General features: G+C 63.3%; 176 protein-coding genes, 2 tRNA genes, 3 pseudogenes and 1 riboswitch. Of the genes and pseudogenes, 104 read left to right on the forward strand and 77 right to left on the reverse strand.

Features of this window, described 5'->3' with window-relative positions:
• Window position 1 precedes the first annotated feature (1 nt).
• The gene (locus HHA01_RS02780) at window positions 2-454 is read right to left on the reverse strand and encodes a YaiI/YqxD family protein (RefSeq protein ID WP_141317591.1); all 453 of its coding nucleotides are present in this window, start codon (window positions 452-454) and stop codon (window positions 2-4) included.
• 394 nt (window positions 455-848) lie between these two features.
• Here HHA01_RS02780 and HHA01_RS02785 point away from each other — a divergent pair, with 394 nt between their 5' ends.
• Window positions 849-2492: a DEAD/DEAH box helicase gene (locus HHA01_RS02785; RefSeq protein WP_141317592.1), complete on the forward strand. Its 1644-nt coding sequence runs from the start codon at window positions 849-851 to the stop codon at window positions 2490-2492.
• Window positions 2493-2624: 132 nt separating this feature from the next.
• A complete protein-coding gene (locus HHA01_RS02790; protein WP_141317593.1) occupies window positions 2625-3608 on the forward strand; it encodes a DMT family transporter in 984 nt (327 codons plus the stop codon).
• On the opposite strand, the gene HHA01_RS02795 is transcribed toward HHA01_RS02790, so the two are convergent.
• Both HHA01_RS02795 and argE read right to left on the reverse strand, forming a co-directional pair.
• On the reverse strand, window positions 3605-4348 hold the full coding sequence (locus tag HHA01_RS02795; protein ID WP_141317594.1) for a glutamine amidotransferase: 744 nt from the start codon (window positions 4346-4348) through the stop codon (window positions 3605-3607). The genes HHA01_RS02790 and HHA01_RS02795 overlap by 4 nt on opposite strands.
• On the reverse strand, window positions 4345-5511 hold the full coding sequence (gene argE, locus HHA01_RS02800) for an acetylornithine deacetylase (RefSeq protein WP_141317595.1): 1167 nt from the start codon (window positions 5509-5511) through the stop codon (window positions 4345-4347). Before argE ends, HHA01_RS02795 begins: the two co-directional genes overlap by 4 nt.
• A 242-nt stretch (window positions 5512-5753) precedes the next feature.
• On the opposite strand from argE, the gene HHA01_RS02805 reads away from it, so the two are divergent.
• Window positions 5754-6872, forward strand: coding sequence for an alkene reductase (locus HHA01_RS02805; RefSeq protein WP_141317596.1), 1119 nt, complete (start codon window positions 5754-5756; stop codon window positions 6870-6872).
• Between the two features lie 65 nt (window positions 6873-6937).
• On the opposite strand, the gene HHA01_RS02810 is transcribed toward HHA01_RS02805, so the two are convergent.
• Window positions 6938-8143: an ROK family transcriptional regulator gene (locus HHA01_RS02810; protein ID WP_141317597.1), complete on the reverse strand. Its 1206-nt coding sequence runs from the start codon at window positions 8141-8143 to the stop codon at window positions 6938-6940.
• 227 nt (window positions 8144-8370) lie between these two features.
• Between HHA01_RS02810 and HHA01_RS02815 the strand changes: the two genes are divergently transcribed.
• The 13 genes from HHA01_RS02815 (at window position 8371) to HHA01_RS02875 (ending at window position 27233) form a co-directional block, all read left to right on the forward strand.
• The gene (locus tag HHA01_RS02815) at window positions 8371-9141 is read left to right on the forward strand and encodes an SDR family NAD(P)-dependent oxidoreductase (protein WP_141317598.1); all 771 of its coding nucleotides are present in this window, start codon (window positions 8371-8373) and stop codon (window positions 9139-9141) included.
• Window positions 9141-10670, forward strand: a complete 1530-nt coding sequence (locus HHA01_RS02820; RefSeq protein ID WP_141317599.1) for a sugar ABC transporter ATP-binding protein — start codon at window positions 9141-9143, stop codon at window positions 10668-10670. Before HHA01_RS02815 ends, HHA01_RS02820 begins: the two co-directional genes overlap by 1 nt.
• A complete protein-coding gene (locus HHA01_RS02825; protein WP_170214822.1) occupies window positions 10663-11664 on the forward strand; it encodes an ABC transporter permease in 1002 nt (333 codons plus the stop codon). Before HHA01_RS02820 ends, HHA01_RS02825 begins: the two co-directional genes overlap by 8 nt.
• 52 nt (window positions 11665-11716) lie before the next feature.
• A complete protein-coding gene (locus tag HHA01_RS02830; protein WP_141317601.1) occupies window positions 11717-12715 on the forward strand; it encodes an ABC transporter substrate-binding protein in 999 nt (332 codons plus the stop codon).
• 79 nt (window positions 12716-12794) lie between these two features.
• Window positions 12795-13850 carry a sugar phosphate isomerase/epimerase family protein gene (locus HHA01_RS02835; RefSeq protein WP_141317602.1) on the forward strand — a complete coding sequence of 352 codons (1056 nt, stop codon included), beginning with the start codon at window positions 12795-12797 and terminating at the stop codon, window positions 13848-13850.
• Window positions 13851-13879: 29 nt separating this feature from the next.
• Window positions 13880-15043: a Gfo/Idh/MocA family protein gene (locus tag HHA01_RS02840; RefSeq protein ID WP_141317603.1), complete on the forward strand. Its 1164-nt coding sequence runs from the start codon at window positions 13880-13882 to the stop codon at window positions 15041-15043.
• A gap of 96 nt (window positions 15044-15139) precedes the next feature.
• Window positions 15140-15646, forward strand: coding sequence for a GFA family protein (locus tag HHA01_RS02845; RefSeq protein ID WP_141317604.1), 507 nt, complete (start codon window positions 15140-15142; stop codon window positions 15644-15646).
• Window positions 15647-15777: 131 nt separating this feature from the next.
• Entirely contained in the window at window positions 15778-19338 is a 3561-nt protein-coding gene (hsdR, locus tag HHA01_RS02850; RefSeq protein WP_141317605.1) for a type I restriction-modification system endonuclease, read from the forward strand.
• A 247-nt stretch (window positions 19339-19585) separates the two neighbouring features.
• Complete coding sequence (locus tag HHA01_RS02855; protein ID WP_141317606.1) at window positions 19586-20746, forward strand: Fic family protein; 1161 nt, start codon at window positions 19586-19588, stop codon at window positions 20744-20746.
• Window positions 20743-22389, forward strand: coding sequence for a class I SAM-dependent DNA methyltransferase (locus HHA01_RS02860; protein WP_141317607.1), 1647 nt, complete (start codon window positions 20743-20745; stop codon window positions 22387-22389). Before HHA01_RS02855 ends, HHA01_RS02860 begins: the two co-directional genes overlap by 4 nt.
• The gene (locus HHA01_RS02865) at window positions 22386-23765 is read left to right on the forward strand and encodes a restriction endonuclease subunit S (RefSeq protein ID WP_141317608.1); all 1380 of its coding nucleotides are present in this window, start codon (window positions 22386-22388) and stop codon (window positions 23763-23765) included. Before HHA01_RS02860 ends, HHA01_RS02865 begins: the two co-directional genes overlap by 4 nt.
• Window positions 23765-25480, forward strand: coding sequence for an SWIM zinc finger family protein (locus tag HHA01_RS02870; protein ID WP_141317609.1), 1716 nt, complete (start codon window positions 23765-23767; stop codon window positions 25478-25480). Before HHA01_RS02865 ends, HHA01_RS02870 begins: the two co-directional genes overlap by 1 nt.
• 346 nt (window positions 25481-25826) lie before the next feature.
• Window positions 25827-27233 (forward strand): bifunctional diguanylate cyclase/phosphodiesterase, encoded by a 1407-nt coding sequence (locus HHA01_RS02875; RefSeq protein ID WP_141317610.1) that lies wholly within the window; start codon window positions 25827-25829, stop codon window positions 27231-27233.
• A 66-nt stretch (window positions 27234-27299) separates the two neighbouring features.
• Here HHA01_RS02875 and HHA01_RS02880 read toward each other — a convergent pair whose 3' ends face one another.
• Window positions 27300-28163 carry an SDR family oxidoreductase gene (locus HHA01_RS02880; RefSeq protein WP_141317611.1) on the reverse strand — a complete coding sequence of 288 codons (864 nt, stop codon included), beginning with the start codon at window positions 28161-28163 and terminating at the stop codon, window positions 27300-27302.
• Between the two features lie 204 nt (window positions 28164-28367).
• Here HHA01_RS02880 and HHA01_RS02885 point away from each other — a divergent pair, with 204 nt between their 5' ends.
• Window positions 28368-28745, forward strand: coding sequence for a hypothetical protein (locus HHA01_RS02885; protein ID WP_141317612.1), 378 nt, complete (start codon window positions 28368-28370; stop codon window positions 28743-28745).
• Window positions 28746-28785: 40 nt separating this feature from the next.
• Here HHA01_RS02885 and HHA01_RS02890 read toward each other — a convergent pair whose 3' ends face one another.
• The 3 genes from HHA01_RS02890 to HHA01_RS02900 are packed head-to-tail and all read right to left on the reverse strand — an operon-like array spanning window position 28786 to window position 34323.
• Window positions 28786-29772: an alpha/beta hydrolase gene (locus tag HHA01_RS02890; RefSeq protein ID WP_218023775.1), complete on the reverse strand. Its 987-nt coding sequence runs from the start codon at window positions 29770-29772 to the stop codon at window positions 28786-28788.
• A 19-nt stretch (window positions 29773-29791) separates the two neighbouring features.
• Window positions 29792-33097 (reverse strand): AAA family ATPase, encoded by a 3306-nt coding sequence (locus HHA01_RS02895; RefSeq protein WP_141317613.1) that lies wholly within the window; start codon window positions 33095-33097, stop codon window positions 29792-29794.
• Window positions 33094-34323 (reverse strand): exonuclease SbcCD subunit D C-terminal domain-containing protein, encoded by a 1230-nt coding sequence (locus HHA01_RS02900; RefSeq protein ID WP_141317614.1) that lies wholly within the window; start codon window positions 34321-34323, stop codon window positions 33094-33096. The genes HHA01_RS02895 and HHA01_RS02900 overlap by 4 nt, the downstream gene beginning before the upstream one ends.
• A 148-nt stretch (window positions 34324-34471) precedes the next feature.
• Between HHA01_RS02900 and nfi the strand changes: the two genes are divergently transcribed.
• Window positions 34472-35158, forward strand: a complete 687-nt coding sequence (nfi, locus tag HHA01_RS02905; protein ID WP_141317615.1) for a deoxyribonuclease V — start codon at window positions 34472-34474, stop codon at window positions 35156-35158.
• Window positions 35159-35197: 39 nt separating this feature from the next.
• On the opposite strand, the gene HHA01_RS02910 is transcribed toward nfi, so the two are convergent.
• Complete coding sequence (locus tag HHA01_RS02910) at window positions 35198-36124, reverse strand: NAD-dependent epimerase/dehydratase family protein (RefSeq protein WP_141317616.1); 927 nt, start codon at window positions 36122-36124, stop codon at window positions 35198-35200.
• Window positions 36125-36288: 164 nt separating this feature from the next.
• Here HHA01_RS02910 and HHA01_RS02915 point away from each other — a divergent pair, with 164 nt between their 5' ends.
• Complete coding sequence (locus HHA01_RS02915) at window positions 36289-36840, forward strand: DUF1415 domain-containing protein (RefSeq protein ID WP_141317617.1); 552 nt, start codon at window positions 36289-36291, stop codon at window positions 36838-36840.
• 29 nt (window positions 36841-36869) lie between these two features.
• On the opposite strand, the gene HHA01_RS14735 is transcribed toward HHA01_RS02915, so the two are convergent.
• Window positions 36870-37034: a hypothetical protein gene (locus HHA01_RS14735; protein WP_170214823.1), complete on the reverse strand. Its 165-nt coding sequence runs from the start codon at window positions 37032-37034 to the stop codon at window positions 36870-36872.
• A gap of 21 nt (window positions 37035-37055) precedes the next feature.
• Window positions 37056-37286: a hypothetical protein gene (locus HHA01_RS02920; RefSeq protein WP_174787707.1), complete on the reverse strand. Its 231-nt coding sequence runs from the start codon at window positions 37284-37286 to the stop codon at window positions 37056-37058.
• On the opposite strand from HHA01_RS02920, the pseudogene HHA01_RS14895 reads away from it, so the two are divergent.
• A pseudogene (locus HHA01_RS14895) lies at window positions 37240-37341 on the forward strand (endonuclease V); the annotation flags it as partial. The gene HHA01_RS02920 and the pseudogene HHA01_RS14895 sit on opposite strands and share 47 nt — an antisense overlap.
• Window positions 37342-37359: 18 nt before the next feature.
• Here HHA01_RS14895 and HHA01_RS02930 read toward each other — a convergent pair.
• Window positions 37360-38100: an SDR family oxidoreductase gene (locus HHA01_RS02930; RefSeq protein WP_141317618.1), complete on the reverse strand. Its 741-nt coding sequence runs from the start codon at window positions 38098-38100 to the stop codon at window positions 37360-37362.
• A gap of 104 nt (window positions 38101-38204) precedes the next feature.
• Between HHA01_RS02930 and HHA01_RS02935 the strand changes: the two genes are divergently transcribed.
• The gene (locus tag HHA01_RS02935; RefSeq protein ID WP_141317619.1) at window positions 38205-39122 is read left to right on the forward strand and encodes a LysR family transcriptional regulator; all 918 of its coding nucleotides are present in this window, start codon (window positions 38205-38207) and stop codon (window positions 39120-39122) included.
• Window positions 39123-39176: 54 nt separating this feature from the next.
• Here HHA01_RS02935 and HHA01_RS02940 read toward each other — a convergent pair whose 3' ends face one another.
• From HHA01_RS02940 to HHA01_RS02950, 3 genes are read right to left on the reverse strand one after another with little or no spacing between them, the layout of a single operon-like run.
• Window positions 39177-39428: a YdeI/OmpD-associated family protein gene (locus HHA01_RS02940; protein ID WP_141317620.1), complete on the reverse strand. Its 252-nt coding sequence runs from the start codon at window positions 39426-39428 to the stop codon at window positions 39177-39179.
• A 27-nt stretch (window positions 39429-39455) separates the two neighbouring features.
• Window positions 39456-40187 carry a DUF2182 domain-containing protein gene (locus HHA01_RS02945; protein WP_141317621.1) on the reverse strand — a complete coding sequence of 244 codons (732 nt, stop codon included), beginning with the start codon at window positions 40185-40187 and terminating at the stop codon, window positions 39456-39458.
• 21 nt (window positions 40188-40208) lie between these two features.
• Window positions 40209-40814, reverse strand: coding sequence for a DUF1326 domain-containing protein (locus HHA01_RS02950; protein WP_141317622.1), 606 nt, complete (start codon window positions 40812-40814; stop codon window positions 40209-40211).
• A gap of 195 nt (window positions 40815-41009) precedes the next feature.
• On the opposite strand from HHA01_RS02950, the gene HHA01_RS02955 reads away from it, so the two are divergent.
• On the forward strand, window positions 41010-42980 hold the full coding sequence (locus tag HHA01_RS02955; RefSeq protein WP_141317623.1) for a winged helix-turn-helix domain-containing protein: 1971 nt from the start codon (window positions 41010-41012) through the stop codon (window positions 42978-42980).
• 32 nt (window positions 42981-43012) lie between these two features.
• On the opposite strand, the gene pdxR is transcribed toward HHA01_RS02955, so the two are convergent.
• Window positions 43013-44506, reverse strand: coding sequence for a MocR-like pyridoxine biosynthesis transcription factor PdxR (gene pdxR / locus HHA01_RS02960; RefSeq protein ID WP_373862924.1), 1494 nt, complete (start codon window positions 44504-44506; stop codon window positions 43013-43015).
• 94 nt (window positions 44507-44600) lie between these two features.
• On the opposite strand from pdxR, the gene HHA01_RS02965 reads away from it, so the two are divergent.
• Genes HHA01_RS02965 through HHA01_RS02975 form a run of 3 tightly spaced genes read left to right on the forward strand, consistent with a single transcriptional unit; the run spans window position 44601 to window position 46464 of the window.
• Window positions 44601-45047, forward strand: coding sequence for a GNAT family N-acetyltransferase (locus HHA01_RS02965; RefSeq protein WP_141317625.1), 447 nt, complete (start codon window positions 44601-44603; stop codon window positions 45045-45047).
• A 20-nt stretch (window positions 45048-45067) separates the two neighbouring features.
• Complete coding sequence (locus HHA01_RS02970; RefSeq protein WP_141317626.1) at window positions 45068-45814, forward strand: GNAT family N-acetyltransferase; 747 nt, start codon at window positions 45068-45070, stop codon at window positions 45812-45814.
• A gap of 2 nt (window positions 45815-45816) precedes the next feature.
• Window positions 45817-46464: an FMN-binding negative transcriptional regulator gene (locus HHA01_RS02975; RefSeq protein ID WP_141317627.1), complete on the forward strand. Its 648-nt coding sequence runs from the start codon at window positions 45817-45819 to the stop codon at window positions 46462-46464.
• Window positions 46465-46673: 209 nt separating this feature from the next.
• On the opposite strand, the gene HHA01_RS02980 is transcribed toward HHA01_RS02975, so the two are convergent.
• Window positions 46674-47558 carry an aldo/keto reductase gene (locus HHA01_RS02980; RefSeq protein ID WP_141317628.1) on the reverse strand — a complete coding sequence of 295 codons (885 nt, stop codon included), beginning with the start codon at window positions 47556-47558 and terminating at the stop codon, window positions 46674-46676.
• Window positions 47559-47711: 153 nt separating this feature from the next.
• Between HHA01_RS02980 and HHA01_RS02985 the strand changes: the two genes are divergently transcribed.
• On the forward strand, window positions 47712-48143 hold the full coding sequence (locus HHA01_RS02985; protein WP_141317629.1) for an OsmC family protein: 432 nt from the start codon (window positions 47712-47714) through the stop codon (window positions 48141-48143).
• Between the two features lie 64 nt (window positions 48144-48207).
• Here the strand turns inward: HHA01_RS02985 and HHA01_RS02990 are convergent, their stop codons facing one another.
• Both HHA01_RS02990 and HHA01_RS02995 read right to left on the reverse strand, forming a co-directional pair.
• Window positions 48208-48876 carry a gamma-glutamyl-gamma-aminobutyrate hydrolase family protein gene (locus HHA01_RS02990; protein WP_141317630.1) on the reverse strand — a complete coding sequence of 223 codons (669 nt, stop codon included), beginning with the start codon at window positions 48874-48876 and terminating at the stop codon, window positions 48208-48210.
• A complete protein-coding gene (locus tag HHA01_RS02995) occupies window positions 48876-49865 on the reverse strand; it encodes an amidoligase family protein (protein WP_141317631.1) in 990 nt (329 codons plus the stop codon). Before HHA01_RS02995 ends, HHA01_RS02990 begins: the two co-directional genes overlap by 1 nt.
• Before the next feature lie 102 nt (window positions 49866-49967).
• Between HHA01_RS02995 and HHA01_RS03000 the strand changes: the two genes are divergently transcribed.
• The 10 genes and pseudogenes from HHA01_RS03000 (at window position 49968) to HHA01_RS03045 (ending at window position 62299) form a co-directional block, all read left to right on the forward strand.
• Complete coding sequence (locus tag HHA01_RS03000; protein ID WP_141317632.1) at window positions 49968-52271, forward strand: mechanosensitive ion channel family protein; 2304 nt, start codon at window positions 49968-49970, stop codon at window positions 52269-52271.
• 167 nt (window positions 52272-52438) lie between these two features.
• A complete protein-coding gene (locus HHA01_RS03005) occupies window positions 52439-53218 on the forward strand; it encodes a ThuA domain-containing protein (protein WP_141317633.1) in 780 nt (259 codons plus the stop codon).
• Complete coding sequence (locus HHA01_RS03010; protein ID WP_174787710.1) at window positions 53218-54273, forward strand: Gfo/Idh/MocA family protein; 1056 nt, start codon at window positions 53218-53220, stop codon at window positions 54271-54273. Before HHA01_RS03005 ends, HHA01_RS03010 begins: the two co-directional genes overlap by 1 nt.
• A 91-nt stretch (window positions 54274-54364) precedes the next feature.
• Complete coding sequence (locus HHA01_RS03015) at window positions 54365-55336, forward strand: LacI family DNA-binding transcriptional regulator (RefSeq protein WP_141317635.1); 972 nt, start codon at window positions 54365-54367, stop codon at window positions 55334-55336.
• 57 nt (window positions 55337-55393) lie between these two features.
• Window positions 55394-55759, forward strand: a complete 366-nt coding sequence (locus HHA01_RS03020; RefSeq protein WP_141317636.1) for a glutaredoxin family protein — start codon at window positions 55394-55396, stop codon at window positions 55757-55759.
• 300 nt (window positions 55760-56059) lie between these two features.
• Window positions 56060-58387, forward strand: a complete 2328-nt coding sequence (locus HHA01_RS03025) for a P-loop ATPase, Sll1717 family (protein ID WP_218023776.1) — start codon at window positions 56060-56062, stop codon at window positions 58385-58387.
• A gap of 206 nt (window positions 58388-58593) precedes the next feature.
• On the forward strand, window positions 58594-58836 hold the full coding sequence (locus tag HHA01_RS03030; RefSeq protein ID WP_141317637.1) for a hypothetical protein: 243 nt from the start codon (window positions 58594-58596) through the stop codon (window positions 58834-58836).
• Between the two features lie 52 nt (window positions 58837-58888).
• Window positions 58889-59374, forward strand: a complete 486-nt coding sequence (locus HHA01_RS03035; protein WP_170214824.1) for a hypothetical protein — start codon at window positions 58889-58891, stop codon at window positions 59372-59374.
• A 482-nt stretch (window positions 59375-59856) separates the two neighbouring features.
• Window positions 59857-61424, forward strand: a pseudogene (locus HHA01_RS03040) (IS3 family transposase).
• 206 nt (window positions 61425-61630) lie between these two features.
• Complete coding sequence (locus HHA01_RS03045; RefSeq protein ID WP_141317639.1) at window positions 61631-62299, forward strand: hypothetical protein; 669 nt, start codon at window positions 61631-61633, stop codon at window positions 62297-62299.
• A gap of 217 nt (window positions 62300-62516) precedes the next feature.
• On the opposite strand, the gene HHA01_RS03050 is transcribed toward HHA01_RS03045, so the two are convergent.
• From HHA01_RS03050 to HHA01_RS03090, 9 genes are all read right to left on the reverse strand, one after another.
• A complete protein-coding gene (locus HHA01_RS03050; RefSeq protein ID WP_141317640.1) occupies window positions 62517-63260 on the reverse strand; it encodes a dienelactone hydrolase family protein in 744 nt (247 codons plus the stop codon).
• A gap of 45 nt (window positions 63261-63305) precedes the next feature.
• Window positions 63306-63698 carry a gamma-glutamylcyclotransferase family protein gene (locus tag HHA01_RS03055; protein ID WP_141317641.1) on the reverse strand — a complete coding sequence of 131 codons (393 nt, stop codon included), beginning with the start codon at window positions 63696-63698 and terminating at the stop codon, window positions 63306-63308.
• A 51-nt stretch (window positions 63699-63749) separates the two neighbouring features.
• Window positions 63750-64163 carry a cytidine deaminase gene (cdd, locus tag HHA01_RS03060; RefSeq protein WP_141317642.1) on the reverse strand — a complete coding sequence of 138 codons (414 nt, stop codon included), beginning with the start codon at window positions 64161-64163 and terminating at the stop codon, window positions 63750-63752.
• Window positions 64160-64888 (reverse strand): purine-nucleoside phosphorylase, encoded by a 729-nt coding sequence (gene deoD / locus HHA01_RS03065; protein ID WP_141317643.1) that lies wholly within the window; start codon window positions 64886-64888, stop codon window positions 64160-64162. The genes cdd and deoD overlap by 4 nt, the downstream gene beginning before the upstream one ends.
• 3 nt (window positions 64889-64891) lie before the next feature.
• Window positions 64892-66103: a phosphopentomutase gene (locus HHA01_RS03070; RefSeq protein WP_141317644.1), complete on the reverse strand. Its 1212-nt coding sequence runs from the start codon at window positions 66101-66103 to the stop codon at window positions 64892-64894.
• A complete protein-coding gene (deoA, locus tag HHA01_RS03075) occupies window positions 66100-67425 on the reverse strand; it encodes a thymidine phosphorylase (protein WP_141317645.1) in 1326 nt (441 codons plus the stop codon). The genes HHA01_RS03070 and deoA overlap by 4 nt, the downstream gene beginning before the upstream one ends.
• Entirely contained in the window at window positions 67425-68219 is a 795-nt protein-coding gene (deoC, locus tag HHA01_RS03080) for a deoxyribose-phosphate aldolase (protein WP_141317646.1), read from the reverse strand. The genes deoA and deoC overlap by 1 nt, the downstream gene beginning before the upstream one ends.
• 120 nt (window positions 68220-68339) lie before the next feature.
• Window positions 68340-69605, reverse strand: a complete 1266-nt coding sequence (locus tag HHA01_RS03085; RefSeq protein ID WP_141317647.1) for a NupC/NupG family nucleoside CNT transporter — start codon at window positions 69603-69605, stop codon at window positions 68340-68342.
• Between the two features lie 77 nt (window positions 69606-69682).
• The gene (locus tag HHA01_RS03090; RefSeq protein ID WP_141317648.1) at window positions 69683-70507 is read right to left on the reverse strand and encodes an outer membrane protein OmpK; all 825 of its coding nucleotides are present in this window, start codon (window positions 70505-70507) and stop codon (window positions 69683-69685) included.
• 253 nt (window positions 70508-70760) lie between these two features.
• On the opposite strand from HHA01_RS03090, the gene HHA01_RS03095 reads away from it, so the two are divergent.
• The 7 genes from HHA01_RS03095 to HHA01_RS03125 all read left to right on the forward strand — a co-directional run bounded on the left by HHA01_RS03095 (window position 70761) and on the right by HHA01_RS03125 (window position 77364).
• Window positions 70761-71483, forward strand: coding sequence for a DeoR family transcriptional regulator (locus HHA01_RS03095; protein ID WP_141317649.1), 723 nt, complete (start codon window positions 70761-70763; stop codon window positions 71481-71483).
• Window positions 71484-71761: 278 nt separating this feature from the next.
• Complete coding sequence (cyoA, locus tag HHA01_RS03100) at window positions 71762-72802, forward strand: ubiquinol oxidase subunit II (protein WP_141317650.1); 1041 nt, start codon at window positions 71762-71764, stop codon at window positions 72800-72802.
• Window positions 72803-72805: 3 nt separating this feature from the next.
• Window positions 72806-74788 carry a cytochrome o ubiquinol oxidase subunit I gene (gene cyoB, locus HHA01_RS03105; protein WP_141317651.1) on the forward strand — a complete coding sequence of 661 codons (1983 nt, stop codon included), beginning with the start codon at window positions 72806-72808 and terminating at the stop codon, window positions 74786-74788.
• A gap of 2 nt (window positions 74789-74790) precedes the next feature.
• Window positions 74791-75405 (forward strand): cytochrome o ubiquinol oxidase subunit III, encoded by a 615-nt coding sequence (locus HHA01_RS03110; protein WP_141317652.1) that lies wholly within the window; start codon window positions 74791-74793, stop codon window positions 75403-75405.
• A 1-nt stretch (window position 75406) separates the two neighbouring features.
• Entirely contained in the window at window positions 75407-75736 is a 330-nt protein-coding gene (gene cyoD, locus HHA01_RS03115; RefSeq protein ID WP_141317653.1) for a cytochrome o ubiquinol oxidase subunit IV, read from the forward strand.
• Window positions 75694-76638, forward strand: coding sequence for a heme o synthase (gene cyoE, locus HHA01_RS03120; RefSeq protein WP_141317654.1), 945 nt, complete (start codon window positions 75694-75696; stop codon window positions 76636-76638). Before cyoD ends, cyoE begins: the two co-directional genes overlap by 43 nt.
• 117 nt (window positions 76639-76755) lie before the next feature.
• A complete protein-coding gene (locus tag HHA01_RS03125) occupies window positions 76756-77364 on the forward strand; it encodes a Yip1 family protein (RefSeq protein ID WP_141317655.1) in 609 nt (202 codons plus the stop codon).
• 106 nt (window positions 77365-77470) lie between these two features.
• On the opposite strand, the gene HHA01_RS03130 is transcribed toward HHA01_RS03125, so the two are convergent.
• The gene (locus HHA01_RS03130) at window positions 77471-78631 is read right to left on the reverse strand and encodes a pyridoxal-phosphate-dependent aminotransferase family protein (RefSeq protein ID WP_141317656.1); all 1161 of its coding nucleotides are present in this window, start codon (window positions 78629-78631) and stop codon (window positions 77471-77473) included.
• A 303-nt stretch (window positions 78632-78934) separates the two neighbouring features.
• Here HHA01_RS03130 and HHA01_RS03135 point away from each other — a divergent pair, with 303 nt between their 5' ends.
• Together HHA01_RS03135 and HHA01_RS03140 are read left to right on the forward strand one after the other, a co-directional pair.
• Entirely contained in the window at window positions 78935-79816 is an 882-nt protein-coding gene (locus HHA01_RS03135) for an HAD-IIB family hydrolase (RefSeq protein WP_141317657.1), read from the forward strand.
• Window positions 79809-81047 carry a glycosyltransferase family protein gene (locus HHA01_RS03140; protein ID WP_141317658.1) on the forward strand — a complete coding sequence of 413 codons (1239 nt, stop codon included), beginning with the start codon at window positions 79809-79811 and terminating at the stop codon, window positions 81045-81047. The genes HHA01_RS03135 and HHA01_RS03140 overlap by 8 nt, the downstream gene beginning before the upstream one ends.
• A 191-nt stretch (window positions 81048-81238) precedes the next feature.
• Here HHA01_RS03140 and HHA01_RS03145 read toward each other — a convergent pair whose 3' ends face one another.
• The 7 genes from HHA01_RS03145 to HHA01_RS03175 form a co-directional block, all read right to left on the reverse strand.
• A complete protein-coding gene (locus tag HHA01_RS03145; protein WP_141317836.1) occupies window positions 81239-83020 on the reverse strand; it encodes a sugar phosphorylase in 1782 nt (593 codons plus the stop codon).
• Window positions 83021-83148: 128 nt separating this feature from the next.
• The gene (tenA, locus tag HHA01_RS03150) at window positions 83149-83817 is read right to left on the reverse strand and encodes a thiaminase II (protein ID WP_141317659.1); all 669 of its coding nucleotides are present in this window, start codon (window positions 83815-83817) and stop codon (window positions 83149-83151) included.
• Window positions 83818-83890: 73 nt separating this feature from the next.
• Window positions 83891-84034, reverse strand: a riboswitch (TPP riboswitch).
• A gap of 40 nt (window positions 84035-84074) precedes the next feature.
• Entirely contained in the window at window positions 84075-85964 is a 1890-nt protein-coding gene (gene mdoH / locus HHA01_RS03155; protein ID WP_246053795.1) for a glucans biosynthesis glucosyltransferase MdoH, read from the reverse strand.
• Window positions 85965-85974: 10 nt separating this feature from the next.
• Window positions 85975-87519 carry an OpgD/OpgG family glucan biosynthesis protein gene (locus tag HHA01_RS03160; RefSeq protein WP_246053796.1) on the reverse strand — a complete coding sequence of 515 codons (1545 nt, stop codon included), beginning with the start codon at window positions 87517-87519 and terminating at the stop codon, window positions 85975-85977.
• A 262-nt stretch (window positions 87520-87781) separates the two neighbouring features.
• Window positions 87782-88729: a lysophospholipid acyltransferase family protein gene (locus HHA01_RS03165; RefSeq protein WP_141317662.1), complete on the reverse strand. Its 948-nt coding sequence runs from the start codon at window positions 88727-88729 to the stop codon at window positions 87782-87784.
• A gap of 3 nt (window positions 88730-88732) precedes the next feature.
• Window positions 88733-89110 carry a DUF4870 family protein gene (locus HHA01_RS03170; protein ID WP_141317663.1) on the reverse strand — a complete coding sequence of 126 codons (378 nt, stop codon included), beginning with the start codon at window positions 89108-89110 and terminating at the stop codon, window positions 88733-88735.
• 86 nt (window positions 89111-89196) lie between these two features.
• On the reverse strand, window positions 89197-89577 hold the full coding sequence (locus HHA01_RS03175) for a VOC family protein (RefSeq protein ID WP_141317664.1): 381 nt from the start codon (window positions 89575-89577) through the stop codon (window positions 89197-89199).
• Between the two features lie 39 nt (window positions 89578-89616).
• Between HHA01_RS03175 and HHA01_RS03180 the strand changes: the two genes are divergently transcribed.
• The 5 genes from HHA01_RS03180 to HHA01_RS03200 all read left to right on the forward strand — a co-directional run bounded on the left by HHA01_RS03180 (window position 89617) and on the right by HHA01_RS03200 (window position 95507).
• The gene (locus HHA01_RS03180) at window positions 89617-90255 is read left to right on the forward strand and encodes a class I SAM-dependent methyltransferase (RefSeq protein ID WP_141317665.1); all 639 of its coding nucleotides are present in this window, start codon (window positions 89617-89619) and stop codon (window positions 90253-90255) included.
• 158 nt (window positions 90256-90413) lie between these two features.
• Window positions 90414-91793, forward strand: coding sequence for an MFS transporter (locus HHA01_RS03185; protein ID WP_141317666.1), 1380 nt, complete (start codon window positions 90414-90416; stop codon window positions 91791-91793).
• A 66-nt stretch (window positions 91794-91859) separates the two neighbouring features.
• Window positions 91860-93644: an acyl-CoA dehydrogenase gene (locus HHA01_RS03190; RefSeq protein ID WP_141317667.1), complete on the forward strand. Its 1785-nt coding sequence runs from the start codon at window positions 91860-91862 to the stop codon at window positions 93642-93644.
• Between the two features lie 117 nt (window positions 93645-93761).
• Window positions 93762-94535 (forward strand): enoyl-CoA hydratase-related protein, encoded by a 774-nt coding sequence (locus tag HHA01_RS03195; RefSeq protein ID WP_141317668.1) that lies wholly within the window; start codon window positions 93762-93764, stop codon window positions 94533-94535.
• Between the two features lie 114 nt (window positions 94536-94649).
• Complete coding sequence (locus HHA01_RS03200; protein ID WP_141317669.1) at window positions 94650-95507, forward strand: MOSC domain-containing protein; 858 nt, start codon at window positions 94650-94652, stop codon at window positions 95505-95507.
• A gap of 7 nt (window positions 95508-95514) precedes the next feature.
• Here HHA01_RS03200 and HHA01_RS03205 read toward each other — a convergent pair whose 3' ends face one another.
• Together HHA01_RS03205 and HHA01_RS03210 are read right to left on the reverse strand one after the other, a co-directional pair.
• Complete coding sequence (locus HHA01_RS03205) at window positions 95515-96180, reverse strand: 2OG-Fe(II) oxygenase (RefSeq protein WP_141317670.1); 666 nt, start codon at window positions 96178-96180, stop codon at window positions 95515-95517.
• A complete protein-coding gene (locus HHA01_RS03210; RefSeq protein ID WP_141317671.1) occupies window positions 96177-96797 on the reverse strand; it encodes a CoA pyrophosphatase in 621 nt (206 codons plus the stop codon). Before HHA01_RS03210 ends, HHA01_RS03205 begins: the two co-directional genes overlap by 4 nt.
• Before the next feature lie 94 nt (window positions 96798-96891).
• Here HHA01_RS03210 and HHA01_RS03215 point away from each other — a divergent pair, with 94 nt between their 5' ends.
• A complete protein-coding gene (locus HHA01_RS03215; protein ID WP_141317672.1) occupies window positions 96892-97452 on the forward strand; it encodes an NUDIX hydrolase in 561 nt (186 codons plus the stop codon).
• An 18-nt stretch (window positions 97453-97470) separates the two neighbouring features.
• Here the strand turns inward: HHA01_RS03215 and HHA01_RS03220 are convergent, their stop codons facing one another.
• Window positions 97471-97782 carry a YqfO family protein gene (locus HHA01_RS03220; RefSeq protein WP_141317673.1) on the reverse strand — a complete coding sequence of 104 codons (312 nt, stop codon included), beginning with the start codon at window positions 97780-97782 and terminating at the stop codon, window positions 97471-97473.
• Window positions 97783-97891: 109 nt separating this feature from the next.
• Between HHA01_RS03220 and HHA01_RS03225 the strand changes: the two genes are divergently transcribed.
• Window positions 97892-98737 (forward strand): fructosamine kinase family protein, encoded by an 846-nt coding sequence (locus tag HHA01_RS03225; RefSeq protein ID WP_141317674.1) that lies wholly within the window; start codon window positions 97892-97894, stop codon window positions 98735-98737.
• Window positions 98738-98778: 41 nt separating this feature from the next.
• Here the strand turns inward: HHA01_RS03225 and HHA01_RS03230 are convergent.
• Window positions 98779-99701, reverse strand: a pseudogene (locus HHA01_RS03230) (alpha/beta fold hydrolase).
• Window positions 99702-99877: 176 nt separating this feature from the next.
• Here HHA01_RS03230 and HHA01_RS03235 point away from each other — a divergent pair.
• The 4 genes from HHA01_RS03235 to HHA01_RS03250 all read left to right on the forward strand — a co-directional run bounded on the left by HHA01_RS03235 (window position 99878) and on the right by HHA01_RS03250 (window position 106877).
• Window positions 99878-101338: a TolC family outer membrane protein gene (locus HHA01_RS03235; protein WP_141317675.1), complete on the forward strand. Its 1461-nt coding sequence runs from the start codon at window positions 99878-99880 to the stop codon at window positions 101336-101338.
• Window positions 101339-101444: 106 nt separating this feature from the next.
• The gene (locus HHA01_RS03240) at window positions 101445-102722 is read left to right on the forward strand and encodes an efflux RND transporter periplasmic adaptor subunit (RefSeq protein WP_141317676.1); all 1278 of its coding nucleotides are present in this window, start codon (window positions 101445-101447) and stop codon (window positions 102720-102722) included.
• Complete coding sequence (locus tag HHA01_RS03245) at window positions 102719-105904, forward strand: efflux RND transporter permease subunit (protein ID WP_141317677.1); 3186 nt, start codon at window positions 102719-102721, stop codon at window positions 105902-105904. The genes HHA01_RS03240 and HHA01_RS03245 overlap by 4 nt, the downstream gene beginning before the upstream one ends.
• Window positions 105905-106175: 271 nt before the next feature.
• On the forward strand, window positions 106176-106877 hold the full coding sequence (locus HHA01_RS03250) for a hypothetical protein (RefSeq protein ID WP_141317678.1): 702 nt from the start codon (window positions 106176-106178) through the stop codon (window positions 106875-106877).
• On the opposite strand, the gene HHA01_RS03255 is transcribed toward HHA01_RS03250, so the two are convergent.
• On the reverse strand, window positions 106869-107489 hold the full coding sequence (locus tag HHA01_RS03255) for a TetR family transcriptional regulator (RefSeq protein ID WP_141317679.1): 621 nt from the start codon (window positions 107487-107489) through the stop codon (window positions 106869-106871). The two genes, HHA01_RS03250 and HHA01_RS03255, sit on opposite strands and share 9 nt — an antisense overlap.
• A gap of 153 nt (window positions 107490-107642) precedes the next feature.
• Between HHA01_RS03255 and HHA01_RS03260 the strand changes: the two genes are divergently transcribed.
• A complete protein-coding gene (locus tag HHA01_RS03260; RefSeq protein ID WP_141317681.1) occupies window positions 107643-108674 on the forward strand; it encodes a succinylglutamate desuccinylase/aspartoacylase family protein in 1032 nt (343 codons plus the stop codon).
• A gap of 9 nt (window positions 108675-108683) precedes the next feature.
• Here HHA01_RS03260 and dusA read toward each other — a convergent pair whose 3' ends face one another.
• On the reverse strand, window positions 108684-109682 hold the full coding sequence (gene dusA / locus HHA01_RS03265; RefSeq protein ID WP_141317683.1) for a tRNA dihydrouridine(20/20a) synthase DusA: 999 nt from the start codon (window positions 109680-109682) through the stop codon (window positions 108684-108686).
• Between the two features lie 185 nt (window positions 109683-109867).
• Between dusA and HHA01_RS03270 the strand changes: the two genes are divergently transcribed.
• From HHA01_RS03270 to HHA01_RS03285, 4 genes are all read left to right on the forward strand, one after another.
• On the forward strand, window positions 109868-110422 hold the full coding sequence (locus HHA01_RS03270; RefSeq protein ID WP_141317685.1) for a hypothetical protein: 555 nt from the start codon (window positions 109868-109870) through the stop codon (window positions 110420-110422).
• Window positions 110423-110549: 127 nt separating this feature from the next.
• On the forward strand, window positions 110550-112028 hold the full coding sequence (gltX, locus tag HHA01_RS03275) for a glutamate--tRNA ligase (protein ID WP_141317687.1): 1479 nt from the start codon (window positions 110550-110552) through the stop codon (window positions 112026-112028).
• Window positions 112029-112180: 152 nt separating this feature from the next.
• Window positions 112181-112256: transfer RNA gene (locus tag HHA01_RS03280), tRNA-Ala, on the forward strand.
• A 24-nt stretch (window positions 112257-112280) separates the two neighbouring features.
• Window positions 112281-112356 (forward strand) — tRNA-Glu (locus HHA01_RS03285).
• 563 nt (window positions 112357-112919) lie between these two features.
• Here the strand turns inward: HHA01_RS03285 and HHA01_RS03290 are convergent.
• Together HHA01_RS03290 and gltA are read right to left on the reverse strand one after the other, a co-directional pair.
• Window positions 112920-113810: an NAD(P)-dependent oxidoreductase gene (locus HHA01_RS03290; protein WP_174787708.1), complete on the reverse strand. Its 891-nt coding sequence runs from the start codon at window positions 113808-113810 to the stop codon at window positions 112920-112922.
• A 99-nt stretch (window positions 113811-113909) separates the two neighbouring features.
• Entirely contained in the window at window positions 113910-115196 is a 1287-nt protein-coding gene (gene gltA, locus HHA01_RS03295) for a citrate synthase (protein WP_141317689.1), read from the reverse strand.
• A gap of 449 nt (window positions 115197-115645) precedes the next feature.
• Here gltA and sdhC point away from each other — a divergent pair, with 449 nt between their 5' ends.
• The 9 genes from sdhC to sucD all read left to right on the forward strand — a co-directional run bounded on the left by sdhC (window position 115646) and on the right by sucD (window position 127208).
• Complete coding sequence (sdhC, locus tag HHA01_RS03300; protein ID WP_218023777.1) at window positions 115646-116023, forward strand: succinate dehydrogenase, cytochrome b556 subunit; 378 nt, start codon at window positions 115646-115648, stop codon at window positions 116021-116023.
• The gene (gene sdhD, locus HHA01_RS03305) at window positions 116017-116364 is read left to right on the forward strand and encodes a succinate dehydrogenase, hydrophobic membrane anchor protein (protein WP_141317691.1); all 348 of its coding nucleotides are present in this window, start codon (window positions 116017-116019) and stop codon (window positions 116362-116364) included. Before sdhC ends, sdhD begins: the two co-directional genes overlap by 7 nt.
• Window positions 116365-116367: 3 nt before the next feature.
• Window positions 116368-118140: a succinate dehydrogenase flavoprotein subunit gene (gene sdhA / locus HHA01_RS03310; RefSeq protein ID WP_141317693.1), complete on the forward strand. Its 1773-nt coding sequence runs from the start codon at window positions 116368-116370 to the stop codon at window positions 118138-118140.
• An 11-nt stretch (window positions 118141-118151) separates the two neighbouring features.
• Window positions 118152-118862 carry a succinate dehydrogenase iron-sulfur subunit gene (locus tag HHA01_RS03315; RefSeq protein WP_141317695.1) on the forward strand — a complete coding sequence of 237 codons (711 nt, stop codon included), beginning with the start codon at window positions 118152-118154 and terminating at the stop codon, window positions 118860-118862.
• Between the two features lie 217 nt (window positions 118863-119079).
• The gene (locus HHA01_RS03320) at window positions 119080-121911 is read left to right on the forward strand and encodes a 2-oxoglutarate dehydrogenase E1 component (RefSeq protein WP_141317697.1); all 2832 of its coding nucleotides are present in this window, start codon (window positions 119080-119082) and stop codon (window positions 121909-121911) included.
• Between the two features lie 40 nt (window positions 121912-121951).
• Window positions 121952-123544, forward strand: a complete 1593-nt coding sequence (gene odhB / locus HHA01_RS03325; RefSeq protein ID WP_141317699.1) for a 2-oxoglutarate dehydrogenase complex dihydrolipoyllysine-residue succinyltransferase — start codon at window positions 121952-121954, stop codon at window positions 123542-123544.
• A 48-nt stretch (window positions 123545-123592) separates the two neighbouring features.
• Window positions 123593-125032, forward strand: a complete 1440-nt coding sequence (gene lpdA / locus HHA01_RS03330) for a dihydrolipoyl dehydrogenase (RefSeq protein WP_141317701.1) — start codon at window positions 123593-123595, stop codon at window positions 125030-125032.
• A 137-nt stretch (window positions 125033-125169) separates the two neighbouring features.
• A complete protein-coding gene (gene sucC / locus HHA01_RS03335) occupies window positions 125170-126336 on the forward strand; it encodes an ADP-forming succinate--CoA ligase subunit beta (protein ID WP_141317703.1) in 1167 nt (388 codons plus the stop codon).
• On the forward strand, window positions 126336-127208 hold the full coding sequence (sucD, locus tag HHA01_RS03340; RefSeq protein WP_141317705.1) for a succinate--CoA ligase subunit alpha: 873 nt from the start codon (window positions 126336-126338) through the stop codon (window positions 127206-127208). Before sucC ends, sucD begins: the two co-directional genes overlap by 1 nt.
• Before the next feature lie 164 nt (window positions 127209-127372).
• Here the strand turns inward: sucD and siaD are convergent, their stop codons facing one another.
• From siaD to siaA, 4 genes are read right to left on the reverse strand one after another with little or no spacing between them, the layout of a single operon-like run.
• The gene (gene siaD, locus HHA01_RS03345) at window positions 127373-128167 is read right to left on the reverse strand and encodes a biofilm regulation diguanylate cyclase SiaD (RefSeq protein ID WP_170214825.1); all 795 of its coding nucleotides are present in this window, start codon (window positions 128165-128167) and stop codon (window positions 127373-127375) included.
• Window positions 128164-128553, reverse strand: a complete 390-nt coding sequence (gene siaC, locus HHA01_RS03350; protein WP_141317709.1) for a biofilm regulation phosphoprotein SiaC — start codon at window positions 128551-128553, stop codon at window positions 128164-128166. The genes siaD and siaC overlap by 4 nt, the downstream gene beginning before the upstream one ends.
• Before the next feature lie 14 nt (window positions 128554-128567).
• Window positions 128568-129098 carry a biofilm regulation protein kinase SiaB gene (gene siaB / locus HHA01_RS03355; RefSeq protein ID WP_141317711.1) on the reverse strand — a complete coding sequence of 177 codons (531 nt, stop codon included), beginning with the start codon at window positions 129096-129098 and terminating at the stop codon, window positions 128568-128570.
• Window positions 129095-131158, reverse strand: coding sequence for a biofilm regulation protein phosphatase SiaA (gene siaA / locus HHA01_RS03360; RefSeq protein ID WP_141317713.1), 2064 nt, complete (start codon window positions 131156-131158; stop codon window positions 129095-129097). Before siaA ends, siaB begins: the two co-directional genes overlap by 4 nt.
• A 218-nt stretch (window positions 131159-131376) precedes the next feature.
• On the opposite strand from siaA, the gene HHA01_RS03365 reads away from it, so the two are divergent.
• On the forward strand, window positions 131377-133125 hold the full coding sequence (locus tag HHA01_RS03365; RefSeq protein WP_141317715.1) for a sodium:solute symporter family protein: 1749 nt from the start codon (window positions 131377-131379) through the stop codon (window positions 133123-133125).
• Here the strand turns inward: HHA01_RS03365 and gpgF are convergent.
• The 3 genes from gpgF to HHA01_RS03380 all read right to left on the reverse strand — a co-directional run bounded on the left by gpgF (window position 133040) and on the right by HHA01_RS03380 (window position 137333).
• Window positions 133040-134143 (reverse strand): glucosaminyl phosphatidylglycerol flippase, encoded by a 1104-nt coding sequence (gene gpgF / locus HHA01_RS03370; RefSeq protein WP_141317717.1) that lies wholly within the window; start codon window positions 134141-134143, stop codon window positions 133040-133042. The genes HHA01_RS03365 and gpgF overlap by 86 nt on opposite strands.
• Window positions 134136-135254 carry an N-acetylglucosaminyl phosphatidylglycerol synthase gene (gene gpgS, locus HHA01_RS03375; RefSeq protein ID WP_141317719.1) on the reverse strand — a complete coding sequence of 373 codons (1119 nt, stop codon included), beginning with the start codon at window positions 135252-135254 and terminating at the stop codon, window positions 134136-134138. The genes gpgF and gpgS overlap by 8 nt, the downstream gene beginning before the upstream one ends.
• Before the next feature lie 138 nt (window positions 135255-135392).
• The gene (locus tag HHA01_RS03380; RefSeq protein ID WP_141317721.1) at window positions 135393-137333 is read right to left on the reverse strand and encodes an exoribonuclease II; all 1941 of its coding nucleotides are present in this window, start codon (window positions 137331-137333) and stop codon (window positions 135393-135395) included.
• 259 nt (window positions 137334-137592) lie between these two features.
• Here HHA01_RS03380 and HHA01_RS03385 point away from each other — a divergent pair, with 259 nt between their 5' ends.
• The 13 genes from HHA01_RS03385 to HHA01_RS03445 all read left to right on the forward strand — a co-directional run bounded on the left by HHA01_RS03385 (window position 137593) and on the right by HHA01_RS03445 (window position 154059).
• Window positions 137593-138327, forward strand: a complete 735-nt coding sequence (locus tag HHA01_RS03385) for a GntR family transcriptional regulator (protein WP_141317723.1) — start codon at window positions 137593-137595, stop codon at window positions 138325-138327.
• Window positions 138328-138353: 26 nt separating this feature from the next.
• Entirely contained in the window at window positions 138354-139475 is a 1122-nt protein-coding gene (locus HHA01_RS03390; protein WP_141317725.1) for an N-acetylglucosamine-6-phosphate deacetylase, read from the forward strand.
• Window positions 139468-140478 (forward strand): SIS domain-containing protein, encoded by a 1011-nt coding sequence (locus HHA01_RS03395; protein WP_141317842.1) that lies wholly within the window; start codon window positions 139468-139470, stop codon window positions 140476-140478. The genes HHA01_RS03390 and HHA01_RS03395 overlap by 8 nt, the downstream gene beginning before the upstream one ends.
• 204 nt (window positions 140479-140682) lie before the next feature.
• Window positions 140683-143250: a phosphoenolpyruvate--protein phosphotransferase gene (gene ptsP, locus HHA01_RS03400; protein WP_141317727.1), complete on the forward strand. Its 2568-nt coding sequence runs from the start codon at window positions 140683-140685 to the stop codon at window positions 143248-143250.
• Window positions 143247-144953 carry an N-acetylglucosamine-specific PTS transporter subunit IIBC gene (gene nagE, locus HHA01_RS03405; RefSeq protein WP_141317729.1) on the forward strand — a complete coding sequence of 569 codons (1707 nt, stop codon included), beginning with the start codon at window positions 143247-143249 and terminating at the stop codon, window positions 144951-144953. Before ptsP ends, nagE begins: the two co-directional genes overlap by 4 nt.
• A gap of 92 nt (window positions 144954-145045) precedes the next feature.
• Window positions 145046-145843: an HAD family hydrolase gene (locus HHA01_RS03410; RefSeq protein WP_141317731.1), complete on the forward strand. Its 798-nt coding sequence runs from the start codon at window positions 145046-145048 to the stop codon at window positions 145841-145843.
• A 118-nt stretch (window positions 145844-145961) separates the two neighbouring features.
• Window positions 145962-146690 carry a response regulator gene (locus tag HHA01_RS03415; protein ID WP_141317733.1) on the forward strand — a complete coding sequence of 243 codons (729 nt, stop codon included), beginning with the start codon at window positions 145962-145964 and terminating at the stop codon, window positions 146688-146690.
• Window positions 146687-148171, forward strand: coding sequence for an ATP-binding protein (locus HHA01_RS03420; protein WP_141317735.1), 1485 nt, complete (start codon window positions 146687-146689; stop codon window positions 148169-148171). The genes HHA01_RS03415 and HHA01_RS03420 overlap by 4 nt, the downstream gene beginning before the upstream one ends.
• Window positions 148172-148273: 102 nt before the next feature.
• Window positions 148274-149512 (forward strand): AGE family epimerase/isomerase, encoded by a 1239-nt coding sequence (locus tag HHA01_RS03425; protein WP_218023779.1) that lies wholly within the window; start codon window positions 148274-148276, stop codon window positions 149510-149512.
• 273 nt (window positions 149513-149785) lie between these two features.
• Window positions 149786-151063, forward strand: coding sequence for an ABC transporter substrate-binding protein (locus tag HHA01_RS03430; RefSeq protein ID WP_141317739.1), 1278 nt, complete (start codon window positions 149786-149788; stop codon window positions 151061-151063).
• 60 nt (window positions 151064-151123) lie between these two features.
• Window positions 151124-152047, forward strand: coding sequence for a carbohydrate ABC transporter permease (locus HHA01_RS03435; protein WP_141317741.1), 924 nt, complete (start codon window positions 151124-151126; stop codon window positions 152045-152047).
• A complete protein-coding gene (locus tag HHA01_RS03440) occupies window positions 152040-152918 on the forward strand; it encodes a carbohydrate ABC transporter permease (RefSeq protein WP_141317743.1) in 879 nt (292 codons plus the stop codon). The genes HHA01_RS03435 and HHA01_RS03440 overlap by 8 nt, the downstream gene beginning before the upstream one ends.
• Before the next feature lie 19 nt (window positions 152919-152937).
• Entirely contained in the window at window positions 152938-154059 is a 1122-nt protein-coding gene (locus tag HHA01_RS03445) for an ABC transporter ATP-binding protein (protein WP_141317745.1), read from the forward strand.
• A gap of 26 nt (window positions 154060-154085) precedes the next feature.
• On the opposite strand, the gene HHA01_RS03450 is transcribed toward HHA01_RS03445, so the two are convergent.
• The 5 genes from HHA01_RS03450 to HHA01_RS03470 all read right to left on the reverse strand — a co-directional run bounded on the left by HHA01_RS03450 (window position 154086) and on the right by HHA01_RS03470 (window position 160494).
• Window positions 154086-155144, reverse strand: coding sequence for a TIGR01620 family protein (locus HHA01_RS03450; RefSeq protein WP_141317747.1), 1059 nt, complete (start codon window positions 155142-155144; stop codon window positions 154086-154088).
• Window positions 155141-156532, reverse strand: coding sequence for a YcjX family GTP-binding protein (locus HHA01_RS03455; RefSeq protein ID WP_141317754.1), 1392 nt, complete (start codon window positions 156530-156532; stop codon window positions 155141-155143). The genes HHA01_RS03450 and HHA01_RS03455 overlap by 4 nt, the downstream gene beginning before the upstream one ends.
• Window positions 156533-156556: 24 nt before the next feature.
• Window positions 156557-157726: an MFS transporter gene (locus HHA01_RS03460; RefSeq protein WP_141317756.1), complete on the reverse strand. Its 1170-nt coding sequence runs from the start codon at window positions 157724-157726 to the stop codon at window positions 156557-156559.
• Complete coding sequence (locus HHA01_RS03465) at window positions 157717-158742, reverse strand: GlxA family transcriptional regulator (RefSeq protein ID WP_141317758.1); 1026 nt, start codon at window positions 158740-158742, stop codon at window positions 157717-157719. Before HHA01_RS03465 ends, HHA01_RS03460 begins: the two co-directional genes overlap by 10 nt.
• 156 nt (window positions 158743-158898) lie before the next feature.
• Window positions 158899-160494: a solute:sodium symporter family transporter gene (locus HHA01_RS03470; RefSeq protein ID WP_141317760.1), complete on the reverse strand. Its 1596-nt coding sequence runs from the start codon at window positions 160492-160494 to the stop codon at window positions 158899-158901.
• 221 nt (window positions 160495-160715) lie between these two features.
• On the opposite strand from HHA01_RS03470, the gene HHA01_RS03475 reads away from it, so the two are divergent.
• Window positions 160716-161258 (forward strand): DUF924 family protein, encoded by a 543-nt coding sequence (locus HHA01_RS03475; protein ID WP_141317762.1) that lies wholly within the window; start codon window positions 160716-160718, stop codon window positions 161256-161258.
• A gap of 50 nt (window positions 161259-161308) precedes the next feature.
• On the forward strand, window positions 161309-161551 hold the full coding sequence (locus HHA01_RS03480) for a GlsB/YeaQ/YmgE family stress response membrane protein (protein ID WP_141317764.1): 243 nt from the start codon (window positions 161309-161311) through the stop codon (window positions 161549-161551).
• Between the two features lie 119 nt (window positions 161552-161670).
• On the opposite strand, the gene HHA01_RS03485 is transcribed toward HHA01_RS03480, so the two are convergent.
• A complete protein-coding gene (locus HHA01_RS03485; protein WP_246053803.1) occupies window positions 161671-162339 on the reverse strand; it encodes a winged helix-turn-helix transcriptional regulator in 669 nt (222 codons plus the stop codon).
• A 273-nt stretch (window positions 162340-162612) separates the two neighbouring features.
• Here HHA01_RS03485 and HHA01_RS03490 point away from each other — a divergent pair, with 273 nt between their 5' ends.
• Window positions 162613-164037: an FAD-binding oxidoreductase gene (locus tag HHA01_RS03490; protein ID WP_170214826.1), complete on the forward strand. Its 1425-nt coding sequence runs from the start codon at window positions 162613-162615 to the stop codon at window positions 164035-164037.
• An 89-nt stretch (window positions 164038-164126) separates the two neighbouring features.
• Here HHA01_RS03490 and gabT read toward each other — a convergent pair whose 3' ends face one another.
• Window positions 164127-165401, reverse strand: coding sequence for a 4-aminobutyrate--2-oxoglutarate transaminase (gabT, locus tag HHA01_RS03495; RefSeq protein WP_141317768.1), 1275 nt, complete (start codon window positions 165399-165401; stop codon window positions 164127-164129).
• 309 nt (window positions 165402-165710) lie between these two features.
• On the opposite strand from gabT, the gene HHA01_RS03500 reads away from it, so the two are divergent.
• Both HHA01_RS03500 and HHA01_RS03505 read left to right on the forward strand, forming a co-directional pair.
• Window positions 165711-168170 (forward strand): DUF1266 domain-containing protein, encoded by a 2460-nt coding sequence (locus HHA01_RS03500; RefSeq protein ID WP_141317770.1) that lies wholly within the window; start codon window positions 165711-165713, stop codon window positions 168168-168170.
• Window positions 168171-168463: 293 nt separating this feature from the next.
• Window positions 168464-169027 (forward strand): C40 family peptidase, encoded by a 564-nt coding sequence (locus HHA01_RS03505; RefSeq protein ID WP_141317772.1) that lies wholly within the window; start codon window positions 168464-168466, stop codon window positions 169025-169027.
• Between the two features lie 81 nt (window positions 169028-169108).
• On the opposite strand, the gene msrA is transcribed toward HHA01_RS03505, so the two are convergent.
• Entirely contained in the window at window positions 169109-169732 is a 624-nt protein-coding gene (gene msrA, locus HHA01_RS03510) for a peptide-methionine (S)-S-oxide reductase MsrA (RefSeq protein ID WP_141317774.1), read from the reverse strand.
• Window positions 169733-169909: 177 nt separating this feature from the next.
• On the opposite strand from msrA, the gene HHA01_RS03515 reads away from it, so the two are divergent.
• Window positions 169910-170557, forward strand: a complete 648-nt coding sequence (locus tag HHA01_RS03515) for a CDP-alcohol phosphatidyltransferase family protein (protein ID WP_141317776.1) — start codon at window positions 169910-169912, stop codon at window positions 170555-170557.
• Window positions 170558-170653: 96 nt separating this feature from the next.
• Here HHA01_RS03515 and HHA01_RS03520 read toward each other — a convergent pair whose 3' ends face one another.
• The gene (locus tag HHA01_RS03520) at window positions 170654-171151 is read right to left on the reverse strand and encodes an FKBP-type peptidyl-prolyl cis-trans isomerase (RefSeq protein WP_141317778.1); all 498 of its coding nucleotides are present in this window, start codon (window positions 171149-171151) and stop codon (window positions 170654-170656) included.
• A 172-nt stretch (window positions 171152-171323) separates the two neighbouring features.
• On the opposite strand from HHA01_RS03520, the gene HHA01_RS03525 reads away from it, so the two are divergent.
• On the forward strand, window positions 171324-171638 hold the full coding sequence (locus HHA01_RS03525) for a hypothetical protein (protein WP_246053800.1): 315 nt from the start codon (window positions 171324-171326) through the stop codon (window positions 171636-171638).
• A gap of 330 nt (window positions 171639-171968) precedes the next feature.
• Here the strand turns inward: HHA01_RS03525 and HHA01_RS03530 are convergent, their stop codons facing one another.
• The 9 genes from HHA01_RS03530 to HHA01_RS03570 all read right to left on the reverse strand — a co-directional run bounded on the left by HHA01_RS03530 (window position 171969) and on the right by HHA01_RS03570 (window position 180839).
• On the reverse strand, window positions 171969-172442 hold the full coding sequence (locus tag HHA01_RS03530; protein WP_174787711.1) for an outer membrane lipoprotein: 474 nt from the start codon (window positions 172440-172442) through the stop codon (window positions 171969-171971).
• A gap of 256 nt (window positions 172443-172698) precedes the next feature.
• Entirely contained in the window at window positions 172699-174297 is a 1599-nt protein-coding gene (locus HHA01_RS03535; RefSeq protein WP_141317781.1) for an isocitrate lyase, read from the reverse strand.
• Between the two features lie 325 nt (window positions 174298-174622).
• A complete protein-coding gene (locus tag HHA01_RS03540) occupies window positions 174623-175057 on the reverse strand; it encodes a GNAT family N-acetyltransferase (protein WP_141317783.1) in 435 nt (144 codons plus the stop codon).
• 4 nt (window positions 175058-175061) lie between these two features.
• On the reverse strand, window positions 175062-176237 hold the full coding sequence (locus HHA01_RS03545; protein WP_170214827.1) for a cupin domain-containing protein: 1176 nt from the start codon (window positions 176235-176237) through the stop codon (window positions 175062-175064).
• Window positions 176238-176429: 192 nt separating this feature from the next.
• On the reverse strand, window positions 176430-177809 hold the full coding sequence (purB, locus tag HHA01_RS03550; RefSeq protein WP_141317785.1) for an adenylosuccinate lyase: 1380 nt from the start codon (window positions 177807-177809) through the stop codon (window positions 176430-176432).
• A gap of 27 nt (window positions 177810-177836) precedes the next feature.
• Entirely contained in the window at window positions 177837-178475 is a 639-nt protein-coding gene (gene hflD / locus HHA01_RS03555; RefSeq protein ID WP_141317787.1) for a high frequency lysogenization protein HflD, read from the reverse strand.
• Window positions 178472-179584 carry a tRNA 2-thiouridine(34) synthase MnmA gene (gene mnmA, locus HHA01_RS03560; RefSeq protein ID WP_141317789.1) on the reverse strand — a complete coding sequence of 371 codons (1113 nt, stop codon included), beginning with the start codon at window positions 179582-179584 and terminating at the stop codon, window positions 178472-178474. Before mnmA ends, hflD begins: the two co-directional genes overlap by 4 nt.
• A gap of 200 nt (window positions 179585-179784) precedes the next feature.
• Window positions 179785-180234 carry an NUDIX domain-containing protein gene (locus HHA01_RS03565; protein WP_141317792.1) on the reverse strand — a complete coding sequence of 150 codons (450 nt, stop codon included), beginning with the start codon at window positions 180232-180234 and terminating at the stop codon, window positions 179785-179787.
• Window positions 180231-180839 (reverse strand): pseudouridine synthase, encoded by a 609-nt coding sequence (locus tag HHA01_RS03570; protein ID WP_141317794.1) that lies wholly within the window; start codon window positions 180837-180839, stop codon window positions 180231-180233. The genes HHA01_RS03565 and HHA01_RS03570 overlap by 4 nt, the downstream gene beginning before the upstream one ends.
• Before the next feature lie 275 nt (window positions 180840-181114).
• Here HHA01_RS03570 and HHA01_RS03575 point away from each other — a divergent pair, with 275 nt between their 5' ends.
• From HHA01_RS03575 to clpA, 3 genes are all read left to right on the forward strand, one after another.
• Entirely contained in the window at window positions 181115-183349 is a 2235-nt protein-coding gene (locus HHA01_RS03575) for an NADP-dependent isocitrate dehydrogenase (protein WP_141317796.1), read from the forward strand.
• Between the two features lie 171 nt (window positions 183350-183520).
• Window positions 183521-183850 carry an ATP-dependent Clp protease adapter ClpS gene (gene clpS, locus HHA01_RS03580; RefSeq protein ID WP_141317798.1) on the forward strand — a complete coding sequence of 110 codons (330 nt, stop codon included), beginning with the start codon at window positions 183521-183523 and terminating at the stop codon, window positions 183848-183850.
• Between the two features lie 138 nt (window positions 183851-183988).
• On the forward strand, window positions 183989-186268 hold the full coding sequence (gene clpA, locus HHA01_RS03585; protein ID WP_141317800.1) for an ATP-dependent Clp protease ATP-binding subunit ClpA: 2280 nt from the start codon (window positions 183989-183991) through the stop codon (window positions 186266-186268).
• A 214-nt stretch (window positions 186269-186482) separates the two neighbouring features.
• Here the strand turns inward: clpA and infA are convergent, their stop codons facing one another.
• The 3 genes from infA to aat all read right to left on the reverse strand — a co-directional run bounded on the left by infA (window position 186483) and on the right by aat (window position 188331).
• A complete protein-coding gene (infA, locus tag HHA01_RS03590; RefSeq protein ID WP_141317802.1) occupies window positions 186483-186701 on the reverse strand; it encodes a translation initiation factor IF-1 in 219 nt (72 codons plus the stop codon).
• 127 nt (window positions 186702-186828) lie between these two features.
• Window positions 186829-187566, reverse strand: coding sequence for an arginyltransferase (locus tag HHA01_RS03595; RefSeq protein WP_141317804.1), 738 nt, complete (start codon window positions 187564-187566; stop codon window positions 186829-186831).
• A 30-nt stretch (window positions 187567-187596) separates the two neighbouring features.
• Window positions 187597-188331, reverse strand: coding sequence for a leucyl/phenylalanyl-tRNA--protein transferase (gene aat / locus HHA01_RS03600; protein ID WP_141317806.1), 735 nt, complete (start codon window positions 188329-188331; stop codon window positions 187597-187599).
• Window positions 188332-188479: 148 nt separating this feature from the next.
• Here aat and HHA01_RS03605 point away from each other — a divergent pair, with 148 nt between their 5' ends.
• Both HHA01_RS03605 and lolA read left to right on the forward strand, forming a co-directional pair.
• A complete protein-coding gene (locus HHA01_RS03605; RefSeq protein WP_246053801.1) occupies window positions 188480-191980 on the forward strand; it encodes a DNA translocase FtsK in 3501 nt (1166 codons plus the stop codon).
• A 114-nt stretch (window positions 191981-192094) separates the two neighbouring features.
• Complete coding sequence (lolA, locus tag HHA01_RS03610) at window positions 192095-192727, forward strand: outer membrane lipoprotein periplasmic chaperone LolA (protein ID WP_141317808.1); 633 nt, start codon at window positions 192095-192097, stop codon at window positions 192725-192727.
• A 71-nt stretch (window positions 192728-192798) separates the two neighbouring features.
• Here lolA and HHA01_RS03615 read toward each other — a convergent pair whose 3' ends face one another.
• Window positions 192799-193935, reverse strand: coding sequence for an MFS transporter (locus HHA01_RS03615; protein ID WP_141317810.1), 1137 nt, complete (start codon window positions 193933-193935; stop codon window positions 192799-192801).
• Window positions 193936-194057: 122 nt separating this feature from the next.
• Here HHA01_RS03615 and HHA01_RS03620 point away from each other — a divergent pair, with 122 nt between their 5' ends.
• Window positions 194058-195440 carry an aminotransferase-like domain-containing protein gene (locus HHA01_RS03620; protein WP_141317812.1) on the forward strand — a complete coding sequence of 461 codons (1383 nt, stop codon included), beginning with the start codon at window positions 194058-194060 and terminating at the stop codon, window positions 195438-195440.
• 7 nt (window positions 195441-195447) lie between these two features.
• On the opposite strand, the gene HHA01_RS03625 is transcribed toward HHA01_RS03620, so the two are convergent.
• Window positions 195448-196782 carry a replication-associated recombination protein A gene (locus HHA01_RS03625; protein ID WP_141317851.1) on the reverse strand — a complete coding sequence of 445 codons (1335 nt, stop codon included), beginning with the start codon at window positions 196780-196782 and terminating at the stop codon, window positions 195448-195450.
• Window positions 196783-196974: 192 nt separating this feature from the next.
• Here HHA01_RS03625 and HHA01_RS03630 point away from each other — a divergent pair, with 192 nt between their 5' ends.
• The 4 genes from HHA01_RS03630 to HHA01_RS03645 all read left to right on the forward strand — a co-directional run bounded on the left by HHA01_RS03630 (window position 196975) and on the right by HHA01_RS03645 (window position 204688).
• A complete protein-coding gene (locus HHA01_RS03630; RefSeq protein WP_141317853.1) occupies window positions 196975-197520 on the forward strand; it encodes a hemerythrin domain-containing protein in 546 nt (181 codons plus the stop codon).
• A 105-nt stretch (window positions 197521-197625) separates the two neighbouring features.
• On the forward strand, window positions 197626-198447 hold the full coding sequence (murI, locus tag HHA01_RS03635) for a glutamate racemase (protein ID WP_246053802.1): 822 nt from the start codon (window positions 197626-197628) through the stop codon (window positions 198445-198447).
• Window positions 198448-198507: 60 nt separating this feature from the next.
• Window positions 198508-199617, forward strand: coding sequence for a tRNA (uridine(54)-C5)-methyltransferase TrmA (gene trmA, locus HHA01_RS03640; protein WP_141317816.1), 1110 nt, complete (start codon window positions 198508-198510; stop codon window positions 199615-199617).
• A 229-nt stretch (window positions 199618-199846) separates the two neighbouring features.
• On the forward strand, window positions 199847-204688 hold the full coding sequence (locus tag HHA01_RS03645; protein ID WP_141317818.1) for an NAD-glutamate dehydrogenase: 4842 nt from the start codon (window positions 199847-199849) through the stop codon (window positions 204686-204688).
• A 101-nt stretch (window positions 204689-204789) separates the two neighbouring features.
• Here the strand turns inward: HHA01_RS03645 and mgtE are convergent, their stop codons facing one another.
• The gene (mgtE, locus tag HHA01_RS03650; protein WP_141317820.1) at window positions 204790-206142 is read right to left on the reverse strand and encodes a magnesium transporter; all 1353 of its coding nucleotides are present in this window, start codon (window positions 206140-206142) and stop codon (window positions 204790-204792) included.
• 182 nt (window positions 206143-206324) lie between these two features.
• Between mgtE and HHA01_RS03655 the strand changes: the two genes are divergently transcribed.
• Window positions 206325-207347, forward strand: a complete 1023-nt coding sequence (locus tag HHA01_RS03655) for a quinone-dependent dihydroorotate dehydrogenase (protein ID WP_141317822.1) — start codon at window positions 206325-206327, stop codon at window positions 207345-207347.
• 51 nt (window positions 207348-207398) lie between these two features.
• Here the strand turns inward: HHA01_RS03655 and rmf are convergent, their stop codons facing one another.
• Window positions 207399-207608, reverse strand: a complete 210-nt coding sequence (gene rmf, locus HHA01_RS03660) for a ribosome modulation factor (RefSeq protein ID WP_141317824.1) — start codon at window positions 207606-207608, stop codon at window positions 207399-207401.
• Window positions 207609-207892: 284 nt separating this feature from the next.
• On the opposite strand from rmf, the gene rlmKL reads away from it, so the two are divergent.
• Window positions 207893-210121, forward strand: coding sequence for a bifunctional 23S rRNA (guanine(2069)-N(7))-methyltransferase RlmK/23S rRNA (guanine(2445)-N(2))-methyltransferase RlmL (gene rlmKL, locus HHA01_RS03665; RefSeq protein WP_141317826.1), 2229 nt, complete (start codon window positions 207893-207895; stop codon window positions 210119-210121).
• A 40-nt stretch (window positions 210122-210161) separates the two neighbouring features.
• Window positions 210162-210506: a glutaredoxin family protein gene (locus tag HHA01_RS03670; RefSeq protein ID WP_141317828.1), complete on the forward strand. Its 345-nt coding sequence runs from the start codon at window positions 210162-210164 to the stop codon at window positions 210504-210506.
• 69 nt (window positions 210507-210575) lie between these two features.
• Here the strand turns inward: HHA01_RS03670 and HHA01_RS03675 are convergent, their stop codons facing one another.
• Complete coding sequence (locus HHA01_RS03675; RefSeq protein ID WP_141317830.1) at window positions 210576-212252, reverse strand: electron transfer flavoprotein-ubiquinone oxidoreductase; 1677 nt, start codon at window positions 212250-212252, stop codon at window positions 210576-210578.
• Window positions 212253-212612: the final 360 nt, after the last annotated feature.

Genomic DNA, 212612 nt, shown 5'->3' on the forward strand with positions numbered 1-212612 from the left:
CTTACCCGGCGTTCTTCGCCAGCCATCTATCGAGCGCGTTGGCGAATTCGCGGCGGTCGACGTCGGAGTAGCCTTTCGGGCCGCCGGTGTGTTCGCCGCTGGCGCGGAGAGTTTCCATGAAATCCCGCATCTGGACACGGGCGCGGATGTTGCTTTCGTCCAGTTTCTCGCCGCGGGTGGTCATCACGCTGGCGCCTCGTTCGATGGCGGCCATCGCCAGCGGCAGGTCGGAGGTGATGACCAGGTCGCCATCCGCCAGGCGGTCGACGATCTCGTCATCGGCGGCGTCGAAGCCATGACTGACCGCCAGCCCCTTGACCCATTTCGAAGGGGGCAGGGGTACCTGATGGTTGGCCACGAAGGTAGTGGAGGTGGTGGTGCGTTCGGCGGCGCGGACGATGATATCGCGGGCAATGCGCGGGCAGGCGTCGGCGTCGACCCAAAGGCTGGGCATGCGGGAGGCTCCATGTGAAAAGGACTGGTCAGCGCGATCATACGATGGTAGCATGCGCGCTCCTCGCATGTGCTGACCCCACCATCATGACGACGCGACCCGTTCATTGCTGTGAACGCGGTGGTCGACAACGCCGGGCCGAGGCCCCAAGCGTTTTCACTGTGTAGATGGAGCGCCATTCCCTGTTCGCCCCCCGGTGAACCCGGCGCAGACGGTCGCCACGACGATGCACTCGCCTGTTTGGCGAATGAGCATCGGATGCTGGGTGCGACCGGCGTCCCTGACTCCGCTTGAGATTTCCGCCATGGGCGGAATCCGACTGTACGCCAGGCGTATGGGACGCCATGACTGTTGTTTTTTTGCCGGTTACCCCCGGCCTACCAAGGTGTGATTCATGACCTCGACTTCTGTCGCCAATTTCAGCGATCTGGCTCTTCTGCCTGCTGTTCTCTCCGCCATCGAGACGCAAGGCTACCAAACGCCGTCGCCGATTCAGGCCCAAACCATCCCGGCCCTGCTGGAAGGCCGCGATATGCTGGGTCAGGCCCAGACCGGCACAGGCAAGACGGCAGCCTTTGCCCTGCCGATTCTTTCGCGTCTCGATCTCGGGCGTCGTGAACCACAGGTGCTGGTGCTGGCACCGACCCGCGAACTGGCCCAGCAGGTGGCGTCGTCGTTCAGCAAGTACGGCCAGAACCTCAAGGGCCTGGAAGTGGCCACCCTGTGTGGCGGCATGGAATACCGGGATCAGCTCCAGGCGCTGCGCCGTGGTGCCCAGGTGGTGGTCGGCACACCGGGGCGTATCATCGATCACCTGGATCGTGGCAGCCTCAAGCTGGGCGGCCTCTCGGCCCTGGTGCTGGACGAAGCCGACGAGATGCTGCGCATGGGCTTCATCGACGACGTCAAGCGTGTCGTCGCCGATACCCCGACCAATGCCCAGCGCGTCTTCTTCTCCGCGACTCTGCCGACGGAAATCGAACGCATCGTCAATCAGTACCTGGTGGATCCGGTCAAGGTGGCCATCGAGTCCAAGGCATCGACCGGTGACAATATCGAGCAGCGGCGTGTGCGCGTGGACGGTGGCGCCAAGCTGGAAGCCCTGTCGCGCATCCTGGAAGTCGAACCGGTCGACGCGGCGATCGTCTTCGTGCGCACCCGTGCCGCCTGCACCACCCTGATGGAGCAGTTGACCGCACGTGGCGTCAACGCCGCCAGCCTCTCCGGCGACCTCGATCAGAGCCTGCGTGAGCGCACCATCACGCGCCTCAAGCGCAGCAAGGTCGATGTCCTGATCGCCACCGATGTGGCCGCCCGTGGTCTGGATGTGCCGCGCATCACCCACGTCATCAACTACGACCTGCCGCAGGATGCCGAAGCCTACACCCACCGCATCGGCCGTACCGGTCGTGCCGGGCGTCCCGGCGTCGCCATCACCTTCGCCGGCAACCGCGAAGGTCGCAAGGTCGGCTGGCTCGAGAAGGCTGTGGGTCGTCAGATGCAGGACATGGAGCTGCCCGACGAGGCGGCAATCCGCGCCCATCGCGACAACGTCTTTCATCAAAGGGTGATCGGCTCGCTGACCAAGGACGCGGATACCCAGCGTGAACTGGTCGAGCGCCTGATCAGTGAAGGCTACGATGCCGCCGAACTGGCCTGCGCCTTCGCCGCCCTGGCGCGTGCCGACGAAGCGCCCATCGGTCGCCTGCAGGCCCCGCGCAAGGACAACAAGGAGCGGGCCCCGCGTGACAGCAAGGCGCCGCGCAAGGAGCGTGCTTCCAGCGAGGGCATGACCCGTTATCGGGTGTCCGTGGGCCACAAGGATGGCATCAAGCCGGGCCAGCTGGTGGGCGCCCTGGCCAACGAGGGCGGTATCGAGGGCAACCGTATCGGTCGCATCGATATCCGTAACGCCTTCTCGGTGGTCGAGTTGCCGAGTGGCCTGCCCACCAGCATACTCAGCAAGATGGCGCGTGCCCGGGTGGGCGGACGCCAGCTGGAAATCAGCGAGGATCGTGCTCCGCGCCGTTCCGCCTGAGCCGGATGCCGGTCAGTGCGACCGGCCTGAACAGCCAGCCGCCTGAACGGGCGGTGACAGAAGTCAGTACTGACGGGCCGGGGGATTTCCCCTCGGCCTGTTGTCGTTTGCGGGCAACAAGGAGGTCCTGCCATGTGGCAACAACTGCCGTTTCGGCTGCGCGGCTACCTGATCGCCATGACCGGTGTCCTGCTGCTGTCGCCGGACGCCCTGCTGATCAAGGATACCCAGGCGGAGGTGGCCACCTTCATGTTCTGGCGGGGCCTGCTGCTGGGCATCGTGCTCTCGGCGGTGGCTGTGCTGCGCTATCGTTCGCGTCTGCCTCAGGCGCTGCGCAACTGTGGTTCGGCTGCCTGGTGGTGCCCGCTGGCCTTTGCCTGCAGTGCCTGGGCCTTCGTCGTCGCCGCGCGGCTGACGGCAGCGGGCAATGTGCTGGTCATGATGAATCTGGCGCCACTGGTGGCCGGGCTGATCGGGATGGTGGTATTCGGTCAGCGCCTGCGGCGACAGACCTGGATCGTCATCGTGATCTGTGTCATCGGGGCTTGCCTGATGGCCGCGGGAGAGGTCGGGCAGGGTAGTCTGCTGGGCCTGGGCGTCGCCTTGTTCGTGCCCATTTCGATTGCCGTCAATACCACGGTGGCCAGCGTACAGCGAGGCGAGCGTCAACGCGGGGTGGATACCACCGTGGTGCTGCCGCTCGGCTGCCTGGTCATGTTGGTTCCGGCTGTGCTGCTGGGCGGGGTGCAATTACCTCCTGCCGATGACGTCCAGCGCCTGGCGTTGATGACGCTGTTCCTGCCGGCGGCCTACTTCCTGATCCAGACCGGACCGCGCTATCTGCCGGGGGCCGAGGCCAGTCTGGTCATGATGCTGGAAACCCTGGTCGGGGCGCTGCTGGTGTGGTGGTGGCTGGACGAGGTGCCACCACCCCTGGCCTTCGTGGGGGGTGGCATGATCGTCTCGGCCATGCTGATCAGCGGGCTGCGTGACCTGCATCGTCAGCGCCGCAAGGCGGCCGCCGGCGCACTCGATGAACGCCTGCTGCAGGAGCAGGCCATGCAGGAATCCGGACCGGACGACCCACACCAAACGGCCGATGGCAGTCGTGGCTAGCTAGCCGTGGCTCCGCCGCTGGCCACCAGCCGGGCAAAGCGCGCCAGCAGGCCGGTGGCTTCGGGCGTCTCGGTTACGCCTGCGATCAGGCGCTCCGGATCCTGACCCTGTTCACTCAGCGCCTGGCGTTGATGGGCCAAATAGCTTCGCATCACCGGGGCAGTGAATTCGGGGTGGAACTGCACGCTCCACTGGCGCGGGCCATAGCGCAGGGTCTGGTAAGGGTCATGGGCGTTGTGGCCGAGTATCGCGGCACAGGCCGGGGGACGCAGCACCGACTGGGCGTGGGTCAACTGGGCGGCAAACTGCAGGGGCAGCTCGCCGAACAGGGCGTCGCCGTTGATGGCTTCCGTCATCTCGACCCGGAAGGTGCCCGACTCGCGGCCGGCCGGATGGTAGCCACTCTCGCCGCCCAGGGCGGCGGCCATCAGCTGGTGGCCGTAGCAGACGCCGAGCATCGGCAGGTCACGCTGCCAGGCGTCGACCAGCCAGGGCTTCAGCGCCTCGCTCCAGGCCTCGGCGTGGCTGACCATGGCATGCGAGCCGGTGATCACCAGACCATCGCCCTCCGCCAGTTCGGGCGGTTCGCCATCATGGCGGGCATCGTGGACGGCCAACTCGAGCTCGGGGTGAGTGTCGGCCACCGGGCCCATGGCACTCATGAAGAAGTGTTCGAAATCGCCATGTTCGGCGATGACATCGGCAAAGGCGTCGCCGGTCTTGATGACCCAGAGTTTCATGAGCTCACCCGTGTCGATAACCGCTCGCCCAGAGCGCGCATGAAGGCTTCGCCCTGGGCCAGCTGTGCCTGGTCGATGTACTCATCCGGCTGGTGGGCCTGACTGATACTGCCGGGGCCGCAGATTAGGGTGGACAGCCCCTGGCGCTGGAACTGGCCGGCCTCGGTGGCGTAGGCCACCGCCGAGGTATCGGCCGTATCGCCGAGCAGGCTGCGGCACAGGGTCAGTACCTCGTCGTTATCGCGGTCGGCCAGGGCCGGCACGGTGACGTTCAGGGCCTGGGTCTCGATGCCGGTCTCCGGGGCGATGCGTTGCATCTCGGCTTCCAGCTCGGCCGCATAGGCATCCACTCGGCCACGCAGGTCCGCGAAGTCGTCGCTGGGCAGGTGGCGCACCTCCCACTCGAAGGTGCATTGCCGGGCCATGATGTTGATCGCCGTGCCTCCCTCGATGCGGCCCACATGCAGGCTCGAGTGCACGACATTGAAGGCTTCGTCGATGCGGCCTTCGGCCTTGAGCTCGCGCATGACGTCCTCGATCCGGGTGACCAGACGTGCCGCCACGTGAATCGCCGAGACACCCTGATAGACCTGGCTGGAGTGCGCCTCACGGCCGGTGACCGTGGTGCGCAGATTGGTCGCCCCCTTCTGGGCGGCCACCGGCTGCATCAGGGTCGGCTCGCCGACGATGACCGTCGACGGGCGCGGGTGGTCGGCCATTAGGCGCTCGATGAGGCGTGGCACGCCGACGCAACCGACCTCCTCGTCATACGAAAAGGCCAGCCAAATGGGCTTGTCCAGTCGCAGCTCGGTCCAGCGCGGTACCTCAGCCAGGGCGCAGGCAATGAAGCCCTTCATGTCGCAGGTGCCTCGGCCGTACAGCCGGTCGTCGTCCCCATCGTGCAGCACGAAGGGATCGCTGGACCAGGGCTGTCCATCCACCGGGACCACGTCGGTGTGGCCGGACAGTACCACGCCGCCTTCCTCGTTCGGCCCGATACGGGCCAGCAGGTTGGCCTTGCTGCCATCGTCGTTCTCGATGCGCCAGTGGTCGACGCCATGGTCATCGAGCCAGGCTTCGGCCCACTCGATCAGGGCCAGATTGGAGTCTCGCGATACGGTGGCAAAGCTCACCAGGCGTTCCAGGATCTCGACAGCGGTCACTTTGGGCTCCAGAGCAGAGTTTCAGGGGGGTAGATTATCACGGGCATCGAGCCGGCCGCAGTGCCGGCTGCCATGGTGTCTGCTGTTCAGCGGCGCCACGCGCGGTACGTCTACACCATTGGCCGCGGCTATCGAGTCAATCGAAACGCGCTGATCGCATAAAATAATTAACATGCTTATTGTGTGCGCAACTTATCGATAACCTATCGATTGCTCGATGCATTGCTCACAGGAGCCTGACCATGTCGCATCCCACGCTCTTCACACCGCTTCAACTGGGCAGCCTGAACCTGCCCAACCGCATCATCATGGCGCCCCTGACCCGTGCCCGAACGCCCGACAGTGTCCCCGGCGAGCTGCAACAGGCGTATTATGCCCAGCGCGCCAGCGCCGGCCTGATCATCAGTGAGGCCACCAATATCTCACCGACGGCGCGGGGATATGTGTATACCCCGGGTATCTGGACCGACGAACAGGAAGCCGGTTGGCAGCAGGTCGTCGAGGCCGTGCATGCCAAGGGTGGACGGATTGCCCTGCAGCTCTGGCACGTGGGGCGTGTCTCGCATGAGATGGTGCAGCCCGATGGACAGCCGCCCGTGGCGCCCAGTGCGCTGAAAGGCGAGGGCGCCCAGTGCTTCGTCGAGTTCGAGGATGGCACTGCCGGTCGGCATTCCACCAGCACGCCACGGGCGCTCGAGACCGACGAGATCCCCGGGATCGTCGATGACTACCGCCAGGCCGCGAAGCGTGCCAAGCGTGCCGGTTTCGATATGCTGGAAGTGCATTCGGCCAATGCTTATCTGCTCAACCAGTTCCTTGCCACCGGCAGCAATCAGCGCACCGACCGTTACGGTGGCTCGATCGAGAATCGCGCACGCTTTCCGCTGGAAGTGGTCGACGCCGTCATCGAGGTCTTCGGCGCCGATCGGGTAGGCATTCGTCTGACACCGTTCATCGAGATCTTCGGCCTGACGGATGACGAGCCCGAGGCCATGGCACTCTACCTGGCCGAGCAACTGGACCAGCGTGACCTGGCCTATATTCACCTCAATGAGCCCAACTGGGCAGGCGGCGAGATTACCTTCCCGGACGGCTTCCGCGAGCAGATGCACGAGCGCTTCGGCGGCAGCCTGATCTATTGCGGCCATTACGATGCCGAGCATGCTCGGCAGCGTTTCGAGGAAGGCACGGCGGATGCCATCGCCTTCGGCCGGCCCTTCATCGCCAATCCCGACCTGCCCGAGCGGTTCCGGCTGGGCGCCACGCTCAACGAGCCGAACCCGGAAACCTTCTACGGCGGCGACGCCCAGGGCTATACCGACTACGCCTTCCTCGATAACGGCCACGACCGCACAGCCTGATCCTCTCAGCCAGCACGAGACTCCTTGTGACTGCTTGCCCGGCCGGTTGGTCGGGCTTTTTTGTATTACCCCGCCAGTATCTGTTGGTCGGTGGCCTGAAGGGTCATGGCGATGCCACCGAGGCAGGTCATGTCGCGATCCCAGGGGCAACTGGCGATGCGGGTAGAGCCGACCAGCTCAGGCACCAGGGCCTCGTCGATGGCGGTTTGCATGGCGTCGTGCATGGCCGGGTAGCCACGCACTCCTGAACCGGTGATCAGCACCAGATCGGGATTGAACAGGGTCAAGAGATTGCCCAGGCCGTAGCCCAGGGCGCGTCCCGCTTCAGCGAAGATGCGCTGTGCCTCGGGTTGACCCTGCAGGGCCAACTGCGTCAGTGCCTGCATCTGCGACTCCGAGGGGTGGGCGCTGTCGCCGGCGGGCAGCTCGATGACCTCGCTTGCCTGGCGATAGAGCGCATAGTCGCTGATGTAGGCTTCGATACAGCCGCGCTTGCCGCAGGCGCACAGGGCGCCACCCGGCTGGTACTTGCTGTGGCCGAATTCGGCGGCGGAGCCGTTGGCGCCCAGAAATGGCTTGCCGTCGATCAATACCGACATGCCGATGCCGTAGCCCAGCATTATGACCACCAGGTTGGGATGGTCGGCATAGGCGGGCTGTGTGGCCAGCACGCTGGCGATGCAGTTGGCATCGTTCTCGAGCAGCACCGGGCAGTCAAAATGCGCCTCCAGCAACGCCGCCAGTGGCGCGTTGCGAAAACTCAACGCCGGCGACCAGATCAGCGTACCGCTATGCGATGACACGACCCCCTGCACCGCCAGACAGATGCCGGCCAAACGGCGGTGTCGGGTCAGTGCCAGGTCGCAAACGGCGGCGGTCTTGTCTTTCAGCAGCGTGACGAGCGCCTCCTGGCTCAAGCCCAGGGTGTCGATGCTGTGGTGCTCGCTGTGGGTGATCTGGCCGGCGTAATCGCCCACCACCAGCTGCAGCTCATTGATCGAGAGCTTGATGCAGATGACGCAGGCCGCCTCGGGCGCGAGCTGGATCAGTGTCTTGGGACGTCCGCGCTCGTTGGGCCTGGGCATGTCGGGGGGGCGTTCACTGATCAGCCCCTGCTGCAACAGGTCGGCGCTGATCGAGGTGACCGTCGCGGAGCTGATGCCGTTGAGGGTGCCGAGGTCGACACGCGCCACCGGCCCCTTGTCACGCAGGCTGCGTATCACCGCCAGGGTGTTGTCGAGGCGGCTGGTGTCATGGGACCTGGAAGCCATGTTTGTCGCCATTGCGGAGTGAAGTCTGATGCAACTCGGGCTTGATGAGACCTAAGTTGCATTGGTGGATATTTATTTTAGCGACTAAATTAAATGTCAGCCAACCGCATGACGCCATCGGCAGAAATATCGTAGAGGAAACTTTCGAGGGATACGTCCCGAACAATACCTAACGATGATCGCCCTGACCTCATCGGCATCAGTCACAACAACAAAGAGAGATTGCCATGCGTGAACCGACGGCCCGCTATCCAAGCCTTGCCGAACGTGTCGTCTTCGTTACCGGGGGTGGTGGCGGGATCGGTGCGGCCCTGGTTCAGGCCTTTCACCTCCAGGGGGCCAATGTCGCCTTCGTCGATATCGACGACGCGGCAAGCCAGTCGCTGTGCCGTGAGCTCGAAGCGCAGACGGGTCACTCGCCCTGGTATCGCCACTGTGATATCCGCGATATCACGGCCCTGCAGACCATCATCGAGGAGGTGAGCAAGACCCTGGGGCCGATCCGCACCCTGGTCAACAACGCCGCCAATGATGACCGCCATGACTGGCGCGAGGTCAGCGTCGACTACTGGGACGAGCGCATGTCGCTCAACCTGCGGCCGATGTTCTTCACCAGTCAGGCGGTGGCGGAGCGAATGGCCGAATCCGGGGGTGGCTCGATCATTAATTTCGGCTCGATCGGCGTGCGCCTGGCGCTGGGCAATCTGCCAACCTACGTGACCGCCAAGGCAGCAGTGCATGGTTTGACCCGCAGCCTGGCGCGTGACCTGGGGGAGCGCAACATTCGCGTCAACACGGTAGTGCCGGGCTGCGTGCTTACCGAACGCCAGCTCGACAAGTGGATCGGCCCCGAGGACGAAGCGCGCATTCAGCAGCACCAGTGTCTCAAGGTGCGCCTGACCCCGGAGCATGTCGCACCGATGGTGCTGTTCCTGGCGGCCGATGACAGCGCCCAGCTTACCGGCCACGAATTTTCCGTCGATGCGGGGTGGGGATGATGAGTGCTCAGGACCAGCCGCGGTTGTCGGCTCGCCGTATTTGCCGCTCGTTCGGCCCCAACCAGGTGCTGTTCGATATCGATCTCGACCTCTATCCCGGTGAAGTTCACGCCCTGCTGGGCGAGAACGGTGCCGGCAAGTCGACCCTGGTGCGTATCCTCGCCGGCTATCTGAGTCCGACCCGGGGCGATGTCTGCCTCGATGGCGAGGTGCGCCATTATCGCGGCAGCGGTGAAGCCGAGGCCGATGGGGTGGTGATGATCCACCAGGAGCTGGCGCTGGCCGAGCAGTTGAGCGTGGAAGAAAACATCTTCCTGGGACGCGAGCTGCGTCGCGGCCCCTTTCTCGATCACCACGCCATGCGTGAACGCGCCAGCGAGACACTGGCCGAACTCGAAACGTGGGTCGACCCGCAGACCCGGGTCAAGGACCTGGGGACGTCCGATCAGCAGATGGTAGAAATCGCCAAGGCGATCACGCGTGACGTGCGCGTGCTGATCATGGATGAGCCCACGGCAGCGCTCACCGAACATGAGGTCTCCGTGCTGTTCGCGTTGATTGAGCGGTTGCGCCAGCGTGGCGTGGCGATTCTGTATATCTCCCACAAGTTGCGCGAGATCGAGCAGATTGCCGACCGGGTCACGGTACTGCGCGACGGCCAGTTGATCGACAACGGGCGGATGGCCGGGCGCAGCAAGGAGGAGCTGGCGCGGCTGATGGTCGGGCGCGAGATCCACGACATGTACCCCGAACGCAGTGTGCTCGCCAGTGATGCGCCGGTGGTGCTGGAGGCGCGCGATATTGTCGTGCCCGGCGCCGTCCATGGGGCAAGCTTTACGCTGCGCCGAGGTGAAGTGCTGGGCTTCGGCGGGGTGGTAGGCGCCGGCCGTACGGCGCTTATAGAAGCGTCGCTGGGGTTGCGTGCCCGCCGCCAGGGGCAAGTGCTGCGCAACGGCCAGCCCGTGGTGCTGCGCAACCTGCGCGATGCGGTGAACCAGCGTATCGCCTATCTCACCGAAGACCGCAAGGGCAAGGGTCTGGTGCTCAACATGGGACTGCGTCCCAATCTGACCCTGCTCAACCTGCGTGCCTATTGCCATCCACTGATCGATCGGCGCCGCGAGGATCAGGCCTTTCAGGAAGCCATCGAGCGTTTCGATATTCGCCTGCGAACCCAAGCGGATACCGCCGCCGAACTCTCCGGTGGCAATCAGCAGAAGCTGATGCTGGCCAAGGTCATGACCATCGATCCCGAGATCGTGATCATCAACGAGCCAACCCGCGGCATCGATGTCGGCACCAAGCACCAGATCTACCATTTCGTGCGTGAACTGACCGACGCTGGCTGCTCGGTCATCCTGATCTCCTCGGAGATGTCCGAGCTCATCGGCCTCTCCCATCGGGTTGCCGTGATGTGCGCCGGTGTGCTGACCGGGGTTCTCGAGGGCGAGCAGATCAACGAACAGGAAATCATCCAGTATGCATCCGGGATCAAGGGGGTAGGAGTCGATGAACAGCGCCATGCCTGACACCAAGCCAAGCGGCCGCAAACGCGCCTCCGTCGATATCATGACCTGGGGACCGTTCATTGCGCTACTGGCGCTGGCGGTGCTGGGGGTATTGATCAACCCGGCGTTCCTGGGGCTGGACAATCTCTCCAATATGCTCACCCGCAGCGCCTTTATCGGCGTGATCGCCATCGGCGCGACCTTCGTCATCACCGCCGGCGGCCTCGATCTGTCGGTGGGCTCGATGGCGGCCTTTATCGCCGGGGTAATGATCATCCTCATGAACAGCCTGGTCGAGCAGTTCGGAGCCGGCCTGACCACCGTGCTGTTTGGCGTGGGTGCCTCGCTGCTGCTCGGCCTGTGTGCGGGGTTCATCAATGGCGTGGTGACCACCAAGGGCAAGATCGAGGCGTTCATCGTCACGCTCGGCACCATGGGCATCTATCGCTCGCTGGTCACCTACCTCGCCGATGGCGGCACCCTGTCGCTGGACTGGGGAGTGCGCGATATCTACCGGCCCGTCTACTACGCGAGCCTGCTGGGAATTCCGGTACCGGTACTGGTGTTCCTGGTGGTCGCCGTGATCGGTTACATCCTGCTCAACCATACCCGTTTTGGCCGCTACTGCTTTGCCATCGGCTCCAACGAGAAGGTGGCCGAATACAGTGCCATCAGCGTCGATCGCATCAAGACCCTGACCTACATGCTGCAGGGCCTGTGCGTGGCGCTGGCGACCATCATCTATGTGCCGCGGCTGGGCTCGGCCTCGGGGGCCACCGGGGTGCTCTGGGAGCTCGAAGCGATCGCCGCGGTGATCATCGGTGGCACCGTGCTCAAGGGCGGCCATGGCCGCATCTGGGGCACGGTGGTGGGGGCGATCATGCTGACCATGATCGGCAATATCCTCAACCTCACCGATGCCATTTCCAATTATCTCAACGGCACGGTGCAAGGGATCATCATCATCGTTGCGGTGTACCTGCAACGTGCCTCGTGGAGGAAGTTGGCGCCATGAGGCGCTCAACAGGCAGCAACACAACAAGCACAAGCAGCAGAGGAGCGTCACCATGCCCAACAAGCGTCTGACAACGACAAGCCAGCCCCGCACCAGTGCGACCTTTACCAAGCGCACGCTTGCGGCCTTCGCCACAGTGGCGGCACTGGGGTTACCCACGCTCGCCATGGCCGAGGAGACCGTCATCGGGGTGTCGATTCCCGCCGCCACCCATGGCTGGACCGGCGGGGTCAACTACCATGCCGAACAGGCCAAGAAGCGTCTCGAGGCGTTGTACCCCGACATCTCGATCACCATCAGCACGGCCGGCGGCCCGAGCGAACAGGCCAATGACCTCGAGGATCTCGTCTCGCTGCGCGGCATCGATGCGCTGGTGGTGTTGCCCTTCGAGTCAGGGCCGCTGACCGGACCGGTGCGCCGAGTCAAGGAATCCGGGGCGTTCGTCACCGTGGTCGACCGAGGCCTCGAGCAGGAGGGCATTGAAGACCTCTACGTGGCCGGCAACAACCAGGAGATGGGCCGGGTCTCCGGCCAATACATTCGCCAGAAACTCGATGGGCAGGGTGACATCGTGGTGCTGCGCGGCATTCCCACGGTGATCGATGACGAGCGCGTGCAGGGCTTTCAGGAGGCTCTAGAGGGTTCTGATATCAACATTCTCGACATGCAGTATGCCAACTGGAATCGCGATGATGGCTTCGAAGTCATGCAGGACTTCCTGACGCGCTTCGACAACATCGACGCGGTGTGGGCCCAGGATGACGATACCGCCCTGGGCGTGATCGCGGCGGTGCGCCAGGCCGAGCGTGAGGATGAAATGTTCATCATCGGCGGTGCCGGCATGAAGGGCATCATCAAACGCGTCATGGAGGGTGATGAACTGGTGCCGGCCGATGTGCTCTACCCACCGGCGATGATCGCTACGGCTATGGATCTCACCGTGCAGAACTTCGTCTCCAACGGTCCAGTCGTCGGCGAATACATCCTCGGCTCGCCGCTGATCACACCGGAGAACGCCGAGCAGTACTACTTCCCCGATTCACCGTATTGATCGACGCACGCGGATGGGCGTCAAGACGCTCGTCCGCGCCCTGATACCTGCTACCCGGTAACCCATCGGAGAGCCCAATATGCAAACCATCAAAGGGCCGGCACTGTTTCTTGCCCAGTTTGCCGGTGACGAAGCCCCTTTCAACAGCCTCGACAGCATTGCCGCCTGGGCGGCGGAGCTGGGCTACAAGGGGGTACAGATTCCTAGCTGGGATGCACGCCTGATCGACCTGAAGCGGGCCGCCGAGAGCCGTACCTACTGTGACGAGATCAAGGGAACGCTGGCGGAACATGGCGTCACATTGACCGAACTCTCCACCCATCTGCAGGGCCAACTGGTCGCTGTGCATCCGGCCTACGACGAGGTCTTCGACGGCTTCGCGGCCCCCGAGGTGCGTGGCAATCCCAAGGCCCGCCAGGCGTGGGCCGTGGAGCAATTGATGCTGGCCGCCAGGGCCTCGCAGAACCTCGGCCTGACGGACCACGGCACCTTCTCGGGCTCGCTGGCCTGGCCGTTCCTCTACCCTTGGCCGCAGCGCCCCGCCGGGCTGATCGACAGCGCCTTCGATGAACTGGCCAAGCGCTGGCGACCGATCCTGGATGCCTTCGACGAGGCCGGGGTGAATCTTTGCTACGAGATCCATCCCGGTGAGGACCTGCACGATGGCATCACCTTCGAGATGTTTCTCGAACGGGTCGGCCATCACCCGCGCTGTCACATCCTCTACGATCCCAGCCACCTGATCCTGCAACAGCTCGATTACCTGGGCTTTCTGGATGTCTACCGCGACCACATCCAGATGTTTCACGTCAAGGATGCCGAGTTCAATCCCAGCCCCAAGCAGGGTGTCTACTCCGGCTATCAGTCCTGGACCGAGCGGGCAGGGCGCTTCCGCTCGCTGGGCGACGGCCAGATCGACTTCAAGTCGATGTTCTCGTGGATGGCGGCCAACGACTATCACGGCTGGGCGGTGCTGGAGTGGGAGTGCTGCCTCAAGCACCCGGAGGTCGGGGCCCGTGAAGGCGCGGCCTTCATTCGCGACCACATCATCCAGGTCACCGAGCGGGCCTTCGACGATTTCGCCGATGCCGGCGTCGACGAGGCGACCAACCGCCGCCTGCTGGGCCTCGGCTGAGGAATCGAACCACTGAGGGATAGAACGACATGAGCCAACATCACGATACGCCGCGCCGGCTGCGCCTGGGCATGGTCGGCGGCGGCCAGGGTGCCTTCATCGGCGGTGTGCACCGCATCGCCGCGCGCATCGACGACCACTTCGAGCTGGTAGCCGGCGCCTTCGCCTCCGATGCGGAGCGTAGCCGGGCGGCCGCCGCGGAACTGCAGGTGGCCGAGGAGCGCGCCTACCCCGACTACCGCGCCATGGCCGAGGCGGAGAGCCAGCGCCCGGATGGCATCGACGTGGTTGCCATCGTCACTCCCAACCACCTGCATTTCGACGTGGCGAAGGCCTTTCTCGAGGCTGGCATCCACGTGATCTGTGACAAGCCGATGACCACCACCCTGGAGGATGCCCGGGAGCTGGAAGAGCTGGTCGAGCGCAGCGGGCTGTTTTTCGGCCTGACCCACAACTACTCGGGCTACCCGCTGGTGCGTCAGGCGCGCGATATGGTCGCCGCCGGCGAACTTGGCGAGCTGCGGGTGGTGCAAGTCGAATATCCCCAGGACTGGCTGTCGACGCGCCTGGAGGACAGCGGCGTCAAGCAGGCCGAGTGGCGAACCGACCCGCAGCGCAGTGGCCCGGCCGGTTGCCTGGGCGATATCGGCACCCATGCCTATCACCTGGCGCGCTTCGTCACCGGGCTCGAGCTCGAGTCACTGGCGGCGGACATGCACACCTTCGTCGAGGGGCGCGTCCTGGATGAAAACGTGCACATGATGCTGCGCTTCAGGGGCGGCGCGCGGGGCATGTTGTGGTCGAGTCAGGTGGTGCCGGGCAACGAGAACGGCTTGAAGCTGCGGGTCTACGGCAGCCAGGGCGGCCTGGAGTGGCACCAGGAAACGCCCAACCGACTGTTTCATTCGCCGCTGGGTGAGCCATCGCGCATCCTGACGCGCAATGGCCCGGGCCTCGGTGAGGCCGCGCTTGCCGCATCACGCATTCCGCCGGGGCATCCCGAGGGCTATCTGGAAGCCTTCGCCCAACTCTATACCGATTTCGCCGAGCAGATTCGCGCTCACCAGGCGGGGCGCCAGGCCGCGCCACTGGCCGCCAATACCCCGGGTGTGACGGATGGCGTCGATGGTCTGGCATTCATCACCCGCGCGCTGGCATCGTCCGCCGCTGGAGGTGGCTGGGTGGATATGTGACACTTTGGCTCGTCCATGCCCCTGAGGCCTTGATATGCCCCGCGACCAACCCTGCCGGTTAGCCGAGGTGGGGTTGGTTCATGCAAGGAGTCGTCAGTGTCCCGAACAACTGTGTCCATATCGCGCTGTACCTGCGGAGCAGTCGAGCTCGAAGTGACCGGCAGTCCCATCCTGGGCGCGGCCTGTCATTGTGATGACTGTCAGGCGGGCGCGCGGCAGGTTGAGCAGCTGGACAATGCGCCGTCCATTCTGGACGCGGCGGGCGGTACTCCCTATCTGCTTTACCGCAAGGACCGCGTGCGCTGCCCGCGAGGCGACGAGCATCTCGTCGAGTACAAGCTCAAGAGCACCTCGCCCACCAGCCGGATCGTCGCCGGTTGCTGCAATACCTTCATGTACCTCGACTTCCAGCGAGGCCACTGGCTCTCCATGCACCGGGCGCAGTTCGTCGAGGCCAACTGGCCACTTCAGGCGCGCATTCAAACCCGCTTCAAGCCCGAGGGCAGCACCATGCCCGATAACGTGCCCGCCTACTCGGCCTACCCGTTCAAGCTGATCGGCAAGCTCGTGGCGGCACGTCTCGCCATGCTGTTCAAGCGTTAGAACGGAGGCCGCTGACAGGTTCAACGACTGGCCCTCGAGGCCCATGAGTGGCAGGCTAAATCATTGTTCGGTCAGTCGTTCGCAAGAGACAGTGGCCACCGCCAGGAAACACTTATCGTCAGGGAATGCGCATGGCTGGGGAACCGGGACATAAGGAACGTCATAAGCAGTCGCATAATTTCGGCTTTCTTGCACAGCACGACCCTGTGTTTCTGGAGCTTGCGGCCAGCGCCGAACGGGCTTTCTCGCATGATCCCAACACCACCCTGATCAAGCTGCGCCAGTTCGGTGAGGCCGTAGCACAAGACATTGCTGCCAGGCTGAACATCCAGCTGGAAGCGCGAACCGGTCAACAGGAACTGCTGTATCGTATCGATGGAGCGCTGGGGCTCGATCCCACGGTACGCGAGCTGTTCCATACCCTGCGCATCGAGGGCAACAAGGCTACCCACCAGTTCCGTACACAACATCGTGAGGCCATGGGGGGTCTCAAGGTCGCTCGCAACCTGGCGGTATGGTTTCACCGCGCCTTTGCCGACTCGGATTTCAAGGCCGGTGCCTTCAAGCCACCCGATGATCCCAGCCAGGAACTGCGTGACTTGCAGGCCGAGATGTCGCGTCTGCGCAGTGAGCTGGCAAGTGCCTCCGAGCAGGCCGAGGCGCAGCGCCGCCTGGCCGAGCTGGAGTCGCGAGAGAAGACCGAATATGCCGAGCTCGCCGAGGCCATGGACGCAGAGGCCCGGCAACTGGCCAAGCAGTCTCGCGACCAGCAGGCCGAACTGGAAAGGCGTGAGCGTGAGTTCAAGCAGCGCCTGGCCGAACAGCAACAGGCCCAGGCTGATGGTGACGCGTCTCAGGACGGTGCCACACAAGGGCCGGAGCGTGCCCGGCTACGCCAGGCCAACCGTGCGCTGAACGAACAGTTGGGGATGGATGAAGAACTCACGCGGCTATTGATCGACCAGCAGTTGCAGGAGGCCGGCTGGGAAGCCGATACCCAGTTGCTCAGTTGGAAGCAGGGAGCCCGCCCCGAGCCTGGCAAGCATTGCGCCATTGCCGAATGGGAACTGCCGAGTGGCGAACGCGCTGATTATGTGCTGTTCCATGGCCTGGTTCCCATCGCTGTGGTCGAGGCCAAGCGACAGAACGTCGATGTAGCCGGCAAGCTGGGGCAGGCGGAGCGTTATGCCCGTGGATTCAACGAACAAGGACTGGCACAAGGCGCCAGTGGGCAGGGTAGTCTGGAGCCCGCCTGGCGGCGGGAAGGCCGTACCGTCGCCTGGCCTGACGACCAGGAGGGCCACTTCGGTGTTCCCTTCGTTTTTTCCTGCAACGGCCGGCCTTATCTTCCGCAGTTGGCAGAAAAGTCCGGCATCTGGTTCCGCGACGTACGCGACCCGGGCAACCTCGCCAGGGCCTTACCGTGCTTTCACAGCCCGGATGGGCTGCTCGACCGCCTGACTCGCAGCCGGGCGGTATCTGAACGACGCTTGCGCGACGAAAGCTTCAGCTATCTGGGGTTGCGCGATTATCAGCAACGGGCCATCAGCGCCGTCGAGGGCGCGCTGGAAAGCGGCGCGCAGCGCGCCTTGCTGGCCATGGCCACCGGCACCGGCAAGACACACACCATCATCGGCCTGATTTACCGTTTCCTGAAAGCCGAGCGCTTTCGTCGCGTACTCTTTCTGGTAGACCGTCAGGCACTGGGCCAGCAGGCCCTCGATGCGTTCGATGAAGCGCAGCTGGAGCAGAACCATACGCTCTCGCAGATCTATAATATTGCCGAGCTTGGCGACATGGCCGCCGAGGCCGAGACCCGGGTGCAGGTCGCCACCGTGCAGGCCATGTCGCGACGCCTGTTCATGGCCGATGAACCACCGCTGGTGGATACCTATGACTGCCTGATCATCGACGAGGCCCACCGCGGCTACACGCTCGACCAGGAGATGACCGAGGGCGAGCTGGAGACGCGCGATGCCGGCCAGTATCTCTCACGCTATCGCCGCGTCATTGATCACTTCGATGCCGTCTGCATCGGCCTGACGGCGACACCGGCCAAACACACCAGCGAGATCTTCGGCCGTCCGGTGTTCACCTATTCCTATCGCGAGGCGGTGGCCGACGACTGGCTGATCGACCACGAGCCGCCGATCCGCTACGAGACCCTGCTCAGTCGCCATGGCATTCATTTCGACAAGGGCGAAGCCGTCAGCCGTATCGACGCGCGCACCGGCGAGGTCGAAAGTGCCGAGCTGGAAGATGAGCTTGATTTCGGCGTGGAAGCCTTCAACCGCCGCGTGGTGGCCCCGGAGTTCAATCGGGTGGTGTGCGAGCAGCTGTCGCGCGAGCTGGACCCCTTCGGCGAAGAGAAAGCCTTGATCTTCTGTGCCAACGACCTGCACGCCGATATGGTCAAGCGTCTGCTCGATGAAGCCTTTCATGCCCGATATGGCAAGAGCTACCGCCAGGCTGCCGTCGCCAAGATCACCGGCAAGGCCGACAAGGTCAACGACCTTATCCGTCGCTACAAGAACGACAAGTATCCCAATATCGCAGTGACCGTGGATCTGCTGACCACCGGCATCGATGTTCCCAGCATCTGCCATCTGATCTTCATGCGTCGGGTGAAGTCGCGCATTCTCTATGAGCAGATGATTGGCCGCGCCACTCGTCGCTGTGACGATATTGGCAAGACGGTCTTCCTGATCTACGACCCGGTGGACCTGTACGCCTCGCTGGCCGGCGTCAATACCATGCAGCCGCTGGTCAAGGACCCTCATATCACCCTGGAGCAGCTGCATGCCGAACTCACCGATCCCGAACAGCGGGCGCGGGCACTGGAGGCGCCGGGGCAGCGCGAAGGCCAGAGCCATGCCGATGACGTGCTCGATCAACTGAGCCAGAAGCTGATGCGGGTCATGCGGCAGGCCACCAAGCAGGCGGAAACCCGCGACGATGTGCGTCAGACACTGCAGCAACTCGAGGAGCAGTGGGATGTCGCTCCCGACAAGTTGCACCAACATCTGCACCAGCTCGGTCCGCAGGCGGCGGCCGCTTTTCTCGATCAGCACCAGGGCTTGTTGCGACAGGTGGCCGAGGTCAAGGCCCGACTGTCCAGCTCTCACATGCCCGTCATCTATGAAGGGAGCGACGAGCTAGTCGATCGACACCAGGATTATGGCGTGCATGAGAAGCCTGCCGATTACCTGGAGAGCTTCGATGACTTCATCAAGAACCAGCTCAATGAGTCCGTGGCGCTGGGTGTCGTGGTCAATCGCCCGCGTGACCTGACTCGCGAGACCCTCAAGGAAGTGCGCCTGTTGCTGGATAGTGCCGGCTACAGCGAGGCGGCACTGGAAAGCGCCTGGCGTAATGCCACCAATCAGGAGATCGCCGCCAGTATCGTCGGCCATATTCGCCGAGCGGCGCTGGGTGAGGCATTGGTCCCCTTCGAGCAGCGCGTGCGTGACGCCATGCAAAGTATTTTTGCCTTGCACGACTGGACACCCAACCAGCGCAAATGGCTCGACCGTCTCGCCAAGCAACTGACCCATGAAGTCGTGCTGGATCATCAGCAGATCAACCGCAGCTTCTCGAACCACGGTGGCGTCAAACGCCTGGACGCCGTGCTCGATCATCACCTCGATGAAGTGCTCGAGGCGCTCAACGACGCCCTCTGGGAAGCGAGCTGAGTCCGGCGCTGCTTGCCCGCGCGGCGCCCGAACAGGTCCACTCCAGCGACACGTCAGCGTGACATGTTCACGAAACGCCGTTTTTTCGACACGTCCCGCAAACATGTTGATGGCATCGACATATCAGCGTGGATGCTGCGCGATGAAAGTAAAATAGCGCCAGGCCTTATTTTATTCTTGGCTATAAATTAAAATAAGCGCTATCGCTATTTTAACCGGCTGTTATGCCGAAGCTCAGGTGAACCTCATGGAACGTGGACTCACGGGCCACTACGTCGACAGTATCGCCGGAGGCGTACGCTGTCAGGCGTTCATTCCCGACTCGTTGCCGCCAGCCCCCTCGCTGGCGCTGGACGGCAAGCTGCAGGGGCGCATCAACCAGGCGATGCTCGCCCTGGGGCGTCTCGATGCCATCAGCACTCTGCTGCCAGATGCCTCGCTATTTCTGTATAGCTATGTCCGCAAGGAAGCGGTCATGTCATCGCAGATCGAGGGCACGCAGTCCTCGCTGAGCGACCTGATGCTCTACGAGATGGAAGGCATGCCAGGCGTTCCCATGGATGATGCGCAAGAGGTCTCTTGCTATGTGAACGCTCTCACGCTCGGCGTGAGGCGTGTGCGCGAGGGGCTTCCCATAGGCCACCGCTTGCTGATGGAAATGCACACTGCGCTGATGACCTCGGGGCGAGGTATCAATCGTGGGCCGGGCGAGTTTCGTGGCAACCAGGTATGGCTGGGTGGACATCGGCCCGATGAGGCTATCTTCGTCCCGGCACCACCCCAACACCTGGCGGAGTGCTGGTCGGCGCTGGAGCGCTTTATCAACGACGTACCCGAGGCGACCGATCCATTGATCAAGGCCGCTCTGGCTCATGTGCAGTTCGAGACTATCCACCCCTTCATGGACGGCAACGGGCGTCTGGGGCGCCTGCTGATTCCACTGATCCTGGTCGAGGCCGGCATCCTCAGCGAGCCCTTGCTTTATCTGTCGGTGTTCTTCAAGAAACACCGGCAGGTCTATTACGAACGTCTCCAGCAAGTGCGCGTCACCGGCGACTGGGAAGCCTGGTTGCTGTTCTTCGTGGATGCCGTGGCGGATACCGCGACCCAGGCCGTGACCACCGCGCGGCGGCTCAACCAATTACGCGATCAAGACAAGGCGCGGCTCGCCGAGCTCGGTCGTCAGGCGGGCTCGGCCGGGCTGCTGCTCGATGCGCTCTTCCAGCAGCCCATCGCCCATATCGGCCACCTCTGCGAGCGCTCGGGACTGACCCCGGCGACCGTCGGCAAGCTGCTAACGGCACTGGAAAACGAGCTCGGCATCGTGCAGGAGCTTACCGGACAGAAACGCAACCGTATCTACGCCTACCGGGCCTATATCGACATTCTCAATCAGGACCCCTCATGACCCACAACGACATCGTCCAGAAGCTCTGGAACCTCTGCGACGTGCTGCGAGATGACGGCATCAACTACTCGGACTACGTCACCGAGCTGGTGATGCTGCTGTTCATCAAGATGGAACACGAAACGGCCGATGCCGAGGTGCTCAAGACCCATGCCTTGCCCGACGGCTGCCGCTGGCCCGATCTCAATGGCCGCTCCGGCCTCGATCTGCTGAATCACTACAAGCAGATGCTGCTTGATCTCTCGAAGAGTGAGGACCGGCTGATCGCCGCCATCTACGCCGACGCCCAGACGCGGTTGGGCGAGCCACGCCACCTCGAGCAATTGATCAGTTCGTTGGACCAGATCGACTGGTTCAGTGCCGAAAAAGACGGCCTGGGGGATCTCTACGAAGGCCTGCTGGAAAAGAATGCCAGCGAGACCAAGTCAGGTGCCGGCCAGTACTTCACGCCGCGCCCCTTGATCAATGCCATGGTGCGCTGTGTGCGCCCGCGGCAACGGGAACGCATCCAGGACCCCGCGGCGGGTACCGGTGGCTTTCTGATCGCCGCCGATGCCTATATCAAGCAGCAGACGGATGAGCTGTTCGACCTCAGCGACCGGGACAAGACCTACCAGCGCCTGCAGGCCTTTGTCGGCCTCGAACTGGTGCCCGGCACGCGCCGTCTGGCGCTGATGAACTGCCTGCTGCACGGCATGGAGGGCGACGACGAAGGCGTGGTGCATCTGGGTAACGCTCTGGGGCAGGCCGGTGCCGGACTCGACCGCGCCGACGTGATACTGGCCAATCCGCCCTTTGGCACCGCCAAGGGCGGCGGTGGCCCCACGCGTGACGACTTCTCCTTCAAGACCAGCAACAAGCAGCTGGCCTTTCTGCAGCACATCTATCGTGGCCTGAAGCCCGGTGGACGCGCTGCCGTGGTGCTGCCCGACAACGTGCTGTTCGAGGCCGGGCAGGGCACCGAGATCCGTCGCGACCTGATGGACAAGTGCCACCTGCACACCATCCTGCGTTTGCCCACCGGCATCTTCTACGCCCAGGGCGTGAAGACCAATGTGCTGTTCTTCACCCGCGGTACCGCCGGGAAGCCGCACCAGGACGAGAACTGCACCGACAGTGTCTGGGTCTATGACCTGCGCACCAACATGCCGAGCTTCGGCAAGCGCACGCCCTTCACCGAAGCCCACCTTGCCCCCTTCGAGCAGTGTTACAACCCGGCGGGCAGTGACACCCTGGCCGAGCAACTTAACGCCCGGGAGGAGGGCGACTGGAGCTTCGGCGCCGAACAGATCGAAGCCGACCGCGCCGCCGGCGCCGATGACGCCAATGCCGGCGTGGATGACAAGCTACAGACCTCGCGCTGGCGCCGCTTCAGCCGCGAATGGATCCGCGACACCAAGGACGACTCCCTCGACATCACCTGGTTGAAGGACGCCGACAGCCTCGAAGCCGAAAACCTGCCCGAGCCCGATGTGCTCGCCGCCGAGGCCATGAGCGAACTGACCGAAGCCCTGCGCGAGCTCGACGGCCTGATGGTCGCCCTCGGCAGCCAGGACGAAGCCGATACCCTGAAGAAACTGCTGGCCGAAGCGCTGGGGCTTGCGGATAACGCCGATGCCGAAAGCGACGAGGTGAAGGCATGAGCGAGCGGGTAGTGCCGGAGGGGTGGGTGCTGACAGAGCTGGAGAATTGCGTTGAGATTCTCGACTCGCAACGTATACCTGTTAACAGCAAGGAAAGAAAACAACGTATTGACGGGAAGGCTGAAGAAGAACTTTACCCATACTATGGTGCGACCGGTCAAGTAGGAAAAATTGACGGCTATATTTTCGATGAGGAACTTGTTGCCCTCGGAGAAGACGGCGTGCCGTTTTTAGAGGCGGGTAAGAAGAAAGCTTATCCTTTTTTTGGAAAGGCCTGGGTAAATAATCATGCACATGTTTTGAAAGGAGTCGGAGAAATATGTCTCAATTCATATCTTATCCACTACCTGAATTCTTTTGATTACCATGGCTATGTTAATGGTGGCACAAGACTCAAGCTGACACAGAAGAATATGCGGAGGATGCCAGTACTGCTTGCGCCCCCCCTTGAGCAGGTTGAGATTGTCAGGAGCCTAAGAGGGTTGCTGTCGCAGGTCAATAATCTGAAAGCCCGCCTGGATGCCATTCCCGCCATCCTCAAACGTTTTCGTAGGTCCGTGTTGGCAGCGGCGGTGAGTGGAGAACTAAGAGAGGATAAGATAAAGGAAATAAAGTTTGAAGCGATCAAGCTCTCGGATATATCTCTTTCAGCTAAAACCGGGTTGGTAAGGGGGGCTAAAGAGCAGTATTCGTATGCTGAGATTGGCTTTCCATACATAAAGATGGGTGATATATCAAACGAATGGGGATATGGTCTTGAAGATATAGTGTATGTTAGTGCAAGCCAGGAGGAGTATGAAAATTATAGCTTGAAAAATGGGGATTGGCTTTTTAATACTCGCAATAGTAGTGATTTGGTGGGGAAATCATGTGTTTGGAGGAGCGGAGAAGGCTATCTTTATAACAACAATATTTTGAGAGTCAGGCTTGTTGAAGATTATCTTGCTGAATATTTAGATGTTTGGTTTCACTCTCCTTTAGGTCAGAAAGCGTTGGCTAATATAAAGTCGGCCACTACTAGTGTGGCAGCTATTTATCAAAAAAAGTTGATGGAGGTTAGGGTCGATTTCCCCTCAACTGAAGAGCAAAGAAAAATCGTCCGCCGTGTCGATCAGCTTTTCGTCTTTGCCGATCGGGTAGAGAAGCAGGTCGAAGCCGCCCAGGCCCGCGTCGATAAGCTGACCCAGTCCATCCTCGCCAGGGCCTTCCGCGGCGAGTTGACCGCTGACTGGCGCGCCGAAAACCCCGAGCTGATCAGCGGTGAGCATTCCGCCGAGGCGTTGCTGGAGCGTATCAAGGCCGAGAAGGCCAAGCTCAATCCGGCGAAGTCGCGGCGGCGCAGCACCAATACCAATACCGCCGAGGGAGAATCCTGATGGCCGCGCAAGATGACAGGGAGTTTCTGACCGATCGTCAGCTCATCACGCTGGCGGGCGAGGCGGCTTTCGGGCGGGGACAACAGTATTACCGTCAGGGCATGGTGACGCGCTGTAGCCAACAGGGCACGACCATCAGCGCCGATGTGGAGGGCAGTCAGCCCTACAGGGTACAGCTCCGGGTAAGCCAGCGCGGCCTGGACGGGAGCTGTAATTGTCCGGCGTCGGAGGGCATCGACTTCTGCAAGCACTGCGTGGCAGTCGCCATGGCGTATCGCGCCGAGCAGGCCGAGCAGTGGCGGCTGGCCGAGGGCGATGCCACGGATCGCGTGCAGGCCTATCTGCAACAGATGAGCAGGGACTCGCTGATCGAGTCCCTGCAGTCGCTCATCGAAAGCGACCCGGCCCTTTACCAGCAATGGTCGATGCGTGCCGATGCTGTCCTGGGCGGGGTGGATCACAAGGAGCTGAAGAAACGGATCACGGCCGCCTTTCCCATCAACCGCAACCTGTTTCGCTATGGTCAGGTGCGCGCCTATTTCGCCGCTGCCGAGCCGGTGGTCGACCAGCTTATCGAGCAGATACCGCAGCTCCCGACGGACAAGGCCCTCAAGCTCGCCGATTATGCCTTGTCGCGTCTGGATCGCGCGCTACAAAGCATCGATGATTCCGGCGGCTTCCGCTTCCACTGTGAAGAGGCGCTGCAGACACTGCATGTCAAGGTTGTGGGGAAGCAGGATTGGTCCGCCGAGAAGCGCGCCACCTATCTCTTCGAACTGGCATTCGGCGACACCCATGAGTTTTATGCTGCTATTCCCGATGCCTACACCGAGGCGTTGGGCGCGGCAGGACTCGAGGCCTATCATGCCTGCTCGCAAGGCGTCTGGGATGCGTTACCGCAACTGCCCGCCAATGCCGACTGGTCGCAGCGTTTCTACTACATGCGCCTGCGCGACCCGCTGATCAAGCGCGCCGAGGCGGCCGGCGATCTGCCGGCCATACTGGCGATGTATGAGAAAACCGCCAGCGACGAAAAGGATTGCCTGGACGCCGCCAAGGCCTGCCTGGCCCATGGCGATTGGGAGCGTCTCGAACAATGGTTGGCGCGGGTGCCGGCGACCCGCTCACCCTGGGCGGACGAGCGGCAGCGGCTGGCGATTCGCCTGCGCCTGCATCGCGGGGAGCCGGAGGCGGCGGCCGAACTCCAATGGCAGTGTTATCAAGCCACGACTCGGCTTGAGGATTACCGCTACCTGCTGGAACTGGCGGAAACTCATGAACTGACGGTTGATTATCGCCAAGGTGTGCACGACTGGTTGACGGAAAGGCTGGAGCAGACCAGCTCGCCGACTTTCCTTGACGCGCCGTGGCCGGCGAACTGCCTGTTGGAAATCTACCTGCTCGAGTCGCGCCTGGATGAGGCCAGGGTATTGTGTGGTGAACACAAGGTAGCGTCGGGGTTGCTGTATCAATTGGCTCGAGCCCTCGACCCCGAGCAGGGCCTGCCGCTGTATGCACGCCTGGTGCGCCATCGCGTGCAACAAACCAACAATCAGGCCTACCGGCAGGCCATCGCCTGGTTGCAGGAGTTGCATGGGCGCCTGCAGAAACCCGCCGATTATCAGGCCTTCAACGCGCTACTCACCGAGGTGCGGGCCGAGTTCAAGCAGAAGCGCAATTTCATCAAGTGGCTGAACGAGACTTTTAGCGACTGAGTTGCCATGGCCAGGTGGCTGACTATGCAGCGCATGCCCGAGAACGGGCGGATAAGCTGGAGGCCACTCGCTCGGCGCTTGATGTCTGATACGCCTCGAATGACGGCGAAGTTCAGGAAGGCGACGCGATGCGATCAGGCACCTTGATATCCGCCCTCGGTTGCTACACTCAATAGAATGACACTGGTAAATGACAGGAGAAGAGACGCCGTGAACAGCTGATCGTGCCAGCTGTTCACCCCATGGCTGACCATGAGAAAAATAGCATGCCATCTGCGCCGCTTGATTCAATCGCAGGCTATTGAAGAAATGCAAGGTTGAGCAGATGGTTCTGTCAGGGGCGTCCATGAAAACGTATAAGAAAGCAAGTGCGGGAAAGCGGGGGTTTTCCGAGAGCGGAGTCAATTCCATATCGCCGCTCTTGCTGACCGAGATATTCGATAATTTCTCGGAAGCCGTTATTGTGGCCGATGCCAATCGAAGTATGGTGTACGTCAATTCGGCGGCAGAAGTGCTCTTCGGTTACTCGGTCGATGAATTGCTGGGTAAAGAGACTAGACTGCTGTACGCCGATGAAGGTGAATATTCGGAGCAAGGGCGTAAGCGTTACAATGCCGCCAGCAAGCTGGCCACGGAAACGTACCGGGTTGCATATCGACGCGCGGGTGGAGAGCGTTTTCTCGGGTTGACGACAGCGGCGGCCATGCGTGCTAAAACAGGCAGTGTGGTTGGCTTTACCGGCATTATCCGTCCCGCTCGATCTGCGGATAATTCTCTGGAAACATTGCAGAAAGTACACACCATAACGTCCGACCTCATCCTTTCCGACAGCCACAAGATTGAATCATTGCTGCGGCTTGGCCTGCGCCATTTTGGGCTCGAAGTCGCCATTCTATCTCGCGTGGTGGGTAACGACTATATTGTCGAACACTGTGTGGATTGCTGGAATCAGCTGAAGCCTGGGGAACGCTTTGAGGTATCGGGTACCTGTTGCGAATACACTCTTGATGCCAGGCAAACGGTGAGCTTTTGTTGCGTGGGAAAAGGCAGAATGAGACGTCATCCCTGTTACCAGTCCATGGAAATAGGGTCCTATATCGGAAGCCCGGTATGGGTGAGCGGAGAGAGGTATGGGACGCTCAATTTTTCCGGCCACTTACCCACCGAACCCTTCTCCAGGGATGATGTCATTCTCATGGGCTTATTGTCCGACACCGTCAGCTATTTTCTTTACAGGCAGATATTCGAAGAGGAAATCCTGGCGCTGGCCAGTACTGATGAGTTGACGGGCTTACCGAATCGTCGTGCTACCTGGGAGCGGCTGAGTGATCTCATGGAAATATCGAATCGTTCCGGGTTTGCGCTTACGGTTCTTTCGATCGATGTTGATTACTTCAAGAATATCAATGATCAATGGGGACACGCGGTGGGGGATATGGCGCTGGGTGCCTTTGCGCGCATTGCGGTTGGACTGGGCAGAAAAACGGACTTCTGTGGCCGAGTGGGAGGCGAAGAGTTCCTTTTCGTGTTTCCCGGGGCGACGCTGGAAGATGGATGGGAGTTCGGCGATCAACTGAGGCGGGAGCTGCGAGTGACACCGGTGGATCCGGTCAAGGGCGAACCCTTCACGCTCAGTGTCAGCGTGGGTATCGCCAGGTACGAGTGTGGTGAGTCACTCGAGAGTCTGCTGGCACGTGTTGATGCTGCCCTGTACCGAGCCAAGCAGGGTGGTCGGGACAGGATATGCCAATGAGTCTGGCGCCACCGTTGGGGCCGAGCAGGAAAGCGGCTGCCGATGTGTGGCGCCTCGCATGGCAGTTTATTCACGCTCGTTCCGGGTCGAGCGCAGCAGCACTCGGTCCATGCCCCGCGTGCTGAGTAACCGCTTGAGGGCGGCGAACAGGTGGGTGGGCAGCGTGACCGCATAGCGGGGCTTGGGGCGAGGGTGTTCCAGGGCGTGAACAAGTTTCTTGACCACGGCGTCGGCCCCGAGCGTGAAGGATGTCTTGCCGTCCTCACTGACCAGCCGTGCTTCCACCTTGCGGTAGGTCTCGGCATGCGCGCTGTGGGTGGTGTCGATATTGGCCTTGAAGGCGCGGTAGGAATTCTCGCGAAAGCGGCTGGTGATCGGGCCAGGTTGAATCAGACTGACATGAACACCGCTACCGACGAGCTCCTGACGCAGCGTATCGGTCAAGCCTTCGAGGGCAAACTTGGAGCACACATAGGCGCCGCGATAGGGCAGGGCGGCGATGCCCAGGACCGAGCTGTTGTGCACGATTCGGCCATGGCCCTGAGCGCGCATCATCGGCAGCACTCGCGTGGTCAGTTCATGAGTGCCAAGCAGATTGGTTTCGAGCTGCTGGCGCAGCACGTCGCGCGTCAGATCCTCGACCGCGCCGGGCTGGCCATAGGCGCCGTTGTTGAAGAGTGCCGTGAGCTCACCACCGGTGCGCTGGCTGATGTCTGCCAGCGCGGCCTCGATCGAGGCGCTATCCGCCAGGTCGAGCTGGAGTGCCTCCAGGCCTTCTTGCTTGAGCCGTGTGACGTCGCTGTCCTTTCGAACAGTGGCAAATACGCGCCAGCCGCGAGCCTGCATGGTGTGCGCGGCGGCATGTCCGATGCCGCTCGAGCAGCCGGTGATCAGCAGGCTGCGTGTCGAATTGGTGGCGTCTTCTGCCATCCTGGGTTCCTCTCGGGTCGACGGAAAATGGGGAAACATCATGTCATGGCACGGTATGGCCCGCGCGAGGAATCGACAATCCCGGCCATCGAGAAGGTGTCGAGCCACTACCAAGGATATCGGCTTTTAAGGTCCGCTTCTCATTGGCGCCCCAGCGGGGGCGCGAATCCTTCCTCAGGTTCGAGATATCGCGAAATATTCAACATGGACAAGCGTTTTATGGATGGACTACGTCATTTTCTGCTGGGGGCTTTGCTGGGGGCGTTCAGTTGGGCCGTTTGTCCGTTGGTCTCGGATCAGTTCGAGCCATTTGACACGCTTGTCGGATTGGCGGCTGGTCAGGCCTTGATGCTGGCTTTTGCCCTCTATACGGGCTGCAGGAAAAAACATGTGCTGCTCTGGTGGTTAGTGGCCGGCATATACGCGGGGCAAAACCTGTATGCCTATGCGTTCGGCTCAAGCGGGACGAGGGAATGGTTCCTGCTGGGACTCGTGACAAGCGTTCTCCTCTGCATACTGCCTCTTGTCGGCGGGAGCTTGGCCAAATGGGTCTCTTCATGCTCGCAACACGACAAAAAGTGAGTGCCAAGAGAGCTATCCAACTTCTTCACTCCGGAACCGATCACTGTTCGTCGGGAGCTACGAACTCCTGCGTCTCGGCGATGATCGCCTCGAGAGCATCGGGTGCGACCACTAGGCCGACATGACCGATGCCGGGTAGCAGGGTGACCGGCACATCGCGGCTGGCGTGTTGGAACACCGTCTCGAATTGTGTCGAGTCCAGGACCTGATCATCACGACCGGCGATCAACCGTGTGGGTTGGTCGATGGCCTGGAGGGTGGCGCGGTAGTCGGCTTGGGGGCGGTAGTTCTGGGCCAGACTGAAGGAATAGGCTGGGGTGAGCAGGCTCTGGGCATCCTCGGCCAGGGCAAAGCGCACCACGGGCAGGTGATTGAAGGCGCTGATGCCCAGCTGGTTGAGCAGCGCGATGCTGATGTAGCGAGGAATGCCGACATTGGTCCAGCCACCGGTGCCGGGGCGGTGGGTTGGTGCCTCCTGACTGATGAAAGGGGACAGCAGCAGGTAGTGAGCGAAGAGGTCCGAGCGCTCGCTGCCGGCGATACGCAGGGCGAAGCCGCCCCCGGCGGAGAAGCCGGTCAGGGTGAGCGGTGTGTCGGGATTCACCGCGTCGACGAAGTCCTCCAGGTCGTCTTCCAGCTGGCCGATGTAAGTAATATCGCCCCGTGGGCCCGAGTCGCCGTGGCCGCGAACATCCAGCGCATAGGCGTTGAAGCCGGCCTCGGCATAAGCCATGGCGAGGGGATGCAGGCTGCGGCTGTCGGCGGATGAACCATGCAGTAGCACCACGCTACCGTTGCTGGCGTCATCGTTGGTCGCGGCCGGGTAGTGCCGGTAGGCGAGCTGGCTGCCATCACGCGCCTGGTAGTGGTCCAGCGCCGGCAGATCGCTGTAGTCCAGGTTCTTGAAGGGCTCGTTGATGCCGGCCATGGCGGGAGGCTGGGAAGGGCCACCGAAGATCAGTGCCATGACCAGTGCTGAGGTCAGCACCAACCCGATAACCAATATCACACCGGCCGCAATTTTCATGGCGCCACCTCCTTGCGTGTCAATGACTCACCAGTGTGGCACGGCTGGTGCCGTTACCCTCGGGTGAGACGTGAATCTGTACCGGGATGCGTTCATGCATTTCCTGCACATGCGAGATGACGCCGACCCGGCGCCCCAGGGCCTGGAGGCCGTCGAGGGCATCCATGGCCAGGGCCAGGGAGTCGGGGTCGAGGCTGCCGAAGCCCTCGTCGATGAACAGCGATTCGATCACCAGTTCGCCGGAGGCCATGGAGGCCAGCCCCAGCGCCAGCGCCAGTGACACCAGGAAGGTCTCGCCGCCGGAGAGCGAATGCACGGAGCGTCGCTCGTCGCCCATGTCGCGATCGATGACCAGCAGGCCGAGTTCGCTGCCGCCGCGTACCAGTTGGTAGCGTCGACTCAGGCCATGCAGGTGGGCATTGGCGTGTTCCAGCAACTGTTCCAGGTTGTAGGCCTGGGCAATCCGCCGGAAGGTCTTGCCGTCGGCGGAGCCGATCAACTCGCTGATGCGCCCCCAGCGGCGATACTCCTGACGGGCCGCCTCGAGTTGCGCCTGGCCCTGTTGCTGGCGTTCGCGTCGGCGATCGTCGTCGCGCAGGGCGTGCTGGGCGTCATCGCGTTGCTGCTGGGCACTTTCGAGTTGCGGTGTCAGCGCTTGTCGCTCCTGTTCCAGGGCCTCGAAACGCTCCACGATGGTCTGGGTTACGTCGTCGCCGAGCAGCGCGGCCTCGTCATGCGGCGACGCCAGCAACGCCTGGTCGCGGCGTTGTGCGATCAGCGCCTGGCGACGCTCGGCCAGGGTGGCGGCGGCCTGTTGGCGGGCCTGCTCAGCGTCGTTCAGCTGCTGTTCCTGGCGCTCTGCCTCGGCCTCGGATTGCGCCAGCAGGCGTGTCAGGGTGGCGTCATCCAGATTGGGGTGAGCCTGTCGCCATTCGGTCAGCTGGCTTGCCAGGCTGTCGCTTTCCTGCACGAGCGCATCCAGCTGGCGCTGTTGATGATCGCGCTGCTGGGTCAGCCGCTGTACTTCCTGCTGCGCCTGGTTGGATTGCGCCAGGGCGTTGTCCCGCGCCTGATAGGCGGACGCCTGGGCTTCGTCGAGATGCTGTTGCCAGGCATCCGCCGAGGCGTGTTGTCCCAGCAGCGTGGCCAGGCGTTCGGCGAGTTCATCCCGTTGTGTCTGTAGAGGTGGCAACTGCTCGGCTAGTTCGTGGAGCTCGCCGTCGAGACTTTCGCGGCGCGTCTCGAAACGCGCGAGCTGGGTGGCGTCTTCCTGCAGGGCCTGCTTCAGCGGCTCGAGTGCCTGTTCGGCCTGCTGCAGGCGGCCCAGCGTGGCTTCGTGATGCGCTCGATCGGCCTGGCTCTGGTCGAGCTGCTCGGCGAGCCAGGTAGCGCGCCGATCCACCTCGATGGGCTCGAGCTCGGCGTAGAGGGTCTGACGCTGCAGGGTCTGGTGGCTTGCCTGATGCTGCTCCCGGGCTTCCTGAGCCTCCTGACGATGCTGCTTGAGCGAGGCCTCGAGGGCGCTGTAGTCGCCGTCGAGTCGGTCGCGTTCCTGGCGGGCCTGTTCCAGGGCATCCCGGGCTTCCTGAAGCTGGCGTTCTTCGTCCTGTTGCTGGGCGGCCAGCTGTTCGGCCTCGGGGGTAGTCGGTGGGTGGTGTCGCCAGGGATGCTCCAAACCGCCGCACACCGGGCATGGCGCGTCCTCGGTCAGGGCCTGGCGCAGTGCAATGACCGTCTCGCTGCGCACCGCACGGCTGCGCTCGATGGCGGTATTGAGTGTATCCAGTCGGGTGTCTGCCACCGCGAGTCGATGGCGGGCCTGCTGGCCCTGCTCCAGCCGTTGCTGCAGCTGTGGCTCCGTCTGCTCAATGTGTTCGCTGAGGTGCTGATAGCGGGTCTCGGCCTGTTGAAAGGCCTGCCAGTGGCGGGTCAGCTCGTCTAGCGCCAGTTGACGCTTGGCGGCCGCGTCGAAGGCCTGCCGGGCCGCTTGTCGGGCGGTCTCGAGGTCGTCGTCATCGCCCAGCAGCTCGGTCAGGGTGGCCTGCCACTCTGCCTGCTGTTGGCGGCGCTGCTGGTGTGCGCTGGCGGCCTGGCGGTGCTCGGCATCCAGGGTGGCGAGTTGCTGTTGGCGCTCGGTTCGGAGCCTTTCCTTGTCGCTTACCTGCTGTTCCAGGCTGGCCAGGTCCGTCGCGTGCCGGCGAGCCTCGCGCAGGGCCGGCTCGGCCTGTTGACGAGCTTCCCGGGCGGCCTGCAGGGCCTGCTCGGCGGTCTCGTGCGCTTGTCGTTGCTGCGCCAGTTTCGCCTCGGCTTCGCCCAGCGCCTCGAGGGTTTGGGCGTGATCGGCTTGCTGCCGGGCGATCAGGTCGGGGAGGTCGGCCTGGCGTTGCAGGAGATGGCGTTGCGGCAGGATGACGCGGCGCCATGCCTGATCCTCGCGCGCCCCGGCCAGGGCCTGCCAGGCATGTTCCGCTTCTTGTTGCTGGTGGAGGCCCTGGTCCAGCGCCTCGCGAAGACGTGCGTCGGTCTCGTGCCAGCCCTGGCGGGTTTGTTGTTGCTGGCGTTGCTGCTCCAGTTGCCGCAACTGCTCGCCGGCCTCCCGGGCATTGTGCTCGAGTTGCGCCCGGCTCTCGGGGTCGGCCGGCAGGTCATCGGCGAGGCGGCTTTCCAGAGCGTCCAGGTGGCGCTTCGCCTCGCTGGCACGCCGGTAGGCGGCGCGCGAGATGGCGGAGTACTTCGCCGTCCCGGTGAGGCGTTCGAGCAGGTCGCTGCGCTCGTTGTCATCGGCCTTGAGAAAGGCGGAGAACTCGCTCTGGGCCAGCAGAACGGCCCGGGTGAACTGCTCGAAGGTCAGACCCAGGCGTTCGGGAAGCTGTTTGTCGAACTCCCGTTTCTGGGTGGTCAGCAGGCGGTCATCCTCGAGGTCGCGCAGCGATTGATCGACGCTCTGCAGGCGGCCGTCGGCCTTGTAGCGGGCGCGGCGTACCGCCCAGCGGGCCCGGTAGCGGCGGCCATCGCGGCCGACGAAATCGACCTCGGCATGGCCGCTGGCGGTGCCGCGACGCAGTAGGGTTCGGGGGTCGCTGGTGGTCACTGGATCGCCGGCCGGGTCATCCACCTGGCTGTCGCGATTGGGGGCCTGGCGCAGGCGCGGCGTGTTGCCGTAGAGCGCCAGGCACAGCGCATCGAGCAGGGTGCTCTTGCCCGCCCCGGTGGGGCCGGTGATGGCGAACAGGCCGGCATGAGCCAGGGGCTCGGCGGTAAAGTCGAGTTCCAGCGGGCCGGGCAGAGAGGCGAGGTTTTCCAGGCGCAGGGCGAGGATCTTCATGCGTTGCCCTCCGTGTCGTCGAGCACTTCCTGATGCAGGCGATCGAAGTCGGCCAGGACGTCGTCATCCGGCGGCGTGTCCCAGCGGCTCTGCCAGGTGCGTTCGAAGAGCTTGCGCGGCCCCAGGGATTCCAGGTCGACCCGCTGCGGGGCAGCGTCGCCGGTGGTGTCGGGCAGTTGTCGGGTGAGGCGCAGCAGACGCAGCGCCCGGCCTTCCAGCGCCGCGTCGAGGCGGGCGCGCAGGTCGGGCACCGGGGCATCCAGCTGGACGCTGACTTCCAGCCAGGGCCAGTGCTCGCGCGGCAATTCAGGGTCGTCCTCCAGGGCCGCCAGTTCATCCAGCACCTCGTCCAGTGCGGCCGGGCCCAGGCGATGCATGGCTACCGCACGGGGGATGGGCACTGACTCGAGGCCGGCGAGCTGCTCGCCTTCGAGCTGCACCTCGACCACCTGATGCGGATAGCCGACCTCGCTGAAGTCCAGCGGCAAGGGGCTGCCGCTGTAGCGGATGCGCGCCTCGCCGACCTGCTGGGCGCGATGCAGGTGGCCCAGCGCCACATAGGCGATGTCCGCGGGGAAAAGCGTTGCCGGGATGGACTCCTCGCCGCCGATCACGATGGGGCGCTCGCTGGCTTCCGAGACCGTGGCGCCATGCAGATGGGCATGGCTCATGGCGATCAGCGCCTGGCCGGCTTGCCGGCGCTGACGCGCGGCATCGATCAGTGCCTGGTGAACCTGCGAGATACCGCCGACATAATCCTGGGCCTCGCCACCGGTGACCTCGGCGGGGCGCAGAAAGGGCAGCGCCAGGCACCAGGCCTGCGTCTCGCCGCTTTTATCATGCAGCGGCACCAGCAGGTGGTCGGCATCCAGCTCGCCGTCGTCGCGCCATGCCACACGCCCCACCGCATGAGTACGCAGGCGGCGCATCAGGGGCGCCGGCAATTCGATGCGATTGCCGCTGTCGTGATTGCCGGCGATCAATACAATGTCGAGTTGTGGCAGACGCTCATGGGCGCTGACGATGAAGTCGTACAACAGCTCCTGAGCGCGCAGCGAGGGATTGACCACATCGAAGATATCGCCGGCCACCAGCAGGGCATCGGCATCGCGCTCGACCAGGGTCTCGAGCAGCCAGTCGAGAAAGGCACGATGTTCGGTATGGCGTTCCTGGCCGTGGAAGCTCTGGCCCAGATGCCAGTCAGCGGTATGGATCAGTCTCAACATGGGCGCCCCGGTGGCGGATCGTGAAACAGTGTCGTCAGGACAAGGGCGCCCAGTCTAACGCGATTGGTGCTGGCGCATCAGGCGCTTATTGTCGGGCAATGCGTTGCGGGCGCCTCGCACCGACGGATCAACAGGACAGGGAGGCCTCATGTCGCCAACCGCGCTGCACGACTGGAACCTCGACCCTGGCGAGGCGATCGCCCTGCAGAAGCAGTTGGCCGCCCGGGTCGAGCGTCAGGACCGCCTGGCCGAGGTGACGCGCATTGCCGGCGTGGATATCGGCTTCGAGCAGGGGGGCGAGGTGACCCGCGCGGCGGTGGTGGTACTCGCCTGGCCGCCGGGGACCGATGGGGCCTTCGAACGGGTCGAGCAGGTGGTGCATCGCGAGCCGACGCGCCTGCCATACATTCCCGGACTTCTATCGTTTCGCGAGCTGCCCGCCGCACTGGCCGCCTTCGATAGACTGACGAGTTCGCCGGAGCTGATCATGGTCGATGGCCAGGGGCTGGCGCATCCGCGTCGGCTGGGGGTGGCGAGCCATCTGGGTCTGTGGCTGGATCGGCCGACCATCGGCATCGCCAAGTCACGGCTGTGCGGGCATCACGTCGAGCCGGGCAACGAGCGGGGCGACCGGGTGCCTCTGGTACACAAGGAGGAGACCATCGGCACGGTGCTGCGCTCGCGTTCCGGCGTCAAGCCGGTGTTCGTTTCCAGCGGGCATCGCGTCAGCCTGCCCACGGCCCTCGACTGGGTAGTGGCCTGCCTGGGACGCACCAAGCTGCCCGAGCCGACCCGGATGGCCGATCGCCTGGCGTCACGGCGTACTGCCATGTGACGCCTCAGGCAACGGCTGGATGACCCGAACGGGTTGCCATCAATCGGCGTTGCTGTACTGCAGGGTTTCCTGAATGCCCTGCCGGTAAGGGGTGGCGACAAGCCCGAAGTGGCGCTCTATCTTGCGACTGTCGAAGCAGTAGTCATGCTCGAACTGGTACATCATTTCCCGATTTTCGCGAATGATGGGGTTGACCAGGCCCAGCAAGCTCAACAGCCAGGCCGGGGCGACCTGGACCTTTTCGGGTTGGCCGGCAAGCTCGCAGGCTAGATGAGCAAATGTCCTGCCGCTTATCGGCGTGCTGTCGGCAGGCAGGTGCCAGGTCTGGCCATAAGCCGCCGCGGTAGTGCCGAGTCGTGCCAGCGCTTGGCCGATATCCTGCGTGAAATTGAAGGTGTGCTCGGCGTCTGGATTGCCCGCCCATTGAGGGGGCCTGCCTTGCGCCAGACGCGCGAAGATAGTGGCGTGGGTAAAGCTCTGGGTGGCGGCCGGGCCGTAGAAGTCTGCCGAGCGGGCGATCAGGGCCTGCAGTTCTCCGCGCTGCATCTCGTCCAGCAAGAGTGTGGCGGTCTCGGCGCGCGCCTCGCCTTTGCGGCTATTCGGATTGAAAGGCGTTGCTTCGGTCATCGGGCCATTCACGAGTCCGTAGGCGTAGACGTTATCGAGAAACACGAGTCGGCAGTCGTGCTGTTTGCAGGCGTCAATGACGTGACGCATGATCCGTGGCCATTGAGCACTCCAGGTAGTCGCGTCGTAGGGCAGGCCGGCTACCAGATAGGCCACGTCACAGCCTGCCACGGCCTTCTGAACGGCGCCGGCATCGAGCAAGTCCGCTGCATGCAGGTCGTCATCCGAGAAGACCGGTCGGGGTTGACGGCTGACCTGCCGAAGGGTCTGTCCCGCTTCCTTGAGTGAGGTCGATAATTCTCTGGCGATGATGCCGTTGGCACCCAGAATGGCTTGCATGGCGTCTCTTCCCTGATGGACCAATGTCAAGGGTTTACCTTATGGCCCCACCGGGCAAATTGCCAGAGCCGCCGCGGGTAGTCGGGTCACTATCCATGTGGCGATACAGCGTGCCCTCGAGCGGCTATACTGGCCGCCTCACTCCCGCCACAGCCGAGCCCTTCATGTCCGATCCCGTTGATCCCCTCCAGGCGACCCGTGCCTGGGTCGAGTCCTTTGTCGTCGGCCGCGAGGTCTGCCCCTTCGCCGGCCGGGAGGTGGCGCGGGATAGCGTGCGTTACGTGAACATTGAGGCGGCCGAGCCTGAAGTCGCGCTGATGCGCCTGATGGAGGAATGCTGGCACCTGGACGGCCATCCCGAGGACGAGACCACGTTGCTGGTGCTGACAGGTTGTCTGGATGACTTCGATGATTATCTGGATCATCTGGCGCTGGCCGAGACCTTGATGGAGTCGCAGGGCTATGAAGGTATCTACCAGCTGGCGAGCTTTCATCCGGATTATCAGTTCGAGGGCGAGGACGCCGACTCGCCGCGCAACTACACCAATCGCGCGCCCTGGCCGATGTGGCACCTGATTCGCGAGGCCGGGCTGGAACGGGCGCTGGCGCATTATCCCGACCCGGAGAATATCCCCGAGCGCAATGCCGCCAGCATGCAGGCGCTGGGCACCGAGCGGCTGGCGGCGTCCCTTACGGCATTGCGTGGCACAAGGTGAGCGGGCAAGGCTCCGGTCTGCGTGTTTCCCTAGCCGACCAGTATCAACACGCCCAGCGCCATCAACCCCAGGCCCAGCAGGTTGGCCAGCCACTGCCAGGGCGAGATGAGCTTTTCCAGCAGGATGATCAGCGTCACGGCGACGAGTAGCCAGCCTTGCCCCTGGCGGGATGACACTAATGACAGCACGGTCATGGTGAATGTCTCCCGGGCGTATCACGCCGCCTCGTACTGGAAGGCCGAATAGAAGGCGGTGTGTCCCCCGAATTGCCAGTCGAGGCCGTGGCCCTGATGCGCGACATGTTCCGAGCATGCCAGGGTGCCGCTGTTGCCCGGTGCCACGGCGACCGGATGGCCGCTGAGCGTGACCTCGCCACCGTTCTGACCCTCGATGGCCGTCAGCCTGCCCACGGCCCTCGACTGGGTAGTGGCCCGCCTGGGACGCACCAAGCTTCCCGAGTCGACCCGGCTGGCCGATCGCCTGGCGTCACGGAGAGGTTGAAGGTGGATCCTGGCCGCTTCAGGCGAAGCCGCCGTTGGCGCGCAGAACCTGGGCGTTGATCCAGCTACCCTGTGGGCCGGCCAGGAAGGCGATGGCGTCGGCGATTTCTTTCGGTTGGCCCAGACGTTCAAGCGGTGCCATGGCGGCGATCGATTCGACCTGCTCGTCGCTCTTGCCCTGGAAGAATAGGTCGGTCGCGACAGGACCGGGGGCCACGGCGTTGACCGTAATATCACGCCCGCGCAGTTCGTTGGCCAGCACCTTCACCAGGCCCTCGACGCCCGCCTTGCTGGCGATGTAGGCGCCATAGCCGGGAAAGGATCTGGCCAGCACACTGGAGGAGAGGGCGATGATCCGGCCACCCTCGCTCAGGGTTTCGGCGGCCTTGGCCATCACCAGCCAGCTGCCGCGTAGATTGGTGGCAAGCGCGCGATCGAGGACCTCGATATTGTCGGTGGTGATGCCGGCCATCTGCAGGATGCCGGCGTTGTTGACCACTGCGTCAAGGCGACCGAAGGTCTCGAGCATCGTGTCGAAGAGCCGGGCGACCGATTCGGCGTCGCCGATATCGGCTTGCAGCGCCATCGCGCGTCCCCCGTTTGCCTCGATATCGGCCACGACCTGGTCGGCCATGCCTGCGTTGCCGGCATAATTCACACCCACGGCAAAGCCGTCCTCGGCGAGCTTGAGGGCAATGGCGCGCCCGATGCCACGAGAGGCGCCAGTCACCAGGGCGACGTTCTGTGTTGTAGCCGTCATGAAGTGTTTCCTCCTGATCGTAAGTGGGCGCAGTATTGCTGTTCGAGGAGGCTGAATAAATCAGCTAATCTGAGAACTCTATTCAGCAGAAATAAACAATTTGCATGGATCGAATCGAGGCGATGACCCTCTTCGTGCGTATCGTCGAGAGTGGCAGCTTCACCAGGGCGGCCAACGGACTCAATATTCCGCGAGCGACCGCCACGCTGGCCATCCAGCAGTTGGAGAGCCGGCTGGGCGTACGCCTGCTGGAGCGAACGACGCGCCAGGTACGGCCCACGTTCGAGGGCGAAGTATTTCATGAGCGCTGTGTCCATCTGCTGGCGGAACTGGAAGATGCCGAGGCGTCGCTCAAGCCGGTGGCCAGTAATCCCGCTGGCGTATTGCGTGTCGAGATGCACGGGACCCATGCCAGGTTGCTCGTGCTGCCGCATATCCAGGCCTTTCATCGCCGTTATCCCGGGCTGAACCTGGTGCTGACCAGTGGTGATCGCCGTGTGGACCTGGTGGGGGAAGGGGTGGATTGCGCACTGCGTGCCGGCGCCCCCGAGGACTCCAGCCTGGTTGCCCGCAAGCTGGCCGAATTGCCTCAGGTGGTCTGTGCTAGTCCCGAGTATCTCGAGGTCGCCGGTTTTCCGAGCCACCCGGAAGAGATCCACGCGCATCACGTGATCGGCTTTTTCTCCGGCAGCAAGGCGGTGGATAGCTCGCTGGACGTGATTGTGGAGGGGCAGGTCCGGTCTTTCGACGCCGGTAACTGGATCACGGTAAATGATGCATCGAGCTATGTGGAAGGTGCTCGTCAGGGCTGCGGAATGATTCAACTGCCGCGCTTTTCCGTGGCGCCGATGCTTGAACGGGGAGAGCTTACGGAGGTGTTGCCCGAGTGGCGCAAGCCGGCCCTGCCACTGTACGCGGTCTACCCTCAGCGGCGGCAGTTATCGCCTCGTGTGAGGGTCTTCCTTGACTGGGTCACCTCGATATATGAAGAGCGCTTTGGTGATCACCACATGAATGGATAGAGGCCGGTAGGCAGAAGACGGCGGTGCCGGCCCTCGGCAACACCGAGGCGCCTTCTATCGATGTGGGCAACCCGGCCAGCAGCATGGGCGACGCTTCCCTGCCTTGAGATCGTTGCGGACTCTCTCGATTCGGCGCTGTCTCGTCTCGGATTTCTTGGCGTCTTCTACCCAACAGATCCACTCATTGCGTGCGATGGGCGTAATATCTTCCCAGAACGTCAGTGCCGCGCCGTCATCGACGAGGCATTGCCCAAGGTCCTCGGGAATGTCATGTACGACACCGGCGGAGAGGGTTGCTCTGGTCATGAGGTATCCTGTCTGTATAGGTTTCTGTCAGGTGAACACTAGCCAGCCGCCGTAAGCTGCCAGTGCCCCGCCCAGCAGGTTGGCCAGCCACTGCCAGGGCGAGATGAGCTTTTCCAGCAGGATGATCAGCGTCAAGGCGGCCATCCAGGCCAGGCTCATCACGCCACCGACGAACATCAGGGCCATCAGCGCCCAGCAGCAACCCGCACAATAGAGTCCCAGCCGCATGCCGGCGGTCAGGGTGCGCCAGGCTGTGCCCGGGAAGCCCTCGGCGAGCATGCCCATCGGGCTGCGACAATAGCGCAGGCAGGCCTGCTTCCAGGGTGTCCACTGGAAGATTCCGGCGGCCGCCAGTATCAAGCCGGCGAGCAGCTCGCTGCGCAGCGCCTGGGCCGGTGTCAGCATGTCCGAGGCATGCAGCCCCCATTGTGCGGCCGTCGCCAGGGCCGAGTAAGCGACCCAGGCCAGCAGGTAGCCGAGCGTGAACAGGTAAGGCAAGAGCACGGCATGCCGACCCTGAGGGCGTGACGCCGCCAGCATCATGATGCCGGGTGCGGCACTCGGCAGCATCATGGCGATCATCATCACCACCCACATGCTCAAGGTGGCCCATGGACGAAAGGGCATCGGGCCCTGCATGGACGGCATGCCGTTGGCCATGTGCACCAGATACCACCAGCTGAGTAGTGTCGCCACGCTGAGGCCGGCGAGTAGCCAGCCTTGACCCTGGCGGAATGAGGCTAATGACAGCGCGGTCATGGTGAATGTCTCCCGGGCGTATCACGCCGCCTCGTACTGGAAGGCCGAATAGAAGGCGGTGCGTCCCCCGAATTGCCAGTCGAGGCCGTGGCCCTGATGCGAGACATGTTCCGAGCATGCCAAGGTGCCGCTGTTGCCCGGTGCCACGGCGACCGGATGGCCGCTGAGCGTGACCTCGCCACCATTCTGCCCCTCGATGGCCGTCAGCGAAGCACTCGCGACGTCGCCGACGTCGAGCCGGTGATGGCGGCCCTCGATTAGATAGCGCATCGGCAGCGACTCGACGCCCAGGATCTCGCCGACGAAGCCCGCCAGGGTAGCCGGATGGCCGCCCACGGAACCGCCGAAGATCTGCATCAGCGCATCGTGTTGTGGCTGGCTGGCGTCGGCATCGACATAGACCACGACACGCCAGTCGCCGGCCGTCATGTTGCCCGGCACATGCAGTGCCATGGCCAGGTTCAAGCCGTCCAGGGCGAGCTCGTCCATATGGCCTTGCGCGATGTGCCAGGCGAACAGCGCATCACAACTGCCTTCGGTGGGGTCGCCGCCAAACAGGCAGGGGCAGGCCCCCTTGCAGGTGCAGGCCTCGAAATAGGTGCCTGCGACTCGCCATTGGGTAGTCATGATTCGTCCTCCTCGATGAAGGCGTGAATGGCGTTGGGCGATCCAGGAGAAACCACCCCCGTGCCCTCTGCTTCAGGTATAGCGCCTGGAGGAGCTGCATTCACGAGGCGTCGATGAGAATTCCATGAGGATTGCTCCGGGTCAGGCGGACCTGGCCTTGCTAATCTGACAGGACACGGCAGGCGGTGAGAGGCGATGACACAACCGGCGGGACTCATCCCGGGCACCAGGGAGCTCATGGTCGGCCGGGATGTCGAGCTCGAGCAATTGATGGCACTGCTGGATAAGCAGGGGCCCAGGGTGCTATGGCTGCATGGCGTGGCGGGTATCGGCAAGAGCATGCTGCTGGGACACTTCGTGCACCAGGTCGGGCAGGTGGATGTGCCATGCCTGTGCCTCGATGGTCGCGAGGTGGAGCCGACACCCGATGGCTTCATGGCGGCCCTGCAAGAGGTGTCGGGGTGTCGAATGGCGGCATCGGGGCGGCTCGATGCACTGCTCGGAGACGGCCGCAAGGAGCCGCTGATCGTCGTCGTGGATGCCATGGAATCCTTGTGCCTGCTGGAGGTGTGGCTCCGCCAGTCGCTGATACCGCGGCTGCCCGAGGGCGTACGACTGTTGCTGAGTGGCCGTCATCGCCCGGCCACCGGGTGGTTCGATGGCCATGCAGAACCCGTGCGCTGCTTGCATCTCGAAGCGCTGGCCGACGCGGCGGCGGAGGCGTGGTTGCGGCGGTTGGGCTTTTCCGCGGCGCAGGCCTGCCATCTGCGCCAGCGGTTGCACGGGCATCCACTGGCCATCCGGCTGGCCGCCGCACTATTGCCGGCGCACCCGGATGTCCGGCTGCCCGAGGCATCCCTGCAAGAGATCATGGATCAGCTTGCCGAGCTGTATCTGGCCGATATTCCCGAGCACTTCCAGTGTCAATTGCTGGAAGGCGCCAGTCTGGTGCGGCGTGTCTCGGAGCCCGTGTTGCAGGCGATGTTTCCCGGCGCCTCGTCCGCTGCCGCCTACGCCAGTCTGCGTTCGCTGGACGTCGTCGAGGCTTGGCCGGATGGCCTGAGGCTGCATGACATGGTGCGCGAAGCGCTCGGTCGCAGCCTTCACGCGCGTGACCCACAGCGCCACGCCGACTACCGGGCGCGCGCCTGGCAGGCGCTGGTGGCGCAGACGACAGCCTCGGGGCGTCGCGAGCTGTGGCGATGCACGGCGGACCTGCTGTATCTGATCGAGAACCCCGTGGTGCGCGAGGCCTTCTTTCCCACCGACCGCAACGAGCTGGCGGTGGAGCCCGCCAGGGCCGAGGATGCCACCTCGCTGAAAGCGATCATCGATCGCCACGAGGGACCGCAGGCCGCCCGGGCGCTATGGCGCTGGTGGCAGGCGATGCCCGAGGCCTTCCGGGTGGTGCGCGATGCTCGGGGCGAGTGCCAGGGCCTGTGTTGTTGCTTCGACCCGGCGCAGGCGCCGCCCGAGTGTCTGGCCGAGGACCCGGTGACGGCGGCCTGGTGCCAGGCCCTGGTGGGGGATCCGTTGCCCGCCGGGCAGCGGGTACTCTTCATCCGCCGCTGGCTGGGGCGCGAAGCAGGGGAACAGCCGGGGGAGGTGCAGGCGGCCTGCTGGCTGGCGCTGAAGCGTGACTACATGGCCATGCGGCCGGCATTGCGTCGTGTCTATCTGGTCCTCGCCGATCTCGCGCCCTATGCCGCCGTGGCCGAGACGCTGGGTTTCAGGCGGCTTGCGGAGCGGGTCGTGACGCTGGACGAAATCCCCTATCACTCGGCGGTTCTGGATTTCGGCCCCCGCTCGGTGGATGGCTGGCTGGCACGTCTGGCGGCCGAAGAGCTCGGGGTGCCGCGGGATACGCTGATGCTCGATCGACAGGCGCACGAGCTGATCCGCCAGGATCGGCGCATCCGTTTGACGCCACTGGAAGCCGGGGTATTGGCCTGTCTGCTCGACCACCCGGGCGAGGCGCTCGCGCGGGAGCGACTGCTGGCCATGGTATGGGGCAGCCGCTACACCGAGGGCAGTAACAAGGTCGATGCCGTAGTGGTCGGATTACGGCGCAAGCTGGGTGATCAGGCAGGGCGTATCGAGACGGTGTCCGGGGTCGGCTATCGTTATCGCCTCGCACCTGACGGGCGAGAATCGGCAGCGGGATGAGGCATGCCCGTTCACTGTCATGGCCTCGCCATTCAGGCCGTGGGCAGGTGATCGATGCAGGCCATCCAGTTCTCGCAGAGCCAACGGCCGCCGCGTTCGATGTCGGCATCACTGGCGCCGGCATAACCGAGTACCAGCCCGGGGCGTCCGGAACCCTGCTGGTAATAAGCGGAGAGCGGCGATAACAGCAGGTCGGCCTGCCTGGCGCGTTCGACCAGCTCGCTCTCGAGGGCGTGGCTCTCCAGGAAGGCCACCAGATGCATGCCGGCGTGGCCGGAGGACAGCCGCAGCCCCTGTTGCACGGCAGGGGCCAGGGCGTTGCGCAGCAGGGCCTGACGATGGCGGTAGCACTGGCGCATGCGTGCCACGTGGCGTGCGAAATGCCCCTCGCTGATGAAGTCGGCCAGTGCGGCCTGGGCCACATACTGGCCCTCGCGATGCAGGCGGGCATTGAGGCGCTGGAAGGGCGCGACCAGAGACGGGGGCAGCACCAGATAACCGAGCCTGAGCCCCGGGTAGAGCACCTTGCTGAAGGTGCCGACATAGATGACCGGTGCATTGTCCATCAGTCCCTGCAAGGACGCGATGGGCGCACTGCTGTAGCGGAACTCACTGTCGTAGTCGTCCTCGATGATCCAGGCGTCATTTGCCCGGGCCAGCCACAGCAGGGCAGTGCGGCGCGCCAGCGAGAGGGTCGAGCCGAGCGGATACTGGTGCGAGGGCGTCAGGTAGATCAGTCTGGGGGAGGGCGTTGCATCCGGCAGGGACGCCACGTCCATGCCGGCGTCGTCCACCGCCACGGGTTCCAGTTGCAGCCCGGCCGAGGCGAAGCAGGCCTGGGCGCCTCCATAGCCGGGCTCCTCCATCCAGACGCGGTCGCCCTCATCGGCCAGCAGGCGTGCAATCAGTTCGAAGCCCTGCTGTGCCCCCTGGGTGATGAGGATCTGTTCCGGCCGACATTGCACCGAGCGCGAGAGTTGCAGGTAGTCGCACAGGGCGTCGCGCAAGGCGCGTACACCGCCGGCGCTCTGATAATCGAACCACTCGAGCGGTGCGCCTTGTTGATGGCGGCGCAGCAGGCGTTGCCAACGCTCGCGGGGAAACTGGTCCAGGGCCGGCACGCCCGGTGCGAAGGCGGTCGGACGCTCGTCCGTGCTGCCGGCGAAGTCGAGCAATCGCTGGCCGCGACGGGATAGCGACAGCTCGGTGTCGGGGACGGCGTTGCATGACGGTCTGGGGGCCCACTGCCATTCGGCGACGAAGACCCCCGCGCCCTGACGGGACACCAGAAAGCCCTCGGCAAGCAGCCGGTCGACAGCGCTCAAGACGGTATTGCGGCCGATGCCCAGCTCGGTGGCCAACTGGCGAGAAGAGGGGAGTGCCTGACCGGCGCTCATCCGGCCCTGTTGGATACCGCTTCTCAAGGCATCGTAGAGGCGCTGGCTGAGGGGGCGCGCGTCGCGCGCGGCCAGTTCCAGGTTCAAGGCTTCCTGAATCCACAGGCGGTTGGCGTTGGGATCGGTCACTGGTTCCTTCCAAATGCGGGATATTGGTTCTTCTTGAGGAACCATTATGGCGGCAGACTGAGACGACGTCACATCCAGAACAGTGAGCCTTGCCATGATCACGATCTCTCAAGCGACACGCGAACAGCTCGACGACCTGGTACCGCTGGTCGACGGCTATCGACAGTTCTACCGTCAATCCAGTGACCCCGAAGGCGCCCGGCATTTCATGGAGCAGCGCTTCGACAAAGGGGATGCGCATGTGTTGCTGGCACTTGATGCCGACAATCGCGCCATCGGTTTCGCGCAGTTATTTCCGGTGCCTTCGACCACCAGCCTGGCATCACGCTGGATACTCAACGACCTGTTCGTCACGCCCGAGTCACGTCGTGAAGGCGCCGGGAGCGCCTTGCTGGAAGCGGCACGCGAGCTGGCGCGCTCCCAGGGTGTACCACAATTGATGCTACGTACCCAGGTGGAAAACAGCGCGGCCAAGTCCCGCTACGAGGCACTCGGTTGGCAACGCGATGCGGCCTTCGATACCTACCTGGTTACTGCCTGAAACTTTCTGGAGGTGATGCCATGACGCCTGAAACCAATGACTACGGCCAGCCGGTAGGGCCTGAAGTAGTGGGGTGGGAGCCGCCCGCCGGGCTTGAGTCTACGCTGATCAGTGGGCGCTTCTGCCGGCTGGAACCATTGAACGCGGACTCCCATGCAGCGAGCCTGTGGCAAGCGTGGCGGGAATCGGCCCCGGAGTTCGATCATGACCCCCAGGCGCTTGCTCGCTGGACCTATCTGGGTGGCCGGCCGTTCAACGACGAGGATGGCTGCAGGGCCTGGCTGATGCGCATGAGTGGCGACCCGGAGCTGCTTTGCTATGCCGTTGTCGACCCTGCCGATGGCCAGGCAGTGGGTATGGCGGCCTATCTCAATGATGTGCCCGCTGATGGCCGAGTCGAGATCGGCCACTTGAGCTTCTCGCCGCGCATGGCGGGCAGCCGGGTATCCAGCGAAGCCCTGATGCTGATGATGGCCGAGGCCTTCGGCAAGGGCTATCGGCGCCTGGAATGGAAGTGTGATGCCCTCAATGCCGCGTCGCGACGCGCGGCCGAGCGGCTTGGCTTTCGTTACGAGGGCATCTTTCGTCAGCATCGCGTGGTCGCCGGCCGTAACCGAGATACGGCCTGGTATGCCGTGATCGACAGCGAATGGCCGGCGATCGCGGCGGCCCAGCGACGCTGGCTGGCCCCTGACAATTTCGATGCGGACGGCCATCAGCGGCAGGGGCTAGCGTCGCTGATGCTGGCCCAAGGGCAAGGGGGATGACCATGCACCAGCCATCCAGATTCCGCATGGAGCAGCGGGATGACTGTCATCGGGTTATCGCTGAGGCCCCCTTTGCGACCCTGGTCACCAACCTGGCTGACGGGCAGTTGAGTGCGGATCATCTACCGCTACTCCTGCAGCCTGCCGAGGATGACCGGAGTCGAGACCGGCTCATTGGCCATGTGGCGCGTGCCAATCCGCTGGTTCCGTGCCTGGAGGCGGCGGATGATGGCGGTGATGCCCTGGCCATCTTTCACGGCCCTCACGCTTATGTCACTCCGAGCTGGTACCCGGCCAAGCGTGAACACGGGAGGGTGGTGCCGACCTGGAATTATCAGGTCGTACATGTCCATGGTCGACTGCGGTTGATCGATGATCCCGACTGGGTGCTGGATATGGTCACTGCGCTGACCGAGCGGTTCGAGGGCGGGCGATCGTCGCCCTGGCGGGTCGAGGACGCGCCGGAGGATTATATTGCGGGCATGTGTCGTGCCATTGTCGGGATCGAATTGACCATTGAATGGATAACCGGCAAGCACAAGGCCAGTCAGCACAAGTCTCCGGAAGAACGCAATGCGATCCATGAAGGGCTATGCCGGGAATACGGCAGGACCGAGTGGGAAGCGGCCTGCCTGAGCGGTCGGCAGTAAGGCTGGCAAGCCACGTCAGCCCGGAAGCCATTGCTTGAGTACCTGCGCCGAACATTGCGGCACTACCGTCGCCATCCGTGGCGACTACCCTGCGGGGCGTCCGGGGGCGCTGCCCATTCGCTGCTGGCGAATCAGGGCGCCAACTCGGACGACAGTTCGCTTCACGACTCGTTATATGGCTTCTGCGCGGCGACGTGGTTAGTGCTTGCTTAAACCATGTCGAGGCGCTCCTTGGCCACGGCCGTCGGGAAGATGCTGTTCAGGCGTGCCAGGATGTCATCGCCCAGAGTGGCATTCAGGGCGGCGGCGTTGTCGCGGACGTGTTGCCGCTGGGCGGCCTTGGGCACGGCCAGGATATTGTGCTGGCCTTCCACTGGGCGGATGGTCCAGGCCAGCAGCAGCTGGGCCGGGGTCAGGTCCAGCTCGGCGGCCGTGGCTACGAGATCCGGATGATCGAGCATGTCACGGCGCAGACGGCCACCCTGGGCGAGCGGGCAGTAGGCGATCACCGGTATGTCGTGCGCGCGCTGCCAGGGCGTCAGGCTGTATTCGATGCCACGCGAGCCCAGGTGATACAACACCTCGTTGGCGGCGCAGGCCTCGCCGCCCGGTCGGTCGATCAGGGCGCGCATGTCCTCGACATCGAAATTGGAGACGCCGAAGCGACGGATCTTGCCGGCATCGCGCAGGCGCTCGAAGGCTTCCAGTGTCTCGTCGATCGGGATGCCACCCGGCCAGTGCAGCAGGTAGAGATCGAGATAATCGGTGCCCAGGCGCTGCAGGCTATCTTCACAGGCCTTCATGGCGGTGTCGCGGCCGGCGTTCCAGGGATACACCTTGGAGGTCACGAAAGCTTCATCGCGTCGGCCCTTCAGGGCATCCCCGACGACTCTCTCGGCCTGGCCCTCGGCATACATCTCGGCGGTATCGATGAGGGTGAGCCCGTGATCCAGCCCTTCCTTCAAGGCACTGACTTCTTCCTCGTGCGTTGCATACCCCTCGCCCATGAACCAGGTTCCCTGGCCGATGGCGGGGAGTGTAACGGCTGGTTCATGGGCAGTGGCGGCTAGCGTGACTTCGGGACGATTCGACATGTCAGCTCCTGTTGAAAAGCGTGTGCGCTTGAGCGCCGCATTCTGTGTTGCCGTTATTCACGATGCAATGCCCCTTGTGTCTCAGCAGCGTCATCCCCATTGTCTAGACTGCAAGGGCAAGATTGCGACCAACCCAGGATACGAGGAGTCGACATGAGCATCACGAAGAACGGAAACGCTGTCTGGCAAGGTGGTTTGAAGGATGGCAAGGGTACGGTCTCGACGCAAAGTGGCGTGCTCGACGAGGCGTCCTACAGCTTTGCCAAGCGTTTCGAAGGCGAGGGTGGTTCCAACCCCGAAGAACTGATCGGGGCGGCACACGCCAGCTGCTATTCGATGGCGTTGTCGATGATTCTCGGCGAGGCCGGTTACACGCCGGAGCGCATTGCCACACAGGCCGACGTCTCGCTGGTCGAGGACGAGAGCGGCTTCAGCATCAGCAAGATTCATCTGCAGACCCGTGCCAGCGTTCCGGGCGCGGATCAGGCGGCCTTCGAGGATGCGGCCAACAAGGCCAAGGCAGGTTGCCCGGTGTCCAAGCTGTTCAATGCCGAGATCAGTCTGGATGCCAAGCTGGAGGGGTAAAATACTTCCCTGAACCAGGACGCTATCAGGCCACCCCAGGGTGGCCTGTTTTATATGTGGAGGCTCAACGGCGTCGTGCGGCATCGACCAGAGCACGAATCAGGCGTTGCTGGGGGCGATTGAAGATCAGCCATTCAGGATGCCACTGCACGCCGATCAGGAAGTCGTGCCGCCGGGATTCGATGCCCTGAACCAGGCCGTCGCGGTCGCGGGCGACGATCTCGATGCCGTCGCCGGCTTCCTGAACCGCCTGGTGATGCAGGCTGTTGATGCGGCACCAGGTGACCTTGAGGATACGATTGAGCTGGCTGGCGCCGACGATATCCACCGTCTTGCGGGGCAGTACGGTACGCCGCTGCTTGAGGCCTTCGTGAGTGGTGTAGATGTCCGGGTCCAGGGTGCCGCCCAGATAGACATTGATCAGCTGGGCGCCACGGCAGATGCCGAGCACCGGTGTGCCGCGTGGTATGAAGCGTTCCAGCAACTGCAGTTCCAGGTCATCGCGCTGCGGGTCGACCCGCACGTCGAGGTGCATCTCGACGTCGTACAGGTGGGCCTGGATGTCGTCTCCGCCGCCGATGATCAGGCCGTCGAGGCGTGCCGGAACTTCCCGGGAAGGCGAGAGGCGCAGCGGTCGGCCGCCATGACGCCAGACCGCGAACCAGTCGAACCACCAGGCAATGCGACTCTTGTGATCGGACGTGGTAATGCCGATCAGGGGACGTTCCGACATCAGCGCCCCAACTTGTGTCGCAGCGTGTTCCAGCAGCGGCGTGGCCAGCCGGGGCGGTGGCGTGCCAGGTACTGCGCACCGCGTTCGGCCAGCGTGTCCGGCGCCGCGGCCAGCACCTCTACCTCGAGCCAGCGATTCCACTCCAGGCTGGCGCCCCATTCGGGTTGCGCCAGTTGGGCGTTGGGCAGCCGGTAGTGATAGGTGGGGCGCGGCTTGACCAGATGGTCACCGAGCAGCTCGTGCGGGTGCTCCGGGTCCAGGTAGGCAAAGAGCGGCAGCAGGTCGAGCTCACGATTACGCGTCGGGTTGTGTTCCAGATAGTCGTCGATCAGGGTCCGCAAGTCCGGCGCATAGTCGGGGTCCAGCACCTTGAGCGCATAGGCGCGCGTGAAGGGGTTGGCGTGCGGCAGGACCTCACGAGTGATGTCGACGTGAATCTGTTCGCGCAGCCAGCGGGCGGTCAGCAGGTAGGCGCGCAGGCAGTCGAGGATATCCCGGGTCTCGAGGCTGGCGGCCTCGGGGTTCAAGTGCAGGCCGAAGCCATACAACAGGCTGGCATCGGTGCCCTTGGCGCCGCGCTGGCGCAAGGCATCAAACAGGGCATCGAGCTGGTCGAGTTCGTCCCAGGGTACCGGCGGGCAGACGATCTCGGTGGGCACCAGGCCGGTCACCACGTCGCCGATCAGTTCGCGGGTACGGTTATGAAAATCCTGGCGCATGCGCTGCCATTCGCTGTCGGGATCCGACTCCGGAGCGAAGCGCTGTTCAGGGTGGGCGTATTGGGTGTCCAGCTCGATGCCGAAGTCGCCCCAGCGGGTGTTGATCACCTTGAGACGATGCGCGCTGATGGCATCGAGTTCGCCACCGAACAGCGACTGCACCAGTTCGGCGGTATCCTGGGGCGGGATTCCCGCAAACTCGATTTCGACGCCGACTCGACGTGTCCGGCCGTCGGCATTGCGCGGAGTGGGTGGCGGTTGCGGCGTCATGACGTCATCCTGTTGTCAGGTGGTGGAACCCTAACACACCGTCCTGGCGTATTTATGTCATGATACCCACTTTTACGCCCCATAGTCGCGACTGGAGACCCAATGCTGTTTGCCGCGCGCCCTTGTTTGCTTGTTGTGCTGTTGTGTCTGACGTTGCTGGGTTCGTGGAACGTGGCCGCTCAACCGGCACCGTTTTCCGCCCTGGCGGAGGCCCGCCAGGCCGAGAACCTGGACTCGGCCGAGCTCCAGGCCTCGCTGGATCAGGTCATCTCGACGCTGGAGAATGACGCCAAGCGGCAGGCGTTGCTGGAAAGCCTGGAGGCATTGCGCACCGCCAATCAACCGGCCGCGGAAGAGTCGGGCATTACCTCGCCCCAGGGCCTGCTGGGGGCCCTGGCCGACACCTTCAATCAGTTGGGGGAACAGGCCGAGGCCGGTGACTCGCCGCTGGAGGGCTGGCGACTCAAGCTGACCGAGGGCTGGCAGGATCTGACCGACCTCATCGTCGGCACCGGCAACGCCGAGCTGGTCCGGTTTGCCATCGAGCTGATGGTGCTGGTGGCCATCTGGGCTGGCCTGCTGGTGATCCTGATTGCCCTGGGGCGCATGCTGGCCAGGCGACGCGACTGGCCGCTGGACCTGCCGCGCGAGCCGCGTGCCTCCCTGATGGTGATCCATTTCCTGCGCCGCATGCTGCCCTGGGCTCTGGCATTCGCCATGACCCTGGGTATCGCCCAGCTGGTGCCGGGGAGTGCCGGTCGCACCGCGGCGCTGGTGATCGCCTATGTCGCGCTGTGCGGCCGCGCCCTGTCCGTGGTGGTCGAAACGGTCATCGCCGTATTCACCCGCGGCCATCGCTTCATGGCCGTGCGCATTCTGCAATTCCATGGCCTGCGCCCGCTGTTCATGATCGGCGCCTTGATCGCGCTGGGCGATGCCTTCCAGTCCTCGCGGTTGACCAGTTTCATCGGCCTCGATCTGGCGAGCCTGTTCTCGGTGCTGGCCAATATCCTGGCGGCTGTGCTGAGCGGGCGCTTCATCCTTCGCTTCAAGCGTCCCATCAAGCATCTGATCCGCAATCGGCCCTATTCGCAGCGCCGGGAAAAGAGCAACACCTCCGAGGTGATCCGGGTGGTCGGTGGCCTCTGGCATGTGCCGGCGCTGTTGCTGGTGGGCGGCTCGCTGCTGGCGATCTTCGTTACCGGCGGCGATGTGGGCACGGCGCTGGCGCGTTCGATCATTTCGGCGGCCCTGCTGGTGCTGACGCTGGTGGTCGCCGGGGTGCTGCGTCGACATGCCGAAAAACGCACCAGAAAGCGTCGTCAGAGCGAGTATCGCCGCCGTCTGGAACGCTTCGGCTACGCGCTGGGGCATGTGCTGGCCTGGATCGCCTTCGCCGAGCTGTCGCTGCAGGTCTGGGGGGCTTCCCTGATCGGCATCGGCACCCAGGGAGTCGCCAGCGTGCGCATCGGCCAGGCGTTGCTGGGGATCGGCTTCACCTTCCTGCTGGCCTGGCTGGCCTGGATCTTCGCCGACACGGCGATCCAGCGTGCCCTGGTGTCATCGGCCCGCTCGCGGGGGCGGCGGGTCAATCAGGCGCGGGCCCAGACGATCACGCCGATGATCCGCAATGTGATCTTCGCCACCATCGTGATCATCGCCGCCATCGTGGGGCTGGCCAACCTGGGCGTGAACGTCACGCCGCTGCTCGCCGGTGCCGGTGTCATCGGCCTGGCCATCGGCTTCGGGGCCCAGACCCTGGTGCAGGACCTGATCACCGGCATCTTCATTCTCATCGAAGACTCCCTGGCGGTGGACGACTTCGTGCAGATCAATGGTCATATGGGCACCGTGGAAGGGCTCACGCTGCGCACGGTACGTCTGCGCGACCTGGATGGCATCGTGCACATCATCACCTTCAGTCGCATCGACTCGATCCATAACATGTCGCGGCAGTTCGGCGTGGCCCTGATGAAGATCCGCATCCCCTACGACATGAAGATCGACGATGCCATCACCCTGATGCACGAAACCGCCAGGGCGCTGCGCCAGGACCCGATGATGCGCCATCACATCTGGTCGCCGCTGGAAATGCAGGGCATTCATGCCTTCGAGGATGGCTGTCCGATCCTGCGCATGCGCTTTCGCACCGCACCGGAAATGCAGTGGGATGTGGCGCGTGCCTTCAACCTGCTGCTCAAGCAGCGCATGGAAGAGCAGGAGGTCGACCTCGGCGTGCCACGCCTCAGCGTCAGCATGGAAGGGCGCGGCGGTGGCCGGCTCGACGGCAGCAGCGAGCGTGGCGATGGACGCGACGCCGCTGGCCGGGATGCCGGCGAAGCCGGCGTGGCGGATCCCCAACGCCAGACCAGCGCCACGGGTAGTTCGCCGGATCCCGGTACCTGATACGTGCCCCGCGTCGTCATGAGCTGAGATGCGACCATGGTGGCACTGAGTAAACGTTTACGTGCATGTCGTAAACCTTTACTTTGTCGTCATGTCGCCACTCTCGATAGTGGTTCCGATAGCCAGGTGAATCGCGCCCGCCGGGCGTCATCCAGAGGAGCCAATTCATGACGATCAAGGTCACGGTCTGGGGCGAGAACGTCCACGAGCAGACCAACGAGGTAGTCGCGCGCCTCTATCCCGAAGGCATGCACGCCTGCATCGCCGCGGCGCTCAACCAGGATGCGCAGATCGAGGCGCGCGCCGTCACCCTGCAGGACCCCGAGCAGGGGTTGCCCGAGGCGTTGCTCGACGATACCGATGTGTTGCTGTGGTGGGGCCATGCGGCCCACGGCGAGGTCCGCGACGACATCGTTGACCGTGTCCAGGCCCGAGTGCTGCAGGGCATGGGCCTGCTGGCACTGCATTCCGCGCATTACTCGAAGATCTTCAAGCGCCTGATGGGCACCACCTGCTCGCTGCGGTGGCGCGAGGCGGGCGAGCGCGAACGGCTGTGGGTGGTCAACCCCGGCCATCCCATCGTCCAGGGGCTGGGCAGCTATATCGAGTTGCCGCACAGCGAGATGTATAGCGAGCCCTTCGCCGTGCCCAATCCCGATGAGGTGCTGTTCATCAGTGCCTTCGAGGGCGGAGAGGTATTTCGCTCCGGCCTCACTTACAAACGCGGCAACGGCAAGATCTTTTACTTCGGCCCCGGCCACGAAACCTACCCGATCTACTACGACGCCCAGATACAGCGAGTGCTCAGAAACGCCGTGAAATGGGCGACTCCCGAGGGCTCGCGGTGGATCGACAGCTGCCCCAATGTGCCGCCCGACCAGGCGCCCGATCCGGTCGAGGTCAAGGGCGAGAGCCTGCACAAGCCCGGCGAGGAGGGCTTCAAGTGATGCGACTGGCGATCATCGGCGCCGGCGGCATGGCCGGCGAGCATGCCAGGCAGTTTCACGCCCTCGAAGGCGTCGAGCTGGTGGCGGTCTGCGACCTGGATGGCGACAAGGCCCACGCCTTCGCCGACGAGCACGGCATTCCGGCGGTGTATACCGATCTCGAGGCCATGCTGGCTCGCGACGACATCCAGGCGGTGAGCAACGTGACGCCGGATGGCGTCCACCGGGCGACGACACTGGCCGCCGTCGCCGCCGGCAAACACGTCCTCTGCGAGAAGCCGCTGGCCACCAACGCCGCGGACGCCGAGGAAATGGCGGCGGCGGCCCGTGAAACCGGGGTGATCAACATGGTCAACCTCAGCTATCGCGACGCCCCGGCGATCCAGCTGGCCCGCGAGCTGGTGGCCGAGGGTCGACTGGGCCGGGTGATGCATGTCGATGCCAGCTACCGTCAGAGTTGGCTGGTCAGCGACGCCTGGGGCCGTTGGGACCAGGACAGCCAGTGGCTGTGGCGGCTTTCCGAGGCCCACGGCAGCAAGGGCGTGCTGGGCGACGTGGGGGTGCATATCCTCGATTTCGCCAGTTTCCCTGTAGGCGACATCGCCGCGGTGACCTGTCGGCTCAAGTGCTTCGACAAGGCGCCGGACAACCGCATCGGCGAGTACACCCTCGACGCCAATGACAGCGCCCTGATGCAGGTCGAGTTTGCCGGTGGCGCGCTGGGCACCGTACAGGCCACTCGCTGGGCTACCGGCCATCACAACTCGCTGACGCTCTCGGTTCACGGCGACCGCGGCGCGCTGCGCGTCGACCTCGATGCGGCCCGGGACCGGGTCGAGGTGTGCTTCGACGAGGATGTGCATCCTGCGCGCTGGCGCGAGCTCACGGCGCCGCCGACGCCGAGCATCTACCGGCGCTTCGTCGATAGTGTCGCCAGTGGCATCAACGACCAGCCCGACTTCGCCCGTGGAGCGGCCTTGCAGAAGGTGCTGGATGCCTGCTTCGACTCCGACGCCCGAGGCGGCGTCCTGCGCCTGGAGGGGCAGGGCACCTGAGTCGCACCCAGCGGCTCGATCGGGCACAATCCAGTGGTCGGCGGCAGTAGATGGCGATCGACGTGGCCGGCCACCGGAGACGAGGCAGGTAATGGGCAGAGCAGCGGCAAAGACGGCCAACATTCGGGAAATCGCGCGGCGGGCTGGCGTCTCCATCGCCTCGGTCAGCCGCGCGCTCAACGACAAGCCCGGCATCAGCGAGGCGCTGCGCGAACGCATCCTCACCATCAGCCGCGACGTCGAGTACCAGCCTAGCGCCGCTGCCCGCCAGCTCATCAGCGGCAAGGCCGCCGTGGTGGGGATCTCGCTGGGTCGCCGCGATTTCGAGCTGCGGCCCTACTACATCCTGCTCTACCAGCACCTGACCGTGGCGCTGCATCGCCAGGGCATGGTGCCGATCTTCTTCGCCCACGACCGCACGGCGACCCTGCCCGAACAGGCCGGCGCCGCCATTCTGCTCGGCGAGTTCGCCGATGACCCGCGCCCCGAGCTGATGGCCTCCCACGGTGTGCCTTGCGTGCGCATCGGTCTGGCCGGGGAGGGCTTCTCGGTAGCACCGGAGGATCGACACGGCATCTACCTGGCCACCCGTCACTTGATCGAGGGCGGACGGCAGCGCATCGCCTTCGTCGGTGACGACCTGCAGAGCCCCCACAGCCAGCATCGCCTGAACGGCTATCGCCAGGCGCTCGATGAAGCCGGCCTCGAGCCCACGCTGATCGACATCCCGCCCAACCTGGACCCGGCGCTGACCGGTTATCGTTGGCTGAGCCGGCGCCTCGAACAGCAGCCGCACATCTATGATGGCCTGGTCTGCGAGAATGACGAACTCGCCCGGGGCTGCCTGACGGCTCTGCAGGATCATGGCCTGAGCGTGCCCGACGAGGTCGCGGTTACCGGCTTCGACGACCTGCCGAGCCTGGCGGAATCCCTGACCACAGTGCGCCAGGACATCGCCGGCATCGCCGAGATGAGCGTCGAGCTGCTCGGCGAGGCACTGGCGGGCAAGCCACCACGCCATGTCTCGATGCCGGTTGAACTGGTGGTTCGCGAGACGGGATAAAGGGCGAGTCCCGAGAGATGCCGGAGCGACTTATTTTGAGGGCAGGAGGAACACCACATGCGAACCTTGATCCAGACCTTGCTGGTACCACTGACCTGGGTTGCGAAGAAACTGGGAACGGCCCCTGAAGTAAACCGTGACGCCGCGGCCCAGGCCGAAGTCGACCGTGCCTGTGAAGCCCTGGCGCTCTACCAGTTCTGGAGCTGCCCGTATTGCGTGCGGGTGCGCCGCGAGATCACCTGCCTCGCCGTGAACATCGAGATCCGCGACACCCGCCTCGACCCCGAACATCGCCGCGCCCTGATCGAAGGCGGCGGCAAGGGCCAGGTGCCCTGCCTGCGCATCGAGGAGAACGGAGAAACTCGCTGGCTCTACGAATCCAGTGCCATCATCGCTTATCTACGTCGCCGCTTTGGGGAGTAGGGGAGATTGGTTCGTAGCGAATTACGCAGCCGATGTTCTCGTTGCCAACCCAAGTCAACGCAGCCCGTATCGAGTCTGGTCCTGTGGGTGGTTTGGTGGCAGGCTGAGGGACAAGATGAGCTATGGGGGATCAGTGTCCGGTGCTTTTCGCAGGGTGGAAACGGAGGGGTACCACGGCCGCTAACGACCCAAAGTGGCCAAGGCTGGCAAACTCAACTGGAACGTTCATCCCATCATAGGATGAGTAATCTAATCACTGTTATATATATGTAAAATTAAAAATTTAACCTTAGAGGGAACATGATGACATGCAATAAAGAATCTGGGTTTTATGCGTACGCCTCACACCCTCCAGAGGTTGGTCAAACAATTGAGCAGGCTGTGGAGGCTCTGCAAACGAGCCCTAAAAATGAAGTTAAAACTTGGAAGGCGCTTGACATACCCGGTCACTTTATTTCTGAAAAGGTTCTAGAAGGCATTGAGTCATGTGACTTCCTTGTGGCAGATATTTCCCAGTTAAATTTTAATGTTACTTACGAAATTGGGTATGCAATCGGTAAGGGGAAGCGCATATTGCTGACAAAAAACAAAACAATAAGGGAGGTAAGTCCGGCTATCAGGGAGGTTGGGATATTCGATACGCTTGGGTATAAAGAATACCAGAACTCTCAAGAGCTAAGTGAGTTCATAAATTCGGCCAACAAGTCAAGCCCTTTTGCTGTCTCCAATAAAATAAATGTCAAGTCGCCAGTATACCTTTTAGAAGGGATGCACAAGACTGATTGGGCATCTCGGATAGTCTCACGGATAAAAAAAGCTCGATTTTTATTCCGGTCTTTTGATCCAAATGAACAGCCTCGATTAGCTGCCAGCGACGCTATTGTACAGGTTTCTCAGTCTCATGGCGTTGTTGTTCCTCTATTGTCAAATAATGTCGTTGGCGCTGACGTGCATAATATAAGAGGAGCCTTTATTGCCGGGTTGTCGGATGGAATGGAGAAGGCACTATGTATTCTTCAGCAAGGAGATGATCCTGTACCATTAGATTACCGTGACTTTGTATGTATTACACGCCATCCGGATGATGTTAACGAACATATCGCTGATTTTGCAGGAAAAGTTGCGGAGGCCTTTCAAAAGGATACTGAAGTAGCCACCTCTAGCGCCGATACATTTCTTCAATCTCTTGACCTAGGGTCAACATCAGCAGAGAATGAAATGCGAACGCTGGAAAGCTATTATTTAAAAACTGACCAGTTTTTAAAGTCGTTAAGAGGTGAGGCAAATATAGTTGTAGGCAGGAAGGGTTCGGGGAAGTCTGCAATATTTCTACAAGTAAGAGATCGGGAGAGAAATAAAAAAGGGAATATTGTTTTAGACTTAAAGCCCGATGGTTACAAGTTGATTAAATTTAAAGAGTTAATATTATTATTTTTAGAGGAGGGGACTTTTCAACATACAATAATGGCCTTTTGGGAATATGTTCTTCTTTTAGAGATATGTTACAAGATCCTTGAAAAAGATAAAGAACAGCATAAACGTGACCATACTTTGTATGAGCCTTATCGCACCTTGGCTGATCTTTATCATGCTGACGGCTACGAGACTGAAGGCGATTTTTCTGAAAGGATGAGCTCGCTGATGGAAAGTATATCGACGGAATATAGGTCCCAATATGGAGATAAGGCTAATGTTAGACTATCGGCGCCTAGCTTAACCGAAATGCTTTATTGCCACGATGTGAGAGCTTTATCTCAGCAAGTAATCGACTATATGGCGCACAAGGAGGTCTGTTGGCTATTATTCGACAATATTGATAAAGGTTGGCCAACTTCAGGCCTTAAACATGAAGATCTACTTATAATTAGAGGTCTAATTGATGCGACTAAGAAAATAGAGCGTCAGTTTGGAAAATCAAATATATTAGTCAATACAATCGTCTTTTTAAGAAACGATGTGTATGAGCTGTTAGTTCAAGAAACGTCTGATCGAGGAAAGGAGGCTAGTGTTCTTCTTGATTGGACAGATCCTGATTTGCTGAGAGAGCTGATTCGCTTACGAATTGTATCTAACGACGTTAATGGAGAAGAAACGTTCGAATCGTTATGGCCTCGAGTTTTTGTAAGTCATTATACAGGTGAGGAAAGTTCCCAATATCTTATTGATCGATCATTAATGAGGCCGCGATTTTTATTAAACTTGATTAATCAGTGTAAAAGTTTTGCAATCAACCTGAATCATGAGCGTGTTCTTGAGGAGGATGTTAGGAAAGGGCTGGCAGCTTATTCAACAGATTTGTTGACTGATATTGGGTATGAAATGAACGACGTGGAGAGCGGCAGTGATGACATTCTCTATGCGTTCATAGGGAGTAGGTCGGTTGTTACTAAGGATGATATATCGCGCATTTTAGGTGATTTCGGTGTTGGGCAGAATTTTATCGATGATGTTTTTGAACTCTTATTGTGGTATGGGTTTATAGGGTTAATAATTGATGATGAGCCAAAGTATATTTACGATTTTAATTATAGTATGAAGCTAATGTATGGGATGATAAAGAATAAGGGGGAGCTTAATTATTTAATAAACCCAGCGTTCTGGCCTGGGCTAATGATTCAAGGATGCTAGACGTTTACATAGCAAGGCCATGCTTACGATAAGCGCGTGATTACGGTATAATTTTAGCTTACGATGAACGCCTGCCTCTGGCTGAATAAGGAATGTTAGTATAATAATGAAATTAGTGCAGCAGCTGGCGACTCAATGTGATTATAAAACAATGACTGAACCATCATTCTTCGCTGTTTGCCCTTAGATAGAATAGGAGAAGAAGAATGCCACGTTACTACGTGAATACGAATACAGACGATAATGGAAATCACGAAGTCCATACGACGGGATGTCCGCATCCCCCAGCCGACAAAAACCGTCTGCCTTTGGGCATTCATGATTCCTGCGGCCCGGCGACAGCGGCTGCACGAACGAAGTTTGGCCAACAGTTGATGGTTGCAAATGGTGCTGCCGAGCATGTCATCGAGGCAGTTGATCACACGGGAAGACTGATCGTGCGCTCCTAGCTGAATGTATAACTTTATATTATGTTAATGACTGCGCTTTTCATATTGAGGTATGGTTAATGACAATGTGATTCGAATTTGTCCAAAATTGCATTCGCACAGCTGGATTCTAGTCGCCGACATTCTGCACGCTCAGTTCGGCCTCAGTTCGGCCTCAGTGCGGCTGGATCAGGCGTTAGACCAAATTTGGGGCGTAAATTATATGAATAAATTAAATAAGATAATTCTGCTGCTTTGTCTTTTGGTGCCACCTATGGTTTATGCGTATCCATTGGAAGATACTGAATTCCTTAAGGCTGCATATTGCTTTCATATGGCAAAGGCACCCCGCTTGGAAGTGGATCTAACTGAAAAAGAAAAACAAACAGGACGAAATTACTTTTTTTCAGAATTGAATGAACGAGGCCTACATTTCCCCCAGAAAAATGAATACAATGAAATAAAGCTAAAGTTTATGCAGTGGGTGGTGCCACGCTTCAAAAATCAAACAACGTCAGCGGCAATAGTGTGGTATCAAGTTGAATGTTTATCAAAATAGGTATGGTGAGTTTTAATTTAGCAGTGCCACTGAAAATTTACAGATTTGTTGGCTTGATCCGTCTTCACAAAACGCTTAGATATTCTCAGATTTAGGATAAAGTTAAAGATCCTGAAAGCCCGCTCCTGGCCGGATGCGCAATTTTGGTCTATTTATCATGAATGGCTTCCGGTCCAAAGCTGAACTGCTGGCAAGCAGCAGGATTTTTCGTCCGCGTGAAAGTTTGGTAGCCCCTTGCTTGGATCGGAAAATAGTGTCTATAAAGGGGTAAGGCATGGGAATAAAGCCAGGCGGTATTGAGGAGACCAGATATGATGCGTTGGTACGATCCGGAGCGAAAGAGCTTTATGTTTCTTGGCGATGGCTTAAAAATCTAGAAGCTTGTTTCTGCAATCGATGCGTTACGCCCCCCCAGTGTCAGGCAGATTGTCGTTCCCTCTGATATCCTGTTCTTAAATGCCAGGGGGCGATAGGAGCCATTCATGCCTCGTTACTCCGAGGAACGCCGACAAGCCGTGGTCGCCAAGCTGCTGCCACCTCACAACCTATCCGCTTATGAGGTCGCTGAGCAGGAAGGTATCTCCGTGGCCACCGTCTACAAGTGGCGCAAGGAAGCCCGCGCCGAGGGGCGCTGCCTTCCTGATGCCTCTGATCAAGGCAGCTCAGGATGGTCTTCCCAGGACAAGTTCGCCGCCGTGGTCGAAACCGCGCCCATGAACGCCGAAGACGTCGCCGAGTATTGTCGCCGACGTGGACTGTACCCTGAGCAACTGCAGCGCTGGCGCCATGATTGTGAGCAGGCCGCCAGCCTGTCCCATGAGGAACGTCGCCGTGAGGCCGATGACGCCAAGCAGCAACGCAAACGCATCCGAGAGCTGGAGCGCGAACTCCAGCGCAAGGAAGCGGCCCTGGCCGAGACCGCTGCCTTGTTGACGCTGCGAAAAAAGGCCCGAGCGATCTGGGGGGACGAGGAAAAATGATCAGTGGCCCGGATCGCCAACATGCCGTTGAACTGATCGACGAGGCTCGCGCCAATGGCGCGCGTCTCGCCCCTGCTTGCCGCATGCTCGGACTGACAGCCCGTACGTATCAGCGCTGGACACGTGGTTCTATCCTCCGGGAGGATCAACGCCCTTTTGCCGAACGGCCGGTGCCCGCTAATGCCCTGACACCGGCCGAAGAACAGGACGTTCTCGACGTGTGCCATCGGCCGGCTTTCGACGGCCTCCCGCCCGACCAGATCGTCGTGCGACTGCTGGATGAAGAAAACCGCCACCTTGCCTCGGTATCGACGTTCTATCGCATTTTGCGGCGCCATCATGAGGTGGTTCACCGTGGGCGTGCCAGAGCGCCGAAACATCATGCCAGGCCCACCACCTACCGGGCATCCGCGCCCAACCAAACCTGGTCCTGGGACTGCACCTGGCTCGGCGGGCCCATTAAGGGGCAGCATTACTACCTAGTGATGATCCTCGATATCTTCACCCGCAAGGTGGTGGGCTGGGAAGTCTTCCTGTCGGAATCGGCGCACAACTCGCGCACCGTCCTCGAACGGGCCGTGCTCGCCGAGCAAGTCGTCAATCAGCCGCTGGTATTGCATGCCGACAACGGTAGCCCGTTCAAGGGCGCCACGCTGCAAGAGAAGCTGCGCAACCTCGAGATTACGCCGTCCTACAGTCGGCCACGTGTCAGCAACGACAATCCTTATTCTGAGGCGGCGTTTCGAACCTGCAAGTATCGGCCCGATTATCCGGTGAGTGGTTTTGCCAGTATCGAGAAAGCACGGCAATGGGTTCAGAGCTTCGTGAACTGGTACAACCATGAGCATCGGCATAGCGGTATTCGGTTCGTGACGCCAGCGCAACGGCATGCTGGCGAGGATAAGGCCATACTGAGAAAGCGCCACGCCCTGTATCAGGCCGCACGCCGGAACAACCCGGCACGATGGAGTGGCAAGACCCGAAACTGGTCACCCATCAAGGTGGTCACATTGAACCCTGAACGAGAAGCAACAACGCCGCAGACCTGTCGCAAACCAACTGCAGCGTAAAAAGCATCAGAGGCGACAACTACCTTGACAGTCACCGCGCCTGACCTTAACAAAGGTGGCTGGGAGCGTGGAGTCTGAGCCTCGTCGTGATGCCAGAAGCCAACAAGGTGATTAACGGGATGTCAATTACGCTGCGCTCCGTTGACGTCCATCACCACAGAGTTATGCGTCATCATCACTGATAATCGCAAGATCAGGAGGCCATGATGTTAGAGAAGCTCTCGTATATTGGTACATCGATCGCCGCAGTTGTAGCTATTATAATGCTTCAGCAATCCTTGAGTGATCAGGCGAATGCTAGGAAGGCCGAGTTAATAAGTGATTGGCAACGAGCTGTTGTGTTTGAAGCAATCATGCTACGCAAACTTAGTTCATATGATGAAATCGAAGAACATTATTTAAAGCGTTCCCAGCAAGTTACCAATTTCGAGCTGCCCTCCTCCCAAAAAACTGAAGAAGCCATTACGCTAGTTTTGGCAACGTTAGCGGAGCAGCGGGTTGTAAGTATTAATAAGGACAACCAGTACATCCCTCATCATCGAATATTTGTGGACACAATGCATAGCTACGCTGATCGACTAATCGAGCTGAATAAGGACTCGCAGCTGACAAGAAACGTAGCATTTTCTATTGCTGAAATCCTTCGCAAAGGTGGGGGAGAAATGAGGGTAAGCGACCTATCGAAAAAAATTTCTGATAAATATCCTGATATCAGCGAGGCGGTTTTGCGAAGGGGGTACGTGCAGGCAGTGCAACGTAATTTGATCTTAGTTGGCGGTCAGGTAGGGCAACCCAAGAGCGCGGTTCACCCCCCTTCATTCTCACCAGACGGCAAAATTAGGCTAAATCCACGGCTTGGCTATCAGCAGTTTTGATGGTTCAAGTTAGATACCAAATGCCGCATAAAAAATCGTTGGAGAGGGACCTTATACCAGGCGTTACCTCAGTATTTACGGTGCGTCCGCTTTTGGCCGAACGAAGACACTCGTCAGATGGAGGCGCCGTATCTCTCGTTCTTTTCTCTGCAGCTGGGTTACGTCCGGCATGGTGGTCCTATGCCCATGGGAACCATGCCGGAGGTGGTAGGCGCCCTTACAGGGTTTCTTCCAGCAGCGTTGCCAGACGCTTGTAGTGCAGTTCATCGGCTTCGGGGTGGTAGGAGCCGGTGGCGTCCTTGGCGGTGTAGCCGTGAGGGGCGCCCTTGTAGAGTTCGGTGGTGAAGTGCACGCCGGCGGTGGCCAGGGCTTCGTCCAGGCGGGCGATCTGGTCGGCGGGGAGCAGTTCGTCCTTGTCGGCGTGGCCGAAGTAGACACGTGCCTGGATATTGCCCACCACCCGAACGGGGCTGTTGTCGTCGTCGGCTTTGGCCAGGTTGGCGGAGTGGAAGCCGGCCGCGGCGGCGATGCGCTCGGGGTGCTCGGCCGCCATGCGCAGGGCGAAGCCGCCGGTCATGCAGTAGCCGACCACGGCGATCTTGCTGCTCGTGAATTCGGCTTCGCGGTCGAGGCAGTCCAGCAGGGCGATGAAATCGCGGGATTGGGCCTCGGGCGTGAGGTGACCGGCATATTCGACCAGGCTCGGCCGGATATCCGGGTCACGGAAGGATTTGCCTTCCGGCACGATGATGCCGGCCGCGTCGCGGTAGTAGATGTTGGGCATCAGCACGGCGTAGCCGTTGTCCGCGATGCGCTGGGCCTTCTCGAGGTAGCAGGAGCGAAGACCGCCGATATCGGTGAAGAGCACCACGGCCGGCAGGGGGCCGTCGGTGTTGGCGGGCGTGACGATATGGGCGTCGATGGTGCCGTCGGCGGCGGGGATATCGATGACACGAGACATGAGGGCTCCAGATGGTCGATGGCTATCGTCGGGGCGAAGAGTGGGTCAATCGGCGGGTTGCCAGCTACCTTCACGAATGACCGGACAACCACTGACGTCGTGGTTGTAGAGATACAGCCAGGCCGGGCCGAAGGCGGTGGCATGAATGGCTCGGTCGTAATCGCCATGGGCCGGTGCGCGGACACGATAGCCTTCCAGACGGTCGAGGCCGGTGAAGATGCGGGTGCTGACGCGATACACCTCCACTTCCACGCCGCGGGAGGGCTCGGCCTTGGCGCCGGGGCAGTGGCCGAGGTCATAGAGCGTGGCGGTGGTCAGTCGGTCCGTGCCGACGAAGGTCGCGCCGTCCAGCCAGTGGTGATTGCGCAGGCCACGTTTCAGCGTGCCGTAGACGGCGACCAGGGGCGTGCGAGCGATGGCGAGAGCGGGGCTCTGCATGAGGTCACTTCCGCGTTACAGGCTGGCCGGCCGAGCCGACCGGCCATGAGATCATCTTTCGAGTTGCAGATTATCGGGGCCAAAGGCGTCCGGCAGCAACTGTTCCAGGGTGTAGCGCTTGAGCAACCGGCCCTCGGCATCGACCACGTGAATGCGTGTCCGGTCGTCGGCGAATTCGCGGATGCGCTGGCGGCAGTCGCCGCAGGGCGTGCACAGGTGCTCGCCGGGACCGATGACATAGACGTCCTGCAGGCGCCGCTCGCCGGCACTGGCCATGGCGGCGATGGCCGAGGCTTCGGCGCATAGCCCCTTGTAGTGCGCCACTTCGACATTGGCGCCGCTGTAGCGGGTGCCGCTCTCGCTGACGATCAGCGCGCCCACCGGATGCCGGGAGTAGGGCACATAGGCGCGGTCGCGCACGGCGACCAGGGCGCTGACGATTTCCGACTCCACTGACTCGCTCATGCCGCACCCCCGGCGTCGTCGCGCAGCACGCTGTCCAGGGCGATACGCATCATGTCATCGAAGGTGGTGGCGCGGTCGTCGCTGGACAGGGAGTTGCCCTTGACGATGTGATCGGAGACGGTGCAGATGGTGGTGGCACGCGCGCCGAACTCGGCGGCGACGCCATACAGGCCGGCGGCTTCCATCTCGACGCCGACGATGCCGTAGCGGCGCATCATCTCGACCATCTCGGGACGCGGGTCATAGAAGAGATCGGCGGAGAAGATGTTGCCGACCTTGACCGGAATGCCGTGATCACGCGCGGCATCGGCGGCGTGGCGGGTCATCTCGAAGTCGGCGATGGCGCCCAGGTCGTTGCCCAGAAAGCGCGTGCGATTGACCCCGGAGTCGGTGCTGGCGCCCATGCCGATGACCACGTCGCGGACGTTGACGTCGTCGCGCACCGCGCCGCAGGAGCCCACGCGGATCAGTCGCTCGACGCCGAACTCGGTGATCAGCTCCTTGGCATAGATGGACACCGAGGGGATGCCCATGCCGTGGCCCATCACCGAGACCTCACGTCCCTGGTAGGTGCCGGTGTAGCCGTACATGTTGCGCACGTCGTTGACCAGGCGCGGGGCTTCGAGGAAGTTCTCGGCGATATAGCGGGCCCGCAGCGGGTCGCCGGGCATCAGCACGGTGTCGGCGAAGTCGCCGCGCTCGGCCTTGATATGAGGGGTAGCCATGAGTCATTTCTCCGTCAGAAAGGTCTCGCCGTCGTCCATCGGCGCCAGGTCGAAGTAGTCGGCCAGGCTCTGGCCGATATCGGCGAAGCTGGTGCGCGCGCCCAGGGAGCCGGCGGAAAGGCCGCCGCCCAGAGCGAGAATCGGGATGTGCTCGCGGGTATGGTCGCTGCCGTGCCAGGTGGGGTCGCAGCCATGATCGGCGGTCAGGATCAGCAGGTCGTCGTCGCGGAGTCGGGCCAGCACTTCCGGCAGGCGCGCATCGAAGTGCTCGAGGGCGGCGGCATAGCCGTCGACGTCGCGACGGTGGCCGTAGACCATGTCGAAATCGACGAAGTTGGTCATGATCAGGCTGCGCTCGCCATCCTCGGCCATGGCGTCGAGGGTGGCGTCGAACAGGGCATCGTGGCCACTGGCCTTGATGCTGCGCGAGATGCCGCAGTGGGCATAGATATCGGCGATCTTGCCGATGGCGGTGACCCGGCCGTCGGCCTCGCAGAGCTGCTGCAGCACGGTGGGCGAGGGCGGCTCGACGCTGTAGTCGCGGCGATTGGCGGTGCGCGCGAAGGTGGCGGCATCTTCGCCGTTGAAGGGGCGGGCGATGACGCGGCCGATGTTGTAGGGCTCGAGCAGGCGACGGGCGGTCTCGCACAGGCGGTAGAGGCGCTCGAGGCCGAAGCTGTCCTCATGGGCGGCGATCTGGAAGACCGAGTCGGCCGAGGTATAGACGATCGGTTGGCCGCTGCGCACATGCTCTTCGCCTAGGCGGGCGATGATCTCGGTGCCCGAGGCATGGCAGTTGCCGATCACGCCGGGCAGCTCGGCCTCACTGATCAGGGCGTCGAGCAGTTCGGCGGGAAAGCTGTTGTCGGGGTCGCTGAAGTAGCCCCAGTCGAAACGCACCGGCACACCGGCGATTTCCCAGTGCCCCGAGGGCGTATCCTTGCCGGAGGACACCTCGCGGGCATGACCGTAGGCGCCACTCACGCTCGTCGGTGGCGTCATGCCTTGCGCCCAGTGACCGGTGCTCTCGTGGTGGGCGTGGAGCAGGCCGAGCCCGGCCAGATTGGGGAGCTGCAGGGCACCACGCTGTGTCGAAGCGGCGCATTCGCGGGCGATATGGCCCAGGGTGTCGGCGCCGGCATCGCCGAATTGCTCGGCGTCTGGAGCGGCGCCGATGCCGAAGGAATCGAGGACGAGCACGATGGCACGTGTCATGGGGCCTCCCGGCGAATGGTGTCGTGAATCAGGGTCGGTGAAGCGGCGGCCTCACCGAGTTCGATGGCGTCGAGCAGCTGGCGCTCGGCACGCTCGGCGTCATCCTGGCGACGGGCATGCAGGGTGGCGAGCGGCTGACCGGCTTCCAGGCGGGTGCCCAGCTCGGCGATATCGGCCAGGCCCACGGCATGGTCGATGGCGTCGTCGGGGGAGCGTCGTCCGCCGCCCAGTTCGACCACCGTCATGCCCAGGGCGCGCGTATCCATGGCGCGCAGGTAGCCGCTGCGCGGTGCCAGGACCGGGAGGATGACCGGTGCCGCCGGCAGGTACTGATCCGGCGCGCTGACGAAATCCGTCGGCCCGCCCAGACCGGCCACCATGCGGCCGAAGCGCTCGGCGGCTTCTCCGGAGCTCAGAGCCCGCTCGAGTCGTTGCTCGGCACTCGCCTGATCCTGAGCCAGACCGCCGGCCATCAGCATCTCGATGGCCAGGTGTCGGGTCACCTCGAGCAGCCGGCCGGTGCGGCGCTCGCCGCTGAGCACGGCCAGGGCTTCGCGCACTTCCAGGGCATTGCCCGCGCACGGGGCCAGCGGCTGACTCATGTCGGTGAGCACGGCCGTGGTCGAGGTGCCGGCGCGGCTGGCGACCTCGGCAATAGTGGTGGCGAGCTGTCTGGACGCTTCCTCGGTGGGCATAAAGGCGCCACTGCCGACCTTGACGTCCATGACCAGGCCGTCGAGTCCGCAGGCCAGTTTCTTGCCCAGGATGGACGACACGATCAGCGGCAGCGACTCCACGGTGGCGGTGACATCGCGCACCGCGTAGAGGCGCTTGTCGGCCGGCGCCAGATCGGCGGTCTGGCCGATGATGGCCACGCCGACTTCCTTGACCAGTTGCCGGAAGGTGGCGGTATCCGGCGACACGCTGTAGCCGGGGATGGACTCCAGCTTGTCCAGGGTGCCGCCGGTATGGCCGAGGCCACGGCCGGAGATCATCGGCACATGGCCACCGCAGGCGGCGATCCAGGGGCCGAGGATCAGCGAGACCACGTCGCCCACGCCACCGGTGGAGTGCTTGTCGATGACCGGGCCGGGCAGGTCCAGCGCCGACCAGTCGAGCACATCGCCGGAGTCGCGGATGGCCTCGGTCAACGCCACCGTTTCGGTGGCGTTCATGTCGTTCAGGAAGATGGCCATGGCCAGTGCGCCGACCTGGGCATCACTGAGGCGACCATCACTGATGCCGGCCACCAGTTCATTGATGGTCGCGGCATCCAGGGCCTGACCATCGCGTTTGGCGCGAATGGCTTCCTGGGGCAGCATCAGTAGTCGACCTCCTCGTCATCATCCAGGCCTTCCATGTCGATACCGCCGACCACGCCGATGGTTTCGAGCAGGTTGTCGAGCAGGCCGGAGGCGCCGAAGCGGAAGTGCTGCGGGCTGACCCAGTTGGCGCCCATGATGCGTTCGGCCAGTTGGATGTATGCCTGGGCATCCTCGGCGGTGCGCACCCCGCCGGCGGCCTTGAAGCCGACTTCGCCGCCATGGTCACGAATGACTTCGAGCATGACTTCGGCGGCTTCCAGGGTGGCATTGACCGACACCTTGCCGGTGGAGGTCTTGAGGAAGTCGGCACCGCCATGGATGGCCAGTTCCGAGGCACGACGAATCAGGGCCGCATCGGCCAGCTCGCCGGTTTCCAGGATGACCTTGAGTGTCTTGCCGCCGGCCGCGGCCTTGCACATCTCGACCAGCTCGCGGCCGGTTTCCTCGTCGCCCTGCTGCAGGGCGCGATAGGGGAATACCACATCGACCTCATCGGCGCCCGAGGCGACGGCCTCGCGGGTCTCGCGGGCGGCGCTCATGACATCGCTGCTGCCATGCGGAAAATTGGTGACCGTGGCGATCTTGATGGTGTCGTTCAGGCGATGCGCGGTGAGCGCGCGACGCGCGGGGACGATGAAGCGCGGATAGATGCAGATAGCCGCCGGATTGCCGACCGGTGTCTTGGCGCGTTGACACAGCGACTCGATACGCGCATCGGTGTCGTCGTCGTTCAAGCTCGTCAGGTCCATCAGGGTCAGAGCCTGACGGGCAGTCCGTGTAAGGTCGTTCATGGCGTGCTCTCTTGAAAGGCATGGGAATGAGCCGCGGGGCTCAATGCTACGGGGCATCGATCGGTTCGCACCGGGCGCAGGGAAGGGGGCCCGGGCACCGGGCCCCCTTGCAGGACGTGTTCATGCGCCCAGGGCGATGAAGAAGCCAGCGATTGTCGCCGACATCAGGTTGGACAGGGTACCTGCCAGCACGGCCCGGATGCCAAACTGCGCGATCTCGTGACGACGGCTGGGGGCGATGCTGCCCAGGCCGCCCAGCAGGATGGCAATCGACGACAGGTTGGCAAAACCGCACAGCGCGAAGGACAGTACCGCCTTGGTGTGCGTGGTCATGGCCTCGCCGGTGGCGGCCACGACTTGCTCGCCACTGATGTAGGGCGCCAGGTTGATATAGGCCACAAACTCGTTGACCACCAGCTTCTGCCCGATGAAAGAGCCGGCCAGGGTGGCCTCGGACCAGGGAATGCCCAGCAGGAAGGCCAGGGGCGCGAACAGCCAGCCGAGGATCTGCTCGAGGCTGAGGCTTTCCATGCCGAACCAACCGCCGACACCGCCGAGGATGCCGTTGACCAGCGCGATCATGCCGATGAAGGCCAGCAGCATGGCGCCCACATTGGCGGCCAGGCGCAGGCCGGAGGAAGCCCCGGAAGCCGCGGCGTCCAGCACATTGCTGGGCTGATCCTCGGCCTCGAGTTCCTGCTCGGCCGTAGACACGCTGTCGTTGGGTGTTTCGGTCTCGGGCATGATCAGCTTGGCGAACAGCAGCCCGCCCGGTGCGGCCATGAAGGAAGCGGCGACCAGGTATTCCATGGGAATGCCCAGGGCGGCATAGCCTGCCAGCACCGAGCCCGCCACGGAGGCCAGGCCGCCGCACATCACCGCGAACAGCTGCGACTTGGTCATGCGGTTGATGAAGGGGCGTACCACCAGCGGCGCCTCGGTCTGGCCGACGAAGATATTGGCGGTGGCCGACAGCGACTCGGTACGCGAGGTGCCCAGCGCTTTCTGCAGGGCGCCGCCGAGCAGGCGAATGATCCACTGCATGATGCCCAGGTAGTAGAGCACGGCCGTCAGCGAGGAGAAGAAGATGATGACCGGCAGCACCTTGATGGCGAAGACGAAGCCGATTTCATCGGTGTTGGCGAGCTTGCCGAACAGGAAGTCGATGCCGTCGTTGGCATAGGTCACCACCTGGCTGACGGCCTCGGAGACGGTGGCCAGCACGGCCTGACCGAAGGGCACATAGAGCACGAAGGCGCCCAGTCCGGCCTGGATGACAAAGGCGCCGACCACAGTGCGCATGCGGATGGCGCGGCGGTTGACGGAAAACAGCAGGGCAATGGCGATCAGTGTCGCCATGCCGACGAGACTCATGATCAAGGTCATGGCAATGTCCTTGTGGTCGTTGGCATGAGGGCGTTTTGGCCCTCATGACCGTATGACGGGTGGCGCAGCCGCGTGGCTTACAGGAAATTGTACTTCAGGGAATAGATCATGGCGTTCTGGTAATCATTGGCCGTACCCAGCTTGTTGTGGGAGTAGCGGTACTGAATACCGGTGGTGATCTCGTCGACCGGGTGCCACCACAGGCCGACGGCGCCGTTGGTACCAGTGCTGCCGGCCGGCCCGTTGACGTAGTTCTGCTGCAGATATTCTTCGTCACGATCGAAGGTCTGTTCGTGCCAGTTGCTGACGCTGAAATTGTGGCCCCAGGCCTGGAAGTCGTAACCCAGCACCCAGCCCAGCATGTAGCCATTCTGACCACTGTAGGCGTTGTCGTCGCTTTCCACCCAGGCCTTGCCCAGGAAGGGTTTGAACCACAGGCCGTTATCGAAGGTATGGCGGTAGCCGAAGCCGGCGATGAGATCCTGCTCCTTGCTGTCATAACCATGGTCACGGAAGTCGTAGATATGGAAGTACAGCGAGAAGGGGGTGTCACCCAGATAGATGTGCGAGGTGGCCTTGCCGGCGCCGCGGCGGTTATCGCGACCATCTTCCTCGGAAGTGTCGTTCTGCGGGTTCTCGAAGTCGTAGAAGCCGTAGAACTCACCCCAGTCGAAACCGACGCCACCCTCGAACTCGAGGTAGAAGAAGTCACCCTTGGCGGCGTTGGTCGAGGTGCGTTGCTCGGTACCATTCGACCAGTCGAGATAGTTGACCGAGACATTGCCGAACGACCAGAGCGGTGTGAAGGCCGAGCCCTCTTCGGCGGTGGCCGGCAGCGAGGCGGCGGCGAGGGCGAGGCCGGTCAGGGGAGCGAGTTGTTTCAGGGCAGTCGGGCGCGGCATGGTGGTTTCCCTTGAGTATTGTTGTCGTGTGATGCAAGGCAACTGGAAAGTGGTTCATCACTGACAGCGTGGTTGGTTGCCATCGCCCCGTCAGGCTTGAAGGGACGTGACGCCTCTGTTAATACATTAACGCGCGGATGTTATTTTATTAACATCCAGAGTCGCAACCCTGTCCCGCAAACGCGATGTACACGAGACGGCGAATGCCTCTCGGCTCGTGGGTCGATTGATGTCAGTGAACGGAGAAGGTCGAGTGAATGAACGCAGTGCAGCGCGTCTCGAGCACCTGAGGGCTTCGCTATCCCGGGGAGGCAGCCTGCGTCTGGCCGAGGCGGCAGTGCTGTGCGGGGTTTCCGAGATGACCATCCGGCGCGATCTGGCTGGTGGCGATAGCGGCCTGGTGCTGGTCGGCGGGCTGCTGATGCAAGCCGATGACCCGCGCCATGCACCGGCCTATGATCTGCTGGCCCAACGGGACCGCCATGCCGAGAGCAAGCAGCGCCTGTGTGACAGGGCCCTGGCCATGCTGGAAGAGGGCGATACCCTGTTCATCGATTGCGGTACTACGCTGATGCCGATGGCGGCTAGCCTGCCGTCGGACCTCTCGCTGACCGTGGTGACCTATGCGCTCAACGTGGCCGAGGCAGTCAGTCAGCGGCCCGGTGTGCGCCTCTGGTTGTCGGGAGGGCTCTATCAGTCATCATCGCGTTCCTTCGAAGGCGAAGAAGTGACCGAGACCATCACTGGATTGGGCATCAACAAGGCCTTCATCTCGGCTGCCGGGGTGCATCCGCGCCAGGGGCTGAGCTGCTTTCATTTTCATGAAGTCGCGCCCAAGCAGGCCGCCATCGCTACCGCCCAGCGCCGCATCCTGGTGGTCGATCCCAGCAAACATGGCATGGTCAGGCCGGCACGCTTTGCTGACCTGGGCGATATCGACGAGGTGATTTCCGAAGCGGATGTCGCATCGGTGTGACAGGGTGCGACAACCTGCCGCAAATCCGCCCTTCCCATTCTGCGTTCGGACCATCAGAATGAGTGCCTCACGGCACCCTCTTCCCGCTCGGCGATGTCGCAGCGAGTCGTTGCCGCGGGTAGCTCGCCGTGACTGAGCCCGAAGCACTCTCCACGACGGTCGTGCAGCACTTGTTTCAAGATGTCCGCGACCCGCGCGGGAGAGCGCTTCGGCGCGTGCATTGCCTGCTGAGCTCAAGCGGGCACGCGTTCGCCGCCAAGCCTTGATGAGGTTGAAACATGAGAAGAAATCCCACCCTGCGCATGCTCGGCGTCCTGCTGCTGCTATCGCTGCCACTGCTGTTGGCGGGCTGCAGTTCGGCGCTGCTGGATCCCAAGGGGCAGATAGGGGAAGAACAGCGCACCCTGATTCTGACTGCCTTTGGTCTGATGCAGATCGTTGTTATCCCGGTCATCGTCATGACGCTGTTGTTCGCCTGGCGGTATCGCCGCGGCAACAAGGATGCGACCTATTCGCCTGACTGGTCTCACTCCACCAAGATCGAGGCGGTCGTCTGGTTCATCCCCTGTGTCATCATTCTATTCCTGGCCGTCCTGACCTGGTACACCTCGCACAGCCTGGACCCTCACAAGGCCATCGCGCCTGACGAGAGTCAGCAGGAGCCGATGGAAATCCAGGCCGTCTCGCTGGACTGGAAATGGCTGTTCATCTATCCCGAGCAGGGCATCGCCACGGTCAATGAGGTGGCTTTTCCGGCGGATACACCGGTTCGCTTCCGGGTTTCCTCGGGCTCGGTGATGAACTCCTTCTTCATTCCCCGTTTGGGTAGCCAGATCTATGCCATGGCCGGCATGGATAATGATGTCCACCTGATTGCCAACAAAACCGGCACTTATGCGGGTCGTTCCACCAATTACAGTGGTGCGGGCTTCTCGGAGATGACGTTCCAAGCCCAGGTGGGAACACAGGAAGAATTCGACGCCTGGGTCGAGGAAGTGAAGGCTTCCTCCAACTCCCTGAGTTTTCCGAAAGGCTACTATGAGCTCGTCACGCCCAGCGTGAACAACGGGGTCAAGTACTTCTCGGACGTGCCTTCTTCCCTTTATGAGCAGATCCTCAAGAGCTTCCATGCCGGCGGCAACCATGCCGAGTACCTGGAGAAGTATGTCGATGAGAGTGCTCGAGAAGCCATTGGTCATGGCAGTGGTCACAGCGAAGATCATGGTGATGACCATGGTGATGAGCAGGGTGGTGAATCCGAGTCTCACAGTGATTCCGAGTCTCAAGGCGAGTCCATGAGCGCGGAGGCAGCGGAGTAAATTATGTTCGGAAAACTGACACTGGATGCAGTCCCATTAGGCGAGCCCATCATCATGGTGACCGTTGCGGCCATCGTGCTGGGTGGACTCGGGATCGTGGGAGCCATTACCTACTTCAAGAAGTGGGGATACCTTTGGCGGGAGTGGATCACGTCCGTCGACCACAAGAAACTCGGCATCATGTACTTCCTCGTCGCACTGGTGATGCTGCTGCGGGGCTTTGCCGATGCCATCATGATGCGCAGCCAGCTGGCCATGGCCTCGGCCGGCGCCGAAGGTTTCCTGCCGCCCAGCCACTATGATCAGATCTTCACCGCTCACGGCGTGATCATGATCTTCTTCGTCGCCATGCCCATGGTCATCGGCCTGATGAACCTGGTGGTGCCGTTGCAGATCGGTGCCCGCGATGTGGCCTTCCCCTTCATGAACAACCTGAGTTTCTGGTTGTTCGCTGGCGGCGTGATCCTGGTCAACGTATCGCTGTTTGTAGGGGAGTTTGCCAAGACGGGGTGGCTGGCGTATGCACCACTATCGGGGAAAGAGTACAGTCCCGGTGTCGGGGTGGATTACTGGATATGGGCGTTGCAGATATCGGGTATCGGCACGACCCTGACCGGGATCAACTTCTTCGTCACCATTCTGAAGATGCGCACCAAGGGCATGACGCTCTTCCGCATGCCGATCTTCACCTGGACGTCGCTGTGCACCAACGCGCTGATCATCGCGTCTTTCCCGATCCTGACCGCGACCATCGCGCTGTTGACGCTCGACCGTTACTTGGGTTTCCACTTCTTCACGACCGATTTCGGCGGCAACATGATGATGTACGTCAACCTCATCTGGGCCTGGGGCCATCCTGAGGTGTACATACTCATCCTGCCGGCCTTCGGCGTCTTCTCCGAGGTCATCTCGACCTTTGCCCGCAAGCGGCTGTTCGGCTACGGCACCATGGTATGGGCAACCGTGGCGATCACCTTCCTGTCGTTCATCGTCTGGCTGCACCACTTCTTCACCATGGGAGCGGGGGCCAATGTCAATGCGTTCTTCGGCATAGCGACGATGATCATCGCCATACCCACGGGTGTGAAGATCTTCAACTGGCTGTTCACCATGTACCGCGGGAGCCTCGAGTTCACCTCGCCGGTGCTGTGGACGCTGGGTTTCATCATCACCTTCACTTTGGGTGGCATGACCGGCGTGATGCTAGCCGTACCGGCAGCCAACTTCGTGCTGCACAACAGCCTGTTCGTCATTGCCCACTTCCATAACGTCATCATCGGCGGCGTGGTGTTCGGCATGCTGGCCGGTCTGACCTTCTGGTTCCCGAAGGCCTTCGGCTTCACGCTGGACGAGAAATGGGGCAAGCGTTCCTTCTGGTGCTGGGTCATCGGCTTCTATGTGGCCTTCATGCCGCTCTACGTGCTGAGCTTCTTCGGTGCCGTGCGTCGCATGCAGTCCTACGAGAACGGCGACTGGCAGCCGCTGATGATCGTCGCCTGGGTCGGTGCGCTGATCATCGCCGCCGGCATTGCCTGCACCGTGATCCAGTTCATCGTCAGTATTCGCGATCGCAAGAAAAACGCGGACGTGACCGGCGATCCATGGGATGGCCGTACTCTCGAGTGGTCAACTTCATCGCCGGCGCCGTTCTATAACTTCGCGCATGAGCCCGAAGTGAACGATCTTGATGACTTCTGGGACCGGAAGCAGCGCAATAATGGCAAGTCGCCGCTCTCGACGCCGCCTTACCAGGACATCCACATGCCCAAGGATACTTGGGAGGGGCCGGTCTTGGGCTTGCTGGCGACCGTCTTCGGCTTTGCCCTGGTCTGGCACATCTGGTGGCTGGCTATCGTCGGCGGCATCGGAACCTTCGCGGTCTTCATGGCGCGCGTCTTCAGAGAGGATGTGGATTACTATGTCCCGGCGGCTGAAGTCGAGCGCATCGAGCGCGAGCACCAACAACGTGTGGAGATGCAGGCGTAATCATGGCTACCGATACACTTAGCAACCACGAGGATCATGCCCACGAGCATGATCACCACGACACTGCAGGGACCAAGATCTTCGGTTTCTGGATCTATCTGATGAGCGACCTGGTGATCTTCGGGTCACTGTTCGCTACCTATGCCGTGCTCCTCGGGGGCACGGCCGGGGGGCCTTCCGGTGCGGATATCTTCGCGCTGGACCTGATTCTGGTCAGTACCTTCCTGCTGCTGGTGAGTAGTTTTACCTACGGCATGGCGGTGCTGGCGATGAATGCCGACCAGGTCGACAAGGTCAAGAAATGGTTGGTCATTACCTTCCTGCTGGGGGCTGGCTTCATCGGGATCGAGGTCTATGAGTTCCAGCACTTGATCCACGAAGGCTTCGGTCCGGATCGCAGTGCCTTCCTGTCGGCCTTCTTCACTCTGGTGGGTACCCATGGCCTGCACGTGACCTTCGGTCTGATCTGGATCGCCGTCATGTTGATCCAGCTGCAGCAGAAGGGGCTGACCGACATGACTCGCCCGCGGATCATGTGCCTGAGCCTGTTCTGGCACTTCCTGGATATTATCTGGATCTGCGTTTTCTCCTTCGTCTACCTGATGGGAGTCCTTTGACATGAGTGGACACGCCTCTCACGAAGAACACAGCCATGGTAGCGTCAAGTCCTATGTGATGGGGCTGATCCTGTCACTGGTATTGACCATCATTCCCTTCGGGATCGTGATGACCGGTGCGCTCGGGACCCTGGCCACGGCACTGATCATCGTGGCAACGGCGGTGGCTCAGCTGCTCGTCCAGCTGGTGTTGTTCATGCACATGAACACCAAGGCGGATGAAGGCTGGAACTTCATGTCGTTCGTCTTCACCATTTCGATCCTGGTTCTGGTCATCGGGGGTTCCGTATGGATCATGTACAACCTGCATCAGAACATGATGATCGGTTGACTCCGGCGGCCAGGATGCGCAAAGACTACCTCACCATCACCAAGCCGGGCATCATCGGCGGTAATGTGATCGCAGTACTGGGCGGCTTTTTCCTGGCCGCCCGGGGCGATGTCGATCCCTGGCTACTGCTGGCCACAGTGGCCGGTCTGGCTCTGGTGATCGCGTCGGGATGTGCGTTCAACAACGTCATCGATCGAGATATCGATGCGCTGATGCAACGCACGCAGTCCCGCCCACTGGTGCAGGGCCGCCTCACGTCGGTGGCCACACTGCGATTCGCGACCCTGCTCGGGGTCGCGGGTTTTGCCTTGCTCGGTGTGTTCACTAATTGGATAACGCTGGGTCTGGCAGTGTTCGGTTTCGCGATCTATGTCGGGGTCTATAGCCTCTACATGAAGCGCCACTCCGAGTACGGCACCCTGGTGGGGAGTCTCTCCGGTGCCATGCCGCCCGTCGTGGGCTATTGCGCGGTGACCGGTCAGTTCGATACGGGGGCGTTGACGCTGCTCGTCATCTTCTGTCTGTGGCAGATGCCGCATTCCTATGCGATTGCCATCTTTCGTCTGCAAGATTACCAGGCGGCCCGGATTCCGGTATTGCCGGTCGTTCGCGGCATCAAGACCGCCAAGCACTACATCCTCGGCTACATCCTGGCCTTCGTGCTGGCCTCGCTGGCATTGAGCGTGGCGGGTTATGCGGGGCCCGGATACTTCATTGTTGCCCTGCTGATGGGGCTCTACTGGGTGTATCTGGCCATGCAGGGTTATCGCGCGCATGATGAAGCCCGTTGGGCCAAGCGTGTCTTTGCCTTCTCGATCATCACCATCACGGCGCTTAGCCTGATGATGTCGGTGGATGCCACTCTGCCTGCTGCTCCTCCCTTGTGGACCGCCCTGACCTGACGCTGTCGTCGATGATCCGGGGGCATATTCCCCGGATTCCTGCCTATACTCATACTGACAGATGACGCAGTGGTCCGACGGGCCGATCCGGGCCCGTCTCCGGCAGGAGGTAGCGCTATGTTGACACATGTATGGGGCCTGATGGCCCACCCGAATCGCGAGTGGAGCCAGATCAAGGAAGAGCGTGAGACGCTCACCCACCTTTATGAGCATCACGTGCTGTTACTGGCGGCCATTCCGGTCGTATTCTCCTATATCGGCACCACGCAGGTTGGCTGGAGCCTGGGAGGTGGCACCACCATACAGTTGGGTTATCTGGATGCCCTGGGGGCCGGGGTGGTGTTTTACCTGGTGATCCTGGCGGCGGTCTATGCGGTTGGCAAGGTCATCCGTTACATGGCCAAGCGCTATGCAGCTCACCCCCCGAAGCAGAGCCAGTGCATCGTTTTCGCCGGCTATGTCGCCACGCCGATGTTCCTCAGCGGTATCGTGGCGGTATATCCGCTGATCTGGCTGTGCCTGCTCGCGGGTACGATCGGGCTGTGTTACACCGCCTACCTGCTCTATCTGGGCATTCCGGCCTTTCTGAATATCAGTCGCGAGGAAGCCTTTGTCGTCTCCAGCACGACCCTGGCCTTCGGTGTGCTGATTCTCGAGGTACTACTCGGCATGACGGTGTTGCTGTGGGGCTATGGTGAACGCATCATCCTGTCGCTACTGGGCTGACGCTTGGCTGAAACGCCCCCGGTTGGTCGGGTACCCCATATCAAGAAGCCGAACGGGCAACTCTGGCTGGCCCGTTCGGCGTCATGCTCGTCTTAGCTGGTCTTGATCATTCCGAGGGCGGGGTGCTCGCGGCATCAGCCGCCGGGGAGACTTGCGCCAGGGCGCGCTGCAGAGGCTCAAGGGTAGCGTCGATGTCCTTCAGCTTGTCGATGCCGAAGAGGCCGATACGCAGGCTTCTGAAGTCCTCGCCTTCACCGCACATCAGGGGAAGGCCGGGGGTCACCTGAACGCCGAGTTCGGCGAGTCTGTCGACCAGCTCCGCGTCAGCGGTGTAACGGGCCACCACCGTCGCTGACTGATAGGCCTTGGCGGCCACCGACGTGAAACCGTGCTCGTCGAGCATCTCCTGTACGCGACGCCCCAGCTCGAATTGCTGATCACGCAGCTTGTCGACGCCATACGCTTCGATTTCCACCATGGTATCGCGCAGTTGGCGCAGGCCGTCGGTGGGCAGGCTGGCATGATAGGCATGCTCGCCGGCCTCGAAGGTTTCCATCACCGTCAACCACTGACGCAGGTCGCAGGCAAAGCTGGTGCTGCGGGTTTCATCGATGATCTCGCGTGCCAGGCGCGACAGCATGACCATGCCGCAGCAAGGCGCACTGCTCCAGCCACCCTGAGGCGTACTGAGCAGGACATCGACCCCGATATCCAGCATGTCCACCCAGGCTGCGCCCGAAGCACTGCTGTCGAGAATGAACAGGCCGTTTTCTTCGTGAATGGCTTCGGCGATGCGTCGCATGTATTCATCGGGCAGAAGGATGCCCGATGAGGCATCGACATGAGGGGCGAAGACGATATCCGGCTGCTGGTCGCGAATCGCCTCGATGACCTCTTCGATACGCGGCGGGGCAAAGGGGGATAAGGGGTCATCCTCATCCTCCCGGGCCGCCCTGCGAACATTGCGGTCTGCCGGGATATTGCCCTGCTCGAGCATCTGACCCCAGCGATAGCTGGAGTCTCCGGTGCGAATTACCAGGCAGCGCCGCTCGCTGGCGAACTGGCGTGCCACGGCTTCCATGCCGAAGGTCCCGCTACCGGGCACGATGGCCGCCGAATTCGCGCGATAGACGCGCTTCAGGGTGGCGGCGATGTCGCTCATCACCTGTTGGAAGTGCGGCGACATGGGGTTGAGAGCACGATCCGCGTTGACCACCGAGTACTCGAGCAGTCCATTCGGGTCGGCAGTGGATAACAAGCCGGCCATTATATTCTCCGTCGTCGTTGGGAGCGTGGTGATACCTCGAGGATATGCTCATTCACGTTGCTAGACCAGCCCCGCTCGCGGCCGCCAGCATGTTGTCCGGAAGGCTATCCACTCGGGTAGAGGTTGCGCCCAGTGATGGGTGCGTGCACCTGGATGGTGCGCCGCGGCGTACCGTGGAGCGCTGCCACGGCGCTTCATGGTGCAGGTACCGGCCAGCCCCGGGGATAAATGGGCGGCTGGCGTGAAGTTGGCACGCGGCCTGCAAGGGAAACCCCATATCCATGACACACGCCAGGTATCGCCATGTCGTCTACCGTCACCGCGCCCGATGCGCCGCGCTTGTTGTTCAGTGATCTGGACGGCTCGCTTCTGGATCACTACAGCTATGCCTGGTCACCGGCGGCTGACTGGCTGACGCGTCTGGCGAGTCTCGGTGTGCCGGTGATTCCGGTGACCAGCAAGACGCGCAGCGAGCTGCTCGGCCTGAGGCGTGAACTCGGGCTCGAGGCATCGCCCTTCGTGGCCGAGAACGGGGCCGTGGTGGGCCTGCCCATGGCCTGGCGACATGCTTCTCACTCAGCGGATGCCGATGGGCTGGTGGTGCATACCCTGGGTATCGATATCGGCTTCATCCGTCAGCGGCTGGCGGTCTGGCGCGAGCGTCTGGGGGCGCATTTCACGCCGATCAGCGAGATGTCCCTGGAGCACGTGATCGATCTGACCGGTTTGCCCGAGTCGCAGGCTCGCCTGGCCAGGATGCGCGAGGGCAGTGAGCCGCTGATCTGGGAGGATAGCGACGAAAAACTCGAGGCCTTCCATCAAGCGCTGGAGGGTGACGGGCTACGTTGCGTGCGGGGCGGCCGCTTCTGGCATGTGACCGGGGAAGCCGACAAGGGCGATGCCGTCACCTGGTTGATCACGCGTTTTGCGGCGATGCGGGGCGTCCGACCGCTGACGCTGGCCCTGGGGGATGGGCCCAATGACGTCCGCATGCTGGAAGCCGTCGACAGCGCGGTGGTGATCCCCGCGCGCCATGGCCTCGCGGTCAGGCCGAACCAGTCGGCCCTGTATGTCAGCCGGGCCATGGGGCCTGACGGCTGGGCCGAGGGCGTCACGCACTGGTGGGGCAACGAAGGCGTTGCTCCCCTGGAACCTGCCGCCCCGGGAGGGCGTTCCCATGAGTGATTTTCACCAGAACGGTATCATTACCGACTTCCATAACCTGACCCACCGTTCGGTCGATTCGCTGGAAGCCGACCTGGTGCAGTTTTCCCGGCAGCGGCCGATGAGCCTGATTCTGCCGTCCCTGTACAGCGAACTGGAAGGCCCGGCGCTGAACCATATCGTTCAGGAAATTGCCGCCGCGCCCTATCTGGAGGAGGTGGTCATCGGCCTGGATCGGGCCGATGAGGCGCAGTTTCGCCATGCCCGCGAGTTCTTCGCGCGACTTCCCCAGCGGCATCGTATCCTGTGGAATGATGGCCCCAAGCTGACGGCCCTGGACCGCGAGCTGGAGGCCCGTGGGCTCTCGCCCCAGGAGCCCGGCAAGGGGCGCAATGTCTGGTACTGCGCAGGCTATGTTCAGGCCTCGGCCCGCAGCCAGGTGGTGGCCCTGCATGACTGTGACATCCTGACCTATGATCGCGGCATGCTGGCCCGGCTGTTTTATCCGGTGGCGCACCCTCACTTCAATTACGAGTTCTGCAAGGGCTATTACCCGCGTATTGCCGAGGGCAAGCTCAATGGTCGGGTGTCACGGCTGATGGTCACGCCCCTGCTGCGGGCGCTCAAGGTCATCGCCGGCCCCTTGCCGTACCTGGATTACCTGGACAGCTTCCGCTATCCCTTGTCGGGCGAGTTCGCCATGCGCAGTGACGTGCTCGACGGCATCCGCATCCCCGCCGACTGGGGCCTTGAGATCGGTGTGCTGTCCGAGGTGCAGCGCAATCACTCGACCCACCGTCTGTGTCAGGTGGATCTGGCCGATAGCTACGACCACAAGCATCAGCCGGTTTCCGAAGACGATGCCGCGGCCGGCCTCAATCGCATGAGCCTGGATATCGCCAAGGCGCTTTATCGCAAGCTGGCCACCCAGGGGGTGACCTTCAGCGCCGAGGACTTCCGTACCCTCAAGGCGACCTACTATCGCTTGGCGCTGGACCTGATCGAGGCCTACGACCACGACGCCACCATGAACGGCCTGACGCTGGACCGTCACGCCGAGGAACAGGCCGTCGAGCTGTTTGCCCGCAACCTGCTCGACGCCGGCGCGGCCTTCCTCGACAATCCCGGGGAACGCCCCTTTATCGCCAGCTGGAACCGGGTACGCGCCGCCATCCCGGATGTTCTCGAACGCCTGCACGACGCCGTCGAGGGGGATAATGCCCCCGGCTGCGCCGGGAGCTATAAGCTGTAAGCTTTAAGTAGGAAGAACGCGGCTCGCGCCGCTTGAAGAGGTAAGTACGGCGCTACGCGCCACCAAAGAACGAAGAGTGAAGTACGGCGCTACGCGCCTTGAAGAGGGAAGAAAAAACCTTGACTCCATGCCGTCGGGGGTCATGCCGCCTTCCTTCTTCCTTCTTCCTGCCTCCTTCTTCCTTATTCGCTTCACCCCGACCCTTCGCTGACCAGCCACAGGCTCCGGTAGGGGGCGAGGGTTTCTTCGTGGTTCCAGGGAGCCTGGGCGAGCAGGTCGTGCCACTGGCCCTGGGCCAGTTCCGGGAGTTCGAGTGGCTGGGGCCGGTCGGTGACGTTGTGCACGGCGATCAGGCGGCGGCCGTCAGCGGTCGGGCCGCGTTGCAGGGCGATCAGGCTGGGTGGCGTGTCCAGCACCCGCTGCGGTGCATCGGGGTGGAAGCAGGGCTCCTGCCGCCGCGCATCCAGCATCCGGGTCAATGACTTGAAGACTTCCCGGGTCGGGGTGGCGGGCGTTTCGAGCAGCCATTCGAGCTCGTCTCGCTGCCAGCGGCGGCGATTGATCGAGCGCAGGCGTCCGCTGCGTTCCACGCCTTCCAGGTCGTTGAGGGTCCCCGTGAGCACGTGCAGATAGATCGCCGGGATGCCGCGCAGGCCGAGCATCAGTTGCTGGCTGCACAGGAAGCGGGGCGTCTGCCAGGCATCCGGGCCGCGACGGCTGCCCTTCATGGCGTCGAACCAGGTGATATTGAGCTCGTAGGGGGCATCCGTGCCATCGTCCCGGGTACGCATGCTGGCGTAGCCGCCGAAGCGGTGCATCAGTTCGACCAGGGCATCGATGTCATGCTGTGGCAGCCAGCCTTCCAGGGGGCGAACACCGATGCCGTCGTGGCTTGCCGTGAAGTTCAGGAAGCTGCAGCCCGGAGGCAGTTCGGGCAGGCTGCGCAGCCAGGCCGCCAGGGTGCCGGCTTCGCCGCAGGTCAGGGTGTGCAGCAGCAGGGGCGGCAGGGGAAACTGATAGACCAGATGCGCCTCGTCGGGGGAGGCGTCGCTCGCGCCGGGTGCCGTCAGCCGATCGAGACCGAAATAGCTGATGTTTTCCTCGTGGGGCACATTGGTCTCGGTTAACAGCAGGGCATCGGGGGCGACATGGTCGATGATGGTGCGCAGCAGGCGCACCACCTCGTGGGTCTGGGGCAAATGAATGCAGGACGTACCCAGCTGTTTCCAGAGATAGGCGATGGCATCCAGGCGAATCACCCTGGCGCCCTGGTCGAGATAGAACAGCAGGATGCCGATGAACTCCAGCAGCACATCCGGATTGGCGAAGTTCAGGTCGATCTGGTCTTCCGAGAAGGTCGCCCACAGGTGGCGCACCCCGCGCCGGGTCGGCACCTTGACCAGCAATGGCGAGCTGCGCGGCCGCACGACCGCCGAGAGGTCGGTATCCGGGTCCATCTCGATGAAGTAGTCGCGGCCCGGCTGGCTGCCGGCCAGGTAGTCGGTAAACCACAGCGACTCCCGCGAGACGTGGTTGAGTACCAGGTCGACCCCCAGATCGAAGCGCCGGCCCAGGCGTTGGATGTCATCCCAGTCACCGAGTTCGGCATTGACCTCGCGATAGTGAATGACCGAGAAACCGTCATCGCTGCTCCAGGGGAAGAAGGGCAGGATGTGCACGCCGCTCAGGGTGTCGCCCAGGTGGCGGGTCAGGAAGTCCTCGAGCACCTGCAGGGGCGGCATGTCATCGGCGACCAGGCTGTCGCCGTAGCTGATCAGCCACTGGTCACGCTGGCTCCACAGCGGCACCGGGGCGGTGTCCTGCGTCGATCTGGTCGGGGCCTGGTGAGTCAGCAGGGTCTCCAGGCGGCGCAGGACTTCATCGGCCCGCGGGCCATACAGCATCTCCAGATGCTGGTGGGTGCGGCGCCGAAAATGCACCGCATCGATCGGTGTGGAATGTGATCTGGGCATCATGGCCGCCACCCTCGCGTCAGGAACCGGAATGTCTCATGCAGATAGCATGCCAGCCCACAGGGTGGACGGCATCCGGCACCCACCAACGCTGGTGTCCGAGAGTGGCGACCTTAGCCACCGGGGCTTCAAGTGGTCTGGTCGAGGCCCATCTGCCAGAAGTCGATTTCCAGGCGGGTGGCGTCGCGGAAGATCTCCGCCAGTCGAGTGAAACGCGCCGGCGTCACCTCGGCCAGGCGGGCGTCGAGCCAGGCGATCTCGTCGCGCATGGCGGCCTGGAAGTCATCACTCGAGTACATGGCGATCCAGGCCTCGAAGGGGTTGGCGTCGCCCCGCCGGGTGCTCGGTCGCGCGTTCAACCAGTTGGCGATCTCGCCGTAACCCACCAGACAGGGCGCCAGCGCCACGTGCAGGTCGAGCAGGTCGCCGCGGCTGCCGGTGTCCAGCACATAGCGCGTGTAGGCCAGGGTGGCGCGGGCTTCGGGCAGTCTGGCCAGGTCCTCCTCGCTGATGCCCCATTCGCGGCAAAATCCCACATGCAGATCGAGTTCGACGTCGAGGATGGTCTTGAGGCCCTCGAAGGCGTGGCGCAGCTCGGCCAGGTCGTGGCTCTTGTAGGCCGCCAGGGCATAGGCGCGCGAGAAGTGAATCAGGAACAGATAGTCCTGTTGCAGGTAGTGACGAAAGGCCTCGGGGGCCAGGTTGCCATCGCCCAGCGAACGCACGAAGTCGTGCTCGATGTAGGCGCGCCAGTCTGTCTGGCAGGCGTCGGTCAGGTCGTGAAATTGGTAACCCATCATGTCTCCGGTGTCGGGATCCGGCATGTGGGCGCAGCGAAACGAGCAGGCAGGACGACCGGTATCAGCGGCACCGGGCGCTGCGCTTGATTCCCTACGCCGGTTCACGGGCGACCATGGGTCGCCGCCACCCGGATCAGGTTCCACGGGATCAACGCTGTGCCCCTGAGGGCGAGCGTCATCTCAGCCGGTGTAACCGGCACCCCGTCAAGCGAGAGCCTCTACTCTAACACCTCGTCGAGGCTTGAACAGGGGGGTCAGGGGCCAGTGGCGGACTCCTTCTTGTCACCCGGTGCCAGTGCCCAGTCGCCGGCAAAGGATTGTAACGGCATGGCGCGGCGGTATTCCGCGGGCGGCGGCGTGAGCTTGGCCGCGTCCTCCAACGGGACCTGATCGGCCAGGCGACTCACCACGGCGGGGGTCGAGGTCTCGCTGGGCACCAGCAGCAGGCCGCGTCGGCGCAGGCGTCGGCCGATGGTCAGGCTGCTGCTGAAGCGCACCAGGGGCGCGGCGAGCAGCAGACCCAGCCAGACGGGCGTCAACCACCAGAAGAAGCCGGGGGTGTACCACCAGGTCACGCCTGCCCAGATGGCGCCCACCAGGGTGCCGGGCCAGGTGTAGCGAACGGCGTCCCGCCAGGGCAGGGCGCGCCCCTCCCGGGACTGGGCATTCCAGGCCACGGTACGGCCACACAGCACCTCAATCACGAAACGGCTGTGAAAGACCATCATCAGGGGCGCGATCAGGATGGCGAACAGGGCTTCCAGGAGGGCGCTGGCGAGCAGTCGGGCGCGCCCGCCGAACGCTGCCGCCGACTGTCGCCAGGCCAGGGCCACACCCAGCACCTTGGGCATCAGCAGCATCGCCAGGGTGCCGCCCAGCAAGGGCATGATGAGGTTGGGCGGAGAGATCGGCCAGTCCGGAAACAGCTGGGCGTCGGAGGTGAAGAAGTTGGGATCGATCAGTGCATGCAGCAGCGCATCGGCGGTGCTGACGACGAGTATCGCCAGCCATACCAGGGATGACAGGTAGGCCAGGGCACCGCACAGGAAATGCACCCGGCTGACCATGTGCAGGCCGCTGCCGCCCAGCAATCGCAGATGCTGCAGGTTGCCCTGGACCCAGCGGCGATCGCGCTTGGCGTAGTCGAGGATATGGCTCGGCATTTCCTCGAAGCTGCCGCCCAGGTCGGTGCGCATACGCACTTCCCAGCCCGCGCGGCGCAGCAGGGCGGCCTCGACGAAGTCGTGGCTGAGGATATCGCCGCCCAGTGGTGGCCGGCCGGGCAATTCGGGCAGGCCGCAATGGGCGGTGAAGGCCGCGACGCGCAGGATGGCGTTATGACCGAAGTAGTTGGCGGCATCGGATTGCCAGAAGCTCAGGCCGCTGGCGAGCATGGGCGAGTAGACGGCGGCGGCGAACTGGTTGGCGCGCCCGAACAGGCTGTCCTGGCGAACCGGGATGGGCACGGTCTGCAGCAGGCCGAGGTTTGGGTTGGCTTCCATCTGCGCGATCATCTGGTGGATGGTGTCGCCGCTCATCAGGCTGTCGGCATCGAGTACCAGCATGAAGTCGTAATGGGCGCCCCAGCGCTCGCAGAAGTCCCCGAGGTTGCCCGCCTTGCGTCCGGCATTGCTGTCGCGGTGGCGATAATGCAGCCGGCAGTGGTCGGCCAGCCGCTGTTGCAATGCCGCCATGACCTCGTGCTCGCGGTCGATGCTGTCGGCATCCGTGCTGTCGCTGAGCACGAAGGCCTCGATGCGTCGCGCGGCGGTCTGTGGCGGCAGGTCACGGCAGGTGGCCTCGAGGCCCGCCGCCACGCGTTCGACATCCTCGTTGTGGATCGGCATGACCAGGGCCGTGACAGAGTGGGCAGACTCCGGCGGTCGGGAGTCGCAGGCACGGGCCAGGCTGAGCGGGTCGCGGCGCATGATCGACAGAGCAAAACCGATCAGGCCACTCCAGAAGGCGACCGCAATCCAGCCGAAGGTCACCGTGAACAGCGCCATCACCGACAGTTCGAGTGGCGTCAGGCCGCCGACATGGAGAATGCGAAACATGGTCCACAGGCCAAGGATCGTGGTTGCGGCCACCAGCAGCGCGAAAATCAGCCGCCGGGTGCGCCTGAAGGGGACAGGAGCCACCATGGCCCGGGACTCAGCGGCGCTCATCGGGATACCAGACATAATTCCAGGTTTCGGTCAGCGGCTGGCCGCGCAGCATCAGCTTCAGTCGCATGTCGGCCGGCGTGCTTTCCTCCGGGGCGAGTCGGAAACTGGCGCGCCAGGTCTTTCCATCGGGCAATTGCTGTACCCACTGCTGAACGATGTCGCCGTTCGAGGTGGTCAGCTGTGACTTGACTGGCTGATCGGCCTCGAGGCCCTCCAGGGCGGGACCTCTGAAGTCGACGATGAAGAGCCGCTGGCTGGGCGGCGGCGGGTCGTCCTGTCCCGGCAGTGCCGCCCAGCCCTGGCGGCTGCGAATGACGTGGCCGAGCTGCTGGTCGGGGGGCGTGGTGCCGAAGGTTCGCAGCCGATAACGATAGCTGCGCGATTCGCCGGCCTCGAACGGCTCCTGCGGCACCCAGTAGGCGGTGATGTTGTCGTTGGCTTCACTATCCGAGGGAATCTCGACCAGCTCGACGTGGCCCTTGCCCCAGTCACTCAGGGGCGTTACCCACTGACTGGGACGCTTTTCGTAGCGTGCCTCGGCATCCAGGTAGCCCTGGAAGTGGCGCGGTCGCTGCACCAGCCCGAAGCCCTTGGGCGAGGTATCCTGAAAACTCGAGATATGAAGCTTTGCGGGGTTGCTCAAGGGACGCCAGATGCGTTCGCCGTGACCGGAATGCAAGGCCAGGCCGCTGGAGTCATGCACTCGCAGGCGGTAATCGTCGGCCGGATAGCCGCCCAGACCACCATGCATGAACATGCTGGTCAGTGGCGCCACGCCGAGCTTGTTGACATCCTTGCGCGCGTAAAGCCTGGCGTGTGTGTCGACGACCGTCTGACGGCCGGGATCGATATCGAAACGGTAGGCGCCAGTCACCGAGGGGCTATCGAGCAGTGCCATGACGGTCATCCGGGTTGCGTCCGGCTCGGGCTTGACCAGCCAGAATTCGCGAAAGGCAGGAAACTCCTCACCCTGGGGTTCCGCGGTATCGATGGCCAGGCCGCGCGAGGACAGCCCGTAGCCCTGGCCGCGGCCGATCATGCGAAAGTAGGACGCGCCCAGAAAGACCATGAACTCGTCGCGGTATTCGCCGCTGTTCAGAGGGTAATGCAGCCGAAAACCGGCATGGCCGAGGTCGCTGAAGTTCTTGTCGGCCAGGTGCGTGACCTCGCCGTCATAGCGAAAGCGGGACGCATCGAAGGGCAATGGTCGTGACTCGCCATCGGAGCCTACCAGATTAATGCTGACCGGTTGCTCATAGAGGAAACCGGGATGGAACAACTGCACCTCGAACAGCCCCTGATCCCGCCAGATGGCATGCTCCTGACGGAAACGTATCTGCCGATACTGATCGTAATTCAGCTCGGCCAGCGCTTTGGGGATCTCCGAGCCGGTGTCTTCATAGGGCTTGCTGGCGAGTGTCTTTGCCCGCTTGGCAATGCGGTCGAACAGCTCGCTGTGTGATGAGGCGGCGGCGTCCAGCGCCACCAGGCTTCCCAGCGCCATGGCCAGGATTTGACTGGGCAACTTCATGTTGCGCATCTCCATGGGGTCCCGCCGGCACTTCCCCGCGCAAGCCGGTCCAGGAGGTTTGAGCATGCCGGAGTATTGTTGTGATATCCCCGGTTCTACACTGTGGTCGGGTCCTGCATCACGACATCCATGGCGCGCCGGATGAGCCAGACGCGACCGTGATGTGCAGGAATGACCGTGAGGATCCAATATTTCGTCACCTTTGTCGACAATATCGCACAAAGGTTCCACGTAACGGCAGCGTTTCCTGGAGGGTGTTTGCTTAGCGGTAAAGGCGGAACTGTCGCCACTCCGGCAACTGCTGTTCCTCTTCCGGGGTCTTGCGATAGCGCTTGTATTCCCATTGGTACTGCGCCGGGTCCAGCGCGATGGCTGCTTCGACACTGGCATTGACGCCGGCGGCCGAGCGGCTTTCGTCGCTGTCCTGAACCCGCTCGTCGGCGGCCAGGAAGTGGATGGCGAAACCGCGACCGGGCAGGCGTCGCGCCACCCCCGTCACCACCCTGGCGTCGGTACGCGCCACCAGCTTGGGCAGCAGGGTAGCGGTATAGGCCTGTCGACCGAAGAAGGGGGCAAAGATGCCGCTTCCCCAGTCGGGTTCCTGGTCGGGCAGGATACCCACCGCCTCGCTGCGCTTCAGCGCCTTGAGCAGGGCCGCCACGCCGCGAGGATTGGTGGGCACCAGGCTGGCGCCCTGACGCTCGCGTCCCTGGCGGATGATGGGGTCGAGGGCGGCCAGCTTGGGGGGCTCGTACATGGCGGTGAAGGGAAAGTGGCTGGACAGCCAGAAATTGAGGACTTCCCAGTTGCCGAAGTGCGGAGCCAGCACGATGACGCCTCGCCCTTGCCGGCGCGCCTCGTCCAGCAGCTCGCGGCCGTGCACCTCCTGAATCGAGGCGGCGACCCGCTCCGGCGCACCGCGCCAGGCGAAGCCCAGTTCGAGCATGGTGGCGCTGGAGTGGGTCAGGCTGTCCCTGGCCAGGCGCTGGCACGCGGACTGACTCATGTCGGGATAGGCCTGGGTCAGGTTGATGCGGGTAACTCGGCGCTCGCGCTTGCTCAAGCGCTCCACCACAGGCCCCGTCAGGCGGGCCAGGCGCCACAGTGACGCGGGGCGCCAGCCGGACAGGCCCTGCCACAGCGTGGCGATGGCGCGGCTCTGCCAGTCATGACGGGGGAGCGAGTCGTGGGACGGTCTTGGGTCAGCCATGCATCACACCAGCCAGGTATCCACATTGTCCGGCTGACGTTCCTCCTGGAGTCCCTTGAAGCCCTTGACGCAACGAATGACCAGCCAGATGACGGCCAGCAGCCAGGTCAGAAAGCCGATCAGGATGAAGGTCAGCAGGCCCGAAACGGCGAAATACACCAGGCCCATCCAGAAGGTACGGATCTGATAACGGTAATGTTCATCGAGCCAGTGTGGCCCCTGGCCGCGATAGACGTAGGCCATGACCACGCCGACCAGCGAGGTCAGCCCGCCGGTGACGATGCCCGCCAGATGCAACGCATAGATCACCATGGGGATGGTGGTGTCGGGCTTGGGGGAATCATCGAGGACCGCGGGGTCCTGGGCGTTGTAGTCGCTCATGCGTCTTCCTTGAAGGGCAGTGAATGTGGAGTCCTGCACCATGATACCTGCCAGCTCGGATGATGCCAGTCGCGCCGATTACTCACTCAGCGCAGCGGCCGGCAGATTTCCAGCAGGTTGCCATCCGGGTCGCGCAGGTAGAGAGACTCGATCTCGCCGGTGGCGCCCTGGCGCGTGACGGGCCCCAGCTCGATGTCCACGGACAGGGCATGCAGGTGATGCTGGACTTCCTCCAGCGGCAGGCGGCTGCGCAGGCAGAGGTCGAGGCTGCCGGGAGTCGGGGTGGCCGCCCGCGGTTCGATATCGGTGGCGGTCCAGTGCAGGCGCAGTGCCATGCTGCCCAGCATCAGGTCGACGCGCTCCTGGTCCCGATAGCGCACATCGAGTCCCAGGACGCGCGTGTAGAAGTCCACGGCTCGCGAAATGTCGGTCACGGTGATGACCAGGTGGTCCAGACCTGACAGCATGAAAGTCTCCTTGAGTGTTGTCCCTGACCAGAGAATACGATGATGCAGACGTGTCCGCTATGCGCTTCTCCCGATACCAGCGGCTATCATCGTGATAAACAACGCGATTATCTGGTGTGTGGACAATGTTCGCTGGTTTTCGTGCCGGCATGGCAACACCTCTCGGCGGCCGAGGAGAAGGCTGTCTATGATCTCCATGACAATCATGGCGCGGATTCCGGGTATCGGCGCTTTCTCGACCGACTGTGCACGCCGCTGCGGGAACGCCTGCCGACGCCGGCGCGGGGTCTGGATTTCGGCTGCGGGCCGGGGCCGACCCTGTCGCTGATGCTCGAGGAAGCGGGGCATCGAATGGCGCTCTATGACCCCTTCTATGCCCCGGACGATGCGGTCTGGCAGTGTCAGTACGATGTCATCACGGCCACGGAAGTCTTCGAGCATCTCGCGCATCCGGGCGCCGAGATCGAGCGCCTGGTCGCGCATCTCCACGCCGGAGGCTGGCTGGGGGTGATGACCAAGCGCGTGCGCTCCCGAGAGGCCTTTGCCACCTGGCATTATATCCGCGACCCGACCCATGTGGCCTTCTTCGCCGATGCCACCTTCGCGTGGCTCGGGCAACGCTTCGGCCTCAACGTCGAGCTGGTCGATGCCGATGTGGTGCTGATGCAGAAGCCTTGATCGAGTGTCCGCCGGTTATCTCCCGAGCGGGCATCACGAGGTGAGCGAAATCGATTGGCCGCGGCGAGCGGCAGGCGTATATTGCTTCGCGCTTGAACTCGGCACCCCGGGTTTGTGGTTGCCGCTCTCTTCCTGTTGGCTTGCCTCGAGAACCTCACATGTCACGGCAATTACTGCTCATGGCGCTGGCCCCTCTGCTGGGGCTGTTCATTCTGGCGATCGGCAATGGGGCACTGGTCACCCTGACCACGCTGCGCCTGGATTCTGCCGGTTATTCGCCCCAGATCATCGGCTGGGTGTCCTCGGCCTATTTCCTGGGTTTGGCGCTGGGGGCGCTGCTCAATGATCGCCTGTTGCTGGCCATCGGACACATTCGGGCCTATGGCAGCTTCGCCTCGCTGGTGGCCGTGACCGTGCTGCTGCAGGGCCTGCTGGTCGAGGCCTGGGCCTGGTTCGTGCTGCGCCTGGTTGCCGGCTGGGCCACGGTCGGGGTCTTTCTGGTCATCGAGAACTGGTTGCTGGCGGTCGGTGAGCCACGCGTGCGAGGTCGGTTGCTGGCGCTTTACATGATCGCCGTCTATGCCGCCGGCGTCGTCGGTCAGCTGATGCTCGGCGTGACCCTGGCGCTGGGCGAGCTGGCGCCCTTCATGATCATCGGCATGCTGGCGTCGCTGTCGGTGCTGCCGATGGCGATGATTCCGCGCGTCACCCCGTTGCTCGAAAAGGCCGAGCCGCTGTCGCCGGCGCGCCTGATGCGCCTGACACCGACCGGCGTGATGGGCAGCTTCGGCTCCGGCCTGGCAGTCGCCGCGGTCTATACCCTGCTGCCCCTGTACCTGCAGCGCGTGGGACATGATGTCGAGCGGGTCGGGCAGTTCATGGCGGTGATGGTGCTGGGCGCCATGCTGCTGCAGTATCCGGTCGGGCGCTGGTCGGATCGCCATGACCGTCAGCTGGTACTGATCCTGCTGGGGGCTTGCTGTGCGCTGATCGCCGGTGTCGTGCTGCTGGTGCCGTTGACATCCTGGGGCCTAGCAGCGGCCCTGTTCATGCTGGGGGGCGGGATCTTCACGCTCTACCCGGTGTCGGTGGGGCATGCCGCGGACCGGGCCCCGGCCGGCGCTCTGGTGCGCATGAGCCAGGGCTTGCTGTTGATCAATGCCATCGGCTCAACCCTCAGCCCGCCGGTCATCACGCCGGTCATGTCGGTGCTGGGCGATGACGGTTTGTTCTGGTGCCTGGGCGTGCTGGGGCTGAGCCTGGTGGCCTTTTTCGGCTGGCGTCGTCGTGTGCGGCCGGCGCCTCTGCCGGTGGCGCCATTCTCGCCGGCCACACCGCTCAGCGCGGTGGGCGCCGAACTCGTGGTCACCGATGAGTGGGTGCAGGGCGCGCGTGAGCACGAGCATGTGGAGGACCTGTCGCGGGCGGTGGCCGACGTCGCGGTGGCCGAGCCGCTGGTTGGGCCGCCACCACGCCATGAGGCGCACATTGTCTATTTCGATGAGCCGCCGACTGCCCCGACGCCCGGTGCGACCTAGGCCTAATGGTCGCGTGGCCGTCGTGACCCTAAGCTCGGGGCACCATCTACCCGCCAAGGAGTCTGCATGACGCCCTATACGCCGCCCCTGCGTGACCATCGATTCATGCTGCAAGAGGTGCTGGAGCACCAGGTGTTGTCGCTACCCGGCTTCGAGGAAGTCGACGCCGACCTGGTCGAGTCCGTGCTCGAGGAAGCCGGGCGCCTGGCAAGCGATGTCTGGGCGCCGCTCAATGCCCCGGGTGACCAGCAGGGCTGTCGGCGGGATGCGAATGGCAGGGTGAGCGTGCCTGAGGGTTTCGCCGAGGCGTATCGGGCCTATGCCGAGGGTGGCTGGAACGGCATCGGTGTCGACCAGGCCCATGATGGCCAGGGCCTGCCCGAGGTGGTAGCCAGCGCTGTCCAGGAGATGCTGCATGGCGCCAACATGGCCCTGGCGCTTTGCCCGATGCTGACCGCCGGCGCCATCGAGGCGCTGATCCAGCATGGCGATGACGCGCTGTGTGCCCGCTACCTCCCGCCCCTGGTCGAGGGCCGCTGGACCGGCACCATGAACCTGACCGAACCCCAGGCCGGCTCGGACCTGTCACAGGTGCGTACCCGCGCCGTGCCGGGGGATGTGGCAGGCGAGTATCGGCTGACCGGCCAGAAGATCTATATCACCTGGGGCGAGCAAGAGCTGGCCGAAAATATCCTCCATCTGGTGCTGGCGCGTCTGCCCGATGCACCCCGGGGCAACAAGGGTATCTCGCTGTTTCTGGTCCCCCGACGGCTGGTCGACGAGCAGGGCAACCCCGGCGAACTCAATGATGTCATCTGTACCGGGCTGGAGCACAAGATGGGCATCCATGGTTCACCGACCTGTTCGCTCAGCTTCGGCGACCACGGCGGTGCCATCGGCTATCTGGTGGGCGAGCCGGGACGTGGCCTGAACCAGATGTTCACCATGATGAATGCGGCACGCCACAAGGTCGGCATCCAGGGCATCGGCGTGGCCGAACGGGCCTGCCAGCAAGCGCTGGCGCATGCCGCGGAGCGTCGTCAGGGGCGTCGCGGCGGCCAGGAGTGCGCGATTGCCGAGCATTTCGACGTCAGGCGCATGCTGCTGTCGATGCGTGCGCGCACCGAGGCCCTGCGCGCCCTGGCGCTGAGCTGTGCCAGCGACATGGATCAGGCGCGGCACGCCGCTGATGACGAGCAGCGTCGCGCGGCCCAGGCGCGGGTCGATGTGTTGATTCCGGTGGTCAAGGCCTTTTCCACCGATCAGGCCGTGGATATTGCCTCGCTGGGCATTCAGGTGCATGGCGGCATGGGCTACATCGAGGAGACCGGGGCAGCGCAGCTGTGGCGTGATGTGCGCATCGCGGCCATCTATGAGGGCACTAATGGCATCCAGGCGCTGGATCTGGCCGGGCGCAAGCTGTCGCGTGATGATGGCGCGGCCCTGGCGTCGTTGATCGATGAGGTGGATGCCACGGCTGCGGCGCTGGTGGCCCATGCCCGGCTCTCGGCCCTCGGCGAGAGCCTGGCGGCCGGTGCCCATGACCTGCGGGCGGCGATGCGGGTCGTCCTCGATGCCGGCCGTGATAGCACGCACGGCGAGGATGCGATCCAGGCCCTGGCGACTCCCTTCCTGACGCTGGCGGGGCATGTGCTGTGTGGCTGGCAGATGGGGCAGGCCGCCCTGGTGGCCGATGCCGCCCTGCAGGGCGGCAGCCAGGATGCCTTCTATTCCGCCAAGCTGGCGGCGGCGGATTTTGCCCTGCGACACTGGCTACCCCTGGGGCGGGCCCAGCGTGCGGTGATCGAGGCCGGTCTGGATGCCCTGAGCCAGGATCCCGTCGTCCGCTGAGTACCTGCCGGCAGCAGACACGCGGCGATTGCCGTTCGACCGAGCGTTCGCTAGGGTAGGCAGAACGGCTTTCCAGCAGGCCCTTCACGGTGGCCTCTCACAACCCGAGGAAGCAGCATGAGCGACACCCTGATCGATATCCAGGACCATGACGGTATCGTGCGTCTGACCCTCACTCGCCCCCAGGCCCTCAATGCCTTGAACAGTGACTTGATCGCCGAACTGGAACGGGTTCTGGTGGATCTCGAGTCCCGTTCTCACCTGCGTGCGGTGCTGATCACCGGGGCGGGTGACAAGGCCTTCGTGGCCGGGGCGGACATCACCGAGATGCGCGACAAGACGCCCCAGCAGGCGCGCGATTTCGCCGCCAGGGCACAGGCCACCATCAAGCGGCTCGAGTCGCTGCCGGTGCCGGTGGTCGCACTGGTCAACGGTTTCTGCCTGGGCGGTGGCTGTGAACTGGCGCTGGCCTGTGACTGGGCGGTGGCCAGTGACAATGCCGTGTTCGGCCAGCCGGAGGTGCAGCTGGGTGTGATTCCCGGCTTCGGCGGTACCCAACGGCTGCCGCGGCGGGTCGGGCCGGCCATGGCGATCGACCTGGTGACCACCGGCCGCAAGATCGATGCCGCGGAAGCCCTGCGCATCGGCCTGGTCAATCGCGTCATGACCCAGAGCGAGCTCGAGGATTATGTCGTGGAACTGACGCGACAGCTGGGCGGCAATGGTCCCCAGGCGGTACGCAGTGCCAAGCAGGCCGTTCACGAGGGCATGGACCAGGATCAGGACACGGCCCTGGCGCTCGAAAACAGCCTTTTCGCGCTGTGCTTTGCCGGTGACGAACAGAGCGAGGGCATGACGGCCTTCGTCGAAAAGCGCAAGCCGTCGTTCTGATATCGTCGGGCCTGTCATCCTGCACGGAACGGCTCCCCGAGCGCCCGGTTATCGAGGCCGTGGTAGCGGATGACGGCTGGCGTTTCCCGGAACGCGCCATCGCAAGGAGGCAAGGTGCAGATCACTCAACTCAATATTTACCCGGTCAAGTCCCTGCGGGGCATTACCCTGGACCAGGCCGTCCTGACCGAACGAGGCCTGGCCTTCGATCGGCAGTGGATGGTCGTCGACGACGACAACCGCTTCGTGACCCAGCGCGAGCTCGCCGCCATGGCCCAAGTGCGGGTTGGCCTCACGCCGGATGCCCTGGTGCTGGAGCATGATGCCGTCGAGGAACCGCTGTCGGTGGCCCTCGAACCCGAGGCGTCGGCGCCGCGACTCGAGGTGCGCATCTTCAAGGATCACTGTGAGGCCATCGATGAAGGCCCCGAGGCGGCGCGCTGGCTGACCCGGGTGCTGGGTCCGCTCGGCAGCAGTGGACTGCGCCTGGTGCGCTTCCCGGATGAGGCCAGACGCGCCATCGAGCCTGACTATCTGCGGGGAGAAAAGGCCCATACCGGCTTCGCCGATGGTTATGCCGTACTGGTCACATCCGACGCCTCGCTGAGTGCTCTGAATGCCCGGCTGGCCGAAAAGGGCGAAGGGCCTGTGCCCATGAGCCGCTTTCGTCCCAACATCGTGGTCGCCGGCGGCACGGCCTTCGACGAACGCCAGTGGGATGATATCCAGCTGCAGGCAAGCGGTGTTCGACTGGGCCTGCGCAAGCCCTGCAAGCGCTGCAAGATCATCACCCAGGACCAGCAGAGCGGTGAGGCGCCGTCACCCAAGGAGCCCCTGAAGACGCTCGCCGAGATGGATACGCAGCCGGGCTGGAAGGGGGCCTTCTTCGGTCAGAATGCCATTCCACTGGCCGGTGTGGATGCTGCCCTGCGGGTCGGCGATGTGCTGTCCGTGACGCGCCGCGACTCCTGACCCCGAATCAGCGTGCCGGGTCCACCAGGCCACCCAGGGAGGCGTTGCGGCGAAACCAGCCGGCGATGCTGGCGCGTGGCCGGTGCGTGGGCAGGACTTCGTGGGGAATCGTCTCGGCCATGAAGCATACCAGGGTGCCGGCTTCCGGCAGGACGCGGGCCACTTCGCGGTCATCATCGGGCGAGTAGATCACCATCTCGCCGCCGCCATCCGCCGGCCAGTCGGGCGTCAGGTAGCCGACGGTGGAGACGATGCGGTTGGCGCGCCCCTGAAAGCTGTCCAGGTGACGCCGATAAAAGCTGCCCGGTGGATAGCGGGCGAAATGCGCCTCGTACTCGAAGAGGCCCAGAAACAGCGCCTGATTCAGGGCTTGTTGCAGTTCTGCCATGGTCTCCAGATATCGCCGTTGCGCCTGACTCTCGCGGTCCAGCCAGTAGATGGCGTCACCGCGGATGTCGCGGCGCAGATGATGCTGGTCGCCGCGTCCGATCCCGGCGGCCACCAGCGCATCACGCCGGGTCTTGTCGTCGAGCTCGGCGAGCAGCGATTGGCACAGGGCATCCGGCAGGAAGTCGCGGCCGACATACCAGCCCCGTTCGACCAGACTGTCGATCAGCTCGTCCACGCGCTCCTGGGCGATCGGCGGCTGGCTGGGGGAGTGTGGCTGTGTCATGCAATGGGTTCTCGGCGCAGCGGATGGTGGCGCAACGGTCCCGCCGGTCGCTGGAAGAGGTTGATCGGCATGGCGAAACCATTGGCCAGCAGGTCGACCAGCATCATCGAGGACAGCCCCCAGATGGTGTGCTCGCCCTGGCGGTAGCTGGGCACGTAATGATCACGCCCGTCGACATGGATGACATCGGTATGGGTCCGGCGATCATCCAGGAAGTGCTGCAGCGGCACTTCGAAGATGGCATCCAGCTCGGCGGGGTCCGCGGCCAGCGGCAGGTCGGGCGGAATGGCTCCCACATAGGGGGTGACCAGGATGCCATGCAGCGAAATGACGTCCGACAGTCGGCCCAGAATCTCGACTCGTTCACGGGCCAGGCCGATCTCCTCGTGGGACTCGCGCAGTGCGGTGGCCAGCAGGTCGGTATCCTGGGGTTCACGCTTGCCGCCGGGGAAGGCGACCTGGCCGCTGTGGGTGGCGAGATGGGCGGCGCGGCGCGTGAACAGCAGTGTCGGTTGTGCGCGAGTCACCAGCGGAATCAGCACGGCGGCCTGCGGCAGGTCGAGTCCCAGCCGCCGGGGAGCCTGCGCTTGCAGGCGCTCGCGAAGTTTCTCTAACATGGGCTATCCGTCGAGTTTGACCCCTTTTACCCAGCCGTCGAGGGCGGCGTCAAGTTCGGGCCGACGCCTCGCGAACGGCTCGTCAGGGAGGACCATGAATTTTTGTAGCCATTGTGGCCAGCCGGTCCGCTTCGCGGTACCCGAAGGTGATGACCGACCGCGCTATCTGTGCGATGCCTGTGGCAGTATTCATTATCAGAATCCACGCATCATTGCCGGCACCCTGCCGGTGCGTGGTTCGCAGATCCTCCTGTGTCGACGTGCCATCGCGCCTCGCAAGGGCTACTGGACTTTGCCGGCCGGCTTCATGGAGAACGCCGAGACCACCCAGCAGGCGGCCGCCCGGGAAACGCAGGAGGAGGCCTGTGCGGACGTTTCGCTACAGGGACTCTATACCCTCATCAACCTGCCGCACATCAATCAGGTCTACATGATCTTCCTGGCCGATCTCGCGGGCGGCTTCGCTGCCGGGGCGGAAAGCCTCGAGGTGGCGCTGTTCGAGGAGCACGAGGTCCCCTGGGATGAACTGGCCTTTCCGACGATCGAGCGGACGCTCCGCCACTTCTATACGGATCGCCACGCGGACCGGGGGTTTCCGCTGCACCTCAGCGATATCACCCCCGAGGATCGCGAGCGTTACTTCGGCTCGGCATGATGTCCGGGGCGCGGGCGCCTAGATCGCTTCCAGGCGCCACACATCGAAGGCGGGCTCCTCATAGGGGTGAGCCTGACGCAGCGCCGCCACGGCATCATGAATCAGGGCATCGTCACACACCAGCTCGACCTTGAGTTCGCTGACGGTCTCCAGGTCGCCGACCCGGCCGATGTGCGGGTCGGCGCCGGACAGAGGCCGGAACTGTCCGCTACCGGGAGTCTCGAAGCAGCAGGCCTCGTAGTCGCCGATGCGCCCGGCGCCGGTGGCGAATACCGCTTCCTTGACCCCTTCGGCATCCTCCCGGGGGACAAAAAACGCCAGCTTGTACATGGCAGCTTCACCTCTCGTGTGTCGTGGATTCGATGGCTGGCTCTGATTGTCGGATGTCGCAGTGGCGGCTGTCATCCCGTTTTCCAACCAGACGCCAAGGAGTGAGATCATGGAAACCCCGATACGCGAGATGCTGGCATCCCTGGCACTGGTCCCACTTGGCGAGCCGCGCTCGCTGGGCGGTGGCGACAGCGCCTCGGTGGCCTGGCTGGATACCCGCCAGGGGCCAGTGATCATCAAGCGCGATGATGCCGAACGTCTGACCGGCGAGGCCGATGGACTGCGGGCGCTGCGCGAATCGGCGACCCGGCTGGTGGTGCCCGAGGTGCTGGGTGAAGGCGAGGGCTGGCTGATCATGGAGGCGCTGGAGCAGGCAGGTGCCGGGCAGCGTGACGAGGCCGCCCTGGGGGAGGGGCTGCGCGACCTGCATGCGTCGAGCGGGGCCGCCCATGGCTGGCATCGCGACAATGCCTGCGGCTTGACACCCCAGCCCAACCAACCGCTGATGGACGGGCGTGCCTTTCAGCGTGAGCGACGCCTGCTGCCGCTGGCGCAGGCCTGTCATGACAGGGGACTGCTGGATGGCAAGCTGAGGGCACGACTGGAAGGCGTGGCCCGCGATCTGGACACCTGGTTGCCGCCGTCGCCGCCCAGCCTGGTGCATGGCGACCTGTGGTCGGGCAATGTGCTCTTTACCGCGCGCGGCCCGGCGATCATCGATCCGGCGGTCTATCGGCATTACCCCGAGGTCGATCTGGCCATGCTGACCCTGTTCGGCGCCCCCGGCGCGGCCTTCTTCAGCGCCTACTGGGATGGCCGCGAGCCGGACGACTGGCCGCGCCGCGAAGCGCTTTTCCAGCTCTACCCCCTGCTCAATCATCTGCTGCTGTTCGGGGGCGCCTATCGCCGCGGTGTGGAACGGGCGCTGGCTCGCGTGGAGCAGCCAGCATCCTAGTTCTCGGCATCGAGCATTTCCCGCAGAGCGTCTGCCGCCTGTCAACGCGATGACCGGCCGAAGCGCAGCCAGCGTTTCCACCAGGGCAGGCGCTTGCGGAAGCGGTAGGGCGGTGCGTCGACTTCTTCGGCAGGACGCGTCAGGAATGCCCGGATCGGGTCGACCTGACTCGGCCGGTCGAGCATGGGCGCGTGGCCGGCTTCCGGAACCTCGAGACTGACCAGGTCGGGGCGAAGCTGACGCATCTTGTCTATACTCTCGGCGGCGAGCAGTGTCGATGACTCACCGCGCACCACCATCACCGGGCAGCGCAGTGATTCCCAGACCTGCCACATGTCGCGGGGGTATCGTGGATGAATTGCTCACCGATGCGCGGATCATAGTGGTGGGTCCAGCTGCCGTCGGGGAGCCGGCGTGCGCTGTTGAGCGCCAGTTGGCGCCAGGCGCTGTCATCATCGATACCGAAGGCGGCGTAATGCTCGCGCAGCTCGGCCTCCAGTTCACTGAAGCGGGTGAAGCGATGTGGCACGGCAAAGTAGGCACCCAATGTCGCCAGACCCGAGGCGTCGAGCTCGGGGCCGACGTCATTGAGCACCAGTCGTTCGATGCGCCCCGCCGTAGTGGCATTGGCTGCCAACAGCATGCCCAGCAGCCCGCCCATGGACGTTCCCACCCAGTCGACCCGTTCGAGTTCGAAATGATCGAGCAGCGCCTCGGCAATGGTCATGTAATGCGCGTACAGGTAATCATGGGCCGGGTACAGCGACCAGCTGGAGAGCCCGCGTCCCGGGGTGTCGGGCGCGAGAATTCGCCACTCGGGGCCGAGTTGACGGGCCAGGTCCTCGAAGTCGCCCCCGTGTCGAGCCAGGCCGTGCCAGGCGACGATGGTCCTGGGGGCCTGCGGATTCCATATGCGCACGGCGATTTCGAGCTCGCGAACCTTGAACAGTGTCAGTGCATCCATGAGGTGGTGTCCTGGTCAGATTGGTCTATGCTGCTATGCAGCATAGACGATTCGACGGATGCTGACGTCGAAGCGCAAAAAATTCACTTGGCCAGCCTGCTCAGCGATGGACTCAGGCCGGAAACATGCGACAATGTATGTATATCACGTCCACGAATCGACAAAGGATCTTGCCGATGATGCCTTCTCGTCCCGTGAAGCTGGCGAGCCGCGCTGCTCGTCCGGCCCGTAGGACTCTTCTGTCAATGGTAGTTGCCTCCTTGATGGCCAGTCCGGCTTATGCCGCCGACCTGCTGACCATCACGCGGGATGCACTGGAAAATAACGCTGAACTTGCCGCAGCGCGTGCCAACACACGTAGTGTGGAGGCGGGTCTGGATGTCCAGCAGGGCGACCTGCTGCCCCAGGTGAGTGCTTCGGGCGAGGTGGCGCACAACGAGCAGTTCGCGAGCCAGTCGGCCGCTCAAGGTGGCGAGGCCGGCGGTGGCGGTGATGATCGCTACAACAGCGCCAGTCTGTCGCTGAATGCGACCCAGGCACTCTATGACGCCGTCAACAGCGCTGAAGTCGAACAGGCCAAGCGTCAGATCGATCAGCAGACGTATCAATTGGCCGCCACCGAGCAACAGGTGTTGCTTGATGTGGCGACCGCCTATTTCGACATCCTGCGCGCTCACGAAATCCTGGAGGCCCGTCGTGCGCAGGAACGTGCCATCGGGCGTCAGCTCGAACAGGCTCGCGAGCAGTTTGATGTCGGATTGATCGCGATCACAGAAGTTGAAGAAGCCAAGGCCAGCTATGACCAGTCACGAGCCGAGCGCATTGCCGCGGAGAGTGACCTCCAGGTCGCCTTCGAGGCCCTGGAGCGGTTGACCGGTCAGCGTTATGACAGTATCGAGTCGCTGGGCGACAGCATGTCGGTGACGCCGCCGCAGCCGGCCAAGCGTGATGCCTGGGTCGAGCGAGCCCTGAACAAAAACCCTCAGGTGCTGGCTCAGAAGGCCGGCGTCGAGGTCGCGCGCAGCGGAGTGGATGTCGCCCAGGCCCAGCGGCTGCCGGTCGTCGAGGCGTTTGCCAATTATCAGTATGCCGACAGTGACAACGACACGCTCAATGGCGAGGATTCCACCGCCCAGGTCGGGGTCAATGTCAGCATGCCCTTGTACACCGGCGGGCGCACCAGTGCCTCGATCCGCCAAGGCACCTACGATCTCGAATCCAGTCAGTACGACTTCGAAGCTCAGCGTCGCGACACTATTCAGCAGGTGCGCTCGCTGTTCACTCAGGTCAGCAACAATGTGGCTACGGTGGAAGCACGCGCTCAGGCCATCGTCTCCAACCGTAGCGCTCTGGAAGCCACGCGCGCGGGGTATGAGGTCGGCACGCGCAATATCGTCGATGTGCTCAATGCCGAACAGAGCCTATATGACGCCATCGCCAACCACGCCGAAGCCCGCTATGACTATGTCATCAACCTGCTGACTCTCCGACAGCAGTCCGGGACACTCGATGTCGATGCCATCGAGGAAGTCAATAACTGGCTGGATGAGAACCAGAGTGTCACCTTCACTCTGCCGGAAGAAGGGCAATATGAGCAGGCACTGGACATCGGGGAGCCTCCGCAGCCGGAGACGTGATACCGAACCTGCAACGTGACATACAGACGTGGATGTATGTTTTACATCCGCGCTTTTATATGTATAGTCTTGTCGACTTTCGATGTGCTCAACGGGATAGCTAGGCATGAAAACGATGATTCACAGGGCCCGAGGTGGACTCCTGGCACTTGCCTCGGGCCTGTTGCTGGCAGCCTGCGGTCAGGGCGATGGTAGCGGTCAGCAACAGCAAGCCGCCTCTGGTGAGGCGCCGCCACGTCCCATGCCGGTCATGGAAATGGCCAGGCAGGACATCCCTCTGGACAAGTCCTACCCCTCCAAGCTGCGCAGTGACGGTGAAGTCACACTGGTTGCCCGCGTGACCGGGGTGCTTGAAGAGCGCAGGTTCGAGCCGGGAGAGATTGTCGAGCAGGGTGAGAGCCTGTATGCCATCGAACCGGATCTGTACCAGGCGACCGTGGCGCAGCGCAAGGCCGATCTGGAAAGCGCCAAGGCGGAGTTGGCGCGTGCGCAGAGCGATGCTCGACGCTATGAACAGCTGCTCAGCCAGAACTCGGTGAGTCGTCAGCAGTATGATCAGGCACTGGCCGACCGCAATGTAGCGCGAGCCAGCGTGGCCCAGGCCGAAGCGGCGCTGAGCAGTGCCCAGCTCGACCTGAGTTATACTGACGTGACCGCTCCGGTGAGTGGCCAGATCGGTCTCAGCCAGGTGAACGTTGGCAATCTGGTGAATTCGGGTACGAAACTTGCCACGATTACCCCGCTTGATCCGCTTGAAGCGCGCTTTCAGATGCCGCAAGCCGCTGCGTCGGCGTTGCGCCAGCAGTTGAAGACCCAGTCAATCGGTGACATCGGTGCCAGCCTGGAGTTGCCCAACAATGGCGGGACCATGGAGGGTAAGCTCGATTTTCTGGGCGCTCGTGTCAATGAAAGCACCGGCACGGTGCAAGCCGAGGCCAGCTTCGCCAACCCCGATGGCAAGGTTTTGCCGGGGCAGTTCGCCCGGGTGAGCCTGGAAGGGCTCAAGCGCTTCAACGTGCTGGCGGTACCTGAAATTTCTGTTACTCAGGGCCTGATGGGCCCGCAGGTGTTCGTTCTCGACGAACAGAATGTGGCACGCTCACGCACCTTACAACTGGGTGAGCTCGCCGGTCCCTGGCAGATCATCCTGGATGGGCTCCAGCCCGGTGATCGCGTGGTGGTCGGCGATCCAGCCGGCCTGCAGCCGGGCACAGCGATCGAGCCTCAGCCTTTCAATGGTGATGCCGAGGCCCTGATGGACAAGCTGGTACAGTCGCAAAGTGCCGGTAAGAAGCAGTCGGCTGAAGGTGGTGCTGCCCCTGGTGGGAACCAGGTGGCATCTGGAGAGCAAGGTTCCGCGTCGGCCGAAGAGGGAGCGGAATGAGTTTCTCCAACTTCTTCATCAAACGACCGATCTTCTCGACAGTACTCGCCATCATCCTGACGATTGTCGGGGTGATGAGCATGCGAGTGCTGCCCATCGAGCAGTATCCCAGCGTGGTACCGCCGACGGTGTCCGTGCAGGCTTCCTACCCGGGTGCCGATGCCGAGACTGTATCCCAGACGGTGGCGGCCCCGCTGGCGGAAGCCATCAACGGTGTTGAAGACATGCTTTACATGACGTCGACCAGCTCCAGCCAGGGGTCGATGTCGCTCAATGTGTCCTTTGCCATTGGTTCCGATGGCGATATCAATACCATCAACGTCAACAACCGGGTGCAGGGCGCCCTGTCTCAGTTGCCCGAAGCAGTGCAGAGCCAGGGCGTGCAGGTCGAGCTGAGTTCCAGCTCGATCCTCATGCTGGTGTCGTTGATCTCGCCGGATGGCGATTACGGCAAGGTCTGCATGCAGAACTATGCCACCCTCAACATTCTGGATGAGCTTCGCCAGGTGAAGGGTGTGGGGTCCGCCGAGGTGTTGGGTGGCGGCGAGTTCGCCATGCGGATATGGATGGACCCGGACAAACTGGCCGAATACGACCTGACACCGGCCGAGGTGTCGCAGGCGATTCGCGCCCAGAACACTGCAGTGCCGGCGGGCAGCCTGGCGGCTGCGCCTCAGGATGACCCGCGAGCCTACACCTACACGGTGACCGCCGGAGGGCGCCTGACCAGCCCTGATGATTTCCGCGACATCTTCCTGCGTACCAACCCGGATGGCTCGTCATTGCGTCTCGGAGATGTGGCACGGGTCGAACTCGGGGCGTCCTTCTATGGGGTCGACGCCAAGCTGAACGGCGGCACCATGACGCCGATCATGATTAATCAGCAGCCCGGCGCCAATGCGTTGGAGACGGCGAAGGGTGTGATCAGCACCATGGAGGAACTGTCCAGCCGCTTCCCGCCGGGACTCGAGTATGTCACTCCCTATGACACCACTCAGTTCATCAGCGCCTCGGTTGAGACGGTCTTTCATACCTTCATCGAAGCCTTCCTGATCGTCGCCGTCATTCTGTTCATCTTCCTGCAGAACTGGCGCTTCACGATCATCGCCATGTCGGTGGTGCCAGTCTCGGTACTGGCGACCTTTGCCGGCTTCTACATGTTCGGCTTTTCCATCAACCTGCTGACGTTGTTCGCCATGGTGTTGTCGATCGGCATAGTGGTCGATGACGCCATACTGGTGGTGGAGAACGTCGAGCGGGTGCTCAGTGAAGATGAAGACATCACGGTGATGCAAGCGACCATCAGGGCCATGAAGGAGGTCGGTGGTCCGGTCATCGCGACCTCGCTGATCATGGCGGCGGTCTTCGTGCCGGTGGCCTTCCTGGGCGGTTTCAGTGGCCAGATCTATCAGCAGTTTGCCCTGACGGTGGCGGTCTCGGTCGCCTTCTCGGCACTCATGGCACTGACCTTCACACCGGCGCTATCGGCAATCTTCATCAAGCATGATCTGCACCGCAAGGAAACTGCCTTCATGCGTGCGGTACGCACCCCCTTGCGCTTGTTCGATCGTCTGTTTGCCGGTATCACCGCCGTCTATATGTGGGGCGTCAAGGTACTGGTGCGCTTCTGGGGCGTGGCGCTGCTGTTGACGGCCCTGGTCGGTGCCGGCTCCTGGTGGATGTATCAGAGCACGCCCTCGACGCTGGTGCCTTCCACGGATCAGGGGATCGTGCTGGCCTCGGTACAGCTGCCTGATGCGGCCTCGCTGGAGCGCACCCAGAACTACATGGCCAAGCTCAGTGATGCCATCGAGGGTGTCGAGTCGGTCAAGTACTCCACTGCGGTGGCAGGCTATGACATGCTGACCAGCACGGTGAATACAGCGCGGGGCGTCATCTTCGTCAACATGAAGCCCTGGAGCGAGCGTGACATGGGTGTCGAGGAGCTGATCGGCAAGATCATGAAGTTCGGTGCCCAGATCCCGGGTGGCTCGGCCATGGCCTTCAATATGCCACCGATCATCGGCTTGTCCACCACGGGCGGGTTTACCGGCTATCTGCAGTCCTATGAAGGTGCCTCACCCGAAGAAATGTCTCAGGCATCCATGAAGCTCATGGGGGCGGCGGCCAAGCACCCGGCGTTGAAGCAGGTCTTCACGACCTACAGTGCCAATGTGCCGTCCTACGAGGTTACGCTCGATCGCCAGAAGGCGTTGAGCTATGGCGTGTCCATGGATGCCTTGAATTCGACTCTGGGCACGACGCTGGGCAATGGCTTCGTCAACTACTTCAGCTATCAGGGACGCAACTTCCAGGTCTACCTGCAGAACGAGGATGAGTTCCGCAAGACGCCGGACGATATCAACAATATCTATGTGCGTGGCGGTGACGGAGAGCGCATCCCGATCTCCGAATTCGCTTCCATCGAGCGGCAGACAGCGCCTTCGGTAGTCACGCGTTTCGGTGTCTATACTGCGGCCCAGTTCCAGGGCGGACCGGCGCCAGGGTACAGCTCGAGCCAAGCCATTCAGGCCATGGAGCAACTGGTGAAGGATGTGCTTGGTCCTGGCTGGGGAATGGGCTGGACCGGTACGGCCTACCAGGAGAGTCAGGCAGGGAGCGCGGCGACTCTGGCCATCGTGTTTGGGCTCTTGATGGTGTTCCTGATACTGGCAGCGCAGTACGAGAGCTGGTCGTTACCACTGGCGGTGCTGACGGCGACGCCCTTTGCCTTCCTCGGTGGCATCGGTGGCATCGTGCTGCGGGGGCTCGACACCAGTGTCTATGTGCAGATCGGCATGCTGGTGGTCGTCGGCCTGGCGGCCAAGAATGCCATCCTGATTGTCGAGTTTGCCGAGTTGCAGCGTCGCGAACAGGGCAAGTCGATCCGCGAAGCAGCGATCACGGCGGCTGAGCTGCGTTTCCGGCCGATCGTCATGACGTCGCTGGCGTTCATCTTCGGTACCTTGCCGCTGGCCCTGGCAACCGGCGCCAGTGCCACCAGCAGCCATCACATCGGTACCACGGTGGCGGTGGGCATGGCCTCGGTGGCCATTCTCGGCAGCCTGTTCGTGCCCAGCTTCTACGCCATGATCGCGGCCATTACCGACTGGCTGAAGCGCAAGACCGGCAAGGCGGATAGCGGGAATAGTGAGACAGCCGTGCAGCAGGACGCTCACTGATCTGACATTTCCCTGATCCGTGGCGGACGGGCATCGCACCTTCGGGGGCGGTGCCCGTTTTTTATTGAGGGGGCGGCGATAGGGAAGCGCCTGGTCTCTACAACGAAAGAGGGGGGATGGTCACGGCATTGCATGGTCTATCCTGAAAGGAAAAGAAAGTTTTGCCGGCTAATTAACCGGGCAGTGCTATCGGGCCGATATCGGGGCGACGTGCAGCGTTTCCCTGCATTCGACCGACATCCCAGGTCACACGACCACAGGAGGACGCGCCATGAACACCGTGATGGAGCTGGCTCTAAGCTTTCCGCTGATTGTCTTCACGCTACTGCTGGGTTTGCTTGCGCTGTACTGGCTGCTGGTGATGCTGCGCCTGGTGCCCACCGAACTCTTCGAACGAGACAGCCTCAAGGAGGATCATCTGGCCAGCACCATGGTCACGCTGGGCTTTGCCGGTGTCCCGGTCTCCATGGCTCTGAGCGTACTGACCATCCTCGCCGGGCTGGTCACGCTGGCTATCGAATGGCTGCTGCTGAGCCGGATCTCGCTGGGACTCTTCCGTGTGCCGGCCGGGGTCGTCGTGCTTTGGGCGGCGTTTGCCCTGGCATCACCGCTGTCGGCAGCGCTGTGTCGGCGCTTGCATGGCAGGCTGCACCGCCATCCGACGCTTTCGCGTCGCTGCCTGCTTGGCGAGACGGTACGTGTGGTCGACGTCACCGAGGACCGAGGCGCTACCGCCGTGCTGGACGATGACGAGCACCGTCAAGTGGTGTTAAAGGGCAAGTCGGGCAATCAGCCACGTCCGGGCGATCGGCGAGTCCTGGTCAAGTACCTCGGCGATGTCGGTGCCTACCGGTCGGTGCTGGAGCAGGATTACCTGGACGCCCGCACACGGCTGGTGAAGCTTCGCCTCGTCGGCCATGAGGGAGCCAGCAGCGAACCCAGGAGCCGCAACGGCTCCTCGAGCTCAGCTTGAGGCGGTGTCGCGGCTGAACAGGCGGAGCTGAGTGTCCACCAGCTCCGTGCCGCGCTGCTGTAGGGAAAAGGCTTCGGTGTTGCGTAGCCAGTCGTGGTAGAGGCCGCTCAGGGTTGTCTGTAGCAGGCGGGTGGCCACGGCCGGGTCCAGGTCCTTGCGCAGCAGGCCTTGTGCCTGGGCCTCGTCAAGGTAGATCTGCAGAGCGCCCAGGCACTCGTTGGCCATTTCGGCCTGGATCGCCTGGGGGTCGATGTCGGTGGAAAATTCGCAGCGGTGCAGCAGGGTGGCATGAACGCGGCGATGCTGCGTTTGCTCGAGCCGATGAAACCCCTGCTGGCACCCCAGGCGAATGGCTTCCAGTGGTGAAGCTTCGTCGGGCACATTTTCGGCCACGAGTTCCTCGAAGGGCATCCGCACCCGGTCGAGCACCGCGCGAAACAGGTCGGCCTTGTTGCGAAAATGCCAATACACTGCACCTCGCGTCATGCCGGCATGGCGGGCAATCTGCTCGAGCGAGGTACAGGCGACGCCTTTTTCGAAGAAGACGGCTTCGGCGGCATCCAGCAGTGCCACGCGTGTGGCTTCGGCTTCGGCCTTGGTACGTCGGGCCATGGGCAAGTTCGACTCTTGATGATGCTTGATTCCATTCTACCCGAGGCGGAGGGTTTTTACATTCGTTGGTGTATGGTTATTTCCGGCCCTCGTCTTGTCGTGCTGCGCAGTGTATAAGAAGGGCTTGTCTTGTGGCTGCAACAGGGAAGGATAATGGCTCGTGCGCCTTTTGAGCTGGCCGATGTGCGTGTCGCACCCGGGACTCGACAACAGATCGATGTTCCCGTGGCCAAGCTGTATACCCATGCCCCCTTGTACATCCCGGTGGAGGTCGTGCATGGGCGACAGCCCGGACCGGTGATGCTGGTGTGCGGTGGCATTCATGGCGATGAAATCAATGGGGTCGAGATCGTGCGACGCCTGCTGCGCTCCCGGCAGTTGTCGCGCTTGAAGGGAACCCTGATCGCCGTGCCCATCGTCAATGTATTCGGCTTCGTGCAGCACACCCGCTATCTGCCCGATCGGCGGGACCTCAATCGCTGCTTTCCGGGCAGTGAGTCGGGGTCGCTGGGGGGGCGAGTGGCGGCACTGTTCCGCGAGCAGATCGTCGATCAGGCGACCCACATCATCGATCTGCATACCGGCGCCATTCACCGCACCAATCTGCCACAGATTCGTGCCCAGCTGGCGACCAGCGAGGAGACGGAGCGCATGGCCAATGCCTTCGGCGCCCCCGTCATACTCAACGCCGAACTGCGTGAGGGTAGCCTGCGCCATTATGCGCAGAATCGCGGCACGCCGGTACTGACCTATGAAGCCGGGGAGGCGTTGCGCTTCGATGAGTGGGCCATCACGCCCGGAGTGCGGGGTGTGCTGAGGGTCATGCGGCGCCTGGGCATGCTGAGCTCAGGCAGTCGGCGTCGCGAACCGCCGGCGGCAGAGGTGGCCAACGGCTCGAGCTGGGCGAGGGCGCCCATCGACGGCATCCTGCGGCCCCAGGTCCGGCTGGGGGCGCGAGTGGCCAGGGGGCAACAGCTGGGGCGCGTCGCCGACCCCTTCGGCAATGCCGAAGGCGAGGTGCTGTCGATGGCAGACGGCATCGTGATCGGCATGGGTCGGTTGCCGCTGGTCAATGAGGGCGAGGCACTGTTCCATATCGCCCGTTTCGACGAGATCGATGAAGCCGAAAGTGCCATCGAGACCTTCCAGTCCAGCCTGGAGCCGCCACCGGATTCGTTGTATTGACCTGCCGGCTCAGCCCGCCATGGCGGGCTGGGTCTCGGGCACCAGGCCGAGGGCATCGTCGACCACCGCCAGGCCGGCACCATCGCGGTGTGCATTCTCGGAGAGGTGACGGCGGAAGCGCCGCCCCCCGGGGCAGCCCTGGAACAGCCCCAGCAGGTGGCGTGTCAGGTGGTTGAGCCGGGCACCTTCCTCGAGTCGTCTGGCGATGTAGGGGCGCAGGGCGCGTGCTGCCTCGTGGCGGCTCGAGGCCGGGTCGCGCCGGCCATACAGGCATGAATCCACCGAGGCCAGCAGCCAGGGGTTCTGGTAGGCTTCGCGGCCGACCATGACGCTATCCACATCGTCCAGTTGCGCGCGGCATTCCGCCAGGTCCTTGATGCCGCCGTTGATGCCGATGTGCAGCGAGGGGTACTGGGTTTTCAGGCGATGCACCCGCGGGTAATTGAGCGGGGGCACATCCCGGTTTTCCTTGGGTGACAGGCCCTCCAGCCAGGCCTTGCGGGCATGCACGATGAAGGTCTCGCAGCCGGCCTCCGCCACCTGCTCGACGAAGCGCGCCAGGTCGGCATCCTCGTCCTGGTCATCGATACCGATACGACACTTGACGGTGACCGGAATCGAGACCTGAGCCTGCATGGCCTTGACCGCCGCGGCCACCTTGTCCGGATACGCCATCAGGCAGGCGCCGATCAGGTTGTTCTGCACCCGGTCGCTGGGACAGCCGATATTGAGGTTGACCTCGTCATACCCCCAGCTTTCGGCGATGGCCGCACACTCGGCCAGCGCCCCCGCATCACTGCCGCCGAGCTGCAGCGCCAGCGGATGCTCGACCGGGTCATGGCCCAGGAAGCGTTCGCGGGGCGAGCCATACAGGATGGCGCCCGTGGTCACCATCTCGGTGTAGAGCAGCGCGCACCGCGTCAGGGTACGGGCGAAGGCACGGTAATCGCGTGTCGTCCAATCCATCATGGGCGCCACGGAGAAGGTTCGGTCGAGGGTGCTGGTCATGCGATTCGGCTACAGGAAGCGTGAGATATGGTCGCCATTCTATCACTCCGGGGCGGGCTTGCGAGAGTCGGTGGCGCTGCGTGGAGGTCGGGTCGAGCCTGATCGCGGGATAATGGTCGAAGTGTGTCGGCAGGTGCGCGGCTGAATGATACGCTGAAGGTTCATCCTTGGTGCTGGGGGCACGCATGAAGAGATGGCAGTCAGTCGTGCTGAGCGTCGTGCTGTTGGCGGGCTGTGGCAATGATGATCAGCCGAATTCAAATGCCGATGAGCGTCTCGGCGGAGTGGCGCAGCCGAACACCGAGGTGCAGGACGCCGGAGCCGATGAGGCGAAGGCTTTTGTTCAACCAGTAGAATTCGATATCTCGCTGCGCATCGATGAGGCCGGCCGCCTGGTCATCGAGGTATCGACCAACCTGCCCGAGGGGACTCGGCTGAGGGTAATGGCCGAACGCAGCGCCAGTGGTGTGAGCTGGCGTGACAGCCAAGAGGTTGTGGAAGGCGCCGTATCCGCGGGTCCCTTCGGTCCAGGCAGTGGCTTGCTCGAGGGAGAGTATCGGGTGCGCGTGATGATGCCGCCGGTGAGTGTGCAGCCGGCAGCGGTCCGGGCTCGTCTGGGAGATAAGGGGCAGCATCTGACAGGTGAATGGGTCGCCGAGTCCGAACATGGTCTGGGGCAGATCGTGGAAGCCGTCTGGCAGGTGCGCATCGAGCCCTCCGGGGTCGAGTTCCTGCCCTGATGACATCAGACTGCCTGTCGTCGGAGGATCATTCGGGACAGGCTGCCGGTAGCGGGTCAGGTGCGTATAATGCCGGTGACTGCCCGGTGAGCGGGCTCCCTTTTTCATCGATCGGACCCAGGATGACATGACCGTACGTACTCGTATTGCGCCGTCTCCCACCGGAGACCCCCATGTGGGAACGGCCTATATTGCCCTGTTCAATCTGTGCTTTGCTCGGCAGCACGGTGGCCAGTTCATTCTTCGCATCGAGGATACGGATCGCCAGCGTTCCACCGCCGAATCCGAGCAGATGATTCTTGATTCGCTGCGCTGGCTGGGTCTTGAATGGGACGAAGGACCGGATGTCGGGGGCCCGCATGGTCCTTATCGACAGAGTGAGCGCGGTGATATCTATGTCGAGTATGCCCGGCAGCTGCTGGAGTCGGGCCATGCCTTCAAGTGCTATCGCACCAGTGAAGAACTGGATCAGCTGCGTGAAGAGCGCAAGGCGGCGGGGCAGCACCTGGCCCTGAAGCCCTGTGACCTGGCACTGCCTGCCGATGAGTTGGCACGCCGCGAGCAGGAAGGCTGGCCCCATGTGGTGCGCATGACGGTACCGACCGAGGGTACCTGTGTGGTCGAGGACATGCTGCGCGGTTCCATCGAGGTCGATTGGGCCCAGGTGGACGCCCAGGTTCTGCTGAAGTCGGATGGGATGCCCACCTATCATCTGGCCAATGTGGTGGATGACCACCTGATGGGTATCACCCATGTATTGCGGGGCGAGGAGTGGATCAATTCCGCGCCCAAGCATCAGCTGCTTTACGAGTACTTCGGCTGGCCGATGCCGACCATCTGTCACATGCCCCTGCTGCGCAATCCCGACAAGTCGAAGCTGTCAAAGCGCAAGAACCCGACATCGATCAACTATTACCGTCGCATGGGCTTTCTCCCGCAGGCCGTGGCCAACTACCTGGGACGCATGGGCTGGTCGATGCCCGACGAGCGCGAGAAGTTCACCCTGGACGAGATGATGGCGCACTTCGATATTCAGCGTGTGTCGCTCGGTGGGCCGGTCTTCGATCTGGAAAAGCTGTCCTGGCTGAATGGCCTGTATATCCGTGAAGACCTGGATGATGATGCCTTGCTCGAGGCTCTGAAAGAGTGGGCCTTCAACGAAGCCTATGCGCGCCAGATTCTGCCCCAGGTTCGCCCCCGGGTGGAGACACTGTCGGAGGTCATGCCGCTGGCCGGACACTTCTTCGCCGGAACGGTCAATGTGGACGAAGCGAGCTTTGCCGGGGTCAAGCTGGAGCGCGAGATGCTCGTCAAGCTGCTGCAGTTCCTTTCCTGGCGGTGCGAAACGCTGCCTGCCTGGAATAAGGAAGCCCTGCTGGCCGAGGTCAAGAGCCTCTCCAGTCATTTCGAACTGAAGATGAAAGACTTCCTGGCGCCGGTCTTCATCGCCATCACCGGCTCTTCCACGAGTACCTCCGTGATGGACGCCATGGCGATCCTCGGCTCGGATGTCACCCGAGCCCGACTACGCCACGCCATCAGCGTGCTGGGCGGCGTGTCCAAGAAGCAGACCAAGCGGTTCGAGAAAGAGTATCGGGAGCTGTAAGACGCGGCTGCGCCGCTTTGAGAAGGAAGAGCGGCGCGCCGCGCCGCGAAGAGGGAAGGGGTGTCGAGTCTTCCTTCTTCCCTCTTCCTTCTGAAAATCTGTTGACGAACCCCTCAGTGGTCAGTATTATGCGCCTCGTCTTCACGAGATACGGGGCCTTAGCTCAGCTGGGAGAGCGCAACACTGGCAGTGTTGAGGTCAGCGGTTCGAGCCCGCTAGGCTCCACCATCATCTCGCTTTCGAAGACCTTGCGTCCCATTCGTCTAGTGGTCCAGGACACCGCCCTTTCACGGCGGTAACAGGGGTTCGAACCCCCTATGGGACGCCATCTCCTCTGCCGCTCGTATTTGGCGCTTCCTTCGCATTCGCGAACGTTTTTCCTTGCTCACCTGGATGTTCTCGCCGCTGCTCTGGCTTGTGGATAGCTGTTGGCAAAGCATGAGTCTGTGTCTCATTCAAGCCATAAAAGGCGATTTCAGGGCTTGACTTGTCCACGTCTGCTGTTCCTTCCATGTGACACGGAGCTTGACATCCCGCTAACCCGCATGATGCCGGGGTTCTAAGAAAATCTCTTTAAAATCAATGTTTTGAAACGGGTTAAATTTTGATCAATTTGAGGCTGAGCCGCTGTTCATGGCGATTCAGGGACGTTTTGGAAAGGTTTTAAACAGGTTTATCCACAGATTGTGTGGAAAAGGCTTCAAGGGCCGCAAGAGGGCGTGGGATGGGGCCGAACGGCGCAGCCCTGTGCACAGGGCTGGCTGATTCAGCAGGGCGTCGCCTTGATGTGCTGTGGCGTCTGCATGGCTGTTCATCCGGGCCTTCTTGATGTGGAGGCGGGGCATACCGTCAGGTCGTTGCCAGGCGCCGGATGAACGGTCTGTCGAGTGGTCACACCGCGTCGCCGACCTGGAGCCGTTTCAGCAGGGCAGAGGTGTCCCAGCGCCCGCCTCCCATGGCCTGTACCTCGGCATAGAACTGGTCCACCAGCGCCGTCACCGGCAAGCGCGCCTGGATCTGGCGGGCCTGGTGCAGGCAGATATCCAGGTCCTTGCGCATCCAGTCGATGGCGAAGCCGTGCTGGTACTCACCGTTGATCATGGTCTGGTGGCGGTTTTCCATTTGCCAGGAACCCGCAGCGCCCTGGGCAATGACCTCGACGACGCGCGTCTGGTCCAGGCCGGCTTTCTCGGCGAAATGCAGGCCTTCCGACAGCCCCTGGACCAGGCCGGCGATGCAGATCTGGTTGACCATCTTGGTCAGTTGGCCGCTGCCGGCGGGGCCCATCAGGTTGACGGCGCGCCCATAGTGCCCCAGGACAGCCTGGGCCCGTTCGTAGTCGTTGTCGGCTCCCCCGCACATGATCGTCAGGCCGCCATTCTCGGCGCCTTGCTGGCCGCCGGAGACCGGTGCATCGATGAAGCCGATGTCCCGCTCGCGGCAGGCGGCATCCAGGGTCTCGGCCAGGCTTGCCGAAGCGGTGGTGTGGTCGACCAGCAGGCTGCCCTGTGACATGCCGGCCAGGGCGCCTTCTTCGCCCAGCGTGACCGCCTTGACGTCCTGATCATTGCCGACACACATCAGGACCAGGTCAGCATCGAGGGCGGCCTGACGGGGAGAGGGATGGTGTTCGCCGCCGTGAGCGGTGACCCAGGCCTCTGCGCGGGATGTGGTGCGATTGTAGACATGCACTTCGAAACCGGCCCGGGCGAGGTGGCCGGCCATGGGGTAGCCCATGACGCCGAGTCCGATGAAGGCGATGCGCTGGATGGTCGGGTTCATGCAATCCCTCCTGAGCGATTGGTGGTGTGATGCCTTAACAAGAAAGGCCACCGTGGAAGGTGGCCTTGGATGCAATGCGCTTTGACAGTGCCGCGAGACTTACTCGGCGGGGTAGTCGCGCTTGTCATGACCCACGTACAGCTGGCGCGGACGGCCGATCTTGTAGCTGTCGCTGATCATTTCGTGCCAATGGGAGATCCAGCCGATGGTGCGTGATACGGCGAAGATCACGGTGAACATGTTCTTCGGGATGCCCATGGCCTTGAGGATGATGCCGGAATAGAAGTCGACGTTCGGGTACAGCTTGCGCTCGATGAAGTACTCGTCCTCCAGCGCGATCTGCTCGAGGCGCTTGGCGATGCGCAGCTGCGGGTCGTCGGCACGGCCCAACTGTTCGAGGACTTCGTCGCAGGTCTCTTTCATGACCTTGGCACGCGGGTCGAAGTTGCGATAGACGCGGTGGCCGAAGCCCATCAGCTTGAAGGAGTCTTCCTTGTCCTTGGCGCGATCGACGAAGCGCTGAATATTCTCCTCGCTCTCGTCGCCGATCTCGTCGAGCATGTTGAGCACGGCCTCGTTGGCGCCGCCATGTGCCGGCCCCCAGAGTGCCGCGATGCCGGCACTGATACAGGCAAACGGGTTGGCACCGGTGGAGCCCGCCAGGCGAACGGTCGAGGTGGAGGCGTTCTGCTCATGGTCGGCATGCAGCATGAAGATGCGGTCCATGGCCTTGGCATAGACCGGATTGATCTCGTAATCCTCACAGGGGTTGCTGAACATCATGTAGAGGAAGTTCTCGGCATAGTTCAGGTTGTTGCGAGGATAATTGAATGGCTGCCCGATGTTGTACTTGTAGGACATGGCCGCAATGGTCGGCATCTTGGCAATCAGGCGAATGGCGCTGATCTCGCGATCTTCCTGCTTGGTGATGTCCAGGTGATCATGGTAGAAGGCCGCCAGGCCGCCGACCACGCCACACAGGATGGACATCGGATGCGCATCGCGACGAAAGCCCTTGAAGAAGTTGGCGAGCTGTTCGTGGACCATGGTGTGCGCGGTGATGCGCCTGGAGAACTCCTGGTATTCGGCATCGCTCGGCAGTTCGCCGAACATCAGCAGGTAGCTGAGCTCGACGAAGTCCGAGTTCTGGGCCAACTGGTCAATGGGATAGCCACGGTGCAGTAGCATGCCCTTGCCGCCGTCGATGTAGGTGATGGCTGACGAGCAGGAGGAGGTGACCATGAAACCCGGGTCGTAGGTGAAGAGGCCTTCCGCGCCGAGGCTGCGGACGTCGACCACGTCAGGTCCGCGTGTGCCGGAATAGATCGGCAGCTCGATCGGCTCGTCCAGGCCATCTACCGTCAAAGTCGCTTTCCTATCAGCCATGCTGGCCTCCTCTGCGTATTCTGTATCGAGCCGACCAGCCGCTATCTTTCAGGACCCATCGGCCAAAAGGTTTGCCCACTATAGAAGCGTCTTCGTGATTGTCAATTGGTCCATTGGAGTGCTGGGTTTGACAAAAACGCGGATTCTGTAAGGTTTTGGTACAAAAAATTGTGCTCCGCACCATGCGTGGCGCGGTTTTCCGTCTGCGTCTGCCTGATGAACCCCGCAGTAGAAGGAAAATGAATTTTTTCGCATTGCAGTGTGGCAGGCGGGCGCGATTGGGCCCTGATTTGTCAGGGATTGTGCAGCGCCCTATAATCTAATCCCGCGACTGGCAGGAAACGGTGATCGTGGCCGCGTCGGTCTTGATTGCCCCTTCCCGAAACCACCGCCCGCTTCGGGGCACGCCCAGTTGCCCGGCGGCGGGCCAAGAGAGTGTGTATAGAGCCGTGAATAGCAAACGACCCGTAAATCTGGATCTGTCCACGATACAGTTTCCACTCCCCGCCTTGACGTCCATTGTGCATCGCATTACCGGCGTCATTCTCTTCATTGGACTGATTTTTGGCTTCTGGGCGCTGGATGCGTCGCTTTCGTCGCCCGAAGGTTTCGCCAGCGTGAAGGACGCACTGGCGACCAACTTCCTGGCGAAGCTGATTGCCTGGGGCTTGCTGTCGGCACTGGCATTCCACTTTGTGGCCGGCATCAAGCACCTTCTGATGGATATCGACATCGGCGTGACGCTGGAAGGTGGCGTCAAGAAAGCGCAGATCACCGTCGTGGTGAGTGCGCTCCTGATCATTCTGGCGGGAGTCTGGGTATGGTAACCAATATCACTAACCTTGGGCGCAGTGGGCTTTCCGACTGGCTTCTCCAGAGAGCCTCGGCCATCGTGCTGGCGCTGTACTCTCTGTTTCTCGTCGGCTATCTGCTGTTTTCCCCCGGGCTGGATTACGCCGCCTGGAGCGGCCTGTTCGCCCAGACCTGGATGCGCATCTTCTCGCTGCTGGCCTTCGTGTCACTCGCCGCGCATGCCTGGGTCGGCCTGTGGACCGTGACCACCGACTACATCAAGCCGACCGGCATTCGTGTCGCCGCCCAGTCCATCATCATCCTGGCCATCTTCGTGTTTCTGGTCTGGGGCATCCAAGTTCTGTGGGGAGCCTGATTCATGTCCAACATGCGTAGTTTGACATTCGACGCCATCATCATCGGCGGCGGTGGTTCCGGCATGCGTGCCGCACTGGAACTCGCCAAGTCCGGCAAGAAGACCGCCGTGCTGACCAAGGTGTTCCCGACCCGCTCGCACACCGTGTCGGCCCAGGGCGGCATTACCTGTGCCATCGCCTCCTCCGACCCGGACGATGACTGGCGCTGGCACATGTACGACACCGTCAAGGGCGGCGACTACATCACTGACCAGGAAGCCGCGGAGTACATGTGCTCCGAAGGACCCAAGGCGGTCTTCGAGCTCGAACACATGGGGCTGCCGTTCTCGCGTTTCGACAATGGACGCATCTACCAGCGCCCCTTCGGCGGTCAGTCCAAGGACTTTGGCAAGGGCGGCCAGGCGGCGCGCACCTGTGCGGCGGCCGACCGTACCGGCCATGCCCTGCTGCATACGCTTTATCAGAACAACCTGAAAAACAACACCACCTTCCTCAATGAGTGGTACGCCGTCGACCTGGTCAAGAATGCCAACGGCGACGTGGTGGGCTGTATCGCCATGGATATCGAGACCGGCGAACTGGTCCACGTCAAGTCCAAGGCGACCGTGCTGGCAACCGGTGGTTCGGGACGTATCTATTCGTCCACGACCAATGCCCTGATCAATACCGGCGACGGTATCGGTATGGCGCTGCGTGCCGGCATTCCCATGCAGGACATGGAAATGTGGCAGTTCCATCCGACCGGCATCTACGGCGCCGGCGTGCTGGTGACCGAAGGCTGTCGTGGTGAAGGTGGCTACCTGGTCAACAAGGATGGCGAGCGCTTCATGGAGCGCTATGCACCCAACGCCAAGGACCTGGCCGGCCGCGACGTGGTCGCGCGCTCCATGGTCCTGGAAATCCTCGAGGGCCGCGGCTGCGGCGAGAACGGCGACCACGTCTATCTCAAGCTCGACCACCTGGGCGAGGAAGTGCTGGGCAAGCGTCTACCGGGGATCGTCGAGCTGGCCAAGACCTTCGCCCATGTGGATCCGGCCAAGGAGCCGATCCCGGTGGTGCCGACCTGCCACTACATGATGGGCGGCGTGGCCACCAATGTGCATGGCCAGGCCATTGCCCAGGATGGCGACGGCAACGACCAGATCGTCAACGGCCTGTATGCCGTCGGCGAAGCGGCCTGTGTCTCCGTCCACGGTGCCAATCGCCTGGGCGGCAACTCGCTGCTCGACCTGGTGGTGTTCGGCCGGGCCGCCGGCATGTTCATCGAGCAGGCGCTCAACGAGGGAGTCGACTACCTCGAGGCGAGTGAGGACGACATCGATACCGCCATGCGTCGCGTCAATCGCTGGAACGAGTCCGAAGGCGGCGAGAGCGTACCCGAGCTCAAGCGGGCGCTGCAGGAAATCATGCAGAGCGACTTCGGTGTCTTCCGTGAGGAAGACAACATGCAGAAAGGCGTGCAGCAGCTGGCAGAACTCCGCGAGCGCATTGCCAATGCCTATCTGCCGGACAAGTCCAATGCCTTCAACACGGCACGCGTCGAAGCCCTGGAGCTGGACAATCTGATGGAAGTGGCCGAGGCCACGGCGATTGCGGCACTCGAACGCAAGGAGAGCCGCGGCGCCCACTCGCGCTATGACTATCCGGATCGCGACGACGCCAACTGGCTGAAACACTCGATGTACTTCCCGTTGGAGAAGCGTCTGGGGCAGCGCGATGTCAACTTCGCGCCCAAGACCGTCGACATGTTCGAGCCGAAAGTTCGTACCTACTAAGGGGAGTCACGATGTCCATGCTTCAGGTATCTCTTTACCGCTACAATCCGGAAACCGACTCCGCCCCTTACATGGAGGAGTTTCAGATCGACACCCAGGACCGTGACATCATGGTGCTGGACGTTCTGCACATGGCCAAGGAGCAGGATAGCGGGCTGGCTTTCCGGCGCAGCTGCCGGGAGGGCGTCTGCGGCTCCGATGGCATGAACATGAACGGCAAGAACGGCCTGGCCTGCATCACGCCACTGTCCGAAGTGGTCAAGAAGGGCAAGCTGACACTGCGCCCGCTGCCGGGGCTGCCGGTCATTCGTGACCTCGTGGTCGACATGAGCCTGTTCTACAAGCAGTACGAGCGCATCCAGCCGTACCTGCAGAACGACAACCCCGAGCCGGCCATCGAACGGCTGCAGTCGCCGGAAGACCGCGACAAGCTGGACGGGCTCTATGAGTGCATTCTTTGTGCTTGCTGTTCAACGTCCTGCCCGTCATTCTGGTGGAACCCGGATAAGTTCGTCGGGCCGGCAGGGCTGTTGCAAGCCTATCGCTTCCTGGCCGATTCTCGTGATGAAGCCACTCAGGAGCGTTTGGCCGAGCTCGAGGATCCATTCAGCGTGTTTCGCTGCCGCGGCATCATGAACTGTGTGGCAGTCTGCCCCAAGGGGCTGAATCCGACGCGCGCGATTGGCAAGATCCGTGAAATGTTGCTGGCCAATGCCACTTAAATCGTGGCGACTGGCTTGTTATCATGCTCACCGGCCTTGAGCTGCGACGCATGGTCGCAGCCCTGACCCGGTGATTCGTCCGAAAGCCGGTGCCCAGTGCACCGGCTTTCGGCCATCGAAATCACGGGTGAGACCACCTTGGGTGGCCGCTAAAGATGTCGTATGGGATGAGCCGTGCGACGCTGATACCACCCCATCAGTGCAGGGTGACCGAGAGATGCAACAAGGCATAATGGAGTTGATGTGGCGCTCCTCTCACGTAACGGGCAGCAACGTGCATTACGTGGAAGCGCTCTACGAGCAGTATCTGGATGATCCCACTACCGTCCCCGATGAATGGCGAGAATACTTCGATACACTGCCAAGTCCCGATGGCAGCGCCACCCAGGACGTTCCGCTCGCCCCCACACGTGAACAGTTCTATCAACTGGGCCAGCAACGCCGCACCGCCCAGGCAGCCTCGTCCGACACGGGCGAGAACAAGAAGCAGGTCAAGGTCCTGCAGCTGATCAACGCCTACCGCGTGCGCGGGCATCAAAAAGCCGATATCGACCCGCTGGGCCTGCGTAGCCCGACCCCGGTTCCCGACCTCGACCTTTCCTTCCATCAGTTGTCCAAGGCGGATCTCGATACCGAGTTCCAGACCGGTTCCTTCTTCATGGGCGCCGACAAGGCACCGCTGAAGGAGATCGTGGAGGCACTGCAGCAGACCTATTGCCGCAGTATCGGCTGTGAAATCATGCATATCGTCGATACCGAAGAGAAACGCTGGCTACAGCAGCGCTTCGAGTCGGTTCGCAGTGCACCGAAGTTCAAAGAGGATGTGCGCAAGCATGTTCTGGAACGCCTGACCGCTGCCGAGGGCCTGGAGAGCTACCTGGCTTCCAAGTATCCGGGCACCAAGCGTTTCGGCCTGGAAGGCGGCGAATCCTTCATTCCCATGATGGACGAGCTGATCCAGCGCAGCGGTGGTTATGGCACCAAGGAAGTGGTGATCGGCATGGCCCACCGCGGCCGTCTCAATGTGCTGGTCAACATCCTCGGCAAGAATCCTTCGGAGCTGATCGACGAGTTCGATGGCAAGCGTGTCGTCGAGCGTGGCTCGGGTGACGTCAAGTACCACCAGGGCTTCAGTTCCAATGTCATGACGCCGGGCGGCGAGGTTCACCTGGCGCTGTCCTTCAACCCGTCCCACCTGGAAATCGTCGCGCCCGTGGTCGAAGGCTCGGTTCGCGCCCGCCAGGATCGCCGGGATGATGACGAGGGTGGCAAGGTGCTGCCGATCAACGTCCATGGCGATGCGGCCTTTGCCGGTCAGGGCGTGGTCATGGAGACCTTCCAGATGTCGCAGACCCGTGCCTACAAGACGGGCGGCACGGTCCACATCGTGATCAACAACCAGGTGGGCTTCACGACTTCGCATCCGCTGGATTCGCGCTCCACCGAGTACTGCACCGATATCGCCAAGATGGTTCAGTCGCCGATCTTCCACGTCAATGGTGATGATCCGGACGCCGTCCATCATGCGACTCAGGTGGCACTCGACTATCGCCAGCAGTTCAAGAAGGACGTGGTCATCGATCTGGTCTGCTATCGGCGCCGCGGCCACAACGAGGCCGATGAGCCGTCCGGCACCCAGCCGATGATGTATCGCAAGATCAAGGAGCATGCCTCGTCGCGTGCTGTCTATGCCAAGCGCCTGGTCAGTGAAGGGTTGCTGACCGAGGACGAAGCCAAGGCCATGGTCGACACCTATCGCGATGACCTGGTGGCCGGCAACCATGTGGCCAATGCGCTGGTGCAGGAGCCGAATAGCGAGCTGTTCGTCGACTGGAAGCCCTATCTCGGTCACGAGTGGTCAGGCTATACCGACACCAGTGTCGACATGAAGCGCCTGCAGCACCTGGCCGCGCGGATGTGCACCATTCCCGATGGTGTCTCCGTTCAGCGTCAGGTCAGCAAGATCTATGATGACCGTCGCAAGATGCAGGCGGGAGGCATGCCGACCAACTGGGGCTTTGCCGAGACGCTGGCCTACGCCACCCTGCTTGACGAAGGGCATCCGGTGCGTCTGACCGGTCAGGACAGCGGTCGGGGCACCTTCTCGCACCGTCATGCGGTGGTCCACAATCAGAATGACGGCAGCACCTATGTGCCCTTGCAGCACCTGACCAAGGATCAGCCGGACTTCACCATCCACGACTCCTTCCTGTCGGAGGAAGCCGTGCTGGCCTTCGAGTATGGGTACTCGACGACGGCGCCCAATGATCTGGTGGTCTGGGAAGCCCAGTTCGGTGACTTCTTCAACGGCGCCCAGGTCGTGGTCGACCAGTTCATCTCTTCCGGCGAGACCAAGTGGGAGCGGCTGTGTGGACTCACCATGCTGCTGCCGCATGGGTATGAAGGCCAGGGCCCCGAGCACTCCTCGGCACGTCTGGAACGCTTCCTGCAACTCTGTGCCGAGCACAACATGCAGGTATGCGTGCCCACCACGCCGGCACAGATCTTCCATCTGCTGCGCCGCCAGGTGATCCGCAAGCTGCGCAAGCCGCTGATCGTGATGTCACCCAAGAGCCTGCTGCGTCACAAGGACGCTACCTCCGACCTCGAACAGCTGGCTCACGGGCACTTCCAGATGGTCGTGCCCGATCAGGGCAAGCGCGATGCCGAGAAAGTCGAGCGAATCGTCCTGTGTGCCGGCAAGGTCTATTATGACCTGGCCAACTGGCGCGAAGAAAACGCACGCGATGACGTGGCCATTCTGCGTCTCGAGCAGCTCTATCCATTCCCGGAAGAGGAGCTCTACCAGGCCATCAAGGATTACGCCAATGTCACCGATGTGGTGTGGTGTCAGGAAGAGCCGCTCAACCAGGGCGCCTGGTATCCCAGTCAGCATCACATGCGGATCGCCATCGAGCGTCTCAAGTCGGGCCTGGGTGGCCGACTGAAGTTTGCCGGCCGCCCGGCCTCTGCTGCTCCGGCAGCGGGCTACATGTCCGTGCATACAGAACAGCAACGCCAGTTGGTGGACGACGCCTTCAATCTGTAAGGCCGACCACCGGGACGAGAGAGAATATAAGGGAAATACCATGGCTACCGAGATCAAGGCACCAACCTTTCCGGAATCCGTTGCTGAAGGCAGCGTGGCAGCGTGGCACAAGAAGCCCGGCGACAGCGTCGAGCGCGATGAACTACTGGTCGAGATCGAGACCGACAAGGTCGTGCTCGAGGTCGTGGCCACGGAAGCCGGCACCCTGGCCGAAGTGACAGCCGAAGAAGGTGACACCGTCGAGTCCGAGCAGGTACTGGGACGCCTGGGTGAAGCCGCCGCATCCGGTGACGGTGAAGGCGAGTCGAAGGGCGACGACTCGGCCAAGGCCGAGAGCAAAGCTGACGACGCAGGCGACGACGGCGCTGAAGCCAAGCCGGCCGCCGGCGGTGCTCAGCATGACGTCAAGGCCCCGACCTTCCCGGAATCCATCCAGGAAGGCACCGTGGCCAGCTGGAACAAGCAGGTCGGCGAGGCGGTCAAGCGCGACGAGGTGCTGGCCGAGATCGAGACCGACAAGGTCGTCCTCGAAGTGGTCGCGCCGGCGGATGGTGCGCTCAGCGAGATCAAGGCCGAAGAGGGCAGCCAGGTCGAGTCGGAGGCCGTGCTGGCCGTCTTTGCCGAAGGCGCCGGCGGTGAGGATGCGCCCAGCGAGGACAGCGGCAAGGCAGCGCAAGCCGACCAGGCCGGCGGTGATGACAAGGACGAAAAGGTCGGCGACAAGATCCTCGCCCCGGCGGCGCGCAAGCTGGTCGCTGAGCATGACCTGGACGCCAACAAGATCGAGGGCACCGGCAAGGGTGGTCGCGTGCTCAAGGAGGACGTTCAGAAGGCCGTCAAGGATGGCTCGGCCAAGAAATCCGCCAAATCCGACCAGCCCGCCGGTGATGGCGCCAAGGCAGCCGCCGCGGCGGCACCGGCTGTGGAAGGCGAGCGTCCCGAGAAGCGTGTCCCCATGACGCGCCTGCGCCGGACCATCGCCAAGCGTCTGGTCGAGGCCCAGCAGACGGCCGCCATGCTGACCACCTACAACGAGGTGGACATGGGGGCAGTCATGGACCTGCGTGCCCAGTACAAGGACACCTTCCTCAAGGCGCACGACACCAAGCTCGGTTTCATGGGCTTCTTCGTCAAGGCGGCTTCCGAGGCGCTGAAGCGCTTCCCGGACGTCAATGCGTCCATCGACGGTTCCGACATCGTCTATCACGGCTATCAGGACATCGGCGTTGCGGTTTCCACCGACCGCGGGCTGGTGGTGCCGGTCCTGCGCGACACCGACAGCATGAAGATTGCCGATGTCGAGAAGGGCATCGTCGACTTCGGCAAGCGGGCGCGTGACGGCAAGCTGGGCATCGACGAGATGCAGGGTGGCACCTTCACCATCACCAATGGCGGCATCTTCGGTTCGCTGCTGTCGACGCCGATCCTCAACCCACCGCAAACCGCGATCCTGGGCATGCACAAGATTCAGGAACGTCCCATGGCGGTGAACGGCAAGGTCGAGGTGCGCCCCATGATGTACCTGGCCGTGTCATACGATCACCGCATGATCGATGGCAAGGACGCGGTACAATTCCTGGTGACCATCAAGGAACTGCTCGAGGATCCGGCGCGTCTGCTGTTGGATGTCTGAGCCGCGGGATAACGAGCCTCTCAGCGAAGAGCAACGATAGGAGCCGACATGGCTGACAAGTTTGATGTGATCGTCATCGGTGCGGGCCCCGGCGGCTACGTCGCCGCCATTCGCGCCGCGCAGCTGGGTCTGAAGACCGCCTGTGTCGAGAAGTGGGTCAACAAGGAAGGCAAGACCGTGCATGGCGGCACCTGCCTGAACGTGGGGTGCATTCCGTCGAAGGCACTGCTCGAGTCCTCGCACAAGTTCGTCGAGGCGCGCGACCACTTCGCCGAGATCGGCATCGACATGGAAGCGCCGACCCCCAATGTGCCCAAGATGCTTGAGTTCAAGCAGCAGGTCATCGACAAGAACGTGGGCGGTATCAGCGCGCTGTTCAAGGCCAATGGCGTCACGGCGATCGATGGCACTGGCAAGGTCACCGGCGGCACCCAGGTCGAGGTCACCGATCAGGATGGCAAGGCCACGACCTACGAGGCCGACAACATCGTGGTGGCCGCCGGTTCCGTGCCGGTGGAAATTCCGCCCACACCGCTGACCGAGGGCCTCATCGTCGACTCGGCGGGTGCCCTGGAATTCGAGGAAGTACCGCAGCGTCTCGGTGTCATCGGTGCCGGTGTCATCGGTCTCGAGCTGGGCAGTGTGTGGAGCCGCCTGGGCAGTGAGGTCACCGTCCTCGAGGCCATGGATGACTTCCTGCCGATGGTCGACAAGGCCATCGCCAAGGATGCCCAGAAGCTGTTCAAGAAACAGGGCCTGGATATCCAGCTCGGTGCCCGCGTCACCGGCTCCGAGATCAAGGACAACGAGGTGGTCGTCAAGTACACGGACGCCAAGGGCGAGCAGGAAGTCACCTTCGACAAGCTGATCGTCTGCGTCGGTCGTCGTCCCTACACCAAGGGCGTCATCGGTGACGGCGTGGGGGTCGAGCTGGACGAGCGCGGCTTCATCAGTGTCGACGACCAGTGCCGCACCAATGTGCCGAGCGTGTTCGCCATCGGCGACTGCGTGCGTGGCCAGATGCTGGCGCACAAGGCCTCCGAGGAAGGCGTCATGGTGGCCGACGTCATCGCCGGCCACAAGGCCGAGATGAACTATGATGCGATTCCCAGCGTAATCTACACGGCGCCCGAAGTGGCCTGGGTCGGCATGAGCGAAGAGGATGCCAAGGCCGCAGGCATCAAGGTCGAAACCGGTTCATTCCCGTTCTCGGCCAACGGTCGGGCGCTGGCCAACAATGCGCCGGATGGCCAGGTCAAGGTCATCGCGGATGCCGAGACCGACCGCGTGCTGGGCGTGCACATTCTGGGCCAGCATGCCGGTGAGCTGATTGCCCAGGGCGTGATCGCCATGGAATTCGGCTCCAGCGCCGAGGATCTGGCGCTGACCTGCTATGCACACCCCAGCACGTCCGAAGCCGTGCATGAGGCGGCGCTGGCGGTCGATGGCCATGCGATCCACATGGCCAACCGCAAGAAGCGCAAGTAAGACAATAAGCGCCACCTTCGGGTGGCGTGTCGCTTCCGGCCATGTATCGGAAGCGAACGGTGATGGTCCGGGCTCGATGCGTGCATCGAGTTTGCCGGGCCATCGTTCGAGTCACATGCAACCAATGGCATGAATCGATGAACCTTCACGAGTATCAGAGCAAACAGCTGTTTGCCGATTACGGCCTGCCGGTGTCCAAGGGCTTTGCCGTTGACACCCCTGAGGAAGCAGCGGAAGCCTGCAAGAAAATCGGCGGTGACAAGTGGGTCGTCAAGGCCCAGGTCCATGCAGGCGGCCGCGGCAAGGCCGGTGGCGTCAAGCTGGTCAAGAGCCCGGAAGAGGCCAAGGATTTCGCCGAGCAGTGGCTGGGCAAGAGCCTGGTGACCTTCCAGACCGACGAGAACGGTCAGCCGGTAGCCAAGATTCTGGTCGAGAACTGCACCGATATCGCCGATGAGCTGTATCTGGGCGCAGTCGTCGACCGTGGCACCCAGCGGGTGGTCTTCATGGCCTCTACCGAAGGTGGTGTCGAGATCGAGAAGGTCGCCGAGGAGACGCCCGAGAAGATCCTCAAGGCCGAAATCGACCCGCTGGTCGGCGCTCAGCCGTATCAGGCGCGTGAACTCGGCTTCAAGCTCGGCCTGTCCGGTGATCAGATCAAGCAGTTCACCAAGATCTTCCTGGGGCTGTCCAAGCTGTTCCACGACAAGGATCTGGCACTGCTCGAGATCAACCCGCTGGTCATCACCGAGGAAGGCAATCTGCACTGCCTGGATGCCAAGGTGAACCTGGACGGCAATGCGCTCTATCGTCATCCGGACCTGCAGGCCATGCGCGACCCGTCTCAGGAAGACGAGCGCGAAGCCGACGCGGCCAAGTGGGACCTGAACTACGTGGCCCTGGACGGCAACATCGGCTGCATGGTCAATGGCGCAGGCCTGGCCATGGGTACCATGGACATCATCAAGCTGAATGGCGGTCAGCCGGCCAACTTCCTCGATGTGGGGGGTGGTGCCACCAAGGAGCGCGTCGCCGAAGCCTTCAAGATCATCCTCTCGGATACCTCGGTGAAGGCCGTACTGGTCAACATCTTCGGCGGTATCGTGCGTTGCGACATGATCGCCGAAGGCATCATCGGGGCCGTCGAGCAAGTGGGCGTCAATGTCCCGGTCGTGGTTCGCCTGGAAGGTAACAATGCCGAGCTGGGTGCCGAGAAACTGGCCGCCAGTGGTTTGAACATCATCGCTGCTACCAGCCTGACCAATGCGGCTCAGCAGGTCGTCAAGGCAGCGGAGGGCAAGTAATGAGCATCCTCATCGACAAGAACACCAAGGTCATCTGTCAGGGTTTCACCGGTGGCCAGGGTACCTTCCATTCCGAACAGGCCATCGCCTACGGCACCAAGATGGTGGGTGGCGTGACGCCGGGCAAGGGCGGCCAGGAACACCTGGGGCTGCCGGTCTTCAATACCGTGGCCGAAGCCGTCGAAGCGACCGGTGCCGAGGCCAGCGTGATCTATGTGCCGGCGCCGTTCTGCAAGGACTCGGTTCTGGAAGCCGCCAATGCCGGCATCAAGCTGATCGTCTGCATCACCGAGGGCATCCCGACACTGGACATGCTCGACGTCAAGATGAAGTGCGACGAGCTGGGCGTGCGCCTGATCGGCCCGAACTGCCCGGGTGTCATCACGCCGGATGAGTGCAAGATCGGCATCATGCCGGGACATATCCACCAGGCCGGCAAGGTCGGTATCGTGTCGCGTTCCGGCACCCTGACCTATGAAGCCGTCAAGCAGACCACCGACCATGGCTTCGGTCAGTCTTCCTGCGTGGGTATCGGTGGCGACCCGATTCCGGGCTCCAACTTCATCGACATTCTCGCGGAATACGAGAAGGACCCGGCCACCGAGGCGATCGTCATGATCGGCGAAATCGGCGGCACGGCCGAGGAAGAAGCGGCGGCCTACATCAAGGAGAACGTCTCCAAGCCGGTGGTTGCCTATATCGCCGGTGTCACCGCGCCTCCCGGCAAGCGCATGGGGCACGCTGGTGCCATCATCGCCGGCGGCAAGGGTACCGCCGACGAGAAGTTTGGCGCTCTCGAAGCGGCTGGCGTCAAGACAGTCCGCTCCCTGGCCGAGATCGGTGATGCCCTCAAGGAGGCAACTGGCTGGTAAAACGGCCGGATGTCGCTTGATGCGCATGAAAGGGCACCTTCGGGTGCCCTTTTGCGTTTGGGAAGCACTGCTTAAATGCCTGCGCATGCAAATCGCTTCGTTACGCGGTGCGGTTGGCATCTCGCGTGGGCCGAGGCTAGGCCCTGGTCGCGGGCGTCGGTGACTCAGGCGGGGGCGGCACTCCATCGGTCACGGCCCTGGTGCTTGGCTTCCATCAGGGCCTGATCGGCGCGCTTGATGGTGGCGTCGATAGCGTCCCCGGGGCGGTGCTCGGCCACGCCGACACTGGCGGTCAGCGCGATATGCCGGTCATCGTCGACAGGAATCTGCAGCTGGCGCAGGTGCTGACACAGTCGCTCCATCAGCGGCGTCGCCTGGGTGAGCGAGGTCTCGGGCAGCAGCAACAGGAACTCTTCGCCGCCCCAACGGCCGCAGATATCCGATGCGCGGAGCGACTCCTGGAGTCCGCCGGCCAGCAGCTCGAGCGCCTTGTCTCCGGTGCCATGGCCAAAGCTGTCGTTGACGCTCTTGAAGCGGTCGATGTCGAGCATGGCCAGGGTCAGGGCGCGTTGATGGCGTTCGGCGGTGGCATGCCACTGTTCCAGTTGCTCATTGAGCCGCCGCCGATTGGCGAGGCCGGTCAAGGGGTCGACGCTGGAAGCGGCCCTGAGCGCCAGGTTGCGCTCGCGCAGCAGCGCCTGGTAGCGATCGGCGATGCGCGACAGCTTCTGTTGGCGGCGTATCTGTTGCTCGAGCTGCTCGCGTGTCAGGTGCAGATCTTCATGGGCACTCTGCTGATAGCCATCGGCGATGGTGATCAGGCGCTCGAGCTTTTCCTGCTGTTCCAGATGATGCTGATACAGCTGTGCCAGCGGCTCGCGCAGGGGGCTGTCCTGGTGCGCCGCATCCTGGAGCAGTTCCTCGACATGCTGCAAGAGCTTGGGCTGGGGCTTAGTCACGCCTGGGCCTGCTGTGGAGTGATATCGAAGGGGAAGGTACAGTCCTCGCGAAACTCTTCTGCGAGTTCGGCAATACGTTCGTTACGCGTGTCATAGCGCCAGGTGACACTGACCGTTCTGCCGCCCTGGTGAGCGTCTTCGAGCAGGTCGAAGATGTCCATCATCGCCTTGACCGAGCTGGTATTGAGATAGACGAGTTCCAGCTCGAGATGCAGCCCGTGGCTGGCATCGCCGAGAAACGTTTCGGTCCAGTTGATGACCTGGCCGAAGAGTTCGTAGGAGTTCTCCGGGTAGGAGTCCCCGCACATGTAAAGGCGCCCGCCTTGCCAGTCGCTTTGAATCGTCGGGGTGGACTGGCTGCCGATAATATTCAGATCTTCAAGCATGAGCATTTTGACCGTTATATAGTGGCTGTGAGGCTAAAGAAGCCGCGACCGGAAGGCAATGGCTCGATGGACGCCTGCAGCGGCCGTGTCGACTTGCGTGCCATGTCCAGCAAGCCCAGCCCGGCACCACTGTGTTCTTCTTCACGCGGGCGGCGCAGTTGTTGCTTGTAGGCTTTCTTCAGCTCGACGGCATCGAGGCCTGCCAGGTTTTCCACGGTCTCGACCAGAGCCTTGCCATCCTCGAGTTCCACCAGGTTGCCGGCGGACACCAGATAATGCCCCTCGTCATCCCTGGCCACCGCCACGGTCGCCGTGGCCTGCTCGTCATCATAGCCCTGCCTGCCGGCATAGTGGCGGATGTTCTGGGTCATCTCGATATACACCGAGAAAACATCCATCGCCGAGGAGGGGGCGGCTTCCTGAGTGTTGAGATAGTTGCGCAGGGCATTGCCGATCTCTTCGATCAGGCTGCGCGAGATCGGGCCATTGAAGCACAGCATGATGCGCTGTTTGAGATAGTTCTCGCGCAGGGTCAAAAGGTTCATGTTGCGTCCTTCTCGTTGCTTCGTGATGTGTCGGACGCATCCTGACGATAGGTCGTCGAGGCAGCGTCGAACCGAAAACATAGCATGGTGATGTCGTCGCGTTGCGGCAAGTTGCCGCGATAGCCTTCGAGCTCCGCTTCATAGGCGGCAATCTGCTCGTCCAGGGGGGCGCTGGCGTGACGCTGCAGCATATCGTGCAGGCGCGAGTGGCCGAAGCCGAAGCCATGCTCTCCGCCGGCCTGATCCAGAAACCCGTCGGTACACAGGGTATAGGTCCAGTCGTGGTGTAATGGCAGGGTCTGGTTGCGATAGGTCATGATGCGTTTCTGGCCCAGCGCCCGCTTGCCCCCGTCATGGTACTCCAGCTGGTGGCCGTCGGTGGCGTAGAGCGTCATCTTGGCCCCGGCAAAGGTCAGGCGCGATGTCTGTGGCTCGACCCATGCCAGCCCGGCATCCATGTGCGTGGCGATGACATTGAGCTGGGAACCGGTATGCAGGGTGGCGCGAATCTGACGATCCGTTTCGTTGAGCAGGGCCGCCGGGTCGCTCGGGCCGTGGCGCAGGATGGCGTTATCGATGATGGCTCGCGCCAGCATGGTCATCAGCGCGCCGGGCACACCATGTCCCGCACAGTCTACCAGGCCGATCAGGTAGCCCTGGTCGTCGGCATGGAAGACATAGACATCGCCGCCGACGGTGTCCCGCGGCCGCCAGAGCACCGCATGCTGGTCCGGCAGGCGCGCCGCCAGCCGCCGGTTGGGCAGGATGGCACGCTGAATGATGCTGGCATACTCGATGGAGGCATCGATCTCGCGCCGAGCCTGCTGCATTTCCTGATTGGCCTGCATCAGCTCCTGGGTACGCGTCTGTACCCGCTCCTCGAGATCCTGGGTATGACGCGCAATGCGTTCCGCCATGTACGAGAAGGTGCGTGACAGCTGGCCGATTTCATCCTGTCGGCTGGTGGGCAGGGGCGTGTGCTCGCCGCCATCCGCCAGCGCCCGGGCCGAACGCTGGAGCCGTTGTACCGGGCGCAGAATCAGCCGGTTGCTGGCATACAGAAAGACCAGGGCCAGGACGCCGAGTACGGCCAGCAGTCCCAGTATCATGGGCCACAGCCAGCGCTCGTTGATCACGGGAGTGGCACGCAGGTCGACGGCCGTCACCAGCATCCAGTCGAGCTCCTGGAGGTAGCCGACGGCGAGCAGATGCGGCCTGCCCTGCATGCTGGCCTCGAGGATCCGGACATTACCGGGCTGACGCAGGGCCTTTTGCAATATGCCGTCGAGCTCTTCGCGATCCTGCGGATCGTCCAGCAGGTCGTGCAGTCGGCTCGCCTGCTCCTGCCCCGCGAGGGTGTCGTCCGTGCCCACGGTGACCCGTTCGCGATCCGGGTGTGCCTGGATGAGCCCCTGCTTGTCGATGATCATGGGGGTCAGTCCGGTCGGGCTGTTGCGCATGTAGCGATCCAGGAAACTGCCCAGGTCGATGCCGCCACCGGTCAGCCCGAGGAGCTTGCCATCCTGGCGTATCTTGACGTTGAACCAGACCTTGGTGACGCCCAGCTTGTGGTCCTGGCTGACGTCGATGGTGTAGGCAGCCGGATTCTGGATGGTATGATAGTACCAGTCATCGGCCGGGTCATTCGGGGACAACTGATAGCGCGGGGCACTGCTGAACTCCTGCTGGTCGGAGTTGTAATGATAATCGCCGCTGGCGTGTTCGACGATGAAGTAGGCATCGTCGCTGAACTGTTCGCGATAGCCGGCGGCTTCTTCAAAGAAACGTCGGCGCAACCGGGGATCATCCGGGTCGGCCAGCCATTCACGGGTGACAACCGAGTCGGCGAGACGGCGTGACAACGCCAGATCCCGGGAGATCGGGGTCAGGATACGCTGCATGTGCAGCAGGGTGTACTGTTCGGCATAGCCGGAAGCGAAGTGGCGTCGTACATCATCCAGCGCCTGCCAGGCAATCAGCAGCGCTGGAATCAGTGCCGCCACACAGGCTGTCAGCAGTGCCAGCGTCGACTTGGTACGCAGTCCCCAGAACGTCTTCATAAGCGGCGCTGCATCCTTGCTCGGCAGAAATGGTGGATTCCCTGGCCCTTCAGTCTAGCCAACGGGATGGTGAATTATCACCCTTGGGCTCATGCCGGTGATCAAAATGCCTGAGCCGGATGTCGTGAATGCTTGATGGCATGACGTTGAGGGAATAATACCGGCAATGCTGAACTCCATCATATAGAGCATACAATAAACCGCCTAATGGTATGCTCATGATCTACACTCTCGCGATTCTCTTCAGCCTTGTCGGCTACTTTGTCATCGGCCACCTGGCCGGGCGACGGGTCAAGCATCTCGATGACTATCTGGTCGCCGGGCGCAATGCGCCGACCTTCCTGATCCTCGGCACACTGGTGGCCAGTTACCTGAGTACCAGCGCCTTCCTCGGCGAAACCGGCTACGCCTACCAGGGCTATCCGTTCGTGATGTTGATCTTCGCGGCGGTCAGTACCTCGGGGTGTCTGCTGGGCGCGCTGGTCTTCGGTCGTTACCTGCGCCGCAGCGGGGCGCTGACGGTGCCGGAATTCTTCGGCAAGCGTTTTGCCTCGCGTCGCGTTCAGGTGATTGCCGGCCTGACCACGGTCATTGGCCTGGGCGCCTACCTGCTGGGCGTCATGCAGGGCGCCGGCATCATGTTTGCCGAACTGACCGGCATGCCCTATTGGGTCGGCCTGGTGCTGGTGTGGGCAACCTACACCGGCTTCGTGCTGTATTCCGGCTCCCCGGGCGTGGTGCTTACCGACACGGTCATGTTCGTCATCTTCTCGATTGCCGCCTTCGGTGGCTCGATCTATATCATCAGCGACCTCGGCGGCTGGCAGGGCATTATCGAGGGCCTGGTCAGTCAGTCCGACAAGCCGGGCATCGCCCTGTGGCATGGTGTCATCGAAGGCGATGGCGCCGACTTCTCGACCCCCGGCGAAGCTCTGACCTGGGGACTGACGCTGGGCCTGGTATGGGCGGCCGTGCTGGCTGCCAGTCCCTGGCAGGCGAGCCGTTACCTGATGGCGCGCAACGAGCATGTGGTCATGCGTTCCGCCATGCTGACCGCCGTGGCCCTGGCCGTCTTCTATGCGGTGATGATGGTAACCGGGGCGGCGATCAACCTCTATGACACCGGGCTCGAGTCCGAGCGCGCCATGGTCTGGGCCGCGCTCAACGTGCTGCCGGCATGGCTGGGCATCGTCATCCTGACCGGGGTCTTCGCCGCGGGGCTGTCGTCGTGCTCGACCTTTCTGTCGATCATCGGCTTCAGTCTCTCCAACGACATTCTGCCGCCCTCGCGCAACGAAGCCTCGGCCATGCGCGCCAGCCGTATCGCCATCCTGGTGACCGGCCTTACCGCGCTCCTGCTGGCGCTGTTCCAGCCGCCGGCGGTGATGGCCGTGGTGTGGTTCGCGGCCACGCTCTTTGCGTCCTCCTGGGGACCTGTCGCCCTGATGAGTATCTGGAGTCGCCGGATCACGGCGGCGGGTGCCGGCTGGGGGCTGATTGTCGGCTTTTTGGGCAACCTGATGCTGTCCCTGGCGGAACAGGCCGGCTGGGTTCAGCTCCCGGTCTATCTGCACCCGGTTGTCATCAGTACCGTGGTGGCCCTGGTCGCCATTGTGCTGGCGTCGCGCTTTACCCGTGTCAGCGAAGCGGAGCGCGAATATCGCCTTTTCCTGCATCAGCATGACCCGAGTGTCGAGGCCAGTTGGGGCAAGGGCACGCGCTGGATCGCCATTGCCACCATGGTGTCGGGTGTCGCGGTCGGGATCTTCCTCTGGCAGCAATATGCCACCACCCTGGCTGAGGTGGCATCTCGCCTGTCGGTGTCAGATGGCGCCGTATCCGGGGCCTATCTGCTGGCAGCCGGCTGCGGCCTGATGCTGATCATCGCCGGCGGGGTCGGCTACTGGGTGGCGCGTTCGCGCCGGCGTGCCGGGCAGGCGACCAACGCCGCCGCAGCGACGCCATGAAGGGGGGGCCGCCGGATGAGCGGCGCCACCATCGCCTCATCAAGACCATGAAGGCGGGGGCGCCGGCGATCAGATAGAGGTGATAGGTCGTCAAGCGCCATACCACGATGGCCGCCGCCGCCTGGGTCGCCGGCATGATCGGCATCAGCAGGGCGCCGACACCCAGCTCGGCGGCTCCGGCACCGCCGGGCAGCACGCTCATCTGGCTGGCCGCCATGGCCAGCATCTGGGTCAGGAAGGTCCAGGCCCAGTCCACCTCCTGGCCGATACCCAGGACCGCCAGGTAGAGCAGGCTGTAGCGCAGCAGCCAGTGAGCGGCGCACAAGCCCATGATGCCGACCAGCCGCAGTGGCGGCAGGGTCAGTGTCGCCAACAGGGCGCGTCGACAACCGAGCAGGCGACGTGACAGCCAGCGTCGCCGCCGTGCAGACAGCCGGCGCCACACCCAGCCGGGACGTCGACGCAACAGCCGGGGAAGCCGCAGCATGGTCAGCATTATGATCGACATCAGGCCGACCAGCCCCAGCATGGCTGTGGCCAGCAGTCCCTGGTGCGGCCAGTCGACATTACCGCCCAGCGACATTCCCGCCAGTACCCCGAGCATCGCCGCAAAGAACAGCATGTCGCAGCCCTGATCGACGAGGAAGATCGCCGAGCCGCGGGACGGGGACAAGCCGCGTCTGGCCAGTAACGCCAGCAGGGTGATGGCGCCACCACTGCCGCCCGGTGTGGCGCACAGGGCGAACTTGGCGGCCATCTCGATGCCCAGGGCGCCGCCCTGGCCGAGCCGGCCGGCGCGACCGTCCAGCAATAGACGCAGGCGCAGCGCATTGAGGTTCCAGCAGGTCACCACCAGCACCAGCATCAGGCCCAGTACGTCCAGCGGAAAGCGCTCCAGGGCGGCGAGCAGCTGTCGGCCGCCCAGCAGCCAGGGCACGATCAGCGTCATGGATGCAGCCAGGGCGAGCCATCCCCAGCGGGCCGATGGAAGCCGCCTGGGTGCCGAGGCTTCAGCCATGCCGCGACCACGCCGTGTCGACGGCCTGGCGCGACAGGCCGGTGTAATGCACGAGGAGGTCATCAATGACCGCCTGCCAGCCGAAGCGTCGCTCGACATAGCGGCGGGCATGTCGGCCGCTGGCGGCCACGTCATTGAGGAAGAGTTCTTCCACGGCCCGCGCCATGTCGGCGGGGTCGAGGGGATTGCACAGCATGCCGCCACCCAGCGGCACATTCTCGATCAGGGCGCCGGCCCGGGCGCCGACCACCGGGATGCCGCTGGCCATGGCTTCCAGCGCGACCAGGCCGAAGGTTTCCCGGGTGCCGGCATGCAGCATGGCATCGGCGCTGGCCAGGGCCCGGGCCACTTCGTGACGATCGCAGCAGCGCGGCACGCTGGTCACATTGGCCGGCACGCGAGTGGGCATGCCGGGCCCCATCAGCAGCAATCGGTAGTTGCTGCCGAGGCGTTGCATGACCTCGAGCAGGAAGTCGACATGCTTCTCGCGGGAATTACGTCCGGCAAAGACCAGCAAGCGGGTCGAGTCGGGCAGTTCGAGCGAGGCTCGCAGCCCCTCATCGGCGCGCCCAGGATGAAAGGTGTCCAGGTCGACGCCCAGCGACTGGACGCGCACATCCGGCACACCCCAGTCCTCGAGGCGCTCGGCCATGGCCCGGCAGGGGGCCATCACGCTGTCGAAGCGCCCGTAAAGGTCGGCTACATAGGCCTGGAGGCGCCGCTCGACGATGCGGCCGAAGCGATCGCCCATCAGGCGCGGCAGATCGGAATGATAGAAGCCGACCACCGGCACGCCCAGGCGCTGGCCGGCGTCGAGGGCTGACCAGGCGGTGACATAGGGGTCGCCGGCCTCGATCAGATCGGGGGCCAGGCGCTCGATGGCCTCCCGCCAGGGACGGCGTCGCAACGGAAAGCGATAGCCCTGACCCAGCGGCAGGCGCAGGGCGGGCAGGGTATGGCAATCCCCCAGGGCGTCGCGCTCGGCGCCGGGGACCAGCAGGCTGGTGCGAACGTCAGCGGCGTCGGCGAGGCAGCGGTGCTTGGCACCCAGATAGGTACGAACGCCGCCACTGGCAGGGGCATGGAACATGGTCACGTCGACGAGGTGCAAGAGGCGCTCCCGGTATCAGGATGATCGCCCTCCAGCTTAGGTCGGGGATACGACAGTTCGACGACAGTTTCGATACCCGGATACGACGACGGCGGCCCACGGGCCGCCGTCGTCGGTCGGGTCAGGATGGCGTACGGCTCAGTGCACCGGACGACCGACCAGCGAACGGGACTCTTCACGCGCTTCGGTGAGGGCCACGCGAATGGCATCACCGAGCTTGAAGCGTTCCTCGCCCTCGATCTGGATGCGGCCTTCCTTGTCGTCGATGACCACCTTGTCGCGATCCGTGTGCATCAACGGCGCCGGAATGAAGGCCGTGGCTCCATTGGCGGTCAGGCGGACACGCATGCCGCCGCGGTTGACGGCGATGACTTCGGCGTCGAAGGCCTCGTCGGAGGCCGCATAGGGGCCGAGGAAGCGCACATACAGCCAGTCCTTGACGTCGCGTTCCGCCATGCGGTTGAGGCGGCGACGCTCGGTCAACTGGTCGGTCAGTTCCAGGCTGGCCTCCGCCGGTGCCTGCTCGCCCTTGAGCACACGCTTGATCAGGCGATGATTGACCATGTCGCCGTACTTGCGGATCGGCGATGTCCAGGTGGCGTAGGCATCCAGGCCGAGGCCGAAGTGCGGCCCGGGGCGTGCCGACATGTTGGTGAAGCCCTGAAAACGACGCAGGCGGGCATCCAGCCAGGCATCGTCGCGGGCTTCGAGCTCGCGCTTGAGCTCCTTGTAACGCGGCAGCTCGGTGAGGGCTTCCATGGCCACTTCGATGTTCTGGTCGGCCAGGAAGTCCCGGGCCGATTCGGCCTTCTCGGGCTCGAAGGCGCGATGGACATTGAAGATGCCGTGGCCGACATGTCGGGCGAGCAGGTCCGCGCAGCAGGCGTTGGACGCAATCATCGACTCCTCGATCATGCGGTTGGCGATGCGCCGCTGCTCGGTGCGAATGTTGAGCACATTGCCGGCGTCATCCAGATCGAAGACATAGTCAGGACGATCCTTGAACACCAGCGCATGCTCGGCACGCCAGGCGCTGCGGGCCTCGGTCAGCTGCTGCAGGGCCTGGAGTTGTTCGCCGATGCCGGCCTCGGGCGACCATTCACCCTGGCCTTCCAGCCAGTCGGAAACGTTGTCGTAGGCGAGGCGGGCATGCGAACGGACGGTGGCAGCGAAGAAGCGATAGTCACCCAGTGAACCATCCGCCTCGACGTCCAGCGTGCAGGCCAGGGCCGGTCGGTCCTGGCCTTCCCACAACGAGCACAGGTCGTCGGCCAGATGCTCGGGCAGCATGGTGACGTTCTGGCCGGGCAGGTAGACGGTGAAGGCACGCGTCCGGGCTTCCAGGTCTACGCCGTCGCCTTCCTGTACATAGGCGGTGGGGTCGGCGATGGCCACGGTCATGCGCCAGCCGCCGGCGTCGCGGGGCTCGATGTGCAGCGCATCATCCATGTCGCGGGTCTTGGCGTCATCGATGGTGAAGAAGGGCACCGCAGTCAGATCCTCGCGCTGCAGGCCTTCGTCCTGCATGGGCCACTCATCGCCCGCTTCCGGGCTGGCCTGTTCCAGCGCATGGCGGGCCAGGGTGACACGCCAGGGCACTGCGGGATTGTCGTGCTTGGCCACCAGTTCGTCGATCTGGGTGAAAAAGGCACGGTCATCCGGGTTGAGCGGGTGGCGCAGCAGGCGTGCCACGATCCAGTCACCCTCCTCGAGCGAGGCTTCGTCGAGGGTGTTCTTGAGGCGTGCCTTGAGCGGCGTGTTCATCGACGGATGGTCGGGAATCACCGCCAGGCGCCCATCGCGCTTGCGGACCCGAGCGACAAACCGCTCCAGGCCACGCTCCAGCAGCGTGTCCGGTTCCACCGAGGTCTTGTCACCGTCCTGATGCACGACAGCCGCGACCCGGTCACCATGCAGCACCTGCTTCATGGCGGGCGGCGGCACGAAATAGGAGGTGCCGTCGTCGGTTTCGAGAAATCCGAAGCCACGTTCGGTGGCCTTGATCACGCCCTCGACTCGAGGGGTGTTGTCGCGGATCTGTTGCTTGAGCTGAGCAAGCGCCGAGTTGTTCTGCAGCATGATTACGATCGAATGGCGGGATAGGGGGGTCACTATACGGGTTCCAGCGACCCACGCCAATCGTACCGGCATGTCCAACCGCGTCGGGATCGCAAGGCGCGTCGGGTAGAGCGAGGACGGTCTGCGGCCAGTTTGGCGACACGGTCGTCGGCCAGAGATCGACCAAGGTATAAGGTTATTGGTATTTAATTGGTATTGCTGTTGTTCTATATTGGTTCCATTACAGTCAACGTCATTCGTCAGGTCGCGAGCACAACCCATGGATCCTCGATTTGAACAGCTGCACCTTGATCCCGGCTTGTCCACGCCGCTGTATCACCAGCTGGCCAGCCGGCTCGAAGACGTGATCGAGCAGGGCGCCTGGCAGGCCGGTGAGGCCCTGCCTTCCGAGCGCACCCTGGCCGAATCGCTGAATGTCTCGCGGATCACCGCGCGCAAGGCGCTGGAACGTCTGGCCGAGCGTGGCCTGATTCGCCGGACCCGCGGCTCGGGCACCTTCATCACGCCGCGTCTGAACCAGCCCCTGACGCGCCTGGCGAGTTTTACCGAGATGCTCACCCAGCGGGGGTTTACGCCGCGGTCACATTGGCTGTCACGCCAGCTGACTTTGCCCACGGCTGACGAGACTCTGCGGCTTGGGCTGGGAGGCGAGGCGCGCGTGGCCCGGCTCAAGCGCTTGCGACTGGCGGATGAAGTGGTGATGGCAGTGGAGGAGAGCTGCCTGCCCCAGTCGGTGTTGAGTGACCCCGAGGGTGTCGCGGACTCGCTGTATGTCTTTCTGGAAGCGTCGGGACGGCCGGTGGCACGCGCCCTGCAGCACGTCACGGCGATCAATGCGGACGCCGAACTGGCCCGGCTGGCCGAGGTGCCGGAGGGGCAGGCGCTGCTCAAGGTCACCCGCCAGGGCTATCTGGCGGATGGCACTCCGGCGGAGCTGACCACCACCTACTGCCGTACCGACTACTACGACTTCATCGTCGAGCTGACGCGTTGAGGCGGCGGGACATTTCAGGAGACAGCATGCGTTACGGCAATATTCTGACCCCCGAGGGCTGGCGACTCGGCGAACTGCACTGGCAGGACGGCCGCATCAGCCGAATCGACGGCGAAGCGGTCGATCCTCAGCACAACGATCTGCCGCGCCTGCTGCCCGGGTTCATCGACCTGCACGTGCATGGTGGAGGTGGCGCGGATGTCATGCAGGGGGGCACGGCACTGGCCACGGTGGCCGCCACCCATGTGCGTTTCGGCACCACCAGCCTGCTGGCGACCACCATGACCGCGGGCGATGACGAGACGCGTCGCGTGCTGGGGGATATTGGCCATTACCTGGCGTCACCGGATGAGAGCGCCAGTCGCGTCCTGGGCGTGCACCTCGAGGGGCCCTATATCAACCCGGGCAAGCTGGGGGCTCAGCCGCCACATGCGCGCCCCGGTGTCATCCAGGAAATCGAGGCGTTGTGCGAGCTGGCGCCGATAGAGCTGCTGACACTGGCCCCGGAGCTGGCCGGCCATCTGACCCTGATCGAGCAGCTCAGCGAGCGCGGTGTGCGCGTCCAGCTCGGCCATACCCTGGGCAGTTACGAGGAAGGCGTGGCGGCACTGGAGCACGGCGCCTGCGGCTTTACGCATCTGTTCAATGCCATGTCCGGGCTGCATCACCGTGCCCCCGGCATGGTCGGCGCGGCCATGGCGCATGCCGAGTACGCCGAGCTGATCCCCGACCTTCTGCATGTGCATCCCGGTGCCATGCGCGCTGCCTTGCGCTGTATCCCCCATCTGTATGCCGTGACCGACTCCACCGCGGCGGCGGGCATGCCGGATGGCGAATATCGCCTGGGCGAACATGCGGTGACCAAGTGCCTGGGCGGCGTCCGGCTGGCCGACGGCACCCTGGCCGGCAGCACCCTGACCATGGATCAGGCGCTGCGCAACCTGGTGGGGCTCGGCCTGACCCTGGCCGAGGCATCCGACCGGCTGTCGCGCTTCCCCGCGGAATTTCTGGGTCGCCATGATCTCGGTCGTCTGGAGGCCGGGGCGCATGCCGACCTGGTCGAACTGGATAGCCGCCTGAACCTGTTGAACGTCCATGTCGGCGGGCGACTCGTCGCCGAAGGAGAATCCCGTGTCACTGATGCTTGAAGAAACCCGTAATGCCCCGCAACGCATTCACGGCCAGTTGTCGCGCAACGCCGAGATGCTGGACGCGCTGGGTGCCCGGCTGCGTGAGCAACCGCCACTGGCGGGCATGACGGTGGCGCGCGGCAGTTCGGACCATGCCGCGGCGTACTTCGCCTACCTGTGCATGAAGCGCCTGGGCATGCCGGTGGCCTCGTTGCCGCCTTCGCTGTCGACCCTGTCGCATGCCCCCTGGCGCGTCGCGGGCCAGCTGGCGATTGCCATCTCGCAATCGGGTCAGAGCCCGGACCTGGTGGCGGCTCAGCAGGCCCTGTCGCGGGGTGGTGCGCAGACGCTGGCGCTGGTCAATACCCCACAGTCGCCGCTGGGACAGGCCAGCGATGCCGAGGTGGCGTTGTTTGCCGGCGAAGAGCGCAGCGTGGCGGCCACCAAGAGTTATCTGGCGACACTTTCCGTGGCGGCTCAGTTGCTGGCCTGCTGGACCCGGGATGCGTCCTTGCTGTCGGGGCTCGATGCCTTGCCGGATCGCCTCGAGCAGGCGGTGGAGCAGGACTGGGGAACGGCGGTCGAGGCCCTCGTCGATGCCGACCGCCTGATGGTGATCGGCCGCGGCTCAGGCCTGGCGGTAGCCCAGGAGGCGGCGCTCAAGTTCAAGGAAACCTGTGGCATCCAGGCCGAGCCGTTCAGTGGGGCCGAGGTGCGACATGGGCCCATGGCGCTGATCGAGGATGGCTATCCGGTGCTGGTGTTCGCCCCGCCCGGAGCGGAGCAGGCCGGGCTACTCGAGCTGGCCGACTGGCTCGGTGAGGCGGGTGCCCGGGTGCTGCTGGCCGCCGATGAATCGGTGGCCCGGCGTCACCTGACCCTGGCCGATGCCGGCCACGACGACCTGCAACCCCTGGCGGTGATCCAGAGCTTCTATCGCATGGTGGCGGAGCTCGCCGATGCCAGGGGCAGTGATCCCGACAAGCCGCGGCATCTACGCAAGGTCACGCGCACCCTCTAAGGAAACACTGCTTGAATGCCTGCGCATGCAAATCGCGGCGTTACGCGGTGCTCGAAAACTCGCCTAACTATTTGTTATGTCTCGATTTCTGTGCTCCGTGCGCCTTGCGCTTCACTATGCTCGGCGATTTATTCAGCGCTTCCTTAACCCGGGTTTGGCCACACAGAATTCTGCACCTACAACAACAATCTACTGGAGTCGATCATGTCTGCTTGTCCACTATCGCTGGTGGCACCCGTTACCGGCATCACGATGCGTCTTGGCGACGTACCGGACCCCGTGTTCGCGGGTGGCGAGCTGGGACAGGGGGTTGCCCTGGATCCCCTGGAAGCCAGCCTGCATGCTCCCTGCGACGGGGAGGTCGTACAGTGCGCCAGAACAGGGCATGCCCTGAGCCTGCGCACCGAGCAGGGCATCGAAGTATTGCTGCACTTGGGGCTGGATACCGTCGAACTGCAGGGCGAGGGGATCGAGCTGCTGGTCGAGGTCGGTCAGTGGGTCAAGGCCGGCGACGAGCTGTGCCGTTTCGATCCCGAGTTGCTGGCCGAGCGGGCTCGCTCGCTGATCACGCCACTGGTGGTGACCGATGCTGCCGGCTGGCAACTGGAGCATGTCGTCGACACCGCGAACGGGCGAGTCGAGCGCGGAGAGCCGCTGATGCACCTGGTCGCAGCGGAGTCGAGCGAGGCCGCCGTCCAGGCCGAGCCCATGGGGGCCTGGCGAGAACGCAGTGTCAGCCTGGCACTCGAGAACGGCCTGCATGCTCGGCCCGCCGCTCGATTGCGGGCCATCGTTCAGCGTCATGCCGTCGAGATGCGCCTCCTCCACGCCGCTACCGAGGCCAATGCCGCCAGTGTCAGCGCCTTGATGAACCTGGGGCTCAGCGCGGGCAGTCGGGTCGTGCTGCAGGCGCGGGGCGAGGCCGCCGAGGCCGCACTGGATGGCGTGGTACTGCTGCTGACGACGCCCGAAGGCGTGCAGCCGGTGGCAGACGCCGCGGTGCCATCGGTGCCGAGCGCTGAGGTCGATGAAGGCGAGGTCGCCGGCCTTGTCGCCAGCCCCGGCTTGGCGATCGGCAAGCCGATGGTGTTGAGTCTGCCATTACCCGAAGTGCCCTACGCCGGGCGTGGCGAGGCGCTGGAGCGTGAGGCGCTCGAGGGCGCACTGCAACGGGTCGGAGAAACGCTCGAGAGTGCTCGCGAGCAGGCCGTGCAGCGCGGACGCAACACGGAAGCAGAGATCATCGAGGCCCACCTGGCCTGGTTGGAGGATCCCGGGCTGAGCGACGCGGCAAGGGCGCGCATCGAGGCGGGTCGTGGCGGTGGACAGGCCTGGCGCGAGGCGCTGGACGAAGAGGCCGAGCGCCTGCGCGCCACCGGCAATGCCCTGCTGGCCGGCCGGGTGGCCGATCTGCACGATCTACAGCGCCACGTCATGGCGGAGTTTGCCGAGAGCGATGCTGCGCCGACATTCGATCTGCCGGAGGGAGCCATCCTGCTGGCCGTTGATCTGTCACCCTCGCAGTTCGTCGATCTGCTCGAATACGCGCCGGCTGGCCTGTGTCTCAAGGGCGGCGGCGTGACGTCTCACGTGGCGATCCTGGCCCGATCGCGCGGCATCCCGTGCCTGGTGGCAATGGGGGATGCGCTCGACGGGGTGAAAGGCGAACAGGCTGTACTCGATGCCCAAGCCGGGCGGCTCGAGACGGCGCCCGATGACGCTCGCCTGGCAACCGTGCGCCGGAAGTTGGCGGACGAGGCCGAACGTCGGGCGGTCGAGCGAGCTGAAGCCACGTCTTCGGCGGTGACACGCGACGGCCGCTCGATCGAGGTCGCGGCCAACATCGGTAACAGCGACGAGGCGTATCTGGCTGCAGAGTCGGGCGCCGATGGCATTGGCCTGATGCGCAGCGAGTTTCTGTTCCTGGGCCGCGACAGCGCACCGGACGAGGCCGAGCAGCGCCGTGAATATCAGACCAGTCTGGCGGCGCTCGACGGCAAGCCGGTGATCATTCGGACCCTGGATATCGGCGCCGACAAGCAGCTTGCCTATCTGCGCCTGCCCGAGGTACCCAATCCGGCGCTCGGGGTGCGCGGCGTCCGGTTGTGGCACGACCAGCCGCAATTGCTGGATACCCAACTGCGTGCCCTGCTGGGGGTCGAGCCCTTGTCGACCCTGCACATCATGCTGCCGATGGTCAGCGAAGCCGGAGAAGTGGCCCGGGTACGCGAGCGTCTGGAGGCGATCGCGACCCAACTGGGGGTAGTCGAGCGGCCGCGCCTGGGGGCCATGGTCGAGATTCCCAGCGCCGCCTTGTGTGCGGCCAGCCTGGCAGAAACGGCGGATTTTCTGTCCATTGGCACCAACGACCTGACGCAATATGCCCTGGCCATGGACCGTGAGGACCCGCATCTGGCGAGTCGTGCCGACGTCCTGCATCCCGGAGTGTTGCGCCTGATCCAGGCCACCCTGGAGGGCGCCGCCGGCCGCTGCCCGGTAGGTGTATGCGGCGCGGCCGCGGGCGATCCACTGGCCGCCGCCTTGCTGGTGGCGATGGGCGTCGATGAATTGTCTGTCGAACCGGCCCGGGTCGCCGCCGTCAAGGCCGAGATTCGCCGGCTCGATGCGGCCTCCCTGGCTCGAGAAGTGCCGGCCTTGCTGGCCATGCCCAATGCCGAAAGCGTGCGCCGGCGGCTCGCCGAGCGACACTCGGATGCCGCCACAACAATCTCAGATAGCACAACAACAATCTCCGAGAGGACTTCATCATGATGCGTGAAGCGGGTTCCCGTCTCATGGCCGGGCTGCAGTTGCTCGGCCGCTCCCTCATGCTGCCCATCGCGGTGTTGCCGGTGGCCGGTCTGCTGCTGCGCCTGGGGCAGCCCGACTTGCTGGATATCGGTTTCGTGGCGGCCGCCGGCCAGTCGATCTTCGATCATCTCGCCCTGATCTTCGCCATCGGCGTGGCGCTGGGGTTCTCCGATGACGGCAACGGTGCTGCCGGTCTGGCCGGGGTAGTCGGTTATCTGGTGCTGGATGCCGTGCTCACGACCCTCAATCCCGATATCAATATGGGGGTGCTGGCCGGAGTGGTGATCGGCTCGGTCGCCGGGCTACTCTATAACCGCTACAAGGCCATCCAGTTGCCCGAGTATCTGGCCTTCTTCGGCGGGCGGCGCTTCGTACCCATTGCCACCGGCCTCTCGGCGGTGGCGCTGGGCATCGTCTTCGGCTGGCTGTGGCCGACGGTGCAGGCCGGTATCGACGGGCTGGGGCACTGGATGATCGAGGCCGGCGCCCTCGGCAAGTTCGTCTATGGAACGATCAATCGACTCTTGATCGTGACCGGGCTGCACCATGTGCTGAACAGCTTCGTCTGGTTCGTGTTCGGCAGTTTCGAGGGCGCCACCGGTGACCTGAATCGCTTCTTCGCCGGCGACCCCAGCGCTGGGGGCTTCATGGCCGGCTTCTTTCCGGTGATGATGTTCGGCCTGCCGGCGGCGGCCCTGGCGATGTATCACGCCGCCGCACCCGATCGGCGTGCCCAGGTGGGTGGCCTGCTGATGTCGTTGGCGCTGACCGCCTTCCTGACCGGGGTGACCGAGCCCATCGAATTCACCTTCATGTTCCTGGCGCCGTTGCTGTATGTGTTCCATGCGGTGATGACCGGCTTGTCCATGGCGCTGATGCAACTGCTCGACGTGAAGCTCGGCTTCACTTTCTCGGCCGGTGCCTTCGACTATGCGCTGTCCTATGGCCTGTCCACCAACGGCTGGTTGATGCTGCCCGTGGGGCTGGCCATGTTCGTGATCTATTATGGTGTTTTCCGCTGGACGATTCAGCGCTTCGATCTGCCCACGCCCGGTCGCGATGAGCCCGTTGCCGCACAACACGACGCCCCACAGGGCGGGGCAGGTGAGCGTGGTCCGGCCTTTGTGGCCGCTCTGGGTGGGGCGCAGAACCTGCAGCGTATCGGGGCCTGCACCACCCGGCTGCGCCTGGTGCTCAGCGATGCCGACGCCGTCGACGAGCCGGCCCTCAAGGCGCTGGGGTCGAGGGGCGTGATGCGTCTTGGCGGCGGTGGCCTGCAGGTCATCCTCGGCCCGATCGCCGATAGCGTGGCCGACGAGATCCGTGCTGCCGCGGCTGAGGCCGGCGTCGAGCCGTCGATGCCGGAGGCCGCCACGGCGCATCGGCTGGAGGAGGCAAGTGCCCAGGCAGTGCTGCCCGACGAAGAAGTCGCCGCCTGGCTGGCCGCACTTGGCGGACGTGACAACCTGCGTGACCTTGCCGCCCGGGCCGGGACCCGGCTGCGTGTCGAGCTGCATGACGAGGCAAGCCTCGACACGCCAGCGCTGAAGGCACTGGGGTGCCTGGGTTCCATGGCCGTCGGTGAGCGTACCTGGCATCTGGTGGTCGGTCCGCAAGCCGCGACCGTTGCGGCGTCGCTGTCATCCCCGCCGGCCAGTCAGTGAGCCGCCGTCGGTGCATGTGTGTCTTCCCGTCCGGGGCATCTCCCTGAGCGGCCTGCTAGACTGGCGGCTCATTCAACCTGTGAGGACACCGCATGTCGCCCCATCTGATCGTGACGGATCTCGACGGCACCCTGCTGGGTGCCGACCACGCCTTGGCCGGGGTGACAATCGACACCTTTCGCACGCTCGCCGCGCGTGGGCATCGCATCGTGCTGGCTTCGGGGCGGCACTATCGCGACATCCTGGCGTTTCGTGATCAGTTGGGGATCGAGGCGCACATCATCAGTACCAACGGGGCCTATACCCATGCACCGGACGACGCCCTGCTGGACGCCCGTCCCTTGCCGGCAGCGCTGACACGCGAGCTGATTCGCCTGCCGCGCCCGGACAGGGTGCGGCTCAATCTGTATCACGGGGATGAGTGGCTGATCGATGCGGCGGCGCCCGAGTTACTGGCCCTGCATGCGCATACGGGGTTTGGCTATCGTGTCGCCGACCTGCACGCCCTGGACGGAGAGGGAGTCGGCAAGGTGCTGTATATCGGTGAGCCGGAGGCCCTCGGTGTCCTCGAGGGCGAGATACGCCAGCTTGCCGGTGAGTCGCTGCATATTACCTATTCGCTGGAGAACTCGCTGGAGATCATGGCGACTGGGGTCAACAAGGGCACGGCCCTGAATGCCTTGCTGGCGCAACTGGACATCCCGGTAGAACGCTGCCTGGCCTTCGGCGACAATCTCAACGACATCGAGATGCTCGAGCTGGCCGGTGAAGCCCATGCCTTGGCCAATGCGCATCCGGCCCTGATGGATGCCGTGCCCGATGCCATGCGGATCGGTTCCCACGACCAGGCTGCGGTGGCGCGTCATCTGATGGAACGCTTCGCCCTGTGAGCCCGGGGCAGGGTGCCACCTTGGTGGTATCGTCAGCGTCCTGTCGCACGCCTAGAGTAGGTGGCATGACCCTCGGCCAGGATGGGACGACTTCCCTGCAGACGGGTGACAGCCACTCATGACGACCCCCGCCACCACTCTCTTCGTGGTCGATGATGACCCGGAGATTCGCGAACTGCTCGCCGACTACCTGACCCGGCACGGCTATCGTGCCCGGGTGGCCGAGGACGCCGCTGCCCTGCGCGCGCTGCTTGCCACCGAGCAGCCGGATCTGCTGATCGTCGATCTCATGCTCCCTGGCGATGACGGCTTTGCCATTTGCCGCGAAATCCGGCGGGACAGTGACCTCCCCTTGATCATGCTGACCGCCAGCCCCGACGAGACCGATCGAATCCTCGGCCTGGAGCTGGGGGCCGATGATTATGTCGCCAAGCCCTTCAATCCGCGTGAGCTGCTCGCCAGGGTCAAGGCGGTACTGCGTCGCTGCCGGCCGCGTGATGGGGAGACCAGCGGCGCGGGCATGACGCGCATCGTGGCGTTCGGTGGCTGGCAACTGGATCGTGTCACCCGCGAGCTGATCGACGGGGCAGGGCAGCGCAGCGCGCTTTCCGGGGCCGATTTCGCCTTGTTGCAGGTCTTCCTCGAGCATGCCGAACAAGTGCTCTCGCGGGATGCCCTGTTCGACCTGACCCGAGGCCGCCCGGCACCACCCCTGGACCGCTCTATCGATGTGCATGTCTGCCGCTTGCGTCAGCGGCTTGGCGAGGACGCTCAACACTCGCAGCTGATTCGCACCGTGCGTGGCATGGGCTATGTGCTGGCCACGCGGGTGGATCCCGTCGCGTGAAGCGAGTCGACTGGCGGCAGTGGCGCCGCTCACTGGCAAGCCTGTTGCCACGTTCCCTGCGCGGCCGCTTCCTGCTGATCATGGTAACCGGGGTACTGGGTGCTCAGTTGGCCAGCTATGCCATCTGGACGGTCCAGGCCCGGGACGAACAGCTCGCGCGGCTCGATGAACTGTCGAGCAACATCGCCTATAGCGTAGCCTCCACGGTGCGCTTCTTTCGCTCTCTGCCGTATGACTACCGCCATATCGTGCTCGATCAGTTACGCGACATGGGCGGCACGCGCTTTTTCGTCAGCGTCAATGACCACCGGATTCCGGTGGCGGATATCGGCGATGGGCCGGGCAAGGCGCTGGTGGTCGATACCTTCGGTGCGGTGCTGAACAGGGAGCTGGGCATCTCCAATGCGGTCGTCGAGTTTTCCGACCCGGTGACACTGCGCCTGCTCGACAATGAGGTGCTACTGCAGGACATGCCGCCGCGCTGGGGGCAACACAGCCTGATGAGCGCACCCATGTCGCAACCCATCCTGGTGGTTCAGCTGCCGCTGGAGGGCCAGCAATGGCTTTATGTAGCGACGCTGTTGCCGATGCCAGACGTCTTCCAGGATGGTGATTGGCTGTCCAGTGATCGGCTGTTCGTGGTGTTGATGGTGTTGCTGACCGTCATCGGCCTGTCCTGGCTGGGCATTCGCAGTGCAACCCGCACTCTGGCGCGATTGTCGCGAGCCGCTCGGCGGCTGGGCCATGATCTGGACAGCCCGCCGCTGAGCGAGGGCGGCCCGCAGGAGGTGGCTGCTACCGCCGTCGCCTTCAATCGCATGCAGCAGCGTATCCAGCATCAGGTGGAAGAACGCGAGCGGCTCTTCTCGGCGATCTCCCATGATCTCAAGACGCCCATCACCCGATTGCGTCTGCGTGCCGAGATGCTCGAGGATCCAAAATTGCGCGAGCGTTTTACCCACTCCCTGGATGAGCTGGATCAATTGGTCAGGGGCGCCCTCGACTCGGTCAAGGGCCTCGACATGCACGAAGACGTGGAGTCTATCGAGCCGCGGCGGTTACTCGAGGGGCTGGCCGAGGAACTGGCCTTGCAGGGCGGCGACATCGACATTGCCGGTCACGGCGAACCGATAGCGGTCAAGCCTCTGGCGTTCAAACGCTGCCTGGCCAATCTGCTGGAAAATGCGGTCTTCTATGGCCAGCGAGCGGAGGTCCAGCTGGAGGACTCCGACGACTTTCTGCGGGTGGTAATCCGCGATCATGGCCCCGGTATCGCAGCGGACCAGCACGACAGAGTCTTCGCGCCCTTTGTGCGCCTGGAACCATCGCGGAGCCGGCATACCGGCGGCAGCGGGCTGGGGCTGGGTATCGCCCGGCACATCATCCAGGCCCATGGCGGGCAACTGATGCTGAACAATCATGCCCGTGAAGGGCTGGTGGTGACACTGACACTGCCGCGGGACGATGACGCCGCCGTGTAACACTTTGCAATATCAGGAAAGATGGCGGCAGCGCCGCGGCGCCTTAAAGTGGTTCAGGCATGTACCCCGGTTCCGAGCCACCATCTGGAGGGAGCTAGTCTCTTGAACATCTTCGATCCCGACTTTCTCGATGCCCATGTACGCCACACCATGGCGTTCTATCACCCCCGCGCCATCGACCCCCAAGGGGGCTTCTTTCACTACCTGCGTGATGATGGCGAGATCGTGGATCGCCGGCATCGCCACCTGGTATCGAGTACTCGCTATGTAGTGACTTATGCGCGCTTTGCTCGCCACAGTGGAGAGGAAGAGTATCGGCAATGGGCGCGACACGGGCTGGACTACCTGGAAGCGCATCATTTTCAGCCGGAGTACCAGGGCTATGCCTGGACCCTGTTGAACGGCGAGGTGGAGGACGACACCAACCACTGCTACGGGCTGGCCTTCGTGCTGCTGGCCTATGCCGAAGCGCTCAAGGCCGATGTGCCAGGGGCCCGGCAGGGGCTTTATATGACTCACGACATGCTCCAGCGGCGCTTCTGGGAAGCGCAGCACGGGCGTTTCGCCGATGAAGCCGATCGACACTGGCAAGTCTCCGACTATCGTGGCCAGAACGCCAACATGCATGCCTGCGAGGCCTTGATTTCGGCCCATGAGGCCACTGGCGACACGGCCTTCGTGGAGCAGGCGATGACCATCGCCCGAGCTGTCGTCGGTGCCAACCGTGACCATGAGCATGGCTGGATCTGGGAACACTATGATGCCGACTGGCAACGCGACCTGGACTATAACCGCGATGACCCGAGCCACCTGTTTCGCCCCTGGGGCTACCAGGTGGGTCACCAGACCGAGTGGGCCAAGTTGCTGCTGATGCTCGAACGCCATCGGCCGGAAGACTGGTTGCTGCCCACCGCCGAACGGTTATTCTCGAGCAGCGTGGCGGCCGGCTGGCACCCCGAGACCGGCGGGCTTGTCTACGGGCTCGACCTGGAGGGCCGGATCAGTGATCCCGACAAGTATTTCTGGGTGCAGGCCGAGAGCTTCGCGGCGGCGGCCATGCTGGGCCAACGCACCGGCCGGGACCTTTACTGGGACTGGTATCGGCGGCTCTGGGCGTTCAGCTGGCAGCACATGATCGACCATCGCCATGGCGCCTGGTACCGCATCCTCGATGCCGACAATCGCCGCTATTCGGATCTCAAGAGCCCGGCGGGCAAGGTCGACTATCACACCATGGGGGCCTGTCAGGATGCCATGGCGACCTTGACGGCAGGACCATACAACCAGGGGCGCCGGGGACAAGCCGAAGAGGAGGTCCGGCGCCACGAATGGCGTCGGTAGCGTACAGGGAGGTATTCACAGCGCCTCCTCGCAGGCTTGTCGACGGATCAGCCCCGGGCCGGTTCTCCCTGTCTGCCATGGCTTGGGACTTGAAGACGAGAAATGATGTTACTGGCCTGAAACATTGTTTCGACATTGCAAGGGTCCGGCAATACTACCCAGTACTTGGTAACCCCGCCCGGACCCTGAAGTGCGTTAGCGTGTCATGAGCCGCCACAGGCGGCGTATCTGGATGATGAAGACGATAACCACAACACTTCAGGAGCCGTCATCATGCGCGCATTCACGACGTTTTCACCACTTCGCAAGACATTACTGGGCCTGGCCATGGCAGGTGCCCTGGGCGCCGCGGGGCAGGCCCAAGCCGGTGAAGTGGAAGTTCTGCACTGGTGGACATCCGGTGGCGAGGCCAAGGCAGTCGGCGAGCTGCGTGACCTGCTCGAGGCGGAGGGCCATGAATGGAAGGACTTCGCCGTGGCCGGAGGCGCCGGAGACAGTGCCATGACGGTGCTCAAATCACGCGCCATGTCAGGCAATCCGCCCGCCGCCGCACAGATCAATGGCCCCTCGATTCAGGAGTGGGGGGAGCTGGGGCTGCTCGGCAATCTCGACGGCGTGGCCGAAGCGGGCAACTGGGACGAATTGCTGCCCGAGGTGGTGTCGAACATGATGCGTCATGACGGCCATTACGTCGCGGTGCCGGTGAATGTGCACCGCGTCAACTGGCTGTGGGCCAACCCCGAGGTACTGGAAGACGCCGGTGTCGAGATGCCGACCACCTGGGATGAACTTTTCGCCGCCGGCGAGACCCTGCGCGATGCTGGCTATGTGCCCTTGGCTCACGGCGGTCAACCCTGGCAGGATGCGACCATCTTCGAGAGCGTGGTGCTGAGTCTCGGCGGCAGTGATTTCTATCGCCGTGCCTTCGTCGATCTCGATGAAAAGACCCTGCAGAGCGACACCATGATCGAGGCTCTGACGACCTTCAAGCGCCTGCGCAAGCTGATGGACGAGGGCATGCCGGGGCGTGACTGGAACCTGGCCACGGGCATGGTGATCGATGGCGAGGCCGCCATGCAGATCATGGGCGACTGGGCCAAGGGTGAATTCACCGCCGCCGGCATGAAGGCCGGCGAGGACTATGTCTGCGCACCGGTACCGGGCACCAAGGACGCCTTTACCTTCAATATCGACAGTTTCGCCATGTTCCAGCTTGGCGATGAGGAAGCGCGCGAGGCGCAGAAGACCCTGGCTCGCCTGATTCTCGAGCCGGAGTTCCAGAAGACCTTCAATCAGATCAAGGGATCCATTCCGGCGCGTCCCGATCTCGACATGAGCGGTTTCGACAGCTGTGCCAAACGGTCCATGCAAGACTTCCAGGCGGCGCGTGACGCTAACACCCTGGTCCCCAGCATGGCGCACCGCATGGCCATGCGTAGCGATGTGCAGGGTGCCTTCTTCGACATCATCACCAACTACTTCAACTCGAGCGATATGGCCGCCGAGCAGGCTGCCGAGCGACTGGCGCAGGCCGCCAAGCTGGCCATGTGAATGACCGTATGGCGCCCGCTGATGCGGGCACCATGCTTCTCTCGAGCCTGAGGTAGATCCATGAAACCTGTATCGACTCCCGGGGACGCAACACACACGCGTCCCAGCATGGCGGGTCATCTCCAGGCCTGGTTGCCCAAACTGGTGCTGGCGCCGTCAGTGGTGATCACGCTGTGCTTCATCTATGGCTTCATGCTGTGGACTTTTGTTCTTTCCCTGACCAGTTCGCGCATGCTGCCGAGCTATGACTTCATCGGCTTCGCGCAGTATGCGCGACTGATGAACAACGAACGCTGGTGGGTGGCGGCTACCAACCTCGGTGTGTTCGGGGGGCTCTTCGTCGGCCTTTGTCTGGTACTGGGCGCGGGCCTGGCGATCCTGCTCGACCAGCGCATTCGCCGCGAGAACGTCTTGCGCACCCTGTATCTTTACCCCATGGCCCTGTCGTTCATCGTGACCGGGGTGGTGTGGAAATGGCTGCTCAATCCCGGTCTCGGCATCCAGGCCATGGTACGCGGCTGGGGCTTCGAGTCGTTCGACTTCGACTGGCTGGTGGACCCGGACATGGCCGTCTATACCCTGGTCATCGCTGCGGTGTGGCAAGCCTCGGGCTTCGTCATGGCGCTTTTCCTGGCCGGATTGCGGAGCATCGACGACAGCATCCTCAAGGCCGCCCAGCTCGATGGGGCCAGTCTACCGCGGGTCTACTGGCGAGTCGTGATGCCCTGTCTGCGGCCGGTTGTGTTCAGTGCGGTGATGATCCTGTCGCACATTGCTATCAAGAGCTTCGACCTGGTGGTGGCGCTGACCGGCGGTGGGCCGGGGTACTCCTCGGACCTGCCGGCGACCTTCATGTATGCCCATGCTTTTTCGCGGTCTCAAGTCGGCCTGGGCTCGGCCAGTGCCATCCTGATGCTGGGCGGTGTATTGGCCATTCTGGTGCCTTATTTGTATTCGGAATTGCGGAGCCGTCGCCATGGATAGTGTGATCCGCTCCAGGACGCCGATGGCGCGTGTCTGGCGCCTGTTGCTGCATGCCACGCTGCTGCTGGCGGCGCTGTGGTATCTGCTGCCGCTGGCGGTGATGGTGCTGACCTCCATCAAGCCACTCGAAGAGATCGGCGCCGGCAGCCTGCTGGCATTGCCCGAGAACCCTACGCTGGCGCCCTGGCTGAAGGCCTGGGGCTCGGCCTGCACCGGTATGCGGTGCGAGGGTATGAGTGGCTATTTCTGGAATTCCTTCGCCATCGTGATCCCCGCCGTGGTGATCGCCACCCTGATTGGTGCCTTGAATGGCTACGCATTGACCAAGTGGCGCTTCAAGGGGGCCGAGCTGCTGTTCGGCATGATGTTGTTCGGTTGCTTCATTCCGTTTCAGGTCATCCTGCTGCCCATGGCGCAGACGTTGGGCTGGCTGGGGCTTTCGAGCTCACGAGCCGGCCTGATATTCGTGCACGTGGTATTCGGCATTGCCTTTACCACACTGTTCTTCCGCAACTTCTATGTATCGATCCCCGATGAGCTGGTATCCGCGGCCAAGCTTGACGGCGCCGGTTTTTTCCGCATCTTCTGGCGGATCCTGTTGCCGGTTTCCAAGCCGATCATCGTGGTCTCGGTGATCTGGCAGTTCACCCAGATCTGGAATGACTTCCTTTTCGGGGTGGCGTTCTCCGGATATGGCGCTCAGCCAGTCACCGTGGCGCTCAACAACCTGGTCAACACCTCTACCGGGGTGAAGGAGTACAACGTCGACATGGCCGCCGCGATGATCGCCGCGCTGCCGACCCTGGTGGTCTATGTGCTGGCCGGCAAGTATTTCGTCCGCGGGCTCACCGCCGGTTCGGTAAAAGGATAACAACGCGAGGTAATTCGCCATGTCAGCTCTGGAAATCGACAATGTCTGCAAGGATTTCGGTACGACCCGGGTGCTCGAGGAGGTCAGCCTGGCCATCGACTCCGGGGAGTTCCTGATCCTGGTGGGCCCCTCGGGGTGCGGCAAGTCAACCCTGATGAATGCCATCGCCGGCCTGGAGCCGGTGACCTCGGGTCGCATCCTGGTGGGCGGCGAGGATATCACCTGGCGCACGCCGGCCGAGCGCGATATCGCCATGGTCTTTCAGTCCTATGCGCTGTATCCCAGCATGAGCGTGCGCGGCAATATCGCCTTCGGCCTGGAAATGCGCAAGGTCCCCAAGGCCGAGCGCGAAGCCGCCGTGGAGCGGGTCGCCGACCTGTTGCAGATCTCGCACTTGCTGGAGCGCAAGCCGGCACAGCTCTCCGGCGGGCAGCGCCAGCGCGTTGCCATGGGGCGTGCCCTGGCGAGAGAGCCTCAGATCTATCTATTCGATGAGCCGCTCTCCAATCTGGACGCCAAGTTGCGCGTCGAGATGCGCACCGAGATCAAGAAACTGCACCAACGGCTGGGCACCACCATCGTCTATGTGACCCATGACCAGATCGAGGCCATGACGCTGGCTGACAGCATCGCCGTGATGCGTGAAGGACGCATTCTGCAGCTGGGTACGCCGGATGAGGTCTACAATAATCCGGTTGACAAGTATGTCGCCGGCTTCATGGGCTCCCCCTCGATGAATTTCATCGACGCGACCCTGCAAGGGCAGGCCGGTGATTACCGGCTGCATGTCATCACCGACGGCGAGGAGGAGCTCGTCCTGCCCTGGCCGGCGGAGCGCGAGACCCCGGCGCTGGCCGAGCATGTCGGCGGCACGCTCACTCTCGGCGTGCGCCCGGAGCATTTCGCCGAGGAAGACGCGCGGCTGGGCGATCGGGCCGAGGGCACGCTGCTGTCGGCCAGGGTCAGCGTGGTGGAGCCCACCGGAGCCGATATTCTCTTGCAGTTGCCGCTGGGCGATGGCGAGGTCACGGCTCGGGTCGGCCCCGATTGTCGGGTGCGTCCGGGCGAGCGGCTGGACCTGCGGGTCGACATGCGGCGCGGTGTGCTCTTCGCCGCCGACAGCGATACCCGCCTGGCCTGAAGCGGTGGAGGCTCCAGCGAGCCGGGTCACTCGCGAGGGCTTGCGCCCTTGTCGTCGATCCGGCGCAGCTGTTGCCAGAGTTCGCGGCGCAGGTCATTCAGGCGAGGCTGCTCGGTGTCCGCGAAGGTCAGCGGTCGGGTCAGCTGCTGGGTACGCAGTCCCAGGCGGGCGCCCAGCAGGCCTACGCCCAGTCCCTGGGCCGCTCGGGTGGAAAGCCGGCCGGCGAGGTCCATGGAAAGCATCTGCATGCCGGCATCGCTTGCCAGCTCGGTGGCCCCGGCAAAGGCCATCTGCCGGAAGACATCGCGCAGCAGTCTGACGCGGGCCGCATAGCCTAGCTCGAGCCCGTAGAGGCGGCACAAGCGGTCGATCATCGCCAGGTGGCGCCAGGCCACCAGGCCCATGTCCACCAGCGTCAGCGGGCTGACTGCCACCATGATGGCCGTTTCGCCGTTCATGCGCGAAATCAGCCGGCGCGCCTCGCGATCGCGCGGGCCCAGCAGGTGGTGGGCCAGCAGCGGCGCAAGGTCATTGCCATCATGGTGGGGCTGGCGCGCCTCGAGAAAGGCCTGCCAGTGAGGATGATCGTCATGCAGCTCGAGCTGGGTCTTGAGGCGTCGGGCCAGCGCCATTGCCTGCTGGGGCGAGCACTCGGGCAGCTCGGCGAGTGCCTCGCGCAGGCGATGGTGTCGGCCGAGCCGGCGCAGCCGCCAGAGTTCGCGCAGGATGGCCAGGCCGCCGAGGCCGATGACACCCAGACCGAGCAGTTGCCAGCCGGCGCTCAGCCAGTCGCCGCCAGCCAGGCTGGTGGGCAGACCGCTGACCAGCTCTGCGGCTCCCAGCCCCATTGTGCCGACCATTATCCCGAGCAATCCCCAGCGTCGCTTGCGTGGCCGCCCCAGGGCGGCGGCAGGGTCCGCCCGGGTGGTGGGCTCCGTGGTATCGCTCGGCGTCAGCGCCTTGCTCGACACCTCGCCGGAAAAGTGATGTGCCGGCCGTGGATCGGCATCGCGCAGCGGCGTTTCGGCCGTGAAGCGCATGCCGGGACGCGGGTCGTCCGGGTTGTGGCGAGGGGCATCGTTCATGTCAGCTTGTCTCCGATCAGCCAGTCAAGCGCGGCGTCCATGCGGATGTGCGGCAGCGGGCCGGGTTCTTTCGGCAAGGGGCGAAAGCCCGTGAAGTCGAAACCCTGTCGCGCCCAGAATTCGGCATCCGGCAGGCGGTTCGGGACCTCGCCGGGGAAGGTCAGCACGGATTCGCCGGCCAGGTCGGTGCCGCGCAGGGCCGGCATGCTGCGCCCCTGCTGGGTGACCTCACGTACCTCGGTGGCGCGTACCGAGGCCAGCGATAGCGCCTTGACCGGCACATTGGCATAGTGCAAGTCCTTGAGGGGCTCTTCCAACAGGGCCTCGAGCAGAGCGACCAGCCTGGTGTGCTGCTCGGGCGTGACATGGTCGGCCTTGGTGGCGGCAATTGCCAGCCGGTCGATGCGCGGCGTGAACAGGCGCGACAGCAGGCTGCGCTGACCGTAGTCGAAGCTCTGCATCAGTCGCGACAGCGCGCGGGACAGGTCCTCGAAGCGCTCCGGCCCGGCATTAAGGGCCCCCAGCACGTCGATCAGCACGATCTGGCGATCGAAGCGCCGGAAATGATCGCGATAGAAGGGGCGCACGATGTGCTGCTGGTAATAGCTGAAGCGCCTCTTGAGGGTGGCGTAGAGGCTCTCCTCGGGCAGGGCGGCAAGCGCCTCGGCACTCCACTGGGCCAGACCGGGCAACGGAAAGAACTGCAGCACCGGGGCGCCGGAGAGATCGCCCGGGAGCAGGAAGCGTCCCGGTTGCAGGTCGGAGAAGCCAGCCTCGCGGGCGCCGCGCAGCCCCTCGGCATAGCGTTCGGCGAGCTCGGCCAGTTGCGCCTCGTCCACCTCGCTGTCGGGAGCAAGCTCGCTGACGGCATTCTGCCAGTCGGCGAACAGGGCCTGGCGTTGCGGCCCGTTATCCTCGCACTGTGAACGGCTCCAGCCGATGAAGTCGTGCTCCAGCAGCGGCAGGTCGAGCAGCCATTCTCCCGGGTAATCGAACAGATCCAGGGTGAGTTCGGCCGTGTTGCCGCGCCACCAGTTGGCGTGGGCTCGGCGAAAGCGGATTTTCAGGCGCAGCTCGCTGATGCCGCGGGTCGGCGATGGCCATTCGGGTGGCTCCCCGGCGAGGGACTGCATGGCCTGGTCATAGGGAAAACGCGGCACGCCCAGGTCCTGCTGGGAAACACGCTGCGCCCCCAGCAGGCGCTGCTCACGCGCGGCACTCAGCAGGTCGAGGCGAGCCTCGAGCCCGGCGTGGCGAAGCTGGTCGACCAATGACGTCAGAAAGGCGGTCTTGCCGGCGCGTGAGAGTCCGGTGACCGCCAGGCGCAGCTGGCGGTCGCGGCCGCGTTCGAGGAGGTCGTGTAGGTCGCGCGTCAAATCCTGGGGCATTCAAGGGTCCGTTTGATGGCCGAATCATTCCCTAATCTGTGGGCGCTGGCCGCGGAAGGCAAGCCCGAAGAGCAAGATGGGCAAAGCACACAGCGGGACCACGGCCAGGTTGAGCAGTGACCAGCCGAGCGCTGAGGCCGCCGGTCCGGCAAGCAGGGCGGTGAGGGCGACGGTGGTGAACACGAGGAACTCGTTGGCGGCCTGGGTGCGCGCCTTCTCGGCCACCGTGTGGGCCTCGGTGAGCAGGCCTGTGGCCGGCAGGAAGGTGAAGTTCCAGCCCAGGCCCAGCAGTATCAAGCCGCCGTGGAACCCCGCCAGACCGGCTTCCCACTGCGCCACCAGGGCGCTGGCGATCAGCAGCAGACAGCCGGCCATGATCATGCGCGAGGCGCCGAAGCGTGCGGTCAGGCGTCCGGTGACGAAGGACGGCAGGAACATGGCAACCACATGCCACTGGATGGTGGCGGCCACATGGTCGAACTCATGCCCGGCCGCCGCCATGGCCAGCGGGGTCGCCGTCATGGCCAGGTTCATGACGCCGTAACCGACCATGGCGCTGATGACCGCGATCAGGAACACCGGCTGGCGCATGATCTCGGTCAGTGGGCGCTGCGGACCGTCGTCCTGCCCCTGCTGCTCCGCCGGCATGCGCACGAAGCTGAGCAGCACCAGGGCGACGAGATACAGCACGCCGAGACCGATGAAGCTGCCGAGGTAGGGGGTGGCGGCCAGATCATGACTGTGCCGAGCCAGCCAGGGCCCGCAAAAGGCCGCCACCACGCCGCCGCCCATGACCAGGCCGATGGCCCGGTCGCGCCCGCCGGCAGGAGCCGCCTCGACGGCGGCGAAGCGGTAGAGCTGACCGAAACCGATGCCGATGCCGATCATCCAGGTGGCCACCAGGAAGAGGCCGAAGCGCTGGGTATGCAGGGCGACAATGGCCAGGCCGGTACCGGCGATGCCGATCAGGTTGCCGAGCATGAAGCCGCGCCGGCGTCCCAGCCTTGCCATGATCAAGGACGCCGGGATGGTGGCGCACATCAGCCCCAGCCATTGGGTCGCCACCGGTGCGGTGGACCAGCCGGGAGACGGTGCCAGCATGGCCCCGATCAAGGGAGACACGGCGATCAGCAGGATATTGCCGCTGACCAGCAGGGCCTGGCAGAGCGAGAGCAGGGAAACGGTCAGGGGCATGGGGCCTCCTCGGTGGGGCTGGTGTGGGATCGGGCGCCGAAGCGTTGGCGATAGACCGATGGCGAGACGCCATACCGCCGGTGGAAGAGGCGCCGCAGTTGTTCGGCGCGGCCCAGGCGCCACCGGGCGGCCAGGCGTTCCAGCGATGGGGCGGGGCAGGCATCGAGCAGCTGCATGCGCGCGCCTTCCAGTCGCAGGCGGGTCAGGTAGGCGCCTGGCGTGGTATCCAGATGCCGCCGGAAGAGTCGTGACAGGTGGCGCGGCGTGACCGACACTTGGGCCGCCATGCCGTCGAGATCATGATCGGCGGCGGGGTCGGCGTGCAGTCGGTCGAGCAGGTCGCGCAAGGGGCCGGTCGTGCGTTGCTGATGCAACAGCGCCTCGCTGAACTGGGCCTGGCCACCGGGGCGGTGCAGGAACATCACCAGTTCGCGGGCAACGCGGCCCGCCAGGCCGGCGCCCTGATCGGCTTCGACCAGCGACAGGGCAAGATCGATGCCAGCGGTCACTCCGGCGCTGGTATAGCGGCCGCGATCCTCGATGTAGAGGGCATCGGGCTCGACGAGTACCTGCGGATGGGCTCGTGCCAACGCTTCGGCGTGACGCCAGTGGGTGGTGGCGCGATGCGCATCGAGCAGCCCGGCCCGGGCCAGCAGGAAGGCACCCGTGCAGATGGCGCCGAGGCGCCGGACCCGCGGTGCCATCTCGCCCAGCTCTTCGAGGTGGTGTCCGGCACGGCACTCGTCGAAGACCCCGCTGCCGCCGGCGATCAACAGGGTGTCCGGGGCGCCGAGGGAGGCCAGGCCTTGCCAGTCGAGGTCGGCCTGCATCACCAGGCCGCCGTTGGTGATCAGGTTCCCGGGGGAGCGGGCGACCAGGTTGAGCGCGTAGAGTGGCTGGCCGGCGAGGGCGTTGGCACTGGCGAACACCTGCCAGGGGCCGGCGATATCCAGCACCTGACAGTCGGGATAGGCGAGCAGGGCGACACGACGTGCAGGGGATGAGGGGGATGGCATGGCGACTCCTGGGCTCAACGGCATGCTCTGGAGTCTGGCGGACGGCGCCGGTGTCTACAATGACCGATATCCCACTGAAAAGGACATGGTAATGCCCCAACGACGACGCCCCGCTGGAGGGCGGGGCGTCGAGGTTGCCGTGGCAAGGTGGCGGCGTCAGCCGGCAAAGGCGGCATACATGATGACCACCAGGATCACCAGCACTATGCCGACGGGCACGGCACCCTTCCAGGGCGTGAGGTCGACGGCGCCGCTGTCCTCGTGCGTCCAGGCTTCGGTACGCGGGCGCAGTTTGCCGATGATCAACATGCCCACGACCAGCAGGACGAAGACGGAGGCCACGAAGTGGAATTCGTGCATGACCGTCGGCAGTTTGTTGAACGGCGGGATGAAGTAGCCGGCAAAGATCATCAGGCAGCCGCCGACCAGGGCGATCTTGGCGGCCATGGCGGGCACACGGCGGGTCAGGAAGCCGACCAGCACCACCGCCAGGATCGGGATGAAGTAGATGGCATTCATCTTCTGCAGGTAGCCGAACAGGCTGTCCTGGCCGGCCAGCAGCGGGGCAATGGTCATGGCAATGACGGCCATGACCCAGCCGAAGATCTTGCTGGCGCGCACCACCTGGGCTTCACTAGCCTCGGGGTTGAGTACGCCTTTATAGATACCCAGGCTGAACATGGTGGTGGTACTGTTCAGGGCCGAGTTGAAGGATGACAGGATGGCACCCACCATCACCGCGGCGAAGAAGCCGGTGAGATAGGGCGGCAGGACATTGAAGACCAGGTGGCCATAGGCTTCGTCGGCCTGGATGCCCTGGTCGGCATAGAGGTGATAGGCGATGATGCCCGGCAGCACCAGATAGATCGGGCCGAGCAGCTTGAAGAAGCCGGTCAGCAACACGCCCTTCTGGCCTTCGGCGAGGTTCTTGGCAGCGAAGGTTCGCTGGATGATCTGCTGGTTGGTCGTCCAGTAGAAGACGTTGATCAGGAACACGCCGGTGAATAGCGTGAAGAAGGGCACCTGCTGATCCTCACCGCCGATCGAGTTGAGCTTGTCGGGGTTACTCTGTTTGAGCGTCTCCCAGCCGGCCATGATGCCGCCGCCATCACTGACAGCCTGCAGGCCGAAGTAGACGATCACGAAACCGCCGACCAGCAGGCCGATGCCGTTGAGGGTGTCGGATACGGCTACGGTCCGCAGGCCACCGAACAGAGCATAGACAGCCCCGATCAGGCCGACCAGCCAGACGGTCATCCACAACAGCAGGGTGGGAGACTGAATACCGGTCATCCCCTCGAGATCCAGCATGCCCTGCAGGCCCATGGCACCCGAATAGAGAATGATCGGCAGCAGGATGACGGCATAGGCAAGCAGGAAAATCACATTAGTGATGCGCTGGGTGCCCTTGTCGAAGCGGATCTCCAGCAGCTCGGGTACCGTGGCGATACCGCTGCGTAGAAAACGCGGCAGGAAGAACAGCGCCAGCAGTACCAGCGCAATGACCGCCACGACCTCCCAGGCCATGACGCTCAATCCATCATTGAACGCCGAGCCATTGAGTCCGACCATCTGCTCGGTGGACAGATTGGTCATCAGCAGTGAGCCGGCGATAAGCGGGAAGGTGAGGCTGCGTCCGGCCAGAAAGAGGCCGGTGGTGCTCTTGTGGTCATCCTGTCGCGTGAGGCGCCAGGTCACAAAGGCCACCAGTCCCGTGAAGAACAGGAAGGATACGAGAGTCAGGGCATGCATGTCAGAAGATTCCGTAGATCGCGGAGTGTATTGCCGTGTCGCGCGCAATTTAAGTTGGTAAGTTTCGTAAATTTACGGCGACGTCGGGAGTTTAGGAGGCTATGTATATTATGCCATACGCCTTTGGTCTAGCATTGTGTAGCTGACTTCAGGCGGATGATGAAAGAAGGCGCCGAACCCGTGTACACGGCAAGGCCGTTCGGCTGGCAGAGGAGGTTTGCATGGCAACATCACAGGAAGTAACCGGCTACTGGTTTGGGCACCTGGGTCCCGGTGACTGGTTTCGCAAGGACCCGGCGCTGGATGCCGACATTACCGAGCGTTTTGCCGCTGTGCTGGCTGCGGCGTTGCGTGGCGAGCTGTACGTCTGGCGAACCTCGGCCGAGGGGCGCCTGGCCGAGATCATCGTGCTGGATCAGTTCTCGCGCAACATCCATCGCGACACTCCCGGGGCCTTCGCTGCCGACCCGCTGGCGCTGATTCTCGCCCAGGAAGCGATCGACCGGGGCGTGGATCGAGCGCTCGACGTCTCGCGGCGGGCCTTTCTGTACATGCCCTTCATGCACAGCGAGTCGTTGTCCATCCACGACCGGGCGGTCGAGCTCTTTGCCCAGCCGGGACTGGAAAGTCAACTCGGGTTCGAGCAGCGGCATCGCGGTATCATCGAGCGATTCGGGCGTTACCCGCATCGCAATGCCATCCTCGGTCGTGAATCGACCCCTGAGGAACTGGCCTTTCTCGAACAGCCAGGGTCTTCCTTCTGAGGCCGTGGAAAGGCACCATTTTGGTAGCATCAATCCGAGAGGAGAGTGGCATGGGTATCATTGTGTGGTTGATCATTGGCGGGCTGGCCGGCTGGATTGCCGGCAATATCATGCGCGGCGGCGGCTTTGGCCTGTTGGGTAACATCGGCGTCGGCGTGGTCGGTGCCGTAGTCGGCGGCTTTCTGTTCAGCCTGCTGGGGCTGTCTTCCGGCGGCTTCATCGGCTCGCTGGTTACGGCCGTCGTCGGTGCCGTGGTGCTGCTGTGGGTCATCGCCAAGGTCAAAAAGGCTTAGCTGTGTCGGCAAAGTGCATTGACTCCCCCACGGCATGACCTGAAAAGTGATTATGCTAGGAACACGTCGCCCGGCCATTGGCCGGGCGACGTGTGTTCGGCCAGTTTTTTTGAATGGAATCAGCTGCTGACATGCCCGGATTCGCCGGCAAAGGGGCTCAGCCCCAGCCAGTTCTGCATGCTGGTCTTCAAGTGAGAAGCTCCGGTCAACTGGAGCTTGCCGCTGTCAACAGCCTCTTTCACGGTCATCAGGCCCATCCAGATGGCCGTCATGCTGCGCAGGTCGCTGACCACGTAGAGGTCGATATCGTGGCCTGGGTTTTTCCTGCAGAGGTCGACGGCGCCATCTGTACCGAGTTTGTCGATGACCAGCCACCACTTCGAGTGGCGTGGTGTCACATCGTGGTACAGAATTTGAATCGTTACCTGCCGAGGCGGTAGCGGGGAGGGATCAAGGTGGCGGCGCATGTCCCACATCAGCAGCGAGGGGTCGAGGTTCTTCATGGAGAGTTGCGCCTCCAGCCAGCGCTGCCCCCAGCAGCCTAACGCCATGATCACTGGATGCAATGCCTCACCTGAGTCGGTCAGCCGATAAAAGGGCGAGCCATTTTCGGAGTCGTGTTGGCGGCTTACTATCCCCTGCTCTTCAAGTTCGCGCAGGCGTTTCGATAGCAGCGCCGGTGAGATGTGCGGAAGCCCCCGTCGCAGGTCATTGAAGCGATGACTGCCACATAAGAGCTCACGGATGATCAGCGGGGTCCAGCGCGTGCCCAATACTTCAGAGGCCATGGCCACGGGGCAGAACTGCTTATATCCCCAATCCGTCATGAGCGGGTCTCCTCGGAGGGAGGGCGAGGTGCATTGTTCTGCGTTGCTCGGTTGTCTGGAGCAGTACAGATTGTGAATTCCCGATCTTCCGACGACTCCTCTAAGTTTAGCAGTGTGACGTATCCGTATGTTCCGGGTGACACGGTGTCAAGGCATGGCCACTGCACATGGCCGTTTAGGCGAGCGTGGACGGGGACATACGCCTCGACTGCTGGTAGCGAAAGGGGGCTGACCATGAAGACCATCAAAGCAATAACCCTTACAGGGGGCGGAATCGAGTTGACGCCGGACACGCTTGCCGGTTTGCAGATGCAACTCCAAGGCGAGTTGTTGATACCCGAGGATCCAGGCTACTGGGAGTCTTGCAGCTTATGGAATGCCATGATCGAGAAACAGCCAGCCATGGTGGTGCGTTGCCTGGGAGTGGCTGATGTGATGGCAGGGGTGCGTTTCGCCCGTGAACATGACCTGTTGCTATGCATCAAGGGGGGCGGCCACAACATCGCCGGGCTAGCGGTGGCTGATGGTGCACTGATGCTTGACCTCTCACTTATGCGTGGCGTCTGGGTCGATCGCGAGCACCGCGTGGCGCATGCCCAGGCGGGGTGTAGGCTTGGTGATGTGGACCGCGAGACCCAAGTACATGGCTTGGCCACTGTGCTGGGTTTTATCTCTACCACCGGTATCGCCGGGCTGACCCTGGGGGGTGGCTTCGGCTATCTGAGTCGTCGCTGGGGCTTCACTTCCGACAATGTATTGGGCGTCGAGATGGTGACGCCCGATGGCCAACTGGTGCATGCCAGTACCGAGGAGCATGCCGACCTGTTCTGGGGCCTGCGTGGCGGCGGTGGCAACTTTGGCGTGGTGACCGGCTTTGACTATCAGCTGCATCCCGTTGGGCCGGAGGTTGTAGGCGGACTGGTGGTCTGGCCGGCCAGTGAAGCGCCGGCGGTATTGGAGCTTTATCGCCACCTGGCCGAGCAAGCGCCTGCCGAGCTGACCCTGGTGGCCTTGCTGCGGCCAGCTCCCAAGGTGCCCTGGTTGCCCGAGGAATACCATGGCAAACCGGTTGTGGCGTTGCTCGCTTGCCATAGTGGCAGCCCAGAGGAGGGTGAGGCGGCAGTCGCGCCAATCAAGACCTTTGGTCAACCCATCGGTGACGTGATGGTGCGCCGTCCTTATTCGCAGTTGCAGAAGCTACTCGATGCCACCCAGCCTAGTGGGCGGCGTTACTACTGGAAGAGTGAATATCTTCCGGGTGTCGAGACTGGGCTATGCGACAAAGCCATCGAGCATGCCGGGCGTATCCGTTCGCCCCATTCGTCGGTGATCCTGTTTCAACTCGGGGGCGCCTTGAATGGGCTCGAGAGCGACCACTCGGCTGTAGGCAACCGTGATGCGCGTTACATCATCAATGTTGGGGGTGCCTGGGAACACCCAGAGGACGACGCCCCTAACATCGCTTGGGCCCGCGAGGCTTGGCATGACTTGAAGGCGTTTTCCACTGGCGGTACTTACATCAACTTCTTGACCGAAGACGAAAGTCAGGGGCGTGTCGAAGCAGCTCTTGGGCCGGCTCTCCACCGTCTCGCCGAAATCAAGCGCTGCTGGGATCCGGGCAACCGTTTTCGCGTCAATCGCAACATCGCGTTCAAGTGACGATCGAAATGATTCATGATACACGGAGGGCGCCCGGCCAATGGCCGGACGCTGCCGTGTGCAAGCCGTCACGGCACGGCTGCCTGCTGTTAGGTCAGCTCCTTGAGGCAACGTTCGATGATGTCGAGCCCTTCTTCCAGTACCTCGTCCTGAATGGTCACCGGCATCAGGAAGCGGATGGTGTTGCCGTACATGCCGCATGACAGCAGGATCAGGCCGTTTTCGCGGGCCTTCTTGCACAGGGCGCCGGCCAGAGCGGCGTCCGGCGTGTGATTGGCCTTGTCCGAGACCATGTCGAAGGCGGCCATGGCGCCCATGTTGCGAGCGTTGTCGATGCAGTCGAAGGCGTTCTGCCAGGACTCGAAGCGGCTGGCCAGCTTGTCGCCCAGGGCCTGGCTCTTGCCCAGGATGTTCTCTTCCTCGAAGACCTCGAGCACGGCCAGGGTGGCGGCGCAGGATACCGGGCTGCCGGTATAGGTGCCGCCCAGGGAATTGCCGCCGGAGGCATCCATGACCTTGTCGGTGCCGACCACCGCGGAAATCGGCATGCCGTCGGCCATGCTCTTGGCCATGGTCATGATGTCCGGCTCGACGCCGCTGTGTTCGATGGCGAACAACTTGCCGGTCCGCCCGAAGCCGGATTGCACTTCATCGATGATCATCATGATGCCGTGCTCGTCGCAGATCTCGCGGATGGCTTCGAGGAAGCTCGGCGGGGCGGGGTAGAAACCGCCTTCACCCAGCACGGGCTCGAGCACGATGGCCGCGGTGTCCTGGGGGTTGGCATCGGTCTTGAGTGCCATCTTCAGGCCACGCAGGGCTTCATCCTCGCTGACGCCGTGATAGGGCACAGGGAAGGGGGCGCGGAAGACGTTACCGGGCATGCTGCCGAAATCGGTGGCGTAGGGCGCGACCTTGCCGTTCATGGCCATGGTCATGAAGGTGCGGCCGTGATAGCCGCCATCGAAGCAGATGACGTTGTTCTTGCCGGTCGCCGCGCGAGCCACCTTGACGGCATTCTCCAGTGCCTCGGCACCGGAGTTGGCCAGCATGACCTTGGGATGGCCGCGCACCGGCGTGACCTGGCTGAGCTTCTCGGCGACCTTCACGTAGCCTTCATAGGGCATCACCGTCTGGCAGGTATGCATGACCTTGTCCAGTTGGTCCTTCACCGCCTGCACGACTTTCGGGTGGCGATGCCCGACGTTGAGCACGCCGATGCCGCCGGCAAAGTCGATGAAGCGATTGCCGTCCGCGTCCCAGACTTCGGCGTTCTCCGCTCGCTCGGCGAATGCCGTGGCGGGACTGGCGGCACCACTGGCGACATAGCGTTGCTTGAGTTCGTTGAGTTGGGCGTTGTTCATGGACATCTCCTGTAATCGGCAGAGTTCGACGGCGATGACAAGTCGCTGACACAGTCAAAGCCTAGCGCAAGGCGGCCTCGAGTGCCGACCGCGGGTAGCGGCCGGAGCGGCTGTATGCTCCTGCGTATCACCATGCCACAACTCCGGCCGGCCCGCATAACCCGGGGTCACTGGCCGCAGGCACAAGCCGACCGGCCCCCATCGTCGATTTGATGATCGGCTCGCGGGCTGCTTTCCGTTACACTATGTCGCCGAATTCACCGGGGCGCAGGCGACAGGCCCCGATCCTCATGTGTGGCGAGGTGTGCCGTGGTCGATCCCTTGAATGCCTGGTGGGCGCAACAACTGGTGTTGTGCGGTTGGGCCTTTGATCCTGACCCGCTGACACTCGAGCGGGACGAGGCGTGCCAGCGCCTGGTCAGTCTCGGCGTGGTCGATCGTGGTGAACTTGCCTGGCGCCTGGTGGAAGCCCTGGATGGTCGACACCCGGATCCGGCACGACTCCTGGCGGCCCTGGAGTACGTGGCGCTGGCCGGTGCGGCGACATGGCTGTCGCTCCCGCGAGCCCGGCAGTGGGCGCGTCGCCTGGCCGAGGCGATCCGCACGCAGCATGCAAGCCTTGATGAATGGCTGTCGGCGTTGTGCCGTGCGCGGAGTGCCGAAGGCTGGGTCAAGGGCGATGATGGCTTTGCCGAAGCCTGCGAGGCGCTGGCTGCCCTGGAACATGACGGCGAGGGGGTGACCTGGCCGGTGTTGAATGACAGCCTCGATGCCCCGAGCGATGGACCCCCCTTGTGGCCGGATGAAGCCGAGTCCCGGGTCTGGCGCTTGCGCGCTGCCTTTCAGCCGGTGCTCGAGGCGCAGCCCGACCCGATGGACTGGCATGGCCTGGACGCCTGGTTGTCCCAGTCCTGGCAGATCGAGGGTCGTGACGCCCTGATCCGCGTGCTGCTGTGGCTGGCCTCGCAGGGGGATCGCCAGGGCTGGGATCTGGATGCAGCACGACTCGGCGAGGCGACGCCCGAAGCACGGCGGCGCTGGCATGCCGGCCTGGACCCGCGAGACCGGGATTTCGGACGAGTGCTGCTAGGCTTCGTGGAAGAAGGGGAGCCCCTGGAATGGGCCGCCTGGGACTGGTTGCGCTTGATCGATCTGGCCTGGGCCGGCGCCTGCATCGGCTGGTTGGGTGTGTCGGAAGCCAGACTTTTCGCGCTGCATGGCGCGGATCTGATTCTGCGTCGCTATCATGACTGGCCTGCCTTGACCCGTGCCTATCAGCGCGGCCGCAGCCTCTTCGAGGGACGCGACTTGCTGGCGGACGTCGAGGCCGACTGGCGCCTCCTGCTGCATTCCCCGGTGAGTCCCTGGAAACCGGAACTGCAGGAGCTGCTGTCGCCGGAGCTGATCGACGCTTCGCGGACCTTCATCCGCGATCTGCGTCGGGATCCGAGTCATTGGGTCCTGGCGCTGGCCTCGATACGTGAACCCGAGCTGGCATTGCGTCAGGCAGTGACCGTTCAACTGGGCGACGCCCGCCGCGAGGATGCCCGCGGTTATCTGGCCGAGACCCTCGATCTGCATGCCGATGAGGGAGCACAAGCCCTGGGGCGCTACTGGTTGCCTGCCCAGGCGCACCACCTCAATCAGTTGGCCGCCGACGCGGCGCATGGTGCCTTGCCGCCGTCGCGGACACCCTTCGGGCCGGTGGCCGAGCATGATCTCGAGGCACGCAATGCGCTGGGCAATGCCAGCCGTCACGCCGCGACCATTCACATGGCCGAGAAGTTTGCCTTTCATCTGCAGATGGCCATGGACAGCGAGTGGTTCGAGGCATCCGAGCTGGCGGCCCTGGCCGGTGCGCTTCAGGGCTCATTGTGCCGGTTTTATGCCGATTCGCGACGACTGCTGGCTGCCTGGGCGCAATGGGAGGCCGTCCTGCCCGAGCCGGAGCAGGCCTCACTGGCAACGCTCATTCTGTGGCATCGCGACGACCCCGGTAGTCTGTTTCACTGGCTCGACTGGCGAGGGCAGGGCTGGCAGGAGCCCGGCATGCGTCCGGGCTTGACCCATTTCACCGCCATGGCGCTGGTGGGTCCCTTGAACAGTGCCATCTGGAGCCTGCCGCAACCGGAAAGTGAGCGTGAGTGTGCCTCGATCCGCGAATGGGTCGACGGGCACTACGGTGTCCAGGGCACGGAGGGGTTGATCGAGTTCATTGATTACTTACTGGAAGTGGGCGACCGCCAGGAGTACCAGATCAACTATGCGCCCTACACCCTGAACTCGGGACGCCTGGCCGCCGAGATCTCGATCATCGAGAGCGGTGAGTGCGGGGAGGAGGAACGCAACCATCTGCTGCGCCTGCAGCGCGTGAGGGATGGCAGTGATGGCTGCAATGAGATCGACCTGATCGCCTGGGATCTGGCGCAGGCCGTCGACCTGGCGATTGCCGGACGTCAGTTGGGCTGGCTCGAGCAGGAGCGGTTTGTCGCCAGGTTGCAACGCGCCTACTCGCTGGCCGCGGAACACTACAGTGGCTGGGAAGCTTATGCCCGCGGGCTCTATGCCGGCTTTTCCTTCTTCATGGGCGAAACTCCCGAGCGTGAGGACTTCCTGGCCAGCATGGGCCAGGCCCTGGCGAGCTGGCTGGCCGCCGCCCCGCCCCTGTGCGGGCCCTGGGCGAGCCTGGAGTTTCCGGGAACCCGGCCACGACACTGGGCCCCCATGCATGTGGATACGCTGCCGGGAGACGAGCGCATCCTTCACTGAGTGTCTGAAAATCCAGACACTTCTTGGTTATTATGACGAAAATGTCTATCCTGAGTCCTTATAAGCCGATTAAAGTCGGCGCCAACCGCCGATCTCCGGCCGGTATTGAACCGTTTTACATGCACGATGTCTCATCGCGTACATGACTGACAGTGTCCCGGGACACACCAGCAAGAGGAGTACAGTGTGAGGGAACAAGGATGTTAAACCCGACGTCCCGCCGTCTTGCATTTACCGTGGTTGCGTGTGGATTGTTGACAGGCTGTGCCTCCTCGGGCAGTTCCTCTTCCTCGATGGCGTCGCAAGCGGCACCCGATGACTACTTCGCCCGGGATCTGCCGGGCATGCCGGGCGACCATGAGCCGATGATGTCGCCGGCTCAGGATGCTGGATGGCATGTCCGCAACAATGCCAGTCCACCGCCGGCCCTGATACGCCGGGCGTTGATGGCTCAGCATGAACGCTGGCTGGGCACGCCCTATCGCCTGGGCGGCACGACCCGTCGCGGGGTGGATTGCTCGGCGCTGGTGCAGAATGTCTTCGCCGACACCTTTCAGCTCGACATGCCGCGCACCACGGCCAATCAGGTGCATGAAGGGCGTCGTGTGGCGCAGTCCGAGCTGCGTCCCGGTGACCTGGTATTCTTCCGGCCGCCCGGCGCCTATCGGCATGTCGGTATCTACGTAGGTGACGGCCGCTTCATGCACGCCTCCTCGTCGAGTGGTGTGCGCCTCTCCTCGCTGGACAACCAGTACTGGCAGCGCTACTACTGGCAGAGTCGTCGCCCCCTCGAGACACAGCATCTGGCCCAGCGCCTGGATATTCCCCTGCAGCCGGGCGTTACCGGCGAGGGCTGACACCACACCCCGGCAATGGACGTCGTGGCCTTTTCCGGCTCGCGGCGGTCACGCCTCGCGTCACCTGCTGAGCTGCCCGGCTCATGGTTGGCGGCTGGCTTCGGCCTCGTCGCCCCAGATTTCCTCGAGTCGCTCCGAGCGTCCGCAGGCGGATTTGTAGAACTGGTAGCGCAGCGGGTTCTTGTCGTAATAATCCTGGTGGTATTCCGCGGCCGGGTAGAAGGCCTTGAAGTCGTTGATCTCGGTGGCAATCTTTCGCTCGAAGCGCTCGGCGACTTCGGCACGGCTGGCTTCGGCGGCCTGACGCTGGGCCTCGTTCATGGGGAAGAGGGCGCTGCGGTAGGAGGCGCCCTGGTCGCAGAATTGACGGTTTTCGGCGAAGGGGTCGACATTGCGCCAGAACACATACAGCAGCGTGCTGTAGTCGACAGTGTCGGGGTCGTACTCGACCTTGACCACTTCGGCATGCCCGGTGCCGCCGGTCACGACCTGGTCATAACCGGGATTGGCGACATCACCGCCACTGAAACCGGAGGTGGTGGCGACGACGCCTTCCACCTTGTCGTAGGCTTCCTCGACACACCAGAAGCAACCGGCGGCGAATACGGCGCTGGCGGTGTTCCGGTCTTCGGCCAGGGTCGAGGGAGAGAGACTGGTGGCCAGCAGCAATGGCCAGAGAGTCGTCCAGCGAAAGAGGGACAGCATATGCGCTCCTGAAATAACGGCTCTGTTAAGGATAGGATGGCAAAGCACGCCCGAGGTTCCGGATGATGGTGTCTGCCTTTACGTTTTCCGGGCGGGTCTCATGCCCTTGTACGTCGTTCGCTCGCCCCGGGTTTCGCCTCGACCCCATCGTCTCTTCTCTTCACCCATGGAGCGCGCATGTTGGATCGTTGGACAATGCCGTTGACGCAAGGCCCTCTGCAACCGGTCGCTCGGTTACTGGCTCGCTGGCACATTCGGCCGGACCAGGTAACCTGCACTGCCTTTGCGGTGGGCATGCTGGCGGTTCCCCTGCTGGCCTGGCAGGCCTACTGGGCCGCACTGGCGGTCATCCTGCTGAATCGACTGGGGGATGGCCTCGATGGAGCCCTGGCGCGCCATTGTGGTCAGGAAAACGATGCCGGAGGCTTCCTGGACATCGGGCTGGATTTCGTCTTCTATGCGGCCGTGGTGCTGGGGTTCGTGCTGGCCGACTCGGACGCCAATGCTGTGGCGGGGGCCTTTCTCCTCTTCGCCTTCGTCGGCACGGGCACCTCTTTCCTGGCCTTCGCCATCATGGCATCCCGGCATGGGCTGGAGCGGCCTCACTTCCAGCGCAAGTCATTCTATTACCTGCACGGCCTGACCGAAGGCACCGAAACCGTGCTGGCCCTGGTGGCCTTCTGTGTGTGGCCGGGGCTCTTCCCCTGGCTGGCCACGCTGTTCGGTGCGGCATGCCTGCTGACCACCGCAACCAGGCTCTGGGGCGGCTACAGGACGCTTGCCGGGCTGGTAACGTCGCCTGACCCGGAGGCGGGAGAGGGCTGAGCCCCGCTCGCCGGCAAGACTAGTCACCATAAAAAAGGAGCGGCCCTGTGGCCGCTCCCGATATTCAAGCATCACCGGCTGGCGATGCGGCGAGCTTCACTGCTCGTCGCCTTCGCCTTCGCCTTCGCCTTCGCCATGAACATGGCCATGCTCGACTTCTTCCTGACTGGCTTCGCGAACTTCAGCGATCTCGACGTCGAAGTTCAGCTGCTGGCCGGCCAGCGGATGGTTGCCGTCGACAGTTACCGTGTCGCCCTCGACCTGGGTCACGGTGACCATCAGCGGGCCGCCTTCGGTCTGGGCCTGGAACTGCATGCCAGGCTCGACGTTTTCAACGCCCTGGAACGCATCGCGCGGGACTTCCTGAACCAGCTGCGGCTGAACTTCACCGTAACCTTCTTCAGGGGTGACCTGTGCCTGCAGCTTCTCGCCCGGCGCACGACCTTCCATTTCCTTTTCGAGACCCGGGATGATGTTGCCGGCGCCGTGGAGATAGGTCAGCGGCTCACGACCCTCGGAGCTGTCCAGCACTTCACCTGAGTCGTTGGTCAGGGTGTAGTGAAACGCGACAACTGAATTCTGCGCAATTTGCATTGATGAACCTATTGGTGAGTGCGTGTAAAAGACCATGGTAACGTGAGCTATTGGCCTCTGTCAGTGGTGCTGGACATTTTTCAGGTTAATCCGGTTGTGCCTGAGCCACGTTCACTTGTTGGCCATCCGGTTGCGTGGGATGCCGCTCAGGGATACCCTCTGGACTGACTGAATGACCATCCTGCCGACCTTTGTGGAGTCCGCCATGCTCGTGACCGTGATCTGGTTGATCGCCTTTGCCGTGATCCTGACGCTGTGTATCAAACGCTGGGAGGCGTCCGTCAGTGGCGCACTGGACAAGCTGGTTCCCAGCCTGCTGCGCAGCGAAGATGACCGCTGGGTCTGGAGTCCTGCCATTGCCGTGCTGCTGGCCACGGCAATCGTTCGTCCGGTCGATCTCCTGCTGACACTGTTGGTCATCGGCATCCTGGCCCTGGTCGGTGGCAAGCTGGCTTGCTGGGCCATGAACAAGGTCGACCTGCACTGACTATATTCACGTCGTTGAACGAGGGGGCTTCCCCCTTGTTCGTTGCCTGATTTGTGCTCTTCCTGCCGTCTCCAGGGCTCGGAGGACTTTCACCAGTCGCTTGCCCCGTGTCCTCACCACTCCTGTGCGCCAGTCGCATCAATTACTGGTCCCCTGGACGGTGGCGTTGGAACCTGCCTAGTCAAGGCGTCGGCGGAATAGTGTAAAAAAGGGCATGGCTGTAACCGGCCATGCCCTTTTTATGGGCGTCGCGGCTGTTTCGCCGATCCCACTCCCGATGAGGATCAATGGCGCTGGCGGAGGCCGCCGGGGCGCCATGCCGCCCGCGGGTCAGTAAGGCGCGACGCTGACGTTACGGCCGCTGCCGATCAGGCGGACCTTCTGGCCGACCTGAAACTGCTGATTCTGCTCGGCACGCTGCACCACCACGACCCGCTCGCCATTGTTCTTGCGAACCTCGATTTCCACGGCATCGATCAGGTTGGAGGACTCCTCGATCTTGCTGCCGGCCACGGCACCGCCGATGGCCCCGGCGACGGTCGCCAGCTGACGACCGGACCCGCCGCCGATCTGGCTCCCCAGCAGGCCGCCGATGATGGCGCCGCCACCGCCACCCAGGATGCCGCCGGCACGGCTTTCGGCCTGGATCTGCACCGGACGCAGCGCCGTGATGTTGCCGATGGTCACGCTCTGGGATGTCTTGGCATTGTCGCCTGAATAGACATTGCCGGAGTAGGGGTTGGAGTTGGCGCACCCGGCAAGGGTGAGAACACTCAAGGCCAGTACGGGAAGTAGACGTTTCAGCATGTTGAGAACCTCCTAGGCTCATTCATCCATTGGTCATGTCATCTGGACAGCGAGATCGGTGTTGCAGGCTGTCGCTTTCCTTGTCTGCTTGTTGCCCCAGGTTTTAAAACGCTGTTCGCAAAAATACTAACGGCATTACTGCAATTTGCCAAGCCTGTCACTCGAGACGGGCCTCAGTCTAGCTGCCATGCTGACATGGCAAAACGGGGAGGTCGGACCTCCCCGTCTATTCCCTTCATCAACGCGATGCCGATCAACCGAACTGGTTCATGGTGTTGTCCTTGCCCCCCGCCTTGAGGGCGGCTTCGCCATGAAAGAATTCCTTGTGATCGTCGCCGATGTTCGAGCCGGCCATGTCCTGATGCTTGACGGTGGCAATGCCCTCGCGGATCTCGCGGCGTTGCACGCCCTCGACATAGGCGAGCATCCCCATGTCGCCGAAGTAGCCTCGGGCCAGGCTGTCCGTGGACAGGGCGGCCGTATGGTAGGTGGGCAGGGTGATGAGGTGGTGGAAGATGCCGGCATCCCGGGCGGCGTCGCGCTGGAAATCACGCGTCCACTGGTCGGCCAGGGCCGCCAGCCGGGTGTCGTCGTATTCAGCACTCATCAGGTCGTCGCGCTCATAGGCCGACATGTCCTGCCCCTCTGCCGCCCAGGCATCGAACACTTGCTGACGGAAATTCAGGGTCCAGTTGAAGGATGGTGAGTTGTTGTAGACCAGCTTGGCATCCGGACAGGCCTCGCGGATACGGTCCACCATGCCCTTGATCTGGCCGACATGCGGCTTCTCCGTCTCGATCCACAGCAGGTCGGCCCCATTCTGCAGGCTGGTGATGCAGTCCAGCACCACGCGGTCCTCACCGCTGCCCGGCTTGAACTGGTACAGGCCCGACGTCAGTCGCTTGACCCTGACCAGCCTGTCCTGCTGCTTGATGACCACATCACTGCTGTGAATCTCGTCGGCCGAGGTGATTTCCTCGCCATCGAGGAAGGCGTTGTACTGATCACCGAGATCCCCCGGTTCGTGGCTGACGGCAATCTTCTGGGTCAAGCCGGCGCCGAGCGAGTCGGTGCGCGCCACGATGACACCGTCTTCCACACCCAGCTCCAGGAAGGCGTAGCGCAGGGCATTGATCTTGGCGATGAAGTCCTCGTGGGGCACGGTCACCTTGCCGTCCTGGTGACCGCATTGCTTTTCATCGGAGACCTGGTTTTCGATCTGCAGGCAGCAGGCGCCGGCTTCGATCATCTTCTTGGCCAGCAGGTAGGTGGCCTCGGCATTGCCGAAGCCGGCGTCGATATCGGCGATGATCGGCACCACATGCGTCTCGAAATTGTCGATGCGCCTGGTCAGTTCCCGGCTCTTGACTTCGTCGCCGGCCTGGCGGGCTTCATCCAGCCGGCGGAAGAGTTGGTTGAGCTCGCGGCTGTCGGCCTGGCGCAGGAAGGTGTAGAGCTCCTCGATCAAGGCGGGCACACTGGTCTTCTCGTGCATCGACTGGTCGGGCAGGGGGCCGAATTCCGAGCGCATGGCGGCCACCATCCAGCCCGAAAGATAGAGGTAGCGGCCCTGGGTCTCGCCGAAGTGTTTCTTGATGGAAATCATCTTCTGCTGACCGATGAAACCGTGCCAGCAACCCAGCGACTGAGTATAGCGGCTGGTGTCGGCATCGTAGGCGGCCATGTCCTCGCGCATGATGCCTGCCGTGTAGCGCGCGATGTCGAGGCCGGTGCGGAAGCGGTTCTGCAGCCGCAGGCGCGCAGCGTGTTCGGGGTTGATATTGGCCCACTTGCCGTCACGGGCTTCACGTTCCTGGGACAGTGTCTGACGTTCATCGTGAAAATTGGCCATGGAGTGATCCTCTCCTTCATGCAGAAAATACCGGGGTGTCGCGTCTTTGCTGCAATTGCGAAATCTGCTGGTCGTTCCGGGCCATTGATGCGGTTGCTGGAATGCATGAACCGACTCGGCATACGGCATCATCAAGCTCTGCCGAACGACGCTGGCGTCGTCTTCAACTGGCGGCAACGCCTGTCTTGTGGATCACTATGGCCCCGTATGACGCGAATCAGCCATTGTCATTTGGGGGAAGGGCAGGTTGTAACTTGACTACAGGAAGGGCATCTCGGGTGGCATTCGTGTAGTCATTTTTCGTGGCAGGAAGCGGGGAAGAGGGTCAGTTCTTCAGCAAGAACACCATGTTGCGATGCGGAATTCCGGCCTCCATGAAGGTCTCGCCTTCGGCGATGAATCCAAGTCTCTCGTAGAAGGCCAGGGCTTGAATCTGTGCCGCCAGCATCACCTGTGCATCCCCGCGCTGGCGCGCCGCGTCGATGGCGGCCCGCATCAGGGCGAGGCCGGCTCCCCGGCCGCGGGACTCCTGGAGAACCGCCACCCGACCGATGTGGCCATCGGGCAGCAGCCGGGCGGTGCCCAGCGCCCGGCCAGTGGCATCCAGCGCCAGGAAATGCCGGCACTCCGGGTCGCGGCCATCCCATTCCTCCTCGATGGGCACCTGCTGCTCGTCGATGAAGACGCTGCGACGAATCTCGCCGGCGGCGTCCCCCAACTCGTTCCAGCTGCCTTGCCGAATGTTCAGGGAATGGGACATGGCATCAATCCTCGTCGTCCTGGACCCAGTCCAGGCTGCCGGCATCCAGCAGGCGGGTCAGCAGTGCCGGGGCTTCGGCATGGGACAGTAGTCCGGCATCCATAAGGCTGGCGTTGGCCAGGTCGCGGGCCAGCGGCAGGGCGCACTTGATGCCGTCACCATCGGCGAACAGGGTGGCCTGCTGATCATCCAGGGCACGCCAGGCGAGACGTGAGCCCAGGCTCGGCTCCAGCGCCTCGCCGGCGTGTAGCGCGGCGACAAGCTCGTCCGGGTCGGTCGGGGTGTCATTGGGGACCAGTTGGTCGACGTACTTGGGCTGGGTCATCACCCGGCCGAACCATTGCGCCATCTGATCGGGGTCGTCCAGCGACTCGAGAATCAGTGCCCTCATGCGCGCCAGGGAGGCGTCATCGATCTCGGCGGGGTCGGCGGGGGCGGCCATGCCGGCATCGGCGTAGCGCTGCGAGCCAGGCAGTTGTTGACCGATGTAGTCGGCGTAGGAGGTCACGGCCTCGTCCGCCGAATGGGCCCGGAAGCCGATGGAAAAGGTCATGCAGTCATCGGCGCGGCTGATGCCGTGATGGGCCCAGCCGGGGGGCAGATACAGCATGTCGCCGGGCTCCAGGATCCAGTCCTTGTCGGGCTGAACCTCGAAGCGTTGGAGAATCTTCAAGTCGATGCCCTGGATGATCGGCGCATCCTCCGGCACCTGTCCGCCGAGCTGCCATTGGCGCTGACCGCTGGCCTGCAGCAGGAAGACATCATATTGGTCGACATGCGGGCCCACATTGCCACCGGGAGGCGCGTAGCTGATCATGATGTCGTCGAGTCGCCAGCGGGGCAGGAAGGTGAAGCGTTCCAGCAGCTGGGCGACCTCCGGTACGTAGTGATCCACCGCCTGGACCAGTAAGGTCCAGTCGCGTTCGGGCAGGCGGGCAAAAGTGGCCTCGTCGAAGGGGCCATGACTGACCTGCCAGGGTCCTTCGGGGCCGTTTTCCTCGACCAGGCGCGCCTCGATGTTGTCCTCGCAGGCCAGACCGGCCAGCTCATCGGGGGACAGCGGGCTCTCGATATCCGGGAAGGCACCGCGAATCAGCAGTGGCTGCTGCTGCCAGTAGTCGCGCAGGAATTCCGTCGCGGTCAGGCCGCCGAGCATGGGTAACGGGGTATCGGAAGACATAAAGCCACCTGAGTCGATAAAAACTTGAGTGATGGAGGTGAGTCACGCGCTGCGAGCTACGAGCTACGAGCTACGAGCCATGAGCCTCGGGTTTCGAACTTCAAGCTTCGAGCCACCCAAACCGGCAGCCTGGCTGCCAACAACTCGTTTCTCGTCACTCGTTACTCGTCTCTCGTCACTCGCGTGGGCAGCTTACAGCTTGCGCGCCTGCTCACTGGCATTGCCGGTGTAGGTGCCCGGCGTCAGCGCCTTGAGCTCTGCCTTGACGTCATCCGGCAGCTCCAGCCTGTCGATGAAGGCGGCAAAGCCAGCCTGGTCGATCTGCTTGCCGCGCGTCAGTTCCTTGAGCTTTTCGTAGGGCTTCTCGATGTTGTAACGCCGCATCACCGTCTGGATCGGCTCGGCGAGCACCTCCCAGCTGGCGTCGAGGTCGGCGTCCAGGCGCGCGGCATTGGCTTCGAGCTTGCCGATGCCCTTGAGCGACGCCTGGTAGGCGATCAGGCCATAGGCGAGACCGGTACCCAGGTTGCGCAACACGGTCGAGTCGGTCAGGTCGCGCTGCCAGCGTGAAATCGGCAGTTTCTCGGCCAGGTGGCCGAGGATGGCGTTGGCGAGTCCCAGGTTGCCTTCGGAGTTCTCGAAGTCGATGGGGTTGACCTTGTGCGGCATGGTCGAGGAGCCGATCTCGCCGGCGACGGTGCTCTGCTTGAAATAGCCGAGTGAAATGTAGCCCCAGATATCGCGATCGAAGTCGATCAGCACGGTATTGTAGCGGCAGATGGCATCGAACAGCTCGGCGATGTAATCGTGGGGTTCGATCTGGGTGGTATAAGGGTTGAAGGTCAAGCCCAGGGCCTCGACGAAGGTCTGCGCATTTGCTTCCCAGTCGATTTCCGGGTAAGTGGTCAGGTGAGCATTGTAGTTGCCCACCGCACCGTTGATCTTGCCGAGAATCTCGACGGCTTCGATCTGCTTGAGCTGACGACGCAGGCGGTAGGCCACGTTGGCCATTTCCTTGCCCAGGGTCGTCGGGCTGGCGGTCTGGCCGTGCGTGCGCGACAGCATCGGCTGCTCGGCATGCTCGGCGGCGAGGCGCGCGATAGCGTCGGCCACGCGGTGCATGATCGGCAGCAGGGTGGCGAGACCCTCGGTCAGCATCACGCCATAGGAGAGGTTGTTGATGTCCTCGCTGGTGCAGGCGAAATGAACGAACTCGGTGACGGCATGCAGTTCGGGGGTGTCGGCGATGCGTTCCTTGATGAAGTACTCGACCGCCTTGACGTCATGATTGGTGGTGCGCTCGATGTCCTTGATGCGTTCGGCATCGCTGACCGAGAAATTGTCGACCAGCGCGTCCAGCACTTGCGTAGCCTCGGCGGATAGCGCCGGCACCTCGCGGATATCGGGATGGGCGGCGAGGCGCTGCAACCAGCGGACTTCGACAGTGACACGGGCGCGAATCAGGCCGAATTCACTGAAATGCTCGCGCAGGATGTCGGCCTTGTTGCCGTAACGCCCATCGACAGGCGAAATGGCGGTGAGGGCTGACAAGGAGAGGGGGCTTGGTTGCATGATCGGGTTCCGAGTGGACGTGAACGATTACAGGGTGTCGAGGGCTTTCTTCAGGGCGCCGCGCTGAAAGAGCAGTTTCCAGCGGCGTCCGCCCTGCTGGTGCCAGAGCAGGGCGAAGCGCACGCCGGCGAGCAGGCAGGCCCGTACCCGCTCGGGCATCATGCGGCTCTGCAGCAGCGAGGGATCGCCCTGCACGACGATGCGGGTCTTGAGGGTCGAGAGCGTCTGCTGATAGGCCTCGCCGAGGCTGGCGATGATGTTCTCATGGGTTTCGCCGAAGTGCTCGGCCTGGGCCCGTGTTCGGGCCAGGCGCTGCCCCAGGTCGTCCATCATGCCGGTGTTGCCACGCAACTTGCCCATCAGCATCAGCATCCCGAAACCGTAGCGCATCACCATCGGGTTGGCCTGGCGACGCCCCAGCATGCTGTCGAGGGCGTCGAGGCCGGGGCGCAGGTTGTTGGGATGGCCGCCGTAAATGGATTCGAAGTTCGCGGGACTCGTCTCCAGGGTGGCGTGCATCAGCGTTTCCCAGGCGCGTTGCTCGACATGGCCGGTACGGGCCAGCTCGTCCACCAGGCTGGCCGCCTGAAAGACGCCGGCCAGGGCCAGCGCCTGGCGCCCGGTGGCGGATTCCGGGGCCGGATGGATCGGCGTGGATGTCGTCATGCAGCGGCCTCCGAGGCGTTCCAGATGGAGCGAATGACACCGCCGCCCAGGCAGATGTCGTCGTCATAGAGTACCAGTGACTGGCCCGGTGTGACGGCCCACTGCGGGTCGTCGAAGCGCACCTCGACTTCACCGCCGGGCGTGACCCGGATGGTGCAGGGCACATCCTCCTGGCGGTAGCGGGTCTTGGCCATGTAACGGCCCTGGTCGATAGGGGGCGCGCCGGCCACCCAGTCCATGGTCTCGGTGACCAGGCTATCGGTATACAGCAGCGCATGATGCTTGCCCTGAACCACGGTCAGCACATTGCGCGTCAGGTCCTTGTCGGCCACATACCAGGGTGCATCCGGATAGTTGGCCAGGCCGCCGATGCCCAGTCCCTGGCGCTGCCCCAGGGTGTAATACATCAGCCCCATGTGCTCGCCGATGACATCCCCGTCGGGTGTCTCGATGCTGCCGGGCTGAGCCGGGAGGTATTGACGCAGGAAGTCACGGAAGCGGCGTTCGCCGATGAAGCAGATGCCGGTGGAGTCCTTCTTGCGTGCCGTGGCCAGCTCATGGCGCTCGGCGATGGCCCGTACCTCGGATTTTTCCAGCTCGCCGACGGGGAATAGGCTGCGGGCGATGGCGGCTTCCGGAACGGCGTGCAGGAAGTAGCTCTGGTCCTTGTTGACGTCGAGACCCTTGAGCAGCCGGGCGCGGCCATCGCGCTCGCCTCGGCGTACATAATGGCCCGTGGCGATCCAGTCGGCGCCCAGCATCTCGGCGTATTCGAGGAAGACCTTGAACTTGATCTCGCGGTTGCAGAGGATATCCGGGTTGGGGGTTCGGCCCGCCTGATACTCGGCGAGGAAATGCTCGAACACATTGTCCCAGTATTCGGCGGCGAAGTTGGCCGTGTGCAGGTGAATGCCCAGCTTGCGGCACACGGCCTCGGCATCCGCCAGGTCTTCCTTGGCGGTGCAATACTCGGTGCCGTCGTCCTCGTCCCAGTTCTTCATGAACAGGCCTTCCACGTCATAGCCTTGTTCGATCAGTAACTGGGCGGAAACAGAGGAGTCGACACCGCCGGACATGCCGACGATGACCTTGCCGTTGGTGGCTGTCATGGCGCTCTCGGGTTGAATCGGTCGCAAATGGGGCAGGATTATACCTGATTTGAAATCGAAGCTCGAAGCTTTGCGCCGGTGAAAAGCCTGCGCCGCCCCGGGCAAGAGGGAAGGACGGCGCTTCGCGCCTTGAAGAAGGAAGAGGGCAGTCGCTATGTCGTCGGTTGGTTCTTTTCTCTTCCTTCTTCTCTCTTCCTTCTTTAGAGCTCGTGTATCACGTCCATGGGGTAGAAGCGTTCGGCCATGGCGTCGCGGATGCGGCGCATGACCAGCGGGCTGCGCAAGCGTCCTTCACGATCCAGCGCTTCGAGCTCCTCCAGGGACAGCCAGTGAACCGCCACGATGGAGGCGTCCAGCGCATTGCCGAGGTGTGCCAGGGCCATGCCGTGAAAGCCGTGACTGTGAAAGGTCTTGCCGTCAGGGGTGCGATAGATATACATGCCGAGGTAGTCGGTGATGCCGACCTGCCAGGCCGTCTCCTCGCGCAATTCGCGCAGTGCGCCGTCACGGATGCGTTCGCCGGGCTCCAGGTGGCCGGCAGGCTGGTTGAACAGCGTCGGCGAACCATCGATGGCTTCTTCGACCATCAGGTAACAGCCCGCGCGTTCCACCACGGTGGCGACGCTGACGAAGGGTTGCCAGCGACTCATTGGCGTCTCCTCTTGGGTGGCCGGCGTGAAGGTTTGCGACGTGGCGCGTTGAGGGGCGCGTAGCGCCATTCGCCCGGTGCCAGGCCCTCCAGTGTCCAGGGGCCGATTGCCGTACGGATCAGGCGCAGTGTCGGATGGCCGACGTGGGCCGTCATCCGGCGTACCTGTCGGTTGCGTCCCTCGCTGATGATCAGTTCCAGCCATTGGGTCTCGGGGTGCCGGCGGGGATCGACCGGCGGATGACGCGGCGCGGGCGTCACGCCTGCCAGGCGGCGGACCCGAGCCGGTCGCGTGACGCCATCCTTGAGTTCGATGCCCGAGCGCAAGGCGGTCAGGGCCGCGTCATCCGGGCGACCTTCCACCTGTACCCAGTAGGTCTTGGGCTGCTTGTGTCGCGGGTGACTGATGCGGTGAATGAGCTCGCCATCATCGGACAAGAGTAACAAGCCTTCGGAATCATGATCGAGGCGTCCGGCGGGATAGATGCCGCTGACCGGGATATAATCCGCCAGGGTGGCACGGCCGGAGGGCGTCCCCGCGGATGGCTCGTCCGTGAACTGGGACAACACCCGATAAGGCTTGTGCAGAAGATACAGCCCGCTCATGAACACCCTCGTGCATTGGCTTGTGTGGCAGTCGTTTGGACCGGTCTTGCATGTCCTGACTCATGCGTCCCTGGCTGCGGGCTGGTATGATGGCGTTTCTCTTCGGAGCGCCCGCAAGGCCGATAGAGCCGGCATGGCGAGATTTTTTGTGCATGGCGCCGTTCACGCTGAAGGCTGCTGATCAGGGGCCGTGCCGGGTTGTTTACCTGCATGGGTGGCTGGGCGAATGCCTGCCGGGTCCATGTCCCGCATTGATAAGAGGATTCTACGTCAATATGTCAAAAACGCCGAAAATTATCTACACGCTTACCGATGAAGCGCCGGCCCTGGCGACTCATTCCCTGTTGCCGATTATCGATGCGTATACCGACTCGGCGGGCATTTCGGTCGAGACCCGCGATATTTCCCTGGCCGGTCGCATCATCGCGCAGTTTTCGGATGTGCTGACGGCAGATCAGCAACTCGGCGACCACCTCGCCGAACTCGGGCAGCTGGCCAAGACGCCCGAAGCCAATATCATCAAGCTGCCCAACATCAGTGCTTCGCTGCCCCAGCTCAAGGCCGCCATCAAGGAACTCCAGGGCCAGGGTTACGCACTGCCCGATTATCCGGACGAGCCGGCCAGTGACGAACAGCGCGACATCAAGGAGCGCTTCGACCGCGCCAAGGGCAGCGCCGTGAATCCGGTGCTGCGCGAAGGCAACAGCGATCGTCGTGCGCCGGGCTCGGTCAAGGCCTACGCACGTCAGTATCCGCACCGCATGGGGAAATGGGCGGGAGATTCGCGCTCCCATGTGTCGCACATGACCCAGGGCGACTTCTACAGCAGCGAGCAGTCGGCCTGCCTCGATGCCGATACCCGTGTGACCATCGAACTGGCCGCCGACAACGGTGATGTCAGCGTCCTCAAGGAATCCATCCCGGTACTCGCCGGCGAGGTGCTGGATGCCGCGGTGATGAACCGCCAGGCGTTGCGTGGCTTCGTGGCCGAGCAGATCGCCGATGCCAAACAGCAGGATGTGCTGTTCTCGCTGCACCTCAAGGCCACCATGATGAAGGTCTCGGACCCGATCATCTTCGGTGCCGTGGTCAGTGAGTTCTATCGCGAGGTACTCGACAAGCACGCCGATGATCTGGCCAGCGTCGGCTTCGACCCCAACAACGGGATCGGCGATCTCTACAGCGTCATCGGCAAGCTGTCGGAGGACAAGCAGAGCGAGATCCGGGGCGACATCGAGACCCTGTACGCCGAGCGCCCGAGCATGGCCATGGTCGACTCCCACAAGGGCATTACCAACCTGCACGTGCCCAGTGACGTCATCATCGATGCGTCCATGCCGGCCATGATTCGTGATGGCGGCAAGATGTGGGGCGCCGATGACGCTCAGCATGATACCAAGGCCGTGATTCCCGATCGTTGCTATGCGGGCATCTATCAGGCGGTGATCGAGGACTGCCGGGAGAATGGCGCCTTCGATCCGACGACCATGGGCAGTGTGCCCAACGTCGGCCTGATGGCCCAGAAGGCCGAAGAGTACGGCTCCCACGACAAGACCTTCCAGATTCCCGGCGACGGCACGGTGCGCGTCACCACGGCCGCCGGCGAGGTGCTGTTCGAACATCGCGTCGAGCAGGGCGATATCTGGCGCATGTGCCAGACCAAGGACGCGCCGATCAAGGACTGGGTCAAGCTGGCGGTGGACCGTGCGCGTGACAGCGAGACACCGGCCGTCTTCTGGCTGGATGCCGAGCGCGCGCATGACGCCCAGTTGATCAGGAAGGTCGAGGCCTATCTCCAGGAGCATGATCTCGGCGGCCTGGATATCCGTATCATGGCACCGGTGGAGGCCATGCAGTTCTCCCTGGAGCGCATCCGTCAGGGGCAGGACACGATCTCGGTCACCGGCAACGTGCTGCGCGACTACCTGACGGACCTGTTCCCGATCGTGGAGCTCGGCACCAGCGCCAAGATGCTGTCCATCGTGCCGCTGATGAATGGCGGCGGCCTCTTCGAGACCGGGGCCGGCGGCAGTGCCCCCAAGCATGTGCAGCAACTGCTCGAGCAGAACCACCTGCGCTGGGACTCGCTGGGAGAATTCCTGGCGCTGGCGGCGTCCCTGGAGCACCTGGGCAAGAGCTTCGACAATGCCCGCGCACGGGTGCTGGCCTCGGCCCTCGACCGGGCCAACGGCGAATTCCTGCGCAGCAACAAGTCGCCGTCGCGCAAGGTTGGTGAGCTGGACAATCGCGGCAGCCACTTCTATCTGGCGCTCTACTGGGCCCAGGAGCTGGCCGCCCAGGACGACGACGCCGAACTCAAGCGTCTGTTCACCCGGCTGGCCGATGAATTGACGGCCAAGGAAGCGCAGATCGTCGAAGAGCTCAATGGGGTGCAGGGCCAGGCGGTGGACATCGGCGGCTACTATCATCCGGATGGTGATCTGGCGGCGACCGCCATGCGGCCCAGCCAGACACTGAATACCGCCCTGGCGCTGGTGTCGGCCGACTGATCGGACGGGCCGGCGGGTGATCCCGTCGCCTTCAGGATGAACCCGATCGAGCCGCGCGGTGTCTGAAGCAGTAGTCAGGCGCCGTGCGGCTTGTCCCTCACGATAGTGACGTTTATGTTCAAGATACGACCAACGCCCCGAGGTGGCCTGTCGGCCGCGATGCATGCCGGCATGACGCGCCCCCCGGAGCCTGACCAGGATGACGGTGATGTCGCCGTTCAGTCGTCCGAGCCGGAGCTGGCTCGACCACCGATGTACAAGGTGGTCTTGCATAACGACGACTTCACCCCCATGGACTTTGTTGTCGAGGTACTGCAGACCTTTTTCTACATGGACAGTGAAAGTGCCGTCCAGGTCATGCTGGCGGTACACACCCAGGGCAAGGGAACCTGCGGTATCTTTACCCGGGATGTCGCGGAAACCAAGAGTCATCTCGTCAACGAATATGCAAGAGAGTGCCAGCATCCATTGCTGTGCGATATCGAGGCGGCGGATGACTGATCGCGGCCTCTGTCCGGAATGAATGGCGAAGTTGCGTTGGTGAGGCGACTTGCAATGCCGTCATTTGTACCCGATTGTTAAAGATGCCGGGCCGATATAGATCCGACGCAAGCCCTAAGCGGCGAGAAGGGGACTGCCATGCTGAGCAAAGAACTTGAACTGACCCTCAACACGGCCTTTACCGTAGCGCGCTCCAAGCGTCACGAGTTCATGACCGTGGAGCACCTGCTGCTGGCCTTGCTGGATAACGCCTCGGCGGCAGATGTGCTCAAGGCCTGTGGGGCCGACATCGACAAGCTGCGGACGGACCTCCAGGATTTCATTCATTCCACCACGCCGCTGATTCCCGAGGATCAGGGAGACCGCGAGACGCAACCCACGCTGGGCTTCCAGCGGGTGCTGCAGCGGGCTGTCTTCCATGTGCAGTCTTCCGGCAAGAGTGAGGTGACCGGCGCCAACGTGCTGGTGGCCATCTTTTCCGAACAGGAAAGTCAGGCCGTCTACTTCCTCAAGCAGCAGAACGTCGCGCGCGTCGACGCCGTCAACTACATCGCCCACGGCATCTCCAAGGTTTCCGGGCACAATGATGATGGCTCCTCGTCTTCGCCCTCCGACGCCGAGGAGGCTGAGGAGGCCGGCAGCGATTCCAGCAACAGCCCGCTGACCAGCTATGCGACCGACCTCAACGAGCAGGCGCGGATCGGCAAGATCGATCCCCTGATCGGCCGCGATCACGAGCTCGAGCGAGTCGTGCAGATCCTTGCCCGGCGGCGCAAGAACAACCCCCTGCTGGTCGGCGAAGCCGGGGTCGGCAAGACGGCCATCGCCGAAGGCCTCGCCAAGCGCATCGTCGAGGAGGATGTCCCCGATGTCATCGGGGACGCCGTGGTCTACTCACTGGACATGGGCGCGCTGCTGGCCGGCACCAAGTATCGCGGCGACTTCGAGAAGCGCCTGAAGGGGCTGCTGGCCGAGCTGCGCAAGCAGCCGAATTCCATCCTCTTCATCGACGAGATTCATACGGTGATCGGTGCGGGCGCGGCCTCGGGCGGCGTCATGGACGCCTCCAACCTGCTCAAGCCGCTGCTGTCCTCCGGCGAGCTGCGTTGCATCGGCTCGACCACCTTCCAGGAGTTCCGCGGCATCTTCGAGAAGGACCGTGCGCTGGCGCGTCGCTTCCAGAAGGTCGATGTCATGGCGCCCTCGGTGGACGATACGATCAAGATCCTCAAGGGGCTGCGCGCCCGCTTCGAGGAGCACCACCAGCTCAAGTACACCGACGAAGCGCTGGAGACGGCGGCGCGCCTGGCGGATCGCTACATCAACGATCGCTTCCTGCCCGACAAGGCCATCGACGTCATCGACGAGGCCGGCGCCCATCAGCGCCTGCTGCCCGCCGAGGTGCGTGTCGACAACATCGATGTCGACCAAGTCGAGGCCGTGGTTGCCTCCATTGCGCGCATTCCGCCGAAGAGCGTGTCCAGCTCGGATCGCAAGCTGCTCGAGAACCTCGAGCGCGACCTGAAGATGCTGGTCTTCGGCCAGGACGAGGCGATCGACAGCCTGTCCGCCGCCATCAAGCTGTCGCGGGCCGGGCTCAAGTCGCCGGACAAGCCGGTCGGCAGCTTCCTGTTCGCCGGCCCCACCGGTGTGGGCAAGACCGAAGTGGCGCGTCAGCTGTCGCATATCATGGGCATCGACCTGGTACGCTTCGACATGTCCGAGTACATGGAGCGTCATACGGTGTCGCGACTCATCGGCGCGCCGCCGGGCTATGTCGGCTATGACCAGGGGGGCCTGCTGACCGAGGCCATCACCAAGCAGCCGCACTGCGTGTTGCTGCTCGACGAGATCGAGAAGGCGCACCCGGAAGTCTTCAACCTGCTGCTGCAGGTCATGGACCACGGCAAGCTGACCGACAACAATGGTCGCGAGGCTGACTTCCGGCACGTCATCCTGGTCATGACCTCCAACGCCGGGGTCGAGTTGACCACCCGTCGTTCCATCGGCTTCCAGACCCAGGACCATTCCACCGATGCCCTGGAGGAAATCCGCAAGACCTTCACGCCGGAGTTCCGCAACCGTCTGGACGGCATCATCCAGTTCCATTCGCTGCCCGTCGACGTGGTCCGCAATGTGGTGGACAAGTTCCTGGTCGAACTGCAGGCGCAACTGGACGAGAAGCGAGTCCAGCTGGATGTGGATGAAGCGGCCCGTGACTGGCTGGCCAAGCGTGGCTATGACCCGGACATGGGGGCACGTCCCATGGCACGCCTGATCCAGGAGCATCTCAAGAAGCCGCTGGCAGAGAAGATCCTGTTCGGCGATCTGGCCGAGCATGGTGGGGTGGTGCATGTCAGCGTCGAGGGCGACGAACTGCATCTCGCCGCGGAATCGGAGCTGGCCGATGCGCCCTGATAACCGGCACCGACCATCGCACCGGAACGCTACGCCCTGTCTTCGGATGGGGCGTTTTTCATGTCGGGCGTCTGGTCGGTCGGGTAGCCGTCAGTCAGGGGCGGCTGTCGGATCGGCAGGGACTGCCGACCGAAGGGCGCATTCGGTGGGTCGGGCACGCGCCCTCGGGGAGCGACTGATTCAGGGCGACGGGTGGCCGTGAATCAGGCAGGCCTCAACGGGAACGGTAGACGATACGGCCCTTGGAGAGGTCATAGGGTGTCAACTCGACCTTGACCTTGTCCCCGGTCAGGATGCGGATGTAGTTCTTGCGCATCTTGCCGGAGATGTGGGCCGTGACTACGTGGCCGTTCTCGAGCTCGACCCGGAAGGTGGTGTTGGGGAGGGTGTCGACGACGACGCCTTCCATTTCGATATGGTCTTCGCGTGCCATATAGGCAATTCCTCGCTGATGATGACGAAACAATGCGACACGATTCACGTTCGGTGTCGCCTATGCCGATAAAGGATAGCGCGATATTGTGCCGCATGCCGTCCGTCAAGGCAAAAAATGCGCGTCATCAATCGAGGATCAGGCGCCGCCAGTGCCTGCCATCCAGCCGCTCGAGGGGGCGGAAGTTCTGCTTGTAGGCCATCTTGCGGGATTCCTGTATCCAGTATCCCAGGTACACATGGGGCAGTCCCAGCCGACGCGCGCGTTCGATCAGGCACAGCACCGCATAGGTGCCCAGCGAGCGGCGGTCGAACTGGCTGGCAGGGTCGAAGAAGGTGTAGATCGCCGACAGGCCGTGTTGCAGCTGGTCGAAGGCCGATACCGCCAGCAGGCGGTCGCCCAGGCGCAGTTCCAGCAATCTGGCATAGTCCTGGTCCAGGTTGAGGAAGGTGCGGTACTGGTCATAGCTGGGCGGATACATGTCGCCATCGCGGTGTCGCGTGCGGATGTAATGCGCATACAGCGAATAATGTTCGGCATCGAAGGTCGCCGGGCGCACATGCTCGCTGAGATCGGCATTGCGCGTTCTCAGCTTGCGCTGGGTGCGGCTGGGGGAGAATTCCTCGACCGGCACGCGCACCGAAACGCAGGCGCTGCAGTTCTCGCAGTGCGGACGGTAGAGGTGCTGGCCGCTGCGGCGAAAACCGAGCAGGGTCAAGGCGTCATAGACGCTCTCGCCGGGCGACTGCTGGGGATCGAGAAACAGCGTCGTGGCCTCGCGCCCCTCGAGATAACTGCAGGCATGGGGCACGGTCAGATAGAAGCGCAGGTCGCGCACGGGTTGTCGGGGTGAGTTACTGCTCAACGCTAGTGTCTCCTGTCGGCCCGGGCGCCATCAGCCGGTGGCGTCGATTTCCGCGAAGGACCAGGACGCAGCGGGCATGGCCGCCTGCCGCCCGGGTGCCTCGCCGGGATTCGCGTCCAGCCACTGATCAAGATAGCTGACGAATGTCGATCGAGCGATGTCCTCGGCGCCCAGACTGGCCAGGTGAGGCGTGTGCATCTGGCAGTCGATGAGGCGACCGTCGCCACGCTGCATGGCGCCGGCGAGTGACACCAGGGCAACCTTGGAGGCATCGGCGGTGCGCGAGAACATCGACTCACCGAAGAACACCGGTCCCAGGGCGATACCATAGAGCCCGCCCACCAGCCGGGCGTCGTGCCAGACCTCGATGGAATGGGCCGCACCCAGAGTATGGAGTCGGCAATAGGCGTCACGCATGGCCTCGGTGATCCAGGTGCCGGGCTCGCCATCACGAGGGGCCGCACAGGCCTCGATGACGTCCCTGAAGGCGCGATCGGCAGTCACGTCGAAGCCGGCGTTGCGCAGGCGCTTGGCCAGGCTGCGGCGCACCCTCATGCGCTCCGGGAAGAGCACCATGCGGGGATTCGGGCTCCACCACAGCAGCGGCTGGCCGTCGCTGTACCAGGGAAAGATGCCGCGTCGATAGGCCGCCAGCAACCAGTCTGGACTCAGATCGCCACCGGCCGCCAGGAGGCCATCCGGCTCATCCAGTGCCGTCTCGACCGCTGGAAAACCAATGGGGTGCTCGGGAAGCCAGGGCAGCATGGGAAATCTTTCCTGTTGTAAATTCGCCAGTGTGACGCGACGAAAAGCGCGACTCAAGTCGCAAGCCCCCTGTGACGGTGCGGCCAGGCTCGGTATGATTGGCGCCTATGGAATCTGGAAGACGCCATGAGCGCAAGGGGATGCCCGCTTGACTGCCAAGAAGAAGACCACGCCGCAGAGTCGTGCGGCGAATGCCAAGGAAACGGCCAGGCGCTTTGGCCTGCGTCTGCAAGGATCGGTGCGTGAGGGTGTGATCATCCTGTTGCTGGCGGCCTGTGTGTTTCTGCTGCTGGCCCTGTTCAGCTTCGACCCGGCGGACCCTGGCTGGTCGCGCAGTGGCCCGGAGACGCAAGTCAGCAACTGGATGGGCGCCATCGGCGCCTGGCTGGCGGACGTGTTGTATTCGCTGCTGGGCGCCAGCGCCCTCTGGTGGCCCGCCATGCTGGGGTATGCCGCCTGGTGGCTGATTCGCTCGCGCCAGGTCACCTTTCAGTGGGATGCCACCCTGCTGGCAGTGCGTTGCGGTGGCCTGCTGCTGCTGTTGCTCGGCACCACGACGCTGGGGGCGCTGCATTTCTATCGTCCCGACAGCCCCCTGCCTTACGCAGCCGGTGGCATCCTCGGCGAGGGTCTGGTCGGGGCCCTGCTGCCCCTGGTGGGTAGTGGCGGTACCTCGCTGGTGGCCATGGCGGCGATCCTTTGCGGCGTGCCGCTTTTCACCGGGCTTTCCTGGCTGTTCATCATGGATGAAGTCGGGGTGCGCGCCGTCGCGGTCTGGCAGTGGCTGGTGGCGCGCTTCGCCCCGAGACGCGAAGCGGAAGAGCGTGACGCCGACGCCTCGGACCCGCGTCGGGCGCCCGCGGCAGATGCCGACCCGACCCCGGCCGATACCCCACAGGCGGAAGCAGAGCATGCCGCCGATACCCAGGGTGGCGCCTGGTGGCGCCGTCTGGTGCCGGGCCTGAGTGCCGAGCGGGGGCCGGAGCTGGCGTCCGCGGGGCGGCGGGATCCCGGTTTCGGCAATGACGGCGAGACCGATATTCCCTGGGAAGTGCCCGAGCGCACGCCATCGGCCAAGCGGCCGGAAGCGGCCTATACGGCTCAAGAGCCACAGGAGCCGACGCTGTCGATGTCCGCCACTTCCGACGACGCCGGGCCCGCGAGCCGTGGGATGTCGCTGAGCGCGACCCGGGACGAGGCAGCGTCCGGCGCGGCCCGGACCTCCGCCGGCGAGTCCGCCGACACGCCGGCCACACCGGCTGGCAACGGGGCCGCGCCGACCGCGTCCGAGCATGCCGGGGCCGCAACGGCCCGCGCCGCCGACTCGGCGGATAGCAGCAGGGCGCAGGCGGACGCGGCAGCATCCCCGGCCGTCGCGTCGGGTCGCAGTGCGGGCGTACAGGAACGCGATACTGCCAGCGAGCCAGCCGAGGCCCCGGCTGACGCGCGGCAACCGGCAGAGCCCCGGGCGCCTGAGGCGGATGAACCGAGCACGGCGCAGCCAGCGTCATCGCTTGGCGAGCAGGCCGCGGCGGAACCAGCATCCCCGGCAGCAGACGGGCCATCAGCGCCCGAGACGCCTGCCGCTCGGGCGTCCGACGGTTTTGACCAGACGGCCGAGCCGCGTGAAACGGCGACCGCGACGCCAGCCGCGTCGGACCAGGATGCACCCTGGAGCAGCGACGCTGCGGGCGATGGCAGCGAAGCGTCGACAGCCGAGCATGAAACCGCTGCCACGGCGCCCCGGGAGCCAGACGCACGTCGCGTTCCGGAAGTGGTCCCCGAGCCGATTCTGCCCGACGATGATGACCTGCCGGCTGTCATGCCCGGCGCCACCACGTCGTCAGCGTCTTCCGCTGCCGCCGGCCGTGCAGCCACCGAGCACCGGGTAGCAGGGCGTTCGGACCAGGGAACGCATGACGTCGACACCGCACCGGGCGCAGACGACGCGACGCCGGCAGGGGAGGCCGACGCCGGTCGGCCCGCTGCACCGCACGCCACCAACGGCAAGCAGGATGATGCTTCGCCGCAGACGGCAACGGCCGAGCAGGGCCGTGATGCGGCGTCGAGTGCTGGTCCGGCATTGTGGACGGTCGAGCACCTGCAGAATCAGCGACCGTCCTACGAGGAATTCTCCGAGCCCGACGGCGAGCTGCCCAGCCTGCGCCTGCTGACGCCAGCCGAGCCGCATCAGCCCAACTACACCAGTGAGCAACTGGCCGACATGGCCGAGCTGCTCGAGACCCGTCTGCGCGAGTACGGTGTCAAGGCCGAGGTCGTCGACACCTGGCCGGGGCCGGTGATCACGCGCTTTGAGATCAAACCGGCGGCCGGGGTCAAGGTCTCCAAGATCAGCAACCTGGCCAAGGACCTGGCGCGCTCCTTGATGGTCAAGAGCGTGCGGGTGGTCGAGGTCATCCCGGGGCGACCCACGGTGGGTATCGAGATCCCCAATCCGCATCGCGCCATGATTCGCCTGCGTGAGGTCATCGACTCCGATCGTTACCAGAACGAGGCTTCGGCCCTGACGCTGGCCCTCGGTCAGGACATCGGCGGTGGCTCCGTGGTCGCCAATCTGGGCAAGATGCCGCACCTGCTGGTGGCCGGTACCACCGGTTCGGGCAAGTCGGTCGGGGTCAATGCCATGCTGGTGTCCATGCTGCTCAAGGCGCAGCCCGAAGATGTGCGCATGATCATGGTCGACCCCAAGATGCTGGAGCTGTCCGTGTACGACGGTATTCCGCACCTGCTGGCGCCCGTGGTGACCGACATGAAGGAAGCCGCCAATGCCCTGCGCTGGTGCGTGGCCGAGATGGAACGCCGCTACAAGCTGATGGCGGCCATGGGCGTGCGCAACATCGCCGGCTTCAACGAGAAACTCGACGAAGCCGAACAGGCCGGCGCCCAGGTGGCGGATCCCCTCTGGGAGCCGCAACCCTGGGAGATGCACCAGGATCCCCCGGTGCTGGAAAAACTGCCGTACATCGTGGTGGTCATCGATGAGTTCGCCGACATGTTCATGATCGTCGGCAAGAAGGTCGAGGAGCTGATTGCGCGTCTGGCCCAGAAGGCACGTGCCGCCGGTATTCACCTGATCCTGGCCACCCAGCGGCCTTCCGTGGACGTGGTGACCGGTCTGATCAAGGCCAATATCCCGACCCGCATGGCCTTCCAGGTCTCCTCGCGGGTTGACTCGCGCACCATCCTCGATCAGGGGGGCGCCGAGAACCTGCTGGGGCATGGCGACATGCTCTACCTGCCCGCCGGCGCCGGCATGCCGACGCGCGTTCACGCCGCCTTCGTCGATGATGACGAAGTGCATCGCATCGTCGAGGACTGGAAGCGGCGTGGCGAGCCGGAATACATCGAAGAGATCCTGTCCGGCGGGGTCTCGGCGGATGCGCTGACCGGTCTGGAGTCGGAGGGCGGCGATAGCGGCGATGCCGAACAGGACGCGCTCTATGATGAGGCCGTACAGTTCGTTACCGAAAGTCGCCGGGCGTCGATCTCCGCGGTCCAGCGGCGCCTCAAGATCGGCTACAACCGGGCAGCCCGCCTGGTCGAGGCCATGGAAACCGCCGGTGTTGTCTCTACCATGGGCAGCAACGGGGCACGTGAGGTACTGGCCGGGCCGCCTTCAGGAGACTGACCGGCCGGATCGTGCAATCACCATGCAAGCTCGGGCGGGACGGCAACTCGCCCGAAGGATTGGAGTCCGAATGTTACACGGACGCCTACAGGATCTGCTCTGGGAGCCTATATCATGAAATGGAACACCAGCCTCGCCGCCGGCGCCCTCCTGGCGCTATCTCCGCTGGCGGCGCTTGCCAATGAGGGAGCCGAGCGGCTGACCCGCATGCTCGAGCAAGTCACGACCTACACCGCCGACTTCGATCAGAAGATCCTCGACAGTGGTGGTCAGCGCCTTCAGGAAGCCTCCGGCCAGATGTGGCTGGCGCGCCCGGGACGTTTCCGCTGGGAAGTGGATGCGCCCTATCAACAGATCGTGGTCTCGGACGGCGAGGAAATGACCCTCTATGACCCGGACCTCGAGCAGGCCACGGTTCAGCCGCTGGACGAGCGTGTGACCCACACCCCGGCGTTACTGCTCTCGGGAAGTGCCGATGAACTGACCGAAAGCTATGAGGTGACACGTTCCCAGCAGGGCACGGCCGAAACCTTCACTCTGATACCGAACAACCCGGATACGCTCTTCGAATCCCTGAAGATGACTTTCTACAGTGAGACCCTGGGCCGACTGCAGATGACCGACAGCACCGGCCAGCGCACTGCCATCGAATTCGACAATGTCGAGCAGAATGTCGAGATCGCGGATTCCCGTTTCTCCCTGGAGCTGCCCGAAGGCACCGATGTGATCGAACAGACACGCAGCTAGCAACAGTAGCCTCCAGCTCATCACCCCCGTCGAGTGTGCTCGGCGGGGGTGATGTCGTATACGGCCCATCGTTACAGCCGATGCGCCAGGCGTCCCCTGAGCAGCAGGGTCGCGCTCAGCAGGACCCCGCCGAAGATGAGCAGTGCGGGCCCCTCGCCCAGCGCGTCCATGAGCCGACCGGTGATCACCACCGGCAGGCTGAAGCCGAGGTAGGCCATCAGGAAGAAGCCGGCACTGGCTCGCGAATGTTGACCGTCGCCCGCATCCAGCACACCACTCAGCCCACCCAGGTAGATGAAACCATAACAGGCACTGCTCGCCGCCAGTGCGCCGGCCAACATGACCATCAGGCTGGCTGTCAGGGCTCCCCAGACCAGCAGGGCATAGGCCAGGGGAAGAATCAGCAGGCCCAGCCGTACCGCGGCCGCTGCCGACATGCGCCGAGCCAGGGGCTGAAACAGCACACCACCACTGCAGATGCCGAGTGTCGCGAATCCCGACCAGGCCGAGAGGCCATGCCCCTCCAGAGTGGCGGGAAACAGCGCGATCACCAGCCCCACGCTGGCCCAGGCGAGCAGTATCGCCAGGCTGAAGGGCAGACTACCGGGTGGGAAGGCCGGCAGTCGTAACAGGCGCGAGCGCGTGCTGCTGTCGTGGCGCTGTGGTGCCAGGCAGACGACCAGCAACAGGGCAAACAGGGCGGCCACCAGGTAGCCGGGCAGGCTGGGTGGTGCCAGGCTCGGAGCGCGCAGCAGGCACAGGCTGGTCAGGGCGGCGCCCAGCCCGAATCCCAGGGAAGTGCTGGCGGTAACCCAGGTGGTGGCCTGGCGGCTGTCCCGGCTGCCGACAATGGCCAGCATCCAGCCCGGGGCGGCAATGGAGGTCAAGGCGGCTGCCACGCCCAGCACCAGGCGCGCTATTGCCAGGCTGATGATGCCGGGGGCGATCCAGGTCAGGGCGGTGGCCGTCGCACACAGGCAGAGTGCTGCCAGGATCAGGGGACGTGGTCCGGTGCGTTCGGGCAGCCCGCCGAACATGATCAGCACCGGCAGGATGCCCAGCACATAGGTGGCGAAGGCGAGTGTGGTAGCCGTGTGGCCAAGCCCGTCATGGGCGGCCAGCGCCGCATAGTAAGGGGCCTGAAGGTTGACGGCCGAGGTGATCACGCACAGCGCGATCGCCAATTGCAAGGCAGCAGGAGAGCGCATCGAAGCTCCGTGGTCAGGGTGGAAAAGGCAAGGCTCTCACTGGCCGTATCGCAGAGTAAGGTACAATCCCCGACAGTTTTGCAGGAACTGTGCAGGCTTTTTCCGTAACAGTGGGCATCGACATGCAATGGCAGATTGAACTCGATCATCAGCGGCCCCTGGTGGAACAGCTGGTCGAGCAGCTCGAGAGTGGCATCCGCCAACCTTCGGCGCCGGGCAGCCGGTTGCCGTCGATTCGCCGGCTCTCCGCCGAGCTTGGCGTGAGCCGCAACGTGGTGATCGAAGCCTATGAGCGCCTGGTGGCCACGGGCAGGGTGCGTTCGCGTCAGGGCGCCGGGTTCTTCGTGGCGGCACGCGATGTCGATCGCCATGAGCAGGGAGCGCGGGATGGCATGGCCGATGTGTCCAGCGCCATGTGGGACCTCTTCCAGGACCCCGGCGACGGCCTGCGGCTGGGGTGTGGCTGGTTGCCCATCGAATGGCGGGACGACGCGGTCCTGGCACATGCCGTGCGCCAGGTGACCCGCCACTCGGCCAGTGGCCTCTTCGATTACAGCACGCCGCTCGGCGCCCCGGAGCTTCGCGCCGTGCTGCAGGAACGCCTGCGGGGGCTGGCGATCGATGTCGAGGCCAACCAACTACTCATGACCGGCGGCGCCACCCAGGCCCTGGATATCATTGTCAGGTGTCTGTTTCGGCCCGGGGATACGGTGCTCGTGGAGACGCCGGGCTATTACAATCTGTTCGGTCTGCTGCACCTGAACCGGATCCGGGTCGTTGGCGTGCGACGTAACGCCGACGGGCCCGATACGCAACACCTCGAGGCAATGATCGAGGAACATTCCCCCAGGGCCTTCTACTGCAACAGTGTCTTTCACAACCCCACCGGGTCGACGCTGAGCCCTGCGGTGGCCCATCGGGTGCTGCAATTGGCGGAACGTCACGACATGCAGATCATCGAGGATGATATCTATGCGGACTTTCAGCACCATCCCACACCACGGCTTGCCTCGCTGGACGGCATCGATCGGGTGCTCTACGTGGGCAGCTTTTCCAAGAGCCTGTCGTGCTCCCTGCGGGTCGGCTACATCGCCGCGGCGCCCGGGCTGATCGGGTCGTTGGTCGACGTGAAGATGCTCAGCCACATCGCCACGTCACCCTTTGCCGAGCAGTTGGTGACGACCCTGCTGCGCAATGGTGGCTATCGCAAGATGATGGAGCGCCTGCGCATGCGTCTCGGTGAGCAGTCGGCCCGGGCACTGCGCTGGCTCGAGCAGGGTGGCTGGGAGGTCTATACGGTGCCGGAGGGCGGCATGTTCCTGTGGATACGCCATCCCCGGGTGCATTCCTCTCGTCTGCTGGTGGAGGCCGCCGGCCAGCTCGGCATTCGCCTGTCGGCGGGCGACGTCTTTCTGGCAGCGGAGGGGGACACTCCCTGGCTGCGCCTGAATGTGGCCTACACCGAGGATGCTCGAGCCAGGCAGTTCCTGACGGCACTTCGCTGAGCCATGCTCAGGCCTGATCCGCGGCGTCATCCAGGCTGGCTCGCCAGTCGAGCATCTGTCGATAGCGTTTCTCCTGGCCGTATTCGGTCGGCTGGTAGAAGGTCTCGCGGGGCAGGTCCTGCGGCCAGCAGTCGTGGTCGCGGCCGGCAGGGTAGCCGTTGGGTTCGTTGTGGGCATAGCGATAACCTTCACCATGACCCAGGGACTCCATGAGGCTGGTCGGCGCGTTGCGCAGATAGGTCGGCACCTCGAGGCGTGGCTGGGCGGCGGCAAAGGCCCTGGCGCGGTTCCAGGCCTGGTCGACGGCGTTGCTCTTGGGCGCTACTGCCAGATGGGTGGCGGCGTGGGCAATGGCCCGCTGCCCCTCGTAGTCGCCCAGGCGCAGATAGGCGTCCCAGGCGGCCATGGTCAGTGGCAGGGCCTTGGGATCGGCGTTGCCGACGTCCTCGGAGGCGATGGCGGTCAGGCGGCGAATCACGTCCAGCGGGTCGCCGCCGCCCTGGATGAAGCGCGCCATGTAGAGCAGGGCGGCATCCGGGCGTGAGGAGCGTATCGATTTGTGAATCGCCGACAGCAGGTCGTAGAAGTGGTCGCCCTGCTTGTCGAAGGCGCTGGTCTGATGGCCGATGACGTCTTCCAGGGCGGCGCGTGGCAAGTGTTCGCCGTCGCCGTGGGGTTCGGTAAAGTCGCAGGCCGTTTCCAGCAGCCCCAGGGCGCGTCTGGCATCCCCTGCCGCGGCCCTGGCCAGCAGCTGGAGTATCTCGTCATCGACCCGAATGTGCCGTTCGCCCAGTCCACGGTCTGCGTCGGCCAGGGCGTGTCTGAGCACCTCGGCGACGTCGTCATCGGTCAGGGCCTTGAGGACATGCACCCGGGCGCGGGAGAGCAGTGCCGAGTTGACCTCGAAGGAGGGATTCTCGGTGGTGGCCCCGATCAGGATCAGCAGGCCGGACTCCACGTGCGGCAGCAGGGCATCCTGCTGGCTCTTGTTGAGGCGATGAATCTCGTCGAGAAACAGCAGGGTATGGCGATCCTGGCCCTGTGCGGCGCGGGCGCGTTCCACGGCTTCGCGGATGTCCTTGACACCGGCCATCACAGCCGAGAGCCTTTCGAGGTGGGCATTGGATTCTTCCGCCAGAATCTCGGCCAGCGTCGTCTTGCCGGTGCCCGGTGGCCCCCAGAGGATCATCGAGCGCACCACACCGGTCTCGACCATGCGACGTATGGGTTTCTCCGGCCCGACCAGTGCCTGCTGGCCTACATAGTCGGCAAGCCGCCGAGGTCGCATGCGCCAGGCCAAGGGGGCGTTCTGATCGGAGGTGGCTTGCTGGAACAGATCCATGTCGAGCTCCTTGAGCGGCCGATTGAAAGACATGATATGTCAAAGTGGGCAAGATTGGCTGTCAGGGTCTAGCTTGATATGGCGTTGTCCGTCCTGGGATCTCGGCGATCGGGAACCCCTGACCGTAAGGTACAGTCCAATTCCTTGTGCCTTCGATTCATGGCCAATCAAAAGGAGGCCTTCGCCATGCCTATGCTGAACCAACTGCGCCAGGATCATGCCAACATGGCGCGCATGTTGCACGTTCTGCAGATCAAGCAGAAGACCCTGGCCGACGGTGAGCGTCCCAACTTCCAGCTCGTACGCGAGGTGGTGGATTACATTCTCGACTACATGGCCGGCTTTACCCTGCCGCTGGAGGAGGTCTGCTCGGAGCGGCTGCGCGAGCGTGCCCCGCACTGCGAGGAGATCACCGACAGCCTGTCGAAGGATTATCGTGCCCTCAAGGCACGCCTCAAGCGCCTGTCCAATGACCTGGACATGATCCTGATGGATGCGGTGGTCCCCATGGACACCTTCGCCGATGACCTCAAGGGCTATCTCGAGGCCCACCGTCATTATCTGCGCAACGAGCGCGAGCATCTCTTCCCGTTGATTCGCGAGCACTTCGATGACGAGGACCTGGATAAACTGGCCGAGGCGCTGCCGGCGGGTGCCGCAGCGGAACTGGAGCGCCTGCAGGCGGCCTATCCGGAGCTGTACGCCGAACTCCGGGAAGCACCCGACCCCACAGCCTGATCGCCTTCAGCCCTGACCCTGCCCTGAGGTAGAATGCATCGCAGCCGATCAGGAGCCGCGATGCCATCTTCCCCTCACTCACCCCATCGACCTCGACCCGCCACTGTGTCCCCGGCTCATCAGGAGCCGTGGCGCAGTGGTGCCGCGCCGGGCGCGGGGCCCATACTGGTATTCGACTCCGGTGTGGGCGGGCTGTCGGTCGTCGAGTCGCTGCGTCGGCAGCTGCCCGACGCCGGTCTGGCCTATGCCTGCGACAATGCCATGCTGCCCTACGGGGTGCGCGAGGACAGCTGGCTGGTGGAGCGCATTCTGCGGGTCTGCCAGGCAGCGGTCGAGGCCAGTTGCTGTGCCGGACTCATCGTGGCCTGCAACACGGCCAGCACCCTGGCGCTGGACGCATTGCGCGAGCATCTCGCCGTACCGGTGGTGGGGACGGTACCGGCGATCAAGCCCGCCGCCGGCATGAGCGAAACACGTCATATCGGTCTGCTGGCGACCAGCGCGACCGTGGCGCGACCCTATACCCGGCGCTTGATCGAGCAGTTCGCTGGCGACTGCCGGGTAACTCGCATCGCGGCCGACCCGCTGGTAGCCGAGGCCGAGCGCTGGGTCATGGAGGGGCAGTTCGACGCCGAGGTGCTGCGGGACAGCCTGGCCGTGCTGAGCGACACGCCGAAGCTGGACACCATGGTCCTCGGCTGTACCCATTTTCCGCTGCTCAGACAGGCGCTGACCGATGCCGCGCCGCGTCCACTGCGCTGGGTTGACTCCGGTGATGCCATCGCCCGGCGTGCCGGCCAGATCATGCCGCGTCACGCCGCCCGGACGGAGGACGAGGTCGGCTGGGTGACGGCCCCCTCCGCCGCGCTGCAGCATGGCCTGCGTCGCTTCGGCTTTCAGCGGACGCGGACCCTGTCCCTGCCTTGATGGGCCGGGCCTTGTGGCCCCGATTTTTCACCATCCGACTACTCGATCCCAGGAGCCGCCGTGGCCATTCCCGTTGTCGATCCTCCGCGCTATGAGCAACAGCTCAACGCCAAGCGCGACCATATCATCGAGACCTTCGCTGCCTTTTCGCCGCCGCCCCTGGAGGTCCATGCCTCGCCGCCCAGTCATTACCGCCAGCGCTGCGAGTTCCGGCTCTGGCATGACGGCGATGATCTCTACTACGCCATGTTCGACGCGGATCCCGAGGAGCCCGGCAAGAAGCGTGTCGTGCGGCTGGATCAGTATCCGGTGGCCGGCCGTCGCATCAATGAGCTGATGCCGCGCCTGATCGAGGCCATACGCGACCGGCCTCTGCTGCGTCATCGCCTGTTTCAGGTCGAGTTCCTGACGACCCTGGACGGCGAAGCATTGGTCACCCTGATCTATCATCGCCAGCTCGATGAAGACTGGGACGAGGCGGCCCGGGAACTCGAGTCGCGGCTGGGCATCATGATCATCGGCCGGGCCCGCAAGCAGCGCCGGGTGCTGACCCGGGACCATGTCTGGGAATGTCTGGAAGTCAACGGACGTGACCTGCATTATCAACAGATCGAGAACAGCTTCACGCAGCCCAATGCCGAGATCTGTCGTGCCATGCTGACCTGGGCCCAGGAGGTCACCGCTGGCAGCCAGGACCGTGACCTCGTCGAGTTGTATTGTGGTAACGCCAATTTTACGGTGGCACTGGCTGGCAACTTTCGCCGTGTGATGGCCACGGAAATCTCGCGTACCTCGGTGGCCAGTGCCCGGGAAAACCTGCGGGCCAACGGCGTCGACAACGTCACGATAGGGCGCATGTCGGCCGAGGAATTCTCACAGGCCCTGAAGGGCGAGAAGGGGGGGCGCCGCGTCGAGTCCTGGGCCCTGCATGAATACGACTTCTCGACGGTCCTGGTGGACCCGCCCCGGGCAGGGTTGGATGTGCAGAGCTGTTATCAACTCAGCGAGTACGAGCGTATCGTCTATATTTCATGCAACCCGGATACGTTGGCGCAGAATCTGCAGATACTGGTACAGACGCATGACCTGAGCCGTGTTGCTCTGTTCGACCAGTTTCCCTGGACGGACCATTGCGAATGCGGGGTACTGTTGGAACGACGCGCTGATTGATGCCGTCGACGCCAATGGCCGTGCGGCCCGTTGGCGTTGCTGCTCGGCCTGACAAGGGCGCGAGCTTGTCAAGCGGGATGCGCAACCGACATGCACCATGAGCAAGCAGGCATGCGACTGGGGAGAATGCGATGTTTGGCGTAATCTCGGGGTTCCGTGGAGCCTGATGCTCCCAGCGACTAATGTTTTTTCGGCCGCCGACGGTGGCCTCTGGCAGTCGAGGTGATTGATGCAACACGTCACACAGGAGGAGACCCGGCAGGATCTTCTCAAGCAGCTCAAGGAACGCTTGGAAGCCCGCCTGGACAAGGACAAGGCCGATGCGGTCGACGACTTTGCTCACCTCTTCTATGCGTCGGTGCCCCTGGAGGACCTGGCCGACCGGCGCATGGACGACCTCTACGGCGCGACGCTCTCGGTTTGGCACTTCATCCAGCAGTTCGACCCTGATGCGCCCAAGGTCAGGGTGCTCAATCCGGACTTCGAGGAGCATGGCTGGCAGTCGACGCATACCTTCATCGCCGTGTTGCATGAGGACATGCCGTTTCTCGTCGACTCGGTGCGGGTCGAGCTGAATCGGCGTGGCATGACGATTCACGCCATCCACAATGCGGTCCTGGCCGCCGGGCGGGATGATGAACATCGCCTGACGCGGGTCGTGAACCCGGAGGAAGCCGACGCGGCGGACAGCCGCGAATCCCTGATTGCCATCGAGATCGATCGCCACTCGAATCCGGCCGACCTCGAGGCCATCGAGCACAGCCTGCAGGAAGTCCTGCACGAAGTGCGCACCGCCGTCGGCGACTTCGATCCCATGCGTGACCAGGTCCGGGCGGCTATCGCCGAACTGGAAGCGATGCGGCCATCGCAGATCGATGCGCAGGATCAACGCGAAGCGATCGAGTTCCTCAACTGGGTACTGGAAGACAATTTCACCTTCCTGGGCTACGACGAATACGCGGTCATCGAAGACCAGGGACGGCCGCGTCTCGACAAGGTCGAGAACAGCGAGCTCGGCGTATTCCGCCTCGACAGCCCCCGCTATCAGGAGCGCATTCGCACCGACCTGGGGGTCCAGGGAGACCAGTATGTGCCGCTACCGCAACTCATGTCCTTCGCCAAGAGCGCGTATCATTCGCGGATTCATCGGCCGACCTATCCGGATTACATCTCCATCGATCGGTACGATGAGCAGGGCCGGGTGATCGGCGAGCGACGCCTGCTGGGCATGTTCACCGCCACGGTCTACAACGAATCGCCGCGCAACGTGCCGATCCTGCGCCGCAAGCTGCAGGCGGTGATGGATATCGCCGGCTTCAGCTCCAAGGGCCACAATGGCAAGCAGTTGCTGCAGATCCTGGAGGTCTATCCGCGCGACGACCTCTTCCAGATCGATACCGATGAGCTGGCCCAGACGGCCCTGGGCATTCTCGACATTCGCGAGCGTCGGCGCGTGCGCCTGTTCATCCGCGAGGATACCTTTGGCAAGTTCTATTCATGCCTGGTGTTCGTGCCGCGGGATGTCTTCTCCACCGAGTTGCGCGTACGTCTCCAGGCGCTGCTGTGCGAAGAGCTGGATGCCACCTCCGGCGACTTCAATACCTATCTGTCCGAGTCGGTGCTGGCCCGCATCCAGTTCATTCTGCGCTTCAATGGCGATACGCCGAGCGATTACGACATCAAGCGCATCGAGGAGAAACTGGCCAAGCTGGCCCGCAACTGGCGCGATGACCTCCACAACGCGGCCATCGAAGGCTTCGGCGAGGAAAGCGCCAATCATCTGATGAGCCGCTTCCGCGATGCCTTCCCGGCGAGTTATCGCGAGGATTTCTCGGCGCGCACCGCCGTCTATGACCTGCAGCACATAGGTGAACTCGATGACGGCGCGCCCCTGGCCCTGTCGCTCTACCGGCTGATCGAGGAAGAGGGCAGTGGTGTCAACCTCAAGCTGTTTCATCGTGATGCGGCCATTCCGCTGTCCGATGTCCTGCCGATGATGGAGAACCTGGGGCTGCGGGTCCTCGGCGAGCGCCCCTACGAAGTCCAGGCCACCAATGGTGACTACTGGATTCATGACTTCACCCTGGAGCATCACACCAGCGTCGAGATGAACCTGCAGGAAATGCGGGGCCCCTTCATCGAAGCCTTCCAGCGTATCTGGGCTGGTGCCGCCGACAACGATCCCTTCAACCGGCTGATCATCGGGGCCAACCTCGACTGGCGCGAAGTCGCCATGCTGCGGGCCTATGCGCGCTACCTGAAGCAGATCCGCTTCGGCATGTCCCAGGCGTACATTGCCACGACGCTGGGCAGCTACCCGGCCATCACCCGCGAGCTGGTCACCCTGTTCGAACTGCGCTTCGACCCCTTCGAACGGCCCGATGAGGGTGACACAGAGGACTGTGAAGCCCGCATCCAGGCACTGCTCGATGAGGTGCCGAGCCTCAATGATGACCAGTTGCTGCGTCGGTACATGGAGCTGATCAAGGCCACGCTGCGCACCAACTACTATCAGCGCGATAGCGCCGGCGGTTTCAAGGACTACCTGTCCTTCAAGCTGGAACCGTCGCGGGTTTCGGGCATGCCCAAGCCACGCCCGGCCTATGAGATCTTCGTCGGCTCGCCACGGGTCGAGGGCGTTCACCTGCGCGGTGGCAAGGTTTCGCGGGGCGGCCTGCGCTGGTCGGATCGCCAGGAAGACTTCCGCACCGAAGTGCTGGGGCTGGTCAAGGCTCAGCAGGTCAAGAACGCGGTCATCGTGCCGATGGGCGCCAAGGGCGGCTTCGTCTGCAAGCGCATGCCGGAGGGCGCCGACCGCGAGACCACTCAGCAGGAAGGGATCGCCTGTTATCAGATCTTCATCCGCGCCCTGCTGGATGTCACCGACAACCTGGTGGACGGCGAGGTCGTGCCGCCGCGTGACGTGGTGCGCCATGATGACAACGACCCCTATCTGGTCGTGGCCGCGGACAAGGGTACCGCGACCTTCTCGGATATCGCCAACGAGATTTCCATCGAGTACGGCCATTGGCTGAGCGATGCCTTCGCCTCCGGTGGTGCCAACGGCTATGACCACAAGGGCATGGCAATCACCGCCAAGGGCGCCTGGGAGTCGGTGAAGCGTCACTTCCGTGGTCTGGGCATCAACACCCAGGAAGACGAATTCACCGTGGTGGGCGTCGGTGACATGGCCGGCGATGTCTTCGGCAACGGCATGCTGCTGTCCGACAAGATCCGTCTGCTGGGGGCCTTCAACCACCTGCACATCTTCGTCGATCCGACCCCGGATGCCGCGGCGAGCTTTGCCGAGCGCCAGCGCCTCTTCAATCAGCCGCGCTCCAGCTGGGAAGACTACAATGCCGAGCTGATCTCCGAAGGTGGCGGCATCTTCTCGCGCAGCGCCAAGTCGATCACCATCACGCCGCAGATGAAGAAAGCCTTCGGCATCTCGGCCGACAAGTTGTCGCCCAATGACCTGATCCATGCCATGCTCGTCGCCAGGGTCGACCTGTTCTGGAACGGCGGTATCGGCACCTATGTCAAGGGCTCCGAGGAGAGCGATGCCGATGTCGGCGACAAGGCCAATGATGCCCTGCGCATCAATGGCAGCGAGCTCAACTGCCGCGTCGTCGGCGAGGGCGGCAACCTCGGCCTGACGCAGCTCGGTCGCATGGAAGCCGCCGCCCGCGGCGTGCGGGTCAATACCGACTTCATCGACAATGCCGGCGGCGTGAACTGTTCGGACCATGAGGTCAACATCAAGATCCTCATCGACGAGGTGGTGACGCGTGGCGACATGACCGGCAAGCAGCGCAACCAGCTGCTGGCCGACATGACCGATGAGGTCGGCGAGCTGGTGTTGCACAGCAACTATCGTCAGACCCAGGCGCTGGATCTGGCCGAGATCCTCTCGCGCCAGGGGTTGGGGCCTTTCCGTCGCTTCATCAGCGAGCTGGAAGCGGCCGGGCAGATCGACCGCGAGCTCGAGTTCCTGCCCTCGGACGAGGCTCTCCAGGAACGGGCCCAGAACAACCAGGGCATGACGCTGCCCGAGTTGTCGGTGTTGATCTCCTATGCCAAGAGCGTGCTCAAGGGCGACCTGATCGCCTCGGATGTGCCGGACGACCCGACCATCATCCGCTTCGTCGAGCGTGCCTTCCCGAATGTGCTCAACGAGCGCTATCACGACGAGATGTACGAGCACCGCCTGAAGCGCGAGATCGTCGCCACCCAGGTGGCCAATGATCTGGTGGACTACATGGGCATCGTCTTCGTGCGTCGCCTGATGGACTCCACCGGGGCCAGTCGTGCGGACATCGCCCGGGCCTACGTCATCGCCCGTGACAGCTTCCAGCTGTCGCGTCTCTGGGAGCAGGTCGAGGCGCTCGACAACCAGGTCTCGACTCAGGTGCAGTACTCGATGATGCTCGACCTGATGCGCCTGATCCGGCGTGCCACGCGCTGGTTCCTGCGGCAACGCATGGGCATGAACACCCGCGACACCATCGACTACTTCTCGTCGCGCCTGACTCAGCTGCAGGACAACATCGGCAAGCGTCTGCGCGGCGAGGAACAGGAGCACTGGTCGGCCCGTCGCAAGGAGCTGACCCAGGCCGGTGTGCCGGATGCCCTGGCCTCCAGCGTCGCCGCCTCGGCCAGCCTGTACACGGCTCTCGGCATCATCCAGACGGCTCGCCAGACCGACGAGAAGCCACAGCGTGTGGCGGAGGTCTTCTACGAGGTCGGGGCCCGTCTCCAACTGCCCTGGATCATTCAGCAGGTCACGCAGCTCGAGGTGCGCGACAGCTGGCAGGCCAAGGCACGGGATACCTTCCGTGACGACATCGATCGTCAGCAGCTGGCACTGACCGCCAGTGTGCTGGGCATGCAGGGCGGGCCGCGCGATAGCGCCGAACGCGTCAGTCTGTGGCTGGGCCAACATGAGGCCATGCATGATCGCTGGCGGCATCTGCTCGATGAGGTCGGCGGTGGCAGCCAGGGCGGCTTCCCGCTGTTTGCCGTGGCGGTCCGCGAGCTGGTCGACCTGGCCGATAGCAACAGCGAAGAATAAGCCCGGCATAAATACCGGGTGCAAACGACAGCAGGGGCGCCGCAATGGCGCCCCTGCTGTGTGTCGGTCGGGCTGGTCGGTAGGGTAGCCGTATTCCTGCCTTACAGCAGGAATACCGTTGCCAGCCCCAGAAAGGACATGAAGCCCACCACGTCGGTCACCGTGGTCAGCACCACCGAGCCGGAAAGCGCCGGGTCGATCCCCATGCGCTTGAGGACCAGCGGGATGACGATGCCCGCGACCCCTGCCGCCAGCATGTTGATGATCAGGGCAGCGGCGATGATCGCGCCGATGGCCAGGTTGCCGAACCACAGCACGGCCAGCAGGGCCACCACCATGGCCCACAACACGCCGTTGAGAGCGGAGATGCCCACCTCCTTGCGCAGCAGCCAGTTACTGTTGGTACGGCTGATCTGACCCAGTGCCAGGCCGCGGATCGCCAGGGTCAGCGTCTGGCTGCCGGCGATGCCTCCCATGCTGGCAACGATCGGCATCAGCACGGCCAGGGCGACCACCTTGTCCAGCGCATCCTCGAACAGGCCAATGACCCAGGCGGCCAGGAAGGCGGTCAGCAGGTTGATGCCGAGCCACACGGCACGCCGTTTGGCGCTGGGCAGCACCGGGGCGAAGAGATCCTCTTCCTCGTCGAGGCCGGCCATGTTCATCAGGGCCTGCTCGGAGTCCTCGCGGATGACGTCGACGATGTCATCGATGACGATACGGCCCAGCAGGATGCCTCTCTGGTTGACCACGGGCGCCGAGACCAGGTCGTGGGTCTGGAAGAGGGTGGCCACGTCGCGCGACTTCATGCTGCCCTGGATACTGTCCACATCCGGGTCCATGAGGTCGGCTACGGCCATGTCCGGGTCATTGGCGACCAGGCGGGCAAGCGACAGCACGCCGACGAAGTGTCCGTTGCGGTCGACGACCATCAGGGCATCGGTGTTGTCGGGGATGTCTTCCTTCCAACGCAGGAAGCGCTGCACGGTCTCCAGGCTGACGTCGGCACGCACGGCAATGGTGTCGGTACGCATCAGGCGGCCGACGCTGTCCTCCTCGAAGGCCAGGGTCTCCTTGAGCCGCGCGCGCTGCAGTTCGTCCATGGAACGCAGCATGTCCTCGGCGACCTGACGCGGCAGGTCCTCGAAGAGTTCGGCCAGGTCGCTGGTATCCAGTCCGGCGGTGGCCGCCACGATTTCCTCGTGGTCCATGTCCTCGAGCAGGGTGGTGCGCACCTCATCATGGACATGCAGCAACACTTCGCCGTCCACGGCCTGGGGGACGCGCTCCCAGAGGCGAATGCGTTCATTGGGCGGCAGGGACTCGAGTAGCAGGGCGACCTCGGCCGGTTCCAGGTCGGCGATGACGTCATCGACCCATTCCAGTCGTTCCTGCTCCAGCGCCAGGTGGATGCGCGACAGGCGGCTTTCCAGTGTCTCGGTCGTATCGGTCATGTCCATCTCCCTGGAGGCCCATCATCTGGAGGGCGAGTCCGGCCCGCCCGATCCTCCCAGTAGACCATAAAAGGGCAATGACGTGGCAGTGTCATGGCGTGGCCGGCCGAGCGGGTTCGTCCCGCGGGGGTGGCTGCGCTATACTGCGCGCCCGTCTTGTTCGCCCCTTGTCAGGAGTTGCCATGTACTCGCTTGCTCGCTCGTTGCTGTTCCGTCTCGAGGCGGAAAAAGCCCACGGCCTGGCGCTTTCCACCCTGGACATGGCCCATCGAGCCGGGTTGGCGCGACACCTGGGGGGCACGCCGGTGTCGGACCCCGTCACCCGGATGGGCCTGGAGTTTCCCAATCGAGTCGGGCTGGCCGCCGGGCTCGACAAGAACGCCGATCACCTGGAGGCCCTGGGGGCGCTGGGCTTCGGTTGCGTCGAGGTGGGCACGGTGACGCCCAGGGCCCAGAGCGGCAATCCCCAGCCGCGCCTGTTCCGCCTGCCGCAGCAGGGCGCCATCATCAATCGCATGGGCTTCAACAATGCCGGGGTGGACCACCTGGTGGAACGTGTCCGACGCGCGCGCTTTCCCGGTGTGCTGGGTATCAATATCGGCAAGAACCTGACCACGCCGGTCGAGCAGGCCGTGGACGATTATCTGTATTGTCTGCGTCATGTTCATGCCCACGCGCATTACATCACCGTCAACGTGTCCTCGCCGAACACGCCGGGGCTGCGGGATCTGCAGTTTGGCGAGCAGCTCAATCGGCTGCTCGGCACCTTGCGCGAGGCAGGCAGTCGACTCGACCAGGCCGCCGGGCGGCGGGTTCCACTGGCCGTGAAAATTGCCCCCGACATGAGCGAGGCAGAGGTCGACACCCTGGCGCATTGCCTGCAGGCCAATGACATCGATGCCGTCATTGCCACCAATACCACGCTGTCGAGAGAGGCCGTGGCCGGCCTGCCCAATGCCGAGGAAGCCGGTGGGCTGTCGGGCAGACCGGTCTTCGAGCCCTCGAATACCATTCTCCGGGTGCTGAGGGGGCACCTTCCGGATCTGCCGATGATCGGCGTGGGGGGAATCGACAGCGGTGACGCGGCCGTGACCAAGCAGCGGGCAGGGGCGGACCTGGTACAGCTCTACTCGGGCTTCATCTATCGCGGGCCCGGTCTGATCGGCGAATGCGCAAGGGCTCTGCAGGCAGCAAAAAGCCCATGACATTGTCATGGGCTCGACGGGTCGTCATCATGTCGGACGAAATGGTGGTGGTTACCCGGCCACCATGGGGTTCTTGTGAATGCCGGACACACCCGTCATGCCCGACCACTGGTCCCCGCGACCCTCACGCCAACCGCTCATCCAGTATTCCCGTAGATCGATGTCCTGGCTCGGGCAATCATCCCGCGACCGGCCTGAAACACCTGCCTTGTAGCCATGCACATAAGCTCGCTGGAAGCGATCACGTTTTTGTCGTTTCATAGGTCTACCTCGTGATGAAGGTGCCGAATTGGGTTTTACGCAGCGGCCCGCGAACCACTTCGTCGAACCCGAGTAGAGAGCCTGAAAGCGCGCCCGTGATGGATGTCGATGGGGCGTGGCTCGTAAACAAGACCATCAGGTTGAATATTGAGTAGCACCGCGAAGGTGGCTACTCATTTATGGATAGACCAATGGGGTCGATTCTGTCGACCGAAATCTGTCATCCAGCCTACATTATCCTGACATGAACCAGCCGGTTGCCCGGCAACGCCGATGGACGATCCATGACCGAGAAATCAACCACGACGCCTCATTCTTTCCTGGCCACCTGCCCCAAGGGCCTGGAAGGCCTGCTGAGTGACGAGCTCAGCGCCCTGGGAGCGACCCCCGTCAAGACCACGGTGGCCGGGGTGCATTTCGAGGGCGAACTGGTCGCCGCCTATCGCGCCTGCCTGTGGTCACGGCTGGCCAACCGTGTGGTGTTCTGCTTGTTGCGTGAGGAAGGGGTCGAGACCCCGGAGCAACTGTGTGACGTCAGCGCCTCGATCGACTGGGCGTCCCAGCTGAGGCCTGGTGCGACACTGGCGGTGGACTTCCACGGTCGCAGCGATGCCATCCGCCATACCCGCTTCGGCGCCCAGACCGTCAAGGATGGCGTCGTCCAGCGCTTCGCGGCAGAAGGGCGGCCACGGCCCGTGGTCGACCCCGAAGCTCCGGACCTGCGAATCTACTCCCTGCTGCATCGCGGCCGCTTGACCATCGGTATCGACCTCTCCGGCGAGAGCCTGCATCGACGCGGCTATCGTCGCGGAGCGGGCCATGCCCCCTTGAAGGAGAACCTGGCCGCGGCGCTGTTGATACGCGCCGGCTGGCCGGACATGGCGCGTCAGGGGGCCGCACTGGTCGATCCCTTGTGTGGCGCCGGAACCCTGCTCATCGAGGCGGCCCTGATGGCCGCCGACATGGCGCCCAACCTGCACCGGGAGCGCTTCGGTTTCGAAGGCTGGGTCGGCCATGACGCTGCCTGCTGGCGCGAGCTCAAGCGCGAGGCCGAGGCGCGTGCCAGTATCGGGCGCAAGCGCTGCCGCAATCAGCTGTTCGGCGCCGATCGTAGCCCGCCCGCGCTGGAGGCCGCCAAGGCCAATGCCATGCGCGCCGGCATCCCGGCCCTGATCGAGCTGAAAGGCGCGGCCCTCGGCGAACTGGAACGGCCCGCCGATCTGCCGGAGGGTCAGCATGGCCTGCTCATGACTAATCCGCCCTATGGCGAGCGGCTGGGCGAGCTGCCGGAGCTGGTCGAACTCTACGGCCAGCTCGGCGAGCGGGCGCGCCACGCATTTCCCGGCTGGCGTCTGGCCCTGTTCACGGCCAATCCGGATCTGGGGCACCGTACCGGACTGCGGGCCCACAAGCATTACTCGCTGAAGAACGGTCCCCTGGATGCGCGGCTGCTGCTGATGCAGGTGCCGGACGATGCCGCGCCATCCCCGGCGTCCGACAAGGACACGGCCCCTGACAAGCCCACGGCATCGGCCCGGCCGGCGCGCAGCGAAGGGGCGCAGATGTTTGCCAATCGGCTGCACAAGAACCGTAAGCGTCTGAAGAAATGGCTGAAGCGTTCCGGGGAGAGCTGCTATCGGCTCTATGATGCCGACATGCCCGAGTATGCCCTGGCCATCGATATCTATGCCGATCGCGTGCACGTACAGGAATATGCCCCGCCGCGTTCGGTGAATGCCGACCAGGCCCAGAAGCGTCTGCACGAAGCGCTGGGGGTTATGCCCGAGGTGCTGGGGGTCGACCCCGGCCGGATCGTCATCAAGCGTCGTCAGCGACAGTCCGGCCGGGCGCAGTACGAGAAGCAGGCGGCCAGTGGCGAACGCTTCGAGGTCCAGGAAGGCCGCGCACGCCTGTGGGTGAACCTGCGCGATTACCTGGATACCGGTCTGTTTCTCGATCATCGTCCGGTACGCCGCATGCTGGCCGAGATGGCCGAAGGCAAGCGTTTCCTCAACCTCTTCTGCTATACCGCGGCGGCCTCTGTACAGGCGGCTCTCGGCAAGGAACAGGGACGCGGGGCCACTGACAGTGTCAGCGTCGACCTGTCCAACACCTATCTCGACTGGGCGCGGGACAACTTCAGCCTGAATCGGCTCGATCCCGCCCGTCACCGCGTGGTGCGTGATGACTGCCTGCACTGGCTGGAAACCGCCGGTGGCATGTTCGACGTCATCTTCCTGGACCCGCCCACCTTCTCCAATTCCAAGAAGATGGCCGAGAGCCTGGACATTCAACGCGACCATGGCCGCCTGGTCAGGCTCGCCATGGCCCGCCTGGAGCCCGGCGGCACTCTGGTGTTTTCCAACAACCAGCGGCGCTTCAAGCTGGATGCCGACCTGGCGGCGAGCTTCGACGTTCAAGACATCTCGGCACAGACCTTTGACCCTGACTTCCAGCGCCGTCCGGACCTGCACCATTGCTTCTTGATTCGGCATCTTGAGGGTGAGGGGTGAATGGTGAGGGGTGAATAGTGAGGGGTGAGGGGGCTAGCGGATGATCGAGCTGAGGCTGTACACGACAGCCGGTTGTCACCTGTGTGAGGCGCTGGAGGCCTGGCTGGCCCGGCTGGCTAACGCCGAGGTACGGCTCGAGCGGGTGGAGGTCGCCGAGGATGACGCCCTGGTGGCGTCATACGGGACGCGTCTGCCGGTGCTGGTGGATGCGTCGGGGCGTGAGCTGGAGGGGGGATACGAGCCGGCTCGTCTGGCCGCCTGGCTGGCCGAGCGGGACTGGCTGGACTTGGTCGCATGGCACGAGCTCACGCTGTCCGAAGACAGCGACGCAACGCCGGTGCGTGGGGCGGTCATGCGGGGCGGGCGCCGTTATCTCGGTGACTGAAAGGCCGAAGGTGGCAGCCAAAAGGGGCCCGCTCGAACGGGCCCCTGGCGGGTGCAACGGGCGGTCCCCTTACATGTTCGGGTAGTTGGGGCCGCCGCCGCCTTCGGGGGCTACCCAGGTAATGTTCTGGGCCGGGTCCTTGATGTCGCAGGTCTTGCAGTGCACGCAGTTCTGGAAGTTGATACGGAACTGCGGCTGGCCATCATCTCCCTCGACGACCTCGTAGACACCGGCCGGGCAGTAGCGCTGGGCCGGTTCGTCATACTCGGGCAGGTTGTCGCGGATCGGCAGCTCGGGGTCGGTCAGCTTGAGGTGGGTGGGCTGGTCTTCCTCATGGTTGGTGTTGGACATGAACACCGAGGAAGCCTTGTCGAAGGAAATCTTGCCGTCGGGCCTGGGGTATTCGATCTTCTCGCACTCGGCGGCCGGCTTGAGTCGGGCATGGTCCGGCGTGGTGTCATGCACCCGTGGCAGCTTGCCGCCGGTCAACTGGTCCAGGAAGTTGAAGGCGCCACCGCCGACGGTGCCGTACTTGTGAATCGCCGGGCCGAAGCTGGCGCTTTCCTCCAGCTCCTTGTAGGCCCAGCTGGCCTTCCAGCGCTGCTCGAAGGCGGTCAGTTCGGCGCCGCCCGTGTCGCCTTCGTCAGCCGCCGCGATGGCCTCGAAGACGCTCTCGGCGGCGACCATGCCGGATTTCATGGCCGTGTGCAGCCCCTTGATCTTGGCGAAGTTCAAGGTGCCGGCGTCGCAGCCGATCAGCAGGCCACCGGGAAAGGTCATCTTCGGCAGGCAGTTGAGGCCGCCCTTGGCAATGGCCCGGGCGCCGTAGGCCACGCGCGATCCGCCTTCGAGATACGGCTTGAGCACCGGGTGATGCTTCATGCGCTGGAATTCATCGAAAGGCGAGATCCAGGGGTTCTGGTAGGCCAGGTCCATGATCAGTCCGACCACCACCTGCTGGTTCTCGGCGTGATAGAGGAACCAGCCGCCATGGGTGTGCTTGTCCAGCGGCCAGCCGGAACCGTGGAGGACCAGGCCCGGTTCGTGCTGTTCGGCCGGCACGTCCCAGAGTTCCTTGAGGCCGATGCCGTAGTGCTGAGGGTCCTTGCCGGCATCGAGCTGGTAGCGCTCGATCAGCTGCTTGCCGATATGGCCGCGCGCGCCCTCGGCGAACAGGGTATAGCGGGCGCGCAGTTCCATGCCCGGCATGTACCCATCCTTCGGCTGGCCGTCGGCACCGACGCCCATGTCGCCGACGACGATGCCCTTGACCACCTCGTCTTCGACGATCGCCTCCTGGGCCGCGAAACCGGGGAATATCTCGACCCCCAGCTCCTCGGCCTGCTCGGCCAGCCAGCGGCACAGGTTGCCGGCGCTGATCACATAGCGCGTGGTGCCGTCGCCCGTGTTGTGCATCGTCTTGGGCACCAGGGCATTGGGCAGTTTCTGGGCTTTGTCGGCATCCTTGAGCAGATAGAGCTCGTCGCGTATGGCGGGTGTGGTCAGGGGGGCACCGCGATCCGCCCAGTCCGGAAAGAGCTCATCCAGCGCCCGGGGTTCGAAGACCGCACCGGAGAGGATGTGTGCGCCGACTTCCGACCCCTTCTCGACCACACACACGGTCAGTTCCTGTTCGGCGTCATTGGCCTGCTGCATCAAGCGGCAGGCGGCGGCCAGGCCCGACGGCCCTGCGCCGACGATGACCACGTCGACTTCCATGCTGTCGCGCTCAAGCTGTTCTGTCATTATCCGGTCTCCTCCTGACTGATGCCCTGCACGGGGTCACCCGTGGCGGGCAACCCTGGTTGCCATGCCAATGTAATTGATTGTTGGATTTTAGGATGTTCCATGCCGGGCATGATAGCGGCAATGAGGCCTGCGTTGCGATGGTCGGCGTCATTCGCAATTTGCTGGAGCCGCCGGGATTGTGGCGTTCATCCCGGCTATGGCACATTATCCGGGTTCTGGTGGCCAGGCCTGATAAACGCTTGCCTGAAACATATAAGAGTATGTCGATCGGTTCCAGGAACCACTATCGTGAAGTTCCTGGCGAGCGAGGTCCGCCTCGCCATTATCCGGTTCCGAGACTGAACCAAGCGAGGACAA

Source organism: Halomonas halmophila (assembly GCF_006540005.1).
Classification (GTDB): Bacteria; Pseudomonadota; Gammaproteobacteria; order Pseudomonadales; family Halomonadaceae; genus Halomonas; species Halomonas halmophila.

What these genes read in the sequence shown, in the direction of transcription:
- HHA01_RS02780 (WP_141317591.1), bottom strand. Translation starts at nt 454, where the DNA reads ATGCCCAGCCTTTGGGTCGACGCCGACGCCTGCCCGCGCATTGCCCGC.
- HHA01_RS02785 (WP_141317592.1), top strand. Translation starts at nt 849, where the DNA reads ATGACCTCGACTTCTGTCGCCAATTTCAGCGATCTGGCTCTTCTGCCT.
- HHA01_RS02790 (WP_141317593.1), top strand. Translation starts at nt 2,625, where the DNA reads ATGTGGCAACAACTGCCGTTTCGGCTGCGCGGCTACCTGATCGCCATG.
- HHA01_RS02795 (WP_141317594.1), bottom strand. Translation starts at nt 4,348, where the DNA reads ATGAAACTCTGGGTCATCAAGACCGGCGACGCCTTTGCCGATGTCATC.
- HHA01_RS02805 (WP_141317596.1), top strand. Translation starts at nt 5,754, where the DNA reads ATGTCGCATCCCACGCTCTTCACACCGCTTCAACTGGGCAGCCTGAAC.
- HHA01_RS02810 (WP_141317597.1), bottom strand. Translation starts at nt 8,143, where the DNA reads ATGGCTTCCAGGTCCCATGACACCAGCCGCCTCGACAACACCCTGGCG.
- HHA01_RS02815 (WP_141317598.1), top strand. Translation starts at nt 8,371, where the DNA reads ATGCGTGAACCGACGGCCCGCTATCCAAGCCTTGCCGAACGTGTCGTC.
- HHA01_RS02820 (WP_141317599.1), top strand. Translation starts at nt 9,141, where the DNA reads ATGAGTGCTCAGGACCAGCCGCGGTTGTCGGCTCGCCGTATTTGCCGC.
- HHA01_RS02825 (WP_170214822.1), top strand. Translation starts at nt 10,663, where the DNA reads ATGCCTGACACCAAGCCAAGCGGCCGCAAACGCGCCTCCGTCGATATC.
- HHA01_RS02830 (WP_141317601.1), top strand. Translation starts at nt 11,717, where the DNA reads ATGCCCAACAAGCGTCTGACAACGACAAGCCAGCCCCGCACCAGTGCG.
- HHA01_RS02835 (WP_141317602.1), top strand. Translation starts at nt 12,795, where the DNA reads ATGCAAACCATCAAAGGGCCGGCACTGTTTCTTGCCCAGTTTGCCGGT.
- HHA01_RS02840 (WP_141317603.1), top strand. Translation starts at nt 13,880, where the DNA reads ATGAGCCAACATCACGATACGCCGCGCCGGCTGCGCCTGGGCATGGTC.
- hsdR (WP_141317605.1), top strand. Translation starts at nt 15,778, where the DNA reads ATGGCTGGGGAACCGGGACATAAGGAACGTCATAAGCAGTCGCATAAT.
- HHA01_RS02855 (WP_141317606.1), top strand. Translation starts at nt 19,586, where the DNA reads ATGGAACGTGGACTCACGGGCCACTACGTCGACAGTATCGCCGGAGGC.
- HHA01_RS02860 (WP_141317607.1), top strand. Translation starts at nt 20,743, where the DNA reads ATGACCCACAACGACATCGTCCAGAAGCTCTGGAACCTCTGCGACGTG.
- HHA01_RS02865 (WP_141317608.1), top strand. Translation starts at nt 22,386, where the DNA reads ATGAGCGAGCGGGTAGTGCCGGAGGGGTGGGTGCTGACAGAGCTGGAG.
- HHA01_RS02870 (WP_141317609.1), top strand. Translation starts at nt 23,765, where the DNA reads ATGGCCGCGCAAGATGACAGGGAGTTTCTGACCGATCGTCAGCTCATC.
- HHA01_RS02875 (WP_141317610.1), top strand. Translation starts at nt 25,827, where the DNA reads ATGAAAACGTATAAGAAAGCAAGTGCGGGAAAGCGGGGGTTTTCCGAG.
- HHA01_RS02880 (WP_141317611.1), bottom strand. Translation starts at nt 28,163, where the DNA reads ATGGCAGAAGACGCCACCAATTCGACACGCAGCCTGCTGATCACCGGC.
- HHA01_RS02885 (WP_141317612.1), top strand. Translation starts at nt 28,368, where the DNA reads ATGGACAAGCGTTTTATGGATGGACTACGTCATTTTCTGCTGGGGGCT.
- HHA01_RS02890 (WP_218023775.1), bottom strand. Translation starts at nt 29,772, where the DNA reads ATGAAAATTGCGGCCGGTGTGATATTGGTTATCGGGTTGGTGCTGACC.
- HHA01_RS02895 (WP_141317613.1), bottom strand. Translation starts at nt 33,097, where the DNA reads ATGAAGATCCTCGCCCTGCGCCTGGAAAACCTCGCCTCTCTGCCCGGC.
- HHA01_RS02900 (WP_141317614.1), bottom strand. Translation starts at nt 34,323, where the DNA reads ATGTTGAGACTGATCCATACCGCTGACTGGCATCTGGGCCAGAGCTTC.
- nfi (WP_141317615.1), top strand. Translation starts at nt 34,472, where the DNA reads ATGTCGCCAACCGCGCTGCACGACTGGAACCTCGACCCTGGCGAGGCG.
- HHA01_RS02910 (WP_141317616.1), bottom strand. Translation starts at nt 36,124, where the DNA reads ATGCAAGCCATTCTGGGTGCCAACGGCATCATCGCCAGAGAATTATCG.
- HHA01_RS02915 (WP_141317617.1), top strand. Translation starts at nt 36,289, where the DNA reads ATGTCCGATCCCGTTGATCCCCTCCAGGCGACCCGTGCCTGGGTCGAG.
- HHA01_RS14735 (WP_170214823.1), bottom strand. Translation starts at nt 37,034, where the DNA reads ATGACCGTGCTGTCATTAGTGTCATCCCGCCAGGGGCAAGGCTGGCTA.
- HHA01_RS02930 (WP_141317618.1), bottom strand. Translation starts at nt 38,100, where the DNA reads ATGACGGCTACAACACAGAACGTCGCCCTGGTGACTGGCGCCTCTCGT.
- HHA01_RS02935 (WP_141317619.1), top strand. Translation starts at nt 38,205, where the DNA reads ATGGATCGAATCGAGGCGATGACCCTCTTCGTGCGTATCGTCGAGAGT.
- HHA01_RS02940 (WP_141317620.1), bottom strand. Translation starts at nt 39,428, where the DNA reads ATGACCAGAGCAACCCTCTCCGCCGGTGTCGTACATGACATTCCCGAG.
- HHA01_RS02945 (WP_141317621.1), bottom strand. Translation starts at nt 40,187, where the DNA reads ATGACCGCGCTGTCATTAGCCTCATTCCGCCAGGGTCAAGGCTGGCTA.
- HHA01_RS02950 (WP_141317622.1), bottom strand. Translation starts at nt 40,814, where the DNA reads ATGACTACCCAATGGCGAGTCGCAGGCACCTATTTCGAGGCCTGCACC.
- HHA01_RS02955 (WP_141317623.1), top strand. Translation starts at nt 41,010, where the DNA reads ATGACACAACCGGCGGGACTCATCCCGGGCACCAGGGAGCTCATGGTC.
- HHA01_RS02965 (WP_141317625.1), top strand. Translation starts at nt 44,601, where the DNA reads ATGATCACGATCTCTCAAGCGACACGCGAACAGCTCGACGACCTGGTA.
- HHA01_RS02970 (WP_141317626.1), top strand. Translation starts at nt 45,068, where the DNA reads ATGACGCCTGAAACCAATGACTACGGCCAGCCGGTAGGGCCTGAAGTA.
- HHA01_RS02975 (WP_141317627.1), top strand. Translation starts at nt 45,817, where the DNA reads ATGCACCAGCCATCCAGATTCCGCATGGAGCAGCGGGATGACTGTCAT.
- HHA01_RS02980 (WP_141317628.1), bottom strand. Translation starts at nt 47,558, where the DNA reads ATGTCGAATCGTCCCGAAGTCACGCTAGCCGCCACTGCCCATGAACCA.
- HHA01_RS02985 (WP_141317629.1), top strand. Translation starts at nt 47,712, where the DNA reads ATGAGCATCACGAAGAACGGAAACGCTGTCTGGCAAGGTGGTTTGAAG.
- HHA01_RS02990 (WP_141317630.1), bottom strand. Translation starts at nt 48,876, where the DNA reads ATGTCGGAACGTCCCCTGATCGGCATTACCACGTCCGATCACAAGAGT.
- HHA01_RS02995 (WP_141317631.1), bottom strand. Translation starts at nt 49,865, where the DNA reads ATGACGCCGCAACCGCCACCCACTCCGCGCAATGCCGACGGCCGGACA.
- HHA01_RS03000 (WP_141317632.1), top strand. Translation starts at nt 49,968, where the DNA reads ATGCTGTTTGCCGCGCGCCCTTGTTTGCTTGTTGTGCTGTTGTGTCTG.
- HHA01_RS03005 (WP_141317633.1), top strand. Translation starts at nt 52,439, where the DNA reads ATGACGATCAAGGTCACGGTCTGGGGCGAGAACGTCCACGAGCAGACC.
- HHA01_RS03010 (WP_174787710.1), top strand. Translation starts at nt 53,218, where the DNA reads ATGCGACTGGCGATCATCGGCGCCGGCGGCATGGCCGGCGAGCATGCC.
- HHA01_RS03015 (WP_141317635.1), top strand. Translation starts at nt 54,365, where the DNA reads ATGGGCAGAGCAGCGGCAAAGACGGCCAACATTCGGGAAATCGCGCGG.
- HHA01_RS03020 (WP_141317636.1), top strand. Translation starts at nt 55,394, where the DNA reads ATGCGAACCTTGATCCAGACCTTGCTGGTACCACTGACCTGGGTTGCG.
- HHA01_RS03025 (WP_218023776.1), top strand. Translation starts at nt 56,060, where the DNA reads ATGATGACATGCAATAAAGAATCTGGGTTTTATGCGTACGCCTCACAC.
- HHA01_RS03030 (WP_141317637.1), top strand. Translation starts at nt 58,594, where the DNA reads ATGCCACGTTACTACGTGAATACGAATACAGACGATAATGGAAATCAC.
- HHA01_RS03035 (WP_170214824.1), top strand. Translation starts at nt 58,889, where the DNA reads ATGGTTAATGACAATGTGATTCGAATTTGTCCAAAATTGCATTCGCAC.
- HHA01_RS03045 (WP_141317639.1), top strand. Translation starts at nt 61,631, where the DNA reads ATGTTAGAGAAGCTCTCGTATATTGGTACATCGATCGCCGCAGTTGTA.
- HHA01_RS03050 (WP_141317640.1), bottom strand. Translation starts at nt 63,260, where the DNA reads ATGTCTCGTGTCATCGATATCCCCGCCGCCGACGGCACCATCGACGCC.
- HHA01_RS03055 (WP_141317641.1), bottom strand. Translation starts at nt 63,698, where the DNA reads ATGCAGAGCCCCGCTCTCGCCATCGCTCGCACGCCCCTGGTCGCCGTC.
- cdd (WP_141317642.1), bottom strand. Translation starts at nt 64,163, where the DNA reads ATGAGCGAGTCAGTGGAGTCGGAAATCGTCAGCGCCCTGGTCGCCGTG.
- deoD (WP_141317643.1), bottom strand. Translation starts at nt 64,888, where the DNA reads ATGGCTACCCCTCATATCAAGGCCGAGCGCGGCGACTTCGCCGACACC.
- HHA01_RS03070 (WP_141317644.1), bottom strand. Translation starts at nt 66,103, where the DNA reads ATGACACGTGCCATCGTGCTCGTCCTCGATTCCTTCGGCATCGGCGCC.
- deoA (WP_141317645.1), bottom strand. Translation starts at nt 67,425, where the DNA reads ATGCTGCCCCAGGAAGCCATTCGCGCCAAACGCGATGGTCAGGCCCTG.
- deoC (WP_141317646.1), bottom strand. Translation starts at nt 68,219, where the DNA reads ATGAACGACCTTACACGGACTGCCCGTCAGGCTCTGACCCTGATGGAC.
- HHA01_RS03085 (WP_141317647.1), bottom strand. Translation starts at nt 69,605, where the DNA reads ATGACCTTGATCATGAGTCTCGTCGGCATGGCGACACTGATCGCCATT.
- HHA01_RS03090 (WP_141317648.1), bottom strand. Translation starts at nt 70,507, where the DNA reads ATGCCGCGCCCGACTGCCCTGAAACAACTCGCTCCCCTGACCGGCCTC.
- cyoA (WP_141317650.1), top strand. Translation starts at nt 71,762, where the DNA reads ATGAGAAGAAATCCCACCCTGCGCATGCTCGGCGTCCTGCTGCTGCTA.
- cyoB (WP_141317651.1), top strand. Translation starts at nt 72,806, where the DNA reads ATGTTCGGAAAACTGACACTGGATGCAGTCCCATTAGGCGAGCCCATC.
- HHA01_RS03110 (WP_141317652.1), top strand. Translation starts at nt 74,791, where the DNA reads ATGGCTACCGATACACTTAGCAACCACGAGGATCATGCCCACGAGCAT.
- cyoD (WP_141317653.1), top strand. Translation starts at nt 75,407, where the DNA reads ATGAGTGGACACGCCTCTCACGAAGAACACAGCCATGGTAGCGTCAAG.
- cyoE (WP_141317654.1), top strand. Translation starts at nt 75,694, where the DNA reads ATGGATCATGTACAACCTGCATCAGAACATGATGATCGGTTGACTCCG.
- HHA01_RS03125 (WP_141317655.1), top strand. Translation starts at nt 76,756, where the DNA reads ATGTTGACACATGTATGGGGCCTGATGGCCCACCCGAATCGCGAGTGG.
- HHA01_RS03130 (WP_141317656.1), bottom strand. Translation starts at nt 78,631, where the DNA reads ATGGCCGGCTTGTTATCCACTGCCGACCCGAATGGACTGCTCGAGTAC.
- HHA01_RS03135 (WP_141317657.1), top strand. Translation starts at nt 78,935, where the DNA reads ATGTCGTCTACCGTCACCGCGCCCGATGCGCCGCGCTTGTTGTTCAGT.
- HHA01_RS03140 (WP_141317658.1), top strand. Translation starts at nt 79,809, where the DNA reads ATGAGTGATTTTCACCAGAACGGTATCATTACCGACTTCCATAACCTG.
- HHA01_RS03145 (WP_141317836.1), bottom strand. Translation starts at nt 83,020, where the DNA reads ATGCCCAGATCACATTCCACACCGATCGATGCGGTGCATTTTCGGCGC.
- tenA (WP_141317659.1), bottom strand. Translation starts at nt 83,817, where the DNA reads ATGGGTTACCAATTTCACGACCTGACCGACGCCTGCCAGACAGACTGG.
- mdoH (WP_246053795.1), bottom strand. Translation starts at nt 85,964, where the DNA reads ATGGTGGCTCCTGTCCCCTTCAGGCGCACCCGGCGGCTGATTTTCGCG.
- HHA01_RS03160 (WP_246053796.1), bottom strand. Translation starts at nt 87,519, where the DNA reads ATGAAGTTGCCCAGTCAAATCCTGGCCATGGCGCTGGGAAGCCTGGTG.
- HHA01_RS03165 (WP_141317662.1), bottom strand. Translation starts at nt 88,729, where the DNA reads ATGGCTGACCCAAGACCGTCCCACGACTCGCTCCCCCGTCATGACTGG.
- HHA01_RS03170 (WP_141317663.1), bottom strand. Translation starts at nt 89,110, where the DNA reads ATGAGCGACTACAACGCCCAGGACCCCGCGGTCCTCGATGATTCCCCC.
- HHA01_RS03175 (WP_141317664.1), bottom strand. Translation starts at nt 89,577, where the DNA reads ATGCTGTCAGGTCTGGACCACCTGGTCATCACCGTGACCGACATTTCG.
- HHA01_RS03180 (WP_141317665.1), top strand. Translation starts at nt 89,617, where the DNA reads ATGATGCAGACGTGTCCGCTATGCGCTTCTCCCGATACCAGCGGCTAT.
- HHA01_RS03185 (WP_141317666.1), top strand. Translation starts at nt 90,414, where the DNA reads ATGTCACGGCAATTACTGCTCATGGCGCTGGCCCCTCTGCTGGGGCTG.
- HHA01_RS03190 (WP_141317667.1), top strand. Translation starts at nt 91,860, where the DNA reads ATGACGCCCTATACGCCGCCCCTGCGTGACCATCGATTCATGCTGCAA.
- HHA01_RS03195 (WP_141317668.1), top strand. Translation starts at nt 93,762, where the DNA reads ATGAGCGACACCCTGATCGATATCCAGGACCATGACGGTATCGTGCGT.
- HHA01_RS03205 (WP_141317670.1), bottom strand. Translation starts at nt 96,180, where the DNA reads ATGACACAGCCACACTCCCCCAGCCAGCCGCCGATCGCCCAGGAGCGC.
- HHA01_RS03210 (WP_141317671.1), bottom strand. Translation starts at nt 96,797, where the DNA reads ATGTTAGAGAAACTTCGCGAGCGCCTGCAAGCGCAGGCTCCCCGGCGG.
- HHA01_RS03215 (WP_141317672.1), top strand. Translation starts at nt 96,892, where the DNA reads ATGAATTTTTGTAGCCATTGTGGCCAGCCGGTCCGCTTCGCGGTACCC.
- HHA01_RS03220 (WP_141317673.1), bottom strand. Translation starts at nt 97,782, where the DNA reads ATGTACAAGCTGGCGTTTTTTGTCCCCCGGGAGGATGCCGAAGGGGTC.
- HHA01_RS03225 (WP_141317674.1), top strand. Translation starts at nt 97,892, where the DNA reads ATGGAAACCCCGATACGCGAGATGCTGGCATCCCTGGCACTGGTCCCA.
- HHA01_RS03235 (WP_141317675.1), top strand. Translation starts at nt 99,878, where the DNA reads ATGATGCCTTCTCGTCCCGTGAAGCTGGCGAGCCGCGCTGCTCGTCCG.
- HHA01_RS03240 (WP_141317676.1), top strand. Translation starts at nt 101,445, where the DNA reads ATGAAAACGATGATTCACAGGGCCCGAGGTGGACTCCTGGCACTTGCC.
- HHA01_RS03245 (WP_141317677.1), top strand. Translation starts at nt 102,719, where the DNA reads ATGAGTTTCTCCAACTTCTTCATCAAACGACCGATCTTCTCGACAGTA.
- HHA01_RS03250 (WP_141317678.1), top strand. Translation starts at nt 106,176, where the DNA reads ATGAACACCGTGATGGAGCTGGCTCTAAGCTTTCCGCTGATTGTCTTC.
- HHA01_RS03255 (WP_141317679.1), bottom strand. Translation starts at nt 107,489, where the DNA reads ATGGCCCGACGTACCAAGGCCGAAGCCGAAGCCACACGCGTGGCACTG.
- HHA01_RS03260 (WP_141317681.1), top strand. Translation starts at nt 107,643, where the DNA reads ATGGCTCGTGCGCCTTTTGAGCTGGCCGATGTGCGTGTCGCACCCGGG.
- dusA (WP_141317683.1), bottom strand. Translation starts at nt 109,682, where the DNA reads ATGACCAGCACCCTCGACCGAACCTTCTCCGTGGCGCCCATGATGGAT.
- HHA01_RS03270 (WP_141317685.1), top strand. Translation starts at nt 109,868, where the DNA reads ATGAAGAGATGGCAGTCAGTCGTGCTGAGCGTCGTGCTGTTGGCGGGC.
- gltX (WP_141317687.1), top strand. Translation starts at nt 110,550, where the DNA reads ATGACCGTACGTACTCGTATTGCGCCGTCTCCCACCGGAGACCCCCAT.
- HHA01_RS03290 (WP_174787708.1), bottom strand. Translation starts at nt 113,810, where the DNA reads ATGAACCCGACCATCCAGCGCATCGCCTTCATCGGACTCGGCGTCATG.
- gltA (WP_141317689.1), bottom strand. Translation starts at nt 115,196, where the DNA reads ATGGCTGATAGGAAAGCGACTTTGACGGTAGATGGCCTGGACGAGCCG.
- sdhD (WP_141317691.1), top strand. Translation starts at nt 116,017, where the DNA reads ATGGTAACCAATATCACTAACCTTGGGCGCAGTGGGCTTTCCGACTGG.
- sdhA (WP_141317693.1), top strand. Translation starts at nt 116,368, where the DNA reads ATGTCCAACATGCGTAGTTTGACATTCGACGCCATCATCATCGGCGGC.
- HHA01_RS03315 (WP_141317695.1), top strand. Translation starts at nt 118,152, where the DNA reads ATGTCCATGCTTCAGGTATCTCTTTACCGCTACAATCCGGAAACCGAC.
- HHA01_RS03320 (WP_141317697.1), top strand. Translation starts at nt 119,080, where the DNA reads ATGCAACAAGGCATAATGGAGTTGATGTGGCGCTCCTCTCACGTAACG.
- odhB (WP_141317699.1), top strand. Translation starts at nt 121,952, where the DNA reads ATGGCTACCGAGATCAAGGCACCAACCTTTCCGGAATCCGTTGCTGAA.
- lpdA (WP_141317701.1), top strand. Translation starts at nt 123,593, where the DNA reads ATGGCTGACAAGTTTGATGTGATCGTCATCGGTGCGGGCCCCGGCGGC.
- sucC (WP_141317703.1), top strand. Translation starts at nt 125,170, where the DNA reads ATGAACCTTCACGAGTATCAGAGCAAACAGCTGTTTGCCGATTACGGC.
- sucD (WP_141317705.1), top strand. Translation starts at nt 126,336, where the DNA reads ATGAGCATCCTCATCGACAAGAACACCAAGGTCATCTGTCAGGGTTTC.
- siaC (WP_141317709.1), bottom strand. Translation starts at nt 128,553, where the DNA reads ATGCTTGAAGATCTGAATATTATCGGCAGCCAGTCCACCCCGACGATT.
- siaB (WP_141317711.1), bottom strand. Translation starts at nt 129,098, where the DNA reads ATGAACCTTTTGACCCTGCGCGAGAACTATCTCAAACAGCGCATCATG.
- siaA (WP_141317713.1), bottom strand. Translation starts at nt 131,158, where the DNA reads ATGAAGACGTTCTGGGGACTGCGTACCAAGTCGACGCTGGCACTGCTG.
- HHA01_RS03365 (WP_141317715.1), top strand. Translation starts at nt 131,377, where the DNA reads ATGATCTACACTCTCGCGATTCTCTTCAGCCTTGTCGGCTACTTTGTC.
- gpgF (WP_141317717.1), bottom strand. Translation starts at nt 134,143, where the DNA reads ATGGCTGAAGCCTCGGCACCCAGGCGGCTTCCATCGGCCCGCTGGGGA.
- HHA01_RS03380 (WP_141317721.1), bottom strand. Translation starts at nt 137,333, where the DNA reads ATGCTGCAGAACAACTCGGCGCTTGCTCAGCTCAAGCAACAGATCCGC.
- HHA01_RS03385 (WP_141317723.1), top strand. Translation starts at nt 137,593, where the DNA reads ATGGATCCTCGATTTGAACAGCTGCACCTTGATCCCGGCTTGTCCACG.
- HHA01_RS03390 (WP_141317725.1), top strand. Translation starts at nt 138,354, where the DNA reads ATGCGTTACGGCAATATTCTGACCCCCGAGGGCTGGCGACTCGGCGAA.
- HHA01_RS03395 (WP_141317842.1), top strand. Translation starts at nt 139,468, where the DNA reads ATGCTTGAAGAAACCCGTAATGCCCCGCAACGCATTCACGGCCAGTTG.
- ptsP (WP_141317727.1), top strand. Translation starts at nt 140,683, where the DNA reads ATGTCTGCTTGTCCACTATCGCTGGTGGCACCCGTTACCGGCATCACG.
- nagE (WP_141317729.1), top strand. Translation starts at nt 143,247, where the DNA reads ATGATGCGTGAAGCGGGTTCCCGTCTCATGGCCGGGCTGCAGTTGCTC.
- HHA01_RS03410 (WP_141317731.1), top strand. Translation starts at nt 145,046, where the DNA reads ATGTCGCCCCATCTGATCGTGACGGATCTCGACGGCACCCTGCTGGGT.
- HHA01_RS03415 (WP_141317733.1), top strand. Translation starts at nt 145,962, where the DNA reads ATGACGACCCCCGCCACCACTCTCTTCGTGGTCGATGATGACCCGGAG.
- HHA01_RS03430 (WP_141317739.1), top strand. Translation starts at nt 149,786, where the DNA reads ATGCGCGCATTCACGACGTTTTCACCACTTCGCAAGACATTACTGGGC.
- HHA01_RS03435 (WP_141317741.1), top strand. Translation starts at nt 151,124, where the DNA reads ATGAAACCTGTATCGACTCCCGGGGACGCAACACACACGCGTCCCAGC.
- HHA01_RS03440 (WP_141317743.1), top strand. Translation starts at nt 152,040, where the DNA reads ATGGATAGTGTGATCCGCTCCAGGACGCCGATGGCGCGTGTCTGGCGC.
- HHA01_RS03445 (WP_141317745.1), top strand. Translation starts at nt 152,938, where the DNA reads ATGTCAGCTCTGGAAATCGACAATGTCTGCAAGGATTTCGGTACGACC.
- HHA01_RS03450 (WP_141317747.1), bottom strand. Translation starts at nt 155,144, where the DNA reads ATGAACGATGCCCCTCGCCACAACCCGGACGACCCGCGTCCCGGCATG.
- HHA01_RS03455 (WP_141317754.1), bottom strand. Translation starts at nt 156,532, where the DNA reads ATGCCCCAGGATTTGACGCGCGACCTACACGACCTCCTCGAACGCGGC.
- HHA01_RS03460 (WP_141317756.1), bottom strand. Translation starts at nt 157,726, where the DNA reads ATGCCCCTGACCGTTTCCCTGCTCTCGCTCTGCCAGGCCCTGCTGGTC.
- HHA01_RS03465 (WP_141317758.1), bottom strand. Translation starts at nt 158,742, where the DNA reads ATGCCATCCCCCTCATCCCCTGCACGTCGTGTCGCCCTGCTCGCCTAT.
- HHA01_RS03470 (WP_141317760.1), bottom strand. Translation starts at nt 160,494, where the DNA reads ATGCATGCCCTGACTCTCGTATCCTTCCTGTTCTTCACGGGACTGGTG.
- HHA01_RS03475 (WP_141317762.1), top strand. Translation starts at nt 160,716, where the DNA reads ATGGCAACATCACAGGAAGTAACCGGCTACTGGTTTGGGCACCTGGGT.
- HHA01_RS03480 (WP_141317764.1), top strand. Translation starts at nt 161,309, where the DNA reads ATGGGTATCATTGTGTGGTTGATCATTGGCGGGCTGGCCGGCTGGATT.
- HHA01_RS03485 (WP_246053803.1), bottom strand. Translation starts at nt 162,339, where the DNA reads ATGGCCTCTGAAGTATTGGGCACGCGCTGGACCCCGCTGATCATCCGT.
- HHA01_RS03490 (WP_170214826.1), top strand. Translation starts at nt 162,613, where the DNA reads ATGAAGACCATCAAAGCAATAACCCTTACAGGGGGCGGAATCGAGTTG.
- gabT (WP_141317768.1), bottom strand. Translation starts at nt 165,401, where the DNA reads ATGAACAACGCCCAACTCAACGAACTCAAGCAACGCTATGTCGCCAGT.
- HHA01_RS03505 (WP_141317772.1), top strand. Translation starts at nt 168,464, where the DNA reads ATGGCGTCGCAAGCGGCACCCGATGACTACTTCGCCCGGGATCTGCCG.
- msrA (WP_141317774.1), bottom strand. Translation starts at nt 169,732, where the DNA reads ATGCTGTCCCTCTTTCGCTGGACGACTCTCTGGCCATTGCTGCTGGCC.
- HHA01_RS03515 (WP_141317776.1), top strand. Translation starts at nt 169,910, where the DNA reads ATGTTGGATCGTTGGACAATGCCGTTGACGCAAGGCCCTCTGCAACCG.
- HHA01_RS03520 (WP_141317778.1), bottom strand. Translation starts at nt 171,151, where the DNA reads ATGCAAATTGCGCAGAATTCAGTTGTCGCGTTTCACTACACCCTGACC.
- HHA01_RS03525 (WP_246053800.1), top strand. Translation starts at nt 171,324, where the DNA reads ATGACCATCCTGCCGACCTTTGTGGAGTCCGCCATGCTCGTGACCGTG.
- HHA01_RS03535 (WP_141317781.1), bottom strand. Translation starts at nt 174,297, where the DNA reads ATGGCCAATTTTCACGATGAACGTCAGACACTGTCCCAGGAACGTGAA.
- HHA01_RS03540 (WP_141317783.1), bottom strand. Translation starts at nt 175,057, where the DNA reads ATGTCCCATTCCCTGAACATTCGGCAAGGCAGCTGGAACGAGTTGGGG.
- HHA01_RS03545 (WP_170214827.1), bottom strand. Translation starts at nt 176,237, where the DNA reads ATGTCTTCCGATACCCCGTTACCCATGCTCGGCGGCCTGACCGCGACG.
- purB (WP_141317785.1), bottom strand. Translation starts at nt 177,809, where the DNA reads ATGCAACCAAGCCCCCTCTCCTTGTCAGCCCTCACCGCCATTTCGCCT.
- hflD (WP_141317787.1), bottom strand. Translation starts at nt 178,475, where the DNA reads ATGACGACATCCACGCCGATCCATCCGGCCCCGGAATCCGCCACCGGG.
- mnmA (WP_141317789.1), bottom strand. Translation starts at nt 179,584, where the DNA reads ATGACAGCCACCAACGGCAAGGTCATCGTCGGCATGTCCGGCGGTGTC.
- HHA01_RS03565 (WP_141317792.1), bottom strand. Translation starts at nt 180,234, where the DNA reads ATGAGTCGCTGGCAACCCTTCGTCAGCGTCGCCACCGTGGTGGAACGC.
- HHA01_RS03570 (WP_141317794.1), bottom strand. Translation starts at nt 180,839, where the DNA reads ATGAGCGGGCTGTATCTTCTGCACAAGCCTTATCGGGTGTTGTCCCAG.
- HHA01_RS03575 (WP_141317796.1), top strand. Translation starts at nt 181,115, where the DNA reads ATGTCAAAAACGCCGAAAATTATCTACACGCTTACCGATGAAGCGCCG.
- clpS (WP_141317798.1), top strand. Translation starts at nt 183,521, where the DNA reads ATGACGCGCCCCCCGGAGCCTGACCAGGATGACGGTGATGTCGCCGTT.
- clpA (WP_141317800.1), top strand. Translation starts at nt 183,989, where the DNA reads ATGCTGAGCAAAGAACTTGAACTGACCCTCAACACGGCCTTTACCGTA.
- infA (WP_141317802.1), bottom strand. Translation starts at nt 186,701, where the DNA reads ATGGCACGCGAAGACCATATCGAAATGGAAGGCGTCGTCGTCGACACC.
- aat (WP_141317806.1), bottom strand. Translation starts at nt 188,331, where the DNA reads ATGCTGCCCTGGCTTCCCGAGCACCCCATTGGTTTTCCAGCGGTCGAG.
- lolA (WP_141317808.1), top strand. Translation starts at nt 192,095, where the DNA reads ATGAAATGGAACACCAGCCTCGCCGCCGGCGCCCTCCTGGCGCTATCT.
- HHA01_RS03615 (WP_141317810.1), bottom strand. Translation starts at nt 193,935, where the DNA reads ATGCGCTCTCCTGCTGCCTTGCAATTGGCGATCGCGCTGTGCGTGATC.
- HHA01_RS03620 (WP_141317812.1), top strand. Translation starts at nt 194,058, where the DNA reads ATGCAATGGCAGATTGAACTCGATCATCAGCGGCCCCTGGTGGAACAG.
- HHA01_RS03625 (WP_141317851.1), bottom strand. Translation starts at nt 196,782, where the DNA reads ATGGATCTGTTCCAGCAAGCCACCTCCGATCAGAACGCCCCCTTGGCC.
- HHA01_RS03630 (WP_141317853.1), top strand. Translation starts at nt 196,975, where the DNA reads ATGCTGAACCAACTGCGCCAGGATCATGCCAACATGGCGCGCATGTTG.
- HHA01_RS03645 (WP_141317818.1), top strand. Translation starts at nt 199,847, where the DNA reads ATGCAACACGTCACACAGGAGGAGACCCGGCAGGATCTTCTCAAGCAG.
- mgtE (WP_141317820.1), bottom strand. Translation starts at nt 206,142, where the DNA reads ATGACCGATACGACCGAGACACTGGAAAGCCGCCTGTCGCGCATCCAC.
- HHA01_RS03655 (WP_141317822.1), top strand. Translation starts at nt 206,325, where the DNA reads ATGTACTCGCTTGCTCGCTCGTTGCTGTTCCGTCTCGAGGCGGAAAAA.
- rmf (WP_141317824.1), bottom strand. Translation starts at nt 207,608, where the DNA reads ATGAAACGACAAAAACGTGATCGCTTCCAGCGAGCTTATGTGCATGGC.
- rlmKL (WP_141317826.1), top strand. Translation starts at nt 207,893, where the DNA reads ATGACCGAGAAATCAACCACGACGCCTCATTCTTTCCTGGCCACCTGC.
- HHA01_RS03670 (WP_141317828.1), top strand. Translation starts at nt 210,162, where the DNA reads ATGATCGAGCTGAGGCTGTACACGACAGCCGGTTGTCACCTGTGTGAG.
- HHA01_RS03675 (WP_141317830.1), bottom strand. Translation starts at nt 212,252, where the DNA reads ATGACAGAACAGCTTGAGCGCGACAGCATGGAAGTCGACGTGGTCATC.